General features: G+C 54.7%; 208 protein-coding genes, 7 tRNA genes, 2 other RNA genes and 2 pseudogenes (2 of these 219 only partly in view). 134 read left to right on the forward strand and 85 right to left on the reverse strand.

Features of this window, described 5'->3' with window-relative positions:
- From rodZ to ACMYSK_RS00280, 8 genes are all read left to right on the forward strand, one after another.
- A protein-coding gene (rodZ, locus tag ACMYSK_RS00245; protein WP_434639307.1) for a cytoskeleton protein RodZ crosses the window boundary here: on the forward strand, positions 1-766 show its 3' portion. It extends 212 nt beyond the left edge of the window; the window shows 766 of its 978 coding nt (coding positions 213-978); the start codon falls outside the window, past its left edge; its stop codon occupies positions 764-766.
- Positions 767-792: 26 nt separating this feature from the next.
- Positions 793-1,914: a flavodoxin-dependent (E)-4-hydroxy-3-methylbut-2-enyl-diphosphate synthase gene (gene ispG, locus ACMYSK_RS00250; RefSeq protein WP_434639308.1), complete on the forward strand. Its 1,122-nt coding sequence runs from the start codon at positions 793-795 to the stop codon at positions 1,912-1,914.
- A 91-nt stretch (positions 1,915-2,005) separates the two neighbouring features.
- Positions 2,006-3,280: a histidine--tRNA ligase gene (gene hisS / locus ACMYSK_RS00255; protein WP_434639309.1), complete on the forward strand. Its 1,275-nt coding sequence runs from the start codon at positions 2,006-2,008 to the stop codon at positions 3,278-3,280.
- 34 nt (positions 3,281-3,314) lie between these two features.
- Positions 3,315-3,935: a YfgM family protein gene (locus ACMYSK_RS00260; RefSeq protein WP_434639310.1), complete on the forward strand. Its 621-nt coding sequence runs from the start codon at positions 3,315-3,317 to the stop codon at positions 3,933-3,935.
- Positions 3,936-3,945: 10 nt separating this feature from the next.
- Positions 3,946-5,124 (forward strand): outer membrane protein assembly factor BamB, encoded by a 1,179-nt coding sequence (bamB, locus tag ACMYSK_RS00265; RefSeq protein ID WP_434639311.1) that lies wholly within the window; start codon positions 3,946-3,948, stop codon positions 5,122-5,124.
- A 227-nt stretch (positions 5,125-5,351) separates the two neighbouring features.
- Positions 5,352-6,830: a ribosome biogenesis GTPase Der gene (gene der, locus ACMYSK_RS00270; RefSeq protein WP_434639313.1), complete on the forward strand. Its 1,479-nt coding sequence runs from the start codon at positions 5,352-5,354 to the stop codon at positions 6,828-6,830.
- A gap of 73 nt (positions 6,831-6,903) precedes the next feature.
- The gene (locus ACMYSK_RS00275) at positions 6,904-7,995 is read left to right on the forward strand and encodes a Gfo/Idh/MocA family oxidoreductase (protein WP_434639314.1); all 1,092 of its coding nucleotides are present in this window, start codon (positions 6,904-6,906) and stop codon (positions 7,993-7,995) included.
- A gap of 43 nt (positions 7,996-8,038) precedes the next feature.
- On the forward strand, positions 8,039-8,254 hold the full coding sequence (locus ACMYSK_RS00280; protein WP_434639316.1) for a zinc ribbon domain-containing protein: 216 nt from the start codon (positions 8,039-8,041) through the stop codon (positions 8,252-8,254).
- A gap of 133 nt (positions 8,255-8,387) precedes the next feature.
- Here ACMYSK_RS00280 and xseA read toward each other — a convergent pair whose 3' ends face one another.
- Entirely contained in the window at positions 8,388-9,761 is a 1,374-nt protein-coding gene (gene xseA, locus ACMYSK_RS00285; RefSeq protein ID WP_434639318.1) for an exodeoxyribonuclease VII large subunit, read from the reverse strand.
- Between the two features lie 158 nt (positions 9,762-9,919).
- Between xseA and guaB the strand changes: the two genes are divergently transcribed.
- Positions 9,920-11,386: an IMP dehydrogenase gene (guaB, locus tag ACMYSK_RS00290; protein WP_434639319.1), complete on the forward strand. Its 1,467-nt coding sequence runs from the start codon at positions 9,920-9,922 to the stop codon at positions 11,384-11,386.
- 67 nt (positions 11,387-11,453) lie between these two features.
- A complete protein-coding gene (guaA, locus tag ACMYSK_RS00295; RefSeq protein WP_434639321.1) occupies positions 11,454-13,031 on the forward strand; it encodes a glutamine-hydrolyzing GMP synthase in 1,578 nt (525 codons plus the stop codon).
- 88 nt (positions 13,032-13,119) lie between these two features.
- On the opposite strand, the gene ACMYSK_RS00300 is transcribed toward guaA, so the two are convergent.
- The gene (locus tag ACMYSK_RS00300) at positions 13,120-14,112 is read right to left on the reverse strand and encodes a nitrilase family protein (RefSeq protein WP_434639323.1); all 993 of its coding nucleotides are present in this window, start codon (positions 14,110-14,112) and stop codon (positions 13,120-13,122) included.
- Between the two features lie 94 nt (positions 14,113-14,206).
- On the opposite strand from ACMYSK_RS00300, the gene ACMYSK_RS00305 reads away from it, so the two are divergent.
- Complete coding sequence (locus tag ACMYSK_RS00305) at positions 14,207-15,094, forward strand: LysR family transcriptional regulator (RefSeq protein ID WP_434639325.1); 888 nt, start codon at positions 14,207-14,209, stop codon at positions 15,092-15,094.
- Here the strand turns inward: ACMYSK_RS00305 and ACMYSK_RS00310 are convergent.
- A complete protein-coding gene (locus ACMYSK_RS00310; protein WP_434639327.1) occupies positions 15,045-16,283 on the reverse strand; it encodes an MFS transporter in 1,239 nt (412 codons plus the stop codon). The two genes, ACMYSK_RS00305 and ACMYSK_RS00310, sit on opposite strands and share 50 nt — an antisense overlap.
- Positions 16,284-16,355: 72 nt before the next feature.
- On the opposite strand from ACMYSK_RS00310, the pseudogene ACMYSK_RS00315 reads away from it, so the two are divergent.
- Positions 16,356-17,275: pseudogene (locus tag ACMYSK_RS00315) on the forward strand (LysR family transcriptional regulator).
- Between the two features lie 42 nt (positions 17,276-17,317).
- Here the strand turns inward: ACMYSK_RS00315 and ACMYSK_RS00320 are convergent.
- On the reverse strand, positions 17,318-17,491 hold the full coding sequence (locus ACMYSK_RS00320; RefSeq protein ID WP_434639328.1) for a YfgG family protein: 174 nt from the start codon (positions 17,489-17,491) through the stop codon (positions 17,318-17,320).
- A 370-nt stretch (positions 17,492-17,861) separates the two neighbouring features.
- On the opposite strand from ACMYSK_RS00320, the gene ACMYSK_RS00325 reads away from it, so the two are divergent.
- A complete protein-coding gene (locus ACMYSK_RS00325; protein WP_434639329.1) occupies positions 17,862-20,090 on the forward strand; it encodes an EAL domain-containing protein in 2,229 nt (742 codons plus the stop codon).
- Positions 20,091-20,133: 43 nt separating this feature from the next.
- On the opposite strand, the gene ppx is transcribed toward ACMYSK_RS00325, so the two are convergent.
- The 4 genes from ppx to purM all read right to left on the reverse strand — a co-directional run bounded on the left by ppx (position 20,134) and on the right by purM (position 25,682).
- A complete protein-coding gene (gene ppx / locus ACMYSK_RS00330) occupies positions 20,134-21,675 on the reverse strand; it encodes an exopolyphosphatase (protein WP_434639331.1) in 1,542 nt (513 codons plus the stop codon).
- Between the two features lie 3 nt (positions 21,676-21,678).
- Positions 21,679-23,739, reverse strand: coding sequence for a polyphosphate kinase 1 (gene ppk1, locus ACMYSK_RS00335; RefSeq protein ID WP_434639332.1), 2,061 nt, complete (start codon positions 23,737-23,739; stop codon positions 21,679-21,681).
- Between the two features lie 267 nt (positions 23,740-24,006).
- A complete protein-coding gene (gene purN / locus ACMYSK_RS00340; protein ID WP_434639334.1) occupies positions 24,007-24,648 on the reverse strand; it encodes a phosphoribosylglycinamide formyltransferase in 642 nt (213 codons plus the stop codon).
- Positions 24,645-25,682, reverse strand: a complete 1,038-nt coding sequence (gene purM / locus ACMYSK_RS00345) for a phosphoribosylformylglycinamidine cyclo-ligase (RefSeq protein ID WP_434639336.1) — start codon at positions 25,680-25,682, stop codon at positions 24,645-24,647. The genes purN and purM overlap by 4 nt, the downstream gene beginning before the upstream one ends.
- Positions 25,683-25,947: 265 nt before the next feature.
- On the opposite strand from purM, the gene bglK reads away from it, so the two are divergent.
- The 5 genes from bglK (at position 25,948) to ACMYSK_RS00370 (ending at position 31,274) form a co-directional block, all read left to right on the forward strand.
- Positions 25,948-26,841 (forward strand): beta-glucoside kinase BglK, encoded by an 894-nt coding sequence (gene bglK, locus ACMYSK_RS00350; RefSeq protein ID WP_434639338.1) that lies wholly within the window; start codon positions 25,948-25,950, stop codon positions 26,839-26,841.
- 10 nt (positions 26,842-26,851) lie between these two features.
- Complete coding sequence (locus tag ACMYSK_RS00355; protein WP_434639340.1) at positions 26,852-28,282, forward strand: 6-phospho-beta-glucosidase; 1,431 nt, start codon at positions 26,852-26,854, stop codon at positions 28,280-28,282.
- Positions 28,283-28,465: 183 nt separating this feature from the next.
- On the forward strand, positions 28,466-29,092 hold the full coding sequence (upp, locus tag ACMYSK_RS00360) for a uracil phosphoribosyltransferase (protein WP_004866196.1): 627 nt from the start codon (positions 28,466-28,468) through the stop codon (positions 29,090-29,092).
- A gap of 96 nt (positions 29,093-29,188) precedes the next feature.
- Complete coding sequence (gene uraA / locus ACMYSK_RS00365) at positions 29,189-30,478, forward strand: uracil permease (protein ID WP_434639341.1); 1,290 nt, start codon at positions 29,189-29,191, stop codon at positions 30,476-30,478.
- A gap of 94 nt (positions 30,479-30,572) precedes the next feature.
- Positions 30,573-31,274, forward strand: a complete 702-nt coding sequence (locus ACMYSK_RS00370; protein WP_434644382.1) for a DnaA inactivator Hda — start codon at positions 30,573-30,575, stop codon at positions 31,272-31,274.
- Between the two features lie 86 nt (positions 31,275-31,360).
- Here ACMYSK_RS00370 and arsC read toward each other — a convergent pair whose 3' ends face one another.
- Together arsC and bepA are read right to left on the reverse strand one after the other, a co-directional pair.
- A complete protein-coding gene (gene arsC, locus ACMYSK_RS00375) occupies positions 31,361-31,720 on the reverse strand; it encodes an arsenate reductase (glutaredoxin) (RefSeq protein WP_434639343.1) in 360 nt (119 codons plus the stop codon).
- Between the two features lie 9 nt (positions 31,721-31,729).
- Positions 31,730-33,193 carry a beta-barrel assembly-enhancing protease gene (gene bepA, locus ACMYSK_RS00380; protein WP_434639345.1) on the reverse strand — a complete coding sequence of 488 codons (1,464 nt, stop codon included), beginning with the start codon at positions 33,191-33,193 and terminating at the stop codon, positions 31,730-31,732.
- A 225-nt stretch (positions 33,194-33,418) separates the two neighbouring features.
- Here bepA and ACMYSK_RS00385 point away from each other — a divergent pair, with 225 nt between their 5' ends.
- The gene (locus tag ACMYSK_RS00385; RefSeq protein WP_434639347.1) at positions 33,419-34,486 is read left to right on the forward strand and encodes an AI-2E family transporter; all 1,068 of its coding nucleotides are present in this window, start codon (positions 33,419-33,421) and stop codon (positions 34,484-34,486) included.
- An 81-nt stretch (positions 34,487-34,567) separates the two neighbouring features.
- Here the strand turns inward: ACMYSK_RS00385 and bcp are convergent, their stop codons facing one another.
- Complete coding sequence (gene bcp / locus ACMYSK_RS00390) at positions 34,568-35,038, reverse strand: thioredoxin-dependent thiol peroxidase (protein ID WP_100683280.1); 471 nt, start codon at positions 35,036-35,038, stop codon at positions 34,568-34,570.
- 3 nt (positions 35,039-35,041) lie between these two features.
- Positions 35,042-35,611, reverse strand: coding sequence for a glycine cleavage system transcriptional repressor (locus ACMYSK_RS00395; RefSeq protein ID WP_434639348.1), 570 nt, complete (start codon positions 35,609-35,611; stop codon positions 35,042-35,044).
- A 153-nt stretch (positions 35,612-35,764) separates the two neighbouring features.
- Here ACMYSK_RS00395 and dapA point away from each other — a divergent pair, with 153 nt between their 5' ends.
- The 6 genes from dapA to ypfH all read left to right on the forward strand — a co-directional run bounded on the left by dapA (position 35,765) and on the right by ypfH (position 42,297).
- Positions 35,765-36,643, forward strand: coding sequence for a 4-hydroxy-tetrahydrodipicolinate synthase (gene dapA / locus ACMYSK_RS00400; protein WP_434639349.1), 879 nt, complete (start codon positions 35,765-35,767; stop codon positions 36,641-36,643).
- Between the two features lie 16 nt (positions 36,644-36,659).
- Positions 36,660-37,694 carry an outer membrane protein assembly factor BamC gene (gene bamC / locus ACMYSK_RS00405; protein ID WP_434639350.1) on the forward strand — a complete coding sequence of 345 codons (1,035 nt, stop codon included), beginning with the start codon at positions 36,660-36,662 and terminating at the stop codon, positions 37,692-37,694.
- A gap of 110 nt (positions 37,695-37,804) precedes the next feature.
- On the forward strand, positions 37,805-38,518 hold the full coding sequence (gene purC, locus ACMYSK_RS00410; RefSeq protein ID WP_434639352.1) for a phosphoribosylaminoimidazolesuccinocarboxamide synthase: 714 nt from the start codon (positions 37,805-37,807) through the stop codon (positions 38,516-38,518).
- Between the two features lie 121 nt (positions 38,519-38,639).
- Entirely contained in the window at positions 38,640-39,509 is an 870-nt protein-coding gene (gene ypfJ, locus ACMYSK_RS00415; protein ID WP_434639354.1) for a KPN_02809 family neutral zinc metallopeptidase, read from the forward strand.
- Positions 39,510-39,521: 12 nt separating this feature from the next.
- On the forward strand, positions 39,522-41,522 hold the full coding sequence (locus ACMYSK_RS00420) for a tRNA(Met) cytidine acetyltransferase TmcA (protein ID WP_434639356.1): 2,001 nt from the start codon (positions 39,522-39,524) through the stop codon (positions 41,520-41,522).
- 76 nt (positions 41,523-41,598) lie between these two features.
- Complete coding sequence (ypfH, locus tag ACMYSK_RS00425; protein ID WP_434639357.1) at positions 41,599-42,297, forward strand: esterase; 699 nt, start codon at positions 41,599-41,601, stop codon at positions 42,295-42,297.
- A gap of 101 nt (positions 42,298-42,398) precedes the next feature.
- Here ypfH and ACMYSK_RS00430 read toward each other — a convergent pair whose 3' ends face one another.
- The 3 genes from ACMYSK_RS00430 to ACMYSK_RS00440 are packed head-to-tail and all read right to left on the reverse strand — an operon-like array spanning position 42,399 to position 44,116.
- Positions 42,399-42,599, reverse strand: a complete 201-nt coding sequence (locus tag ACMYSK_RS00430; RefSeq protein ID WP_434639359.1) for a YpfN family protein — start codon at positions 42,597-42,599, stop codon at positions 42,399-42,401.
- A 29-nt stretch (positions 42,600-42,628) separates the two neighbouring features.
- Complete coding sequence (dapE, locus tag ACMYSK_RS00435; protein ID WP_434639361.1) at positions 42,629-43,756, reverse strand: succinyl-diaminopimelate desuccinylase; 1,128 nt, start codon at positions 43,754-43,756, stop codon at positions 42,629-42,631.
- A 3-nt stretch (positions 43,757-43,759) separates the two neighbouring features.
- Positions 43,760-44,116: an ArsC family reductase gene (locus ACMYSK_RS00440; RefSeq protein WP_434639363.1), complete on the reverse strand. Its 357-nt coding sequence runs from the start codon at positions 44,114-44,116 to the stop codon at positions 43,760-43,762.
- 409 nt (positions 44,117-44,525) lie between these two features.
- Here ACMYSK_RS00440 and ypfM point away from each other — a divergent pair, with 409 nt between their 5' ends.
- Positions 44,526-44,585, forward strand: coding sequence for a protein YpfM (gene ypfM, locus ACMYSK_RS00445; RefSeq protein WP_100181659.1), 60 nt, complete (start codon positions 44,526-44,528; stop codon positions 44,583-44,585).
- A gap of 137 nt (positions 44,586-44,722) precedes the next feature.
- Here the strand turns inward: ypfM and acrD are convergent, their stop codons facing one another.
- Entirely contained in the window at positions 44,723-47,836 is a 3,114-nt protein-coding gene (gene acrD, locus ACMYSK_RS00450) for a multidrug efflux RND transporter permease AcrD (protein ID WP_434639365.1), read from the reverse strand.
- A 723-nt stretch (positions 47,837-48,559) separates the two neighbouring features.
- Here acrD and ACMYSK_RS00455 point away from each other — a divergent pair.
- Complete coding sequence (locus ACMYSK_RS00455) at positions 48,560-49,240, forward strand: GntR family transcriptional regulator (RefSeq protein WP_434639367.1); 681 nt, start codon at positions 48,560-48,562, stop codon at positions 49,238-49,240.
- Between the two features lie 327 nt (positions 49,241-49,567).
- Here the strand turns inward: ACMYSK_RS00455 and ACMYSK_RS00460 are convergent, their stop codons facing one another.
- The 3 genes from ACMYSK_RS00460 to ACMYSK_RS00470 are packed head-to-tail and all read right to left on the reverse strand — an operon-like array spanning position 49,568 to position 52,688.
- Positions 49,568-51,049: a TRAP transporter large permease gene (locus tag ACMYSK_RS00460; protein WP_434639369.1), complete on the reverse strand. Its 1,482-nt coding sequence runs from the start codon at positions 51,047-51,049 to the stop codon at positions 49,568-49,570.
- Positions 51,049-51,582, reverse strand: a complete 534-nt coding sequence (locus tag ACMYSK_RS00465; protein WP_434639370.1) for a TRAP transporter small permease subunit — start codon at positions 51,580-51,582, stop codon at positions 51,049-51,051. The genes ACMYSK_RS00460 and ACMYSK_RS00465 overlap by 1 nt, the downstream gene beginning before the upstream one ends.
- A 44-nt stretch (positions 51,583-51,626) precedes the next feature.
- Positions 51,627-52,688 (reverse strand): TRAP transporter substrate-binding protein, encoded by a 1,062-nt coding sequence (locus ACMYSK_RS00470; RefSeq protein WP_434639371.1) that lies wholly within the window; start codon positions 52,686-52,688, stop codon positions 51,627-51,629.
- 703 nt (positions 52,689-53,391) lie between these two features.
- Between ACMYSK_RS00470 and ACMYSK_RS00475 the strand changes: the two genes are divergently transcribed.
- The 4 genes from ACMYSK_RS00475 (at position 53,392) to ACMYSK_RS00490 (ending at position 59,187) form a co-directional block, all read left to right on the forward strand.
- On the forward strand, positions 53,392-55,041 hold the full coding sequence (locus ACMYSK_RS00475) for a Na+/H+ antiporter (RefSeq protein WP_434639373.1): 1,650 nt from the start codon (positions 53,392-53,394) through the stop codon (positions 55,039-55,041).
- A gap of 375 nt (positions 55,042-55,416) precedes the next feature.
- Positions 55,417-57,399: a formate-dependent uric acid utilization protein AegA gene (gene aegA, locus ACMYSK_RS00480; protein ID WP_434639374.1), complete on the forward strand. Its 1,983-nt coding sequence runs from the start codon at positions 55,417-55,419 to the stop codon at positions 57,397-57,399.
- A gap of 57 nt (positions 57,400-57,456) precedes the next feature.
- Complete coding sequence (gene nudK, locus ACMYSK_RS00485) at positions 57,457-58,053, forward strand: GDP-mannose pyrophosphatase NudK (protein WP_434639376.1); 597 nt, start codon at positions 57,457-57,459, stop codon at positions 58,051-58,053.
- 66 nt (positions 58,054-58,119) lie between these two features.
- Positions 58,120-59,187 (forward strand): DUF1176 domain-containing protein, encoded by a 1,068-nt coding sequence (locus tag ACMYSK_RS00490; RefSeq protein ID WP_434639378.1) that lies wholly within the window; start codon positions 58,120-58,122, stop codon positions 59,185-59,187.
- Here ACMYSK_RS00490 and tkt read toward each other — a convergent pair.
- Positions 59,156-61,150 (reverse strand): transketolase, encoded by a 1,995-nt coding sequence (tkt, locus tag ACMYSK_RS00495; protein ID WP_434639380.1) that lies wholly within the window; start codon positions 61,148-61,150, stop codon positions 59,156-59,158. The two genes, ACMYSK_RS00490 and tkt, sit on opposite strands and share 32 nt — an antisense overlap.
- A gap of 289 nt (positions 61,151-61,439) precedes the next feature.
- Between tkt and maeB the strand changes: the two genes are divergently transcribed.
- A complete protein-coding gene (gene maeB / locus ACMYSK_RS00500) occupies positions 61,440-63,719 on the forward strand; it encodes an NADP-dependent oxaloacetate-decarboxylating malate dehydrogenase (protein ID WP_434639381.1) in 2,280 nt (759 codons plus the stop codon).
- Positions 63,720-63,796: 77 nt separating this feature from the next.
- Here the strand turns inward: maeB and hemF are convergent, their stop codons facing one another.
- Positions 63,797-64,696 carry an oxygen-dependent coproporphyrinogen oxidase gene (hemF, locus tag ACMYSK_RS00505; RefSeq protein WP_434639383.1) on the reverse strand — a complete coding sequence of 300 codons (900 nt, stop codon included), beginning with the start codon at positions 64,694-64,696 and terminating at the stop codon, positions 63,797-63,799.
- Entirely contained in the window at positions 64,693-65,568 is an 876-nt protein-coding gene (gene amiA / locus ACMYSK_RS00510; protein ID WP_434639385.1) for an N-acetylmuramoyl-L-alanine amidase AmiA, read from the reverse strand. The genes hemF and amiA overlap by 4 nt, the downstream gene beginning before the upstream one ends.
- Positions 65,569-65,778: 210 nt before the next feature.
- On the opposite strand from amiA, the gene ACMYSK_RS00515 reads away from it, so the two are divergent.
- The 10 genes from ACMYSK_RS00515 to cysM all read left to right on the forward strand — a co-directional run bounded on the left by ACMYSK_RS00515 (position 65,779) and on the right by cysM (position 74,480).
- A complete protein-coding gene (locus ACMYSK_RS00515) occupies positions 65,779-66,204 on the forward strand; it encodes a GNAT family acetyltransferase (protein ID WP_434639387.1) in 426 nt (141 codons plus the stop codon).
- Complete coding sequence (locus tag ACMYSK_RS00520; RefSeq protein ID WP_434639388.1) at positions 66,191-66,640, forward strand: DUF2919 domain-containing protein; 450 nt, start codon at positions 66,191-66,193, stop codon at positions 66,638-66,640. Before ACMYSK_RS00515 ends, ACMYSK_RS00520 begins: the two co-directional genes overlap by 14 nt.
- 61 nt (positions 66,641-66,701) lie before the next feature.
- A complete protein-coding gene (locus ACMYSK_RS00525) occupies positions 66,702-67,277 on the forward strand; it encodes an RpoE-regulated lipoprotein (RefSeq protein ID WP_434639390.1) in 576 nt (191 codons plus the stop codon).
- Between the two features lie 93 nt (positions 67,278-67,370).
- Complete coding sequence (locus ACMYSK_RS00530) at positions 67,371-68,270, forward strand: Dyp-type peroxidase (RefSeq protein WP_434639392.1); 900 nt, start codon at positions 67,371-67,373, stop codon at positions 68,268-68,270.
- 227 nt (positions 68,271-68,497) lie between these two features.
- On the forward strand, positions 68,498-69,229 hold the full coding sequence (traT, locus tag ACMYSK_RS00535) for a conjugal transfer complement resistance protein TraT (protein WP_434639393.1): 732 nt from the start codon (positions 68,498-68,500) through the stop codon (positions 69,227-69,229).
- 411 nt (positions 69,230-69,640) lie between these two features.
- On the forward strand, positions 69,641-70,657 hold the full coding sequence (locus tag ACMYSK_RS00540; protein ID WP_434639395.1) for a sulfate ABC transporter substrate-binding protein: 1,017 nt from the start codon (positions 69,641-69,643) through the stop codon (positions 70,655-70,657).
- Positions 70,657-71,490, forward strand: a complete 834-nt coding sequence (cysT, locus tag ACMYSK_RS00545; RefSeq protein ID WP_434639397.1) for a sulfate/thiosulfate ABC transporter permease CysT — start codon at positions 70,657-70,659, stop codon at positions 71,488-71,490. Before ACMYSK_RS00540 ends, cysT begins: the two co-directional genes overlap by 1 nt.
- A complete protein-coding gene (cysW, locus tag ACMYSK_RS00550; protein WP_434639399.1) occupies positions 71,490-72,365 on the forward strand; it encodes a sulfate/thiosulfate ABC transporter permease CysW in 876 nt (291 codons plus the stop codon). Before cysT ends, cysW begins: the two co-directional genes overlap by 1 nt.
- Complete coding sequence (gene cysA, locus ACMYSK_RS00555; protein ID WP_434639401.1) at positions 72,355-73,449, forward strand: sulfate/thiosulfate ABC transporter ATP-binding protein CysA; 1,095 nt, start codon at positions 72,355-72,357, stop codon at positions 73,447-73,449. The genes cysW and cysA overlap by 11 nt, the downstream gene beginning before the upstream one ends.
- Positions 73,450-73,568: 119 nt before the next feature.
- On the forward strand, positions 73,569-74,480 hold the full coding sequence (gene cysM / locus ACMYSK_RS00560; RefSeq protein ID WP_434639403.1) for a cysteine synthase CysM: 912 nt from the start codon (positions 73,569-73,571) through the stop codon (positions 74,478-74,480).
- Here cysM and ACMYSK_RS00565 read toward each other — a convergent pair.
- Genes ACMYSK_RS00565 through ptsJ form a run of 3 tightly spaced genes read right to left on the reverse strand, consistent with a single transcriptional unit; the run spans position 74,477 to position 76,920 of the window.
- A complete protein-coding gene (locus ACMYSK_RS00565; protein WP_434639405.1) occupies positions 74,477-74,878 on the reverse strand; it encodes a YybH family protein in 402 nt (133 codons plus the stop codon). The two genes, cysM and ACMYSK_RS00565, sit on opposite strands and share 4 nt — an antisense overlap.
- 15 nt (positions 74,879-74,893) lie before the next feature.
- Positions 74,894-75,610 carry a type 1 glutamine amidotransferase gene (locus tag ACMYSK_RS00570; RefSeq protein WP_434639407.1) on the reverse strand — a complete coding sequence of 239 codons (717 nt, stop codon included), beginning with the start codon at positions 75,608-75,610 and terminating at the stop codon, positions 74,894-74,896.
- Between the two features lie 14 nt (positions 75,611-75,624).
- Positions 75,625-76,920, reverse strand: a complete 1,296-nt coding sequence (gene ptsJ, locus ACMYSK_RS00575) for a transcriptional regulator PtsJ (protein ID WP_434639409.1) — start codon at positions 76,918-76,920, stop codon at positions 75,625-75,627.
- Between the two features lie 82 nt (positions 76,921-77,002).
- Between ptsJ and pdxK the strand changes: the two genes are divergently transcribed.
- Both pdxK and ACMYSK_RS00585 read left to right on the forward strand, forming a co-directional pair.
- Positions 77,003-77,869: a pyridoxine/pyridoxal/pyridoxamine kinase gene (gene pdxK, locus ACMYSK_RS00580; protein ID WP_434639411.1), complete on the forward strand. Its 867-nt coding sequence runs from the start codon at positions 77,003-77,005 to the stop codon at positions 77,867-77,869.
- Positions 77,866-78,105 carry a cytoplasmic protein gene (locus ACMYSK_RS00585; RefSeq protein WP_434639413.1) on the forward strand — a complete coding sequence of 80 codons (240 nt, stop codon included), beginning with the start codon at positions 77,866-77,868 and terminating at the stop codon, positions 78,103-78,105. The genes pdxK and ACMYSK_RS00585 overlap by 4 nt, the downstream gene beginning before the upstream one ends.
- A 41-nt stretch (positions 78,106-78,146) precedes the next feature.
- Here ACMYSK_RS00585 and crr read toward each other — a convergent pair whose 3' ends face one another.
- The 5 genes from crr to cysZ form a co-directional block, all read right to left on the reverse strand.
- Positions 78,147-78,656, reverse strand: coding sequence for a PTS glucose transporter subunit IIA (gene crr / locus ACMYSK_RS00590; RefSeq protein ID WP_003861316.1), 510 nt, complete (start codon positions 78,654-78,656; stop codon positions 78,147-78,149).
- 42 nt (positions 78,657-78,698) lie between these two features.
- Positions 78,699-80,426 (reverse strand): phosphoenolpyruvate-protein phosphotransferase PtsI, encoded by a 1,728-nt coding sequence (ptsI, locus tag ACMYSK_RS00595; protein WP_434639414.1) that lies wholly within the window; start codon positions 80,424-80,426, stop codon positions 78,699-78,701.
- Positions 80,427-80,470: 44 nt separating this feature from the next.
- Positions 80,471-80,728, reverse strand: a complete 258-nt coding sequence (gene ptsH, locus ACMYSK_RS00600; protein WP_000487600.1) for a phosphocarrier protein Hpr — start codon at positions 80,726-80,728, stop codon at positions 80,471-80,473.
- A gap of 379 nt (positions 80,729-81,107) precedes the next feature.
- Positions 81,108-82,079 carry a cysteine synthase A gene (cysK, locus tag ACMYSK_RS00605; protein WP_004865450.1) on the reverse strand — a complete coding sequence of 324 codons (972 nt, stop codon included), beginning with the start codon at positions 82,077-82,079 and terminating at the stop codon, positions 81,108-81,110.
- A 199-nt stretch (positions 82,080-82,278) separates the two neighbouring features.
- Positions 82,279-83,040, reverse strand: coding sequence for a sulfate transporter CysZ (gene cysZ / locus ACMYSK_RS00610; protein WP_434639415.1), 762 nt, complete (start codon positions 83,038-83,040; stop codon positions 82,279-82,281).
- Between the two features lie 230 nt (positions 83,041-83,270).
- Between cysZ and zipA the strand changes: the two genes are divergently transcribed.
- From zipA to ACMYSK_RS00625, 3 genes are all read left to right on the forward strand, one after another.
- Positions 83,271-84,287, forward strand: a complete 1,017-nt coding sequence (gene zipA, locus ACMYSK_RS00615; RefSeq protein ID WP_434639417.1) for a cell division protein ZipA — start codon at positions 83,271-83,273, stop codon at positions 84,285-84,287.
- Between the two features lie 73 nt (positions 84,288-84,360).
- Positions 84,361-86,376: an NAD-dependent DNA ligase LigA gene (gene ligA, locus ACMYSK_RS00620; protein WP_434639419.1), complete on the forward strand. Its 2,016-nt coding sequence runs from the start codon at positions 84,361-84,363 to the stop codon at positions 86,374-86,376.
- A gap of 1 nt (position 86,377) precedes the next feature.
- The gene (locus ACMYSK_RS00625) at positions 86,378-86,596 is read left to right on the forward strand and encodes a DUF3820 family protein (RefSeq protein WP_013878164.1); all 219 of its coding nucleotides are present in this window, start codon (positions 86,378-86,380) and stop codon (positions 86,594-86,596) included.
- On the opposite strand, the gene ACMYSK_RS00630 is transcribed toward ACMYSK_RS00625, so the two are convergent.
- A complete protein-coding gene (locus tag ACMYSK_RS00630) occupies positions 86,593-87,591 on the reverse strand; it encodes a bile acid:sodium symporter family protein (RefSeq protein ID WP_434639420.1) in 999 nt (332 codons plus the stop codon). The two genes, ACMYSK_RS00625 and ACMYSK_RS00630, sit on opposite strands and share 4 nt — an antisense overlap.
- Positions 87,592-87,680: 89 nt before the next feature.
- Between ACMYSK_RS00630 and ACMYSK_RS00635 the strand changes: the two genes are divergently transcribed.
- From ACMYSK_RS00635 to ACMYSK_RS00650, 4 genes are all read left to right on the forward strand, one after another.
- Positions 87,681-88,607, forward strand: a complete 927-nt coding sequence (locus ACMYSK_RS00635; protein ID WP_434639422.1) for a LysR family transcriptional regulator — start codon at positions 87,681-87,683, stop codon at positions 88,605-88,607.
- A 122-nt stretch (positions 88,608-88,729) separates the two neighbouring features.
- Complete coding sequence (xapA, locus tag ACMYSK_RS00640) at positions 88,730-89,563, forward strand: xanthosine phosphorylase (protein ID WP_434639424.1); 834 nt, start codon at positions 88,730-88,732, stop codon at positions 89,561-89,563.
- Positions 89,564-89,622: 59 nt separating this feature from the next.
- Complete coding sequence (locus ACMYSK_RS00645) at positions 89,623-90,879, forward strand: nucleoside permease (protein WP_434639426.1); 1,257 nt, start codon at positions 89,623-89,625, stop codon at positions 90,877-90,879.
- 99 nt (positions 90,880-90,978) lie between these two features.
- Positions 90,979-91,863 carry a LysR family transcriptional regulator gene (locus ACMYSK_RS00650; RefSeq protein ID WP_434639427.1) on the forward strand — a complete coding sequence of 295 codons (885 nt, stop codon included), beginning with the start codon at positions 90,979-90,981 and terminating at the stop codon, positions 91,861-91,863.
- A 119-nt stretch (positions 91,864-91,982) separates the two neighbouring features.
- Here ACMYSK_RS00650 and ACMYSK_RS00655 read toward each other — a convergent pair.
- The 6 genes from ACMYSK_RS00655 to ACMYSK_RS00680 all read right to left on the reverse strand — a co-directional run bounded on the left by ACMYSK_RS00655 (position 91,983) and on the right by ACMYSK_RS00680 (position 92,712).
- Positions 91,983-92,118: non-coding RNA, RtT sRNA (locus ACMYSK_RS00655), on the reverse strand.
- Positions 92,119-92,149: 31 nt separating this feature from the next.
- Positions 92,150-92,285, reverse strand: a non-coding RNA gene (locus ACMYSK_RS00660) — RtT sRNA.
- Positions 92,286-92,316: 31 nt separating this feature from the next.
- Positions 92,317-92,392 (reverse strand) — tRNA-Lys (locus ACMYSK_RS00665).
- A 4-nt stretch (positions 92,393-92,396) separates the two neighbouring features.
- Positions 92,397-92,472, reverse strand: a tRNA-Val gene (locus ACMYSK_RS00670).
- 46 nt (positions 92,473-92,518) lie between these two features.
- Positions 92,519-92,594, reverse strand: a tRNA-Val gene (locus ACMYSK_RS00675).
- A gap of 42 nt (positions 92,595-92,636) precedes the next feature.
- Positions 92,637-92,712 (reverse strand) — tRNA-Val (locus ACMYSK_RS00680).
- 259 nt (positions 92,713-92,971) lie between these two features.
- On the opposite strand from ACMYSK_RS00680, the gene gltX reads away from it, so the two are divergent.
- Positions 92,972-94,390: a glutamate--tRNA ligase gene (gene gltX / locus ACMYSK_RS00685; protein ID WP_434639429.1), complete on the forward strand. Its 1,419-nt coding sequence runs from the start codon at positions 92,972-92,974 to the stop codon at positions 94,388-94,390.
- A 62-nt stretch (positions 94,391-94,452) separates the two neighbouring features.
- Here the strand turns inward: gltX and ACMYSK_RS00690 are convergent, their stop codons facing one another.
- Together ACMYSK_RS00690 and ACMYSK_RS00695 are read right to left on the reverse strand one after the other, a co-directional pair.
- A complete protein-coding gene (locus tag ACMYSK_RS00690; protein WP_434643727.1) occupies positions 94,453-94,845 on the reverse strand; it encodes a YfeC-like transcriptional regulator in 393 nt (130 codons plus the stop codon).
- Between the two features lie 4 nt (positions 94,846-94,849).
- Positions 94,850-95,203: a YfeC-like transcriptional regulator gene (locus ACMYSK_RS00695; protein ID WP_434639431.1), complete on the reverse strand. Its 354-nt coding sequence runs from the start codon at positions 95,201-95,203 to the stop codon at positions 94,850-94,852.
- A gap of 219 nt (positions 95,204-95,422) precedes the next feature.
- On the opposite strand from ACMYSK_RS00695, the gene ACMYSK_RS00700 reads away from it, so the two are divergent.
- The 3 genes from ACMYSK_RS00700 (at position 95,423) to ACMYSK_RS00710 (ending at position 98,003) form a co-directional block, all read left to right on the forward strand.
- Positions 95,423-95,498, forward strand: a tRNA-Ala gene (locus ACMYSK_RS00700).
- Positions 95,499-95,538: 40 nt separating this feature from the next.
- A tRNA-Ala gene (locus tag ACMYSK_RS00705) sits at positions 95,539-95,614 on the forward strand.
- A gap of 208 nt (positions 95,615-95,822) precedes the next feature.
- Positions 95,823-98,003 carry an EAL domain-containing protein gene (locus ACMYSK_RS00710; RefSeq protein WP_434639433.1) on the forward strand — a complete coding sequence of 727 codons (2,181 nt, stop codon included), beginning with the start codon at positions 95,823-95,825 and terminating at the stop codon, positions 98,001-98,003.
- A 41-nt stretch (positions 98,004-98,044) separates the two neighbouring features.
- On the opposite strand, the gene ACMYSK_RS00715 is transcribed toward ACMYSK_RS00710, so the two are convergent.
- Complete coding sequence (locus tag ACMYSK_RS00715) at positions 98,045-99,247, reverse strand: NupC/NupG family nucleoside CNT transporter (protein WP_041146639.1); 1,203 nt, start codon at positions 99,245-99,247, stop codon at positions 98,045-98,047.
- Between the two features lie 308 nt (positions 99,248-99,555).
- On the opposite strand from ACMYSK_RS00715, the gene ACMYSK_RS00720 reads away from it, so the two are divergent.
- A complete protein-coding gene (locus tag ACMYSK_RS00720; RefSeq protein WP_420805094.1) occupies positions 99,556-99,612 on the forward strand; it encodes a hypothetical protein in 57 nt (18 codons plus the stop codon).
- The gene (locus ACMYSK_RS00725; RefSeq protein WP_434639435.1) at positions 99,593-100,831 is read left to right on the forward strand and encodes an Nramp family divalent metal transporter; all 1,239 of its coding nucleotides are present in this window, start codon (positions 99,593-99,595) and stop codon (positions 100,829-100,831) included. The genes ACMYSK_RS00720 and ACMYSK_RS00725 overlap by 20 nt, the downstream gene beginning before the upstream one ends.
- Positions 100,832-100,877: 46 nt before the next feature.
- Here the strand turns inward: ACMYSK_RS00725 and ACMYSK_RS00730 are convergent, their stop codons facing one another.
- Positions 100,878-101,228 (reverse strand): DUF2502 domain-containing protein, encoded by a 351-nt coding sequence (locus ACMYSK_RS00730; protein WP_434639437.1) that lies wholly within the window; start codon positions 101,226-101,228, stop codon positions 100,878-100,880.
- Between the two features lie 153 nt (positions 101,229-101,381).
- Entirely contained in the window at positions 101,382-102,374 is a 993-nt protein-coding gene (gene mgrA, locus ACMYSK_RS00735) for an L-glyceraldehyde 3-phosphate reductase (protein WP_434639439.1), read from the reverse strand.
- A gap of 177 nt (positions 102,375-102,551) precedes the next feature.
- Between mgrA and ACMYSK_RS00740 the strand changes: the two genes are divergently transcribed.
- Complete coding sequence (locus tag ACMYSK_RS00740; RefSeq protein WP_434639441.1) at positions 102,552-104,213, forward strand: alpha-keto acid decarboxylase family protein; 1,662 nt, start codon at positions 102,552-102,554, stop codon at positions 104,211-104,213.
- Here ACMYSK_RS00740 and ACMYSK_RS00745 read toward each other — a convergent pair.
- Entirely contained in the window at positions 104,210-105,445 is a 1,236-nt protein-coding gene (locus ACMYSK_RS00745) for an ion channel protein (protein WP_434639443.1), read from the reverse strand. The genes ACMYSK_RS00740 and ACMYSK_RS00745 overlap by 4 nt on opposite strands.
- 264 nt (positions 105,446-105,709) lie before the next feature.
- On the opposite strand from ACMYSK_RS00745, the gene glk reads away from it, so the two are divergent.
- Positions 105,710-106,675 carry a glucokinase gene (gene glk, locus ACMYSK_RS00750; RefSeq protein WP_434639444.1) on the forward strand — a complete coding sequence of 322 codons (966 nt, stop codon included), beginning with the start codon at positions 105,710-105,712 and terminating at the stop codon, positions 106,673-106,675.
- 65 nt (positions 106,676-106,740) lie between these two features.
- Here the strand turns inward: glk and ACMYSK_RS00755 are convergent, their stop codons facing one another.
- Together ACMYSK_RS00755 and ACMYSK_RS00760 are read right to left on the reverse strand one after the other, a co-directional pair.
- Positions 106,741-107,481 (reverse strand): LytR/AlgR family response regulator transcription factor, encoded by a 741-nt coding sequence (locus ACMYSK_RS00755; protein WP_434639446.1) that lies wholly within the window; start codon positions 107,479-107,481, stop codon positions 106,741-106,743.
- Positions 107,482-107,492: 11 nt separating this feature from the next.
- Positions 107,493-109,190, reverse strand: coding sequence for a LytS/YhcK type 5TM receptor domain-containing protein (locus ACMYSK_RS00760; RefSeq protein ID WP_434639448.1), 1,698 nt, complete (start codon positions 109,188-109,190; stop codon positions 107,493-107,495).
- A gap of 381 nt (positions 109,191-109,571) precedes the next feature.
- Here ACMYSK_RS00760 and alaC point away from each other — a divergent pair, with 381 nt between their 5' ends.
- Positions 109,572-110,810, forward strand: coding sequence for an alanine transaminase (gene alaC, locus ACMYSK_RS00765; RefSeq protein WP_434639450.1), 1,239 nt, complete (start codon positions 109,572-109,574; stop codon positions 110,808-110,810).
- 73 nt (positions 110,811-110,883) lie between these two features.
- On the opposite strand, the gene ypdK is transcribed toward alaC, so the two are convergent.
- The 3 genes from ypdK to ACMYSK_RS00780 all read right to left on the reverse strand — a co-directional run bounded on the left by ypdK (position 110,884) and on the right by ACMYSK_RS00780 (position 112,985).
- Complete coding sequence (ypdK, locus tag ACMYSK_RS00770) at positions 110,884-110,955, reverse strand: membrane protein YpdK (protein ID WP_099130696.1); 72 nt, start codon at positions 110,953-110,955, stop codon at positions 110,884-110,886.
- A 378-nt stretch (positions 110,956-111,333) separates the two neighbouring features.
- Positions 111,334-112,530: a cyanate transporter gene (locus ACMYSK_RS00775; RefSeq protein WP_434639452.1), complete on the reverse strand. Its 1,197-nt coding sequence runs from the start codon at positions 112,528-112,530 to the stop codon at positions 111,334-111,336.
- Positions 112,527-112,985 carry a nucleoside deaminase gene (locus tag ACMYSK_RS00780; RefSeq protein WP_434639454.1) on the reverse strand — a complete coding sequence of 153 codons (459 nt, stop codon included), beginning with the start codon at positions 112,983-112,985 and terminating at the stop codon, positions 112,527-112,529. Before ACMYSK_RS00780 ends, ACMYSK_RS00775 begins: the two co-directional genes overlap by 4 nt.
- Positions 112,986-113,126: 141 nt before the next feature.
- Here ACMYSK_RS00780 and cynR point away from each other — a divergent pair, with 141 nt between their 5' ends.
- A complete protein-coding gene (cynR, locus tag ACMYSK_RS00785; protein WP_434639456.1) occupies positions 113,127-114,026 on the forward strand; it encodes a transcriptional regulator CynR in 900 nt (299 codons plus the stop codon).
- Between the two features lie 10 nt (positions 114,027-114,036).
- On the opposite strand, the gene ACMYSK_RS00790 is transcribed toward cynR, so the two are convergent.
- From ACMYSK_RS00790 to ACMYSK_RS00815, 6 genes are all read right to left on the reverse strand, one after another.
- Positions 114,037-114,837 (reverse strand): MipA/OmpV family protein, encoded by an 801-nt coding sequence (locus ACMYSK_RS00790; RefSeq protein WP_434639457.1) that lies wholly within the window; start codon positions 114,835-114,837, stop codon positions 114,037-114,039.
- 212 nt (positions 114,838-115,049) lie between these two features.
- Positions 115,050-115,526, reverse strand: a complete 477-nt coding sequence (locus ACMYSK_RS00795) for a WbuC family cupin fold metalloprotein (RefSeq protein WP_434639459.1) — start codon at positions 115,524-115,526, stop codon at positions 115,050-115,052.
- Positions 115,527-115,819: 293 nt separating this feature from the next.
- A complete protein-coding gene (locus ACMYSK_RS00800) occupies positions 115,820-116,605 on the reverse strand; it encodes a hypothetical protein (RefSeq protein WP_434639461.1) in 786 nt (261 codons plus the stop codon).
- 96 nt (positions 116,606-116,701) lie between these two features.
- Positions 116,702-117,478: a peptidoglycan-binding domain-containing protein gene (locus tag ACMYSK_RS00805; RefSeq protein WP_434639463.1), complete on the reverse strand. Its 777-nt coding sequence runs from the start codon at positions 117,476-117,478 to the stop codon at positions 116,702-116,704.
- A gap of 1,009 nt (positions 117,479-118,487) precedes the next feature.
- Positions 118,488-118,562: transfer RNA gene (locus ACMYSK_RS00810), tRNA-Arg, on the reverse strand.
- A gap of 74 nt (positions 118,563-118,636) precedes the next feature.
- Positions 118,637-119,542, reverse strand: coding sequence for a formate/nitrite transporter family protein (locus ACMYSK_RS00815; protein WP_434639465.1), 906 nt, complete (start codon positions 119,540-119,542; stop codon positions 118,637-118,639).
- Positions 119,543-119,808: 266 nt separating this feature from the next.
- On the opposite strand from ACMYSK_RS00815, the gene mlaA reads away from it, so the two are divergent.
- On the forward strand, positions 119,809-120,570 hold the full coding sequence (gene mlaA, locus ACMYSK_RS00820) for a phospholipid-binding lipoprotein MlaA (RefSeq protein ID WP_015583753.1): 762 nt from the start codon (positions 119,809-119,811) through the stop codon (positions 120,568-120,570).
- A 67-nt stretch (positions 120,571-120,637) separates the two neighbouring features.
- On the opposite strand, the gene fadL is transcribed toward mlaA, so the two are convergent.
- Complete coding sequence (gene fadL, locus ACMYSK_RS00825; protein WP_434639467.1) at positions 120,638-121,960, reverse strand: long-chain fatty acid transporter FadL; 1,323 nt, start codon at positions 121,958-121,960, stop codon at positions 120,638-120,640.
- A gap of 372 nt (positions 121,961-122,332) precedes the next feature.
- On the opposite strand from fadL, the gene ACMYSK_RS00830 reads away from it, so the two are divergent.
- From ACMYSK_RS00830 to sixA, 4 genes are all read left to right on the forward strand, one after another.
- A complete protein-coding gene (locus ACMYSK_RS00830) occupies positions 122,333-122,617 on the forward strand; it encodes a YfcZ/YiiS family protein (RefSeq protein WP_434639469.1) in 285 nt (94 codons plus the stop codon).
- Between the two features lie 158 nt (positions 122,618-122,775).
- The gene (gene fadI / locus ACMYSK_RS00835; protein WP_434639471.1) at positions 122,776-124,086 is read left to right on the forward strand and encodes an acetyl-CoA C-acyltransferase FadI; all 1,311 of its coding nucleotides are present in this window, start codon (positions 122,776-122,778) and stop codon (positions 124,084-124,086) included.
- On the forward strand, positions 124,086-126,230 hold the full coding sequence (fadJ, locus tag ACMYSK_RS00840) for a fatty acid oxidation complex subunit alpha FadJ (RefSeq protein ID WP_434639472.1): 2,145 nt from the start codon (positions 124,086-124,088) through the stop codon (positions 126,228-126,230). The genes fadI and fadJ overlap by 1 nt, the downstream gene beginning before the upstream one ends.
- Positions 126,231-126,438: 208 nt before the next feature.
- Positions 126,439-126,924: a phosphohistidine phosphatase SixA gene (sixA, locus tag ACMYSK_RS00845; RefSeq protein ID WP_434639473.1), complete on the forward strand. Its 486-nt coding sequence runs from the start codon at positions 126,439-126,441 to the stop codon at positions 126,922-126,924.
- A 21-nt stretch (positions 126,925-126,945) separates the two neighbouring features.
- Here sixA and smrB read toward each other — a convergent pair whose 3' ends face one another.
- Positions 126,946-127,497, reverse strand: a complete 552-nt coding sequence (gene smrB, locus ACMYSK_RS00850) for an endonuclease SmrB (RefSeq protein WP_434639474.1) — start codon at positions 127,495-127,497, stop codon at positions 126,946-126,948.
- 166 nt (positions 127,498-127,663) lie between these two features.
- Here smrB and prmB point away from each other — a divergent pair, with 166 nt between their 5' ends.
- The 6 genes from prmB to ACMYSK_RS00880 are packed head-to-tail and all read left to right on the forward strand — an operon-like array spanning position 127,664 to position 132,204.
- Positions 127,664-128,596: a 50S ribosomal protein L3 N(5)-glutamine methyltransferase gene (gene prmB, locus ACMYSK_RS00855; RefSeq protein ID WP_434639475.1), complete on the forward strand. Its 933-nt coding sequence runs from the start codon at positions 127,664-127,666 to the stop codon at positions 128,594-128,596.
- Positions 128,597-128,626: 30 nt separating this feature from the next.
- Entirely contained in the window at positions 128,627-129,712 is a 1,086-nt protein-coding gene (aroC, locus tag ACMYSK_RS00860) for a chorismate synthase (protein WP_434639476.1), read from the forward strand.
- A 3-nt stretch (positions 129,713-129,715) separates the two neighbouring features.
- Positions 129,716-130,540 carry a penicillin-insensitive murein endopeptidase gene (gene mepA / locus ACMYSK_RS00865; RefSeq protein ID WP_434639478.1) on the forward strand — a complete coding sequence of 275 codons (825 nt, stop codon included), beginning with the start codon at positions 129,716-129,718 and terminating at the stop codon, positions 130,538-130,540.
- Complete coding sequence (locus tag ACMYSK_RS00870; protein ID WP_434639479.1) at positions 130,540-131,349, forward strand: sulfite exporter TauE/SafE family protein; 810 nt, start codon at positions 130,540-130,542, stop codon at positions 131,347-131,349. Before mepA ends, ACMYSK_RS00870 begins: the two co-directional genes overlap by 1 nt.
- Positions 131,349-131,897, forward strand: a complete 549-nt coding sequence (locus ACMYSK_RS00875; protein ID WP_434639480.1) for an elongation factor P hydroxylase — start codon at positions 131,349-131,351, stop codon at positions 131,895-131,897. Before ACMYSK_RS00870 ends, ACMYSK_RS00875 begins: the two co-directional genes overlap by 1 nt.
- A 31-nt stretch (positions 131,898-131,928) precedes the next feature.
- The gene (locus tag ACMYSK_RS00880; RefSeq protein WP_434639482.1) at positions 131,929-132,204 is read left to right on the forward strand and encodes a YfcL family protein; all 276 of its coding nucleotides are present in this window, start codon (positions 131,929-131,931) and stop codon (positions 132,202-132,204) included.
- 109 nt (positions 132,205-132,313) lie between these two features.
- Here the strand turns inward: ACMYSK_RS00880 and mnmC are convergent, their stop codons facing one another.
- A complete protein-coding gene (mnmC, locus tag ACMYSK_RS00885; RefSeq protein WP_434639484.1) occupies positions 132,314-134,302 on the reverse strand; it encodes a bifunctional tRNA (5-methylaminomethyl-2-thiouridine)(34)-methyltransferase MnmD/FAD-dependent 5-carboxymethylaminomethyl-2-thiouridine(34) oxidoreductase MnmC in 1,989 nt (662 codons plus the stop codon).
- A 158-nt stretch (positions 134,303-134,460) separates the two neighbouring features.
- Here mnmC and fabB point away from each other — a divergent pair, with 158 nt between their 5' ends.
- Both fabB and ACMYSK_RS00895 read left to right on the forward strand, forming a co-directional pair.
- The gene (fabB, locus tag ACMYSK_RS00890; protein ID WP_434639485.1) at positions 134,461-135,678 is read left to right on the forward strand and encodes a beta-ketoacyl-ACP synthase I; all 1,218 of its coding nucleotides are present in this window, start codon (positions 134,461-134,463) and stop codon (positions 135,676-135,678) included.
- A 214-nt stretch (positions 135,679-135,892) separates the two neighbouring features.
- Positions 135,893-137,068, forward strand: a complete 1,176-nt coding sequence (locus ACMYSK_RS00895; RefSeq protein WP_434639486.1) for an MFS transporter — start codon at positions 135,893-135,895, stop codon at positions 137,066-137,068.
- 15 nt (positions 137,069-137,083) lie between these two features.
- Here the strand turns inward: ACMYSK_RS00895 and ACMYSK_RS00900 are convergent, their stop codons facing one another.
- Positions 137,084-137,803, reverse strand: coding sequence for a GntR family transcriptional regulator (locus ACMYSK_RS00900; RefSeq protein ID WP_434639487.1), 720 nt, complete (start codon positions 137,801-137,803; stop codon positions 137,084-137,086).
- A gap of 197 nt (positions 137,804-138,000) precedes the next feature.
- Between ACMYSK_RS00900 and ACMYSK_RS00905 the strand changes: the two genes are divergently transcribed.
- From ACMYSK_RS00905 to ACMYSK_RS00920, 4 genes are all read left to right on the forward strand, one after another.
- Entirely contained in the window at positions 138,001-138,315 is a 315-nt protein-coding gene (locus ACMYSK_RS00905) for a PTS sugar transporter subunit IIB (RefSeq protein WP_434639488.1), read from the forward strand.
- A 111-nt stretch (positions 138,316-138,426) separates the two neighbouring features.
- The gene (locus ACMYSK_RS00910) at positions 138,427-139,749 is read left to right on the forward strand and encodes a PTS sugar transporter subunit IIC (protein ID WP_434639489.1); all 1,323 of its coding nucleotides are present in this window, start codon (positions 138,427-138,429) and stop codon (positions 139,747-139,749) included.
- Between the two features lie 31 nt (positions 139,750-139,780).
- Positions 139,781-140,092: a PTS lactose/cellobiose transporter subunit IIA gene (locus ACMYSK_RS00915; protein WP_434639491.1), complete on the forward strand. Its 312-nt coding sequence runs from the start codon at positions 139,781-139,783 to the stop codon at positions 140,090-140,092.
- A 59-nt stretch (positions 140,093-140,151) separates the two neighbouring features.
- Positions 140,152-141,825, forward strand: coding sequence for a carbohydrate porin (locus ACMYSK_RS00920; protein ID WP_434639493.1), 1,674 nt, complete (start codon positions 140,152-140,154; stop codon positions 141,823-141,825).
- Between the two features lie 98 nt (positions 141,826-141,923).
- On the opposite strand, the gene flk is transcribed toward ACMYSK_RS00920, so the two are convergent.
- Entirely contained in the window at positions 141,924-142,898 is a 975-nt protein-coding gene (flk, locus tag ACMYSK_RS00925) for a flagella biosynthesis regulator Flk (RefSeq protein ID WP_434639494.1), read from the reverse strand.
- Positions 142,899-143,006: 108 nt separating this feature from the next.
- Between flk and pdxB the strand changes: the two genes are divergently transcribed.
- From pdxB to purF, 9 genes are all read left to right on the forward strand, one after another.
- The gene (pdxB, locus tag ACMYSK_RS00930) at positions 143,007-144,143 is read left to right on the forward strand and encodes a 4-phosphoerythronate dehydrogenase PdxB (RefSeq protein ID WP_434639496.1); all 1,137 of its coding nucleotides are present in this window, start codon (positions 143,007-143,009) and stop codon (positions 144,141-144,143) included.
- Positions 144,144-144,205: 62 nt separating this feature from the next.
- Positions 144,206-145,219 (forward strand): aspartate-semialdehyde dehydrogenase, encoded by a 1,014-nt coding sequence (locus tag ACMYSK_RS00935; protein WP_434639497.1) that lies wholly within the window; start codon positions 144,206-144,208, stop codon positions 145,217-145,219.
- On the forward strand, positions 145,219-146,031 hold the full coding sequence (gene truA / locus ACMYSK_RS00940) for a tRNA pseudouridine(38-40) synthase TruA (protein ID WP_434639498.1): 813 nt from the start codon (positions 145,219-145,221) through the stop codon (positions 146,029-146,031). The genes ACMYSK_RS00935 and truA overlap by 1 nt, the downstream gene beginning before the upstream one ends.
- Positions 146,032-146,179: 148 nt before the next feature.
- Positions 146,180-146,839 (forward strand): DedA family protein, encoded by a 660-nt coding sequence (locus tag ACMYSK_RS00945; protein WP_434639500.1) that lies wholly within the window; start codon positions 146,180-146,182, stop codon positions 146,837-146,839.
- Positions 146,840-147,039: 200 nt separating this feature from the next.
- Positions 147,040-147,954 (forward strand): acetyl-CoA carboxylase, carboxyltransferase subunit beta, encoded by a 915-nt coding sequence (accD, locus tag ACMYSK_RS00950; RefSeq protein ID WP_434643729.1) that lies wholly within the window; start codon positions 147,040-147,042, stop codon positions 147,952-147,954.
- Positions 147,955-148,142: 188 nt separating this feature from the next.
- On the forward strand, positions 148,143-149,411 hold the full coding sequence (folC, locus tag ACMYSK_RS00955) for a bifunctional tetrahydrofolate synthase/dihydrofolate synthase (RefSeq protein WP_434639502.1): 1,269 nt from the start codon (positions 148,143-148,145) through the stop codon (positions 149,409-149,411).
- Entirely contained in the window at positions 149,401-150,102 is a 702-nt protein-coding gene (dedD, locus tag ACMYSK_RS00960) for a cell division protein DedD (protein WP_434639504.1), read from the forward strand. The genes folC and dedD overlap by 11 nt, the downstream gene beginning before the upstream one ends.
- 198 nt (positions 150,103-150,300) lie before the next feature.
- Positions 150,301-150,789: a colicin V production protein gene (gene cvpA, locus ACMYSK_RS00965; protein ID WP_004865201.1), complete on the forward strand. Its 489-nt coding sequence runs from the start codon at positions 150,301-150,303 to the stop codon at positions 150,787-150,789.
- Positions 150,790-150,822: 33 nt separating this feature from the next.
- Positions 150,823-152,340 (forward strand): amidophosphoribosyltransferase, encoded by a 1,518-nt coding sequence (purF, locus tag ACMYSK_RS00970; RefSeq protein ID WP_434639506.1) that lies wholly within the window; start codon positions 150,823-150,825, stop codon positions 152,338-152,340.
- A gap of 61 nt (positions 152,341-152,401) precedes the next feature.
- Here purF and ACMYSK_RS00975 read toward each other — a convergent pair whose 3' ends face one another.
- Both ACMYSK_RS00975 and ACMYSK_RS00980 read right to left on the reverse strand, forming a co-directional pair.
- A complete protein-coding gene (locus tag ACMYSK_RS00975) occupies positions 152,402-154,360 on the reverse strand; it encodes a glycoside hydrolase family 127 protein (RefSeq protein WP_434639507.1) in 1,959 nt (652 codons plus the stop codon).
- A 10-nt stretch (positions 154,361-154,370) separates the two neighbouring features.
- Positions 154,371-155,774, reverse strand: coding sequence for an MFS transporter (locus ACMYSK_RS00980; protein ID WP_434639509.1), 1,404 nt, complete (start codon positions 155,772-155,774; stop codon positions 154,371-154,373).
- 278 nt (positions 155,775-156,052) lie between these two features.
- On the opposite strand from ACMYSK_RS00980, the gene ACMYSK_RS00985 reads away from it, so the two are divergent.
- The 3 genes from ACMYSK_RS00985 to ACMYSK_RS00995 are packed head-to-tail and all read left to right on the forward strand — an operon-like array spanning position 156,053 to position 158,637.
- Positions 156,053-156,973, forward strand: coding sequence for an ROK family protein (locus ACMYSK_RS00985; protein WP_434639511.1), 921 nt, complete (start codon positions 156,053-156,055; stop codon positions 156,971-156,973).
- Positions 156,974-157,003: 30 nt separating this feature from the next.
- A complete protein-coding gene (locus ACMYSK_RS00990; protein WP_434639513.1) occupies positions 157,004-158,011 on the forward strand; it encodes a LacI family DNA-binding transcriptional regulator in 1,008 nt (335 codons plus the stop codon).
- A gap of 41 nt (positions 158,012-158,052) precedes the next feature.
- Entirely contained in the window at positions 158,053-158,637 is a 585-nt protein-coding gene (locus ACMYSK_RS00995; RefSeq protein WP_434639514.1) for a UbiX family flavin prenyltransferase, read from the forward strand.
- A gap of 97 nt (positions 158,638-158,734) precedes the next feature.
- On the opposite strand, the gene ACMYSK_RS01000 is transcribed toward ACMYSK_RS00995, so the two are convergent.
- On the reverse strand, positions 158,735-158,863 hold the full coding sequence (locus ACMYSK_RS01000) for a hypothetical protein (protein ID WP_434643732.1): 129 nt from the start codon (positions 158,861-158,863) through the stop codon (positions 158,735-158,737).
- Between the two features lie 51 nt (positions 158,864-158,914).
- Between ACMYSK_RS01000 and argT the strand changes: the two genes are divergently transcribed.
- From argT to hisP, 5 genes are all read left to right on the forward strand, one after another.
- Entirely contained in the window at positions 158,915-159,697 is a 783-nt protein-coding gene (gene argT, locus ACMYSK_RS01005; RefSeq protein WP_434639516.1) for a lysine/arginine/ornithine ABC transporter substrate-binding protein ArgT, read from the forward strand.
- A gap of 267 nt (positions 159,698-159,964) precedes the next feature.
- The gene (gene hisJ / locus ACMYSK_RS01010) at positions 159,965-160,747 is read left to right on the forward strand and encodes a histidine ABC transporter substrate-binding protein HisJ (RefSeq protein WP_434639517.1); all 783 of its coding nucleotides are present in this window, start codon (positions 159,965-159,967) and stop codon (positions 160,745-160,747) included.
- 66 nt (positions 160,748-160,813) lie between these two features.
- Positions 160,814-161,500 carry a histidine ABC transporter permease HisQ gene (locus ACMYSK_RS01015; protein ID WP_434643735.1) on the forward strand — a complete coding sequence of 229 codons (687 nt, stop codon included), beginning with the start codon at positions 160,814-160,816 and terminating at the stop codon, positions 161,498-161,500.
- Entirely contained in the window at positions 161,497-162,213 is a 717-nt protein-coding gene (locus tag ACMYSK_RS01020) for an ABC transporter permease (RefSeq protein ID WP_132725736.1), read from the forward strand. The genes ACMYSK_RS01015 and ACMYSK_RS01020 overlap by 4 nt, the downstream gene beginning before the upstream one ends.
- Positions 162,214-162,220: 7 nt before the next feature.
- Complete coding sequence (hisP, locus tag ACMYSK_RS01025) at positions 162,221-162,994, forward strand: histidine ABC transporter ATP-binding protein HisP (protein ID WP_434639518.1); 774 nt, start codon at positions 162,221-162,223, stop codon at positions 162,992-162,994.
- Positions 162,995-163,037: 43 nt separating this feature from the next.
- Here hisP and ACMYSK_RS01030 read toward each other — a convergent pair.
- From ACMYSK_RS01030 to ACMYSK_RS01060, 7 genes and pseudogenes are all read right to left on the reverse strand, one after another.
- Positions 163,038-163,534, reverse strand: a pseudogene (locus ACMYSK_RS01030) (GNAT family N-acetyltransferase).
- Positions 163,535-163,621: 87 nt separating this feature from the next.
- On the reverse strand, positions 163,622-164,188 hold the full coding sequence (locus tag ACMYSK_RS01035) for a DNA-binding protein (RefSeq protein WP_434643738.1): 567 nt from the start codon (positions 164,186-164,188) through the stop codon (positions 163,622-163,624).
- 30 nt (positions 164,189-164,218) lie between these two features.
- Complete coding sequence (locus ACMYSK_RS01040) at positions 164,219-164,437, reverse strand: hypothetical protein (RefSeq protein ID WP_434639519.1); 219 nt, start codon at positions 164,435-164,437, stop codon at positions 164,219-164,221.
- A 235-nt stretch (positions 164,438-164,672) separates the two neighbouring features.
- Positions 164,673-165,566, reverse strand: coding sequence for a TIGR01777 family oxidoreductase (locus tag ACMYSK_RS01045; protein ID WP_434639520.1), 894 nt, complete (start codon positions 165,564-165,566; stop codon positions 164,673-164,675).
- An 18-nt stretch (positions 165,567-165,584) separates the two neighbouring features.
- Positions 165,585-165,947 carry a dihydroneopterin triphosphate 2'-epimerase gene (folX, locus tag ACMYSK_RS01050; protein ID WP_434639521.1) on the reverse strand — a complete coding sequence of 121 codons (363 nt, stop codon included), beginning with the start codon at positions 165,945-165,947 and terminating at the stop codon, positions 165,585-165,587.
- Positions 165,948-166,013: 66 nt separating this feature from the next.
- Positions 166,014-166,643: a GSH-dependent disulfide bond oxidoreductase gene (gene yfcG, locus ACMYSK_RS01055; RefSeq protein WP_434639522.1), complete on the reverse strand. Its 630-nt coding sequence runs from the start codon at positions 166,641-166,643 to the stop codon at positions 166,014-166,016.
- A gap of 72 nt (positions 166,644-166,715) precedes the next feature.
- Positions 166,716-167,624 (reverse strand): LysR family transcriptional regulator, encoded by a 909-nt coding sequence (locus tag ACMYSK_RS01060; RefSeq protein ID WP_434639523.1) that lies wholly within the window; start codon positions 167,622-167,624, stop codon positions 166,716-166,718.
- A 103-nt stretch (positions 167,625-167,727) separates the two neighbouring features.
- Here ACMYSK_RS01060 and ACMYSK_RS01065 point away from each other — a divergent pair, with 103 nt between their 5' ends.
- The 4 genes from ACMYSK_RS01065 (at position 167,728) to yfcD (ending at position 171,108) form a co-directional block, all read left to right on the forward strand.
- A complete protein-coding gene (locus ACMYSK_RS01065; RefSeq protein ID WP_434639524.1) occupies positions 167,728-169,146 on the forward strand; it encodes an aldehyde dehydrogenase family protein in 1,419 nt (472 codons plus the stop codon).
- Between the two features lie 97 nt (positions 169,147-169,243).
- The gene (gene yfcF, locus ACMYSK_RS01070; RefSeq protein WP_434639525.1) at positions 169,244-169,888 is read left to right on the forward strand and encodes a glutathione transferase; all 645 of its coding nucleotides are present in this window, start codon (positions 169,244-169,246) and stop codon (positions 169,886-169,888) included.
- 56 nt (positions 169,889-169,944) lie between these two features.
- Positions 169,945-170,496: a phosphodiesterase gene (gene yfcE / locus ACMYSK_RS01075; protein ID WP_434639526.1), complete on the forward strand. Its 552-nt coding sequence runs from the start codon at positions 169,945-169,947 to the stop codon at positions 170,494-170,496.
- Between the two features lie 57 nt (positions 170,497-170,553).
- On the forward strand, positions 170,554-171,108 hold the full coding sequence (gene yfcD, locus ACMYSK_RS01080; protein WP_434639528.1) for an NUDIX hydrolase YfcD: 555 nt from the start codon (positions 170,554-170,556) through the stop codon (positions 171,106-171,108).
- Between the two features lie 4 nt (positions 171,109-171,112).
- On the opposite strand, the gene ACMYSK_RS01085 is transcribed toward yfcD, so the two are convergent.
- Positions 171,113-172,132, reverse strand: coding sequence for a LacI family DNA-binding transcriptional regulator (locus ACMYSK_RS01085; RefSeq protein ID WP_041146577.1), 1,020 nt, complete (start codon positions 172,130-172,132; stop codon positions 171,113-171,115).
- A gap of 237 nt (positions 172,133-172,369) precedes the next feature.
- Between ACMYSK_RS01085 and ACMYSK_RS01090 the strand changes: the two genes are divergently transcribed.
- The 5 genes from ACMYSK_RS01090 to ACMYSK_RS01110 all read left to right on the forward strand — a co-directional run bounded on the left by ACMYSK_RS01090 (position 172,370) and on the right by ACMYSK_RS01110 (position 176,349).
- Entirely contained in the window at positions 172,370-172,813 is a 444-nt protein-coding gene (locus ACMYSK_RS01090) for a PTS sugar transporter subunit IIA (RefSeq protein ID WP_434639530.1), read from the forward strand.
- 78 nt (positions 172,814-172,891) lie between these two features.
- Complete coding sequence (locus tag ACMYSK_RS01095) at positions 172,892-173,164, forward strand: PTS sugar transporter subunit IIB (protein ID WP_434639532.1); 273 nt, start codon at positions 172,892-172,894, stop codon at positions 173,162-173,164.
- Between the two features lie 20 nt (positions 173,165-173,184).
- Positions 173,185-174,576, forward strand: coding sequence for a PTS ascorbate transporter subunit IIC (locus ACMYSK_RS01100; protein ID WP_434639534.1), 1,392 nt, complete (start codon positions 173,185-173,187; stop codon positions 174,574-174,576).
- Entirely contained in the window at positions 174,573-175,403 is an 831-nt protein-coding gene (locus ACMYSK_RS01105) for a transketolase (RefSeq protein WP_434639536.1), read from the forward strand. The genes ACMYSK_RS01100 and ACMYSK_RS01105 overlap by 4 nt, the downstream gene beginning before the upstream one ends.
- A complete protein-coding gene (locus ACMYSK_RS01110; RefSeq protein WP_434639538.1) occupies positions 175,396-176,349 on the forward strand; it encodes a transketolase family protein in 954 nt (317 codons plus the stop codon). The genes ACMYSK_RS01105 and ACMYSK_RS01110 overlap by 8 nt, the downstream gene beginning before the upstream one ends.
- Positions 176,350-176,477: 128 nt before the next feature.
- On the opposite strand, the gene pta is transcribed toward ACMYSK_RS01110, so the two are convergent.
- Positions 176,478-178,622, reverse strand: coding sequence for a phosphate acetyltransferase (pta, locus tag ACMYSK_RS01115; RefSeq protein ID WP_434639540.1), 2,145 nt, complete (start codon positions 178,620-178,622; stop codon positions 176,478-176,480).
- Positions 178,623-178,822: 200 nt separating this feature from the next.
- Positions 178,823-180,025, reverse strand: coding sequence for an acetate kinase (gene ackA, locus ACMYSK_RS01120; RefSeq protein ID WP_434639542.1), 1,203 nt, complete (start codon positions 180,023-180,025; stop codon positions 178,823-178,825).
- A gap of 337 nt (positions 180,026-180,362) precedes the next feature.
- Here ackA and yfbV point away from each other — a divergent pair, with 337 nt between their 5' ends.
- The 4 genes from yfbV to ACMYSK_RS01140 all read left to right on the forward strand — a co-directional run bounded on the left by yfbV (position 180,363) and on the right by ACMYSK_RS01140 (position 183,979).
- The gene (gene yfbV, locus ACMYSK_RS01125) at positions 180,363-180,818 is read left to right on the forward strand and encodes a terminus macrodomain insulation protein YfbV (RefSeq protein WP_434639544.1); all 456 of its coding nucleotides are present in this window, start codon (positions 180,363-180,365) and stop codon (positions 180,816-180,818) included.
- Positions 180,819-180,904: 86 nt separating this feature from the next.
- Positions 180,905-181,399 carry a YfbU family protein gene (locus tag ACMYSK_RS01130; protein ID WP_123755237.1) on the forward strand — a complete coding sequence of 165 codons (495 nt, stop codon included), beginning with the start codon at positions 180,905-180,907 and terminating at the stop codon, positions 181,397-181,399.
- An 11-nt stretch (positions 181,400-181,410) separates the two neighbouring features.
- Positions 181,411-182,070: a sugar phosphatase gene (locus tag ACMYSK_RS01135; protein WP_434639546.1), complete on the forward strand. Its 660-nt coding sequence runs from the start codon at positions 181,411-181,413 to the stop codon at positions 182,068-182,070.
- 76 nt (positions 182,071-182,146) lie between these two features.
- Complete coding sequence (locus ACMYSK_RS01140; RefSeq protein ID WP_434639548.1) at positions 182,147-183,979, forward strand: SLC13 family permease; 1,833 nt, start codon at positions 182,147-182,149, stop codon at positions 183,977-183,979.
- A gap of 56 nt (positions 183,980-184,035) precedes the next feature.
- Here the strand turns inward: ACMYSK_RS01140 and yfbR are convergent, their stop codons facing one another.
- Positions 184,036-184,635, reverse strand: a complete 600-nt coding sequence (yfbR, locus tag ACMYSK_RS01145) for a 5'-deoxynucleotidase (protein ID WP_434639549.1) — start codon at positions 184,633-184,635, stop codon at positions 184,036-184,038.
- A gap of 83 nt (positions 184,636-184,718) precedes the next feature.
- Positions 184,719-185,939 (reverse strand): alanine transaminase AlaA, encoded by a 1,221-nt coding sequence (alaA, locus tag ACMYSK_RS01150; RefSeq protein ID WP_434639551.1) that lies wholly within the window; start codon positions 185,937-185,939, stop codon positions 184,719-184,721.
- A gap of 894 nt (positions 185,940-186,833) precedes the next feature.
- Here alaA and ACMYSK_RS01155 point away from each other — a divergent pair.
- From ACMYSK_RS01155 to nuoN, 14 genes are all read left to right on the forward strand, one after another.
- Positions 186,834-187,760 (forward strand): LysR family transcriptional regulator, encoded by a 927-nt coding sequence (locus tag ACMYSK_RS01155; RefSeq protein ID WP_434639553.1) that lies wholly within the window; start codon positions 186,834-186,836, stop codon positions 187,758-187,760.
- Between the two features lie 650 nt (positions 187,761-188,410).
- The gene (gene nuoA, locus ACMYSK_RS01160; RefSeq protein WP_002913181.1) at positions 188,411-188,857 is read left to right on the forward strand and encodes an NADH-quinone oxidoreductase subunit NuoA; all 447 of its coding nucleotides are present in this window, start codon (positions 188,411-188,413) and stop codon (positions 188,855-188,857) included.
- Between the two features lie 15 nt (positions 188,858-188,872).
- The gene (nuoB, locus tag ACMYSK_RS01165) at positions 188,873-189,547 is read left to right on the forward strand and encodes an NADH-quinone oxidoreductase subunit NuoB (RefSeq protein WP_002913178.1); all 675 of its coding nucleotides are present in this window, start codon (positions 188,873-188,875) and stop codon (positions 189,545-189,547) included.
- Between the two features lie 89 nt (positions 189,548-189,636).
- Positions 189,637-191,445 (forward strand): NADH-quinone oxidoreductase subunit C/D, encoded by a 1,809-nt coding sequence (nuoC, locus tag ACMYSK_RS01170; RefSeq protein ID WP_434639558.1) that lies wholly within the window; start codon positions 189,637-189,639, stop codon positions 191,443-191,445.
- 2 nt (positions 191,446-191,447) lie between these two features.
- Positions 191,448-191,948, forward strand: coding sequence for an NADH-quinone oxidoreductase subunit NuoE (gene nuoE / locus ACMYSK_RS01175; RefSeq protein WP_434639560.1), 501 nt, complete (start codon positions 191,448-191,450; stop codon positions 191,946-191,948).
- Positions 191,945-193,282, forward strand: coding sequence for an NADH-quinone oxidoreductase subunit NuoF (gene nuoF / locus ACMYSK_RS01180; RefSeq protein WP_434639562.1), 1,338 nt, complete (start codon positions 191,945-191,947; stop codon positions 193,280-193,282). The genes nuoE and nuoF overlap by 4 nt, the downstream gene beginning before the upstream one ends.
- Positions 193,283-193,367: 85 nt before the next feature.
- A complete protein-coding gene (gene nuoG / locus ACMYSK_RS01185; RefSeq protein ID WP_434639564.1) occupies positions 193,368-196,094 on the forward strand; it encodes an NADH-quinone oxidoreductase subunit NuoG in 2,727 nt (908 codons plus the stop codon).
- On the forward strand, positions 196,091-197,068 hold the full coding sequence (nuoH, locus tag ACMYSK_RS01190; RefSeq protein WP_434639566.1) for an NADH-quinone oxidoreductase subunit NuoH: 978 nt from the start codon (positions 196,091-196,093) through the stop codon (positions 197,066-197,068). Before nuoG ends, nuoH begins: the two co-directional genes overlap by 4 nt.
- A 14-nt stretch (positions 197,069-197,082) precedes the next feature.
- Complete coding sequence (gene nuoI / locus ACMYSK_RS01195) at positions 197,083-197,625, forward strand: NADH-quinone oxidoreductase subunit NuoI (RefSeq protein ID WP_015365590.1); 543 nt, start codon at positions 197,083-197,085, stop codon at positions 197,623-197,625.
- 10 nt (positions 197,626-197,635) lie between these two features.
- On the forward strand, positions 197,636-198,190 hold the full coding sequence (nuoJ, locus tag ACMYSK_RS01200; RefSeq protein WP_434639567.1) for an NADH-quinone oxidoreductase subunit J: 555 nt from the start codon (positions 197,636-197,638) through the stop codon (positions 198,188-198,190).
- On the forward strand, positions 198,187-198,489 hold the full coding sequence (nuoK, locus tag ACMYSK_RS01205) for an NADH-quinone oxidoreductase subunit NuoK (protein WP_004865088.1): 303 nt from the start codon (positions 198,187-198,189) through the stop codon (positions 198,487-198,489). The genes nuoJ and nuoK overlap by 4 nt, the downstream gene beginning before the upstream one ends.
- Entirely contained in the window at positions 198,486-200,327 is a 1,842-nt protein-coding gene (nuoL, locus tag ACMYSK_RS01210; RefSeq protein WP_434639569.1) for an NADH-quinone oxidoreductase subunit L, read from the forward strand. Before nuoK ends, nuoL begins: the two co-directional genes overlap by 4 nt.
- A 250-nt stretch (positions 200,328-200,577) precedes the next feature.
- Entirely contained in the window at positions 200,578-202,107 is a 1,530-nt protein-coding gene (gene nuoM / locus ACMYSK_RS01215) for an NADH-quinone oxidoreductase subunit M (RefSeq protein WP_434639571.1), read from the forward strand.
- 6 nt (positions 202,108-202,113) lie between these two features.
- Positions 202,114-203,571 (forward strand): NADH-quinone oxidoreductase subunit NuoN, encoded by a 1,458-nt coding sequence (nuoN, locus tag ACMYSK_RS01220; RefSeq protein WP_434639573.1) that lies wholly within the window; start codon positions 202,114-202,116, stop codon positions 203,569-203,571.
- Positions 203,572-203,681: 110 nt separating this feature from the next.
- Here nuoN and rnz read toward each other — a convergent pair whose 3' ends face one another.
- Positions 203,682-204,599, reverse strand: coding sequence for a ribonuclease Z (gene rnz / locus ACMYSK_RS01225; protein WP_434639575.1), 918 nt, complete (start codon positions 204,597-204,599; stop codon positions 203,682-203,684).
- A gap of 54 nt (positions 204,600-204,653) precedes the next feature.
- On the opposite strand from rnz, the gene ACMYSK_RS01230 reads away from it, so the two are divergent.
- The 7 genes from ACMYSK_RS01230 to menE all read left to right on the forward strand — a co-directional run bounded on the left by ACMYSK_RS01230 (position 204,654) and on the right by menE (position 212,295).
- Complete coding sequence (locus ACMYSK_RS01230) at positions 204,654-205,115, forward strand: GNAT family N-acetyltransferase (protein ID WP_434639577.1); 462 nt, start codon at positions 204,654-204,656, stop codon at positions 205,113-205,115.
- 187 nt (positions 205,116-205,302) lie between these two features.
- Entirely contained in the window at positions 205,303-206,598 is a 1,296-nt protein-coding gene (gene menF / locus ACMYSK_RS01235; protein ID WP_434639579.1) for an isochorismate synthase MenF, read from the forward strand.
- A gap of 76 nt (positions 206,599-206,674) precedes the next feature.
- On the forward strand, positions 206,675-208,345 hold the full coding sequence (gene menD, locus ACMYSK_RS01240; RefSeq protein ID WP_434639580.1) for a 2-succinyl-5-enolpyruvyl-6-hydroxy-3-cyclohexene-1-carboxylic-acid synthase: 1,671 nt from the start codon (positions 206,675-206,677) through the stop codon (positions 208,343-208,345).
- Positions 208,342-209,103 carry a 2-succinyl-6-hydroxy-2,4-cyclohexadiene-1-carboxylate synthase gene (gene menH / locus ACMYSK_RS01245; RefSeq protein WP_434639582.1) on the forward strand — a complete coding sequence of 254 codons (762 nt, stop codon included), beginning with the start codon at positions 208,342-208,344 and terminating at the stop codon, positions 209,101-209,103. The genes menD and menH overlap by 4 nt, the downstream gene beginning before the upstream one ends.
- Positions 209,104-209,117: 14 nt before the next feature.
- Complete coding sequence (gene menB / locus ACMYSK_RS01250) at positions 209,118-209,975, forward strand: 1,4-dihydroxy-2-naphthoyl-CoA synthase (protein ID WP_032686654.1); 858 nt, start codon at positions 209,118-209,120, stop codon at positions 209,973-209,975.
- Positions 209,975-210,940 carry an o-succinylbenzoate synthase gene (gene menC, locus ACMYSK_RS01255; RefSeq protein ID WP_434639586.1) on the forward strand — a complete coding sequence of 322 codons (966 nt, stop codon included), beginning with the start codon at positions 209,975-209,977 and terminating at the stop codon, positions 210,938-210,940. Before menB ends, menC begins: the two co-directional genes overlap by 1 nt.
- On the forward strand, positions 210,937-212,295 hold the full coding sequence (menE, locus tag ACMYSK_RS01260) for an o-succinylbenzoate--CoA ligase (RefSeq protein WP_434639587.1): 1,359 nt from the start codon (positions 210,937-210,939) through the stop codon (positions 212,293-212,295). Before menC ends, menE begins: the two co-directional genes overlap by 4 nt.
- 9 nt (positions 212,296-212,304) lie before the next feature.
- Here the strand turns inward: menE and ACMYSK_RS01265 are convergent, their stop codons facing one another.
- The 4 genes from ACMYSK_RS01265 to ACMYSK_RS01280 form a co-directional block, all read right to left on the reverse strand.
- A complete protein-coding gene (locus ACMYSK_RS01265) occupies positions 212,305-213,822 on the reverse strand; it encodes a tripartite tricarboxylate transporter permease (RefSeq protein WP_434639589.1) in 1,518 nt (505 codons plus the stop codon).
- A gap of 11 nt (positions 213,823-213,833) precedes the next feature.
- Entirely contained in the window at positions 213,834-214,265 is a 432-nt protein-coding gene (locus ACMYSK_RS01270) for a tripartite tricarboxylate transporter TctB family protein (protein WP_434639591.1), read from the reverse strand.
- 15 nt (positions 214,266-214,280) lie between these two features.
- Entirely contained in the window at positions 214,281-215,261 is a 981-nt protein-coding gene (locus ACMYSK_RS01275) for a Bug family tripartite tricarboxylate transporter substrate binding protein (RefSeq protein WP_434639593.1), read from the reverse strand.
- A gap of 328 nt (positions 215,262-215,589) precedes the next feature.
- On the reverse strand, positions 215,590-215,712 hold the full coding sequence (locus ACMYSK_RS01280) for a small membrane protein (RefSeq protein WP_434639594.1): 123 nt from the start codon (positions 215,710-215,712) through the stop codon (positions 215,590-215,592).
- Between the two features lie 504 nt (positions 215,713-216,216).
- On the opposite strand from ACMYSK_RS01280, the gene tctD reads away from it, so the two are divergent.
- Together tctD and ACMYSK_RS01290 are read left to right on the forward strand one after the other, a co-directional pair.
- Positions 216,217-216,891 carry a transcriptional regulator TctD gene (gene tctD, locus ACMYSK_RS01285; protein WP_434639595.1) on the forward strand — a complete coding sequence of 225 codons (675 nt, stop codon included), beginning with the start codon at positions 216,217-216,219 and terminating at the stop codon, positions 216,889-216,891.
- Positions 216,878-218,302 (forward strand): sensor histidine kinase, encoded by a 1,425-nt coding sequence (locus tag ACMYSK_RS01290; protein ID WP_434639596.1) that lies wholly within the window; start codon positions 216,878-216,880, stop codon positions 218,300-218,302. The genes tctD and ACMYSK_RS01290 overlap by 14 nt, the downstream gene beginning before the upstream one ends.
- Here the strand turns inward: ACMYSK_RS01290 and nudI are convergent.
- Entirely contained in the window at positions 218,294-218,719 is a 426-nt protein-coding gene (gene nudI, locus ACMYSK_RS01295; protein ID WP_434639597.1) for a nucleoside triphosphatase NudI, read from the reverse strand. The genes ACMYSK_RS01290 and nudI overlap by 9 nt on opposite strands.
- A 229-nt stretch (positions 218,720-218,948) precedes the next feature.
- On the opposite strand from nudI, the gene ACMYSK_RS01300 reads away from it, so the two are divergent.
- Positions 218,949-219,491 (forward strand): YfaZ family outer membrane protein, encoded by a 543-nt coding sequence (locus ACMYSK_RS01300; RefSeq protein WP_434639599.1) that lies wholly within the window; start codon positions 218,949-218,951, stop codon positions 219,489-219,491.
- Positions 219,492-219,591: 100 nt separating this feature from the next.
- Entirely contained in the window at positions 219,592-220,791 is a 1,200-nt protein-coding gene (locus tag ACMYSK_RS01305; RefSeq protein WP_434639601.1) for a nicotinamide mononucleotide deamidase-related protein YfaY, read from the forward strand.
- 6 nt (positions 220,792-220,797) lie between these two features.
- Here ACMYSK_RS01305 and glpC read toward each other — a convergent pair whose 3' ends face one another.
- From glpC to glpA, 3 genes are read right to left on the reverse strand one after another with little or no spacing between them, the layout of a single operon-like run.
- Positions 220,798-221,985, reverse strand: a complete 1,188-nt coding sequence (gene glpC, locus ACMYSK_RS01310) for an anaerobic glycerol-3-phosphate dehydrogenase subunit GlpC (protein WP_434639603.1) — start codon at positions 221,983-221,985, stop codon at positions 220,798-220,800.
- Positions 221,982-223,241 carry a glycerol-3-phosphate dehydrogenase subunit GlpB gene (gene glpB / locus ACMYSK_RS01315; RefSeq protein ID WP_434639604.1) on the reverse strand — a complete coding sequence of 420 codons (1,260 nt, stop codon included), beginning with the start codon at positions 223,239-223,241 and terminating at the stop codon, positions 221,982-221,984. Before glpB ends, glpC begins: the two co-directional genes overlap by 4 nt.
- Positions 223,231-224,853, reverse strand: coding sequence for an anaerobic glycerol-3-phosphate dehydrogenase subunit A (glpA, locus tag ACMYSK_RS01320; protein WP_434639606.1), 1,623 nt, complete (start codon positions 224,851-224,853; stop codon positions 223,231-223,233). The genes glpB and glpA overlap by 11 nt, the downstream gene beginning before the upstream one ends.
- Positions 224,854-225,124: 271 nt before the next feature.
- Here glpA and glpT point away from each other — a divergent pair, with 271 nt between their 5' ends.
- Positions 225,125-226,471 carry a glycerol-3-phosphate transporter gene (glpT, locus tag ACMYSK_RS01325; protein ID WP_434639608.1) on the forward strand — a complete coding sequence of 449 codons (1,347 nt, stop codon included), beginning with the start codon at positions 225,125-225,127 and terminating at the stop codon, positions 226,469-226,471.
- A gap of 81 nt (positions 226,472-226,552) precedes the next feature.
- On the opposite strand, the gene yfaE is transcribed toward glpT, so the two are convergent.
- Both yfaE and nrdB read right to left on the reverse strand, forming a co-directional pair.
- Complete coding sequence (gene yfaE / locus ACMYSK_RS01330) at positions 226,553-226,807, reverse strand: class I ribonucleotide reductase maintenance protein YfaE (RefSeq protein WP_004201692.1); 255 nt, start codon at positions 226,805-226,807, stop codon at positions 226,553-226,555.
- Positions 226,807-227,794, reverse strand: the 3' portion of a protein-coding gene (gene nrdB / locus ACMYSK_RS01335) for a class Ia ribonucleoside-diphosphate reductase subunit beta (RefSeq protein WP_434639611.1). It continues 143 nt past the right edge of the window; the window shows 988 of its 1,131 coding nt (coding positions 144-1,131); its start codon lies off the right edge, out of view — the gene reads right to left on this strand; the stop codon is at positions 226,807-226,809. Before nrdB ends, yfaE begins: the two co-directional genes overlap by 1 nt.

Genomic DNA, 227,794 nt, shown 5'->3' on the forward strand with positions numbered 1-227,794 from the left:
TGTACATATTCCCGAAGAAGAACTGCTGCCAATGATGGCAAAGCAGGCTCCGATTCGCGCCGCGAAAGTTGCGCCGATGCAGAGCTTCTCTCTGGGCAAACGCCGTAAAAAGCGTGATGGCTGGCTGATGAGCTTCACCTGGCTGGTGCTGTTTGTGGTGATTGGCCTCAGCGGTGCCTGGTGGTGGCAAGACCACAAAGCTCAGCAGGAAGAGATCACATCGATGGCTGACCAGTCAAGCGCTGAACTGAATGCGGGCGACAGCAGCCAGAATGTTCCACTGGATACCGGTGCCGGCAATGCGGCACCGGACAGCTCAGCTAATATCGCCAATAGCGCACCGGTTGACTCTTCGCCAGCGCCAGTGGCCACGGCTCAGGCTCCGGTTGATAATAACGCTGTTGTGGCACCATCTCAGGCCAATGTGGATAACGCACCGGCCGCAGCGGCCCCGGCTTCTCCGTTGCCAACCACCCCGGCTAACGCAACCGCTTCGGCGGCTGCGGCGCAGGATCTGGTACTGAACTTTTCTGCCGACTGCTGGCTGGAAGTGAGCGATGCAACCGGCAAAAAACTGTTCAGCGGTTTGCAACGTAAGGGCGGTAACCTGAATCTGAGTGGTCAGGCACCTTATAAGCTGAAAATTGGTGCCCCGGCGGCGGTGCAGATTCAGTATCTGGGTAAACCAGTCGATTTGAGTCGTTTTATCAGAACTAACCAGGTTGCGCGTCTGACCCTCAATGCCGAACCATCACCGGCGCAGTAACAGACGGGTAACGCGGGAGATTTTTCATGCATAACCAGGCTCCGATTCAACGTAGAAAATCAAAACGTATTTACGTTGGGAATGTGCCGATTGGCGATGGCGCCCCTATCGCCGTACAGTCGATGACCAATACTCGCACCACCGATGTGGCTGCGACAGTAAACCAAATCAAAGCCTTAGAGCGCGTTGGCGCGGATATCGTCCGCGTCTCCGTTCCGACAATGGATGCGGCAGAAGCGTTCAGGCTCATCAAGCAGCAGGTCAACGTCCCGCTGGTCGCCGATATCCACTTTGACTACCGTATCGCCCTGAAAGTGGCGGAGTACGGCGTGGACTGTCTGCGTATCAACCCGGGTAACATCGGTAACGAAGAACGTATCCGTATGGTGGTTGATTGCGCCCGCGATAAAAATATTCCTATCCGTATCGGCGTGAACGCCGGTTCACTGGAAAAAGATCTGCAGGAAAAGTACGGCGAGCCGACGCCTCAGGCGCTGCTGGAATCAGCAATGCGCCATGTCGATCATCTCGATCGTCTTAACTTCGATCAGTTTAAGGTCAGCGTGAAGGCATCTGATGTTTTCCTGGCCGTTGAGTCCTATCGCCTGCTGGCGAAACAGATCGATCAGCCGCTGCACCTTGGGATCACCGAAGCCGGTGGCGCACGCAGCGGTGCGGTGAAATCGGCGATCGGCCTGGGGCTGCTGTTGTCCGAAGGGATCGGCGATACCCTGCGCGTCTCCCTGGCCGCGGATCCGGTGGAAGAGATCAAGGTTGGCTTCGATATCCTGAAATCTCTGCGTATTCGCGCCCGCGGTATTAACTTCATCGCATGCCCAACCTGTTCGCGTCAGGAGTTCGATGTTATCGGTACTGTTAACGCGCTGGAACAGCGTCTGGAAGACATCATTACGCCGATGGATATTTCGATTATTGGCTGCGTGGTGAACGGTCCGGGTGAAGCGCTGGTCTCTACGCTTGGTGTGACCGGCGGTAATAAAAAAAGCGGCCTGTATGAAGACGGCGTGCGTAAAGACAGGCTGGACAACGACGATATGATCGATCAGCTGGAAGCGCGAATCCGTGCGAAAGCCTCGATGCTTGATGAAGCGCGTCGTATCACCGTTCAGCAGGTCGAAGAGAAATAATCCGGGGCGGTGTATCACTTCCCGTGTATGATTGAACCTGCAGACGCGCGGCGTCGGGGTTCATTTTTGTATATATATAAAGAGAATAAACGTGGCAAAGAACATTCAAGCCATCCGTGGCATGAACGATTATCTGCCGGGCGAGACCGCTCTCTGGCAGCGCATTGAAGGCTCACTGAAACAGGTGCTCGGCAGCTACGGTTACAGCGAAATCCGTTTGCCGATTGTAGAGCAGACCCCGTTATTCAAACGCGCGATCGGTGAAGTCACCGACGTGGTTGAAAAAGAGATGTATACCTTCGAGGACCGCAACGGCGATAGCCTGACGCTACGCCCGGAAGGGACGGCGGGCTGCGTACGTGCCGGCATCGAACATGGTCTCCTGTACAATCAAGAACAGCGCCTGTGGTACATCGGGCCAATGTTCCGCCACGAACGTCCGCAAAAAGGGCGCTATCGCCAGTTCCACCAGATGGGTGTTGAGGTTTTTGGCCTGCAGGGCCCGGATATTGACGCTGAGCTGATCATGTTGACCGCGCGCTGGTGGCGTGAGCTGGGCATCGCTGACCACGTTGCGCTGGAGCTGAACTCCATCGGTTCACTGGAAGCGCGTGCTACCTACCGCGATGCGCTGGTTGCCTATCTTGAGCAGTTTAAAGATAAGCTCGACGAAGACTGCAAACGCCGCATGTATACCAACCCGCTGCGCGTGCTGGATTCCAAGAATCCGGAAGTGCAGGCGCTGCTGAACGACGCACCTGCGCTGGGCGACTATCTGGATGAAGATTCCAAAGCGCATTTCGCCGGGCTGTGTGCCCTGCTGGATGATGCCGGTATTCGCTATACCGTGAACCAGCGTCTGGTTCGTGGCCTGGATTATTATAACCGTACCGTGTTTGAGTGGGTCACCACCAGCCTCGGTTCTCAGGGAACGGTCTGTGCTGGCGGTCGTTATGACGGTCTGGTGGAGCAGCTGGGCGGGCGTGCAACGCCGGCCGTAGGCTTCGCCATGGGACTGGAACGTCTTGTTTTACTGGTTCAGGCAGTAAATCCGGAATTTAAAGCCGATCCTGTTGTCGATATATACCTGGTAGCCGCCGGAACCGACACCCAGTCAGCAGCAATGCGTCTGGCTGAGCGGATTCGCGATGAGCTGCCCGGCGCTAAGCTGATGACCAACCACGGCGGCGGCAACTTTAAGAAACAGTTTGCCCGCGCGGACAAATGGGGCGCTCGCGTTGCTCTGGTGGTCGGTGAATCAGAAATTGCTGACGGAAACGTGGTAGTGAAGGATTTACGCTCAGGTGAGCAAACTACCGTAACGCAGGATAGCGTTGCTGCGCATTTGCGCGCACTTCTGGGTTAATCTCCCGGGAATCATTAGTCAGGAGAAGGACTGCGTGGAAACGTATAACAACGAAAATGATCAGGTCGACGCGCTCAAGCGCTTCTTTGCCGAGAATGGCAAAGCGCTGGCGGTTGGTGTGATTTTAGGGATTGGCGCATTAGTTGGCTGGCGCTACTGGAGTTCTCATCAGCAGGATACGGCGAGAGAATCCTCTTTAGCCTATGAAAACGCCATTTCCGCGCTCAAATCAGACAAGCCGGAAGCGCTGAATTCGGCGGAAAAATTCGCCGCTGACAGCAAAAACAACTATGGCGCGTTTGCCTCTCTGGAGCTGGCCCAGCGTTTTGTGGATAAGAACGATCTGCAAAATGCGGAAAAGCAGCTTCAGCAGGGCCTGGCCGCCGCGTCGGATGATAACCTGAAGTCGGTTATCAATATGCGTCTCGCGCGTGTACAGCTGCAGCTGAAAAAACCCGATGAAGCGCTGAAAACCCTTGATGGCATTAAAGGTGAAGGTTGGGCAGCCATTGTCGCCGATATTCGCGGCGAGATTCTGCTCAATAAAGGCGATAAGCAAGGCGCTCGCGCGGCGTGGGAAGCTGGCGTGAAAAGCGATGCTTCACCTGCGCTCAGCGAAATGATGCGTATGAAAATAAATAATCTGTCCATCTGAGAGGGACTCGATGCAATTGCGTAAATTACTTTTGCCAGGGCTGCTTTCCGTTACTTTATTAAGCGGTTGTTCGTTGTTTAACAGCGAAGAAGATGTGGTGAAGATGTCACCACTGCCGACGGTGGAAAATCAGTTTACGCCGTCCACGTCCTGGAGCACCTCTGTTGGCGATGGTATCGGCGAATTCTATTCTAACCTGCACCCGGCTTTCGCGGATGGCGTGGTCTACGCGGCTGACCGTAAAGGCACCGTCAAAGCACTGAACGCTGACGATGGCAAGGAAGTGTGGTCGGTTAATCTGGCTGAGAAAGACGGTTGGTTCTCCCGTACGCCTGCGCTGCTTTCCGGTGGCGTTACCGTATCTGGCGGCCATGTCTATATCGGCAGCGAAAAAGCGCAGCTGTTCGCCCTGAACACCGGTGATGGTACCGTGGCATGGCAGGCTCGCGTCGCAGGTGAAGCGCTTTCTCGTCCGGTCGTCAGCGACGGCATGGTGCTGGTTCATACCAGCAATGGCCAGTTGCAGGCGCTGAACGAAGCGGATGGGGCGGTGAAGTGGACCGTTAACCTGGATATGCCTGCGCTGTCTCTGCGCGGCGAGTCTGCACCGGCTACCGCCTATGGCGCAGCTATCGTTGGCGGCGATAACGGTCGCGTTAGCGCCGTGCTGATGCAGCAAGGGCAGATAATCTGGCAGCAGCGTATCTCTCAGGCCACGGGACCGACTGAAATCGATCGTCTGAACGACGTTGATACTACCCCAGTTATCGTTAACGGTGTGGTTTACACGCTGGCGTATAATGGCAACCTGACCGCGCTGGATCTGCGCAGCGGCCAGATCATGTGGAAACGTGAACTGGGTTCAGTGAACGACTTTATTGTTGACGGCAACCGTATCTACCTGGTCGATCAAAATGACCGTATGCTGGCGCTCACCACCGAAGGTGGCGTAACGCTGTGGACGCAAAGCGATCTATTACATCGTCTCCTGACGGCGCCGGTGTTGTATAATGGCAACCTGGTCGTCGGTGATAGCGAAGGCTATATGCACTGGGTGAACCCGGAAGATGGTCACTTTGTGGCTCAGCAGAAAGTCGATAGCTCCGGCTTCCGTACCGACGCGGTGGTAGCCGATGGTCGACTGCTGATCCAGGCAACAGACGGCACGCTGTATTCTATTACACGTTAGTCGTGACGGCATACTCACGGCTCCCGGGTTTTTTCGCGGCGGCCTGACAACCGCCGAATCGTTGACTGAGGTCACTGATTCGGCAAGGTAGTCGGCAGCGAATTATCTGAGAGATAACGGGTATAGTGCGTATTGAGAAACGGCCCCTGGCAGACAGGGGCCGTTTTGACTTTTTTTAAAACGTCGATAAATCGATGTTGCATAGCAATTTGTAAGAGGCATTTAACATGATACCTGTGGTCGCGCTTGTCGGGCGCCCTAATGTTGGAAAATCCACGCTTTTCAACCGTTTGACGCGCACTCGTGATGCGTTGGTCGCGGATTTCCCGGGGCTGACTCGTGACCGTAAGTACGGTCGTGCTGAAGTTGAAGGTCGTGAATTTATCTGTATCGATACCGGCGGTATCGATGGCACCGAAGACGGCGTAGAAACCCGTATGGCTGAACAATCGCTGCTGGCGATTGAAGAGGCGGACGTTGTGCTGTTTATGGTTGATGCACGCGCGGGCCTGATGCCTGCCGATACGGCGATCGCCAAACACCTCCGCTCTCGTGAAAAGCCGACTTTCCTGGTGGCGAACAAAACCGACGGCATTGATGCCGATCAGGCGATTGCCGACTTCTGGTCGCTGGGGTTGGGTGATATTCATCCTATCGCTGCGTCTCACGGTCGTGGCGTGACCAGTCTGCTGGAGCACGTCCTGCTGCCGTGGGCAGAAGAAATCGACCCGTCGGAAGAAGTTGATGAAGATGCGGCGTACTGGGCGCAGTTTGAAGCGGAACAGAACGGTGAAGAAGTTGAAGAGCCGGAAGATGACTTCAATCCGCAAGATCTGCCGATTAAGCTGGCGATTGTGGGCCGTCCGAACGTGGGTAAATCTACGCTGACGAACCGTATCCTGGGCGAAGATCGTGTCGTGGTCTACGACATGCCGGGCACAACGCGCGACAGTATCTATATTCCGATGCAGCGCGATGAACGTGAATACGTGCTCATCGATACTGCGGGCGTGCGCAAGCGCGGTAAAATTACCGACGTGGTAGAAAAATTCTCGGTCATCAAAACGCTGCAGGCGATTGAAGACGCCAACGTGGTGATGCTGGTTATCGATGCACGTGAAGGGATTTCCGATCAGGACCTTTCTCTGCTTGGTTTTATCCTTAACAGCGGTCGCTCGCTGGTGATCGTCGTCAATAAGTGGGATGGCCTGAGCCAGGAAGTGAGAGAGCAGGTTAAAGAGACGCTGGACTTCCGTCTGGGCTTCATTGACTTTGCGCGCATCCACTTTATCTCCGCACTGCACGGAAGCGGCGTAGGTAACCTGTTTGAGTCCGTACGTGAAGCGTACGACAGCGCGACCCGTCGCGTCGGGACGGCGATGCTGACCCGTATTATGACCATGGCAGCAGAAGATCATCAGCCGCCGCTGGTACGCGGTCGCCGCGTGAAGCTGAAATATGCGCACGCCGGTGGTTATAATCCGCCGATTGTGGTTATTCACGGTAACCAGGTTAAAGACCTGCCTGACTCCTACAAGCGTTACCTGATGAACTACTTCCGCAAATCGCTGGACGTGATGGGTACGCCGATTCGTATCCAGTTCAAAGAAGGGGAAAACCCGTTTGCTAACAAACGTAATACCCTGACGCCGAACCAGATGCGTAAGCGTAAGCGCTTGATTAAACACATCAAGAAAAGCAAGTAATTGCATAATAAAAACCCGACTCTGTCGGGTTTTTTGCCTTTTGCCCCCCACAATCTGATGAACGGAGTGGAACATGCGGTTAGGTTTTATTGGGCTTGGCGCCGTGGTTGAGACGGCCTATTTACCGGCATTGCGACAGATTTTTGGTCAGTCAGCGAGTTGTCTGGGTTTCGATCTTCGCCCCGAGCGCGAGCTGGAAGGGGGGGGACGAAGCCAGTCACTGGAGCAACTACTGGCAAGTCCGATTGACACCCTGTTTGTCACCACCTCTTCACTGCATCACCTCGACGCGCTTGAGCTGGCTTTAGCCTCGCCGATTCCGCGTATTGTGGTGGAAAAACCGGTTGTGGCTACGCTGTCGCAAATCGAAAGACTTAAAACGCTGCTCGCAGAACCTGAAGCCGCATCTCGCGTGCTGGCGCTCGATCACTGGATGGCGCGTAGCGGTGCCATGCAGCTGGCGTTGGGAGTGCTGAACCCGGCGTGGCAGCCGGAAGGGGCAAACCAGACGGCAGACCGCGTGGTTAATTCCCTTGATGGGATCGTCAAAATGGAAGGCTTCCTTCAGGAGCCAAGCGGCTTCAACCTGGCGGGAGAGCCCATCGCGCTAAACTTTGCCACGGGCGAGCCTGATACCCGCCAGCTCCAGCATCCTGACGGTGTGATTATTGATATCGGTACTCATGTGCTGGCGATGATGCGCGAAACCGTGCGCGCGTTGGGTGGAAGTCATGAACTCTCACTGCAGGTGATAACCGCGAAAGATCGTCTCGGTCGTCCGATTGCCAAAGGCGATGTCTTTACCGCCGAAGGGGAAGCCCATCTCAAGGGGTCTGTGAGCGGCATTCCGGTCGATATCTGGCTGAATAAATACGCCGGGCCAGCGGGTGGGCAAAAAGGGCTTCGGCTGCATCTTCGTGATGGGCGCATTATCAGCCATGACCGACGCGGCACGCAGGATGTCCTCGAGCTGATTGAGGGTGAAAATGTGCAGCGCTGGACGCTCTCCGGCACGATCTACGCGCACTGCCTGGCAGAGTCTATTCTCGGCGAAAAAAGCCTGTACGAGCGCGCGCCAGAAGAGGTGAGTCTGACCACTCAATGTCGGCTGGAAGAGGTCGAGCTGCTTTTGCAATTACAGCAGCAGCTGCGTGGCCCACACTGATTGCGCCGTGATAAAATAACCAAAACCCTTTGAAGGAGTCGCGATGTCTATCACCTGCCCGGATTGCCATGCAGAGCTGGAACCAGTAAACGGAATGGCGCACTGTGAAGCGTGCCGTAAAGATATCGAACTGCAAGCGCTATGCCCTGACTGTCATCAGCCTCTTCAGGTTTTAAAAGCCTGTGGCGCAGTCGACTATTTTTGCCAGAATGGGCACGGTCTGATTTCGAAGAAACGCGTTGAGTTTAAACCGAAGTAAACCGGCTTTAGATCAGCTGATGTTGCCGGGTGGCGTTTGCTTACCCGGCCTGCAAAATTTTTCACTTCAGATGGTTGCATGCAATTTGCCGGACCGTGTAAACGAAGCGCCGGCGGGCGGTGTCGGGCACAATCTAAACCGACTTTTTCTTGCGGGTCTTTTTGGCGGGAGTAATGCCTTTCACTTCACTTTCGACCCAGCCATCGTTCAAGCGGGTGGTCAGTAGATCGCCGGCCTTCACCTGTTTTGTTTGCTTCAGCACTTTACCGTCGCTGGCTGAGGTCACGCTGTAGCCGCGGGCCAGCGTTGCTAACGGGCTAACGGCTTCCAGGTGGGTCACCGCGTTGCCGAAACGTTCGCGCTGGTCGCTTAAACGCGAGCGAATGCTCTCGGTAAGGCGATATTCCAGTTGCTGAATGCGTGACTGAAAACGGTGAATGCGCGGCTGCGGGTTTTGCATATTCAGACGCTGAATCACGCGCTGTTGACGCTGGTCGGTGCGCTTTATCTGCGTCTCCAGCGCCAGGCGCATCCGTTCACGCAGGCGCTCCAGCGCCGTTTGCTGGCGGACTAACCGCAGCTGCGGATGCTGCTGCTGAAGCCGGTGGTACAGCTGGGTAAAACGACGGTGGCGGTTGGCGATAAAATAGTCCATCGCCATTTCCAGGCGCTGTTGCCCGGACTGTAGCTGACGCAGCAGCTCCTGCTGGTTGCGGCTGACAATTTCTGCGGCCGCGGAAGGGGTTGGCGCCCGCAGGTCGGAGACAAAATCGGCGATGGTCACGTCGGTTTCGTGGCCGACGGCGCTGACGACCGGAATGCGGCTGGCAAAAATAGCCCGCGCGACCCGCTCATCGTTAAAACTCCATAAATCTTCCAGGGAACCGCCGCCGCGGCCGACGATCAGCACATCACACTCCTCACGGAGGTTGGCTAATGCAATGGCGCGAACGATTTGCCCCGGCGCATCGTCACCCTGAACTGACGTGGGGTAGATAACCACCGGCAGAGAAGGATCGCGCCGTTTCAGTACGTGCAAAATGTCGTGTAGCGCCGCGCCACTTTTCGAGGTGATGACGCCCACGCAGTGCGCAGGAGAGGGGAGCGTTTGCTTATGCTGCTGGTCGAAAAGGCCTTCTGCCGCCAGCAGCGCTTTTAGCTGTTCATACTTTTGCTGTAACAGCCCTTCACCGGCAGGCTGCATGCTCTCGACAATAATCTGGTAGTCGCCGCGCGGCTCATACAGCGTGATATTGGCGCGGACCAGCACCTGCTGCCCGTGCTGCGGGCGAAAGGTCACCCGCCGGTTGCTGTTGCGGAACATCGCGCAGCGTACCTGGGCGTTATCGTCTTTTAAGGTAAAGTACCAGTGGCCGGAAGAGGGCTGGCTGAAGTTTGATATCTCACCGCTGATCCAGACCTGGCCCATTTCCTGTTCCAGCAGCATACGAACCGTCTGGTTTAGGCGGCTGACTGTGAAAATTGCAGGAGATTGAGATGGCAACATGTGAGCAAGATCAAATTTTAAATCAGCAGGTTATTCAGTCGATAGTAACCTGCTGATGGGCGATCGCAAGTATTATTTTCAAAAAAGGGTAGATGCAATCGGTTACGCTCTGTATAATGCCACGGCAATATTTATCCACCCTGGTCGAGATATTGCCCATGCTACGTATCGCTAAAGAAGCTCTGACGTTTGACGACGTCCTCCTCGTTCCCGCTCATTCTACCGTTCTGCCGAATACTGCCGATCTCAGCACTCAGCTGACGAAAACCATTCGTCTGAATATTCCAATGCTCTCCGCAGCCATGGATACCGTAACAGAAGCGCGCCTGGCAATTGCCCTGGCACAGGAAGGCGGCATCGGCTTTATTCACAAAAACATGTCTATCGAGCGCCAGGCGGAAGAAGTTCGCCGCGTGAAGAAACATGAGTCCGGCGTGGTATCTGACCCGCAGACCGTACTGCCTACAACTACCCTGCGCGAAGTGAAAGTGCTGACCGAACGTAACGGCTTTGCCGGCTATCCGGTCGTGACCGAAGACAACGAACTGGTCGGTATTATCACCGGTCGTGACGTGCGCTTCGTGACCGACCTGAACCAGCCGGTCAGCGTTTACATGACGCCGAAAGAGCGCCTGGTCACCGTCCGTGAAGGCGAAAGCCGTGAAATCGTGTTTGCCAAAATGCACGAAAAACGCGTTGAAAAAGCACTGGTTGTTGACGCAGGTTTCCACCTGCGTGGCATGATTACCGTTAAAGATTTCCAGAAAGCGGAACGTAAACCGAACGCATGTAAAGACGAGCATGGCCGTCTGCGCGTCGGTGCTGCCGTTGGTGCAGGTGCGGGTAACGAAGAGCGCGTTGATGCGCTGGTCGCCGCAGGCGTTGACGTTCTGCTGATTGACTCCTCCCACGGCCATTCCGAAGGCGTTCTGCAACGTATTCGCGATACCCGTGCAAAATACCCGGACCTGCAGATCATCGGCGGTAACGTCGCGACTGGCGCAGGCGCTCGTGCTCTGGCTGATGCCGGTTGCAGCGCGGTGAAAGTGGGTATTGGTCCTGGCTCCATCTGTACGACTCGTATCGTTACCGGTGTGGGTGTTCCGCAGATTACCGCTGTGTCTGACGCCGTTGAAGCGCTGGAAGGTACCGGTATTCCGGTTATCGCCGATGGCGGTATCCGTTTCTCCGGCGATATTGCGAAAGCGATCGCCGCCGGTGCTTCAGCCGTGATGGTCGGTTCCATGCTGGCCGGTACCGAAGAGTCTCCGGGTGAAATCGAGCTGTTCCAGGGCCGTTCTTACAAATCTTACCGTGGTATGGGCTCTCTGGGCGCGATGTCCAAAGGTTCCTCTGACCGTTACTTCCAGACCGATAACGCTGCCGACAAACTGGTACCTGAAGGTATCGAAGGTCGCGTAGCTTATAAAGGGCGCCTGAAAGAGATCATCCACCAGCAGATGGGCGGCCTGCGCTCCTGTATGGGGCTGACCGGCTGTGGTACCATTGACCTGCTGCGTACTAAAGCGGAATTCGTACGTATCAGCGGTGCGGGTATTCAGGAAAGCCACGTTCACGACGTGACGATCACCAAGGAATCCCCGAACTACCGTCTGGGCTCCTGATAAGTTTCCGCGCCCGGCTCATGCCGGGCGCTCTGTTTTTGTTTCACTTGCCTCGGAATTAGCGTCAATGACGGAAAACATTCATAAACATCGCATTCTCATCCTGGACTTCGGTTCTCAGTACACCCAACTGGTGGCGCGTCGCGTGCGTGAACTGGGCGTTTACTGTGAACTGTGGGCGTGGGATGTCACGGAAGCACAGATTCGCGAATTCAACCCAAGCGGCATCATCCTTTCCGGCGGCCCGGAAAGCACCACCGAAGAGAACAGCCCGCGTGCACCGCAGTACGTGTTTGAAGCTGGCGTGCCGGTATTTGGCGTGTGCTACGGCATGCAGACCATGGCAATGCAGCTGGGCGGCCACGTAGAAGGCTCTAATGAGCGCGAGTTCGGCTATGCGCAGGTTGAAGTTGTTACCGATAGCGCGCTGGTACGCGGTATCGAAGACTCCCTGACCGCAGAAGGCAAACCGCTGCTGGACGTGTGGATGAGTCACGGCGACAAAGTCACCGCTATCCCGTCTGATTTCGTGACCGTTGCCAGCACCGAAAGCTGCCCGTTTGCGATTATGGCGAACGAAGAAAAACGCTTCTATGGCGTACAGTTCCACCCGGAAGTGACCCACACTCGTCAGGGTCTGCGCATGCTGGAGCGCTTCGTACGTGATATCTGCCAGTGCGAAGCCCTGTGGACGCCGGCGAAAATCATTGACGACGCGATCGAGCGCATTCGTGAGCAGGTGGGTAACGACAAAGTGATCCTCGGCCTGTCTGGCGGCGTGGATTCTTCCGTTACCGCAATGCTGCTGCACCGCGCCATCGGTAAAAACCTGACCTGCGTATTTGTGGACAATGGCCTGCTGCGTCTGAATGAAGCCGAGCAGGTTATGGATATGTTCGGTGACCACTTCGGTCTGAACATCGTTCACGTGGAAGGTGAGAAGCGTTTCCTGGATGCGCTGGAAGGTGAAAACGATCCGGAAGCCAAACGTAAAATCATTGGCCGCGTCTTCGTAGAAGTGTTCGATGAAGAAGCGCTGAAGCTGGAAGACGTTAAATGGCTGGCGCAGGGCACCATCTATCCGGATGTGATCGAGTCTGCTGCGTCTGCGACCGGTAAAGCACACGTCATCAAATCTCACCACAACGTGGGCGGCCTGCCGAAAGAGATGAAGATGGGTCTGGTTGAACCGCTGCGTGAGCTGTTCAAAGACGAAGTGCGTAAGATCGGTCTGGAACTGGGTCTGCCGTACGATATGCTGTACCGCCACCCGTTCCCGGGGCCAGGTCTGGGCGTGCGTGTGCTGGGCGAAGTGAAGAAAGAGTACTGCGACCTGCTGCGTCGTGCGGATGCTATCTTCATTGAAGAGCTGCACAAAGCCGACCTGTACAACAAAGTGAGCCAGGCGTTCACCGTGTTCCTGCCGGTCCGCTCCGTCGGCGTGATGGGCGATGGGCGTAAGTACGACTGGGTTGTTTCCCTGCGTGCAGTCGAAACTATCGACTTTATGACCGCGCACTGGGCGCATCTGCCGTATGACTTCTTAGGCCGCGTGTCTAACCGCATCATCAACGAAGTCAACGGGATCTCCCGTGTCGTCTATGACATCAGCGGCAAGCCGCCGGCGACGATCGAGTGGGAATAACCGGATAGCCCTTCCTGCGTTTTTATGAGCAGGTAGCTAAATAAAACCCTCTGTTTTTACAGAGGGTTTTTGCTTTTATGGCCCAGGGCTAATGGTGGGGTTTATCGCTGAACTGCGGGACCTCCGTTGAGAAACGGGCGCTGCGGGAATCTCGTTCATAACCCTGATGCTGGCTCAGAATCGCGTAGAGCTCGGGGCGCCGTCCGTGGATCCAGCGCCGGCCCGTGGACATGGCCAGCAGGCTTAAGTCCAGCGTGGCGCAGACCAGCGTATTTTCAAACGCATCGGTCTCTTCAATAATGCGCCCGTAGGGATCGATAATCATCGCATTGCCGGTACGAACCTCTCCGCTGTCCAGCCCGACGCCGTTACTGAACAAGATAAACATCCCGTTATCGTGCGCTCTTGACGGTAGCCAGCGGAGTAACCATTCCCGGCCGTTACTTCCCTGGCATGCGGCTTTTAACGCGTCAGGATCCTGATAGCGGTTTTCCCACAGGGCTACGGGAACGGGTTTCATACCGAACGGACTGCGAGAGTTTGTGCCGCCGGTTTGATGGGGCGCCAGCAGGATATCCGCCCCCAGCAGCGCGGTGGCTCGGGTATTTTCCGTCAGATTGTTATCCCAGCAAATCAGCACGCCAACCTTCACGCCCCACGGTGTGTCAAAGACGGTAAAGCTGTCTCCTCTGTCTATCGCAGGATGTTCAAAGGCATGCAGTTTGCGGTGGACATGCTTCTGACCATCCGGCATACAGACAACATAGGCGTTATACAGGCGGCCGTCGCTTGCTCTTTCAATCAGTCCTGCGCCAATGGCCATCTCATAGCTTTGCGCCAGGCGGGCAATGCGCGCCAGGGAAGGACTGTCGTCAATGCGTTCGGCCAGTGAACCCACCTCTGCGGTGCTGAGATTGATAACGTGCCAGTAGCCGGTAATACACATTTCCGGAAACGCCAGAATTTGCGTACCCTCGCGGGCAGCCTGGTGGATAAAGTGTTCCATAATGTCCAGGTTATAGGACTTATCATTGGCGCGATGGCAGAACTGTACCGTCGCCACCTGAAGTTCGTTGTTCATCGGTATCTCCTCGTTGCTAAAAACTGCGTTCATTACGCCAGCAGAGGTACGGGATGTATAATCACGCTTTCTCCGCGTTTGATAAGGGACTGGAATGGACATCAAATTAATACGCGCGTTCGTCACTCTGGCCCAGCAGCGGCGCTACCATGCGGCGGCTGATATCCTGTGTTTGACCCAGCCGGCGTTGACGAAACAAATCCAGACCCTGGAACATCTGACGGGAATGACGCTTTTCCAACGGGGGCGGCAGGGCGCGCAGCTGACGGCGGCGGGGGAGGCCATCTATGCTCAGGCCTGTCATTTTGTGGAGCAGCACGATTTATTTTGTGCCTGGACTGAGCAGGTGAGGCGCGGGAACATCGGTAGCCTGGCGTTAGGTTTCGGCATCTCAACGTTTCAGGTGGCTCCTGGGCAAGTGAAAGCTTTTCGCCAGCAGTGTCCCGATATTGATGTTTCTCTGAACGATATCTCTTCCCACGAGCAGTATCGGATGCTGCTGGATGGGCATCTACATGCCGGATTTGTAAGGATGCCGGTTCCGGATACGCTGCAAGCACAGGCGCTGATGGAGGAGAACCTGGTGCTTGCAGTCCCTGCTGGTGCCGAAGGAGACTTCTCGGATATTGCCTCCGTGCTTCGCCAGTTACCGCTACTGCAGATTAACCCAAGACGCGGACGCGGGCTGGTAGAGCAAACGGCGCGCTTCCTGCAAACCAATCATCTTGCTGCTGATATAGTGGCTGATGCCGATGATATTCATACGCTGCTGGCGCTGATTGCCACCGGAAACGGCGTTGCACTGCTCCCGGCCGGGGCATGTCATCTGCTCCCGGCGGGGGTAAAACTGGTTACCGTTGCCGGGGAATGTGCGCGGTGGCAGGTTGGCCTGGCCTGGAACCCTCAGGTGACGAATGCCATCCGCGATCGGTTTATCGCAATGGTCTTTCAGAAGAGCGCTGAGGAGCCTGGAAATCGATAATTTCCGGAGTCATGTCTGGCGCTCGATAAGTCTGGTTCCGGGCAATAGCCAGCGCCAGCCCGGCGACCACCAGCGTTAGCGCTGCAGAAATCCCCAGGCTCCCCTGAATCCCGAACTGATGATTTAACCAGGCGTAGGCAAACGGTGAAGCTGCGGCTAACAGCTGGGCGGGGATCAACAGTATCCCGGTTTGTCTGGCGTAATCTTCGGCAGCAAACAGCTCTAACGGAAGCGTCGCCTTGAACACCGTCGTGAGCCCGTTAATCGCGCCATAGCCCAGCACAAACCCGCCTGCCGCCCAGAGAATATAAGGACTGCTCAGGCCGACCGAGAAACATACGGGCATGAGCAACGTGGTCAGTAGCGTCAGTCTGAGCGGTGTGAGTGCTGAACCGGAAGCGACCTCCAGAAAACGGGCGCCGGTCTGGCCAATACCCCAGAGCATTCCCGCCGCAACAGGCAGGCCATAGTGGGCAATAAATTCCGGCAGGTGAGTAGATGTACCGTTGGAGACAAACGTCACCAGGGCGATCAGCGCTGCATACAGCAGGCCAACTCGCCTGTGCCGGAGGGGCGTGGGCAGGCGCTCTTTATGCGGTATGACTGCGGGCCGTTTGCTGTTCGGCATCCGCCACAGCAACAGGGCGCTGAGCAGACCCAGCAGGCTATACACCAGCAGCGCCTGCCGCCAGTCCATCACCGTTAGCAGGCATGCGCCAAGAGGCCAGAAGAGGGCAGAAGCCAGGCCGCCTGCCAGCGTCACGCGGGAGATACTCCGTCTTGCCTGCTGCCCGTAAAGATTCACCAGCGCGGCGAACAACGTATCATACAGCGCCAGACGCATACCGATGCCGGTAAGCAGCCAGGCGACCAGCCAGCCGGGCAGCGTATGTACAGTGGCCATCATGGCGCATCCCGCGGCAATCGCCAGCGTACCGCTGATCACAATCCGCTGGCCGCCAAATCGGGCCAGCAGTCGGGCGACGAACGGTGAGAGCAGCGCCATCATTAACATGGCGAGTGTCAGGCCGAGGTAGATTTGCGTCGCCGGCCAGCCGGTATCTTGTCCGATAGTCCGGGCAAAGGTGCCCGGCATGTAAAATGATATTCCCCAGTTAATCAATTGATGACATCCGGCGGCAAGCGTGAGCATGCCGGGGGCGGCCAGCGTCTTCTCTGTATTTTTCATCGTATTCCGGTCTGTTATGCAGTTGTCGGCAGCATAACCTGCGCGCTATTGTGCAGGCAGACCCGTCTGTTTATGACCCCTATAAGAGAAACTTTGTAATGACGACGTTGAATCTGGGAAATCTGGCTACTTTTCGGCTGGTGGTGCAGCGGGGAAGCTTCTCTGCGGCTGCCGATATCCTCGGGCTCTCGCAGCCCGCGGTCAGCCTACAGGTACGTCAGCTGGAACAGTTTCTGCAAACCCGACTGATTGAGCGGACCGGCCGGGGGATTAAAGCGACGGCGGCCGGTATGGCGCTCCTGGCTCATAGTGAACATATTGAGCGGGCAGTCAGCGCGGCGGTGCAGTCGGTAAACGAATTTAACCACGAGATCAGCGGCGCGATAACGCTCGGAACCGGAGCCACCGCCTGCATTCACCTCTTACCCCCTGTTTTACAGGCGCTGCGACAGGCGCATCCCCTGCTGACGGTAGGCGTTACGACCGGCAACACGGTGGATATCGTGCGTGCCGTGGAGGAGAACCGACTCGATCTTGGACTGGTCACGCTCCCGGCGCACGGGCGCAGCCTGGCGGTGACTCCGCTGGTGGAAGAGGAGTTCGTGTTTATTTCTGCCTGCGGGCAGGATGTGCTGTCCCCGGATCTGACGCCGGAGGTGCTGCAGGCGCTGCCGTTGATTGCCTTTGAAGCCGGGAGCGGAACCCGGGAGCTGATCGATGGCTGGTTTCGCGCCACCGGGCAGGCTGTTGCGCCGGTGATGCAGCTGGGGAGCATTGAGGCGATTAAGCGCATGGTTCGTGCCGGGCTGGGATACAGCATCGTTCCACGCATGGCGGTGGTGCACCAGGACGATCGGCAAGGACTGCGCGTTCAATCGCTAACGCCGGTTTTGCACCGTCAACTAGGCGTAGTGATGCGTCAGGATAAAATTCTCAGCAAAGGGATCGGCGAAATGCTGCGCCTGCTACGAGAGGGACAGTTGAGCGTTTAGGGCAATGTTGTGCCGTGTTGGCTGGCACCGTAATGTGCTGGCTTATTCCCGCGGCGGCGTATCAACTGGGATCGTGGATTGCTGGGACTCGATCTTGTCCTGATGGTGATACCAGGCGCCGATAGAAGAGTAGACGAAGCGTCCAAAGAAAAAGATAAAGCTGATAAGCAGTACGATACGGGTCATGCGACGGTTAAATCGATGTCGTTTACGCATACTGGGTGCCTGACTCACAAAAGGTTCCTTGAAGTATACCCACAAGCGGGGCGATGAGGGTATTAAGGCACAGGAACGCAGCAGGGTCAATTGATGAGGATGTAAAAATCCGCCGTTCAAACATTACTTAATGTTATATAACATAATCATCATATTCACATGTGTTTTGCTCCATTCGATCTGACGCATAAAAATAAGTTTTATTAATCTTAGCTAAAGGGTTTCTTGATTTGTATCAAAAGTCCGTCGGCACTGATAACTAAAATCTCTTGCCTGTTCCGCGCGGTTATTCCTTGCGCGGCTAAGATGGTTGGGTTGGATGCCTGCCGGAATATACCCAGCGGGAATTTGGGTTATCTGTAGAGCATCAATGAAAATAATTAAACAATACAGACAATATCGGGATAAGTGGTGGGCATTACCGCTAATTTTACCCCTGCTTTTACTGCCCCTGGCGAGAGGGGCAAATACCTATGCTGAGCTGAACGGTAATGAAGTTTCGCTGTACTATTTACCGCTGGCGCTGGTCCAGAGCCTGATGCTGTTTTTTGATGTGGCGGCGCTGCCGGGCATCATCATCGGCCTGCTGTGTACCGTGGCTCGAGGAATGAACCCGTGGGAAACCATTGAGGTTGTTTTCCACTTTCTCATCCCGGCTGTACTGTGCTGGGGCGGCTACCGCATTTTTGTACCGCGCCGACAGCATATTTACCACGGTAACGTCAGTCTGATGCCGTATCGTCTGTTCTGGCAGATGCTGCTGCCCTCACTCATTTTTCTCGTGCTTTCTCAGGTTGCCGAGTATCTCGGTATGCATCCACGGGCAACGGGGCTTGCTGGGGTCGACCCGCTCAGCTTACGTTCGCTGATTGCTTTTCAGGCCCTGATGGTGGGGTGCTTAACCGGCGTACCGCTGTGCTATTTCTTAATTCGTATTATCCGTAATCCTTTATACCTCCGCAGTTTTATTTCTCAGGTGAAATTACAGGTTGATCCAAAAATAAAATGTGGTGAATTTGTTTTATGGTCGGCATTGTTGTTAGCGCTATTGGCATTATTATTAATGCCACTGAATGGTCATAGCACAATATTTAGCACAAACTATACATTGTCATTACTTATGCCGGTAATGTTGTGGGGAGCGATGCGCTTTGGCTATCGCTGTATCTCGATGATCTGGACACCGGTTTTAATCGTGATTATCCACTTTCACTATCGCTATTTGCCTTTTTCTCCGGGCTATAACAATCAGCTGGCCATCACCTCGTCGAGCTATCTGGTGTTCTCATTTATTATTGCCTATATGGCCATGCTGGCGACCCAGCAGCGCCTGATTCATGCCAGGGTACGGCGGATGGCATTTCTCGACCCGGTCGTTCATATGCCCAATCTACGGGCGCTTAGCCGGTCGCTGGATGGTTCAATGTGGTCGGTACTGTGCTTTTTACGTATTCCAGAGCTGGAGTTACTCGGGCGCCATTATGGCGTTATGTTGCGCATTCAATATAAGCAAAAGCTGGCTGAATATTTGAGCGATCTGCTACAGCCGAATGAAGCTGTTCACCATCTGGCCGGACACGATCTGGTGATCCGTCTTGACAGCAGCGATCATCAAAAGCGCATTACCACGCTGGACGAACGTATTCGGCAATTTCGCTTTATCTGGGATGGGATGCCACTCCAGCCCGCCGTGGGCATGAGCTACTGCAGCGTTCGCTCACCGGTTAAGCATCTCTATCTGCTGTTAGGTGAGCTGAACAACATAGCTGACATGTCACTGACCAGCGGTCAGCCGGAAAATCTGCAGCGCCGAGGTGCCGTGCATGTACAGCATGGTTTAAAAGGCAAAGTGGCGATGATGAACCAGATCCAGCAAGCGCTGGAGCAAAACCATTTTTGCCTGATGGCGCAGCCGATCGTTGGTATTCGCGGTGACAGCTATTATGAAGTGCTGTTGAGAATGACGGGCAGCGACGGGAAGCTGATTTACCCGAATGATTTCCTGCCGGTGGCGCATGAGTTTGGCCTGGCGTCACGTATTGATCTGTGGGTACTGGAGCATACGCTCTCCTTTATGAATCAGAACCGGCAAATGTTGCCCGGACTGCGGCTGGCGATTAACCTTTCTCCGGTTTCCGTCAGCAGAAGCCAGTTCCCTGGCGAAGTGGAACGCCTGTTGGCGCAGTATCATGTTGAACCGTGGCAGTTAATATTTGAACTCACGGAAAACCATTCACTTGGCAATCCTGAGCAGGCACGCCAAACGCTGGCGCATTTGCAGGCGCTGGGGTGTCGCGTGGCAATCGATGATTTTGGTACCGGTTATGCCAGCTATGCCCGCCTGAAAAGCCTCAACGTTGATCTCCTCAAGATTGACGGCAGCTTTATCCGCAATCTGCAGTCCAGCAGCCTGGATTATCAGGTCGTGGCATCAATTTGCCATCTGGCGCGGATGAAAAATATGCAGGTGGTTGCAGAGTGCGTGGAAACACCGGAGATTCGACAGCTGGTACTGTCATTGGGGATAGATTATCTGCAGGGCTATGAGATTGGTCTGCCGGTTCCGCTGGCGTCTCTGGTGACGGCAAAAGCGAGCTGACGGGAGAGGAAACAGGCCGGGTCAGAGCAACCCGGCCTTGGGCTTAGTTCTCGCCGTCGGGCTCTTCTTCTTCGGCAATTTTCAGCAGCCAGTCAGGCACGCCTTCCCAGTACTGCTGCTCTTTTTCCAGATCGAGCAGCACCAGCGCATTTTGGCTAAACCAGTCGTGCGGGAAGACCAGCGTCCAGTGATTGGCTTCGGTCTTCAGCCTGAGCGTTGGCGGTGTGGTGGTCGCCTGGCGTTGGTTATTCAGCAGAATACCAAGGCGTAAAAGCTGAATAAGCGGCAGGAACTGCTTTTTCTTAAACAGCGTAAAGCGCGGTAAATCGTCCAGTTTGATCGCTTTACGGTGATAGCGAACCAGGGTTGCCATCAGCATTTGCTGTTCCTGATTGAAACCAGGCAAATCGCTGTTCTGCAGGATATAAGCCGAGTGGCGGTGCATGCCGCTGTGGTTAATATTCAGCCCCACCTCGTGCAGCATAACCGCCCATTTCAGCAACGCCGACAGATTCGGGTTGTCCAGTTTAGGGTTCTGTTCCTGCCACTGTTCGAACATATGAGTGGTGGTTTCCAGCACCCGACGCGCCTGCTCACGGTCAATATTGTACTGGTTTGCCAGGCTTTGCGCGGTGCGACTGCGGATATCCTGATGGCGGAAACGTCCCTCCATCTCGTACAGCACGCCTTCGCGTAGTGCGCCGTCGGACAGACGCAGCTCTTTGATCGCCAGCGCGTCGAAAACGCCGCAGAGGATAGCCAGACCCGGTGCAAAGACCGCTTTGCGTTCCTCCGACAGACCCGGCAGGCTGAGCGCGTCAAAGTTTTTATACTTCAGCACTTCCTCAACCAGCATTTCAAGACGTTCCGGGGTGATAAAACCGTCTTTCTCACCCATTTCGACCAGCACTTCCTGTGCGGCTTTGATGGTCCCGGATGCGCCGAGCGCCACGTTCCAGCCTTGGATGCGGAACTGCCACGCCAGGGTTTCCAGTTTCTGTACCGCCGACAGACGCGCACGCTGGAAATTCTCTTTGTTGATGGTGCCGCCAGGGAAGTAGATCTGCGAGAAGCTAACGCAGCCCATACGGCGGCTCTCAACCAGACGCGGCTCGAAATCTTCGCCAATCACCAGTTCCGTCGAACCCCCGCCGATATCGATGACCAGCTTACGGCCCCGTTCCGGCTGCGTATGTTCGACGCCCATAAAAATCAGGCGCGCTTCTTCGTTACCGGAAATTATCTCAATCGGATACGGAATGACTTTTTCCGCCCGCTTGAGAAATTCAGCGGCGTTGGCTGCCTGACGCAGGGTGTGTGTCCCGACGATGCAGACGCTGGAGGGGGAGAAACCCTGCAGGCGTTCGGCAAACAGCGACAAGCAGTTAAGCCCGCGCGTGATAGCCTCTTCGCTGAGTACAGAATTCTCATCTAGCCCATCGGCCAGGTGAACCCGCTGTTTCAGACGACCGATGATCTGCATAGCTCCGTCGACGACACGGGCGATCACCATATGAAAACTGTTTGAACCAAGGTCGACCGCGGCGAACTCCTGCGGACGAGGGGTTTTTTCGTTTATTGGCATAGGTTAGTCGGGCTGTTCGAGTGATTTGAGATAGTCGTAGATCGCCAATTGTGCACGCACTTTGCGGCGATTGCCGCGCTGCACATAGCGATTACTCAGTTCTTTATCAAGATAGCGTGCTTTGACCGTATCGTTGAACAAGAGATCAAAAATATCCAGGACGCGCTGTTTCAGCCGTGGATCCAGCAGCGGCGCGGCGACTTCAATACGGTAGTCAATATTGCGTGTCATCCAGTCCGCAGAGGAGAGCCAGACCTGTTTATCACCGCCATTTTCAAAAACATAGACGCGATCGTGCTCAAGGAAACGGTCGACGATACTGGTGACGCGAATATTCTCGCTGATCCCTTCCAGTCCGGGAATCAGGGAACACATGCCACGAATCAACAGATTAACAGGAACCCCAGAACTTGATGCGGCATACAGGCGATCTACCAGCCCTTTATCGACCAGGTTATTCAGCTTCAGGGTGATGCCGGAAGGCTGGCCGTTTTGGGCGTTGCTAATTTCTCTGTCGATCATTTCATACAGCAGGCGGCGCGAGTTCTGCGGTGAAACCAGCAGGTAATCGAAGCTCACCGGGCGATAGGGGTTTTCGATAAAGTTGAAGACGCGGCGCACTTCATTGGTGATGCGCGCATCTGCCGTCAGCAACGAATAGTCGGTGTACAGACGGGCTGTTTTTTCGTTGAAGTTGCCGGTACCGATATGCGCATAGCGGACGACTTCTTCCCCTTCTTTACGCGAGATCAGGAACAGCTTGGCGTGAATTTTCAGTCCCGGCGCGGAGAAGATAACGTGTACGCCGGCTTCGGTCAGACGCTTCGCCCAATGAATGTTGGCTTCTTCGTCGAAACGCGCCTGAAGCTCCACCACCACGGTGACTTTTTTCCCGTTATGGGCCGCGTGGATCATCGAGTCAATGATACGTGAATCTTTGGCGACACGATAAATGTTGATTTTGATTGCCAGCACGCTCGGATCGAATGAGGCCTGGCGCAGCAGCTCCAGTACGTGCTCAAAGGTATGGTACGGGTAGTACAGCAGCACGTCGCGTTCGCGAATCGCATCAAAGCCGTTGCGGAATTTATCGAACCAGGTGTGGCGCAGACGCGGCAGCGGCTTGTTGACCAGATTCGCCTTACCGACGTTCGGGAAGCCGATAAAGTCTTTAAAATTATGATAGCGCCCGCCTGGGAGCATTGAGTCGTAACGTGAAATGGAGAACATCTCGCGCAGCATTTCTACCATGGTGTCCGGCATATCGCGCTGATAAACAAAGCGGACTGGTTCAGCCGTCAGGCGCTGTTTCAGGCTCGAAGACATCAGCTCCATCAGGCTCGACTCCATCTCGTGCACCAGATCGTACTCGGCGTCACGGGTCATTTTCATCGAGTAGGCGTTCAGCGCATCGTAGTCAAAGAAGCCTTTAAAGATATCATCCAGGCAATAACGCAAAATGTTATCAAGCAGGATCATTGGCTTGCGGCGTCGCGGCGCTTCCGGCGGCAGATTAACGAAACGCGGGACTTTATCTGACGGAATTTCCAGCAGGGCGTAATTGATGGTTTCGCCGCGGATGATTTCGACCGCGAGATAGGTGTAATCGTCTTTCAGAAACTGGATAAGATCCGTCTCAGGGTTAATCAGAATGGGGGTGATGTGCTGGCGCAGGTACAGTTTAAAATAGTTGCGTAGCCAGGACTGCTGGTTCACCGAAAGCTGGCGTTCATTGATCAGGAAGATCTGGTTACGCGCCATCTCCAGCAACAGTTCATTATACAGGCTGTCAAATTCCTGGTCGGCCTTCAGTACTCGGGCCTGAATTTTGCCTAACAAATGGCGAGAATGGGCGGTACTGCCTTGTTCTTCGCTAATTATGATGCGGCGCTTAAGTTCAGCGAAGCGCACTTTATAAAATTCATCGAGGTTGTTGGAGTAGATTCCCAAAAAGCGCATGCGCTCAATCAGTGGGTTGCTTTTATCCGCCGCTTCCTGAAGTACGCGTTCGTTAAAGGACAACCAGCTGAGTTCTTTCTCGATATATAGCTTTTCCTGGCCCATTACAACTCACACTCCGGTTGATTGATGTTGCTTTTTCATTATGGCGAGCTTTGCCATTGAATGTCCAACTATGTCAAAGAAGTATGACAGTTTTCTTTCAATATGCTGTGAAGAAAAACGGTGGCGCACGAGTGCTGATATTGTGTGCAAAACAGAGGCGCTCCTGGGCATAAATCATGCATAGTTCGTACAGGAGAGAGGGCGAGGATATCGGCACACGATGAACCGGAAAAATGCGCCTCAGGCGAGGGCTGGAGGCGCTGATGGTTATTCTTCGGCTGCATAGCCTTGCGGTGGCAGAGGGGCGTTGTCAAGCCAGGCCTGATTCCCCTCCATGCGCAGACGACCGTCCATAAACCAGCTCACGACCAGTGGATAAATGGCGTGTTCCTGGGCCTGCACACGAGCGGTGATCTCGTCTTCGCTATCCTCGGCAAAAACCGGCACTTTGGCCTGTAAAATCACCGGACCGCCGTCGAGTTCATCAGTGACGAAATGCACCGACGTACCATGCTCCTCATCACCGTTTTCCAGCACCTGGCGATGCGTATGCAACCCCGGGTATTTAGGCAACAGCGACGGGTGGATATTCAGCAGGCGCCCCTGGTAATGGGCGACAAATGCCGGGCTCAGGATCCGCATGTAGCCCGCCAGTACCACCAGATCCGGAGCATAGGCATCAATCTCATGCACCAGCTCGCGATCGAAAGCCTCGCGATTGGCAAACTGGCTGGCCGTTAGCGCATGGGCCGGAATATTGGCCTCACGTGCGCGTTCAAGGCCGAACGCGTCGGCCTTATTGCTGAATACCGCTCTCAGGGTGCCGTTAATCTGCTTTCGGGCGCAGGCATCAATTATCGCCTGCAAATTACTTCCGTTACCGGAAATCAGCACCACAATGTTTTTCATTCAATGACCACACGCTGTTCGGAATCTGAAGCTTTGATATAGCCTATTTTCCACGCGTTTTCACCTTTCTCACTCAGCAGCGCGATGGCGCTGTCGGCGACTTCTGCCGGCAGGGCGATAACCATGCCGACGCCGCAGTTAAAGGTACGGTACATTTCATGGCTGCTGACGTTGCCGGCCTGCTGCAGCCAGTTAAAGACTTCCGGCCATTGCCAGGATGATTCGTCGATGACCGCCTGGGTGTTGTCCGGCAGGACGCGAGGAATGTTTTCCCAGAAGCCGCCGCCGGTCAGGTGTGCGATTGCGTGAACTTCAACGTTAGCAATCAGGTCCAGCACCGACTTAACGTAGATGCGGGTTGGTGCCAGCAGATGGTCGGCCAGCGGCGAACCGTTCAGGTCGGTGGTTTGGGGATCGACTCCGCTGACGTCGATAATTTTACGCACCAGCGAGTAGCCGTTGGAATGTGGGCCGCTGGAGGCCAGTGCGACCAGCACGTCGCCATCGGCGACTTTGCTACCATCGATAATTTCTGATTTTTCTACTACGCCGACGCAAAAGCCCGCGACGTCATAGTCATCGCCGTGGTACATGCCCGGCATTTCCGCCGTTTCGCCGCCAACCAGCGCGCAGCCAGACTGCAGGCAGCCTTCAGCGATACCGCTAATGACGCTGGCTGCCGTATCGACATCCAGTTTACCGGTTGCATAGTAGTCGAGGAAAAACAGCGGTTCTGCGCCCTGGACCACCAGGTCGTTGACGCACATCGCCACCAGGTCGATACCGATAGTATCGTGGCGCTTCAAATCCATCGCCAGACGCAGCTTGGTGCCGACGCCATCAGTGCCGGAAACCAGAACCGGCTCGCGGTATTTCTGCGGCAATGCGCACAGTGCGCCGAATCCGCCCAGTCCACCCATCACTTCCGGGCGTCGGGTTTTCTTCACCACACCCTTGATACGGTCGACGAGAGCGTTGCCTGCATCGATATCTACGCCGGCATCTTTATAGCTGAGAGAGGTTTTATCGGTCACTGCGAAATCTCCACACATTTGCGGTAGCAAGAAAAATCGGCGCAATTCTAACAGGGAAAGCAAACGTTTGCGAGCCTGCTTTACAGTCGGCGTTAATCGGCGGGGATATGAACAAATTTGAACCGCTTCACGAAAATGAAACCGGGTACATTCTTGTACTTGCCTCTGCCATCTGGAATGTCCATCATGCCACTGAAACCGGTTTCTTTTTTTATTCAGAAGAGCCGAACGTAGATTCTGCGGGGATTCAGGAGGAAGGGACGGGATGAACATTGCCGCATTTGATATCGGTGGTACGGCATTAAAAATGGGCGTGAGCACCGATGCGGGAGCGCTGCTTGAAAAAGGAAAGCAGTCGATTAACGACAGCGACGGCGACCAGATACTGCAGGCGATGCTGGCGTGGATTAGCGCTCATCCGCAGTGTGAAGGCGTAGCAATCAGCGCACCAGGCTATGTCAACCCGCACACCGGCTTTATCGAAATGGGCGGGGCAATCCGAAAATTCGATAATTTCGCCATCAAAAGCTGGCTGGAGCAACAGACCGGGCTGCCCGTTGCTATCGAAAACGATGCCAACTGTGTCCTGTTGGCCGAGCGCTGGCAGGGCAAAGCGTCCGATATGAGCGATTTTCTGGTCTTAACGATCGGAACCGGCGTCGGCGGCGCGATCTTTTGTCACAACCAACTGGTGCATGGCGCGCGTTTTCGTGCGGGCGAATTCGGTTATATGCAAACCGATCGTCCCGGTACCCGCGATGTTCGCCGTTACTCAATGAATGAAAACAGCACGATGCGCGTATTACGCCACCGCTATGCCGGGCATGTCGGTAAATCGCTGGAGGCGGTGACCGGGGAAGAGATCTTCGACCGCTATGATGCCGGCGATGCGGTCTGCCAGCGGCTGGTCGCTGACTTTTTCAACGGCCTCGGTACCGGTCTGTATAACCTGGTGAACATTTTTGATCCGCAGGCGATTTTCATCGGCGGCGGCATTGTGGAGCGGCCGGGATTCCTGGCGCTGCTGCGTGAGCATTTGGCCTGGTTCGGCATTGAGGACTATCTCGACACCGTCAGTCACGGCAACGATGCCGGGTTGATGGGGGCGGTTTACCATTTTAATCAGCAAAACCGATCGCTTAACGGCGATCGCTCATAAGGAAGAGAACATGTCTGGATTTAAAGAAGGTTTTCTGTGGGGCGGCGCAGTGGCGGCGCATCAGCTGGAAGGCGGTTGGCAGGAAGGTGGTAAAGGCATCAGCGTGGCCGACGTAATGACCGCCGGTGCACACGGCGTGCCGCGTGAAATCACCGACGGCGTACTGGCGGGGAAAAATTATCCCAACCATGAGGCGATTGATTTTTACCATCGTTATAAAGAAGACATTCAGCTGTTTGCCGAAATGGGCTTCAAATGCTTCCGCACCTCGATTGCCTGGACGCGCATCTTCCCGCAGGGCGATGAGCTGGAACCCAATGAAGCCGGTCTACAGTTCTATGATGACCTGTTTGATGAATGCCTGAAGTACGGTATTGAACCGGTGATCACGCTCTCCCACTTTGAAATGCCTTACCACCTGGTGACCGAGTATGGCGGCTGGCGTAACCGTAAGCTGATTGATTTCTTCGTCCGCTTTGCGAAGGTCGTGTTCAACCGCTACCAGCATAAAGTGAAGTACTGGATGACCTTTAATGAGATCAATAACCAGGCTAACTTCCACGAGGATTTTGCCCCGTTCACCAACTCAGGTCTGAAGTATCTGCCGAATGAAGATCGCGAGCCGGTAATGTATCAGGCGGCGCATTACGAGCTGGTGGCCAGTGCTCTGGCGGTAAAAGCCGCGCGCGATATTAATCCATCGCTGCAGGTCGGGTGTATGATTGCGATGTGCCCGATTTATCCTCTCTCCTGCGCGCCAAACGATATGATGATGGCAATGAACGCCATGCATCGCCGCTACTGGTTTACCGATGTTCACGTCCGTGGGAAGTACCCTCAGCATCTGCTGAACTACTTTGCGCGTCGCGGTTTCGCGTTGGATATCACTGAAGAAGACCGTCAGGCGCTGGCCGAGGGCTGCGTCGACTATATTGGCTTTAGCTATTACATGTCGTTTGCCACCAAGGCCACCGATGATAATCCGCTGCTCGATTATGACGAAACGAAGAGCCTGGTCTCTAATCCGTACGTGCAGAAGTCAGACTGGGGCTGGCAGATTGACCCGGTGGGTCTGCGCTACTCCCTGAACTGGTTCTGGGATCATTACCAGCTGCCGCTGTTTATTGTCGAAAATGGTTTTGGCGCCATCGACGTGCGCGAGGCTGACGGCACGGTGGACGATCGCTACCGCATTGATTATCTCTCTGCACATATTGCCGAGATGAAAAAAGCGGTGGTAGAAGACGGCGTTGACCTGATGGGCTATACCCCGTGGGGATGCATCGATCTGGTTTCTGCCGGCACCGGTGAAATGAAAAAACGCTACGGCTTTATCTACGTCGATAAAGATAATGAAGGTAACGGAACGCTGGATCGCAGCCGGAAGCAATCTTTCGCCTGGTATCAACAGGTTATCAGCAGCAACGGCGAAACGTTGTAAAACACCCCTTAAGCCCCGTCCAACCCCGCCTGTGCGGGGTTTTTTTATTTTGTTTTATACTGGCTCAGGCAGCGCAAAGCATTTTGGTTGATCCCGGTCAAACATATCGGCTATGGCGCAAATGGAAAAAAGCGGTATAATCCCGCGATTTTTTTTGTGGCTGCCCCTCAGAGGAGAAAGAGAATGAAGATTGTGGAAGTGAAACACCCGCTCGTCAAACACAAGCTGGGCCTGATGCGTGAGCACGACATCAGCACCAAACGCTTCCGTGAACTTGCCTCAGAAGTGGGGAGCTTACTGACTTATGAAGCCACTGCCGATCTGGAGACTGAGAAAGTCACCATCGAGGGCTGGAATGGCCCGGTAGAAATCGAACAGATTAAAGGAAAGAAAATCACCGTTGTGCCAATTCTGCGCGCCGGTCTGGGGATGATGGAAGGGGTTCTGGAGCACGTACCGAGCGCGCGTATCAGCGTAGTGGGTATTTATCGTGACGAAGAAACGCTGGAGCCGGTTCCGTATTTCCAGAAGCTGGTGTCGAATATTGACGAGCGTATGGCGCTGGTGGTTGACCCGATGCTGGCAACCGGTGGTTCAATGATCGCCACAATCGACCTGCTGAAAAAAGCGGGCTGCTCCAGCATTAAGGTGCTGGTTCTGGTGGCGGCGCCGGAAGGGATTGCTGCGCTGGAGAAAGCGCACCCGGACGTCGAGATGTATACCGCATCCATTGACCAGGGTCTCAACGAGCACGGATACATTATTCCGGGTCTCGGCGATGCCGGCGATAAGATTTTTGGTACCAAGTAATTGCATAAATAATAAGAAGCCGACTTTGAGAGTCGGCTTTTTTTTGAATAAAACAAACTCACAGCAACTAATAAACGACTCTCAGAGGAAAACACTATGACGCGCCGCGCAATCGGGGTGAGTGAAAGACCGCCGCTTTTACAGACCATTCCACTTAGTTTGCAACATCTGTTCGCTATGTTTGGCGCAACGGTTCTGGTGCCAGTCCTGTTTCATATCAACCCGGCTACCGTCCTGCTTTTTAACGGACTCGGGACATTGCTGTATCTTTTCATCTGTAAGGGAAAAATCCCGGCGTATCTTGGTTCTAGCTTTGCGTTTATCTCTCCGGTTCTGCTGCTGCTGCCGCTGGGGTATGAAGTTGCGCTGGGCGGCTTCATTATGTGTGGCGTTCTGTTCTGCCTCGTCTCCTTTATTGTCAAAAAAGCCGGTACCGGCTGGCTGGATGTCATGTTCCCGCCAGCGGCAATGGGGGCAATTGTCGCCGTTATCGGTCTGGAACTGGCGGGTGTAGCCGCCAATATGGCAGGCCTGCTGCCTGCTGACGGGCAATCGGCGGACAGCAAAACTATCATTATTTCGATGGTGACGCTGGCGGTGACGGTCTTCGGTTCGGTACTGTTCCGTGGCTTCATGGCCATTATCCCGATTCTGATTGGCGTCCTGGTTGGCTACGCGCTTTCCTTTGTCATGGGCGTTGTCGACACCACGCCGATTGCCGAGGCGCACTGGTTCGCCCTGCCGACGTTCTACACGCCGCGCTTTGAATGGTTTGCGATCCTCACCATCCTGCCTGCTGCGCTGGTGGTGATTGCCGAGCACGTTGGCCACCTGGTGGTGACGGCGAATATCGTTAAAAAAGATCTGATCCGCGATCCGGGCCTGCATCGTTCGATGTTTGCTAACGGTCTGTCGACGATTATCTCCGGCTTCTTTGGCTCAACGCCGAACACCACCTACGGTGAGAACATCGGCGTCATGGCGATCACCCGCGTCTACAGTACCTGGGTTATCGGCGGCGCGGCCATCTTCGCCATTCTGCTCTCTTGTGTTGGCAAGCTGGCGGCGGCGATTCAGATTATCCCGCTGCCGGTGATGGGCGGCGTGTCGCTGCTGCTGTACGGCGTGATCGGCGCGTCCGGTATCCGCGTGCTGATCGAGTCGAAAGTGGACTACAACAAGGCGCAGAATTTGATTCTGACCTCGGTGATCCTGATTATCGGCGTTAGCGGTGCGAAAGTGCATATTGGTGCGGCGGAACTGAAAGGCATGGCGCTGGCGACGATTGTCGGCGTGGGCCTGAGCCTGATCTTCAAACTGATCAGCGTTCTGCGTCCGGAAGAGGTGATTCTGGATGCGGCCGACAGTGAAGATGTAAAACATTGATCCTGCAACCGGGCGGCGATCCCGCCCGGTTCTCTCCTGGCATACTTCGTGGTAAACTCTTCGCGTTTTTCTGTAAGCCTATGATGAGGTCCATCTGAACGCACCGGCACAGCTCTCTTTGCCACTGTACCTTCCCGATGATGAAACTTTCGCGAGTTTCTGGCCGGGTGATAATCCTTCTCTTCTTGCTGCCTTACAGAATGTTTTGCGGCAGGAACACAGCGGGTACATCTATATCTGGTCACGCGAAGGCGCGGGGCGCAGTCACCTGTTACATGCCGCCTGTGCGGAGCTCTCCCAGCGCGGCGATGCAGTGGGCTATGTTCCACTGGATAAGCGCACGTGGTTTGTACCGGAAGTGCTCGACGGAATGGAACACCTTTCGCTGGTCTGTATTGATAACATCGAGTGCGTGGCCGGCGATGAGCCGTGGGAAATGGCTATCTTCAACCTGTATAACCGGATCCTTGAATCGGGCAAAACGCGTTTGTTGATTACCGGCGATTGCCCGCCGCGCCAGCTGAATCTCGGGCTGCCGGATCTGGCATCGCGCCTCGACTGGGGGCAAATCTACAAGCTGCAGCCATTATCGGATGAAGATAAGCTCCAGGCGCTACAGCTGCGTGCGCGCCTGCGTGGTTTTGAGATGCCAGAAGATGTCTGCCGTTTCCTGCTCAAACGTTTAGACCGCGAAATGCGCTCGCTCTTTATGACGCTCGATCAGCTCGATCATGCCTCTATTACCGCGCAGCGTAAATTGACCATTCCTTTCGTGAAAGAGATCCTCAGGCTCTAGTCGTGGCGGATCTCCACGCTTTGCGAACCCCATTCGAATAGCCTGTTTGCTGCGCCATCGCCGTTAACCGCGATGGCGCATTCGCATCAGTTGACGATGTCCAGAACGTTCTCTGGTGGGCGGCCGATACGCGCTTGACCGTGGCTGACGACAATGGGGCGTTCCATCAGCTTCGGGTTGTCGACGATAGCCTGAATAAGCGCATCCTCGCTAATCTGCGGGTCGGCGAGATCCAGTGATTTATACAGATCGTCTTTCTGGCGCATCAGTTCACGAGCGCTCACCATGCCGAGCATTTTCAACAGCTGGCGCAGCGTGGCGGCATCCGGCGGCGTCTCCAGATAGAGCACAACCTCGGGGTCGAGACCGTTAGCCTTCAGCAGGCTTAAGGTGTCGCGGCTCTTGGAGCAGCGGGGATTGTGATAGATTTTTACCGCGTCAGACATGTCGTCTCCTTACATTTTTTGATAGGGGCGGAATCGTGCCTGCAACTGACGCAGCTGATCGATGCGTGCATCGTAGCGAGCCTGCTGCAAACTGCCCAATTTCACCTGCGAGCTGGCGCTACTCAGCAGGGTTATAGCCTGATCGAGCTGGCCGACCAGCGCCATGCCTTCAGCGCGCGCCGCCAGCTCCTGGTCACGATGGCCGAGCGTCGCTTCAGCCTGTGCCAGCAAATCCCAGCCGTTGCTGTCATCTTTGTTGTTAAAGGTGTAGCGGTTGAGGATTTTCTCTGCTTCTGCCGCTTGACCACCCTGTAAGTATGCGTTGGCCAGGTTCAGCTGCAGCACCGGGTTGGTTCGAATTTCACGGGCATTTTTCAGGCGATTAATCGCATCGGCCGTTTTCTTCTGCCCGAGATCGATATCGGTCGCCAGGTCAAGATACCAGGCGTTTTGCGGATCGGCGCTCAGCAGCGGCTGTAGCGTTTTGCGCGCCAGATCGTAATTATTGCTTCCCATCGCCAACAGCGCCCGCCCGTACTGGGAGGCGTGCTGTTCGCGGATATTGCCTTTCGACCACGCGTTCAGCAGATCATCGTCGAGCTTATTTTCTCCGGAATTATACATCCCGAGGGTTCTGGCCTTGGCCATGTAAAAATCGGCCGAGGACTGCACGACGACCGGCCGCATCTGGTTTGCGCGGTTACGGGCATCGGCCAGTCGGCTTTCCGGCAGGGGGTGGGTCAGCAGCATTTCCGGTGGGCGAGTTGAGTAGCGCGACTGGTCGAGCAGTTTGCCCATAAATGCAGGCATCGCCTGCGGATCAAAGCCGGAACGCTGTAGCACCTGAATCCCGATGCGGTCGGCCTCTTCTTCGTTTTGTCGGGTAAAGCTGATCATCCCCTGCTGGGTCCCTGCCAGCGTGCCGGTGAGCGCAGCCATACCTGCCTGCGGGCTGGCCATCGCCAGCAGAATAGAGCCCAGCGCGCCGACCCAGGTCAGCGGAGCGTTGCGTTTTTGGTCTTCCATCGCACGCGCCAGATGGCGCTGCGTGACGTGTGAAATTTCGTGCGCCATGACCGATGCCAGCTCGCTTTCAGTATCTGAATAGCGGAACAGGGCAGAGTGCAGCACGACATTGCCACCAAAGAATGCGAAGGCGTTAATCTGGTCGTTATTAATCAGGTAAAAGTGAAAAGGGGTGCGCACAGAATTCGCGTGCGAGACCAGGCGCATGCCTAAGCCGTTAATATATTGCACCAGCAGGGGATCGTTGATGAGCGGCGCGCTACCTCGTAGCTGACGCACATAGTAATCCCCCATCTGCATTTCCTGGCCAATAGAGAGTGTGCTTCCCGCAGAGGTGCCCATATCTGGCAGGGTATCTGCGGAGTCAGCGAAAGCAGGCAAAATCGACCCCAGCGTCAGCGACGCTATGACGGTTGCCACCAGCGTTTTCTTTAACTGCCTGAACATAACCTCTGTCCTGTAATGTGGGTGTGCCAGTTTGACCGATAGGGCGGCGTAATGTTCCATTTCCGCGCGTCATGCGAGTTTAGCTGGCGCAGAGACTATTGAAAATATGATATTCACACCAGCGTGAATGTTTGTGGCTTTGCTAATAAAAGCGAAGTCTTTCAGGTGACATTTAGATACAATTCCCTCGGTTTTTTTGCCGCTATGCGCTTCAGGGAAGGGTTTATGCTTGAGATGTTAATGCAGTGGTACCGTCGTCGGTTCAGCGATCCAGAAGCGATAGCGCTGCTGGTTATTTTGCTGGGCGGATTCGGCATCATGTTTTTTTTCAGCGGCCTGTTGGCGCCGCTGTTGGTCGCCATTGTGCTGGCTTATTTGCTGGAATGGCCGACAGTCAGGCTTGAGCGCATAGGGCTTTCGCGAACCTGGGCAACCTCATTCGTGCTGATTCTGTTCGTGGGCGTATTACTGCTGATGGCGTTTGTGGTGATGCCCGTTGCCTGGCAGCAGGGTATTTATCTGATTCGCGATATGCCCGGGATGCTCAATAAGCTTTCCGACTTTGCCGCGACGGTACCGCGCCGCTATCCTGCGCTGATGGATGCCGGAATTATCGACGCCATGGCGGACAATATGCGTAACCGCGTGCTGACCGTCGGTGATTCGGTGGTCAAGTATTCCCTGGCGTCACTGGTCGGTCTGCTGACCCTGGCGGTCTATCTGGTCCTGGTGCCGCTAATGGTATTCTTCCTGCTGAAAGACAAAGAGCAGATGCTGAACGCCGTGCGCCGCGTGCTGCCGCGCAACCGCGGGCTGGCGGGGCAGGTATGGAAAGAGATGAACCAGCAGATTACCAACTATATCCGCGGTAAAGTGCTGGAGATGATTGTCGTCGGCGTGGCAACGTGGATTGGCTTTATCCTGTTTGATCTCAACTATTCGCTTTTGCTGGCGGTGCTGGTCGGGTTCTCGGTGCTGATCCCGTATATTGGCGCCTTCGTGGTGACGATTCCGGTAGTCGGCGTGGCGCTGTTCCAGTTTGGTGCAGGCCCGGAGTTCTGGAGTCTGTTTGCGGTCTATCTGATTATTCAGGGGCTGGATGGCAACCTGCTGGTACCGGTCCTGTTCTCAGAGGCCGTCAACCTGCATCCGCTGGTGATTATCCTGTCGGTGGTTATCTTCGGTGGGCTGTGGGGGTTCTGGGGGGTCTTCTTTGCGATTCCGCTGGCGACGCTCATTAAAGCGGTGGTTCATGCCTGGCCGGACGGCCTGGTGGTGGAAGATGAGAAATAAAAACCCTGACGAGGATCGCCGGGATTAAAACGAACGCCGGGTCAGTGAAGCATGACCCGGCGCCCTGCATCGGGCAGAACGTTAGCCGTTCTCTTTCAGCCAGTTCAGCACCACGTCGTGGTGATTGCTGGTTTTAAAGTTATCAAACACGTGTTCGACTTTGCCGTTGCTATCTATCAGGAAGCTAATACGGTGAATACCATCATAGGTTTTCCCCATAAACGATTTTTCGCCCCAGACGCCAAACTGCTCGCAGACCTGGTGATTTTCATCAGACAGTAACGTGAAGTTAAGCAACTCTTTTTCGGCGAAACGGGAGAGTTTTTCCGGTTTATCAGTACTGATACCCAGTACCTCGACGCCCGCTTTTTTTAAGTCATCCATGTTATCGCGCAGGCCGCAGGCCTGAACGGTACAACCCGGGGTCATGGCTTTCGGGTAAAAATAAACCAGAACACGCTGTCCCTGGAAGTCGGTTAAATTTACTTCCTCGCCGTCCTGGTCCGGTAAGCTAAATTTCGGTGCAATATCACCGGCTTTCAGTGGATTCATTACTCAAACTCCATCCTGTTCATCATATTGTGAATAATTAACGATGTTAATACTGCCTTGTGCGTTCAGTTCTGTACATAGGGCTTTGAACGCTTGTTCGATATTTGATGCATTTTGTGTTGCAGGGCTGTGTGCGGTTATCTGAATAAATAACTGCGCTGAATCGTCATCACCGCTGACCTGGGTACGAGAAACCAGTTCGGCGATATTCATATTCCACGCGTCAAACAGGGCAGTGAAACGCTCGATAATGTGCGGCGAGTCCGGTACCTCAACCTGGACCCAGACGGTGTTTGGCATGGCCTGAGGGGGCCGCGCGGTCGTCCGCTTCATTACGATCAGCAAATCCAGCTCGGCACCTTTCAGCGGCAGGGTCGACTCGATAAGCGTAATCGCGTTCCATGAGCCTGAAAGCAGCATGATAAACGTAAACTCGTCACCAAGCATGGCCAGCCGGCTGTCTTCGATATTACAGCCGCAGCTGCTGACGTGGCGGGTGATGGTGTTCACGATGCCGGGACGGTCAGCGCCCAAAGCGGTAATAACCAGATAGTGTTGTAATGAGGCGGTCAAACCTGTTCTTCCTTTAAAAAGGTGAGGTAACATTAGGAAAGCATAAAAAAAACCGGCATACAACATCCCTGATGGCCTCGGGTCTCTTGCTTTTATTACGGCACCAAACGTAACATTGAGAATCTTGTCGCACTTCAGCTCTGAGGATGGCCCATGTTCACGGGAAGTATTGTAGCGCTTGTCACGCCGATGGATGAAAACGGTAACGTCTGCCGGTCAAGCCTGAAAAAACTGATTGATTACCATGTCGCCAGCGGAACCTCGGCGATCGTTTCGGTAGGGACTACCGGAGAATCCGCGACCTTGAGCCATGAAGAACATGGCGATGTCGTAATGATGACGCTTGAACTGGCGGACGGGCGTATCCCGGTCATCGCAGGTACCGGCGCAAATGCAACCGCAGAGGCGATTAGCCTGACCAAACGTTTTAACAATAGCGGTGTTGTAGGTTGCCTGACCGTCACTCCGTATTACAATCGCCCGACCCAGGAAGGGCTGTTCCAACACTTTAAAGCTATCGCCGAACACACCGACCTGCCGCAAATTCTGTATAATGTGCCGTCTCGTACCGGCTGTGACATGCTGCCGGAAACCGTCGGTCGCCTGGCGGAAGTAAAAAATATTATTGGTATTAAGGAAGCGACGGGGAACTTAAGTCGTGTTCATCAGATCAAAGAGCTGGTTTCAGATGACTTTATTCTGTTGAGCGGCGATGATGCGACCGGAATGGACTTTATGCAGCTCGGCGGTCAGGGCGTGATTTCCGTAACGGCGAACGTTGCGGCTCGCGACATGGCGGATATGTGCCGGCTGGCAGTAGAAGGCCAATTTGCGCAAGCTCGTGCAATTAACCAACGTCTGATGCCATTGCATACAAAATTATTTGTCGAACCCAACCCGATCCCCGTGAAATGGGCATGTAAGGCGTTGGGTCTTGTGGCAACCGATACGCTGCGCCTGCCGATGACGCCGATTACCGAAAACGGTACTCAGGTCGTTACCGCAGCGCTGAAGCATGCCGGTTTGCTGTAAAGTTTAGGGAGATTTGATGGCTTACTCAGTACAGAAGTCGCGCCTGACGAAGGTTGCGGGTGTTTCATTGGTCCTGCTTCTCGCGGCCTGTAGTTCCGACTCACGCTATAAACGTCAGGTGGGAGGCGACGAGGTTTATCTGCAAGCGGCGCCGCTCAGTGAACTTCACGCGCCTGCGGGCATGATTCTGCCGGTCCAGGTGGGTGATTATAATATTCCGGTTGCCACCAGCAAAGGCTCCGTGGGCAAAGCATTGGATATCCGTCCACCGGCTCAGCCTCTGGCACTGGTGAGTGGCGCTCGCACTCAGTTTAATGGTGATACCTCTACGCTGATGGTCGAGAACGGTCGTAGCGGTTCGCTGTGGGCGCAGGTTGCCAGCATCGTACAGTCTAAGAACTATGTCATCACCAAACGTGACGATGCCAGCCAGACGCTGAATACCGACTGGGTTGAATGGACTCGCCTCGATGAAGACCAGCAGTATCGTGGTCGCTATCAAATCTCTGTGAAACCGCAGGGCTATCAGCAGGCGGTAATCGTGAAGCTGGTGAACCTGGAGCAGGCCGGGAAGCCGGTATCTGACCCGGCATCTCTGCAACGGTATAGTACTTCGATGCTGAACGTCATTTCCGAAGGTCTGGATATGAACGCCACCAGCGCTCAGAACGCGGCGCAGAAAAATGCCGGGGCCACCTTCGACGTGCAGAGCGCGGCTGATGATACGGGGCTGCCGATGCTGGTTGTTCGCGCACCGTTCAACATGGTGTGGCAACGCCTGCCGGGCGCACTGGAAAAAGTGGGCATGAAGGTGACGGATAGCACCCGTTCGCAGGGCAGCATGGCGCTGACCTACAAGCCGCTGTCTGACAGCAGCTGGCAGGCGCTGGGCGCTCACGATCCGCAGCTGGTGTCCGGTGACTATAAACTGCAGGTCGGCGACCTCGATAACCGCAGCAGTCTGCAGTTCATCGACCCGAAAGGGCATACGTTGACGCAGTCGCAGAATGACGCTCTGGTGGCCGTATTCCAGTCCGCATTCAGTAAGTAATAAAAAAGGGCTGGAGCAATCCGGCCCTTTTTTCTGTATAGTGACGCAAACGTGTGCGTCAGCAGAAAAGCGCAATTTTTATCGTCTATATCTTCACTGGAGTGACAAAGATGCAAAAGCAAGCTGAGTTGTATCGTGGTAAAGCGAAAACCGTTTACAGCACCGAGAATCCGGATCTGTTGGTACTCGAATTCCGTAACGATACATCAGCAGGGGATGGCGCGCGCATTGAACAGTTCGACCGTAAAGGCATGGTGAATAACAAGTTCAACCATTTCATTATGAGCAAACTGGAAGAAGCCGGCATCCCGACTCAGATGGAAGCGCTGCTCTCCGATACCGAATGTCTGGTGAAAAAGCTGGAGATGGTTCCGGTTGAGTGCGTGGTCCGTAACCGCGCTGCCGGTTCTCTGGTGAAGCGTCTGGGTATCGAAGAAGGGATTGAACTCAATCCGCCGCTGTTTGACCTGTTCCTGAAAAATGATGCGATGCACGATCCGATGGTCAACGAGTCTTACTGTGAGACTTTTGGCTGGGTAAGCAAAAAGAATCTGGCGCGTATGCAGGAACTGACTTTCAAAGCCAACGACGTTTTGAAAAAGCTGTTTGATGACGCGGGTCTGATTCTGGTCGATTTCAAGCTGGAGTTTGGTCTGTTCAATGGCGAAGTCGTGCTGGGCGATGAGTTCTCGCCTGATGGCAGCCGCCTGTGGGATAAAAATACCCTCGATAAAATGGACAAAGACCGCTTCCGTCAGAGCCTGGGTGGCCTGATTGAAGCCTATGAAGAAGTGGCCCGTCGCCTGGGCGTTAAGCTGGACTAATTCTCCCTTCGCCAGAGGACGGCCCCGTCTTCTGGCGCTTCGCATGTTGTTTCCTGTGGTAATTCTCCTCTTAAGCGCCTACGATCTCTCATATTAATGAATTTGTTATGTTGAGGTGCCTATGCGTTGGCAAGGGCGTCGCGAGAGCGACAATGTGGAAGACAGACGAAATAGTACGGGTTCGCCAATGGGCGGCGGTGGAGGTTTTCGCCTTCCCAGCGGCAAGGGCGGGATCGTCCTGCTGATAATCGTGCTGGTTGCGGGCTATTACGGCGTTGACTTAACCGGCATGCTGACGGGAGAACCGATCGGCCAGCAGCAAACGACGACCCAGCGTTCCGTCAGTCCGAAAGACGATGAAGCCGCAAAGTTTACCTCGGTTATCCTGGCGACAACAGAAGACACCTGGGGACCTATTTTTGAAAAAATGGGGCGTCAGTATCCGCAGCCGAAGTTGGTGCTTTATCGCGGCTCCACGCGGACCGGCTGTGGTGCCGGCCAATCGGTGATGGGGCCGTTCTACTGTCCGGCGGACAGTACCGTCTACATTGATCTGTCTTTCTATGACGAGATGAAAAATAAGCTCGGCGCGGGGGGCGATTTTGCTCAGGGCTATGTTATCGCCCATGAAGTGGGCCACCATGTACAAAAGCTGCTAGGGATTGAATCGAAAGTGCGCCAGCAGCAGCAGAATGCGTCGCCGGCGGAAGTCAATCGCCTGTCGGTTAAAATGGAGCTTCAGGCCGACTGTTTTGCCGGCGTCTGGGGCCATAACATGCAGCAGCAGGATGTTATGGAGACCGGTGATCTGCAGGAAGCCCTCAATGCCGCCGAAGCCATCGGCGACGATCGCCTCCAGCAGCAGAGCCAGGGGCGTGTGGTACCGGACAGCTTTACGCATGGTACTTCTGAGCAGCGCTACACCTGGTTCAAACGTGGTTTCGACAGCGGCGACCCGGCGCAGTGCAATACCTTTGGTCGCGCGCTCTGATTGCTCTCGTCCATGGATAACTTGCTTAACCTGACGGCGCAAATGGCGCAAGAAGGTATTCGTCGTCTGCTGGTGCTCAGCGGTGACGATGCGTGGTGTCTTCAGCAGGCGTTGCTGCTGCGTGAACGCCTGGCTGGCGACGGGCTGTGGGTTGGCCCGCTGCCCGTCGCGGCGCCTTATATCTCTCCGGGTACGCTGAAATCCTTGCTCGGGCGTGAATATCACCACGCCTTCTTTGATGCCCGCAGCGGCTTCGACGTGGCGGCCTTTGCCGCGCTGAGCGGTACCCTGAAGGCAGGAAGCTGGCTTATCCTGCTGACGCCGCCTTTCGCTTGCTGGCCGACGTTGCCTGATGCTGATTCTTTGCGCTGGAGCGACGCGGCGGAGCCGATTCCAACCCCAAATTTTGTCCACCGCTTCTGTCAGCGAGTCTGCGTGAATCGTGATGCCGTCGTCTGGCGCCAGGGGGAGCCCCTGACGTTACCGGACGACTTGTCGCGGCCGCACTGGCGGCCAGCTGACGGCCATCCTCAGACCGGGCAGGCCGCGGTGCTTACCCGCCTGGCCGCGCTCCCTCCCGGCATTGCTGTAGTCACCGCCGAACGCGGTCGGGGAAAATCCGCTCTCGCCGGAATGCTGATACGCCAGCTTGCGGGCGATGCTATCGTCACCGCTCCGGCGCGCGGTGCGACCGATGTCATGGCGTCTTTTGCCGGAGAGGGTTTTCGCTTTATGGCGCCCGATGCGCTGCTGGCTTGCGATGTTCAGGCATCGTGGCTCATCGTTGATGAAGCGGCAGCCATTCCCGGGCCGCTTCTTCGTCAACTGGTCGCCCGTTTCCCTCGCACCTTATTGACCACTACCGTCCAGGGCTATGAAGGGACCGGGCGTGGGTTTCTGCTCAAGTTTTGCGCCAGCTTTCCCCACTTACACCAGTTTAGCCTTGATGCCCCCATTCGCTGGGCGCCTGGTTGCCCGCTGGAAGCGCTGGTCAGTGAATTACTCCTGTTTGGCGATGAGACCTTTACGCACTCTCCATCGGGTGAGGTGGCGTTTGAGGTGGTGAGTCAGGATAGCTGGCAACAGCATGCCGGGCTCGCCGAGGCGATGTATCAGCTCCTGTCCGGGGCGCATTACCGCACATCGCCGCTGGACCTACGGCGGATGATGGATGCCCCTGGTCAGTACTTTATCTGCGCCCGCGCGGAGAATGGCGTTGCCGGAGCATTGTGGCTGGTGGCGGAGGGCGGGCTTGATCCCGCGCTCAGCCGGGCGGTATGGGCCGGGTTTCGCCGCCCGCGCGGTAATCTGGTTGCGCAGTCGCTGGCGGCCCACGGCGGTAGCCCGCTGGCGGCTACGTTACTGGGGCTGCGAATAACCCGCGTTGCCGTGCATCCGGCTCGTCAGCGCGAAGGGGTGGGCCAGGCTCTGATTGCCCGGGCGGTAGCGCAGTATCAGGGCCTTGATTATCTTTCGGTCAGCTTTGGTTACACGCCTGAGCTTTGGCGTTTCTGGCAACGCTGTGGCTTTACGCTGGTGCGCTTAGGTGCTCATCGTGAGGCAAGTAGCGGGTGCTATACGGCGATGGCGCTTTATCCGTTAACCGCCGCAGGGCATGAACTGGTTGAGCAGGAGTCGCAGCGCCTGGTGCGCGATGAGTTCTGGCTGCAGGAGTGGCGTGAAACGTCGTTGCCGCTGTCGGCGGTACCAGCAGCTATGCTTACAGAAGATGACTGGCTGGACGCCGCGGGCTTCGCGTTTGCCCATCGCCCGCTGCTGGCGGCGGTCGGCAGCCTGAATCGCCTGTTGTCGTATACCGAGTTACCGCTTGCGGCGCTTCGTGCTCGTCTGCAAGGGCAGGATGAAGCGGTGATTTGCACCGGCCTGAGGCTGCCCGGACGCAAAGCGCTGTTGGCCCGAATGCGCGACGAGGCGGGACAGGCATTGTTCAGTCTGGACGCTTCTCGGGCCGCGAGACTGCGCCAGCAGATCGAAGAACTGCAATTTTTTTAACTAACTCATTCAGTTAAATGTCATGGTCATATTCCGCGTGCGGCGTAAACTGCCCACGTAGACTAAGGAGACAGCCATGAAACACGACCATTTTATTGTACAAAGCCCTGCGACACCTGCCCAACAGCTGCTGTTGCTGTTTCATGGCGTCGGAGATAACCCGGTTTCAATGGGGCAGATCGGTAGCCTGTTTGCGCCGCAGTTCCCGGATGCGCTGATCGTCAGCATTGGTGGCGCGGAGCCTTGTGGCCCGCCGCCGGGCCGCCAGTGGTTTTCCGTCCAGGGTGTGACAGAGGAAAATCGCCAGTCGCGCGTTGATGCGATTATGCCGACTTTTATTGAGACCGTGCGCTACTGGCAGAAACAGAGTGGCGTGGGTTCGCTGGCAACGGCGCTGATTGGTTTTTCCCAGGGGGCCATTATGTCTCTTGAAAGCCTTAAAGCCGAGCCTGGTCTGGCATCGCGGGTTATCGCATTTAACGGACGCTATGCGACGCTTCCGCAGTCGGCAACCACCGCGACGACCATCCATTTGATTCACGGCGGTGAGGATCGCGTTATCGATCTGGCATGGGCGGTATCGGCACAGGAGGCGCTTCAGCAGGCTGGTGGTGATGTGACGCTGGATATCGTTGACGATCTGGGGCATGCGATTGACGATCGCAGCATGCAGTTTGCTCTTGAACGCCTGCGCTATACCGTGCCGAAGCACTATTTTGACGAAGCGTTAAGCGGCAGTACGCCGAAAGATGACGACATTATCGAACTGCTCTAATCGCGTATTTCTCCTGCGAATGCAGCCCCCGGATAAGGCGTATCACGCCACTATCCGGGGACTTCCCGGTAGCGTGACGCTTATCGGGGGAGAGTCTGAACTTACTTCTTCGGCTGGTCGTGCTTCGGCCAGTCGTCATCGTCGTCCCACTTATCGTTGCAATCACGATGGGGCGGCAGATCCGGCTTATTGGCGAGAAACTTTTTGTGGTCAACGCGATTAAGATCCTTAATGACGTTAATCATGACGCCGACCAAAAATACCAGCACCAGAATCCACCAGTGGTTAATTAGCCATTCCATGTGCGCTTCCTCTTTTTACGTCGAGGTCGTCAGGCGACCAGTTGTTCCATGATGCGTTGATACATCCGCGCCAGCAGCTGCAGGTCGGCGGCATTCACACATTCATTTATTTTGTGAATAGTCGCATTCACCGGCCCCAGCTCAACCACCTGCGCACCCATCCGGGCAATAAAGCGACCGTCGGAGGTGCCGCCGTTGGTCAGCAGCTGAGGTTTGATCTCATTATAGTGCTCAACGGCGTTCACCACCGCTTCGACCAGTTTACCACGGCTGGTGAGGAACGGCTGACCGGACAGCCACCAGTCCAGGGTATAGCGCAGCTGATATTTTTCCAACAGCGCGACGACGCGGGCTTTAATCATTTCATCGGTCAGTTCGGTACTAAAGCGGAAGTTGAACTGGACGTACATGTCGCCGGGGATGACGTTATTACTGCCGGTACCCGCCTGCACGTTGGCAATTTGCATACTGGTGGGGGGGAAGAATTCATTGCCTTTATCCCACTCGATACCCACCAGCTCCGTCAGCATGGGCGCTGCGCGGTGAACTGGGTTATCGGCGAGGTGCGGGTAGGCGACATGGCCCTGTACGCCGTGAATGGTCAGGTTACAGGTGAGTGAGCCACGGCGGCCGTTTTTAACCACGTCACCGACGACTTCAGTGCTTGATGGTTCGCCCACCAGGCAGTAGTCCAGACGCTCGTTACGAGCCATTAGCGCTTCGACCACTTTCACCGTTCCGTTCTGGGCGCTGGCCTCTTCATCGGAGGTGATCAAAAAGGCCAGACGACCTTTGTGATTCGGATACTGGGCGACAAAGCGCTCGGCGGCAACAACCATCGCGGCCAGGGAGCCTTTCATATCTGCTGCGCCGCGGCCAAAGAGCATGCCGTCGCGAATGGTGGGTTCGAAGGGCGGGTTAATCCAGCGGTCAGCGTCGCCGGCTGGAACAACGTCAGTATGGCCGGCAAAGGCCAGCGTTTCGCCGCGCCCGCGCCAGGCCCAGAAGTTTTGCGTATCACCGAAATCCATCGGTTCAACGGTAAAGCCAATCGCACGCAGGCGTTCGACCATTAACGCCTGGCATCCCGCATCATCGGGGCTGAGGGAAGGGCGGCGGATAAGCTGCTGAGCCAGCTCAATGACCGGGCAAGACATAGACTATACCTCGTTAACAAGCTTCTTATAAGTGAGTTCACTGAAGCCCAGCAGCATAGGCTGCCCGGGCGCGCAGAGCAATGGGCGTTTGATAATTGCCGGCATTTCCAGCATCAGCAAAGCGGCGGTATCGGCGTTCTTGATACCGGCGCGCACCGTTTCATCCAGTTTGCGCCAGGTGGTACCGCGGGTGTTGAGCAGCGCCTCCCAGCCCAGTTCGGCGATAAACGTGTTTAATAACTCGCGATCCAGGCCATCAACGCGATAATCATGGAAGCGATATTCAATGTGATTCGCTTCCAGCCAGCGGCGGGCCTTTTTGATGGTGTCGCAGTTCTTGATTCCATACATAGTCAGCATAATTAAACCTTTTCTTTTACGTTGAATTAAGCGATTAACTCAGAAATTTCCGAATATATAAGACCGTATAAAATAATACGGTAATGGCGTTAATAAATATCATTTTTTAGCATCATTGTAAGGTCTGGGCGAATATTGGCCATTTTATGCGCGATAAACGAGATATCGCCAGCCAGCGCGGGGATAAAAGGCAAGGTGCCCGCAGTAGAAATAATCTTAAAACAGACATGATGTTGCAGAATGTTGCTATACGTCACATTAAATTTACACTCTCAGGCCCATAGTAGCGGCAAATCAGCGAGGGTATGGGCATTCAAGCGATGTGTAGCAATCGCAGCGATAACTTTTATGTCCTTCCCATCACCAACCAATTTGCATAAAATCACCCATAATAATAAGAGAGGCTATTATGATTGAACATGAACTAGGGAACTGGAAAGATTTTATTGAAGGTATGCTTCGTAAATAAATTCCGCAATGTGAGCAGGGTAATCGCACAGCCAAAATAATGGCCTGGCGGCTGTAAACAGATAAAAAAGGCGACTATTGCAGTCGCCTTTTTGTTATTTATTCGGCAAGGAACGGGTCGCTCAGGACCCGGCCTGGTTATTGCGGGCGTTCTTTTTGCGGGAAGCGTCGGCGCACCAGCACGAAGAACAGGGGGACGAAGAAGATGGCCAGAACCGTGGCGGAAATCATCCCACCCATCACCCCGGTACCCACGGCATGTTGACTGCCTGAGCCGGCGCCGGTGCTGGTCGCCATCGGCAGAACGCCAAAAATAAACGCCAGCGAAGTCATCAGTATCGGGCGCAGGCGCTGGCGGCAGGCCGACAGCGTGGCGGCGAGTAAGTCTTCCCCTTTCTCGTTTAGCTCATTCGCGAACTCGACGATCAGAATGGCGTTCTTCGCCGACAGGCCGATAACCGTCAGCAGGCCAACCTGGAAGTAAACGTCGTTTTCAAGGCCGCGCATCCAGGTAGCCAGCAGCGCGCCGATAACCCCCAGCGGCACCACCAGCATGACCGAGAAGGGGATAGACCAGCTCTCATACAGCGCCGCCAGACATAAGAACACCACCAGCAGCGAGATGGCGTACAGCGCCGGTGCCTGAGCGCCGGACAAACGTTCCTGATAGGACATGGCCGTCCAGTCGAGACCAAAGCCGTTTGGCAACTGCTGGGCCAGTTCTTCCATGATATTCATCGCGGTACCGGTACTGATACCCGGCGCGGCTTCGCCGATGATTTCTACCGCCGAGTAGCCATTGTAGCGCTCCAGGCGCGGGGAGCCGGTTTGCCACCGCGATGTGGCAAATGCAGAGAACGGCACCATCGTGCCGCTGCTGTTGCGCACGTACCACAGGTTAATATCGTCTGGGAGCATGCGGTAAGGGGCAGCGGACTGAACGTAGACCTTCTTCACGCGGCCGCGGTCCATAAAATCGTTCACGTAGCTCGAGCCCCACGCGGTTTGCAACGTATTGTTAATATCGTCTATGGCTACGCCCAGGGCCTGGGCCTTGCGCTGATCGATATCAATTTGTAGCTGCGGACTATCGTCGAGGCCGTTGTGGCGAACCCGGGTGAGTCGGTCATCTTTCGCTGCCAGCTCAAGCAGCGTGTCTCGGGCCGCCATGAGTGCCGCGTGTCCGTTACCGGCATGGTCTTCAAGCTCCATATCAAAACCGGCTGAGCTGCCCAGTCCACTGATTGCCGGTGGATTGGTGGCGAAGACGCGCGCCTCGTTAATGTTGTTAAAGGCTTTTGTCGCCCGTTCAATTATCGCAAAAGAGGTGCCGGTTTTCGCATCGCGATCGTCCCAGTCTTTCAGCCGGATAAACATACGCGCAACGTTCTGCCCGTTGCCGCCGGGGCCGGAGCCGACGGTCGCAAAAATAGAGGCAATGTTGGCCTGTTCGTGGCTGAAGAAATAATCTTCAACTTTCTGCACCACTTTTAAGGTCTGTTGCTGGGTCGAACCGCTGGGCAACTGCACGGAAGTCAGGAACATCCCACGGTCTTCCTGAGGCAGGAACGAGGTGGGGAGGTGTAAGAACAGAAGCACCATTCCCCCCAGCAGCAGCACGTAGATCATTATCCAGCGCAGTGAGCGGTGCAGGATTCGGCCAACGGCGGTTTCGTAGCGGTTGGCATTGCGGTTGAACATGCGGTTAAACCAGCCGAAGAAGCCTTTTTTTCCGTGCTCCTCACCTTTCTTTATGGGTTTTAGCAAGGTGGCGCACAGCGCAGGGGTGAGGATCATCGCCACCAGCACCGACAGCACCATTGCTGTCACGATGGTAATAGAAAACTGGCGATAAATTGCGCCGGTTGTGCCGCCGAAGAAGGCCATCGGGATAAATACCGCCGATAGCACCATCGCTATCCCGACCAGCGCGCCCTGGATCTGGCCCATGGATTTGCGTGTCGCTTCACGCGGCGAAAGGCCCTCTTCGCTCATGATGCGCTCGACGTTTTCGACGACCACGATGGCATCATCCACCAGCAGGCCTATCGCCAGCACCATCGCGAACATCGTCAGGGTGTTGATACTGTAGCCGCAGGCAAACAGGATGGCGAAGGTCCCCATCAGAACCACCGGTACAGCAATCGTTGGGATCAGCGTCGCCCGGATGTTTTGCAGGAACAGATACATCACAAGGAAGACCAGCGCGATAGCTTCCAGCAGCGTTTTCACCACGTCATGAATCGACGCTTTAACAAAAGAGGTGGTTTCGTAGGCGATTTTATATTCAAGGCCGTGGGGGAAATACTGCGATAGCTCATCCAGACGATTGAGCACCAGCTCGGCGGTCTGCATTTCATTGGCCCCGGAGGCCAGCTGAATACCGAGGCCGGAGGCCGGGTTGCGATTATAGCGGCTGAGGTTATCGTAGCTTTCCGCCCCCAGTTCGACTTTTGCCACATCGCCGAGAGTGACCAGCGAACCGTCCTGATTCACGCGCAGCGTAATATCGCGGAACTGCTGCGGCGTTTGCAGCAGTGACTGGGCGTTAATGGTGGCATTGAGCGACTGGTTGTTGACCGACGGCGTGCCGCCAAGCTGGCCGACTGCAATCTGGGCATTTTGTGATTCGATGGCATCGGTGACATCTTTTGCCGTCATCTGCACGCTGGTGAGTTTGGCCGGATCCAGCCAGATACGCATTGAGTATTGCGAACCGTAGGCCGTGATGTCGCCCACGCCGTTGACGCGGCTGAGCGGCTCCTGAATGTTACTGGCCACGTAGTCGGAGATATCTTGCTTATCCATACTGCCGTCAGTGGAGACGAAAGCGATGGTCAGGATGTTGGTATCACCGGTTTTACGTACCGTTACCCCCTGGTTTTGCACATCCTGAGGCAGTTTTTTCATCGCCGATTGCAGCTGGTTTTGCACCTGCTGCATGGCTTCATTGGGGTCCGTTCCGGCGGTAAATGTCAGCGTAATGGTCGCCTGGCCCGCAGAGCTACTCTGCGAAGACATATACATCAGATTATCGAGGCCGGTCATATTCTGCTCGATAACCTGGGTGACGGTATTTTCCAGCGTTTGTGCGGAAGCGCCAGGATAGTTGGCGGTAATACGCACGTTAGGCGGTGCAAGATCGGGATATTGCTCAACGGGAAGCGATAAGATTGCAAGCGTTCCGGTCAGGCATAGCAGGATCGCCAGAACCCACGCGAAAATGGGGCGATCGATGAAAAAATTCGCCATCAGAATTGAGACCTCATTGTGTACATTTTTGTTATCGTACCGACTGTAACACTCTATAGGTAACGCCACGGACAAACGTGGAGAAATTAAGGAGATAGTGTAATTTATCGTGTGCCTTTTGCGCCATCGTAAAGATGTCTTTGCCCATACCATTTTAGCCTTTCTGATTTTTTCCTGTATTTTTCCCTCACGTTGCGCTCATTTTTCATGACAGTTTTGTGAAATAAAACATTATTTCATCAAATTTTCTGCAGGGGTGCGCCCTGGCGTGGGCAGGGCGCAATTTTTGTGCTTGCTGCTGGTTGGTTGATTATCTTCGATTTTTTACTTACACCATGCGTATTTACGCAAAAATACAATGCATGGCATATTTCGGCTGTGTTCGATGGACCCTGATGTTCGGTGCCATGGATAATCAAAAACACAGACAATAAACGGGCGCATAATTCACCCGGCCAGGTGGTCTTTCGTCAACCTCCTCAGTCATCGAACCTGTAATTTGAAGTTTTCACAGGAATATATCATGTTTTATATTTAATGATTTTGAGTATTTAGTTATCGGTCATGTTTCTCACGTACTGCTCAAACTTATAATGTACTATGGTGTCTGTATTATATTCAGGTCTGGTGGTTATGGTTGTTAAATTAAATGAGAAGATATTGTCGTTAATGATTTTTTGAGGCGATGATTTAAAAAATATCATTTTTATGGTGAAGTAAACTATGAATAAATCTGAGCCGCTCAATAATATTGAGCCTGTGAATAAGCAAATTTATCGTGTGCTGAGGAAAGACATCGTAGAATGTCATATACAACCGGGAAAGCTGTTGTCTGAAAAAGAAATGGCAATACGGTTTGATGTCTCCCGGCAGCCGGTAAGGGAAGCCTTTATTAAGCTTGCTGAGGCCGGGTTGGTGCAGGTATTACCACAGCGCGGCACCGTGGTGAAAAAAATATCTGAACGGCAGGTTGCGGAATCACGCTTTATTCGTCAGGCGCTAGAGTGTGCGATTGTTCGCCGGGCAACGGAAAACGTCACGTGCGAGCAGTTATCCGTGCTTGAGAGCAATCTATCTTTGCAGACGCTGGCGGCTGAACAGCGCCAGTATCGTGAGTTTTTGCGTCTTGATGATACGTTTCATCAATATCTGACTCACATTGCGTCTTACCCTCGAGCCTGGGAAACCATTGAATCAATCAAAGCCGCGATGGACCGGGTTCGCTTTCTCAGCCTGATGATTGTCTCTCCCCCTGAGATGCTCATTCAGCAGCACTACTGTATTTTTAATGAATTAAAAGCGGGTGATCCGGATGCCGCAGAAAAAGCAATTCATGAACACCTACAGGAAATGACCTATTCTATCCTCCCCATTTCGCAGCTTAACAACGAGTGGTTTGAGTAAGAATAGTGGGCCTGGGTGTGGACTTTTATACGCATTATGAGTAGGCAGGATTTATATTGTGGATATTTTTAATGACCCCCGTCTCAACAAGCGGAAGTTAATTTACCGACCCTGGGTTATCACGGTGATGGCGATTGAAAGGACTCCTCGTTATTGCTGGTAAATTGTAGTCTGGAGCTTATCGTATGCATTTCCTCTGCTGAATATGATGATTGCACATCAGCGCAAATAAGGCAGCAACAGACCATACACTCCGTTACTGCCAGTATATACATTGTGCTCATGGTTAAATGAACAGCATTAATGATAGTTTGCTAAATGAATGCGTTAACCTCCGAAGATATAAACTGGCAACCATAAGGCAATTTTCGGATAAGCAATGACCAGAATGACGACTAACAGCTGCAAGATAACAAAGGGGATCACACCAGTATAAATCTGCGTCATCTTAATCGATTTATCGGTAATCGCCCCGCGCATGTACAGCAATGTATAGCCAAAAGGAGGGGTTAAAAACGACGTTTGCAGCACGAGTCCGACGATGACCCCAAACCAGACCAATACATCCCCGCGCCCGACAAAATCATAGTTGAAGGTCATTGTGGCAATAATGGGGCCAAAGATGGGCAGAAAAATAAGTGAAATCTCTATCCAGTCAAAGAAAAATCCGACAAAGAAAGTCACCACAACCAGTACCAGCAGCAGCGTATAGGCTGTAAAGCCCGCCGACTCAATAGCATCAATCAGTAAATGCTCACCGCCAATAGAACGGAAAACATAGGAAAAAACCGTCGCGCCGAAGACGATAAAGAAAATCATTGCGGAAACGAAGGCGGTGCTCTGCACCACATCGTTCAACATACTCAGAGTAAAGCGGCGTTTCAGTACCGTCAGCAAGAAAGCGCCAAGCGCTCCGACGGCCGCTGCCTCTGTTGGTGTTGCCCAGCCCGCAAAGATCGATCCCAGAACCATCAAAATCAGAAATACGGGCGCCAGGATCCCTTTAACAATGATGAGCAGCATTTCATGAGGGCTGTGATCCGGAACATCCACCGCTTTTGGCGCCATCTTTGGAAAGAAGAACCCCAGGGTGATAACCAGCACAATATAAAGCAGCAGGTTTAACATCGCCGGTCCGATGGTCGCCATAAACAGACGGCCGATCGATACCTGCAGCACGTCTCCCATGAAGACCAGCATCACCGACGGTGGAATAATAATACCGATGGTTCCCGCTGCCGCAATCGTGCCGCAGGAGAGTGCATTTGAATAGCCCGCGCGTTGCATGCTGGGGAGAGCCAGAGTGGTCATCATAATCACTGTAGCCGATACTACGCCGGTCATTGCTCCGAGAATACCGCCTATCAGTACTACGCCAAGCGCCATGCCACCGGGTACGCGCCTGGTGATAATACGTATTGCATCCAACAGGTCAACGGCAATGCCGCTACGTTCCAGCAGAATCCCCATAAAAATAAACATTGGGCCGGCGACCAGCGTAAGGTTCTCCGCCAGTTGCTGCCAGGCGCGTGGCAGAATATTAAAGAACTCAATCATGGAGAATAAATCATACTGACTGGCTATAAAACCAAACAGCATGCCTGTTCCTCCTAACACATAGGCCACAGGATAGCCGGAGAAAATCAGCAGTGAAAGCGCGATAAACATCGAAATGGGAATAAAAAAACTGGCATCTAGTTCGGACTGAATTCCCCAAACTCCGATCGCCAGTAGGATCAGTGCAACCAGAGCTAATCCCAGGGCTTTACGTATGGGGGATTTCTTCCCCATTATTGCTGTGGTCATCATCACTGCGCCTCCGTGCGGTGAGAGGATATTGCTTTTAACTGTGCAATAATTTTGACTATCCGACTTAACATAGCCAGTAGTAGCAACGTTACCCCTACGGGGATAGTCGCTTTAATTAACCAACGGTTAGCGATGCCATGGCTCGAGATTGACCCTTCACCTTGTTCAAAAGACATCATGGCAAAGTGAAAGCCAAAATAAATAACGGAAAGCAGGTAAGGTAAAGCCAGAAACAGCGAACCGCAGAGATCCACTTTCAGCCGGTTTTTTTCGCTGAAATTTTCTCTGAAAACGTCCACCCGCACGTTCATATCTTTCACCATTACCCCGGCAAAAAGAAAAATAAACAGCAGGGTATGCAAATGCCATTCCGCTTCCTGTAGTCCTGTCGATCCAACCCCACCAAAACGGCGGGATATCACATCGTACAAAGTGACCAGCGTGAGCGGAATTAAAAACCAGGCGCATAGCTTCCCGATTTTTAGCATTATTTTATCAATACCGTCGGCTATGTTTAAGAGCTTACTCGTCATAAAGCACCTCCAAATGGCAGCAGGCCACGGCCTGCTGCCAACGATTATTCAGGTAATTTCCCGGAAGAGAGATCTTTCCACTGGTTATAGGATTTCTGGAATTGATTATAGGAATTCGCGACTTTTTTAAAGTCAGGGTTACTGGCACTGAATTCATCACTGACCTGATGCCAGGCGACATTCAGTTGATCAAGAATCGTTTGTGGGAAGATTTTGATCTGTACACCTTTCGATTTAATGAAATCCAGCGCGTCTCCCTGAATAGCTTCACCAACGGCAATGCTGTCCAGCACGGCCTTATCGCAAGCGGACTGGACAGACTGCTGTTGTCGTGGGCTCAGGACATCCCATTTGTCCTTATTAATTAGCAGGGTTTGTATCGAGGAGGTCTGGTGCCAGCCTGGGAAATAGTAATATTTGGCAATCTCATAAAGCCCCATATTCTGATCCAGTGCAGGCATAGAATATTCAGCTGCATCTATTACTCCGCGTTCAAGCGATGCATAAATATCACCACCGGCCATATTTTGTGTGGAGACCCCCAGTTTTTCATAGGTTCTGCCTCCCAGGCCAGCGATACGCATTTTCAATCCTTTGAGATCGGCCTCGCTATTGATTTCTTTATTAAACCAGCCACCAGCTTCCGGTGCATTAAAGCCACAGGTCATCCCTTTAATATTATACTTGGCCAGAAGCTCATCGCGCAGCTGGTTGCCTCCACCTTTGTTCAGCCATGAAATTAAACCATTGGCATCGGCACCAAATGGAACTGCATCGAAAAATGCCAAAGCAGGGTTTTTCTGAGCAAAAAATGACAGTCCCGCGTAACCCATATCGATAGAACCGGTAGAGATCGCATCAAAAATACCTTCATTGGGCACCAGGCCTTTAGGTTCAAAATACTGGATACGCACACTTTTATCGGAGAATTCAGCAACATCCTTCGGCAAATTTTGTGTTACCGGCCCGAGAATAGCGAGTGAAGAGGCGTAGCCGCTTTGCATTTTCATGCGCACCGTTTTCTCTTTATCGTCTGCCTTAGCGCCAGTGCTTATTAACAGTGCAAACAGCGAAAGCGCCAGAGTGCTTGTTTTACGTATTGTCATTGTTTTTTCCTTATGGTTTTCGCGACGGAAGTAGTCGATTTTCCTGGCCTGAAGGAACCCTGCTGCAGTGTCTCCTCAGCCGTAACAACAAGGCATCATGTTGCTTTTTTTTCAGCAGTTTTGTCCGCTCCAGAGAGGGGCATCTTCGAGGCGTGCAACGAGTATTCAGGGTGATAATATTTCGTCCGTGACAGGTTGCAGATACTTCGGTATTAATAAATCTCACTGTGAAGTTATCCGGTTTCTTTATTTTATAAAAATAACCATAAACACATCTTCCATACAAGAATGTTTGTTTGTTTTTGTGGGTATGGATCATGTTTTCATCTTAGGGGGTGGGGCTATACTGGAATAAATTTCATAATGGTGAAGGTGATTGGGTGTTATTACACATTTTGCATGAAAAGAGTGCTGATTGTAGTGGTGTAAGAATATGAATCTAAACGTTTTTTAAGGTGATTGTATTGCATTTTTAGATAAGTATTCATTTCATGATTTGTTGGTGCTATAGACATTCACCATGAATGCGGATTATTGATAATGATTATTTAAATGACTGTATTATTGATATTAAATATGGTTGGGTCTGTTAGTTGTTTTGTTTTTTGGATGTTGTACGATTAGCCTTTCCAATTATGGGGGCTGATATTAACTGCCGCGGTGAATTATTCTCGCTGCTCCTGCCTGTTATGGAACTCGTGTTATGGAAATATTCTTCACTATTCTAATCCTTGTCCTGGTTGTTTCGGTCTCCAGCGTTATTACGAGGGTTATCCCGCTGAATATTCCTCTTCCATTAATTCAAATTGCGGCGGGAGCGGTGCTGGCACATCCTCTGTTTGGTCTGTACATTGAGTTCAATCCCGAACTGTTTTTATTGCTGTTTATTCCGCCATTGCTGTTCGCCGAAAGCTCCAAAATGCAGCCCAGAGAGCTGATGAAAAATAGCCGGGAGATTATCTCTCTCGCTCTTCTGCTGGTGCTGATCACCATTTTTTGCGTGGGTTATGCTGTTCACCTTCTTCTTCCTGATATGCCGCTGATTGCCGCCTTTGCGCTGGCAGCGGTACTGTCTCCCACCGATGCTGTCGCATTACTGGGTATTGTCGGCAAGGGCAAAATTCCTGAAAACATTCAGAACGTCCTGGAAGGAGAAGCGCTCATGAATGATGCTTCAGGTCTGGTAGCGCTGAAGTTTGCTGTTGCTATAGCCATGGGCACGATGGAGTTTAGTATCCACGGCGCAACAATCGCCTTTTTCGTGGTGGCCCTGGGCGGCATTGCCGTGGGCGTGGCACTGGCGTGGCTCTGCGGAAAGATGTTACTCATCATTAGCCGATACGCCACGGAAGAGCCAGCGATTCTGATAGTTCTGATGCTGTTGCTTCCTTTCATCGTGTATCTGATCGCCGAACACCTGGGGGTGTCCGGCATTCTGGCCGCCGTAGCAGCAGGGCTGACGACGGGTCACTCGGGCGTAGTTCATCTTGCTCCTCTTCGGCTCAGGATAAAGGCCAGGAGTACGTGGTCCATGCTGGAGTATGTTTTTAATGGCATGGTGTTTCTTATACTCGGCTTACAATTGCCAGGGATTATTTCTGAATCGCTTATGCGTGCGCAAAGTGACCCAACGATTCAAACCTGGCATCTGGTTCTGGATATTGTATGGATCTATCTGGCATTAATGGCGGTTCGACTTTGCTGGCTGTGGTTGATGCGGCTATACAGCCGTAAAGTCGATCGCAGGCACCCGATGTCATTTGCCAGCTATAGAACGCGCGATCTCCTGCTGGCGACATTTTCCGGCGTTCGTGGGGCCATAACGCTCGCCGGAGTTCTATCGATACCACTGTTTGTGTCCGGTGGCGACGCGTTTCCCGCTCGTTATCAACTGGTCTTTCTTGCTACCGGGATCATCCTGTTTTCGTTGGTGTGCGGTATTGTGATACTTCCTCTGTTGCTAGGGAAAAATGTCACGCTGTTTAGCGAAAGACAGCAAAACGAAGAGGGGGCCGCGCACTTTTTTATGGCCAAAATGGCGATCCTGAGTGTGCAAAAAACCCAACAGCGCCTGCTGCATGACAGCACTATAAATCTCGATAATGAGCTGATTCTGGAAATTGGTTCCAGGGTTATCGGGTATTTGCGACGCCATGAAGACGATACCACCTCAGAAGACAGTCAGTTGCTGCTGCAATGTGAAAGACTTGAGCGGACTTTTAATCTTGCCGCTCTGAGTGCAAAACGAGCGGCAATCTATCAGTTACGGGCCAGGCAGGAGGTGGATGATGACACGCTTGCAAAAATAGTTCGTGAACTGGATTTGCTTGAGACGCTTCTTGCCGAAAAATAATCGTAATTCCCCTCGCAATACCCGCGGGTTTGCCGGCAAGGTGTTCTGTGCCTGACAGAACATCGGGTTCGGCACGCAATTTCATTTAAGAGCCTATCCATTAGGCTATTTTATTTGCCATTTTGGCCCTGGGCAGTGCTCAACATCCTCACGTACTACGTGTACGCTCCGGTTTTTCCGCGCTGTCCGTGTCCAAACTGGCTGCAACAATGTACGACTACTGAGACAGACTCTAAGTCAAAGAATTTGATCCAAAACGGGTTATCGCAAGAAAAATAATATTCTGGGCAAATGAACATTGTTCCTGCCCCGTTTTGTCGGGTAATAAATAGTCATGCGAATCGAGGGGTTATTCACCAACGACCGAAGGAAACCATGAACCACTTTATTATCAGCGATAGTCGCAAATGCATCGGCTGCAAAGCCTGTGAAGTGGCCTGCGTGATGGCACATAACGACGAACAGCACGTTCTGACCCCGCAGCAGTTTTTACCGCGTATTACCGTGATTAAGCACGAGCAAAAACGTAACGCAATAACATGTCGGCATTGTGAAAGTGCCCCCTGCGCCCGCAGCTGTCCGAATGATGCCATCAGCCAGATAAACGACAGCGTACAGGTCAATGAGGAAAAGTGTATTGGCTGTAAGTCCTGCATGGTGGCCTGTCCGTTTGGGGTGATGGACATTGTTCTGCTGCCGGCAGCGGCGGGGAAAGTGAAAGCGACAGCGCATAAATGTGATTTATGCAGCGGTCGCGAAGCCGGGCCTTCCTGCGTGCAACACTGCCCGGCGCAGGCGTTGCAGCTGGCGACGGAAGATACCCTATTTGGGATGGCAAAGCAGCGGCGCCTGCGGACGGCGCGGCTGGATGCCCGACCGTGGCATGCGCATCCTGGCGACATGGCGTCGCTGGATGCGGGCGCAAAAGCCCGCCAGATGGCGGCAACTCCGCCGCGCTGCGAGGCGGCTAAGCGGCCGGCGGCGACCCGTAAAATGGATTTTTCCGAGATAGTCCTGCCGTTTAACGCCGGGCAGGCGCAGGAGTCCGCGCAGCGCTGCCTGCAGTGCGGCGAACACAGTATCTGCGAATGGACCTGTCCGCTGCACAACCATATTCCCCAGTGGATTGAACGGGTCCAGGTGGGAGATATCGCCGCCGCCGCCGCGCTTTCGCACCAGACCAACTGTCTGCCGGAGATTACCGGCCGCGTCTGTCCGCAAGATCGTCTGTGTGAAGGGGCCTGTACGCTTCGCGATGAGCAAGGGGCGGTGACCATCGGCAATATTGAACGCTATATCTCCGACCAGGCGCTGGCGCAGGGCTGGCGACCGGATCTCTCCCGGGTGGTCGACAGTGGCAAAAAAGTGGCCATTATTGGTGCCGGGCCGGCGGGCCTGGCCTGTGCTGACCGGCTGATTCGCCACGGTGTGCAGCCGGTAGTCTTTGACCGCCATCCGGAAATTGGCGGTTTGCTGACCTTTGGTATCCCCGCCTTCAAACTTGAAAAATCACTGCTTGCCCGGCGGCGGGAGATTTTCATGGAGATGGGGATTCGCTTTGAGCTGGAGTGCGAAGTGGGCAAGGACGTGGCGTTAACCACCTTGCTTGACGAGTACGATGCGGTATTTATCGGCGCCGGAACCTACCGTTCAATGAAAGCGGGACTGCCAAATGAGGACGCGCCAGGCGTCTATGACGCGCTTCCGTTCCTGATTGCCAATACTAAGCAGGTGATGGGACTAAGCGAACTGCCCGATGAGCCTTATGTCGATACCCACGGACTGAACGTCGTGGTACTGGGGGGCGGCGACACGGCGATGGACTGCGTGCGTACCGCGCTGCGTCACGGGGCGAAACAGGTGACATGTGCCTATCGTCGCGATGAGGCCAATATGCCAGGGTCGAAAAAAGAGGTGAAAAACGCCCGTGAAGAGGGGGCGATGTTTGAGTTTAACGTTCAGCCGGTGACGCTGGAGCTGGACTGCGACGGCCGGGTCTGCGGCGTACGTTTTCTGCGTACGACGCTGGGTGAACCGGATGCACAGGGACGGCGTAGCCCATCGCCTGTACCCGGTAGCGAGTTCGTCATGCCTGCCGATGCGGTGATTATGGCCTTTGGTTTTCATCCCCACGGAATGCCGTGGCTGGAGTCCGTCGGCGTACAACTCGATAGCCGGGGGCGGATTAAGGCTAATGTGCAGAGTCGCTATCGTTATCAGACCACGCACGACAAAATTTTTGCCGGCGGAGATGCCGTACGCGGTGCCGACCTGGTGGTGACGGCGATGGCCGAAGGGCGCCATGCGGCGCAGGGAATCATGGATTATCTCGGCATAAAATCGGTCCAGCTTCACTAACGACAAACCCGGCCCCGCAGCGTAGTATGACTGCGTCATTCCACGCTGCGGGGCCGTATGTCACTCAACATCAACGTTATCAAAGATAAACTTCTCTCCGAAAACTACTTCATTTTACGCAATATGACCTACGAGCTGACGCGCAGCGACGGCAGCGTGGTCCGTCATAAGCGCGAGGTTTACTATCGTGGCAACGGCGCCACAGTGCTGCTGTATAACCGCCGCAAGCAAACCGTCGTGCTGGTCCGTCAGTTTCGCGTTGCGACCTGGGTCAACGGTAATGATGACGGGATGCTGATCGAGACCTGCGCCGGGTTGTTGGATAACGATGAGCCGGAAGCCTGTATCCGCAAAGAGGCCATCGAAGAGACCGGCTACGAAGTGGGCGATGCGCGTAAGCTGTTCGAGCTGTACATGTCTCCCGGCGGCGTGACCGAAATTGTCCACTTCTTTATCGCTGAATACAGCGATGCCCAGCGGAAAAACCGTGGCGGCGGCGTTGAAGATGAAGACATTGACGTGCTGGAACTGCCTTTCAGCCAGGCATTACAGATGGTTGCCAGCGGCGAGATTCGCGATGGCAAAGCGGTGATCCTGCTGCAATATCTGCAAACATCGGGGCTGATGGCGGGGATATCTGATAAATCTGATTGAGTAACGCGTCTCCGCTGGTGAAGATGGCTGCTGTTTTGAGCGTTATTCTCTGGGGTTGTGCCGCGCATGCTTTATCGGGTTCTTTTTATTCTGCTTTTCGGTGTGCTACCGACGTCATGGGTGTGGGCGGCGCCGGCACAACAGCTTTTTGGCGATTGGCTGGTCACCTGTAATAACCAAAATTTCTGCGTCACCCGTAATGTTGGCCTGCATCATGGACTGGTCATGACCCTCAGCCGCAGCGCCGGTGCCGTTACGGATGCCAGCCTGCGCATTGAGCTGGGTGGGATCGGTAACCCGGTTGCCGCATTGGCGTCGATCGCCCCTCGACTTCTGCTTGACGGTAAACCGCTGGCGTTGACCGATCAACACTGGCAGGTGGCGGATAAGCTGCTCAAAACCGGGGATAGCGTGACGATCGATGCTTTTCTGCAGCAGGTGCAGGAAGGGCAGGCGATAACCCTGGTGAACGGGCTGCAAACGCTTTCTCTGCAGGGGCTTAAAGCTGCTTTGTTGTTTATCGATAGTCATCAAAAACGCGTTGGCAGTGAAACCGCCTGGGTGGGGAAAGGTGAAGAGCCGCCGCTCAGCGTCCCTCCGGCCCCGGCGCTGCGGGCGGTTGGCAAAGTCGACCTCTCGCAATCGCCGCTCAGCCGTGATGAGCTCAATGACCTGATGGATTACGGCAACGAGCGGATGAATAATAGTGCGTGTTCACTGGACCCTTTCCGGCGTGAGATTCGGGTGACCGCGTTGACGGATGAGAAAGTGTTGCTGATGGTCAGCTGTGAAGCGGGGGCGTACAACACCATCTGGCTGGCCTGGCTGGTATCGCGCCAGTCGCCGCGCATGGCCCGCCAGGTCCGCCTGACGCTGCCCTTTCAGCCACCGGGCAATGCACCGCGTGAGATTGAACTGATTAACGCCAGTATCGACGAGCAACGTCACGAGCTGGTTACTCTCGATAAAGGTCGCGGCCCCGGTGATTGCGGGGTTCAGACCCGCTGGCGCTATGACGGCCAGCGGTTTAGTCTCGTACGCTATGCGCAGCAGCCGCAGTGCGATAACTGGCAGGGGCCAGATGCCTGGCCCACGCTATGGGTTACCCGTTACATATTTCATCCGCGAGACTGACGATATGCTCGACGGTAAAGCCGAAGAACGGGAAGAGCTTATCCGCCGGCGCCGATTCACCGTAGCTTCTCATCCCGACGATACCGCCTTTTAGCCCAACATATTTATACCAGTAGTCGGCGATGCCGGCCTCGACCGCAATTCTGGCGCTGACATTACCCGGGAGAACGGACTCGCGGTATTCCTTGTCCTGCGCATCGAAAACATCGGTTGAGGGCAGAGAGACGACCCGGACGTTAATACCTTTGGCGAGCAGTTTTTCCGCCGCCAGCACGGTAATCTCAACTTCCGACCCGGTGGCAATGAGGATCAGATCCGGTTTGCCCCCCGCATCTTTCAGGACGTACCCGCCGCGGGCGATATCCTGCACCTGCTGTGGCGTCCGCGCCATTTGCGCCAGATTTTGCCGCGACAGAATCAGCGCAGTAGGGCCGGTTTGTCGTTCAATTGCCGCCTGCCAGGCGACCGCCGTTTCGACCTGATCGCAGGGGCGCCAGGTGCTGAAGTTCGGCGTCAGTCGCAGGCTGGCCAGCTGTTCCACCGCCTGATGAGTCGGGCCATCTTCTCCCAGCCCAATCGAGTCATGGGTATAGACCATAATTTGTCTGGCCTTCATCAGCGCCGCCATTCGCGCTGCGTTACGGGCATATTCGACAAACATCAGAAAGGTGGACGTATAAGGAATAAAGCCGCCGTGCAGGGCGATCCCATTGCCGATCGCCGTCATGCCGAATTCGCGCACGCCGTAATGAACATAGTTACCCGCAGCATCCTCTTTGATAGATTTTGAACCGGACCAGATGGTGAGGTTACTCGGCGCCAGGTCCGCCGAACCGCCCAGCAGCTCCGGCAGAATCGGGCCATAGGCATTGAGGGCATTTTGCGATGCTTTGCGGCTGGCAATTTTTGCCGGCTCGGCCTGCAGCTGCGCGATGTAGTCCCGAGCCATTTCGCTCCAGTTCTCCGGCAGCGCGCCGTCCATTCGGCGTTTCAGCTCCGCCGCCAGTTCAGGATACTGTTGCTGATAAGCGGCGAACTGTTGATTCCACGTCTGCTCCGCCTGTTCGCCACGAGGACGAGCATCCCAGTGCTGATAAATCTCTTTCGGAATCTCAAACGGCGGATATTTCCAGCCCAGCTTCTCGCGGGTTAATGCTACCTCTTTCTCCCCCAGCGCCGCGCCGTGCGACTCTTCCGAACCGGCTTTATTCGGTGAACCAAAACCGATCACGGTACGGCAGAGAATCAGCGACGGTTTATCGGTGACGCTCTGAGCCTCGAGAATAGCCTGCTTCACCGCCTGCGGGTCATGGCCGTCAATATCGCCAATGACGTGCCAGTGATAGGCCCGAAAACGCGCGGCAGTATCGTCGGTAAACCAACCCTCGGTTTTACCATCGATAGAGATGCCATTATGGTCGTAGAAACCGATCAGTTTACCGAGTCCTAAAGTCCCCGCCAGCGAGCTGGCTTCGTGGGAAATCCCCTCCATCAGGCAGCCATCGCCCATAAACACCCAGGTGTAGTGATCGACGATATCGTGACCGGGACGGTTGAACTGCGCCGCCAGCGTGCGCTCAGCAATCGCCATGCCGACGGCATTAGCCAGACCCTGGCCGAGGGGGCCGGTCGTGGTTTCAACGCCGGGGGTATAGCCGTGCTCCGGGTGGCCGGGCGTTTTCGAGTGCAGCTGGCGAAAGTTTTTCAGCTCGGAGAGCGGCAGGTCGTAGCCGGTCAGATGCAGGAGACTGTACAGCAGCATTGAGGCGTGGCCGTTGGAGAGCACAAAGCGGTCGCGATTGTACCAGTGTGGGTTGATGGGGTTGTGCTTGAGGAAATCATTCCACAGCACTTCGGCGATATCCGCCATCCCCATCGGGGCACCGGGGTGGCCGGAGTTGGCTTTTTGGACGGCGTCCATACTCAGGGCGCGAATGGCGTTGGCAAGTTCTCTTCGGGACATAATGGACTCCTGAAACAAGATGTTGCATGAGTTTTTGTTGATTGTTAGTGGTGGCGTTAATAGGGTCGATAACTAAAAAGCATAGCAGACGGGACTATCATTGCTTTCGAAATCAGGTTACATAAATGTTATAAATCGATAACAAATATACCGTTGCGATGGTCAGAGTTTGGCGGCGTTCAAAGTTTGAAAAGCCGTCAGGCGAGATACTATGCCCCACCTTAGGGTGGGCACCGGGATAGTCATTACGCTCCACCCCCTACGACCGATACGTGAAAGGAAAAATAAAATGGATGAGCAGTTGAAACAAAGCGCCCTCGATTTCCATGAGTTTCCCGTTCCCGGGAAAATTCAGGTTGTCCCCACGAAGCCTCTTGCGACGCAGCGCGATCTGGCGCTGGCCTACTCGCCGGGCGTGGCGGCACCTTGTCTGGAAATAGAGAAAGACCCGCTGGCCGCCTACAAATATACCGCCCGTGGCAACCTGGTGGCCGTTGTCTCCAACGGTACCGCGGTGCTGGGACTGGGGAATATCGGTGCGCTAGCCGGTAAGCCGGTGATGGAAGGCAAGGGCGTTTTGTTTAAAAAATTCGCCGGTATTGATGTGTTCGATATCGAAGTCGATGAACTGGACCCGGATAAATTTATTAATGTCGTTGCGGCGCTGGAGCCGACCTTCGGCGGCATTAACCTTGAAGATATCAAAGCGCCTGAGTGCTTCTACATCGAGCAAAAGCTGCGCGAGCGTATGAACATTCCGGTTTTCCATGACGATCAGCACGGTACGGCCATTATCAGTACCGCCGCGATTATCAACGGCCTGCGGGTAGTTGAGAAGAATCTCTCCGACATTCGGATGGTGGTATCCGGTGCGGGCGCAGCGGCTATTGCCTGTATGAATCTGCTGGTGGCGCTGGGAATGCAGAAACACAATATCGTGGTCTGCGACTCCAAAGGCGTTATCTATAAAGACCGTGAGCCTAATATGGCAGAGACCAAAGCGGCCTATGCGGTAGAGGATGACGGCAAACGTACTCTGGATGACGTCATTGACGGCGCGGATATTTTCCTTGGCTGCTCAGGCCCGAAAGTGCTGACGCCGGAAATGGTGAAGAAAATGGCCCGCGCGCCGCTGATCCTCGCGCTGGCGAACCCGGAACCGGAGATTCTGCCGCCGCTGGCGAAGGCAGTCCGCGAAGACGCGATTATCTGCACCGGGCGTTCTGACTACCCGAACCAGGTTAACAACGTCCTGTGCTTCCCGTTTATCTTCCGCGGCGCGCTGGACGTTGGTGCCACGGCGATAAACGAAGAGATGAAACTGGCTGCGGTCCACGCGATTGCCGAACTGGCGCACGCTGAACAAAGCGAAGTGGTCGCCTCTGCCTACGGCGATCAGGATCTGAGCTTTGGCCCGGAATATATTATTCCGAAACCGTTCGATCCGCGCCTGATCGTCAAGATCGCACCGGCAGTTGCCAAAGCGGCGATGGACTCCGGTGTGGCCACGCGGCCGATTGCTGACTTCGATGCCTATATTGAGAAGCTCAGTGAGTTTGTCTACAAAACCAACCTGTTCATGAAGCCAATCTTCTCGCAGGCGCGCAAAGAGCCTAAGCGCGTGGTGCTGGCGGAAGGCGAAGAGACGCGCGTTCTGCATGCGACGCAGGAACTGGTGTCGCTGGGTCTGGCAAAACCGATCCTGATCGGCCGTCCGAGCGTCATTGAAATGCGTATCCAGAAGCTGGGGCTACAGATCAAAGCCGGTGTTGATTTTGAGATTGTGAATAACGAATCCGATCCGCGCTTTAAAGAGTACTGGAGCGAGTATTACCAGATTATGAAACGCCGCGGCGTAACCCAGGAACAGGCGCAGCGGGCAGTGATTGCGAATACGACGGTCATTGGCGCAATCATGGTGCACCGTGGTGAGGCGGATGCGATGATCTGCGGCACTATCGGTGACTACAATGAGCATTATGGGGTGGTTCAGCCGCTGTTCGGCTACCGCGATGGCGTCAGTACGGCAGGGGCTATGAATGCGCTGCTGCTGCCAAGCGGGAATACCTTTATTGCCGACACTTACGTTAACAACGATCCAACGCCGGAGCAGCTGGCAGAAATCACGCTGATGGCGGCGGAAAGCGTACGTCGTTTTGGTATTGAACCGCGCGTGGCGCTACTGTCGCACTCCAACTTCGGTTCTTCTGATTGCCCGTCAGCCAGCAAAATGCGTGAGGCGCTGGCGCGGGTGAAAGCGCTGGCGCCGGATCTGATGATCGATGGTGAAATGCACGGTGATGCTGCGCTGGTGGAAAGTATTCGCCATGAGCGGATGCCGGACAGCCCGCTGAAAGGCTCTGCCAACATTCTGGTGATGCCAAATATGGAAGCCGCGCGCATTAGCTATAACCTGCTGCGCGTCTCCAGTTCGGAAGGGGTGACCGTTGGGCCGGTGCTGATGGGCATAGCGAAGCCGGTGCATATTCTGACGCCGATCGCTTCCGTACGCCGTATCGTCAATATGGTCGCGCTGGCGGTGGTTGAGGCCCAGACTCAGCCGCTTTAAGGGATGTGTCGGGTGACGCTGCGCTAACCCGGCCTACAGAGCAACGTAGGTCGGGCAGGCAAATGCGCCGCCCGGCATTAAACCCACTCGCGGACCTGAATAAACTCACTCAGGGCAGCCTCCGGGCTGCCTTCTTCCGGCTGGTAGTCATACTCCCAGCGCACCAGCGGCGGCATCGACATTAATATCGACTCCGTGCGCCCGCCGGTCTGCAGACCAAACAGCGTTCCTCGATCCCACACCAGATTGAACTCCACGTAGCGGCCGCGACGATAGAGCTGAAAATTCCGCTCGCGTTCGCCGTATGGCATGTCTTTGCGTCGTTCAATTATTGGCAGACAGGCATCGGTGTAGCCGTTGCCCACCGCCTGCATGAAGGCGAAGGCGTGATCAAAATCCGGGGTATTCACATCGTCAAAAAACAGGCCGCCAATCCCGCGCTGCTCATGACGATGTTTGAGATAGAAGTAATCATCGCACCACTTTTTATAGCGTGGATAGACCTCTTCGCCGAACGGCTGACACAGATCGCGAGCCGTACGATGCCAGTGAACGGCATCCTCCTCAAAGCCGTAGAAAGGCGTCAGGTCAAACCCACCGCCGAACCACCACACCGGCTCTGCGCCGGGCTTTTCAGCAATGAAAAAACGCACGTTGGCATGGCTGGTGGGCACATAGGGATTTCGCGGATGTACCACCAGCGAAACCCCCATGGCCTCAAAGCTGCGACCGGCGAGTTCCGGGCGATGCGCCGTTGCCGAAGCCGGCATGGCGTCGCCATGAACGTGGGAAAAGTTAACGCCAGCCTGCTCAAACACGCCGCCATCGCGCAGAACCCGGCTGCTGCCACCGCCGCCGCCTTCGCGCTGCCAGCTGTCTTCGACAAATTCACCGCCGTCGACGGCACTCAGTTTCTGGCAAATGGTCTCCTGGAGCTGGAGGAGATAGCGTTTTACCTGTTGTGCGTCGGGCTTCATTTACGTCTCTTCGAATGGGCCTTCTGGTTATCGAACCAGTGGAAGTAGCTGATAATACCAGAAGCGATCGCGCTGGCGATTTTCTGCCGGAACGCGGTGGTACCCAACAGTTTTTCTTCGCCCGGGTTGGTGATAAATGAGGTTTCAACCAGCACGGACGGGATAGACGGCGACTTCAGAACCACAAACGCGGCCTGCTCGGTGTTGCGGCTATGCAGCTTATGCACCGGCTTAATATTCTTCAGAATATGCGAGCCCAGCGTCAGGCTGTTTTTAATGGTATCGGTCTGTACCAGGTCAAACAGTACCTGCTGTAAAAGATGGTCTTTCGCCGTGGCTTTTTTACCCGCGACCTCATCGGCGCGGTTTTCGCGATCGGACAGGTATTTCGCCATGGCGCTACTTGCCCCGCGGTTGGAGAGGGCAAATACCGATGCGCCAGCGGCGCTGGGATTGGTGAAGCCGTCGGCGTGAATCGACATAAAGAGATCCGCACCGTGCTGATGGGCGATTTCCACGCGGTCGTACAGCGGGATAAAGGTATCGCCGGTACGCGTCAGGCGCGCGTCGATACCATTGTTACGCAGGATGCTGCGTACGTTTTTGGCAATCGCCAGTACGACGTGCTTCTCTTTCGAGCCGTTGTGGCCGATGGCGCCGGTATCAATACCGCCATGCCCGGGGTCGAGCATTACGATGCGTTTTGCGCCCGCCTTTTTCGCCGCGGGTTTGCTGTGGCCATTGGACGTCGTCAACGGCTGTTCTTTTGCGATGACCTGCGATGAAACTCCGGAGAGCGTCATGGCAGCCAGTCCTGCTTTCAGCACCTGGCGGCGCGAAGCAAGTATTTTTAATGGTTTAAAAGTGCTCATTCGGCCTGAATTGCAAACAAGTGGTACCTGGTGTTATATCGTATCGCGTTTTCCGTTACGACCATTCAAAACAAGAATTGTTTTACTTTTCATTTCAATACATGACAGGGCGTATTATGTCATTTTTTCCGCTTCATTTCGCCTGATATTGGCTATCCGCTAAAATCACGCCATAATCGCTGTTTTTAAGCCTGAAAAATGGGGAATACCATGGAGATACGCGTTTTTCGCCAGCAGGATTTCGAGGAAGTGATTACGCTGTGGGAGCGCTGTGAGCTTCTGCGTCCGTGGAATGACCCGGAAATGGACATTGAGCGTAAGGTTAACCACGATGTCAGCCTGTTTCTGGTCGCGGAAGTAAATGGCGAAGTCGTCGGCACGGTGATGGGGGGCTATGACGGTCATCGCGGTTCTGCCTGCTACCTCGGCGTTCATCCGGAATATCGCGGCCGCGGTATTGCCAATGCGCTACTGAACCGGCTGGAAAAAAAGCTGATCGCCCGCGGCTGCCCAAAAATTAATATCATGGTTCGTGACGATAACGACGTGGTGCAGGGGATGTATGAGCGGCTTGGCTATGAATATGCGGACGTGCTCAGCCTGGGCAAGCGTTTAATTGAAGATGAAGAATACTGAGTTTACCCCCGCTGATTTCGATGCGCACGGGCGGCTCAGGCTGCCGTTTATATTCTGGTGCGTACTGCTACTACAGGCGCGAACCTGGGTACTGTTTATTATGGCGGGAGCCTCGCGCCAGCAGGGCGATGTGCTGCTGAACCTGTTTTATCCCGATCATGATAATTTCTGGCTAGGCTTGTTGCCGGGGATACCGGCGGTACTGGCGTTTATCGTGAGCGGACAGCGGCAGCGCTTTCCCCGTCTCTGGCCGCTGATGCGTTGGATGCTGGTGCTTTCACAGGCGCTGCTGCTGCTCTGGCAACCCCTGCTATGGCTAAGCGGCGAATCGCCTTCGATGCTGACTATCGGCCTGCTGCTCGCTGATATCTATGCCTTCTGGTGGCTGTTAGCCAGCCGCCGGCTGAAAGCCTGTTTTCAGGAAGATCGGGTTTAACGGCACTTTTTGCCGATCCCGCACTCCAACAGGCGTCAAATAAACAAGAAAGGACCGTGTCATGAAATCGCTACGTTTACTTCTCTGCGCCGTACCGCTGGCGTTAACCGGCTGCTCCACCCTGAGCGCCGTCAACTGGTCAGCAGCCTATCCGTGGAACTGGTTTGGTTCCTCAATGGAAGTGACCGAGCAGGGGGTGGGCAACCTGACGGCCGCAACGCCGCTGAATGAACAGGCCATTAGCGACGCGCTGGGCGGGAGCTATCGTCTGCGCAGCGGGATGAAAACTGCCAACGGCAATATCGTACGCTACTTTGAAGCGCTGAAAGATGACAACGTCGCGATGACAATTAACGGCGATGCGGGAACTATCAACCGTATCGAAGTCCGGGACAGCGAGATTAAAACCGATCGCGGTGTAAAGGTCGGTACGCCATTTAGTGAACTGTACAGCAAAGCCTTTGGCAATTGTCAGAAAGGGGCAAGCGACAATGGCGCCGTGGTGGAGTGTAAAGCCGACGGCAGTCAGCATATCAGCTATGCCTTTACCGGCCACTGGAATGGCCCGGAGGAGCTGATGCCTTCGGACGACACGCTGAAAAACTGGAAAATCAGCAAAATTATCTGGCACCGCTAATTTGATCTGAAGAGACACGGCACAGGGAAAAAACGGGTACAATAGCGCGATAAAAGTGCCACAGCGTTGTGGTTGTATCATTCAGGAGGAGCGATGTCTCAGGTTCAGAGCGGCATTTTGCCGGAACATTGCCGTGCGGCGATTTGGATTGAAGCCAATGTCAAAGGGGACGTCAATGCCCTGCGCGAAGCCAGCAAAGTTTTTGTCGATAAATTAGCCACCTTTCAAACGAAATTCCCGGATGCACAGCTGGGGGCGGTAGTTGCATTTGGCAACACCGTCTGGCGTGAGCTGAGCGGCGGCGTGGGTGCCGAAGAGCTTAAAGATTTCCCGGTGTACGGAAAGGGCCTGGCGCCGTCTACGCAGTACGACGTACTGATTCACATCCTCTCTGCACGTCATGAGGTGAACTTCTCCGTTGCTCAGGCAGCCATGGCGGCCTTTGGCGATGTGATTGAAGTGAAAGAAGAAGTTCACGGTTTCCGCTGGATTGAAGAACGTGATCTGAGCGGTTTTGTCGACGGCACCGAAAACCCGGCAGGCCTTGAGACCCGCAGTGAAGTGGCGATCATTAAAGATGGCGTAGATGCCGGCGGCAGCTACGTGTTCGTTCAGCGCTGGGAGCATAACCTCAAACAGCTGAACCGCATGAGCGTTCCGGACCAGGAAATGATGTTTGGCCGGACGAAAGAAGCCAACGAAGAAATTGACGGTGACGATCGCCCGGCAACCTCGCACCTGAGCCGCGTTGACTTAAAAGAGGACGGCAAAGGGCTGAAGATTGTGCGCCAGAGCCTGCCTTACGGCACCGCCAGTGGCACGCATGGCCTCTATTTCTGCGCGTACTGCGCGCGTATCTATAACATTGAACAGCAGCTGCTGAGCATGTTTGGTGATACAGACGGCAAGCGTGATGCCATGCTGCGCTTTACAAAACCCGTCACCGGCGGCTACTACTTCGCACCGTCGCTGGATCGTATCCAGGCGCTGTAAGCTACAAGCACCGGCACCTCTCTCCCGGTCGGTTTTCCGATCGGGAGGTTTCCTTATTGAGTATCGAATATTCCGCTTTTTATTATTCTCCATGAATAACTCCAGTATTTTTTAACCGCTCGTTTTCATTTTCACTTCGCACATTATTCGTTATAGTGAATCCGCACGCAGGTAATAATAAATTAATACATTCACCTCTTTTATTAATTAAGATACAAGGATTCAGTATGACTCTTAATAAATCTCTGGCCGTGCTGGTCATCGGCTCGGTATTCATGCTTTCCGGATGTGGTGCGGTGAATACCGTCATAAAAAAACGCAATCTGGAAGTCAAAACCCAAATGAGCGAAACGATCTGGCTCGAACCGACAAATAACCGCACGGTATATCTGCAAATAAAAAATACGTCGGATAAAGACATGAGCGGGCTACAGGCAAAAATTGCCAGCGCGGTGACGGCACGCGGGTACCAGGTGGTGACTAACCCCGATAGCGCCGGCTACTGGATCCAGGCCAACGTGCTGAAGGCGGATAAAATGGACCTCCGCGAGTCCCAGGGCTGGCTGAGCCGCGGATACGAAGGGGCTGCAACCGGCGCGGCGTTGGGGGCAGGGATTACTGCCTATAACTCCCATTCGGCCGGTGCGACGTTAGGCGTCGGTCTGGCCGCCGGGCTGGTGGGGATGGCCGCAGATGCGATGGTGGAAGATGTGAACTTCACTATGATTACCGATATTCAAATCGCGGAAAGAAGCAGCGTTAAAGTCCGTACGGATAATGTCGCGGTATTACGCCAGGGAAGGTCAGGGGCGAAAATACAGACCAGTACGCAGCAAGGCAATCAGCATAAATATCAAACGCGGGTCGTCTCTAATGCGAATAAAGTTAATCTGAAGTTCCCGGAAGCTCAGCCGGTTCTGGAAGAACAGTTGGCAAAATCGATTGCCAATATTTTATAATTATTTATCGGCCCGTCAGTGCGGGCCATTTTTTTATTATATGAGTAGCCATGTGTTTATTTCGTGGCTTTATTATTCGGTGTTCTGCGACGGCCTTCTGGTATTATTGATATTTTAAATGAACCGCCCCCACCAGCTAACGGGACGAACAGCTCTGGGTAGCGCACAAGATTTCAGAAGGATGAGTACGACCGGTTTGTCTGGCGCTGTCCGGGACGCAATGGAAGAACCCCTGGCGTATCCTGGCGTGCCGGTTGCTGCTACCTGGTCCTGTCGTGTTTGAGCCCTGCCCGGCCCTTATTCTCTTTTCGACTTCCAAATCGCCAAACGGTATATAAAACCGTTACTCCTTTCATACTCGTTATAAATATTATGGCTATAAGAAAGTCATCAAACTGATAAGGGTGCGCAATGGCGGTTAAATCACTGAACAAAGGATATCTGGCACTGGCTGCTTCCGTGCTGCTGGTTGCGCAGGCGCAGGCGACTGAACTGCTCAACAGTTCTTACGACGTCTCCCGCGAGCTGTTTGCCGCCCTTAATCCGCCGTTTGAACAGCAGTGGGCGAAAGATAATGCCGGCGATAAGCTGACTATCAAACAATCCCATGCCGGTTCGTCAAAACAGGCGCTGGCCATACTGCAGGGCCTGAAAGCTGACGTGGTGACCTATAACCAGGTAACGGACGTACAGATCCTGCATGACAAAGGCAATCTGATACCTGCCGACTGGCAAAGCCGCCTGCCGAACAACAGCTCGCCGTTCTACTCCACCATGGCGTTTCTCGTTCGCAAAGGAAACCCGAAGAATATCCATGAATGGAGCGACCTGGTACGTCCGGACGTGAAGCTGATTTTCCCGAATCCGAAAACCTCCGGCAACGCGCGCTATACCTATCTGGCTGCGTGGGGTGCGGCGGATAAAGCCGACGGTGGCGATAAAGCAAAAACCGAACAGTTTATGACCCAGTTCCTGAAAAACGTCGAAGTGTTTGATACCGGCGGTCGCGGGGCGACCACCACCTTCGTTGAGCGCGGGCTGGGAGACGTTCTGATTACCTTTGAATCGGAAGTTAACAACATTCGCAAACAGTATGAGGACCAGGGCTTCGAAGTCGTGGTGCCGAAGGTCAACATTCTGGCGGAGTTCCCGGTTGCCTGGGTAGACAAAAATGTGAAGGCCAACGGAACCGAGAAAGCGGCGAAGGCATACCTGAACTGGCTCTATAGCCCACAGGCCCAGACTATTATCACCGACTATTACTATCGCGTGAACAACCCGAAAGTGATGGATACGTTGAAGGATAAATTCCCTCAGACCGAACTGTTCCGCGTCGAAGACCAGTTTGGTTCCTGGCCGCAGGTGATGAAAACCCACTTTGTCAGCGGCGGTGAGCTGGACAAACTGTTGGCGGCGGGGCGTAAGTAATGTTTGCTGCGGCGTCTAAGCGCGTGCTGCCGGGCTTTACCCTGAGCCTCGGCACCAGCCTGCTGTTTGTCTGTTTGATTTTGCTGCTTCCCCTCAGCGCGCTGGTGATGCAACTTGCGCAGATGAGCTGGAGTCAGTACTGGGAAGTGGTAACGAATCCACAGGTGGTGGCGGCTTATAAAGTCACGCTGCTGTCAGCGTTTGTCGCCTCGATTTTTAACGGCGTATTTGGTTTGCTGATGGCCTGGATTCTGACGCGCTATCGCTTTCCGGGCCGCACGTTGCTTGACGCATTGATGGACCTGCCGTTTGCACTGCCGACCGCGGTAGCGGGCCTGACCCTGGCTTCACTGTTTTCAGTTAACGGCTTTTACGGCGAGTGGCTGGCGAAGTTTGATATCAAGGTGACCTATACCTGGCTTGGTATTGCGGTTGCCATGGCGTTTACCAGTATTCCGTTTGTGGTGCGTACCGTACAACCGGTACTGGAAGAACTGGGGCCGGAATATGAAGAAGCGGCGGAAACGCTGGGCGCCACGCGCCTGCAGAGTTTCCGTAAAGTGGTGCTGCCAGAACTCTCTCCGGCGCTGCTGGCCGGCATCGCGCTGTCGTTTACCCGCAGCCTTGGTGAGTTTGGTGCGGTCATTTTTATCGCCGGCAACATTGCGTGGAAAACTGAAGTCACCTCGCTGATGATTTTCGTGCGCCTGCAGGAATTTGATTATCCGGCGGCGAGCGCGATTGCGTCGGTGATCCTTGCGGCTTCACTGCTGCTGCTGTTTTCCATCAACACCCTGCAAAGTCGCTTTGGTCGACGAGTGGTAGGTCACTAATGGCGGAAGTTACTCAATTGAAGCGTTACGATACCCCCCGCATCAACTGGGGGAAATGGTTCCTGATCGGCACCGGGATGTTGGTTTCCGCCTTCATTTTGATCGTGCCGATGGCCTATATCTTCTTCCAGGCCTTCAGCAAAGGGCTGATGCCGGTACTGCAAAACCTGGCCAACCCGGACATGCTGCACGCTATCTGGCTGACGGTAATGATCGCGTTGATTACCGTACCGGTGAACCTGATTTTCGGTACGCTGCTGGCGTGGCTGGTGACGCGTTTTACCTTCCCAGGCCGCCAGCTGCTGCTGACGCTGCTGGATATTCCTTTTGCCGTCTCGCCGGTGGTGGCGGGTCTGGTATATCTGTTGTTCTATGGCTCGAACGGCCCGCTCGGTGGCTGGCTGGACGAGCACAACCTGCAAATTATGTTTGCCTGGCCGGGAATGGTGTTGGCCACTATCTTCGTCACCTGTCCGTTTGTGGTGCGCGAGCTGGTGCCGGTCATGATGAGCCAGGGCAGTAACGAAGATGAAGCGGCAATTCTGCTCGGTGCATCCGGCTGGCAGATGTTCCGCCGGGTCACTCTGCCAAATATCCGCTGGGCGTTGTTGTACGGCGTGGTGTTGACTAACGCCCGTGCTATCGGCGAGTTCGGTGCGGTCTCGGTGGTGTCGGGTTCCATTCGCGGTGAGACGCTGTCGCTGCCGCTGCAAATCGAATTGCTGGAGCAGGATTACAACACCGTCGGTTCTTATACCGCCGCAGCGCTGCTGACGTTAATGGCTATTTTGACCTTGTTTTTAAAGAGTATGTTGCAATGGCGTCTGGCCAATCAGGAAAAACGCGCGCAACTGGAGGGGAAGCATGAGCATTGAGATTGTCAATATTAAGAAATCTTTTGGACGCACTCAGGTGCTGAATGATATTTCTCTGGATATCCCTTCCGGGCAGATGGTCGCTCTGCTGGGGCCGTCTGGCTCCGGGAAAACCACGCTGCTGCGCATCATTGCCGGTCTGGAGAATCAATCCAGCGGCCACATTCGTTTCCACGGTACCGACGTGAGCCGCGTGCACGCCCGCGATCGTAAAGTGGGTTTTGTCTTCCAGCACTATGCGCTGTTCCGCCATATGACGGTATTTGAAAATATCGCTTTTGGCCTGACGGTGCTGCCGCGTCGCGAACGTCCAAACGCTGCCGGGATCAAAGCGAAAGTCACCCGGCTGCTGGAAATGGTGCAGCTGGCCCATCTGGCCGATCGCTACCCGGCACAGCTTTCCGGCGGGCAGAAACAGCGCGTGGCGCTAGCGCGTGCGCTGGCGGTAGAACCGCAAATTCTGCTGCTCGATGAGCCTTTCGGAGCGCTGGATGCTCAGGTGCGCAAAGAGCTGCGCCGTTGGCTGCGTCAGCTGCATGAAGAGCTGAAGTTTACCAGCGTGTTCGTAACCCACGACCAGGAAGAGGCGATGGAAGTGGCCGATCGCGTGGTGGTCATGAGTCAGGGTAATATCGAACAGGCCGATGCGCCGGAACAGGTCTGGCGCGAGCCCTCCACCCGCTTTGTGCTGGAGTTTATGGGCGAAGTTAACCGCCTGAAAGGCATTATTCGCGGCGGCCAGTTCCACGTTGGCGCGCATCGTTGGCCGCTGGGTTATACCCCGACCTATCAGGGGCCGGTTGATCTGTTCCTGCGCCCCTGGGAAGTGGATATCAGTCGGCGTACCAGCCTCGACTCACCGCTGCCGGTACAGGTGCTGGAAGCCAGTCCCAAAGGGCACTACACCCAATTAGTTGTCCAGCCATTAGGGTGGTATGACGAGCCGCTGACCGTCGTGCTGTCGGGTGATGATGCGCCGTATCGCGGGGAACGACTGTTTGTTGGCTTGCAGAATGCGCGGCTGTATCACGGTAATGAACGGATCGAGCCGCGTGAGGATATTGCTCTGGCGGAGTCAGCCTGATAGTTTATTGAATATGTTTATCGCCCGGTGACGCTGCGCTTACCGGGCCTACAGTTATCACTGCGTCTTGTAGGCCGGGTAAGCGAAGCGCCACCCGGCTTTTTTATTGAGTAAAAATCGTGAATACACTTGAACACACCATCGGTAATACCCCTCTGGTCAAGCTTCAGCGCATGGGACCGGATAACGGCAGTGAAATCTGGGTCAAACTGGAAGGCAATAACCCGGCAGGTTCAGTCAAGGACCGCGCCGCGCTGTCGATGATCGTTGAAGCTGAAAAACGCGGTGAAATAAAGCCCGGCGACGTCTTAATAGAAGCCACCAGTGGGAATACCGGTATCGCGCTGGCAATGATCGCTGCGCTGAAAGGCTACCAGATGAAGCTTCTGATGCCGGACAACATGAGCCAGGAGCGCCGCTCGGCAATGCTCGCCTACGGTGCTGAACTGATCCTGGTCACCAAAGAGCAGGGGATGGAAGGTGCGCGCGATCTGGCGGCGGAAATGGCGCAGCGTGGCGAGGGGAAACTCCTGGATCAGTTCAACAATCCGGATAACCCTTATGCGCATTACACCACGACCGGGCCGGAAATCTGGCAGCAGACCGGCGGGAGGATCAGCCATTTTGTCTCCAGCATGGGCACTACCGGTACCATTACCGGCGTTTCTCGCTTTTTGCGTGAACAGGATAAGCCGGTAAGCATCGTGGGATTACAGCCGGAAGAGGGGAGCAGCATTCCGGGGATTCGTCGCTGGCCGGCTGAATATATGCCGGGAATTTTTAATGCGTCTCTGGTTGATGCGGTGCTGGATATTCACCAGAAGGATGCGGAAAACACCATGCGCATGCTGGCGGTGCGGGAAGGTATTTTTTGCGGCGTCAGCTCCGGCGGTGCGGTTGCCGGGGCGTTACGAATAGCGCGTGAAAACCCCGGTTCGGTGGTGGTGGCGATCGTGTGCGATCGCGGCGATCGCTACCTGTCCACCGGGGTGTTTGGCGAAGAACACTTCAGCCAGGGCGCGGGTATTTAAAGCGCGGGAGAGTCCAGCAGGTCGGTACCGTAGGAGTTATCTACGGTACACAGCCAGCGTTGGCCCTGTTGGCGAAAAACATAGGTTGCGCGGCGCGTGATCTGGGTGGTTTCCCCTGCCGGGGTGGGGATATCCAGGCGGGTTTCCATAATCACCAACGCAGTGTCGCCGCCTTCCAGAATTTCCATTTTGCCCTGAGTGACCACCAGCCGATGCTGAAAATAGTCGGCAATGGCGAGAAAGGCTTTACGGATATTCTCTTTGCCTTTCACGACCATCTCCGGTTTTACCACCAGCAGCGCATCCTCTGCATAGTAGTCCATCAATGTGTCGTAATCTTCCTGCGATATAGCGCGATCGCAGGCTTCAATGGCGGCTTTTAGCTGCGGGTTTACCATAGATACCCTCCGGGGTTAGCGTGGATTATTGGTTAGCAGATTATCGAGAAATACCCCTAGCTTCTGGTTCATCTCGCGATAATCCCAGCTGCGCATCTCCTGCACAGAACGGATAAAACGTCGGCCTCTTGCGGCCTCAAGCTCCTCCTGCGAGTGGGCAATAAGCCGTTCAATGACTTCAGCATCAAATTCCATATGGCACTGGAAACCATATACCCGGTCGCCGTATTTCACAATTTGTCGCGGACAGCCTTCGCTTGCGGCCAGTACCGTTGCCCCTGGCGTCATGCCAGGCATATCGTTATGCCAGTGTCCCACCACCAAAGAGGAGCCAAAATGGGCGATATTGGGATCCCGCATCCCCTCCGCGGTGAGGGTTATGGGATAGTGGCCGATCTCTTTTTCCGGGCTTTGCATGACGGGCGCGCCCAGCGCTTCACCAATCAGCTGCGAACCAAGACAAATGCCGATTACGATGCGCCCGGCGGCAATGGCCTGAGCAATAAGGTTTTGCTCAGCATGCGTATCAAAATAAGCGCACTCCGCCAGCGTGGTACGCGGCGATTGTGGGCCGCCGAGCACGACCAGCATATCGAAACCCTCCGCGTTTGCGGGCAGGGGGTCACCGGCGTAAACCCGTGACCAGCTGGTGGCATAGTTCCGCGCCTGTGCCCAGTGCAGGTAGGCTCCCGGCGCTTCAAAATGTTCGTGGACGATAAAATGAATCTGCATAGGCAATACTCCCGTCAGGACTGGAGAACGAAGCATAAATCATCAGCCAGTTGCTCAATTTGGTCATCGCTTAAGGTGCCGAGCGACAAACGAAGGCCATGCGATGGCGCGCGAATACCGAATGCTTCGCCTTCGCGGACTAACCAGCCGGCGCGCGCTAAACGCAGGGCGATTGGCTGGCTTGGTTCCGTCAGCGGCAGCCAGAAACTCAGACCGTCTCCCGGAGAGAGGGAGCTGAAACCCCGGAGGGTCAAGGCCGAAACCAGTTTTTCATTCTGCCGACGATAATGGCGCCGACTTTCCGCCAGAGAGGCAGTAAATGCGTCATCATTCAGGCAGGCAAAAGCAAAATCCTGCAGCAGATGGCTGACCCACTGACTCCCGGCGTTGAGCCGCAGACGCAGCGCTGCCGAAGTGGTACTGTCGCTGGCGACAAACGCCAGACGCAGATCCGGCCCAAGCGTTTTTGACATGGAACGTACCAGCGCCCAGCGCTGAGTGGTGGCGGGCAGCGGCGAGTGCCAGGGTGCGGTCGATAATAATGCGAAGTGGTCATCAATAATCACCAGTGCCTGCGGGTAGCGGACCAGAATCTCGCGGATAGCTGTCGCCCGGGCTTCGCTGAAGCTGCTGCCGGTAGGATTGTGCGCGCGTGGGGTCAGAATCACGGCACGCACCCCGTTGCGTAAGGCGGTTTCCAGTTCGCCAGGCAGCATCCCTTCGCCGTCCACTGCCACCGGGCACGCGTTAAATCCGGCGTAGCGCAGCATATTAATACTGCTGAGGAAGCAGGGGTCTTCAACCGCAACGCCGTCGCCGGGCAGAAGCAGGGCGCAGAGCAGCCGTTCCAGAGCGTCAATGGCGCCGCTGGTGAGGTTAATCTCGGTATGGATCCCCAGATCCTGGTGCATCCAGCGCTGTGCCCATGCTGCCAGCTTCGGTTCCACCGCGGCGTCGCCGTACAGGCGCGGAGCCAGGGATAGCTGGTTCAGATAGCGGGTAAGATCCGGTAGTCGGCGAGGGTCCGGGTTGCCCCCGGAAATATCGTTGAGCGGTGAAGAGGGGTCTCCGCCTTCCTGGGCCTGCGGCGTACCCACGGCCTTGATGGCCGTACCGTTGCGCCCCTGGCTGATGGCCAACCCGGAGGTGACCAGCCGCTTGTAGGCTGCCGCGACGGTGTTGCGGTTAACCATCAGTTCAGCAGCCAGCTCACGAACCGGAGGCAGAGTTTCTCCGGGTTTTAATACTCCGCTTTGTACCAGGTGGCGGATGTTATCAAAAATCTCACTGGCGGTTTTTCCGACGATCATTATTGACCTATGACAAAATGAATTTTAGCATAGGACGAATGATAATCAGAGTATGACTCGCTGTCCAGCGGGGGGAGAAGGGATGGGCCAACAAGACGAAATACAATCAGTGCTCTTCAACGATAAGAGCCGGGCGTTACAGGTCGACATCGTCGCCGTACAATCGCAGGTCGTGTATGGAAGCGTCGGCAACAGCATTGCGGTGCCGGCAATCAAACAGCATGGGCTGCGGGTCATGGCCGTACCGACCGTGCTATTCAGTAATACGCCGCACTACGATACGTTCTATGGCGGGGTGATCCCGGAAGCGTGGTTTGTGGGCTATCTGCAGGCCCTGGAAGAACGTGATGCGCTGCGTGAACTGCGGGCGGTGACCACGGGATATATGGGTAGTGCGATACAGATTGAACGCCTGGCGCAGTGGTTACGCAGGATCCGCGAATCTCACCCGCAGCTCTGTATCCTTGTCGACCCGGTGATTGGCGATGTGGATAGCGGGATCTACGTGAAGGCGGAAATCCCGGATGCATATCGTACCCATCTGCTGCCGCTGGCGCAGGGAATTACGCCTAACCTGTTTGAACTGGAAACGCTGAGCGGGATGCCCTGCGGGCATCAGCAGGAGGCGATTGCCGCCGCGCGCAGTCTGCTATCCGATTCGCTGCAATGGGTCGTCATCACCAGTGCGCCAGGAATGGACAATGCGACGATTAATGTTCTGGTGGTGACGGCCGATGCCGTAGAAGTGGTTGTGCATCCGCGGGTTGAAACGGACCTGAAAGGAACCGGCGATCTGTTTTGCGCGGAGTTGATCAGTGGTCTGGTATCAGGCCTGGCGCTGGGAGCGGCGACCCATGCCGCAGCGCAGCGCGTGCTGTCAGTGATGACCTGGACCGATCGACATGGCTGCGATGAGCTGATTCTGCCGCCGCCGGAGGTGACTGAGTGAAGAGCTATCGTCTGGTTGTCCGTCAACAGGGGCGGGTTGTCGGTCATTTTGACACCACCGGTAATGAGGCCCTGGAAGATGTTTGTGTGGCTCGGTCGCTGTTCGGCGTAACCGGAGGATACCAGTGCGATCTGCTGGTTTCAGAAAATGAGCAGCGGATTCTGGAAAGCGGTCCGGAGGGAATGAAGGTGCTTTCTCGGGAGAAGTGCTATCAGCCGGTGAAATCCATAAGATAAAAAAATGGCGCCATAAGGCGCCATTTTTTCTGCGGCAAGAATTACTTCTTGATGCGAATGACCGGGGTTTCACCCACGGTTACGCTACCGGACAGTTTGATCAGCTCTTTGATCTCGTCCATGTTGGAGATAACAACCGGAGTCAGGGTCGACTTGGCTTTCTCTTCCAGCAGCGGCAGATCGAATTCGATGACCGGGTCACCCACTTTCACACGCTGACCTTCTTCGGCGATGCGTTTGAAGCCTTCGCCTTTCAGTTCAACGGTATCAATACCGAAGTGAACAAACAGCTCAATGCCGCTATCCGATTCAATAGAGAATGCATGGTTGGTTTCAAAGATTTTACCGATGGTACCGTCTACCGGCGCAACCATTTTGTTGCCGGTAGGTTTGATGGCAATGCCATCACCCACAATTTTTTCCGCAAAAACCACATCCGGCACGTCTTCGATGTTGACGATCTCGCCAGAGAGCGGAGCAACAATCTCAATAGTTCCGGAGTCTTTTTTGTCATCAGAAACCAGAGATTTCAATTTATCGAACAAACCCATGATCTTCTCCTAAGCAGTAATTTGGGCCGCGCATCTCGTGGATTAGCAGATTGTTTTTTCTTCAATGAACTTGTTAACCAGCGTCATTAACTCGTCCGTTGTCGGTTGAGCAAGAGCCTGCTCTGCTAATACTTTCGCATCTTCGAAGTTCGTGTTACGAATAATCTTCTTGATACGCGGGATGGAAATGGCGCTCATAGAGAATTCGTCCAGCCCCATACCCAGCAACAGAAGTGTAGCACGTTCATCGCCCGCAAGCTCACCACACATGCCGGTCCATTTGCCTTCAGCGTGAGAAGCATCAATAACTTGCTTAATCAGCGTCAGAACAGATGGCGACATTGGCTGGTAAAGATGTGAAATCATATCATTACCACGGTCAACTGCCAGAGTATATTGCGTTAAATCATTGGTTCCGATACTAAAGAAATCAACTTCTTTGGCTAAATGATGCGCAATCGTTGCCGCGGCTGGTGTTTCAACCATGACGCCGACTTCGATTGTTTCGTCAAATGCTTTACCTTCGTCACGCAGTTCCTGCTTATAGATCTCAATCTCTTTTTTCAGTGCACGCACTTCTTCAACAGAGATGATCATCGGGAACATGATGCGAAGCTTACCGAATGCAGAGGCACGCAGGATGGCACGCACCTGGTCTCGCAGGATCTCTTTACGATCCATCGCGATACGCACGGCACGCCAGCCCAGGAACGGGTTCTCTTCTTTCGGGAAGTTCATGTACGGCAGTTCTTTATCGCCGCCGATATCCATGGTACGAACGATAACGGCCTGAGAGCCGCACGCTTCGGCAACCGCTTTGTAGGCAGCAAACTGCTCTTCTTCAGTCGGCAGCGCGTCGCGGTCCATGAACAGGAATTCTGTACGGTACAGGCCTACGCCTTCTGCGCCGTTGCGCTCAGCGCCATCGACGTCGCGTACGGTACCGATGTTGGCACAGACTTCAACCTGATGGCCGTCCAGCGTAATCGCCGGCAGATCTTTCAGCTTGGCCAGTTCTGCTTTCTCTTCTGCGACCTGAGTCTGCAGTTGGCGCAGTTCTTCGATTTGTTCGTTAGTCGGGTTAACCAGAACCTGGTTATTCACCGCATCAAGAACCAGATAATCACCGTTTTTCACCTGCGTGGTGACGCTACCGGTACCCACGATGGCCGGGAGTTCCAGAGAACGCGCCATGATAGAGGTGTGGGAGGTACGGCCACCGGCGTCGGTGATGAAGCCCAGCACCTTGTTCAGGTTCAGCTGTGCGGTTTCTGACGGCGTCAGATCGGCAGCAACCAGGATGACTTCATCCTGAATTGCGCTCAGATCGATGATTGCCAGGCCAAGGATGTTGCGCAGCAGGCGCTTACCGATGTCACGTACGTCAGCCGCACGTTCTTTCAGATATTCATCATCCAGCTCTTCCAGGGCAATGGCCTGACCTTCGATAATCTCATTCGCTGCCGCATCGGCAGTCATGTGCTTATCTTTAATCAGGGCTATGATTTCCTGCTCAAGCTCCTCATCTTCCAGCAGCATGATGTGCCCTTCGAAGATGGCTTCTTTTTCTTCACCGAAAGTTTCACCAGCTTTGGTTTTGATGATCTCCAGCTGGGCGGAGGCCTTGGCGCGGCCGCTCAGGAAACGTTCGACTTCCTGATCAACCTTATCGGCAGAAATTTTCTTCCGGTCGATGACAATTTCGTCTTCTTTCAGCAGGAGAGCCTTACCGAAAGCGATACCCGGGGATGCTAAAATGCCTGAAATCATAACCCTACCTTACTTGTGACTGATATTAAAAAGAACCCGTGAACTTATTCGAGTTCAGCCATCAGTTTTACCAGATGCTCAACTGCTTTCTGCTCATCTTCGCCTTCAGCGGAGATGGTGACGACGGTACCCTGAGTCAGACCCAGAGTCTGCAGTTTGAACAGGCTTTTGGCGCTGGCGCTTTTGCCGTTGGAGGTAACAGTGATCTCAGAAGTGAAGCCTTTTGCTTCTTTAACAAACTGAGCAGCAGGGCGGGTGTGCAGACCGTTCGGAGCGGTAATGGTAACTTCTTGCTGGAACATTATATTTCCCCAACTTATAGGTTTAGTGTTGTGGACCTAAAGTCTAGCCTAACGGCGAGGCTTTAGCCTGTATTGTTAGCGCCGGCATTACGTGTCTGGCTAAGGTGTCAGCAGCGTGTTCGCTGTGAAGACCATCTGGCCGTGGACGTCTGGCACGTCATTAAACATTATGCAGCGAAAGGAAGACTTGAACCAAATCATAAAATCGATTCAGCTTATGGAAATCCGATTTTGAATAATTTCGCGCATCAAAATAAATGTGTTGGTTAAATACCAGACCCTACGCGGTGAATCAATGCCAGGAGGGGTAAAACTTTGACGTATGCCACAAAAAAGCACCTAAAAAGGTGCTTTTTTACACAATGCTAGCTAGCTGGCATCACTGTTGCAGTTCTTTCTCGGTGAAGAGATCGGCAAACAGCGCTGTGCTTAAATAACGCTCACCTGAAGAAGGTAGGATAACCACAATATTCTTATTGGTAAAGGCCTCATCTTCCTGGAGCTTCAGTGCCGCAGCGACGGCCGCGCCGGAAGAGATACCTGCCAGAATGCCTTCTTCATCCATCAGACGACGCGCGGTGGAGATAGCTTCCTCGTTAGTGATGGCAACGACTTTATCCACCAGTTTCAGATCGAGGTTACCTGGAATAAAACCGGCACCGATGCCCTGAATTTTATGTGGACCAGGCTTCAGTTCAACGCCAGCCAGCGCCTGAGCGATTACCGGAGAGTCGGTCGGCTCAACCGCTACGGTTATCAGATCTTTTTTGCCTTTGGTGCCTTTGATATAACGACTTACGCCGGTCAGCGTACCGCCGGTGCCGACGCCAGAGATAAAGACATCAACCTGGCCATCCGTATCTTCCCAGATTTCAGGACCGGTTGTCTTTTCATGGATTTCCGGGTTTGCCGGGTTGCTGAATTGCTGCAGCAGCAGATATTTTTCCGGGTTGCTGGCGACAATCTCTTCGGCTTTCTGAATGGCACCTTTCATGCCCTTCGCGCCTTCGGTCAGTACCAGATTAGCGCCCAGTGCTTTTAGCAATTTACGCCGTTCGATACTCATGGTTTCCGGCATGGTCAGCGTCAGCTTGTAGCCGCGCGCAGCCGCCACGTAGGCGAGAGCGATACCGGTATTGCCGCTGGTCGGTTCAACCAGTTCAACGCCTGCTTTCAGTACGCCGCGTTTTTCGGCATCCCAAATCATATTGGCACCAATTCGGCATTTTACGCTAAAGCTCGGGTTGCGTGATTCCACCTTTGCCAGGATGCGCCCGTTACCGATTCGGTTCAGTCGTACTAACGGCGTGTGGCCGATAGTCAGGGAGTTGTCTTCAAAAATCTTACTCATGGCCCGTCCTTAACTGTATGAAATTTGGGAGTACGGCTCCAGCATACCCGCTTAAAGAATATGCGGAAGTAAGGATTTAGCATATCTATATTCGGAAGGGAAATAATGGTGAGCCAGAAGGAATAAGCAGCGGTATATAGCCGTTATGCTTCAGGCCACGTCTTTGTTGGCCTGAAGCATCGAGTGACAGGAAAAGGGACTATTTCCACATGGCGTGTTTATCGCGATAGCAATCGACCCACATGGCCGTAGCACCGCAAATGGCGACCGGCAATATGACCAGGTTCAGTATCGGGATCATCGTAAATAAGCTGGTCAGGGCACCAAACTGCATATTGGTGACTTTACGGGTACGCAGCGCCTCGCGCATGGTTTTAAACGGGACCTTATGGTTATCGAATGGATAGTCGCAGTACTGAATGGCCAGCATCCATGCGCTAAACAGGAACCACAGCACCGGCGCCAGCGTTTGCCCGATTCCGGGAATAAAATAGAGAATCAGCAGAACGATTGCGCGTGGCAGGTACCAGGAAAACTTCTGCCACTCGCGTTTCATGATGCGCGGCACATCTTTCATGATGCCAAAAATCCCAACGTCCGGCGGTGTGGAGCCGGTCAGGCGGGCTTCCAGCTGTTCTGCGAGCAGACCGCTAAACGGTGCCGCAATCCAGTTCGCTATCGTGGAAAAGAAGTAACCAAACACCAGAAGGATCGACATGACCACGATGGGCCACAGCAGATAGTTCAGCCATTGTAACCATTCCGGTACATGACTCATTAAGGATGGAATCCAGCTATCCAGGCGAGTGAACAGCCACCAGAAGGCGCCGCCCATCAGGACAATATTGACTAACAGAGGCAGAAAAACGTAACGACGAATTCCCGGCAGCCCGATCAGTTTCCAGCCCTGCGAAAAATAGTAGACGCCGCTACGCGGGGAAGATGTAGATGTTGAAACCATGGTCAGGCGATGCTCCTCTTTTGACATCCTAACTGAATGCCCGCTTATTTTATCGGGTTGCCAGACAATAACCAGTTAGGAAATGTTCGAAAAAACAGCAAAAAGCACGATTTAGTTCATCTTTATGTAGTGAAAGCGGTAGACGCACTTGCACTCGACGTAATCGACAAATACTCTTAGTAAGTAAATGTTTGCCGTGGTGGCAAGGTGTTAGAACAACAGAGAATATAATGATGCAGGATTTGCGTCTGATATTAATCATTGTTGGCGCGATCGCCATACTCGCTTTACTGGTACACGGTTTCTGGACCAGCCGTAAAGAACGTTCCTCGATGTTTCGCGATCGCCCACTGAAACGTATGAAGTCTCGCGATGACGAAGAGTCTGAGAACGATGACTTCGATGACGATGTTGAAGGCGTAGGTGAAGTTCGCGTTCACCGGGTTAACCACGCCCCTAATGGCGTGCATGGGGAGCAAGAAGCACCTCGCCAGGCGCCGCCGCAACACCAATATCAGCCCCCTTACGAACGTCAGGTGCAGCAGCAGCCTGCGCGTGCGGAAGAGCCGGTACGGCAGCAGCCCGCGCAGCATCAGGTGCAACAACCTCATGTGCAGCCGCCTCAGGTGCAGCAGCCACCGCAGCCTGTTGCGCAGCCGCAGCCCGTGCCGCCGCAATACCAGCCTCAGCAACCGGTCGTGCAGAGTGCGCCGCCGCAGCCAGCTCCTGTGCAGCAGCCGGCATCACAGCCAACTGCCGCTCAGCCTCAGCCGGCGCCTGAACCTCAGGCCGCCGAGCCGCAGCCGGCACCGCAGCCAAAAGAGCGTAAAGAGACGGTTATCGTGATGAACGTTTCCGCGCATCAGGGCACGCAGATTAACGGCGAAGTGCTGATCAACAGCATCCAGCAGGCGGGCTTTAAATTTGGCGATATGAATATTTTTCACCGCCATCTCAGCCCGGACGGCAGCGGCCAGGTTCTGTTCAGCCTGGCGAATATGGTTAAACCTGGTACCTTCAATCCTGACGGTATGGCGGACATGACCACCCCTGGCGTGACGATCTTTATGCAGGTGCCGTCGTTTGGTGATGAACTGCAAAACTTTAAACTGATGCTGCAATCCGCACAGTATATTGCCGATGAAGTCGGTGGTGTGGTGCTGGACGATCAGCGTCGGATGATGACCCCGCAAAAACTGCGCGAATATCAAGATCGTATTCGTGAAGTTAAAGAGGCTAACGCCTGATTTTTTCCCGGCGTTTCGTCTACCAATCCAGAACCCCCGCCTGCCGGGGGTTTTTTATCATTGATGGTGTGATATGGAATCGATCGAACAAAAACTAACTGAACTGCGAACCACGCTTCGCCATCATGAATATCTGTACCATGTTATGGATACCCCGGAAATTCCGGATGCGGAATATGACCGGCTGATGCGTGAGCTACGCGAGCTGGAAGCCCGGCACCCGGAGCTGATTACCCCCGATTCGCCAACCCAACGCGTGGGCGCGGCGCCGCTGGCGTCATTCAGCCAGGTTCGCCACGACGTTCCGATGCTGTCACTGGACAACGTCTTTGATGAAGAGAGCTTCCTCGCTTTCAATAAGCGCGTTCAGGACCGGCTCAAGAGCAGTGATGACCTGATTTATTGTTGTGAACTGAAGCTGGACGGACTGGCGGTTAGTATCTTGTATGAAAACGGCGTGCTGGTGCAGGCGGCAACCCGCGGCGACGGCACTACCGGCGAGGATATTACGGCCAACGTCAGAACAATTCGCGCCATCCCGCTGAAGCTGCGGGGCGATAATATCCCTGCTCGGCTGGAAGTTCGCGGCGAGGTCTTCTTACCTCAGGCCGGCTTTGAAAAAATCAACGAAGAAGCTCGTCGTACCGGAGGAAAGGTGTTTGCTAACCCGCGCAACGCGGCGGCAGGCTCATTGCGCCAGCTCGATCCGCGCATTACTGCGAAGCGACCACTTACTTTCTTCTGCTACGGCGTGGGCGCGCTTGATGGCGGTGAACTGCCGGGGAGCCATTCCGGTCGTCTGCAGCAGTTTAAAGCATGGGGGCTGCCGGTTAGCAATCGGGTGAAACTTTGCCATACCCCAGAGGAAGTGCTTACTTACTACCGAAAAGTTGAAGAAGACCGGCCGAATTTAGGTTTTGATATTGATGGCGTGGTTATCAAAGTCGATTCTCTTGAGCTTCAGGAACAACTGGGGTTTGTGGCCCGTGCGCCGCGCTGGGCCGTGGCCTTTAAATTCCCGGCCCAGGAGCAGATGACGTTTGTACGAGACGTGGAGTTTCAGGTCGGTCGTACCGGGGCCATCACACCGGTAGCGCGCCTTGAGCCGGTGCATGTGGCTGGCGTTCTGGTAAGTAATGCCACCTTGCATAATGCCGATGAAATTGAGCGTCTGGGCCTGCGTATTGGCGATAAAGTGGTGATTCGTCGCGCGGGCGACGTGATTCCGCAGGTCGTCAACGTCGTACTCTCAGAGCGCCCGGATGATACGCGCGAAATCGTCTTTCCCACCCATTGCCCAGTGTGTCACTCCGATGTCGAACGCGTTGAGGGCGAGGTCGTCACACGTTGTACCGGCGGGCTGATTTGCGGCGCACAGCGCAAGGAAGCGTTAAAGCATTTTGTCTCTCGCCGCGCGTTAGATGTGGAAGGGATGGGAGATAAAATTATCGACCAGCTGGTTGAGAAAGAGTATGTCCACACCCCGGCAGATCTGTTTCGCTTAACCGCCGGGAAACTCACGGGCCTGGAGCGTATGGGGCCGAAATCAGCACAAAATGTCGTTAATGCTCTGGAAAAATCAAAAGCAACGACCTTTGCGCGTTTCCTCTACGCATTAGGTATTCGCGAAGTCGGTGAAGCAACGGCGGCCGGTCTGGCGGCATATTTTGCGACGATTGAAGCGCTTGAGCAGGCTTCCATTGAGGAGCTGCAAAAAGTGCCGGACGTGGGTATCGTCGTTGCCACCCACGTTTTTAACTTCTTTGCCGAAGAGAGCAACCGCGATGTGATCGCTCAACTGCGTGCTGAGGGGGTCAACTGGCCTGCACCAGTGGTCGTCAATGCTGAGGAAATTGACAGCCCGTTTGCCGGTAAAACGGTTGTCCTGACCGGCAGCCTTAGCCAGCTTTCGCGCGATGATGCCAAAGCGCGGCTGGCTGCGCTGGGGGCGAAAGTGGCCGGTAGCGTCTCGAAAAAAACGGATCTGGTGATTGCCGGCGAAGCCGCGGGCTCTAAGCTGGCTAAAGCGCAGGAGCTGGGTATTGAGGTGATTGACGAAGCCGAAATGCTGCGGCTGCTGGGAGAATAACGTGGATAAGGCACAGCTTATCGAGATTGCTAATACGGAGATGCCGTTTGGCAAATACAAAGGCCGTCGTCTGATTGATGTGCCGGAGGAATATTTGCTGTGGTTTGCCCGTAAAGATCAGTTTCCTGCCGGGCATCTTGGGGAACTGATGGCATTAACCTTATTGATTAAAACCGAAGGGCTGACCCAGTTGGTTCAGCCCTTGAAGCAGCCGCGTTAAGCCTCAGAGGCGCGGGTTTTCTCCTGCGCCTGTCGCTCTTCAGCCTGTCGTTTGTAGCGTCGTGCCAGCACGGCGCACACCATCAGCTGAATCTGATGGAAAATCATCAGCGGCAGCACCATTATCCCCAGAATTGACGTCGGGAAGAGAATGTTGGCCATCGGTATGCCGTTCGCCAGGCTCTTTTTCGAACCACAGAACACAATCGTGATTTCGTCGGCTTTATTAAAGCCGCATTTACGTGCGACGAAGATATTAATGGCAATCACAATGGCCAGCAGGACCAGGCTGACGATCACGATGAACAGCAGCGAGCCGACGCCGACTTTATGCCAGATCCCGTTCACCACGGCTTCGCTGAATGCGGAGTAGACCACCAGCAGAATAGAAGTCTGATCGGTTTTTGAGATCCACTTTTTATGGCGTGCAACCCAATCGCCAATCCACGGGCGAGAGAGGTGGCCAAGAACAAACGGCAGCAGAAGCTGCAGCATAATCTTACCGACCTGTTCCAGGCTGCCACCGGCGCCGTGCAGATTCATCAACAGGCCAACCAGCAAGGGTGAAATAAAAATCCCCAGCAAACTTGAGGCCGATGCGGAGCACACCGCCGCAGCGACGTTCCCCCCGGCCAGGGAGGTGAAAGCAATCGCCGACTGGACGGTAGCGGGTAAGATGCAAAGATAGATAAATCCGGTATACAGCGCCGGGTCGACGTTAACGGGTGCCCACCAGGCAAATAACACACCGAGAATCGGGAAGACAATAAACGTACTGCACATGACCCACAGGTGCAAACGCCAGTGACCGCCGCCGGCAACAATGGCCTCGCGGGAGAGTTTAGCGCCGTGCATAAAAAACAGCAGCGCAATGGCGGCGGTGGTTAAATTCTCAAAGAAGGGGACAAAACCGCCGCGGGCCGGAAAAAAAGAGGCCAGAAGCACCACGGTGACGAGGGTAAGAGTAAATGGATCAAGAATGCGGAAAAGTTTCATAAACGCTCCTGAAAATCGATATAGCTATTGTGCTTTTTCTATTTTGAGAAATAAAATTAATTTATTGCATTCATTCATGAATAAAAAATATGAATTATTCTCTACGCCAGTTAAAGGTTTTCGTCACCGTTGCCCGGGCAAAAAGTTTTAGCCGGGCAGGGGAGATTATCGGCCTCAGTCAGTCTGCGGTCAGCCATAGCGTAAAAGAGCTGGAGCACCAGACCGGCGTTCGCTTGCTCGATCGTACGACCCGAGAAGTGGTGCTGACAGAAGCGGGGCAGCAGCTGGCCGGTCGCCTTGAACGCCTGCTGGACGAATTAACCAGTACGCTGCGCGATGCCGGGCGGGTCGGACAGCAGCTGACGGGAACCGTACGCGTTGCGGCCAGCCAGACGATTTCAGCGCATCTGATCCCACAATGTATTGCCCACAGTAATCAATGTTACCCGGAGATCGACTTTGTTTTGCACGATCGTCCGCAGCAGTGGGTTCTGGAAAGTATCCGCCAGGGGGAAGTGGATTTTGGCATTGTTATTGACCCCGGTGCGGCAACCGATCTGCAATGTGAAACGGTGCTGGCAGAGCCATTTTTGTTGCTTTGTCGTCGGGATCACCCTTTTGCACAAAAGGCATCCGTGAGCTGGCAGGATCTTCAGCATGAGCGGCTGGTGTTGCAGGATTACGCATCAGGTAGTCGTCCGCTCATTGATGCCGCACTCTCGGGGTTTTCCGTTACCGCGAATATTGTGCAGGAAATTGGCCATCCGGCAACGTTGTTTCCGATGGTTGAGTCGGGGATCGGCATCAGCATCTTACCTGCGCTAGCCCTGCCGCTCCCTCAGGGAAGCCATTTACAGGTGAAGCGTCTTACGCCGGTGGTGGAACGCCAGCTGATGCTGGCACGACGTAAAAATCGCTCCTTATCCACTGCGGCAGAGGCGCTATGGGAAGTGGTGCGGCAGCAGGCCTGCCAGTTAACGTCTTTGCGTCAGCATGACCCTTTGTATCAGAAATGAAATCAATAGCTTTTTGATATTGAACGTCCTGGAAAACTGTATTGGTAATCGATTGCGTACCATCGTTATAACAACATGGTACCCAATCAATATCTCGATTCTTCAGTTTTTAAGGACATCTCATGAGCCACTCTCTTTTCTCTCAAAACCCATGGTATAGCGCAGATATTATTCGCGGCTATAAGCCTGATTTTATGCCTCGTGTCGCTTTTATCCTTGGCTCTGGCCTTGGCGCGCTGGCAGAACAAATTGAAGATGCCGTGGCGATTAGTTACGAGAAACTGCCGGGCTTCCCGGTTAGCACCGTGCATGGTCATGCGGGTGAACTGGTACTGGGTAATCTGGCTGGCGTTCCCGTCGCCTGTATGAAGGGGCGTGGGCACTTCTATGAAGGGCGGGGGATGACGGTGATGACCGATGCTATTCGGACGCTAAAACTGTTGGGGTGTGAACTGCTGTTTTGTACTAACGCGGCAGGTTCTTTACGTCCAGACGTTGGGCCGGGTAGCCTGGTGGCCTTAAGCGATCACATTAATACCATGCCAGGTACGCCAATGGTGGGTCTGAACGATGAACGCTTCGGCGAACGCTTCTTTTCTCTGGCGAATGCCTACGATGCGGATTATCGCGCGGTTCTGCAAAGCGTCGCGGCAGAAGAGGGGTTTCCCCTCACTGAGGGCGTATTTGTCTCTTATCCCGGGCCGAATTTTGAAACAGCCGCAGAGATTCGCATGATGCAGATCATCGGTGGCGATGTGGTGGGGATGTCCGTGGTACCAGAAGTGATTTCCGCACGCCATTGCGGACTTAAGGTCGTGGCCGTCTCCGCGATCACCAACCTGGCTGAAGGGCTGGGTGATATCAAATTATCTCACGCGCAAACTCTGGCGGCAGCCGAACTCTCCCGACAGAACTTTATCAACCTGATCTGCGGCTTCTTACGCAAACTGGCCTGAATTAATAATAAAAATGACCCCGCTTGCGGGGTCTAACTTTAATGGCAAGGAACGGAAAAATGGGTATCGCATCTCGCTTAAAACTCATGTCGTTTTTGCAATATTTTATCTGGGGAAGCTGGCTGGTAACCCTGGGGTCTTACATGATAAACACGTTGCATTTTACCGGTGCAAACGTTGGCATGGTGTATAGCTCTAAAGGGCTGGCAGCAATTATTATGCCGGGGATTATGGGGATTATTGCCGATAAATGGCTACGTGCAGAACGGGCCTACTTGCTCTGCCATCTCGTCTGTGCGGGAGTGCTGCTTTATGCGACGACCGTTACCGATCCGGATACGATGTTCTGGGTGATGCTGATTAACGCGATGGCCTATATGCCGACGATTTCGTTGTCAAACAGCGTCTCCTACTCTTGTCTGGCGCAGTCTGGTCAGGATCCGGCGACCGCGTTTCCCCCCATTCGCGTATTTGGCACTATTGGTTTTATTGTCGCCATGTGGACGGTGAGCCTGATGGGGCTTGAACTGAGCAGCGCGCAGCTGTACATCGCTTCTGGCGCGTCGTTATTCCTGGCGATGTATGCGTTTACGCTACCGAAAATTCCCGTTGCCGAGAAGAAAGCCGGTACAACGCTCGCCAGTAGGCTGGGGCTGGATGCATTCGTGTTGTTTAAAAATCCGCGGATGGGCATTTTCTTTTTGTTTGCGATGATGCTGGGAGCCGTGCTGCAAATTACCAACGTTTTCGGTAACCCATTCCTGCATGATTTTGCCCGCAATCCGGAGTTTGCCGACAGTTTCGTGGTGAGGTATCCCTCTATTTTGCTTTCAGTGTCGCAGATGGCGGAAGTCGGCTTTATTCTCACCATTCCATTCTTTCTTAAACGCTTCGGTATTAAAACGGTGATGCTGATGAGCATGCTGGCGTGGACGCTGCGCTTTGGCTTTTTTGCCTTTGGCGATCCGTCTCCGTTTGGTTTTGTTCTGCTGCTGATGTCGATGATTGTATACGGCTGTGCATTCGACTTCTTTAATATTTCGGGGTCGGTGTTCGTTGAGCAGGAGGTCAGCTCGACTATTCGCGCCAGCGCGCAAGGACTGTTTATGACCATGGTTAACGGCGTCGGGGCGTGGGTGGGGTCGATTCTGAGCGGTATGGCCGTGGATTATTTCTCGATTGATGGCGTAAAGGATTGGCAAACTATCTGGCTGGTGTTCGCAGCCTATTCATTGATGCTGGCGGTTATTTTTGCGCTGTTCTTCAGGTACAAGCACGAGCCTGAGAAGCTAATGAAGAAACAGCTGGCCCATTAATCCTCTCTGACGGCGGGGTTCATGCACCCGCCGTTTCAGTTTTTATGATGCTATGTGGTAACTTTGCGCATTATTCTTCTCTTCAGGAGCGCATGGCACATGGAACGCACGCATCGTATCGATCTGAAGTTATTGCGCTATTTTGTTGCTGTCGCAGAAGAACTGCATTTTGGTCGCGCGGCTGCACGTCTGAATATGTCGCAACCTCCGCTAAGTATTCACGTCAAAGAGCTTGAGCAGCAGCTCGGTACGCTATTGTTTGTTCGTCACTCCCGCAGCGTGGCGTTGACCCATGCAGGTAAAATCCTGATGGAGGAGTCTCGTCGTCTGCTTTCCAGTGCAAATCAGGCTCTGGCGAGGGTGGAGCAGATTGGGCGAGGGGAGGCGGGCCGGGTAGAGCTGGGCGTGATAGGTACGGCAATGTGGGGGAAAATGCGCCCGGTGATGCGTCGTTTTTTGAAAGAGAACCCTAACGTTGAAGTGCTTTTTAGAGAGAATATGCCGGCGATGCAGATGGCAATGCTGGAGCGACGAGAGCTGGATGCCGGGATCTGGCGGATGGCGATAGAGCCTTCCCCTGGATTTACCAGTCTGCGTTTACATGAGTCCTCTTTTTTAGTTGCTATGCCTGAAGAGCATTCGCTTACTGCTCGTGAAAAAATACCGCTTGAGGCGTTACGTAACGAATACTTTGTTACCATGCCCTCAATACATACCGACTGGACGTTTTTGCAACGCGTTTGTCAGAGTGCTGGATTCTCTCCGATGATTGTCCGTGAAGTAATGGAGCCGCAAACGGTTCTGGCGATGGTGAGCATGGGGATTGGTATTACGCTCATAGCGGATAGCTATGCGCAGATGACATGGCCTGGGGTGGTATTTCGTCCGCTGGAAGAGCGAATTCCCGCTGATTTATTTATCGTATACGACCAACATCAGACCACGCCTGCACTGGATAAACTGGTTGCGGCACTGGTGAATTGACGCCTATCGCAAAAAGGTGCCGTGAGCATCTTCGCCGGGCTTATTTATTTGCAGGCAGGAAAAGACGCTTTTTCCGCTTACGCATAGCAAAAAGGCGCCTTTAGGGCGCCTTTCTACATTGGTGGGTCGTGCAGGATATGACTCGTCTCATCCTGAGACTCGCCCTTCGGGTCGCCTGGGCGGCGATGCAAAATTGCTCCCGGCAATTTTGTCGAACCTGAGGCAGGTTCTCATCCAGCACGGATTGCGCATAGCAAAAAGGCGCCTTTAGGGCGCCTTTCTACATTGGTGGGTCGTGCAGGATATGACTCGTCTCATCCTGAGACTCGCCCTTCGGGTCGCCTGGGCGGCGATGCAAAATTGCTCCCGGCAATTTTGTCGAACCTGCGGCAGGTTCTCATCCAGCACGGATTGCGCATAGCAAAAAGGCGCCTTTAGGGCGCCTTTCTACATTGGTGGGTCGTGCAGGATTCGAACCTGCGACCAATTGATTAAAAGTCAACTGCTCTACCAACTGAGCTAACGACCCGAAGTGGTGGGTGATGACGGGATCGAACCGCCGACCCCCTCCTTGTAAGGGAGGTGCTCTCCCAGCTGAGCTAATCACCCACTTCGGTACTTCACATTTTAACAAGAAATCCAGCTGGCGAGAAAGTGGTGGGTGATGACGGGATCGAACCGCCGACCCCCTCCTTGTAAGGGAGGTGCTCTCCCAGCTGAGCTAATCACCCACTTCTCAATTTCTTGCTACACGGCGGAGACTACCTAAGTAGTGGTGGGTGATGACGGGTTCGAACCGCCGACCCCCTCCTTGTAAGGGAGGTGCTCTCCCAGCTGAGCTAATCACCCCCGCTGTGTGGAGTCGCATTATAGGGAGAGTTGAAAATGAGTCAACGCCTTTTCTAAATAATTTGTTTGTTCGTCGTAAAATTAGCCAAAACGATCGCGAAAGCATCTGTGGCGCATGATTTATAAACAAAAATAGCAAAGCGTGACGTTCAGACCTGAACAACATTGAGGAATCAGCCCACGGTGTTAGAATATTCCTCCATAAATACCCACGGACTCTGCCGGTTGTCGGCATCTTTATTAAACGTAAGGCCATTTCATGAAAATCAAAACTCGCTTCGCGCCCAGCCCGACAGGCTATCTGCACGTTGGCGGTGCGCGTACTGCTCTCTATTCCTGGCTTTTTGCTCGTCACAACGACGGTGAGTTTGTACTGCGTATTGAAGACACCGATCTTGAACGCTCAACACCGGAAGCAATTGAAGCCATCATGGATGGGATGAACTGGCTGAATCTGGAATGGGACGAAGGTCCGTATTTCCAGACCAAACGTTTTGACCGCTACAACGCCGTTATTGATGAAATGCTGGAAGCGGGTACGGCGTATAAATGCTATTGTTCGAAAGAACGTCTGGACGCGCTGCGCGAAGAGCAGATGGCGAACGGTGAAAAGCCGCGTTATGACGGACGCTGCCGTCACGGTCACGAACACCACGCCGAGAACGAACCTTGCGTCGTACGCTTTGCTAACCCGCAAGACGGTTCTGTCATTTTTGACGACCAGATCCGTGGGCCGATCGAGTTCAGTAATCAGGAACTGGACGATCTGATCATTCGTCGTACCGATGGCTCCCCGACCTACAACTTCTGCGTTGTTGTGGATGACTGGGATATGGAGATCACGCACGTGATCCGCGGTGAAGACCATATCAACAACACCCCGCGTCAGATCAACATCCTGAAAGCGCTGAATGCACCGGTACCGGTGTATGCCCATGTTTCCATGATTAATGGCGATGACGGCAAAAAACTGTCAAAACGCCACGGCGCCGTGAGCGTCATGCAGTATCGTGATGACGGATACCTGCCAGAAGCACTGCTGAACTATCTGGTGCGTCTGGGCTGGGCCAGCGGCGATCAGGAGATCTTCAGCCGTGAAGAGATGATCAAGCTGTTCTCCCTGGGGTCGGTGAGCAAATCGGCCAGCGCATTCAACACGGATAAACTGCTGTGGCTGAATCATCACTACATTAATTCGATGGCGCCGGAATACGTTGCAACTTACCTGCAGTGGCACATTGAGCAGGAAAATATCGACACTCGTAATGGTCCGCAGCTGTCCGAGCTGGTTACTCTGTTGGGCGAGCGTTGCAAAACGCTGAAAGAGATGGCGGCAAGCTGCCGTTATTTCTATGAAGAGTTTGCCGAGTTTGATGCCGACGCCGCGAAGAAACATCTGCGCCCGGTTGCTCGCCAGCCTCTGGAAGTTGTGCGTGACAAACTTGCTGCCATCAGCGCGTGGACCGCAGAAAATGTTCACCATGCCATTCAGGCGACGGCGGATGAGCTGGAAGTCGGGATGGGTAAAGTTGGGATGCCGCTGCGCGTTGCGGTAACAGGAGCTGGTCAGTCACCGGCTCTTGACGTTACGGTCCATGCTATCGGCAAATCCCGCAGCGTAGAACGTATCAACAAAGCGTTAGCTTTTATTGCAGAACGCGAAAGCCAGCAATCCTGATAGCAGGTTTACTATTGAAGGCTTAACAAAGCGGCAGGTCCAATCCTGCCGTTTTTTTTCGCTTATTTTTCGCCGGAAATGCCCAGTCGTGACAAAAAACCACTGATCCCTTCCCGAGCGAGCAAATCCCGCAGGTGCTGCTGCTCTTCCGCCGTCATCAGATGCAGCGTTTCAGCAATTTGCCGCCAGATGGCGTCAGCATTGTTAACAAAATAGTGGCTGGTCGGCTCTGCCAGCTGGTTCTCCGTCAGCAGATGGCGCAGCGCCGGAATATTAGCCAGAAAATCGAGAACCGACTTATCGATAACAATGAGGCGGGCACGTCCACCCTTTACGCCGGGAATGCTCTCCGTGCGCCACTGTTGTTCTCTGACCCAACGATTAATGGTTTGTCTGGCCAGCCCAAGGCAATCAGCCAGCTCAGCCGGCGTCATTTTATCTTTTAGTTTCATCATTAAGTTACTGGTCACGAATATCCAGACGCTGGAGTAACCCGGTAATGCCTTCACGCAGCAGCAGCGACATGAGCTGCTTTTGTTCGCCAGGGGTCATCTCTTTACTGAGCGTCAGGAGTAAAGGTTCAAGGTCGTTTTCTGCCGCGGAATAAGAAGAGGAGGGCTCCGCGAGGCGCTGTGCGCTGCGAATAAACTCTTTAACTTGTTCATTAACGTGTACGAGACGTGCTTTACCACCCTGCACACCGGGGCGAGGCGAGGTTTGCCACCCTTCTTTACGTACCCATTTATTGATTGTCTGCCGGCTGAACCCGGTGAGATGCGCGATTTCTTCAGGTGTCATTCGTTCCTTGAGCATACTATTTCCTGAGTAAAAATGTGGGAATTAGCTGTTCATGTTATAGCATCCTTTTAGGCGAAAGAGTGACATGTTTAACGTCTACCTGCGATAAGGCTCGCAATGTCAGCGAGTTGCCTGCTTTTTCAGCGATCACATTGCGAGGATTAATTTTGCCGTTGACACCTGACGAAGGAATTCATATTATGCCGCCCGTCAACACGACACGTTTTACGGTTCGGGGCTATAGCTCAGCTGGGAGAGCGCTTGCATGGCATGCAAGAGGTCAGCGGTTCGATCCCGCTTAGCTCCACCAAACTCTGTTCCCATCAGGTTTGGTTCGTAAAACACTTTGTGGGGCTATAGCTCAGCTGGGAGAGCGCTTGCATGGCATGCAAGAGGTCAGCGGTTCGATCCCGCTTAGCTCCACCAAATTCGGAACCCTCGCTACGGCGGGGGTTTTTTTTGCCCTCGCCAATGTAAAGCACTTTCTGGTTAAGTCAGGAACTGTTCTGCCATTAGAATTATACGTAATTTAAGATTCTTCCTCGGGTTATTTTCTTGCCTGAATTAATCATCCCCTTTAATATTTATTCAGATAAAACAGTATTACCCAACGCCGGAGTTTTGATTAACAACAATGATTGATAACTTTAACATTAATATCAGAAAAACGTTACTCGCGTTGGTTGTTTGTTTAATATCAATCCCATTAGCCAGGTTTATTTCACCTCAAGCTATTGTCGACGGGAACCAGGTTTTTCTCGCATGGCTGCCATTAAGTATGATGTACGCGGTTATTTTTATATTTGGCCGCTACGCAATTGCACCATTAATCATTGCTTTTGCTATTACCAATCATGTGATCCTTCCCCTGACGCTATTGCAGTCGATACTCCTGTTATTTTGTCAGCTATTTTCAGTCCTGGTGTCCTGCGCGATTGTCAGAATGTTGATTGGCAGAACCTGGCGCAGCGGGCTCACGGCAAAATATATGGGAACGCGGATCTTCTGGGGCGGTTTTTTTGCACCAGTGTTAATGAAGTTGACGATGTATCTGGTGGGCGTTTTTTTCTCATTTCCGCTGGCTATCTCTAGCTATTTCAAGGGTATGCCAGCTATTTATACGATTATTGATATACAAAGCTTAATCAGCGCTGCATTAATATTTACCACCTTCTTTTATTATCCAATGCGGATGCTTATCAGTCCGCGTTACGCAAAAGTATTCTGGCGACGCCATTGCAAACCGTGGTTATGCCGCGAGCGTCGGGCATTTACGTTGTACTGGTTTATGGTGTTGGGCGCCATATTAGTGATACTTTGCGCACCCTATGATTCTGATTATATTGCAGGTTATTTGGTACCGCTTATTTTCATCCTCTATTTTATCGGCATTAGCCGACTGGGCCACGTATTAATTCGTATTTCATGGACTGTTTCGGCATTTTTACTCGTGGCTTATAATCGAAACTTTCTCCAGGGTGTTCAAACTGAATATTCCCTGTCATTTGTACTATCAGTGCTGATCTCCTTTACCATCTGTTTGTTTTATATGGTAGATATTTATGGCCAGAACGAAAGAATTAAACTCCGCTGGCGGGACCAGGCCCAGGAAGACCCGCTAACCGGGCTCCCCAACCTGCGTGCGCTCGAATGCTACCTGCGCAAGGACGTTGACTTCGTCATCAGCAGCCTGCGAATCGCTAACCTCGACTTCCTCAGCCGCCATTACGGGATGATGATGCGGGTTCATTGCAAACGCCAGATTGCCAGCAAACTACAGCCGCTTCTGGGTGAAGAAGATGAACTCTTTCAACTTCCGGGCAGCGAACTATTGCTGGTTTTAGGAGGCCCTGACCCTTCTGCTCGCCTGGGCCATATGGTGGCGATGCTGAATCACAAGAAATTCATCTGGAACAATCAGGCTCTGGATCTGGAATTTGGCGCGGCCTGGGTGAGATACCGCGGTGTTGAAGAAGAACTTCATCCGATGCTGGGCCAACTGAGCTGGCTGTCAGAGCAGGCGGGAAATGGCCGACAGGTCCTGGCGCTGGACGCTGCACAGGAACACGTTTCCGATCAAACCAGCGAACAGGTACGGATGTTGACCCAGGTGAAACAGGCGTTGAATGAGCGTGGTCTTATTCTCTATGCCCAGCCGATCCAGAATGCAGCAGGAGAGGGGTATTACGAAATCCTGACGCGTATGCAGTGTGATAAAGCGATGATGACTCCTGACCAGTTTATCCCGCTGATTGTTCAGTTCAACCTGAGCCAGCGTTTTGACATGCTGGTTCTGGAGACGCTTTTTAGTACGTTATACCTGCACCCGGGACAGCATTTTTCCGTCAACTTGCTGCCTTACACGTTGATGCAAAATAATAGCGCAGCGCAGATTATTGCCTTGTTTAAACGCTATCAGTTGTCTCCAGAAGCGATAACCATCGAGATTACCGAAGAACAGGCGTTCAGCGATGCAGGAGAGAGTATGCATAACATTCAGCAATTGCGGGATTTTGGCTGCGCTATCGCCATTGATGATTTTGGTACAGGTTATGCGAACTACGAGCGCCTGAAGCGCCTGCAGGCGGATATCGTCAAGATTGACGGCTGCTTTGTCCGCGATCTCGAGAGCGACCCGCTGGATGCCATCATGATTAAATCCATTATTGAGGTCGCGAAAGCCAAAAATCTGACGGTGGTGGCGGAGTACGTCGAGACGGAACAGCAGAAAGAAAAGCTGCTGGCATTAGGCGTTGACTATTTGCAGGGATATTTGATCGGCAAGCCGCGTCCGCTTAGCGAATTGCGGGCGTAAAAAAGCCGGGGCAAGCCCGGCTTATATACTCACTGGCGAGATTACAGAACCAGTGCGGCGATAGACGCTGAGAGCACGCTCACCAGAGTCGAACCGTAAACCAGCTTCAGGCCAAAGCGGGAAACCACGTTTCCTTGCTCTTCATTCAGGCCTTTAATCGCCCCGGCAATAATCCCGATAGACGAGAAGTTGGCGAAGGAAACCAGGAAGATAGAGATAATACCTTCGGCACGCGGAGAAAGCGTGCTGGCAATTTTCTGCAGATCCATCATCGCGACGAATTCATTCGAAACCAGTTTGGTGGCCATAATACTGCCGACCTGCAGCGCTTCACCTGCCGGTACACCCATAACCCATGCAACCGGATAGAAGATGTAGCCAAGGATCCCCTGGAAGGAGATGCTGTAGCCGAACCAGCCGGTGACGGTAGCGAACAGGGCGTTCAGCGCGGAGATTAACGCGATGAAACCGATCAGCATAGCCGCAACGATAATGGCAACTTTAAAGCCCGCCAGGATGTATTCACCCAGCATTTCAAAGAAGCTCTGGCCTTCATGCAGGTTGGACATCTGCAGATTTTCTTCGCTTTCATCGACACGATACGGGTTAATCAGCGACAGGACGATAAAGGTACTGAACATGTTAAGCACCAGTGCTGCCACAACATATTTTGGTTGCAGCATCGTCATGTACGCACCGACGATAGACATGGAAACGGTCGACATTGCGGTCGCGGCCATGGTGTACATGCGGTTGCGTGACATTTTGCCGAGAATATCTTTATAGGCGATAAAGTTTTCCGACTGGCCGAGAATCAGTGAGCTGACGGCGTTGAATGACTCCAGTTTGCCCATGCCGTTAATTTTGGACAGCACGGTACCAATGGCGCGAATGACGATAGGCAGGATGCGAATATGCTGCAAAATACCGATCAGCGCGGAGATAAAGACGATTGGGCACAGAACCTTCAGGAAGAAGAAGGCCAGGCCTTTGTCATTCATATTACCGAAGACGAAGTTGGTCCCTTCGTTCGCAAAGCCGAGAAGTTTTTCGAACATCTCGGAGAATCCTTTCACAAAACCCAGGCCAATATCAGAGTTCAGGAAGAACCATGCCAGCAAAACTTCAATGACAAGTAATTGAATAACATAACGAATACGAATTTGCTTACGGTTATGGCTGACCAGAAGGGCCAGTATAGCCACCACTACGATCGCGAGGATAAAGTGCAAGACGCGGTCCATATTTGCTCCAAATATGAGGCAGGTTAAATTTCTGTGCACATTCTATGTAACAAGACCAAAGAAAACGAGATCAAATCCACACTATTGCAAGGAACTGTGACCAATCACCAAATTAGTGATCAAACATACATTTTTGTTATGTAGCGTAAAGGTTTTAAAAGTTGCTTAGATTGTACTAATCTGTGATCTGGCGAGATGCAATTTCATCAATGCCACTTTTTCGTTGTTAGCCGCTATCGTTCCCCCCTATCAAAGCAATAATGATCATCTTTCTAAATGAACTTGATAATCATTCGCATTTTGATAGCATGAAACATAGCAAAGGCTATATTTCAGAGGCAGAAAATGACAAGCAGTCGCGTTGAGAATAGCAGCGGTCGCGCAGCGCGCAAGATGAAGCTCGCATTGATGGGGCCTGCGTTCATTGCTGCCATTGGTTATATCGATCCCGGCAACTTTGCCACCAATATCCAGGCCGGTGCCAGCTTTGGCTATCAGCTGCTGTGGGTGGTGGTATGGGCCAACCTGATGGCGATGCTGATTCAGGTGCTGTCGGCAAAGCTGGGGATTGCCACGGGTAAAAACCTGGCGGAGCAGATCCGCGATCATTATCCGCGCCCGGTGGTGTGGTTTTACTGGGTGCAGGCGGAAATTATCGCCATGGCGACCGACCTTGCCGAATTTATTGGGGCGGCCATTGGCTTTAAGCTGATTCTCGGAGTGTCGCTTCTGCAGGGCGCGGTATTAACCGGGTTCGCGACCTTTTTGATCCTGATGTTGCAGCGTCGTGGGCAAAAGCCGCTGGAAAAAGTCATTGGCGGTTTACTGCTGTTTGTTGCTGTCGCCTACATCGTAGAGCTGATTTTCTCCCAACCGGCGCTGGCGCCGCTGGCAAAAGGGATGATCGTCCCGAGCCTGCCGAACGGTGAAGCGGTGTTTCTGGCCGCCGGGGTGCTTGGTGCGACGATCATGCCGCACGTCATCTATTTACACTCTTCGCTAACCCAGAATCTGCACGACGGGACGCGAAAAGAGCGCTATAACGCAACTCGCTGGGACGTTGCGATTGCCATGACCATTGCCGGATTTGTGAACCTGGCGATGATGGCCACCGCTGCCGCCGCATTTCATTTTAACGGTCATACGGGGATTGCCGATCTCGATCAGGCTTACTTGACCCTGGAACCGCTGCTAAGCCACGCGGCCGCAACTATCTTTGGCCTCAGTCTGGTGGCCGCCGGTTTGTCATCGACGGTGGTGGGAACGCTGGCAGGGCAGGTAGTCATGCAGGGGTTTATTCGCTTCCATATTCCACTGTGGTTTCGCCGCGCGGTCACCATGCTGCCATCGTTTATTGTCATTATGATGGGACTGGACCCGACGCGAATTCTGGTGATGAGCCAGGTGCTGCTGAGCTTTGGTATTGCTCTGGCGCTGGTACCGCTGCTGATTTTCACCAGTAATTCGCAGCTGATGGGGGATTTGGTCAATGCGCTGTGGGTGAAACGGACGGGATGGGTGATTGTCGCCATCGTGGTACTGTTGAATGGCTGGTTACTGGTTGCCACGCTATTTGGATTGTAATGCAGATAGCCAATAAATCGGGGAGCCATGTGGCTCCCCGACGTTGTTAATGATGGCCATGACCGTGGCCGCGACCGCCGCCCGGTCCACGCCCCCAGCCGTCATGATGATCGCGACGGTCGTTCCAGCCCTCACGATAACCTCGTTCGTACGCATTGCGCTTGTCCCAGCCGCGATGACGCCCGTTATCATGGTGACGCCAGCGGTTGTCACGCCATTCATAGTTACGACGCCAGTAATCACGGTCGCGCCAGCCGCCACCGTCCCAGTAGTTACCGTAATTATCACGATCGCCTATTTGTAATTTTACAGATGGCAGCAGGGTGATCTCTCCGGCATTAGCAACCAGTGGCGCTGTAGCCAAAAGCACTGCAGCCAGAATCAGTGACCTGAACATACTCTTCTCCTTCACGATCGGGGCCTGAAAGCCTGATGAAATGGGCTCTCATTGGGCCTGTTAACGTGATATTACGGGGCGGTAAAGCCCCGCAGCATTGGATGAACTCCTAAATCGCGGATAAGAGCACTTTTTGCTAAAGTAAAATTGTCTTTACGCCGCAAGTATCGCGTCGATCTCTGCACACTCTGCTGCGCTGAAATGGCGGTTAGCCAGCATGCCGATAGCATCATCAAGCTGGGCGGTTTTGCTGGCACCTATCAGAACTGAGGTCACTTTCTCTTCGCGTAAAACCCAGGCCAGAGCCATCTGCGAGAGCTTCTGCCCTCGGGCCTGCGCCAGTGCGTCGAGCCGGCGAACTTTTTCCAGTTTCGCCTCCGTCAACTGATCCGCTTGCAGGAAGCGGCTGCCGCTGGCCGCGCGGGAATCTGCCGGGATACCGTGTAAATAACGGTCGGTTAGTTGACCACCTGCCAGCGGTGAAAACGCAATGCTTCCCACGCCTTCTGCCTGCAGAAAATCGAGTAGCCCATCTTCAACCCAGCGTTCGAGCATGGAATACTTTGGCTGGTGGATAAGACACGGCGTTCCGAGGTCGTTGAGGATGCGCACGGCTTCGGCGGCCTGCTCAAGGGGATAGTTGGAAAGACCGACATACAGCGCTTTGCCCTGGCGTACAATATGGTCCAGCGCGCGCATGGTTTCCTGTAGTGGGGTTTCGGGATCAGGGCGGTGATGATAGAAGATATCAACGTACTCCAGCCCCATGCGCTTCAGGCTTTGATCGAGACTGGCCACCAGATATTTACGCGATCCCCAGTCACCATACGGCCCGTCCCACATGGTGTAACCGGCTTTACTGGAGATAATAAGCTCGTCGCGCCAGGGTAAAAAATCCTCCCGCATGATACGGCCGAAATTGCTTTCCGCAGAGCCCGGTGGCGGCCCGTAGTTGTTGGCTAAATCAAAATGGGTGATGCCAAGATCGAAGGCATGTCGCAGCAGTTGACGGCTGGTCTCTACTTGCGTTTCGTCGCCAAAATTGTGCCAGAGGCCGAGTGAAATGGCCGGAAGCTTTAATCCGCTCCGGCCACAACGGCGGTATTCCATCGTTTGATATCGTGCCGTATTTGCCTGGTAAACCATACTTCCTCCGCAGATAGAACAGGTTGTGTATACGTTTACACTAAAGAATGTTCAGCGCAGAGTACACACCTCAAATGCGTAAATTTTGCTTTCCACATCGATTATTGACCGCTATCTGGACAGTTGGATCGCTTATTCAATACTCAGATCACCTGCAACAGGAAGAGGAGTATGGAGATGCAACCGACTTACACCATTGGCGATTATCTGCTGGATCGTCTCGTAGACTGCGGCATAGACCGCTTGTTTGGCGTACCTGGAGATTACAACTTACAATTCCTCGACCGCGTAATCGCGCATCAAGCGTTGGGATGGGTTGGCTGTGCAAACGAGCTGAATGCTGCGTATGCTGCCGACGGATATGCGCGCATCAAAGGTGCCGGTGCGCTGCTGACGACTTATGGCGTCGGCGAGTTGAGCGCGCTTAACGGCGTGGCGGGCAGCTATGCGGAACATATTCCGGTGCTGCATATTGTCGGTGCGCCCAGCACCGGGGCGCAGCAGCGCGGAGAGCTTCTGCACCATACGTTAGGGGATGGCGACTTCACGCACTTTTCGCGAATGAGCGAACAGATAACCTGCACGCAGGCCACGTTGACGGCGGGTAATGCCTGTCACGAAATCGACCGTGTATTGAGCGATATGCTGACTCACCATCGCCCCGGCTATTTGATGTTGCCTGCCGATGTGGCGAAAGCAAAAGCGACGCCCCCCGCTCGTCGGCTGGAGATTGAGGGACCGCCTGCGGATGAGAATCAACTGGCTGGATTCCGTGAATATGCCGGGCAGATGCTGCGCAGCAGTCGGCAGGTCTCGCTCCTGGCTGATTTCCTTGCCCAGCGCTATGGCCTGCAGGATACGTTACGCGTGTGGGTAGCGAAAACGCCGATTGCCTGTGCCACTATGCTGATGGGGAAAGGGCTGTTTGATGAGCAGCAGCGTGGTTTTGTCGGTACGTACAGCGGTATTGCCAGCGCGCCGCAAACCCGTGAGGCAATTGAAAATGCCGATACTATCATCTGCGTAGGAACCCGTTTTACCGATACCATCACCGCCGGATTCACCCAACATTTACCCCTTGAGCGCACAATTGAAATTCAACCGTTTGCCGTCAGAGTTGGCGATCGCTGGTTCAGTCGCATCCCAATGGATCAAGCGCTTGGCGTATTGATGACCCTCTCTGCCAGCCTGTCCGCAGAGTGGACGTTGCCAGCCTGCTCTGCGCCAGAAGTGGGTAGCGTAACAGGCGGGAATCTTACCCAAGGCAGCTTCTGGAGCACAGTCCAGGAGCAGCTGCGTCCTGGGGATATTATTCTTGCCGATCAGGGGACTGCGGCGTTCGGCGTGGCGGCGCTGAAGCTCCCCTCAGATGCCACCCTGCTGGTCCAGCCGCTGTGGGGGTCGATAGGGTTTACCCTGCCGGCCGCCTACGGCGCGCAAACCGCCGCGCCGGGCAGGCGGGTCGTGCTGATTGTTGGCGATGGAGCGGCACAGCTGACGATTCAGGAACTGGGATCGATGCTGCGTGATAAACAAAACCCGCTGATTCTGCTGCTCAATAACGAAGGTTATACGGTTGAACGAGCGATCCATGGCGCGGAACAGCGCTATAACGACATTGCGCTGTGGGACTGGAACCGCCTGCCTGAAGCTTTTGCCCCCGATGTTCCTTCCCGCTGCTGGCGCGTGACGCGCACGGAAGAGCTTGAGGAGGCTATGGCCGAAAGCATTGGTTCAGATAAACTGACGCTGGTGGAAGTCATGCTGCCCAAAATGGATATTCCCGACTTCCTGCGCGCGGTGACCCAGGCTCTGGAGGAGAGAAACAGCCGCGTCTAATCGTTTCGTCGTCTGGCGATCATCATCGGCTTCCCGGCCAACAGCAGCCAGGCCGGGAGCATAACAATGCACAGCAGAGGTAACAGGGTGGTATCCGGTACCACCACTGCCGCCATAAACAGGCTAAGCCAGCCATCGCGGGTCACCACCAGCGTCATCCCCAGAATAGCGCAGGAGACCGTGATGGCAGCCGGAACGGCATCGACGTGCGCGTGCAGCATTAAGCCGAGCGCCACGCCGACGAATACCGCAGGAAAAATTCGCCCACCGCGAAAACCGCTGGCGGCCGCAATCACCAGTGCCGCCAGCTTCACCAGCGCAATCAGCAAAAAGTCGCCGGCCGTCAGGGTTTGGTTCACGGCGATTTGCTGCATTTCATCGAGGCCTTTAAACAGCGTGATATGACCGCCCACAGCGCCGAGAATCCCCAGCAGCAATCCGCCAACACCCAGCGTTAACACCGGGTTTTTCAGGCGATTCATCAGCGCATGCAGTCGGGGCAAACACCAGACTGCGACCATCCCTACGGCAATCGCAATTAACGTCACGATAGCACCGCTGAAGATATCGACGATATGCATTTGCGGATAAACGGGGACAGGCAACGAGAAATTAGGATGGAAGAACAGGTCCGTGGTCAGGGCGCCCGCAGCAGCAGCCAGCAGAGGTGCAAACAGTCGATCCCACAGCGGCACATCGTTGCTGCTGTTGAGGGTTTGCGAAAAAATCAGCGCAGCGGCCACCGGAGTGCCGAACAGGGCGCCGATAGTGCCGGAGGCGGCAAGAATCGTCCAGTCCAGCGAACTGACGCGGGGGAACAGACGAGAGCCGATAGCCACCGCAAGGGCGATATTCATGACCATTATCGGATGTTCCGGCCCAAGGCTGACGCCGCCCGCCAGACCCAGCACTAAAGCCGCTACCAGGCCCGGCAGCGCGCCGGTGCTGATAGGTGCGCCGATCAATGATTCAGTGGCCGGATCGGGCCCGGCATGTCCCGGGCTAAAACGTACGACCAGACCAACGGCGATACCGGTTAGCGTGAGTACGGCGATAGTCCAGAGCTGACCGCTGGATTCGATACCTAAACTCAACGGTATGCTGGACCAGATAAAATGTTGCAGTATGGCCGCAATCTTCATCGTCACAATCAATACAAGGCTGGAAGCGATACCAATAATCACTGCGGGTATCGATAACAACAGCATCGTTCTGGCGCGCGGATGCAGCATGAAACATTTCCTTTTAAAGGTCGTGAAGCACGATTTTGCCTTTGCCTCTGAAGGGCGTCGATGCAAATGGTGCTGAAACGATAAACTGACGGCTATGCCTGACGATCCCGCAGTGCGTTGAGAATCATTTTGCACAGATTACAACCTAAATGTGACATAGGTCGCTAAACTGTGGGCACTTATACGTTGGTCGTTGTTGTTAAGGCATCATGAATTTACAGTGTGCCAAAAGAATCATTTTGACTTTAGTGGAGCCGTAACGGAATGACAAAATTTGCTTTAGTAGGAGACGTCGGCGGAACCAATGCCCGACTGGCATTATGTGATATTGCAAGCGGGGAGATTTCCCGGGCAAAAACCTATTCCGGGCTCGATTACCCCAGTCTTGAAGCCGTTGTCCGTGTCTATCTGGACGAGCAGGGCGTTGAGGTTGAAGACGGCTGTATCGCGATTGCCTGTCCGATCACCGGTGACTGGGTGGCGATGACCAACCATACGTGGGCTTTTTCCATCGCAGAGATGAAAAAGAACCTCGGGTTCTCGCATCTGGAAATCATCAACGATTTTACCGCGGTATCGATGGCGATCCCGATGTTGAAGCCCGAGCATCTGATTCAGTTTGGCGGTACGGCGCCGGTAGAAGGGAAACCTATTGCCGTTTACGGTGCGGGAACCGGCCTGGGCGTCGCGCATCTGGTGCATGTCGACAAACGCTGGGTGAGTCTGCCGGGTGAAGGCGGTCACGTTGATTTCGCGCCGAACAGCGAAGAAGAGGGGATTATCCTCGAAGAGCTGCGCGCTGAGCTGGGCCACGTTTCCGCCGAGCGCGTGTTATCCGGTCCGGGGCTGGTTTATTTGTATCGGGCGATTGTGAAAGCCGACGGTCGCCTGCCGGAAAATCTCCAGCCGAAAGATGTCACCGAACGCGCGCTGGCCGACACCTGCATCGACTGCCGTCGCGCGCTGTCGCTGTTCTGCGTGATTATGGGGCGCTTTGGTGGCAACCTCGCGTTGACGCTGGCGACCTTCGGCGGCGTATATATTGCCGGCGGCATCGTTCCGCGCTTCCTGGAGTTCTTTAAGGCGTCCGGTTTCCGCGGCGGGTTTGAAGACAAAGGGCGTTTTAAAGCCTTCGTCCAGGATATTCCGGTCTACCTTATCGTTCACGATAATCCGGGCCTGCTAGGTTCCGGGGCGCACCTGCGCCAGACGCTGGGGCAGATTCTTTAAAACTGTGCTGGTCAGATAGCCCGTTCCGGCGTTGCCGAGCGGGCTATTCCCTTTCTACATCCCTGCTACAGATGCATGAGCTGGCGAAATTCTTTAACCTTGCTGCGGCTGACCGGCACCTGAAACTCCAGATCGCGTAAACGCAGGATGTAGGTGTTGTTGAACCAGGGCTCAATCTCGCGGATTTTATTCAGGTTAACGCAGTATGAGCGGTGACAACGAAAGAAGTGCGCTGGCGGCAGTTTGCCGCAAAACTCCGTAATATTCATTGGCATCACGAACGACTCCCGACGGGTATACACGAAGGTCATTTTTTCGTGGGCTTCCGCATAGTAAATATCGTGAATGCTGGTCACGATAATTCGCTCATCTTTAATCAGATTTATCGTATCGTTTTCCCGCTGAGGATTGGCTGGCGACCCGGCCTGACCGCCCGTCTGCTGCTGTTGCCAGGCGCTGGTCAACTTTTGCAGCATGTTAATGATCCGTGATTCCTGATATGGCTTCAAAATGTAGTCGAATGCTTCCAGTTCAAATGCCTCCACCGCATGCTCTTTCCAGGCGGTGATAAACACAATAAACGGTTTATGCGCAAACTGACTGATGTTTTGCGCCAGCAGAACGCCGTCCAGCGAGGGAATGTTGATGTCGAGAAAAATGGCATCGACCTTGTTGTGCTGCAGGAACTTCAGCACGTCAAGCCCGTCGTCGAACGTGCCGACAATCTCCATCTGGCTATGGGTATTAATTAACCACGTGAGCTCCTGCTGCGCCGGGAACTCGTCTTCAACAATGATGACTTTCATTTTTTCTCCGTTCATGGCAGCAGAGACACCGGAGTGGTCTGGGAGGCGAGCTTATCCGGCACGTAGAACGCAATCTCCGTACCCGGATTCATGCGGCGGATATGCAGCCCTTCGCCATACAGCAATTTTACCCGATGGTGTACGTTAAGCAGGCCGATTTTATTACCCGGCATTTCATCCGCCTCCACACGTGCGACCACGGCAGGATCGATACCATTTCCGGTATCTCGAACGCTAATCCTGACCCGATTGCCGCACTCGGTGATGCCAATAGTGACCACTCCTTTGCCCTTGCACGGCTGGATCCCGTGGACGATGGCATTCTCCACCAGCGGCTGAATCAGCAGGCTCGGTATCACGCAGCTGACCTCATCATCAATATCGTAGATAACGGTCAGTTTATCGCCGAAACGCGCCTGTTCGATGGCAATGTAATCCTTGATTTGGTACAGCTCTCGTTTGATATCAATCTGCTCGTCATCTTTTAATTCAATGTTATAGCGCAAATAGCGCGACAAATTGAAAATGAGCTGGCGGGCAGTGTCCGGATTCATGCGAATTGAAGATGAAATGGCATTGAGGGCGTTAAAGAGAAAATGCGGGTTGATTTTGCTCTGTAAGGCGCGCAGCTCGGCCTTGTTGGCCATTTCGCGCAGCTGCTCCGCTCGCGAGACTTCCAGCTGGGTGGAAATAATTTGCGACAGCCCGACGGCCATCTCCTGCAGAGAAGAGGTGATGCGGTGGGCATGGCAGTAATAAATTTTCAACGTTCCGGTGACGACACCTTTTTCGCGTAGCGGAATGACCAGCATCGAGTGAATTTCAGGCGTTCTGTAGGCCTCATCATTATTTTTAATAATGATCTTCCCACTCTCGATTGCCTGACGTGTCGTGGGGCTGATGTCATTGTCGCTATCGTGGTAGTTGCTTTCACCAAACCCGACGTAGGCCAGAACCCGGTCGGTGGTGGTGATGGCTACCGCATCAGCATTGATATCGCGGCGAATGATGTCGCAAACCTGGCGCAGGGATTCGCTGTTTACCTTGCGAAAGAGCGGTAGCGTCTTGTTGGCGATATCCAGCGCCAGTTTTGCCTGACGCGCGGCGCTGGCCTCTTTTTCGCCTTCTACGCTCTGGACCAACAGCACGATAAAGCCGATACAGACGCTGCCAAGGATCATCGGGATCCCGATTTTGGAGACGATATCCATGCCCAGTGAGAACGACGGCGCCCAAAAGACCACGAGGATCATGGTTAATGTTTCGCAGAGCATCCCGGCGAGAATCCCGACCTTCCAGCGCTGTGCTTTCGGGACCTTACTGTTAATCAACCCCGACAATAGCCCAGCGACGATACTGGTGATAAAGCAGGGGATGGCGGTCACGCCATCAATATCAATGAGATAGCGATGCACGCCGGCGATAGCGCCGACGATAGCGCCAACCCAGGGGCCAAACAGAATACCGCCGGACATGACGGCGATAATTCGCACGTTGACCAGGGAACCCTCTACCGGAACGCCAGACCAGGTGCTGAACAGGGCAAACAGGGAAAAAATGGCGATAACCGCCAGCAGCTCTTTCGGCGTATGTGCAGACTTATGCAAAAGCTCGCGAAACAGACGCAGGCGAATCAGGAAAAAAAGGCAAATCAACATGAGTGCCGCGCGGTCAAAAACCGCCAGCAGCATAGTGAATATTTCGTGCATGGGTGCGCCGTGTCTATCGCGGGAAAGAGACATGATAAAAAACCTGGCGGCAGAAGGCCAGCCGAAGCGTCGAACAGAGAAATGGCACACTAAAAAAAGGGGATTAATGATGACGCCAGAGTCTGTCTGCTGAGCCGTCGTAGAATGATATAAACAGGTAAATTAATAGATATTAATATGTTGCATTCATTTTTCGATCCGGCTAAATCGGGAACAGCAGCTGCCGTGTTGTATGATGCTGATGCCCGCTTTTTTCGCCAGCGATTATTTTTCTCTCACCCCCTCGACAGCATCATTTTTTTCGGGTTATTTTCTAATCTCGTCGCAAACGCGACAGCGTCGCTCGGACGGTCCGGGCGCTAACGTTACTCTGAGGAATCTATGACTGAATCCAGTCCTGAACGCCGTTTCACACGTATCGATCGTCTGCCCCCTTACGTTTTTAACATCACGGCTGAACTGAAAATGGCTGCGCGTCGGCGCGGCGAAGATATTATCGATTTCAGTATGGGCAACCCCGACGGCGCGACGCCACCGCATATCGTTGAAAAACTGTGCACCGTGGCGCAGCGGCCAGATACGCACGGCTACTCGACTTCCCGCGGTATTCCTCGCCTGCGCCGCGCAATTTCGCGCTGGTATCAGGATCGCTATAACGTCGAGATCGATCCGGAATCGGAAGCGATTGTTACAATCGGCTCAAAAGAGGGGCTGGCACATCTGATGCTGGCGACGCTGGATCATGGCGACACGGTGCTGGTGCCGAATCCCAGCTACCCAATTCACATCTACGGCGCGGTTATTGCCGGTGCGCAGGTGCGTTCGGTGCCGTTGGTGGAGGGCGTTGATTTCTTCAACGAGCTGGAGCGGGCGATTCGCGAAAGCTACCCGAAACCGAAAATGATGATCCTCGGTTTCCCCTCCAACCCGACTGCGCAGTGTGTCGAACTGGAATTCTTTGAAAAAGTGGTGGCGCTGGCCAAGCGATACGATGTGCTGGTGGTACACGATCTGGCCTATGCCGACATCGTCTACGATGGCTGGAAGGCGCCTTCAATCATGGAAGTTCCCGGCGCGCGCGATGTGGCCGTTGAATTCTTTACGCTCTCTAAAAGCTACAATATGGCCGGCTGGCGTATCGGCTTTATGGTCGGCAACAAAACCCTGGTCAATGCGCTGGCGCGGATTAAAAGCTATCACGATTACGGTACATTCACGCCATTACAGGTTGCGGCGATTGCTGCACTTGAAGGCGATCAGCAGTGCGTGCGTGATATTGCGGAGCAGTACAAGCGCCGCCGCGATGTGCTGGTCAAAGGGCTGCATGAAGCGGGCTGGATGGTCGAGTGTCCTAAGGCATCAATGTACGTTTGGGCGAAAATTCCCGAGCAGTATGCAGCGCTGGGTTCGCTGGAGTTTGCGAAAAAGCTGCTTCAGGATGCCAAGGTCTGCGTTTCGCCAGGTATCGGCTTCGGCGACTACGGTGATACCCATGTGCGCTTTGCACTTATCGAAAACCGCGATCGTATCCGCCAGGCCATTCGCGGGATCAAATCGATGTTTCGTGCTGACGGGCTGCTTCCCGCATCGGGCAAGTCGGCCGGCGAAAGCCACGAGTAACCGCGCGAATTAAAGAACAGCATCAACAAAAAACGGGAGCCGCTGGCTCCCGTTTTTTTGACACTGGCTGTGCTTAAATCATCAGGGCAAAAGTACCGGCCCAAACGATGACCATAAAAGACACGCCCATAATAAAGTATTTCACGACTCATCACTCCGCGTTCTCGGCGAAACGCCTAAATGAATTTAATCTTCATTGTTGATTCTGATCTGTCGCAGTAAAACCAGATGATTCTGGCGGCTGCGGCAGGTCGAAATTCTGTGCTGTAACTGCTCCAGATGGCGCTAATGTACGCCTAAAAAATGAGGGAAACAAGAGGCATTTTTTTATTAATTTTTAGTTACTTACGAGTGTCGTGATTCGGCGACACATTAATTTCATTCGGTAATAAATTCCATTCTGGCGACGGCTTTTCGCCACATCAGCCTTCAGGCGATAGCTGTTTGATTTTGGGATTTATTCTAATAGGACATGCCGGTTATGCGGCGCGGAAAACGCTCTCCCGCGCCGCAACGTGCGGGCTTAATCGACGGCAGGCTCCGGCTGACGCCAGGCGTGCGGATAGCGTGCCGGTATAAAACGCAGGGTGATGCCCATCAGCACAATGACGCAGACGGCATGAAGCGCCCAGTCGAGCACATAATTGCCGCTCAGGCTTCGTAACAACCCCGACAGCCACGGAGACGCGCCGGCAACGATAAAACCGATACCCTGCATAAAAGCCACCAGCCGGCCAGCAATCGCCGGCTGCCGGGCGTGATCGAGCGCCAGTACCAGGCACAGCGGGAATGCGCCGCCCAAACCGATGCCGCAGCTCATGGCCCAAAGCTGTGGGACCTGTAGCGGCAGCCAGATAAACCCGCAGAAACCGATGAGCTGGAGCAACAGTGTCAGCAGCAACAGCCTGCGGCGATCGTCGTGGCGTGCCAACATGGGAATCAATAGTGCCCCTGCGGTCTGCCCTACGGTCATGATAGCCAGCAGGGTTCCGCTGAACTGAGCGCTGTGACCCGACTGCATATAATAAGGGGGGAGCCAGGCGATCAGGCTGGTGTAGCCGCCGTTAATCAGGCCAAAGTAGAGCCCGAGCGTCCAGGCGCGACGGCGGCGGAAGACGGGCGCGGTTACCGAAGCGCCGACCGGATGTGGCGCGGCGGACGGGCGGCGGCTCACCGACCACCAGCCGAATAGTGCCGCGACGGCGGGCAGTGCCCACCAGGCAAGGGCGTGGTACCAGACGGCGCTGTGCTGTGCCAGCCACGGCGTCAATGCGGCCCCCAGGCCACCTCCGCCCATCAGCGCCGCGGACCACAGCCCCATGACCTGCGGCGTCCGGTGCGGAAACTGACGCTTGATGACTGCCGGAATGGTCGCCTGAATAATACCAATCCCGATCCCACCGAGCAGAGCGCTGCTGAGCAGAAGCCCGCTGCGCGGCGCGAATTCACGGAGCAGAGCGCCAGCGGCGATCACCATCAGGCTCAACACAACCCCCCGGCGTTCGCTGATCAGTCGGTCAGTCCACGGACTCGCCAGCGCCAGGAACCCCATTGCGATGACCGGGATCGCGGTGAGCAGTGAAACGAGGGTAAAACCCATTCCACTGGCCTGCTGTAACTGTGGAAGAAGTGGGCCGATGGAGGTCAAAAGCGGGCGCATATTGATACCAACCAGAACCAGCACCAGAAGCATCAGGCGGTTGCGGCAGGTCGGGCTCATTGTTGTTTATCCGCCCACAGTTGGTAAAGCGCGAGGCCCTCAGGCTGAGGGCTATGGTGAATCGCAAGCGACTGTGTTTCCAGCGGCTGACTTAGCTGGTAGTAGATTGCGGCGGTGGAGAGACGGAAAGGTTCGCCATCCCGGTTACTGTTTGCGAAATAAACCTCGCGTATACCGGTCAAATAGATAGCACTCAGACACATCGGACAGGGCTGGCCGCTGGCATAAATGATGCACTCATTGAGCACCCGACTGCCCAGGCGCAGCGCGACGTCGCGAATCGCGTTGAGTTCTGCATGAGCAGTCGGATCGCCGTTTTGGTGGAGGGTGTTGACGGCCCGGGCGACAATGTCGCCGTTGTGGACGACGACAGCCCCAAACGGGCGCCCGCCGTTTTCAACATTGGTTTTGGCCAGGGCAATGGCGTGCTGAAGATAGATATCGTGAACAGACATAGCGGCTCCGGAAAAAAGCGGACTTGTTGCGGGAAGAGGGAAAGCTGCGGTTGCGCATCCGGTCAGAGTACGCATCTTGTTTCATAAGTTAAAAGACTTATTTATGATTGGGTCCATTGCTTTTACTTATAGGAGCGGCACATGCTGTTACGCCATCTCACCTGTTTTCTGGCGGTCGCCGAACATCGTGGTTTTACCCGAGCCGCGACGGCGCTGCATGTTTCGCAGCCGGCACTCTCACAACAAATTCGCCAGCTTGAAGAGGTGCTCGGCGTCCTGCTTTTTGACCGCAGCGGGCGCAGCATCCGTTTGACCGATACCGGCGAGGTCTGGCTTATCTACGCTCGTCGGGTGCTCCAGGATCTGGAAGAAGGCAAGCGAGCGCTGCTGGACGTGGAAGATCTGCAGCGGGGAGTGCTGCGCGTGGCGATGACGCCAACATTTACGACCTACTTTATGGGGCCGCTGATGGCGGCTTTTTATCAGCGTTACCCGAACATCACGCTGACGATGCGCGAAATGGCTCAGGATCGGATGGAAGCGTTGCTGCTTAACGATGAGCTGGATGCCGGGATTGCTTTTGGTGATATTGGCTCACGGGATATTGTGGCCGCACCGCTGTTCAGTGAAACGCTGGCGCTGGTGGTTGGCCGGCATCACCCGCTGGCGGGTCAGCGCAGTATGAAGCTGGACGCACTCAACCAGCAGTCGTTGATTTTGTTGAGCGAGGAGTTTGCGACGCGCGGGCAAATCGACAGCTATTGTCGGCAGCATGGTATTCAACCGACGATACAGATGGAGGCCAACTCTATCAGCGCGGTGCTGACGGTGATTCAACATACTCAGCTTGGGACGTTGTTACCGGCTGCCATCGCGCGGGACCACGACGATCTGGTCGCGGTGACGCTCACGCCGGTGCTGCTGGAGCGCACGGCCTGCCTGTTACAGCACAAGGGAGCATGGCAGAGCGCCGCGGCGCGCGCGTTTAGCGCGATGGCATTCCAGGTCGCCGGGGAGCTTAGCGGTGGGAAAACCCCATGACAGTGCCCGTTTACCAGGTGTAGCCGACGGCCAGAATGCCATACAGCTCGCCGTTGTGCTGAACAAGTGGGCTGTCGGCGATATCTTTATCATACAGTTCGTAATTTGCCGCGAACATGCCAACCCAGTGGGGACTGAAACGGTAGCTGGTGATAATCGCCGCCATGGGTGAGACGGTGGTGCCGGTATCCCACTGCTGGCGCTGCGGGGTCGCTTCGCTGGCCGATACGCCGCCGAAATAGTAGTTGGCCATATTACTACTGCGGATCATCAGCCCCATTCCCGGCATGACCAGCAGATTATCTTTAATGATCGGGAAATCCGCCCACAGCAGCAGCTCCTGCCCGTCGCTGCGGCCGGTAACGTCGGAGCTGATTCGAGCGCTCAGCAGCGCATAGGGGGTAATCAGCGTAGCGCCGATACCGGCTTCAAACTCGCCCTTTCGCTTCTCCATCCCCTTGAAGGCGCTATTATCGCTGGGATCTAAGTTGCCAAACCGCCAGCGGCCATAGCCGTAAAAGGCGACTTTGTCGTCGATGTGAAAATAGTAACGGGCGCGATCCCCGAGATAGATAAACTGATCGCCGAAGTAGAGTCCGCCGGGAATAAAGTAAGTTTCATTATCCTGCTTCTCGTAGCGCGCCGTTCCGCTGATGGTTGCCGCTCCCAGTATCAGTCCTTTGGGGACCGGGCTATTCGGATTCGAGGCGGAGAAGATATCGATGGAACCCAGATCAACCTCGGCGCTGGCGGGCGAAGAGCATAACATCAGAGAGCAGAGAGCAGCGGCAGGGTAGCGAAATGGTTTCATCCGTATTCCAAATATGATGAGGGATTATGGAGCTAATACGCAGATGCTTTACAGATGAAGCATTGCTAATGTGAATATATACCAGCCCTGGTCAGTCGGGGGGCGGGTTTTTTGTTTTTTCTTAATTTGTGACGACCGTTTTTCTATGGGATATGAAGGTCTTAATCCGCCGCTTCCCGGCAGCGGATTAATTTGAACCTGTCTGCCTGGGATTAGCGAAGATGGCCACCATCGCCAACCTGAGCCTGGCGATACCATTCCATCAGTTCAAACGTTCCTTCTTCACCTTCCGCGGGCGCCCAGGTGACATAATCCGCGGCAGCAACCGGCTGATAGCCGCCGTGTTTGACTTCAAAAATGACGCCACCGGCGTCCAGCGACAGCACCGCATGCCAGGTCCCGGCATCCATCTCTAACGCCGTACACTCTTCACCGAGTACGATGCGGCGAGTGACGTAACCTTGGTCATCAAAAGTCAGCACCACAAAGCGCCCGCTGAGAGGTAACAGCAGTTCAAAGGTATGCGGATGACGGTGAGGGCGAATATAGGTTCCTGGTTCCATCGCGATCGCCAGACGTTGTACGGGATCGGTTAATTCAGGATGAAAATTACGATGAGCACGTAAACGAGGTGAACGTGCTGCCGCTTCGCTCTGCTGTTGCATGTCACTGAAAGTGATGTTTTTCATTTAACCGCCTGACGTAGGATCTGAGTGTGCGAATGGTTTCGCGACTGTGGATAAACACTGCGCTTCTTTGCAGAAACCAGCCGCCGCATTGTATCTATTTAAGCGTGAAATGTCGGGGAGAATCTGTGACAGAGCGTGAGCAGGCAACGGTGCGATAGCCGCTGCCTGTTTTCTTCGGTTTCATGGTGCTACAGGGATATCGCTATCATTAAATACTTGCCGGTTAATGATGCTTTAGAGCACAAGGTGTCAGCGGTCCTGACCCTCAGCCTCTAAAGAACATCGTATTGTGGTTATGCCATAGACTTCTCCTGGACAATGACATTCGTTATCCAACCTATAGCCCTTGATCCGCTAGTTCCGTCTTCGGTGACAAAAGCATCAGAGCAATCAGGGTTACCATCAATCAATTGCTTGACCGCAATCAGCCGTGCATTTTTCCCGACGATGGCAAATGCCGCGAAGGTTTTATTGAGCGCCGGGTCAGCTAGCAGGTTCTGCAATGTTAACGTTGCTGCTGATGTTCCAGAGGGCTGTTTAAGGAGAAATTTATCGATAAAGCTTTGATGAAGGATATAAAGAATCTTCCCCGTACTATCAACAATGGGCAAGCGGTTGCGATTATTCTGTTCCAGAGGAGTAATAATGGCTGTTTGAAGATTCACTGCACTGAAATTATTGCCTGGAGGCAACGTTAATTTTAACGTTGTATCTGCGGACATATCTAACATCACTTCAGTGACCGGTATGCTCTGCAGTCGTTGTTCAGGGGTTAATTGACGAATAAGGTTGGCGCTTTGTTGTGCCGCTGCCACATAGTTTTCTCTGGAAAAATAGAATGCCAGAACGGTCCCAATCCAGGTGCCTATAAGTGGCAGGATCATGGTGAGAATATCTTTGATATTATTAAATTTTTCACTGCCGGTAGCACTGCCTTTATATGCAGCGAAAATTGCGATGCTAGCCAGTAAAAATATAATTATCAGAGAAAAATAGAGAACATATTTTCCTAGTTTTGTTCTCTCTAAGGATTCTGCATCCGAAAGATAGTTAGCTGTAGTCGGTGTGTTGTCTGCCATGATTTACTCCTGCTGAATGGCTTGAATAAATTATGTTGGGCTGCGAAAAATAATGACGGTAAAGTGAAAAAATCGTAGCCAATGTACCGTTGCGTATTAGAGTATCCTGATAAAATCTTTGCTATCAGCGGAACGCGTTCTGGCGGCAACTTCATAACCGTTTTTGCTTCCATCATCATTTGTATTACCTTCGATGGTTTTGAATACGTCGAATGTCCCGCCAAAACCCATACCGGTATGGCTATAGTCACCCGCTTCTCGTCGGACTAAGAAAATGTACGTTTGACCGAGGGACGCCCAGGAGCTCTTGCCAGCTTGCAGGTCAGAACCTTTTACCAGGCGGCCCGCCGATTGGGCCTGAGATGCAAGGACATCACACGATAGTGACCCGGTAATGGGTAATGATAACCCCAGTTCTGTCGCAGCCTGTTTAAGGATAAAACTCACAAATCCCGCACACCACAACCATTCTGGTCCATCGTATCCTCCGGTATACACCCTGACCCACGGTCCTCGGTTGTCGCCACCATATTCTCTGGGATGATTGGCGAGATGCTGCTGAGCGACGTTAAGAATGCGCTCCCCCAGGGAGGCTCCCTGACTGTCGGTAAGTGCCAAAGTGAGAGGGGCGACGAGTCTGGACCATGTTGCCTCGTCCACGATGCCTGTCTGGGGGAGATGGTTGTTTGTTTGAAACTGACTCACGCAGCTTGTGGTAGCAGGACCGTAGTCGCCGTCTATTTTGGTCCCAACGTTATGATGAGAGAGCCATTCTTGTACGCGCCTGGCTCCTAATCCTTTACTACCTGCCTGCAGAGGGCCGGGGAAGTTCAGTTCATTTTTTACGGCATTTGAATACTGGGTCGCTTGCATTGGGTGACTCCGGCTGTAGTGATGAATTAAATGATAATTTATGTATCATAGATATAACGCATTTCACTTTAATGGTTGCCTGACACTTTTAGCTTCCCAATAATAGAGTTAATGTTTAATGGTTGCTCAGGGCTATTAAAATCATCATGATATAATAAGGCGTTATTGGTTAACCATGTTAAATATTATGACGTCATTGATTCAGAGTAAAAGTAAGGAGTGAGATTAAAAGCGTAAAAAATTCGTCATTTTATAATGGGAGGCGATTTTTTTGTGAAAAACGATCATCTCCACGATAATATTTCATGGCTATGGTGCTGACAGTCAAGCAGTATGAAAATATTGCCTTACTGCTTTTTTTAATTATAGCACTCCCGGAGCTAAATTTGGGGTGTAAGCAAAGAACATCCCCGCTACGCAGTTGTTATGTAGAGGATGCCGAATTCCGAGTAGAGAAAACAGCATCGCTACGTTCATTAATAGCAACGTTCTTAGAAGAGGCTTTTGTAATACAAAAAATACATAACAGACTAACTGTTTTCTTCATGTTGAGTTCAGCTTTTAGGATAGAAGAAAAAAAGACCTTTTCAAGGTCGATACTTTCGTTGTGGGCGTATATTTTTGCTTGCAGGTGATAACACTCATGCTCGCAGTTACAGGCATTTATTATTAAATGGGTAAAAACTTTGTTTCAAATAGGGTTTCTTGTGTCAGCCATTGATGCTGAGGGGCGGAAGTGTTGATCTTCTTCGCTTAAATGCGACAGAAATTTGCCTCCAGAGCGGCTAAACCTCCCTTATTTCTTTTATGCACAACCGTCGGATCTTGTAGCTCATCACAAACTGGATGATGATTTGGGTTAAGGAGTGGGTGTGTCTAAAGACGATCTGCTGGTTCACGAGGATACTTTTGGGCGTTATTTCTGGAGATGGATGCATCTGAATATAGGCTCAATGCCTTATTCTGCGTAGGGTTTTTGGGTAAAACGAATGAGGAAGGTCGAAAACTATGGTGTCCCCTGCAGGAATCGAACCTGCAACTAGCCCTTAGGAGGGGCTCGTTATATCCATTTAACTAAGGGGACGAAGCGGCGGGAGTATAGCGTTTTTTTCCTTGTTCGTTAAGCATCTATGGCTTAACTGCTTAAACTCTCGCCACTTAAGGGTGTTTTTTAGCTTTAAGCTGCGCTTTTTTATCGTTGCTCATGTCATTGCGGATTTGCGCGTGGCTGAGCAGCGCGAAGATAAACGTCCCGCCGCAAATATTGCCGGCCAGCGTCGGTAGCGCGAAGGGCCAGATGAAGTCCTGCCACGGCAGCGAGCCGTTGAAGACCAGGTAAAAAATCTCAACGCTGCCGACAACAATATGAGTGGTATCAGCAAGCGCAATCAGCCAGGTCATCATGATGATCACCACGATTTTTGCCGAGCCGGCGGCGGGAAACATCCAGACCATGGTCGCTACCAGCCAGCCGGAAATAATCGCGTTAGCGAACATCTCAGACGGTGTATTCTCCATCACCTGTATACTGATCGCCTGAAACGCACCACGGGTGGCATCGTCAAAAATCGGCATCATATTAAAGGCCCAGGCCGCAATCCCCGTGCCAAGCAAGTTGCCGAGAAGGACCACGCCCCAGAGTCGTAATAAGAGAGCAATATTACCGGGCGTCGGCTTATGCATGATCGGTAATACGGCGGTGACGGTATTTTCCGTAAACAGCTGCTGGCGGGCCATAATGACGATAATAAAGCCGAAGGTATAACCGAGATTCTCCAGTAAATAACCGCCGGGAAGATCGCTCAGATGAACGTGGAAAATGCCTTTTGCCACCATCGATGCCCCCATCGACAGACCGGCAGCCACCGCTGACCACAGAAGAGCAAGGGCATCACGCTCCAGCTCTTTTTCACCCTCCTGGCGGATCTCCTCATGCGTGGCCATCGCGCGCGAGGGCAGACGCTTCTCGTTGACCTCGATCGGTTCACCATCCTGTTTTTCTTCGCTTTCAACCTCCACATCTTCGCTATGAAGGCGATCGTGAGGTTTGGGATCTGTCGTCATGCCATTTCCTCCTGCGTTTTTCGCTCTCATAAGCGTAGAGATAATTCCTTCGCCGGGCCCAGGATAACTTCTTAAATTTTTAGGAATGGCAAGAATAGCAATACGAATATTGCAAAATATGTATAGAATCAGGACGCAACAATTATGCCAAAGAAGGCTATGCTGAAAGCAGGCACCAGATTGCAATTTGCTTCGGGCGATATCGTATGGAGGCTGCAGTCCCCGGATAACCCACAGCAATAGCCAAAATTAACAGGGAGACACCTATGAATTTTCGCCTGTCGGCGCTTGCGCTTGGCGCCACATTGCTGGTGGGATGCGCCAGTTCCAGCTCTGGCGATCTGCCGCAGGGGCGTTCAGACCCTCTTGAAGGGTTTAACCGTACGATGTTCGACTTCAACTTTAACGTGGTGGATCCGTACGTGCTGCGTCCGGTTGCCGTGGCCTGGCGTGATTATGTTCCGCAGCCGGCCCGAAACGGGCTGAGTAACTTTACCAGCAACCTTGAAGAACCGGCGGTGATGGCGAACTATTTCCTGCAGGGCGATCCCTATAAAGGTATGGTGCACTTTACCCGTTTCTTCCTTAACACCCTTCTTGGGATGGGCGGCCTGATTGATGTCGCCGGGATGGCTAACCCGAAACTGCAGCGGGTTGAACCGCACCGCTTTGGTAGCACCCTGGGGCATTATGGCGTGGGTTACGGTCCTTATGTGCAACTGCCGTTCTATGGCAGCTTTACGCTGCGTGATGAAGGCGGTGATATGGCTGATGGCCTTTATCCAGTGCTTTCCTGGCTGACCTGGCCGATGTCTATCGGTAAGTGGGCGGTCGAAGGGGTTGAGACGCGTGCTCAGCTGCTGGATTCCGATGGCCTGCTGCGCCAGTCTTCCGACCCGTATATCATGGTGCGTGAAGCGTACTTCCAGCGTCATGACTTTATCGCCAACGGCGGTAAACTCACGCCGGTTGAGAACCCTAACGCTCAGGCGATTCAGGGCGATCTGAAAGATATCGATTCGCAGTAAAAAAATTAGATACGACAATAAAAAAGGGTGAACGCGTGGTTCACCCTTTTTTTATGCGAGCAACGGATTAGAAGCGGTAGTTGAAGTTCGCGCCGTACAGCCACGCGGTCCCTTCAGAACGGAAGGTATACGGACCTTCTTTGATTTCTACGTGCTGACCGTGCATGTATGAAACGCCTACGTCAACCGAAGCATCTTTGTTGAACGCATAGGTGGTACCTGCGCTCAGCCACAGACGATCCTGATCCGGGATGGAGATTGAACGGGTGCTGGCCGGGACCGGGCTATCATCGAAGGCGATACCGGTACGGAAGGTCCAGTTATCGTCATAGTAATAGGTCGTACCCAGTGCGATACGGTAGGCGTCTTTAAAGCTTTCGTCTTTATAGAACAGCGTCTCACCGTTGCTACCCGTAGCTTTCAGCTCCTGGAACTGACTCCAGCTGGTGTAGGTCATGCTGTAGTGGACAGCCCACTGCGGCGCGACGCGGTTATAACCGGACAGCTCCCACATTTCAGGCAGGTTCAGGGTCAGAGAGCCGTCGGTGGTTTGACCGTTGGTGCCCGCCGGAAGCCCGAAGTTGCCGAGGATCTGGTTGTACGCGGAAGGTAAGCTGCTCTTGTAGTTACCGTCAAAGTCGATCTTCACTTCTGAACGGTAGGTGAAGCCGTAGCGGTTATTCTTATCGACTTCATAAAGAATACCGGCGTTCCAGCCAAAGCCCCAGGCGTTACCGTTGAGGTGAGCGATTTGCGTATCCGCAGGAATTTGCGAAACAGGGCCTGCCAGCTGCGGCGGCAGTGCGCCAGAGCCTGCAACGATTTGCCCCAAATCGCCCGCATAGCGTTCAATCTTGGCTTTCGCATAGACCGCATCAAACCCTAAGCCAAAGCTCCAGTTACTGTCCAGACGATAGGCGCCGCTCAGGTTGAAGTTTGCCGTGGTTAAGTCCGTTTTTCCGCCCATGCTCCCGGCGGCATAGTCATCGGCGTACTCGGTCGCCAGACCGTAGTTAGAGGTAATAGACGCCCCCCAACCAAACTGATCGTTAATTGGCGACACAAAGTGGAAGTTAGGCACCCATGCTGTTGGCGCAATATTATCGGCGTTCAGGCTTTTGCCTGTTGGAGACTGGCCGGTAATATTGACATTAGGGTCAACAAACACTGCGCCCGCAGACATCGTCGGGCGATCAAACATCATGATCAATGCTGGGTTACGGCTGGCATTGCCCGCATCGTCAGCAATTGCACCTTCACCGGAATAGGCGCGACCAAGGCCTGATGAAGAGAATTCATTTAACTGAAAGCCTGCTGACCAGGCCTGTGTTGAAACAAGTGCTACAGCCACTGCGAGGGCAGATTGGGTAAAGCGGGTTTTCTGGCTCATGCCCATAACCTCATTGAGTTATTTTTATTTAAACTATGTTACATGCCGTAACAGAAGCGCGAAGTGTAGGGTCTGCTTTACGACATAGAAATCAGACCAGTGCGCTGAGTATAGGTCTGACCAGATGAGATGTTGCAAGTTTGTTTATGAGATTTTTCAATTGTGATGCGAAAAAAGCGATCCAGCTGGCAAATTTGCCCCCACAGGCATTAACCAAAACGGGCATTTCTTGTTTTGGATCATTTTTAAGTGTGATTTCGGTCACTTAGGTCTTTTGTTGTCATTAACGACTGGAGGCAGCTCCCGGCCGGGCGTAAAATAAGCATATTAATTGTCTGGCACCATTGAGTGCATATACAGAGGAAATCTACGATGAGTAAAGTTAGTGCAGATGAAACCCCGGTTTGCTGCTGTATGGATGTTGGCACCATTATGGACAACACCGATTGCACCGCCTCTTACAGCCGCGTTTTTGCCAATCGCGCCGCAGCGGAAGAGACGCTCGCCGCGTTGACTGAAAGAGCGCGTGGTGTGGAATCTGAACCGTGCAAAATTACCCCGACCTTTACCGATGTAGAAGGCGGCGTACAAATGGATATCGATTTCGTCTTCTGCTGTGAAGCCGAAACCCTGATTTTCCAGCTCGGTCTGCGTTAATCTCCCTTCAACGCCCCTCCCGTCAGGGGCGTTATCTTCTCCTTTCAATGTGTTTTGGCTCCCACTTTTTCTCTTCGCCGATTGGCTTAATGTAAAAAATTAGTTAAAACTGTTATCAGGTCAGACCACTTGGTTTTATCGGTTAACAGGGGAAAGTCATGAGTCAGGCATTACCGCTTGTCACCCGTCAAGGCGATCGCATTGCCATTGTCAGCGGTTTACGTACGCCGTTTGCCCGTCAGGCCACGGTATTTCACGGTGTTCCCGCCGTTGATTTGGGGAAAATGGTCATCAGCGAAATGCTGGCTCGCAGCGACATCCCCCCGGAAATGATTGAACAGCTGGTATTTGGCCAGGTGGTGCAGATGCCGGAAGCGCCGAATATTGCGCGTGAAATTGTTCTTGGTACCGGCATGAGCGTACACACCGATGCTTACAGCGTAAGCCGCGCCTGCGCGACCAGTTTTCAGGCCGTCGCAAACGTTGCGGAGAGCCTGATGGCGGGGACGATCCGCGCAGGAATTGCCGGCGGGGCCGACTCTTCATCCGTATTGCCTATCGGCGTCAGTAAAAAGCTCGCCCGCACGCTGGTCGACGCCAATAAAGCGCGCACCCTCGGACAGCGCCTGAAGCTCTTCTCCCGTTTACGCCTTCGCGATCTTTTGCCGGTACCGCCTGCGGTGGCCGAGTATTCGACCGGGCTACGGATGGGGGATACCGCAGAGCAGATGGCAAAAACCTGGGGAATTACCCGCGAACAACAGGATGCGCTGGCGCATCGTTCGCACCAGCTGGCTGCCAAAGCCTGGGAAGAGGGCAAGTTAGCGGCTGAAGTGATGACCGCATACGCTCCGCCCTACCGTGAGCCGCTGGAAAACGACAACAACATTCGTAAAAATTCAACACTGGCTGATTACCAAAAGTTACGCCCGGCTTTTGACCGAAAGCATGGGACCGTCACCGCAGCAAACAGTACGCCGTTAACCGACGGCGCCGCGGCGGTGATCATGATGACCGAATCACAGGCCAAAGCGCTGGGATTAACTCCGCTTGGCTATCTGCGCAGCTACGCCTTTACCGCCATTGATGTTCGCCAGGACATGCTGCTGGGGCCAGCGTGGTCAACGCCGCTGGCGCTGGAAAGAGCGGGTCTGACGCTGGCTGACTTAACGCTTATTGATATGCATGAGGCTTTTGCCGCGCAAACGCTGGCGAATCTGCAATGCCTGGCCAGCGACCGCTTTGCCCGTGAGGTCCTCGGGCGTTCTCAGGCGACGGGGGAGGTGGATGAGAGCAAATTCAATGTCCTCGGTGGCTCAATTGCCTACGGGCATCCTTTTGCCGCCACCGGTGCGAGGATGATCACCCAGACGCTGCATGAGCTGCGGCGCAGAGGGGGCGGATTTGGTCTGGTCACCGCCTGTGCGGCGGGCGGCCTGGGTGCCGCGATGATTCTGGAGGCCGAATAATGGAAATGACATCGGCATTTACCCTTGATATTCGCCCGGACAACGTCGCCGTTATTACTATCGACACCCCCGGCGAGAAGATGAATACCCTGAAAGCCGAATTTGGCCACCAGGTGCGGGCGATCGTTCGCCAGATTCGCGACAATAAATCCTTACGCGGCGTCGTGATGATTTCCGCAAAGCCGGACAATTTTATCGCCGGCGCGGATATCAACATGATTGCCCGTTGCTCCACTGCTCAGGAAGCGGAAGCGCTGGCCCGCCAGGGACAACAGATTATGGCGGAGATCCACGGGCTGACGATCCCGGTGATCGCCGCTATCCACGGTGCCTGCCTCGGCGGCGGCCTTGAGCTGGCGCTGGCCTGCCATGGGCGGGTATGCAGCGATGACGATAAAACGCGACTGGGCCTGCCAGAGGTTCAACTTGGGCTGCTGCCGGGTTCCGGCGGCACCCAAAGACTTCCCCGGCTGATTGGTGTCAGCAGCGCACTGGAGATGATCCTGACCGGTAAGCAGCTTCGTGCACGCCAGGCGCTGAAAGCGGGCCTGGTGGATGAGGTGGTCCCGCATTCAATTCTGCTGCAAACGGCGGTGGAGCTGGCGCTGAAAGGGCGTCCAGCGAGTCGCAGTATGCCGATACGTGAGCGAGTGCTTGCCGGGCCGCTGGGCCGCAGCCTGCTGTTCAGGCTGGTGGGGAAAAAGACCCGTCAGAAAACCCAGGGTAACTATCCTGCCACCGAGCGTATCCTGCAGGTGATAGAAAATGGATTAGCCCATGGCTGCAGTAGCGGCTACGCCGAGGAAGCGCGTGCCTTCGGCGAACTGGCGATGACGCCGCAGTCTCAGGCATTGCGATCGATATTCTTTGCCAGTACGGATTTGAAGAAAGATCCCGGCGCCAGTGCGCAGGCCGGGCCGCTGAATCGTATCGGTATTCTCGGCGGCGGCTTAATGGGCGGCGGTATTGCGTATGTGACCGCCTGTAAAGGCGGGCTTCCTGTGCGCATCAAAGATATTCAGGCGCGGGGAATTAACCACGCGCTGAAGTACAGCTGGGAACTGCTGGATAAGCAGGTTCGCCGCCGTTATCTGCGCGCCAGCGAACGGGACAGACAGCTGGCGCTGATTTCCGGTTCCACAGATTTTGACGGTTTTGCCCACCGTGACGTGGTGATCGAAGCCGTCTTTGAAGATTTAACCCTCAAACAGCAGATGGTGGCCGATATCGAAGCACACTGCGGCCCGCAGACAATCTTTGCCTCTAATACCTCCTCGCTGCCTATTGGCGAAATTGCAGCGCAGGCCAGCAGGCCCGGTCAGGTCATCGGCCTGCACTTCTTTAGCCCGGTTGAGAAAATGCCGTTGGTTGAAGTGATTCCTCATCAGCATACCGCCCCGCAGACGATCGCGACGGTGGTGAAGCTGGCTAAAATGCAGGGTAAAACGCCGATCGTCGTGGCTGATAAAGCAGGCTTCTATGTGAACCGTATCCTGGCGCCCTACATAAATGAAGCGATGCGCCTGCTGGTGGAAGGTGAGCCCATTGAACATATCGATAAGTCATTGGTGAAGTTTGGTTTTCCGGTTGGGCCCATTCAGCTGCTGGATGAAGTCGGGATTGATACCGGCACCAAAATTCTTCCGGTTCTGGAAGCGGCGTGGGGGGAACGTTTTAGCCCGCCTGCAAATATCATTGATGCGATCTTGAATGACGATCGCAAAGGCAGAAAAAATAGCCGTGGTTTCTATCTTTATGAGACAAAAGGGCGTACAAGCAAAAAACGACCTGATGCTGCCGTCTATTCGCTGCTCGGTGTTTCTGCTCCGCAGGCGCGCCTGTCAGCGCAGCAGATATCCGAACGCTGCGTGATGCTGATGCTTAACGAAGCCGCACGCTGCTTCGATGAACAGGTCATTCGTAGTGCACGCGATGGCGACATCGGTGCCGTGTTTGGTATTGGCTTCCCGCCGTTTCTTGGCGGCCCGTTCCGCTATATGGATAAACTCGGTGCGGGTGAAGTTGTTGCCATCTTGCAACGCCTGGCTGCTCAGTACGGCCCACGTTTTACACCATGTGAAAATTTATTGCGCATGGCCGAGCAGGGGGCAACCTTTTGGCCCACTGGCGAACGGATGACCTAAGTTTTGGTCAAAGAAGGTAAATCCAACGATGAACGACCCGTTTGTTGGCTGTTTTGTAAACAATCATTGACTATACTTACGCCATTGAGGTAAAAAACAGCGTTTCATTCGTTGGATGAATCAGGCACAATGCCCGGCCACCGGGTCGACTGCGTGCTATCTATGCAGGTAAGACTGCGGTGCTTCTGGTTAACAAAAGCGGTGCAATATGCAAGTTTTTATCATGCGTCACGGCGACGCTGCCCTCGATGCAGCCAGTGACTCGGTTCGTCCCTTAACCGTTTGCGGTTGTGATGAGTCTCGTCAGATGGCAACCTGGCTGAAAGGTCAAAAAGTGGATATTGAACGGGTTCTTGTGAGTCCTTACCTGCGTGCTGAACAGACGCTGGATGTGGTAAGAGAGTGCATGAACCTGCCTGAAAATGTCGACGTGATGCCGGAGCTCACGCCGTGTGGCGATGTTGGCATGGTCAGCGCCTGGCTTCAGACGCTGGCAAATGAAGGTGTTTCAACGGTGCTGGTTGTTTCGCACCTGCCGCTGGTGGGGTACCTCGTCTCAGAGCTGTGCCCGGGAGAAACTCCCCCGATGTTTACCACTTCGGCTATTGCCTGTGTCACGCTCGATGCCAACGGCAAGGGTGAGTTCAACTGGCAGATGAGCCCCTGCAACCTGAAGATGGCGAAGGCTATCTGACCCTCCTCCGGAGCGTCCGTCTTACGGAAGCTCCGGCGGCTGCCACTCTTCAACTTCAATCAGCACCAGCAGTGCGGCGTCTCCGCCGTACTCTTTTGGCGCCTGGTGAAAAGCCATAATATGTGGATGTTGCGCAAGCCACAGCGGCGTTTGCTGCTTGAGGATGTGTTTCCCGTGCCCGTGCATCACGCAGGCGCAAAAGACATGCTCGCGACGGCAGGCGGCAATCAGCGCGCCCAGTTCCTGCTTCGCCTGCTGCTGGGTCAGCCCGTGCAGATCGAGAAACAGCTCCGGTGAATAATCCCCGCGGCGCAGTTTTTTCAGTTCAAAATGACTCACGTCCGAACGAACATACTTTACCGACCCTTCGGTATTCAGCAGCGGCTGAAACTCATCGGAAAAATAGTGGCTGTTATCAGCCTGTTCCTGAAGTAAGCGCTTTGGCGGAACTTCGGTGATTTTCTTGCGCAGCGGGCGGTGAACGATGGTGTCTTGCTTAATCTGACGCGTGCCGGTCATCAGCTGCCGGAACAGCGCCTGATCCTCGCCGCTTAGCGATGTTTTCTTTTTCATTGCCCACTCTCATCATTTCTTTTCGCTAGTTTACCCGACTCGGCCGCTATTCAGGCAAGCAAAACGTATTTTTCCCCGTCTGTCTGACGTAAGAATGCTGATTTATCGCCGCCTTCGTGGCAAACTAGCCGCCGAATTTACAGTAGAGCGTGTCCTGGAGGATGGCGTGGATAAAATTTTTGTTGATGAAGCAGTCAATGAGCTGCATACCATTCAGGACATGCTGCGTTGGGCGGTCAGCCGCTTTAGCGCGGCGAATATCTGGTACGGTCATGGTACGGACAATCCGTGGGATGAGGCGGTACAGCTGGTGTTGCCATCGCTCTACCTGCCGCTGGATATTCCGGAGGATATGCACTCCGCACGTCTGACTTCCAGCGAAAAACATCGCATTGTTGAGCGCGTTATTCGCCGCATCAACGAGCGGATTCCGGTTGCCTACCTGACCAATAAAGCCTGGTTCTGCGGCCATGAGTTCTTCGTTGATGAACGCGTGCTGGTGCCGCGCTCGCCAATCGGTGAGCTTATCAACAATCATTTCGCCGGTTTGATCGATCATCAACCGCAGCACATTCTGGATATGTGTACCGGTAGCGGCTGCATCGCGATTGCCTGCGCTTACTCTTTCCCGGAAGCGGAAGTGGACGCGGTGGATATCTCCGTTGACGCGCTGGCCGTTGCCGAGCAGAACGTTGAAGCGCACGGTCTGATTCATCAGGTGACGCCGATTCGCTCCGATCTGTTCCGCGACCTGCCGAAATTACAGTACGACCTGATTGTGACTAACCCTCCATACGTTGATGAAGAAGACATGTCCGATCTGCCGGGCGAATATCGCCATGAGCCGGTGCTGGGTCTGGCTTCCGGCAGCGATGGCCTGAAGCTGACGCGTCGTATCCTTGGCAATGCGCCGGATTATCTCAGCGACGACGGTATTCTGATTTGTGAAGTCGGTAACAGCATGGTACATCTGATTGAGCAGTATCCGGATGTACCGTTTACCTGGCTTGAGTTTGACAATGGCGGAGACGGCGTCTTTATGCTGACCAAACCGCAGCTGATCGCCGCCCGCGCGCATTTCGGCATTTATAAAGACTAAAAAACAACACGCAAACATGACGGAGCCGTGATGGCAGGAAACACAATTGGACAACTCTTTCGCGTCACCACCTTCGGCGAGTCGCACGGTCTGGCGCTGGGCTGCATTGTTGACGGAGTGCCGCCGGGCATTCCGCTAACCGAAGCTGACCTGCAGCACGATCTGGATCGTCGTCGTCCTGGGACGTCGCGCTATACCACGCAGCGTCGTGAACCGGATCAGGTCAAGATCCTCTCTGGCGTATTCGAAGGCGTGACTACCGGTACCAGCATCGGCTTACTGATTGAAAATACCGACCAGCGTTCTCAGGATTACGGTGCGATCAAAGATGTGTTCCGCCCTGGGCACGCCGATTACACCTATGAGCAAAAATACGGCCTGCGCGACTATCGCGGAGGCGGCCGTTCCTCGGCGCGTGAAACCGCGATGCGGGTTGCGGCTGGCGCGATTGCCAAGAAATACCTTGCGGAAAAATTCGGGATTGTTATCCGCGGCTGTCTGACCCAGATGGGCGATATTCCGCTGGCGATCAAAGACTGGGAGCAGGTGGAACAGAATCCGTTCTTCTGCCCTGACCCGGATAAAATCGAGGCGCTTGATGAGCTGATGCGCGGCCTGAAAAAAGAGGGCGACTCCATCGGGGCAAAAGTGACCGTGGTTGCGGATGGCGTTCCTCCGGGCCTGGGTGAGCCGGTATTTGACCGTCTGGATGCTGACATTGCCCATGCGCTAATGAGCATCAATGCGGTGAAGGGTGTGGAAATTGGCGATGGTTTCGAAGTGGTAAAACTGCGCGGCAGCGAAAACCGTGATGAAATCACCAAAGCCGGCTTCCAGAGTAACCATGCCGGCGGCATCCTTGGCGGTATCAGCAGCGGTCAGCAGATTGTCGCGAATATCGCGCTGAAGCCGACCTCCAGCATCACCGTGCCGGGCCATACGATTAACCGTCACGGTGACGAAGTCGAAATGATCACCAAAGGGCGCCACGATCCCTGCGTAGGCATCCGTGCGGTGCCGATCGCAGAAGCAATGCTGGCGATCGTGCTAATGGATCACTTTATGCGTCAACGCGCGCAAAATGGCGACGTGACGACATCAATTCCACGCTGGTAATCGATGAATAAAACCGTTATCGCTCTGCTGGCGCTGGTCGCCAGCTCTGCCTGCCTCGCGGCAACGCCGTGGCAAAAAATCACCCAGCCGATTAGCGGCAGCGCGCAGTCTATTGGTGCATTTGCGAACGGCTGTATTGTCGGCGCACAGGCGCTGCCGCTGAACGCGACCGGTTACCAGGTCATGCGTACCGACCAGCGTCGTTATTTCGGCCATCCGGACCTAATCCAGTTTATTCAGCGCCTGAGCAATCAGGTGCATAGCCAGGGTATGGGGACGATGCTGATTGGCGATATGGGTATGCCAGCCGGCGGGCGTTTTAACGGCGGTCACGCCAGCCATCAGAGCGGGCTGGATGTCGATATCTTCCTTCAACTCCCGCAAACACGCTGGAGTTCAGCGCAGCTTCTGAAGCCACAGGCGCTGGACCTGGTTGCTGGTGACGGGAAGCGCGTGGTGCCATCGCTGTGGAGCCCGCAGATTGGTCATTTGATTAAGCTGGCGGCAGAAGATAGTGACGTCACGCGAATCTTTGTTAACCCGGCTATCAAGCAGCAGCTGTGTCTGGAAGCCGGCAACGATCGTGGGTGGTTACGCAAAGTCCGACCGTGGTTCCAGCATCGGGCGCATATGCACGTTCGTCTGCGTTGCCCTGCGGGAAGCCTGGAGTGCGAAGAACAGGCTCCACCGCCGCCGGGAGATGGCTGCGGCGCTGAGCTACAAAGCTGGTTTGAACCACCTAAACCCGGAACAACCTCTCCTGTGAAGAAGACGCCGCCTCCGCTGCCGCCTTCCTGCCAGGCGCTACTGGATGAGCATGTGCTGTAATGGAAAGCTTTATTGAGCTGTTTATGGTGTCGCCGACGGTACTGGTGGCGCTTTTTTTCGTGGCTATACTGGCGGGATTTATTGATTCACTGGCGGGCGGCGGCGGGCTATTAACCGTTCCGGCGCTGATGGCTGCCGGTCTGCCGCCGGCGCAGGCGCTGGCGACAAACAAGCTGCAGGCCTGTGGAGGATCGCTTTCCGCTTCGCTCTATTTTATCCGCCGCAAGGTGGTGAACCTGGCCGACCAGAAACTCAATATTCTGATGACGTTTATCGGCTCGACCGTCGGCGCGCTGCTGGTGCAGCACGTCCAGTCCGATATTCTGCGCCAGATCCTGCCGGTGCTGGTGATCGGCATCGGCCTGTACTTCCTGCTGATGCCGAGATTAGGCGAAGCCGACCGTCAGCGTCGCCTGTATGGCCTGCCGTTTGCCTTGATTGCCGGCGGTTGCGTGGGCTTCTATGATGGTTTCTTCGGCCCTGGAGCCGGCTCTTTCTATGCGCTGGCCTTCGTCACCCTCGCCGGGTTTAACCTCGCTAAGTCTACCGCTCACGCCAAGGTGCTGAATGCGACCTCCAACGTCGGCGGGCTGCTGCTGTTTATCATTGGTGGCAAAGTCATTTGGGCGACCGGTTTCGTGATGATGGCGGGGCAGTTTATTGGCGCTCGCGCCGGCTCAAGGCTGGTTCTGAGTAAAGGACAATCGTTGATTCGTCCGATGATTGTGGTTGTCTCCGCCGTGATGAGCGCGAAACTTCTTTATGACAGCCACGGTGCTGAAATTCTTCAGTGGTTGGGAATTCATTAATGCAACAGCAACACCATTATCAGCAGCTGATCGCTATTTTTGACGGCTGCTTTGCCGATGATTTTAATACCCGTCTGATTAAAGGCGACGACGAACCGATCTATCTTCCGGCAGACAGCGACGTGCCATATAACCGCATCGTCTTTGCGCATGGCTTTTACGCCAGCGGGCTGCATGAGATCTCTCACTGGTGCATCGCCGGAAAAGCGCGTCGCGAACAGGTTGATTTCGGTTACTGGTACTGTCCGGATGGCCGTGATGCCATGACCCAGTGTCAGTTCGAGGATGTAGAGGTGAAGCCTCAGGCATTTGACTGGCTGTTTTGCGTGGCGGCGGGTTTCCCGTTTAACGTGAGCTGCGACAATCTGGAAGGGAACTTCGAGCCCGATCGCATTGCCTTTCAGCGGCGGGTTCATGCCCAGGTGATGACCTTGCTGGAACATGGCATCCCTGAACGTCCGGCGCGGTTTATTCGCGCATTACAAGAATATTATCAGACGCCGCCGCTGACGGCGGAACAATTCCCGTGGCCGGAAGACCTGCAATAAAGCCACGTTTGACACTAGAAGAGGAAAGACAATGCTCGCGGAGTTTGAATCACGCATTCTGGCGCTGATTGATGAAATGGTAGAACACGCCAGTGATGATGAACTGTTTGCCAGCGGCTATCTGCGCGGCCACCTGACGCTGGCAGTAGCCGAGCTGGAAGGAGAGGACGATCACTCTGCGAAAGCCATCAACGATCGGGTGATTCGCAGCCTGGAGAAAGCGATCGGCGCAGGTGAACTGTCGCCACCGGATCAGATCCTGGTACAGGGCATGTGGGACAGTTTGTACCAGCGGGCAAAACAGTAATCCTCTTGACCGCCCGCTCTCAAAGCCCGGCCGAGCAGTGCGACGCCGGGTATCGCTCCGATGCCACTGTGCTTTCCCACTCAGCCGGCAGATACGTTTGCCCTCCGGTTTATTTTACCGCTTTTCCCTTCAGTAGCTTGCGAACCCATAACCGATTCGGATTCAGCGCTGCCAGCGTTTCCCGGTCCAGCGGCAGCGGCTCGCCGCTCATCTGCGCCGCGAGTATTTCTGCCGTTAACGGTGCCGAGCACAGTCCACGCGAACCCAGTGCTCCCATCACAAACAGATTATGATAAACCGGGGCCGTCGGCGCCTGTTCTTTATGCTCAGCCAGCGTCGCGTACTGCGCTAAGGTGGCATCATAATCCGGTACATTTCCCACCATCGGTAAATGATCGCGGGTGGCGCAACGCACGCCGCAGCGGGCGTCATTCGCGCTGATATCCACTTCGTGCGTCCACGTTGCCTGCGGGAAGCAGTCAATCAGCCGCTGGCGGTTTTGCTGTTGGTCATCGGTGCTGAAGACCGCATCGGTCTGCCCGCGATGGTAGCTGGCGCCGATGCAGTGCTGCCGGGTGCGAGGATTCTGCGGCGTCAGGTAGCCGTCGTAGCACAGCACCTGGCGCAGAGCTGACAGCCCTGGCGTTGTCGGAATATGGCTTACCTGACCCGCCACCGGATACGCCGGCAGCCGCGCAGTCTGAGGGAAGTCGGTCAGCAGATGACCGTTTGCCAGCACCACCACCTCATGTTGCAGTTGCTCGTTGAGCTGCCAGCCTTCATGGTCAGCGGTAAGCGCCGTGACCTTCACGTTATAGCGGGTGCGTAGGCCTCGTGTTGCTGCCAGCGCAAGGAGTTCTGCCGTCAGCTGCTGCGGATAGAGCCAACCTCCTGCGGGATAGGTGATACCGCCACAGCCGGTTTCCACGCCAGCAGTCTGTGCGACGGTCTGCGCACTGACGGCAACGGCAAGCTCTTCCGGCAGGCCGAGTGCCAGCATTTGCGCGATTTTCTGCTCGCTTTTCTCATCCCAGGCAAGCTGGGTGACGCCGCACCATTGATGGTCGAACATCACCGGAAGAGCATCATATAAGCGGCGTGCGAAGGTAAAAGCCGCCGGGAAGAAACGGGCCAGCGCCGGGTCGTGCTGGCTAAGCAGGGGATAGAGCGCTCCCTGGCGGTTGCCGGATGCACCTTCCGCCGGGGCGCTATCAGCGCAGTATAAGGTGACCTGCCAGCCGCGGCGGAGTAGCGCGAGCGCGAGCAGGGCGCTGGCAATACCACCGCCAACGATCGCGACATCACGTTTCTGGCTGCCGGTGCGGGCAAACCAGGGAGTACGAGCGGGTATATTCAGCGTTTGGGTCATTTCACCGGTTAGCATTTCGCGTTTGCGGCCAAACCCTTTACGTTTCTGCATGGTAAAGCCCGCGTCCTGCAGGCCGCGGCGCACAAAACCGGCGGAGGTAAAGGTTGCCAGCGTTCCGCCCGGTCTGGCCAGACGGGCCATTGCGCAGAAGAGTTCTAGTGTCCACATGTCCGGGTTTTTCGCCGGCGCGAAGCCATCAAGAAACCAGGCGTCAACCTGCTGGTTTAGCGAGTCATCGAGCTCGTGGGTCAGCTCATTGATATCACCGAACCATAAATCTAACGTGACGTGCCCGTCATCAAGCAGTAGTCGATGACAGCCTGCTATCGGCTGCGGCCACTGCGCCTGTAGCTCTTCTGCCCATGGTGTCAGTTCTGACCAGTGCTGGTGGGCGCGCTGAAGATCGGCGGAGGTCAGCGGAAATTTTTCGAAACTGATGAAATGTAATCTTTGCAGGGTAGCGTCGGGGTTATCGCGGCGAAAAACGTCAAACGCCTGCCAGAGTGTCAGGAAGTTGAGACCGGTGCCAAACCCGCTCTCGGCGACCACAAACAGCGGGTGCGGATGGACCGGGAAGCGCGTGTCGAGGCGGTTGCCGCCGAGGAAAACGTAGCGTGTCTCTTCCAGACCGTTGTCATTGGAAAAGTACACATCATCGAAATCTCGGGAAACAGGTGTACCCTCAGCGTTGAATTCCAGGTTGGCAGGTTGTATGGCGTTTTGTTTCACGTAAGTTACTCGAATCTCAAGGCGTAGAACGATCTTAACGATGTGTGCCGGGAGGCGCAAATTTATACACAAAATGGCTGATCGGACTTGTTCGGCGTACAAGTGTACGCTATTGTGCGACTCGAAACTTAAAATAGTGTGACTTACAGAGGTATTGAATGAAACGTGCAGTGATTACTGGCCTGGGCATCGTTTCCAGCATCGGTAACAACCAGCAGGAAGTCCTGGAATCTCTGCGTGAAGGGCGCTCGGGGATCACTTTCTCTCAAGAATTCAAAGATTCTGGTATGCGTAGCCACGTGTGGGGTAACGTCAAACTGGACACCACGGGTCTTATCGACCGCAAAGTGGTCCGTTTCATGAACGATGCCTCTATCTACGCTTACCTTTCAATGCAGCAGGCTATTGAAGATGCCGGGTTAAAAGACGAAGTTTATCAAAACAACCCGCGTGTGGGCCTGATTGCAGGTTCCGGTGGCTCTTCGAAATCTCAGGTGTTTGGCGCTGATGCCATGCGTAGCCCGCGCGGCCTGAAAGCAGTGGGTCCTTATGTTGTGACCAAAGCGATGGCCTCAGCGGTTTCCGCCTGCCTCGCCACCCCGTTCAAAATCCACGGTGTGAACTATTCCATCAGCTCCGCTTGCGCGACTTCAGCACACTGTATCGGCAGCGCGGTTGAACAGATTCAACTGGGCAAACAGGACATCGTTTTTGCCGGCGGCGGCGAAGAACTGTGCTGGGAAATGGCCTGTGAGTTTGACGCCATGGGCGCACTCTCCACCAAATACAACGAAACGCCGGACAAAGCATCCCGTACTTATGATGCACACCGCGACGGTTTTGTTATTGCCGGCGGCGGCGGTATGGTTGTCGTTGAAGAGCTGGAACATGCTCTGGCGCGCGGTGCACACATTTATGCAGAAGTTGTCGGCTACGGTGCAACATCCGATGGCGCCGACATGGTTGCGCCGTCAGGCGAAGGCGCAGTGCGCTGCATGAAGCAGGCGATGGCCGGTGTAGACACCCCGATCGATTACCTGAACTCCCACGGGACTTCAACGCCGGTTGGCGATGTGAAAGAACTGGGTGCGATTCGTGAAGTCTTCGGTGATAACAGCCCGGCTATCTCCGCGACCAAAGCGATGACTGGCCACTCCCTGGGCGCCGCGGGCGTACAGGAAGCGATCTACTCTCTGCTGATGCTGGAGCATGGTTTTATTGCACCAAGCATTAACATCGACGAGATGGATGAGCAGGCGGCGGGTCTGAATATCGTCACCAAACCGATCGAGCAAGCGCTGACGACTGTGATGTCCAACAGCTTCGGTTTTGGCGGCACCAACGCCACGCTGGTGATGCGTAAACACAGCGCATAATCGGCTGGTTATTTAACCGATATGTAGAAAGGGAGCCCACGGGCTCCCTTTTTTGTCTTCTTGACAGGGCCGGACCTCAGCAGGCAAACTGCTGCGAAACATTATCCCCGGTAATGCGTAAGCGTTTAACGTCATCCAACGCGCCTTAACCCTGATAATCAGGTGGAGGGGGCGTGGCTATCACCTCGCCTTACTCTGCGAACTGGAGTAAAGCATGTCCGCAGCGACTGAAACAACAAGTACCTCTTCAGCAAATATTTCATTATTCCGTATTACCTTTGCCGTCTTTCTGACCTATATGACCGTAGGCCTGCCGCTGCCGGTGATCCCGCTTTTCGTTCACCAGGAGCTGGGCTTCGGCAATACCATGGTGGGTATTGCGGTGGGCATTCAGTTTCTGGCGACGGTTCTGACACGAGGCTACGCTGGCCGGCTGGCCGACCAGCATGGTGCTAAGCGCTCGGTGCTACAGGGAATGCTGGCCTGCGCGTTAGCCGGAGCGGCGTGGCTGCTGGCCGCGTTGCTGCCGGTTTCCGTACTGGCAAAATTTGCGCTGCTGGTGCTTGGGCGTTTGATCCTGGGCTTTGGCGAAAGCCAACTGCTGACCGGGAATTTGAGCTGGGGGATGGGGTTAGTCGGCCCCGCGCGTTCAGGAAAAGTGATGTCATGGAACGGAATGGCAATGTACGGTGCGTTAGCCGTCGGTGCGCCGCTGGGATTACTTATCTACTCCCGCTTTGGCGTTGCGGCACTCGCCTGCGTCACTATGGCGTTGCCGCTGCTGGCGCTGGCGATCAACGGTACGGTAAGTAAGGTTCCGGCACACGGTGGAGAACGCCCGTCGCTATGGAGCGTGGTGGGTATGATCTGGCGTCCGGGTATTGGCCTGGGGTTACAAGGGGTAGGTTTTGCGGTAATTGGTACCTTTGTCTCGCTCTATTTTGCCAGCCGCGGTTGGGCGATGGCGGGCTTCACGCTGACCGCTTTCGGGGGCGCTTTTGTCCTGATGCGAATCCTGTTTGGCTGGATGCCGGACCGCTTTGGTGGCATTAAAGTGGCGATGGTTTCACTGCTGATCGAAGCCATCGGCCTGACGCTTTTGTGGCTGGCGCCGAGTGCCTGGTTTGCCCTGGCAGGGGCCGCGCTGACAGGCTGCGGCTGCTCGCTTATCTTCCCGTCCTTAGGCGTTGAAGTTGTAAAACGTGTACCGGCTCAGGTCCGTGGCACTGCCCTGGGCGGCTATGCGGCATTCCAGGATATTTCATACGGCGTCACCGGTCCGCTAGCCGGGCTGCTCGCCACCTCGCTGGGCTACTCTTCCGTCTTTATGGCGGGGGCGATATGTGCCGTTCTGGGCATCTTCATGACGTTGCTCTCCCTACGAAAATAGGGCGATTCCCGGTCTTCAGCGAGGAAGACCGGGGGCTTTGCGTGGCAGGTAATACTTCACCTGAAATTCAAACATGTTGGTATAGAGAATGGAGTAGTCTATCGGCTGGTGCTGCTCGTCGATAGCCTGAGTTTGCATCCTGATGATCGGATCTTTTGTGCTGATATGTAGCAGCGTGGCCAGCTCCGGAGAGGGTAATATTGGCACAATGGACTCATAACAACCGTCTATACGTATCCCGCATTCGTTTTCTATATACGAGAACTTCGACTTTTTCATATGGGCGATGGTCAGGTCAGGAAAGCGTGTTGCCGAGAGCCAGGTTTCTTCTAATTGCATCGCAATGTTATCGATAAAACGCAATCTTTTAGCATAATATACAAGCTCACCGTGCTGTAACTGCAAACCTTTCGCAATTTCTTCTGACGCGGTTTGTAATTCAAATTTTAGAATCTGACTAGAGGGCGTTTTACCCTCGTTGCGGGCAATTTCGGTAAAACTGTCTAAATGAGTCACTGATGCCTGGAAATGCTTATTTCTAATCCATGTTCCCGAACCATGCCGGCGTTCGATTAAACCATCCTCCTCCAGGGCCTTTAGCGCCTTGCGCAACGTATTTCGTGAAACATGATAAAGTTCTGCTAATTCTTTTTCTGATGGCAGAAGATCGCCAATGCTGTAGAGCGGGCTATTAATTTTGTTTTTCAGTAAATTAACTACATTTTTATAAACCACTTTTGAACCTCAATAATCCCTTTGAAAACATGGGCTTGTAGTTGTATATTGTTAAATCTACGCTGACACGTTCATTTTTTCCTTTGCTTTTGAACAACTTTTCTCTTGCTAACTGTGATCGCAACTGCGGATAAGAAAATTAACAATTATTACAGTGCTCGTCAATTGAGGCTTATGAACAGGAAAGGGAAGGGGAAATGAAAAATATATTGTTAGTTTGTGCTGCCGGGATGTCCACCAGTATGCTGGTGAAACGTATGCAGGAACATGCCGCAGCGATCGATATGCCGGTAAATATCAATGCATTGGCTATTTCTGAAGCCAAAGAGAAAATCAAAAAAAACGAAGTGGATGTGGTTTTATTAGGGCCGCAGGTTCGTTTTCAGAAAAGTGAAATAGAGGATGTGGCCCAAGGGAGAATGCCGGTCGCAGTTATTGATATGAAATACTACGGGCAAATGGATGGGAAAGCCGTGTTAGACAGTGCTCTCGTGTTGCTGGCCAATAAATAATAATTTTTTATTACACCGGTGAACGCCTGGATAACAGCGTTGTGCTGCCGGATATCTCTGCTCCAGCTATGGGGCGCTATCTCAGATTATTAATAAAAATAAGGGTTCATCATGAGTTTTATGGATGCCTTTGAACGTGGCATGGAAAAAATCCTTGTCCCCGTGGCCATAAAATTAAATTCTCAGATTCACGTGTCAGCGATTCGGGATGCATTTATTTTATCATTTCCGATCGTTATGGCCAGTTCACTGATTATTTTAATTAACTTTGCAATCCTGTCTCCCGATGGCTTTATTGCGAGCATCTTACATTTGGGGACGATATTCCCCAACCTTGCCGACGCGCAGCAAATTTTCACCCCGGTAATGAACGGTTCAGTCAATATTATGGCGATATTGATTACCTTTCTGGTCGCGCGCAATATTGCCATTAGCTACCAGCAGGACGATCTGCTGTGTGGGCTGACGGCCATTGGCGCCTTTTTTGTCGTTTATACGCCCTATACCATCATTGATGGTCAGGCTTATCTGACGACAAAATATCTCGGGCCGCAGGGACTGTTTGTGGCCATTATCGTCGCGATGATCTCCAGCGAGGTATTTTGCCGACTGGCGCGTAACCCAAAAGTGACGATTACGATGCCGGCAGCGGTGCCGCCAGCGGTGGCGCGTTCGTTTAAGGTGCTATTGCCTATCTTCTTCGTGATGATCTTCTTTTCCATTATTAACTACCTGCTGACCCGTATTTCACCTAACGGTCTCAACGATCTGATCTACACCCTGATTCAGGCACCGCTGAAGGATATGGGTACCAACATTGTCACCGTTCTGGTTCTAGGGCTGGTGGCAAACTTCCTCTGGGTGCTGGGGATCCACGGACCTAATACCGTCGCGGCGATTCGGGAAACGATTTTCTCGGAGGCAAACCTGGAAAACCTTTCCTATGCGGCCTCGCACGGCACCACATGGGGCGCGCCTTATCCGATAACCTGGACCGGTATCAACGATGCGTTCGCCAACTGCGGTGGCTCCGGAATGACGCTGGGTCTGCTGCTGGCAATCTTCATTGCTTCGCGGCGTAAAGATTATCGCGATCTGGCGAAAATGGCCTTCGTTCCAGGGTTATTCAACATCAACGAACCGGTGATGTTTGGTTTACCGATAGTCCTGAACCCGATTCTGGTGATTCCGTTTATCCTGGTTCCATTTATTAACTCATTGATTGGCTATTTCTTTATCAGCATGGAGTTTATTCCTCCTATTGCCTACGCGGTCCCGTGGACCACGCCAGGTCCGCTGATTGCCTTCTTTGGTACCGGCGGTAACTGGCTTGCGCTCTTTGTCGGCATTCTGTGTCTCGCTGTTTCAACGGTTATCTATTTACCGTTTGTGATTGCGGCGAATAAGGTCAATACCGCGGCGGCCGCGGAATAATGAATAACTCAATACCTGTGGGGAAATAAATATGTTTGCGGATGAAAGCACGGTGATGGAGCTGCTTATCCATGCCGGACAGGCCCGCTCAGACGCGATGGAGGCCATTGCCGCCTCGCGTCGCCGGGAGTGGGGAGCGGTTGAAGCGTTAATGGCCAGTTCAGAAATGGCCTGCCGGGAGGCGCATAAGATACAAACGGCGCTGATTGGCCTTGATGAGGGCTGTGGAAAAATCAACGTCAACCTTATTCTGGTGCATGCGCAGGACCATTTAATGACCGCGATGCTATGCCAGGACCTGGCCAAAGAAATCATTGCACTACGACAAGAAATCTCTGCCTGACTTTACCTGCCTTCGGCCGTCCGGCTGAAGGCGAATTATAAAAATATGAAAGGTACTCTATGTATTCAAGTCAATTGAAGGTTAGCTTATTGTCTTTATCGGTACTTCTGGCTATTTCGTCACCTTCTGTAATAGCAGCGAAATTAACGATTGAACAACGTCTTGAACTGCTGGAATCAGAACTGTCAGCAAATAAAAAAGAATTACAGAAAACGCAATCACAATTATCAACGTATAAAGATAAAGTGGCCGTATTGCAGAAAAGTATTAAAGAGAATGAACAACGGCACGTGACTGCGGGTTATCCGACGGCGACCTCACCGGTGGCAGAAAATATCGTCAATGAAAATAATGAAATCAGCCAGCGAGCGGCGCCGGCAGAAGTAAAAGCGACACAGCAGGTTGCGGTTATTAATACCGATGGTAAGAAGGCGAAAGTTGAGAGTATCACCATGAAGGATCTCAGCAAGTTCGTCAAAGAGGATATTGGTTTCAGCTACCAAGGGTACCTACGTTCCGGTTGGGGAACCTCGAATCACGGTTCGTCGCAGACCTATGCGGCGGGCTCGCTGGGCCGTTTTGGTAATGAAATGAGCGGCTGGTTTGATTTGACGTTAAATCAGCGGGTCTATAACCAGGACGGGAAAACCGCCAATGCCGTCGTAACCTACGACGGTAATGTCGGCGAGCAGTATAACGATGCCTGGTTTGGCGATACCAATAATGAAAATATTCTCCAGTTCAGCGACATCTATCTCACCACCAAAGGGTTCCTGCCGTTTGCGCCGGAGGCGGATTTCTGGGTGGGTAAACATAAACTGCCGGAGTATGAAATCCAGATGCTCGACTGGAAATCGTTGACCACCGATGTCGCCGCCGGTGTCGGGATCCAAAACTGGGCGCTGGGCGTCGGGCAGCTTGATGCTTCCCTCAGCCGCAATGATGTGGATGTTTATTCGCGTGATTTCGCACAGACCACGCAAATGAATACCAACTCGGTGGATCTGCGCTATCGCAATATTCCGCTGTGGAAAAATGGTTCGCTGTCGTTAATGGGCAAATATGCGTTTGCGAATAAAAATGATCAGCAGGAGAAAAACGAGGACAACAACAGCGACTTCACGCTCAAAGATACCTGGATGGCTACCGGGATCGTCCGCCAGGAGCTGGAACGTAAGGGCTTTAATGAATTTACGCTCCAGGTGGCGAATAACTCCTACGCCAGCAGCTTCTCGAACTTCTCCGGGGCCAGTAACTCCATGGCTCACGGGCGCTACTATTATGGCGATCATACCAACGGCGTCGCTTTACGTCTGATTTCTCAGGGAGAAATGTACCTGGCCGATCGGGTGATTATGGCTAATGCGCTGGTCTGGTCGCACGGAAACGATATCTATAGCTACGAAAGCGGCGCACATAGCGATTTTGACAGCTTCCGCGCGGTGATCCGTCCGGCATGGATCTGGGATACCTGGAACCAGACCGGGGTGGAATTAGGCTGGTTTGCCCAGAAAAACAAAACGGAGCAGGGCAAGGATTTGAAAGAATCGGCGTATAAAACGACGCTCTACCATGCATTGAAAGTCGGGCCGAGCCTGTTAGGTTCGCGACCGGAAATTCGTTTCTACGGGACCTATATTAATATCCTGGATAACGACCTGTCACAGTATCGGTTTAACGATGACAGCAAGGATGAGTTTATGCTGGGTGTGCAGGCCGAGGTGTGGTGGTAATCGCCTGACTGAGAGACAAACGCCCGCATCGCGCGGGCGTTTTATTATAAAGAAAGCCGGGCCCGACCACGCGGTCAGTGACGGCGAGCACTGCGGGATTACATCACCAGCCAGAGCAGGCCAAACAGTATTATCAGCGCCAGCAGAATCACTCCGGGCTTTTTGAATCGCTCTGCAAGTGAAGATGGCTCCGGTGGTAGTGCGGGAATGGCCAGCGTTTCTTGCGCCCGGGCGACGCGAAGGACGAAGACTTTATTCAGTAGCGTCAGTATTTGCGTCGCACTCAACGCCGTTTGCGGCGTGACGTGCCAGCTGTGCCGGGCAAAATCAGCGATTTTTTGCCACTCCTGCACTTCCAGCGGCTGCTTGAGCGCCGCCTGCAACGAGGTCAGCGTCGGGGCTGACTGCGCGCTCAACGTCTGCCGGGCCTGTAGCCAGTAGGAGAGGGGGGTGAAATGGGTTGCCGGAATCAGCTCACCGGTTTTCACTCCGCACAGTTCCAGCATCGACTGCCAGATAAGCTTGCCGGGCTCGCCGGTTGCAGCGGCAAGACGGCTCACCTGCTGGTTGAGCGTACTATGCTCCGCAGGTAATAGCGGACGCAAGGTCGGCTGGCGTTGCTGCGGCTGAGGGATGGATAGCTGACCGTTCTGCAGAAGCTGCAGTACGTTTTGCAGCTGTTCCTGAGTCAGCGCGTGCAGCGTTGTTTGTCCATAATGCTGGCGAATATAATCGCTCACCGCCTGACGGTTATTTCCCTGACCCAGCAGCTCGCTTAGCTGTGCCAGAGTCTGGCGGTGATGGTGGTTTTGCTGCGCCACGGTTAAGCGCTGATTCAGGTTGTTTTCGGCGGCGCTGAAATGGCACGCCAGCAGCGGCGCATCGCCTTTAAGTCCCAGGTCGTGCTTGATTCCCGCCCACACTTCCGCGCTCTGCTGCGAGGTTAACGCCACAAGGCGCGTAATCAGTCGCTCGAGAACGGTGCGTTGTTGCATGGTAAGCGCAGGCTCACCGATGGCGGAAGCGCCGGTCCCCGGGGGACGATCGGACATACCTGAAACGGGTTGTGTCATATTAATCCTTTCCGTATTGCTGTACTGAGGCCCGGTGATGATGTTCCTGGCGGCGAGATTATGGCACACTTCCCCGGTTTACTCTCGTTCTCAGACAGGTACTGAACCGTGAAAATCCTCGTTGATGAAAATATGCCCTATGCCCGTGAGCTTTTTAGTCGTCTGGGCGAAGTCGAGGCGGTCCCCGGCCGTCCCGTGCCCGTTGATGCGCTGACCGGCGCCGATGCGTTGATGGTTCGATCCGTTACGAAAGTCAATGAAGCGCTGCTCTCCGGCAAGGGGATTAAATTCGTTGGCACCGCGACAGCCGGGACCGATCATGTCGATCAGGCATGGTTAGAGCAGGCCGGAATTGGGTTTTCGGCCGCGCCAGGCTGCAACGCGATTGCGGTCGTTGAATATGTTTTCTCGGCGCTGCTGATGCTGGCCGAGCGCGACGGTTTCGCACTGACCGATCGTACCGTCGGGATCGTGGGTGTCGGCAACGTTGGCGGGCGTCTGCAAAAGCGTCTGGAAGCGCTGGGGATCAAAACGCTGCTGTGCGATCCGCCGCGCGCCGATCGCGGTGACGAAGGTGACTTCCGCACGCTGGACGAGCTGGTAGAAGAAGCGGACGTTCTGACGTTCCACACCCCTTTGTATAAAGAAGGCGCTTATAAAACCTTGCACCTGGCGGATGAAGCGCTCATTCGCCGTCTGAAACCGGGAAGCGTGTTGATTAACGCCTGCCGTGGGCCGGTAGTGGATAACCGGGCGCTGTTAGCCTGCCTGCAGGGCGGGCAGTCGTTAAGCGTTGTGCTTGATGTCTGGGAACCGGAGCCGGATCTGAACCTTGCGCTGCTGGACCGCGTTGATATTGGAACCGCGCATATTGCGGGCTACACTCTCGAAGGCAAAGCGCGCGGGACGACGCAGGTTTTTGAAGCCTACAGCGCCTATATTGGTCATCCGCAACAGGTGGCGCTGGATACCCTGCTGCCTGCCCCGGAATTTGGCCGTATTACCCTGCACGGCGCGCTCGATCAGCCAACGCTGAAACGATTGGTGCATTTGGTGTATGATGTGCGCCGCGATGATGCGCCGCTGCGAAAAGTGGCCGGTGTAGCCGGTGAATTTGACAAGCTACGCAAAAATTATCAGGAACGCCGTGAATGGTCATCCCTGTACGTACAGTGCAGCGATGTGCAGGCGGCGACGCTGTTGCGTCAGCTCGGTTTTAATGCCGTACATCATCCCATTCGTTAATGTCTTCTTAATGACCCTGTTGGATACTCCGGCAGGGTCGCTTTTCTCTGGAGTAAACCACCATGTCTGAAGGCTGGAACATTGCCGTACTGGGCGCAACGGGCGCCGTCGGCGAAGCCCTGCTCGAAACCCTTGCTGAACGTCAGTTCCCGGTGGGCGATATCTATGCGCTGGCGCGCAATGAGAGCGCGGGAGAGCACCTGCGCTTTAGCGGTAAGTCGGTGATCGTGCAGGATGCTGCCGTATTTGACTGGACGCAGGCCCAGTTGGCCTTTTTTGCCGCCGGCGTCGAAGCCAGCGCGGCCTATATTGATGAAGCCACCAACGCGGGCTGTCTGGTTATCGATCTCAGCGGTCTGTTTGCGCTGGAGCCGGACGTTCCGCTGGTTGTGCCGGAAGTGAACCCGTTTGTGCTGGCTGACTACCGCAATCGCAACGTGATCGCCGTTGCCAACAGCCTGACCAGCCAACTGCTGGCAGCGTTGAAGCCGCTGATCGATGAAGGCGGTCTGTCGCGTATCAGCGTGACCAGTCTTATCTCCGCTTCCGCGCACGGTAAAAAGGCCGTTGATGCGCTGGCGGGGCAGAGCGCGAAGCTGCTCAACGGCATGCCAATCGACGATGACGATTTCTTTGGTCGCCAGCTGGCATTTAACATGCTGCCCCTGCTGCCGGATCGTGAAGGTAGCGTGCACGAAGAGCGCCGTATCGTCGATGAAGTCCGCAAAATCCTCCAGGATGAAGGGCTGATGATTTCGGCCAGCGTTGTGCAGTCGCCGGTATTCTACGGCCATGCGCAGATGGTGAACTTCGAAGCCATGCGCCCGCTGGCGGCAGAAGAGGCACGCGACGCTTTTGCCCGCGGGGAAGATATTGAACTGTCCGCCGAGCGCGAGTTCCCGACTCAGGTCGGTGATGCGTCTGGCACCGCGCAGCTGTCGGTCGGCTGTGTACGCAATGATTACGGAATGCCTGAACAGATTCAGTTCTGGTCCGTTGCCGATAACGTGCGTTTCGGCGGCGCGCTGATGGCCGTGAAAATCGCGGAAAAACTGGTGCAGGAGTATTTGTACTGATGTCTGAGATGGAGCAGCAGCCGGTCTATAAAATCGCGCTGGGCATCGAGTACGACGGCAGCAAATATTACGGCTGGCAGCGGCAAAACGAAGTACGCAGCGTGCAGGAGAAGCTGGAAAAGGCGCTCTCGCAGGTTGCCAATGAACCGATCGGCGTTTTCTGCGCCGGACGCACCGACGCCGGTGTTCATGGTACCGGCCAGGTTGTGCATTTTGAGACTCACGCGCTGCGCAAAGACGCGGCCTGGACGCTGGGGGTAAATGCGAATTTGCCTGGTGACATCGCCGTACGTTGGGTGAAACATGTCCCGGACGATTTTCACGCCCGCTTCAGTGCCACGGCGCGTCGTTACCGTTACGTCATCTATAATCACCGCCTGCGCCCGGCGGTGTTAAGCCAGGGGGTCACGCATTATCACCAGCCTCTGGATGCTGAGCGGATGCAGCGCGCCGCCCAGTGTCTGCTGGGTGAAAATGATTTCACCTCATTCCGTGCGGTGCAGTGCCAGTCGCGAACGCCGTGGCGCAATATTATCCATATTAGCGTCACGCGATATGGCGCGTATGTGGTGGTGGATATCAAAGCTAATGCCTTTGTACATCATATGGTAAGGAACATTGTCGGTAGCCTGATGGAAGTGGGTGCCGGGAACCAGCCAGAGAGCTGGATTGCAGAACTTCTGGCGGCGAAAGACAGGAAGCTGGCTGCCGCAACGGCAAAAGCCGAAGGGTTGTATCTGGTATCGGTGGATTATCCGGCCCGCTACGATCTGCCGGTGATGCCGATGGGCCCGCTGTTTCTGGCGGACTAACATTAACCTTTATCCTTCAGGCTGCCTCTTTGTTGGCCGCATCTGAGCGTTCCGGTCGGAGAAGTCTTTCTGCGATCGGCAACGACCGGTTTGTCGTCGCACTGCACCCTGGCCGATTTTGTGTCGTGTCATTAAGGACTCATACGATATGGACCTGATTCGCTTTTTAATTGATTTCATCCTGCATATTGATGTTCATCTGGCTGAGCTGGTTGCCAATTATGGTGTCTGGGTATACGCCATTCTGTTTTTGATTCTGTTTTGCGAAACGGGTCTGGTGGTGACGCCATTCCTGCCGGGAGATTCGCTGCTGTTCGTGGCAGGCGCGCTGTCTGCACTGCCGACAAACGACCTGAACGTACATCTGATGGTGGTATTAATGGTCATTGCGGCGATTGTCGGCGATGCGCTGAACTACACTATCGGGCGGCTGTTTGGCGAAAAGCTCTTCAGTAACCCCAATTCGAAGATTTTCCGCCGTAGCTATCTGGATAAAACCCATTCGTTCTACGAGCGTCACGGTGGCAAAACGATTATTCTCGCGCGTTTTGTGCCGATCGTCAGAACCTTCGCCCCGTTTGTGGCGGGAATGGGTCATATGTCCTATCGTCATTTTGCAGCGTATAACGTTGCCGGTGCGCTGCTGTGGGTTCTGCTGTTTACCTACGCAGGCTACCTGTTTGGCGATTTACCGATCGTGCAGGAGAACCTGAAGCTGCTGATTGTCGCCATTATCGTCCTGTCGGTACTGCCAGGGGTTATCGAAATTATTCGCCACAAACGCGCTGCGGCGAAGCAGACAAAATAACTCTCCTGCCTTGATCTTCTTCGGGCAGAAGGTTGCTGCCCGAAGAGGGAAGTGTGAGCGGTACGACCACTTTTTTATCCCATGTTACGGGATGTTATGATTTAATGTGCAACATTCATGGTCTGTAAGGGTCAAAAATGGCATTATGCGCCCCTTACGACAAAACTGGCATCGACCAGGTTCAGGCAGAAAGGTTATCAATGAGCTGGATTGAACGAATTAAAAGCAATATTACTCCCACCCGCAAGGCGAGCATTCCCGAGGGTGTATGGACCAAGTGCGACAGCTGCGGGCAGGTTTTGTACCGCGCAGAGCTGGAGCGCAACCTGGAGGTTTGCCCTAAGTGCGATCACCATATGCGTATGTCGGCGCGTAATCGCCTGCATAGCCTGTTGGACGAAGGTTCCCTGGTGGAGCTGGGAAGCGAGCTCGAGCCGAAAGATGTGCTGAAGTTCCGCGATTCGAAAAAATACAAAGACCGTCTGGCGTCCGCTCAAAAAGAGACCGGTGAAAAAGATGCGCTGGTGGTCATGAAGGGCACCCTGCACGAGATGCCGGTTGTCGCAGCAGCCTTCGAATTCGCCTTTATGGGCGGCTCGATGGGTTCAGTTGTAGGCGCTCGCTTCGTGCGCGCGGTTGAACAGGCGCTGGAAGATAATTGCCCGCTGATTTGCTTCTCCGCTTCCGGCGGCGCGCGTATGCAGGAAGCGCTGATGTCGCTGATGCAAATGGCGAAAACGTCCGCAGCGCTGGCGAAAATGCAGGAACGCGGTTTACCGTATATCTCCGTATTGACCGACCCGACCATGGGTGGCGTATCGGCAAGCTTTGCGATGCTGGGCGACCTTAACATTGCTGAGCCGAAAGCGCTGATTGGTTTTGCGGGGCCTCGTGTTATCGAACAGACCGTACGTGAGAAACTGCCGCCGGGATTCCAGCGCAGTGAGTTCCTGATTGAAAAAGGGGCGATCGATATGATCGTTCGCCGCCCGGAAATGCGTCTGAAGCTGGCCAGCATTCTGGCGAAGCTGATGAATCTTCCGGCACCCAGCCAGGACGTCTCTCACGAAGGTGAGGTGGTGCCACCGGCACCGGATCAGGAACCAGAGGCCTGATAATTCAGAGGGCAGGCCTGACGGCGCTGCCCTTTTTTAATTATATGCGCCATCGTTCAAACTGCGGCGCGGCGGTAGGGTTACAGCCCCTTAGGGGCCTGGGCCATAGACAGCGCGGATGACGAGCGCAGCCGGCAAGAGGCAGTTTGAAGGATGAAGCGTATTTACCGTTAACTCTCGCGGACATCATGGAAAAAGAACCTATTCCTCAGGCCACGTCGCCCCTGGCTACGTGGCTTTCCTATCTGGAACATCTGCACAGTAAAACCATTGATCTGGGGCTGACGCGCGTGAGCGAAGTCGCCGGGCGGATGGCGGTATTAAAACCTGCGCCGTTCGTCTTCACGGTGGCGGGAACCAACGGAAAAGGCACCACCTGCCGTACGCTGGAGTCCGTGCTGATGGCGGCGGGTTACAAGGTTGGGGTGTATAGCTCGCCGCATCTGGTGCGCTATACCGAACGCGTGCGCGTGCAGGGGGCAGAACTGTCGGAAGCGGCGCATACCGCCTCTTTTGCCGAAATTGAAGCGGCCCGCGGCGAGATTTCCCTGAGCTATTTCGAGTTTGGTACGCTCTCTGCGCTGTGGCTGTTTAAACAGGCTCAGCTCGATGTGGTTATCCTTGAAGTCGGCCTGGGCGGTCGTCTTGATGCCACGAACATCGTCGATGCTGACGTGGCGGTGGTGACCAGCATTGCGCTGGATCATACTGACTGGCTGGGGCCGGATCGAGAAAGTATTGGCCGTGAAAAGGCCGGTATTTTCCGTGCAGGTAAACCGGCGGTCGTCGGTGAGCCTGATATGCCGCATACCATTGCTGAGGTCGCCGCCGAGAAAGGCGCGATACTGCTGCGACGCGACGTTGACTGGCGCTATGCCGCCGATGCGCAGACATGGTCGTTCAGCGACGGGGAGGGGACATTCGTGGATTTACCGTTGCCTCTGATTCCGCTGCCGAATTCCGCCACGGCGCTGGCTGCGCTGCGAGCCAGCCGGCTTAAGGTGAGCGATCGGGCGATTCGCGACGGCATTAAACAGGCCATGCTGCCGGGTCGTTTTCAGATAATCAGCGAGACGCCGCGCGTTATTCTCGATGTGGCGCATAATCCTCATGCGGCAGCCTGGCTCGCCGGACGTCTCAAAAGCCTGCCGAAAACGGGGCGCGTGCTGGCGGTTATTGGTATGCTGCATGATAAAGATATTGCCGGAACGCTGGCAAATCTGACGGCGGAAGTAGATAGCTGGTACTGCGCGCCGCTGGAAGGGCCGCGCGGTGCGACGGCGCAACAGCTGCAGGAACATTTACGCGCAGGAAAAGCTTACGCTGACGTCGCTCAGGCCTGGCATGCGGCCATGGCCGACGCCAGGCCGGAAGATACGGTGCTGGTGTGTGGTTCATTCCACACGGTAGCACATGTAATGGAAGAAATAGACGCGGGGAGAATCGGTGGCGAGTAAGTTTCAGAACCGTTTAGTCGGGACCATTGTGCTGGTGGCGCTGGGGGTTATTATTCTTCCAGGGCTGCTCGACGGTCAGAAAAAGCATTATCAGGACGAGTTTGCGGCCATTCCGCTGGTGCCAAAACCGGGCGATCGCGATGAGCCGGATATGCTTCCTGCGGCGACTCAGGCTCTTCCGGCTCAACCGCCTGAAGGGGCGGCTGAAGAGGTCAGGGCGGGAGACGCGGCTGCGCCGTCGTTGGATCCGTCACGTATCCCGGTTAACAGCAATAGCTTCGATGATACCCAGGACCCGGTCGTCGCGCCGAAGCCGCAGCCCAAACCGCAGCCTCAACCTCAACCTCAACCTAAGCCCCAGCAGCCGAAGCCAGTTGATAAGCCGCAGACGCAACAGGCCGTCGTGCAGACGCCGCCGGCGAAACCGGCTGAGATTCCTGCACCGACCGGCAAAGCCTACGTGGTGCAGCTCGGCGCGTTGAAGAACGCGGATAAGGTCAATGAAATCGTCGGTAAGCTGCGTTCCTCCGGGTTCAAGGTCTACACGTCGCCTTCGACGCCAGTTCAGGGTAAAATCACCCGTATACTGGTCGGCCCTGACGCCTCGAAAGATAAACTGAAAGGGCAGCTTGGCGACCTGAAACAGCTCTCCGGCCTGAGCGGTGTGGTCATGGGATATAGCCCCAACTAATCTTGCCCCTCGCCGCGCTGGTGAGGGGCAAAGCTCCTGTCTGACGCGCTTTCAGGAGGCGAAAGACAGCATGGCGTTGAATGTTTTTTCAGCGCCATTTTTATTTCTGTAGGGCACGGAAATCCCTACGCAAACGTTTTCTTTTTCTGTTAGAATGCGCCCCGAACCGGACGACAGGGCGTAAATCGTGGGATTTTTATGGTCTGGATTGATTACGTCATTATAGCGGTGATTGGTTTTTCCTGTCTGGTAAGCCTGATCCGCGGCTTTGTTCGTGAAGCGTTATCGCTGGTAACCTGGGGATGTGCTTTCTTTGTCGCCAGCCATTACTACACTTACCTGGCTGTCTGGTTCACGGGCTTTGAAGACGAAATGGTCCGCAATGGGATTGCTATCGCGATACTGTTTATCGCAACGCTTATCGTTGGCGCCATCGTCAACTATGTGATTGGCGCACTGGTAGAGAAAACCGGCCTGTCGGGTACCGACAGGGTGTTAGGGATCTGTTTTGGCGCCCTGCGTGGCGTGCTGATTGTCTCTGCGATTCTGTTTTTTCTCGATAGTTTTACCGGTATGGCGAAAAGTGAAGACTGGCAAAAGTCAGAGCTTATCCCGCAGTTCAGTTTCGTTATCAGGTGGTTTTTTGACTATCTGCAAAGCTCGTCAAGTTTCTTGCCCAAAGCATAAGCGTTGGGATGTGGCTGAACGAGGAAAAGACGTATGTGCGGTATTGTCGGTATCGCCGGTGTTATGCCGGTAAACCAGTCGATTTATGACGCGTTAACGGTGCTTCAGCATCGTGGCCAGGATGCCGCAGGCATCATCACGATTGATGCAAATAACTGTTTCCGTTTGCGTAAAGCAAACGGCATGGTGAGCGATATTTTTGAGGCTCGCCACATGCAGCGTATGCAGGGCAATATGGGGATTGGCCATGTTCGCTATCCTACGGCGGGCAGCTCAAGCGCTTCTGAGGCACAGCCTTTTTACGTCAACTCGCCGTATGGCATTACGTTGGCGCATAACGGCAACCTGACCAACGCGCACGAGCTGCGTAAGAAGCTGTTTGAAGAAAAACGCCGCCACATCAACACCACCTCCGATTCTGAAATCCTGCTTAACATCTTCGCCAGTGAGCTGGATAATTTCCGTCATTACCCGCTGGAAGCGGATAATATTTTTGCCGCGATTGCCGCCACGAACCGTCAGATCCGCGGCGCCTACGCCTGCGTGGCGATGATTATCGGTCATGGTATGGTCGCGTTCCGCGATCCGAACGGTATCCGTCCGCTGGTTTTGGGCAAACGTGATGTCGGCGACGGCCGTACCGAGTATATGGTGGCCTCCGAAAGCGTGGCGCTGGATACTCTGGGCTTCGAATTCCTGCGCGATGTGGCACCGGGTGAAGCGGTTTATATTACCGAGAAAGGCCAGCTGTTTACCCGCCAGTGCGCGGAGAATCCGGTCAGCAACCCGTGCCTCTTCGAGTACGTCTATTTTGCTCGCCCGGACTCCTTTATCGACAAAATTTCTGTCTACAGCGCACGCGTCAATATGGGCACCAAACTGGGTGAGAAGATCGCCCGCGAGTGGGAAGACCTGGATATTGACGTGGTCATTCCCATTCCGGAAACCTCCTGCGATATCGCGCTGGAAATTGCCCGTATCCTCGATAAGCCTTATCGCCAGGGCTTCGTGAAAAACCGTTACGTTGGCCGTACGTTCATCATGCCGGGTCAGCAGCTGCGCCGCAAATCGGTGCGCCGCAAGCTCAATGCAAACCGCGCGGAGTTCCGGGATAAAAACGTGCTGCTGGTGGATGACTCCATCGTGCGTGGCACCACCTCAGAACAGATTATCGAGATGGCACGTGAAGCCGGTGCGAAGAAGGTCTATCTGGCTTCTGCGGCCCCCGAAATTCGTTTCCCGAACGTTTACGGCATCGATATGCCGACGGCAACCGAGCTTATCGCTCACGGTCGTGAAGTGGACGAAATTCGACAGATCATCGGCGCTGATGGGCTAATCTTCCAGGATCTGGACGATCTGATTGATGCGGTCCGTGCGGAAAACCCGGATATTCAGCAGTTTGAATGTTCCGTATTTAACGGCGTATACGTCACCAAGGATGTGGACCAGCAGTACCTTGATTATCTCGATTCCTTACGCAATGACGATGCGAAAGCGGTGCAGCGCCAGAACGAAGTGGAAAACTTAGAGATGCACAACGAAGGCTAATTTGCCCGACTGTTGTGAAAAGCCCGCCGTCTGATGACCGCGGGCTTTTGTGTTTTTCGGATCAGGCTTCATCGACCCAAATACGCATTTCGCCTTCGCCACGGTTGGCCCAGCTAAACCACGGAATAAAGGTTAAGGTCTGTTTCTCTACCGCCGTCGGGCGATGGTCAAAGCTGTACAGCGGTTTATCCTGCCGGGCGGTCAGCACGCGAAGTCCCTCTGCCTGTAGCACTATTTTGCCCTTTAATACGCCAACGCCCTGAATTTCGCGCAGTTCGCTCTCTTTAGGTAGCGACAGATTGTGCAGTTCGGTACCGTTATCCGCCTCTTCAAGGCAGTACACCAGCGGCCCACGCTGAATAGCAACTTTACCTGCGTTGTGACGCACCAGCGGGTTGGCGTAGACCCGGCGGATGGTCATCGGTAGATGTAACGTAATGACGTCTCCCTGTTGCCACTGGCGAGTGATATGCAGATAGCCCTTCAGCGGTTCGCCCTGTGCCGCCTCGCTGTTGATGAACACCTGCGGCGCTTCACACCATTCAGGCAGACGCAGCGCCACGGTATGCGTGACTGCCTGAGAATGGGTGAAGGTAATATTGACCTCTTCGTCCCACGGGTAGTTACCGTCTATCTTCAGCGCTAATGTCTGGTCATTGATGGTGAACTGGGCTTCACTGCCGGCGTAGAAATTGATAAACAACGCATCCGGGCGCGGCGTAAACAGATAGTGACCGATGGCCACCAGCGTACGGGCGATGTTTGGTGGGCAGCAGGCGCAGCCGAACCAGCGCTGCCTGACCGGTTTAATATGATCGTAAATATGGTTATGCGGGATGCTTTTCGGGTAGGTTTCCAGCGGATTGACGTAAAAGAAGTGTTTGCCATCCAGCGCCATCCCGCCCAGAACCGTATTGTAGAAAGCGCGCTCCATCACGTCGGCGTAGTGCGCATCGCCTTCCATTTCCAGCATCCTGCGGGCGAACATCATCAGGCCAATTGAGGCGCAGCTTTCACCGTAAGCAGTGTCGTTCGGCAAATCGTAATCGCTGGTGAAGGCCTCGCCAATTCCCTGAGAACCGATGCCACCGGTAATGTACATTCTCCGCTGGACCATATTGTTCCAGATGCGCAGGCAGGTCTGGCGTTTCTCTTCGTCACGGGTCATCCGGGCGATATGAGCCAGCCCGGTCATCAGATAGACCGAACGCACGGCGTGGCCCACCGCCTGGCTTTGTTCATTCAACGGCTGGTGCGCGTGGGTATAGGCTTTATCCTTCACCATCCACGCCGGGCCCCAGTTGTCCCAGTGCCAGGTGCCACCGCGTTTTTCAAACTCAATATCGTAGTAGTACGGCTGCCGTCCGCGTTCTTCCAGAAAAAAGCGGGCCAGTTCCTGATAACGTGGCTCCCGGGTGACTTCATACAGGCGCATCAGCGCCAGTTCAATTTCCGGGTGCCCGGGATAGCCGCGCAGCTGGCCCTCGTCAGGACCAAAAACGTCGTTGATATGGTCGGCAAAGCGGCAGGATATCTCAAGCAGGCGGCGCTTGCCGGTGGCCTTGTAAAAGGCCACTGCGGCTTCAAACAGATGCCCGGCGCAATACAGCTCATGACACTCCGCAAGATTGGTCCAGCGCAGACCCGGCTCTTTCACGGAATACCAGGTATTCAGGTAGCCATCTTCACCCTGCGCCTTTGCCAGCAGTTCAATCACTTCATCGGCGGTTTTTTCCAGCGTGGCGTCAGGCTTTTGGCTTAAAGACCAGGCAACCGCTTCCAGCCACTTGGTAACGTCGCTGTCCTGAAAGACCATCCCGTAAAATTCACCCTTTTCCAGTCCGGCTGCGATGCGGTAGTTCGCCAGCGCATGGCTTGGCTCGGCGTCAGGAATATTATCGTTCAGCGCTTCCCACTGGTAGGGAATGACCACATCGCGAATCAGACGTTGGTACTCTCCCAGAAAAGGGTCGGTTACGGTAATTCGGTTCAGTTCAGCTTCGATGACATCAGACTGCATTATGTATACCTCAGGAAATTTGCGAATGTCGTAAGTGAAGATCGGTAGAAATACGTTTCATCATTGGGCCATTCAGGCGGCACTTCAGCAGACACAGCGCCAGCACCAGATGGAAAATCGCCGGAACCACGCTTTGCAGCAGGGTAATGCCCTGAACGGAGGCGGCGGTTTGGTTTCCCAGACCCGGCTGGTAGGCCACCATGATCAGGATCAGGCTGATAATGCCGCCGGATGAGGCCCAGGAGAGCTTGATAAAAAACAGGTTGAAGGCAAAGTTCATCCCGGAAGAGCGCACGCCGTTCTTCCACTCGCCGTAGTCGTCGGCGAATGCCATGATCGAGAAGTGCAGCGGCAGGGTGAAACCGAGGACTATGTTGTTGAGCAGGATGCAGGCCAGCCACAAGGTCTGATGCTGCGGGCCAGTCGGCAGAAACCACATTGCCAGGCCGAAGACCACCAGTACCAGGTTGGTGTAAAAGTACAGTTTGACCATATCAAAACGGCGGGAAAGCGGGTTCACGATCACCGCCCCGGCAATCGCCGCCAGCGTCACGACGGCAAAAAACAGCGACATAAAACCGGCGCTGCCCTCTAAAGCGTAAGAGATGAAATACATATAGCCGCCGCCACGAATACAGAGAATATTCACCAGCAGGAAGGACATCACCAGCATCATCAACAGCTGATCGTTTTTGCGCAGACCCTGCAGATGCTGACGCAGCGTAAATGTTCCCGCCAGCGACAGGGGAACGCGCTCTTTGACCCAGAAAAAGCACAATAAAAACATCACTGCACCGATGGCGCAGAGCACGGTCACGCCGTACTGATAACCCCTGGCAAGATTGCCCTGGCCAAAAAATTCCACCATCCACGGCAGACCGACGGAGACCAGGAAACCGGCAATGCCGCTGAGCACAAAGCGCCAGGACTGGCAGGACATCACCTGATCGTGACGGTTGGTCATCGCGTTAATCAGCGCACAGTAGGGGACGTTGTTGGCGGTATAGCCCACAGAGAGCAGGAAGTAGGTGCCGAAGGCCCAGGCTATCTTCATATTGGCACTCATGTCCGGCACGGTGAACGTCAGGACCCCGATGACGGCGAGCGGAGCGGCAGTCCACAGCTGCCACGGGCGAAAACGGCCCCAGCGGCTGCGTGTCCGGTCCGCGATAACCCCCATCACCGGATCGGAAACCGCATCAACAATTCGCAGAGTAAAAAACATCGCGCCAACAATGGCCGGGCTGAGGCCAAACACATCGGTGTAGAAAAACAGCAAAAAACCGCTGATTAAATCTGAGATGCAGTGACCGCCGGCATCCCCTAATCCATAACCTATTTTTTCGCGGGTGGAGAGACGTTCTCCCGCATCAACGATCTGCACATCGGTATCGAGATTATCGGCTGTAGCCATAATCAATCCTTATTTGCGTAAGCAGGCTGTGATGATCCAAAACGTCATTACGGCGTATCTCTGACGATTTTTAGTAAATGCAATGCGAGGATGAGCATAGATCTGATGCCCTGTCTGGAGATATATCCGGCGTTTACTGTTGTGATTGTGATCTTTATTTTTACTAGAAATAAATTTTTTATGTCTACTTTGATCACATAAATAAGCCGGGGAGCACACTGAACCATCGGTTGTTCGTTAAAGTACAACCACATTTACAGCAGAAAAGGTCGGCGAAAATGTATTTAGGGATGGATATTGGCGGAACCAAACTCGAAACCGTTCTTATGAGTGAAGAGGGGGATGTGCTGTGGCGTAGGCGGGTTGCTACGCAGAAAAACAGCTTTGGACAGTTCTTGCAGTGTGTGATTGAACAGGTTAAATACGCCCAGGATGAGGCGGGTAAGACCATCGGTATGGGGTTCTGCCTGCCGGGAGCGATTGAACTGAATTCTTGTTTAGTAAAAAACTCAAACATACAGGTTGTTAATGGTCAACCATTGCATGATATTCTTAGTGAATATTTTTCCCAGCCGCTTGCGGTGGTGAATGACGCCAACTGCTTTGCCCTGTCGGAAGCGACAGACGGCAGCGGAGCCGATCATCATGTGGTATTTGGCGCCATTCTCGGGACGGGATGCGGCGGTGGGATTGTCACACATCGGCGGCTTCTGACAGGGCCAAATGCCTGCAGCGGCGAGTGGGGACATAACCCATTACCTCACTATACGCCTGAATTCGATGGTGAATCCCCGGTGTGTTATTGCGGGCAGCGTCATTGTCTGGAGTCGTTCATTTCCGGAAGCGGGCTGGCCAGGCAGTTTCGTCAACGCAGCGCTCAGAATGTGACGGCGGAAGATCTTGTTAAGCAAATGCGCGAAGGGCGAGAAGTCGCCCTGGCGGTGTGGCAGCGCTACCGCGACCAGCTGGCACGCGCGTTTGCCGGGGTGGTTAATCTGCTCGACCCGGACGTTATTGTCGTGGGTGGTGGGCTGTCCTGCGTGGCCGAGCTGTATAGCGGTTTATCGGAGGAGATGGCAAAGTATGTGTTTGGCGGTCGTTGTAAAACGCCCGTGCTGGCGGCTAAATATGGTTCCAGCAGCGGTGTACGTGGTGCGGCGTGGGCGGGTAAACAGGCTTTAAATAATGGACGAGCGTGAGTATTCGCGCCAGACAGGTAAACGAGCGGAATGGTAAAAAAGACCCGAATTAAAGACATTGCAACAGCCAGCGGCGTCTCTATTGCTGCCGTTTCCCGCGCCCTGAAGGGACAACCGGGCCTTAGTGAAGAGACGCGCCAGCGGATCTTGTCCGTAGCGGAAGCTGAGGGTTACGATTTTACCCGGCTGCGCAGCGGGCGTATCAAACGGCTGTTGTTCCTGCTGCATCGCCATCATAACATCGCCAGCGCATTACCGTTTTATTCAAATGTGATGCTGGGGGTGGCCGATGCCTGCCGGGAAAATGAGATTGCGATGAGCTTTCAACCTATCGCGCCGGATGACTCGATTGCCGAAATGATTGCCTTACATCAGCCCGATGCGCTGATTTGCGCTGGCTATCTGGAAGCGGAAATACTGGCTGAGCTGCGTAAAATTGCTTTGCCCGTGGCGCTGGTCGACCTGTGGGCCGCGGATTTCCCCTGTGTGAATCCGGATAACTATCACGGCGGTTTTGTGGCTACCCGTCATCTGCTGGAGCAGGGCAGAAAGCGTATCGCGTTTCTTGGACACTCCCGCCGCCACTACAGTATTCGCCAGCGCGTTGAAGGCTACCAGCAGGCGCTCTTTGATGCCGGCATCGTGCTTCCTGAGGTGTATACGGTGGAAGTTCCCCCGGTAAAGGATATTGAACTGGCACTGGTTGAGGGGATGGAAACGTTACTGGCGCTACCTGAGCCCCCGGACGCTATCTTTGCCTATAACGATATGGCGGCCCTGGTGGCGATGCGGGTCTGCGTGCGCAAAGGACTGAACGTACCGGATGATATGGCCATCGTCGGTTTTGATGATATCGATGCCGCCGCCTGGGCCTATCCACCGCTGACCACCGTGGCAATCGATAAGCGCGAGCTGGGTCGTGATGCATTTCGTTTGCTACTGAATGATGAAGGTGAAAGAAACCTGCTGATGCCGGTGCGTCTGGTCGTGCGAGAAAGCTCCGTCAGCCGCGGCGCTCGCTTGCGTCCGGCGCTATAATCCGGCAAAGTCTGCCCCATTATGTGGAAGAGGCAATCATCGTGAAACGACTTATCATTGGTATCTCCGGCGCCAGCGGCGCCATTTACGGTGTGCGACTGCTTCAGATTTTACGCGATGTGCCGGATGTCGAAACCCACCTGGTCATGAGTCAGGCGGCGCGGCAGACACTGGCGCTGGAGACGGATTATTCCCTGCGAGAAGTGCAGGCGCTGGCGGATGTGGTCCATGATGCGCGCGATATCGCGGCCAGTATCTCATCAGGGTCGTTTAAGACGGCCGGAATGGCGATACTGCCTTGCTCCATGAAAACGCTCTCAGGGATTGTCCACAGCTATACCGATGGGCTGCTAACCCGTGCGGCAGATGTGGTCCTTAAAGAACGCCGTCCGCTGGTGCTGTGCGTCCGGGAGACGCCGTTCCACCTCGGGCATCTGCGCCTGCTGGTTCAGGCTGCGGAGATGGGGGCTGTCATTATGCCGCCGGTTCCGGCCTTCTATCACCGGCCGCAAACCCTGGATGATGTGATTAATCAGACGGTCAATCGGGTCATCGATCAGTTCGATATCACTCTCCCTCAGGATCTGTTTACCCGCTGGCAGGGGCCTGCTGATGCACTAAAGTAGTGCGTCTTATTAACCTTTGCGCCCCTGCAGTGCAATTTTGTCGCCTCGATCAAATCCTCAACATTTAATTTGTTTTTTTGCGTTCAGGCACTGCGGTTTATCCGCCAATGCTGTTATCTTCCCTTTTAAGACAATCCTGCAACTTTATATTAACAAATTTAACGCTGTTTCCAGCACGCACTGGGAAGATGGCATAAAACCTGCAGGATGAGTCGGCAGCACACACATAACGAAACAACGCACCATATAACAACATCACGACACTTAAGGGTATTGTATGAAGAAGACGATCCTGGCCCTCTCTTTAATGATGGGAATCAGCAGTGCCTCCAGCGTTTTTGCCGCACTTCCGCAAAGCATTCGTATCGGGACCGATGCCACCTACGCGCCTTTCTCCTCGAAGGATGCAAAAGGCGATTTCGTTGGTTTTGATATCGATTTAGGCAACGAGCTGTGTACGCGTATCAAGGTGAAATGCACCTGGGTGGGAAGTGACTTTGACTCATTGATTCCGTCGCTGAAGGCGAAGAAAATTGACGCCATTATCTCTTCATTATCGATTACCGAAAAACGTCAGCAGGAGATTGCCTTCTCTGACAAGCTGTATGCCGCAGACTCCCGCCTGATTGCGCCAAAAGGCTCATCAATTCAGCCAACGCTGGAATCTCTGAAAGGCAAGCACGTCGGTGTCTTGCAGGGCTCCACGCAGGAAGCGTACGGCAATGAGCGCTGGCGTAGCCAGGGCGTTGATGTGGTCGCTTACCAGAACCAGGATCTGATCTATTCCGACCTGGCCGCAGGCCGACTGGACGCAGCATTGCAGGATGAAGTCGCTGCCAGCGAAGGCTTCCTCAAACAACCTGCCGGTAAAGATTTCGCCTTTGCCGGCCCCTCTGTTAAAGACAAAAAATTCTTCGGCGACGGTACCGGCATTGGCCTGCGTAAAACCGATGGTGAGCTGAAAGCCGCTTTCGACAGCGCGCTGGCTGAAATGCGTAAAGACGGAACCTACGACAAAATGGCGAAGAAGTACTTTAACTTTAACGTCTACGGTGACTAAGTACGCCGCTGGCCCGGGAAACCGGGCCTGATGGATTATCTATAACCGCAGTTGCACTACATTGGTGCAAATCGCCTTTTGATGTTCTGTTTTGGTGCATAAAAGGCGGTTTTGCCGGGCGGTTAGTGCATACTTAAGCGTTTATGGTGCGAAATAATTGGCCTCCCGGCGCAGAATGCTTTGCCTTACCGGGGCGAATAATGGCACGATAACTGGCGTAAGTACTTCTAATAAACCCGTTAGAATGACAGTCTGTTGAGGATAGTTATGAAAAAACTGGCGTTGTCTCTTTCTTTAGCGCTGGCCCTTTCCAGCGTTTCCACGGTATTCGCAGCCATTCCGCAAAAAGTACGTATCGGTACCGATCCAACTTATGCCCCGTTCGAATCGAAAAATGCACAGGGTCAGTTGATTGGTTTTGACATCGATTTGGCAAAAGAGCTGTGTAAGCGTATCAATACGCAATGTACCTTCGTTGAAAACCCGCTGGATGCGCTGATCCCATCTTTAAAAGCGAAGAAAATCGATGCGATTATGTCTTCGTTGTCCATTACCGAAAAACGTCAGCAGGAAATTGCCTTCACCGACAAGCTTTACGCTGCGGATTCCCGTCTGGTGGTGAAAAAGGGCAGTGATATCACCCCGGATCTCGCGAAGCTGAAAGGCAAGCGTATCGGCGTGCTTCAGGGGACGACCCAGGAGACCTATGGCAATGAACACTGGGCACCAAAAGGCATTGAGATTGTCTCCTATCAGGGCCAGGACAATATCTATTCCGACCTGACCGCCGGGCGTATTGATGCGGCGTTCCAGGATGAAGTTGCAGCCAGCGAAGGATTCCTCAAACAGCCTATTGGCAAAGATTATCAGTTTGGCGGTCCGTCCATTAAGGATGAAAAACTGTTTGGCGTTGGCACCGGTATGGGCCTGCGTAAAGAGGACAATGAGCTGCGTGAAGCGTTGAATAAAGCCTTCGCGGAAATGCGCAAAGACGGCACCTACGACAAGCTGGCAAAAAAATATTTCGATTTTAACGTGTACGGTGACTAAGCATCATACGTACCCCATCGCGTGCATATTGGCGCGCGATGGTCGATGACAGACAGGGCAGACAGCATGCTGTACGGGTTTTCGCAGGTTATTTTACAGGGCGCTCTTGTCACGCTGGAGCTGGCTCTTAGTTCGGTTGTGCTGGCGGTCCTCATCGGTCTGGCGGGTGCCGGAGCAAAGCTGTCGAGCAATCGACCGTTGGCGTTGGTGTTTGAAGGTTACACCACGTTAATTCGTGGTGTGCCCGATCTGGTGCTGATGCTGCTGATTTTCTATGGGCTGCAGATTGCGCTGAACACGCTCACCGATGCGCTGGGGGTATCGCAGTTTGATATCGACCCGATGATTGCGGGGATTATCACCCTGGGCTTTATCTACGGCGCCTATTTTACCGAAACTTTCCGCGGCGCCTTTATGGCGGTGCCGAAAGGACATATTGAAGCGGCGACGGCGTTTGGTTTCAGTAATGGACAGACCTTCCGGCGGATCCTCTTCCCGGCGATGATGCGCTATGCGTTACCGGGAATCGGTAACAACTGGCAGGTTATCCTGAAAGCGACGGCGCTGGTATCGCTGCTGGGGCTGGAGGATGTCGTCAAAGCGACGCAGCTGGCGGGGAAAAGTACCTGGCAGCCATTCTACTTTGCGATTGTTTGTGGCCTGGTTTATCTCGTATTTACAACGATTTCCAATGGTGTACTGCTGCTGCTTGAACGCCGTTACTCCGTGGGCGTGAAGAGGGCTGACCTGTGATTGAGATTATTCAGGAGTACTGGAAATCCCTGCTGTGGACTGACGGTTATCGCTTTACCGGGGTTGCCATCACGCTATGGTTGTTAATCTCCTCGGTCGTGATGGGCGGCATACTGGCGGTATTTCTCGCTATCGGGCGCGTCTCTAGCAATAAATACATTCAATTTCCGATCTGGCTGTTTACCTATGTATTCCGCGGTACACCGCTGTACGTACAGCTGCTGGTGTTCTACTCCGGGATGTATACGCTGGAAATCGTCAAAGGCACTGAGCTGCTGAATGCCTTTTTCCGCAGCGGCCTCAACTGTACGGTACTGGCGTTAACGCTGAATACCTGCGCCTACACCACAGAGATTTTTGCCGGGGCGATCCGTTCCGTTCCTCCGGGAGAAATTGAAGCGGCGCGGGCGTACGGATTCTCGTCGGTCAAACTGTATCGCTGCATTATTTTGCCGTCTGCGCTGCGTATCGCGCTGCCAGCGTACAGTAACGAAGTGATTCTGATGCTGCACTCCACCGCGTTGGCCTTTACCGCCACCGTGCCGGACCTGCTGAAAATTGCCAGGGATATTAACTCGGCGACCTATCAGCCTTTTACCGCCTTCGGAATTGCCGCGGTACTCTATTTAATTATTTCGTATGTGCTGATTAGCTTGTTCCGCAAGGCGGAAAAGCGCTGGTTGCAGCATATAAAACCTTCTTCGACGCATTGAGACCGCCATGTCCGACAATAAATTAAATGTTATCGATCTCCATAAACGTTACGGCGAGCATGAGGTGCTGAAAGGCGTCTCGTTACGGGCGCAAGCCGGGGACGTTATCAGCATTATTGGTTCATCAGGTTCCGGTAAAAGTACCTTTTTGCGCTGCATTAACTTCCTGGAAAAGCCCAGCGAAGGCACGATTGTGGTTAACGGGCAGAATATTGGTCTGGTCCGCGATAAAGACGGTCAGCTGAAGGTTGCAGATAAAAACCAGCTGCGATTACTGCGTACTCGTCTGACGATGGTGTTCCAGCATTTCAACCTGTGGAGCCACATGACGGTGCTGGAAAATGTCATGGAAGCACCGATCCAGGTCCTCGGATTGAGCAAGCAGGAAGCCCGCGAACGGGCGGTGAAATATCTGGCGAAGGTTGGCATTGACGAGCGTCAGCAGATTAAATACCCGGTGCATCTCTCCGGCGGTCAGCAGCAGCGCGTCTCTATTGCGCGTGCGCTGGCGATGGAGCCAGATGTTCTGCTGTTTGATGAACCGACTTCGGCGCTGGATCCTGAGCTGGTAGGGGAAGTGCTGCGCATCATGCAGAAGCTGGCGGAAGAGGGGAAAACCATGGTGGTGGTGACCCATGAAATGGGCTTTGCACGCCATGTTTCTTCACACGTTATTTTCCTGCACCAGGGCAAGATTGAAGAAGAAGGTCATCCGGATGAGGTGTTTGGCAATCCGAAAAGCCAGCGCCTGCAACAGTTCCTGAAAGGCTCCTTGAAATAAGCCTCGCCGTTTCTCCCGGCGAAAGAGTACGCCGGGAGCCGTTTTACCGTTCCCGCCGATAAATCCAGTCATCTAATCCACGCCGTTCAGGTGCCAGGCTTTTTCCAGCACCTGGATCCGCACAAAACCGTGTTTTTCCAGCAGGCGCGATGACCCGATATTGTCGCCCAGAACCCATGCGTTAATCGCGTTAACACCAAGCTGATTAAAGCCGTAATCACATATCGCCCGCAGCGCTTCACTGGCATAACCCTGGCCCTGTGCGTACGGGATGAGGGCGTACCCGACATCTGCCTCGTGCGGATTTTTACTGCTGATGCGCAGGCCGATATCACCGATGGCAGCACCTTTTTCGTCACGCAACACAAAGACACCGGGGTCAGCACAGCGCGCATCAAACAGGGTACGTAGCGCGGGTTCATCGAGCACTTCGCCCATAAAGCGCATCACCTCGCGGTCGCAACGCAGGCGGAGGAAAAAAGGCCAGTCAGATTCCGTAAACGGGGAAAGCAGGAGCCGGGGAGTGGTTAGCGTCATGATAAGCAGGCCATTTCGGTAGTTCGTCCGCTAACCTTAACACCAGAAAGTACCGGATAACACGATCTTATACCGCTCTGTTGCCCTGAATTACCCGGCGGCTGGTGAAGTCGGCACAGGCTTGTCGAGCCCGTGAAAATAGTGCAGTACGGTTTCGCTACGCCGGGAAGCGCGCAGCTGCAGGGCCAGGTTCAGGCTATCGAGGATCTCTGCATGTTCGACCAGAGGAGCGTCTGCGGCAATTCTTCCTTCCGTGACCAGCCAGCTGACGATGGTTTTCCAGCGCCACAGCGGCGAGTTGCCTTTTACGCGCTGCACGGGACCTGGGAATTTGCCTGAGCCTCGAGCCCCATCTTTCAACAGGGCGATGGCCTGTCGGGAAAGGCCGGCGAGTTCAGCGATATCGCTTAATCCTACCAGCGTCGCGTCAACGGACTCGACCCGGGCATTGAGTTCTGGTGCAGATTCGATGTTCTCAATCGCCGACAGAATTGCCCGTTCAAGCGATTCACTTTCACGATCGAATTCCAGATACACTGCCGTCCCGTAAAAACAAACCAGAGCATCAGTACAACCGGCGTGATGCAATGCATCCTCAAGACCCGGCGTCCGGGCGCTGACGCCTGACAGCGTGAGCGTGAAGTTGTAGAGGGCCATCATTTGCGATCCTTATAATAATGAAGTCATTCAGCGGCAGCGGTCGACCATTCTGATAATTTGCCTTGCGTGATACTCGGGAACGCTCGGTGTAGACCAGACGCTCATCATATGTTCACGATGAGCGGTTGTACCGCACCTGAGTCGTCCGAAGCAGTGCGCGCTATTCCCGCCCGCGATGAAAATCCACCCCCGCGATCGGGCATAGGTAATGGCTGCTCTGATGTGTTTATCCGGATGTTCCTTCATCAATGCATCTCCTGATACTGAACGCCATGTTGACAGATGTCAACATGGCGTTGTTGATAAAATCGACATCAGGACCTTATGACAGAGAGTAGAAGAGGATGCTGGAATCAGCTTCACAGCGATACCGTAACGGCAGCAGGAGACAGAGTTACTGCGAGACTGCTTCCACAGGTGGTGGTTAATCAGGGGAGGCCCGGGAGAAAGGCAAGTCTCCCGGGATTACCCTATGGCGTGTTTAGCCTACGATATTTTTTAGCGCCTCTTCCAGATCGTACCAGCGGAAGCCAAAGCCCGCGTCTTCCAGACGTTTTGGTAGCGCCCGCTGGCCGCCGAGCACCAGTACCGACGACTCTCCCATTAGCAGGCGTATTGCCGTTGCCGGTACGCGGAAAATCGCCGGACGATTCAGCGCATGGCCGAGGGAATGGGCAAACTGCTCATTGCGGACCGGATAAGGTGAAACCAGATTGAATGGCCCGCTAAGATCGTTATCCAGCAGCCACAGAATACCGTTGACCATATCGTCGATATGGATCCAGGCCAGATACTGCCTGCCGTTACCGATAGGGCCGCCGAGGCCGAGCCTGAAGACCGGGAGCATTTTGGCCAGAATGCCGCCCTTAGGCGCCAGTACTACGCCGGTGCGCAGCAGGCAGACACGAGTGCGTTCGCTTTGCGCTTCACAGGCCAGTTGTTCCCATCGGGCGCAGAGTTTGTGGGTGAATTCATTGTGCGGTGGTTCATCTTCGGTCACCACCACTTCCCCGAGATCGCCATAATAGCCTGCGGCAGAACCGCTAATGAGCACGGCTGGTGGGGTATCGCTGGCGTTGAACAGGTTCACCAGCTTTTGGGTAATATCCCAGCGGCTGTGGCACAGGCGGTGCTTTTGCTCAGCTGTCCAGCGTTTGTCGGCGATGGGTTCGCCCGCCAGGTTGATGACGGCATCAATATCGTTGAGGTGATGCTGACCTTCAAAGCCGCGCCACAAAGTGACGCGGGCATCCAGTCGGGTTTGCGCCTTTTCCGGGCTGCGCGTTGATACCGTTACGTGATGCCCAAGCTCAAGAAGCCGGGGGATCAGATGCCGACCAATCAGACCGGTACCGCCAGTAAGCAGAATCCTCATAGCGCCTCCCTAAGAAGCTTAGCGCCGCCAGCTCATGGTCATGGAGACGGAGTCGGCGTAGCGCAGTGCATAAAGTTTATCGATCTCGACTTCAGCATATGTGACCCAGTGATGTTCGCATGCGATATCGAGCACATCCTGAGTTAATTTTTCCAGCAGCGAGAAGCGGTTATTCTCAATATGGCTGATGATGCGCTTGGTAATCGTGCGGTAATTCAGAGCATCGTTAATATCTTCACTGTTGCGGGACCGGTCGGCCGGGTAGTGAATAGCGACATTGACGACGACATCCTGGCGGTTAGCGATCTCTTCTTCTTTGATCCCGATAAAAGTACGTAAGCGCAGGTTCTTTATACGAATAATTGCGTCTGGCTGAGACATTGCAGGCTTCCTCCGTGTTGTCATTTCCGCAATCATACATGAAAGCATGCCATGCGAGCAGGGGGGTTATTCGTGTTGTATTTTTATCATGGCCTGGCCGGTTGCCGGGCGCTGTCGAATGCGTTCAAACCAGTTATGAACCGCCGGGAAATGGACAAGATCTATCCGTTGTCGCGGGTGTGCGCGAACCCACGGCCAGCAGGCAATGTCAGCAATACTGTAGTGCTCTCCGCCGAGCCATGGACTGACCTCCAGACGGCGGTTCAGCACGGTGTACAGCCGCTGAGCCTCGACCTGATAACGTTCGATGGCATAAGGCACCGCCTGCGGTGCGCTATGGTTGAAATGGTGATTTTGCCCCAGCATGGGGCCTAAGCCGCTGACCTGCCAGAACAGCCACTGGAGCGTCGTATGGCGCTCTCGCAGCTCACCGCTGAGTAGTTTTCCTGATTTCTCCGCCAGGTAGAGCAATATCTCCCCGGATTCAAACAGACCGAGCGGGGCGCCGCCATCGACGGGAACGTGGTCGACGATGGCCGGAATTTTATTGTTCGGAGAAAGGGCGAGAAACTGCGGACGAAACTGTTCACCCTTATTGATATCGACCCGAATCAGGCGATAGGCCAGCTGTGCCTCTTCGAGAAACAGAATGATTTTTTGGCCATTAGGGGTGGGTGCGTAGTAAAGGTCGATCATGGTGTCTCCCGCCGTCGTAGGTCGCACGTTTTCGAGTATAGGCGACCTGCCGGTATCCGGGAGAACGGAACGCTAAATTTTGCCCGCGGTCGCGTCGCGCCTCTCATGCACCAGTTCGATAAAGGCCTTCAGCCCGGGTGGAACATGACGACGACCGGGATAATACAGGCGCAGGCCGCCGAACGACGGGCACCATTCATCCATGACGCTGACGAGCTTGCCGCAGGTCAGATCCTCCTGGATAAACCAGTCTGAGATAAAGGCCAGGCCAATACCGGCCAGTGCGGCACGGTGGATAGCGCGCATTTCGCTGAGTGTAATCCTCGGCGGGACGTTGACCGTCAGCTTTTGCTGATGGCGCTCCAGCTCCCAGTGATAGAGCCCGCCGTGGGACATACGCATCCCGATGCTCTGATGACGCAGCAGATCTTCCGGGCTATGCGGGATGCCATGACGGGCAAAATACTCTGGCGTGCCGACGATTCGCATCCGAACGTCGGGCGTCAGCGTGACGGCAATCATATCCTGCGGCAGCGACTCGGCGAGGCGGATCCCGGCGTCATAGCCTTCGGCAACAATATCGACCAGCCGGGATTCGGTGGCAATATCGAGGCGCATGTCCGGGTAGCGTTTGAGGAAGGTATCGAACAGGTCGAACAGCAGAGCGACGCTTTCGCGTGGCGCATTGATGCGTAGCGTGCCGGTGGGCATTTCCGGCTGGGTGGCTATCTCTTCCGATGCGCGCTGAATTTCTGCCAGCGCGGGAGCTACGCGTTCAACGTAGCGCTGCCCGGCCTCCGTCAGCGCGACGCTGCGGGTGGTGCGGTTAAACAGGCGCACGTTGAGCCGTGCTTCCAGCCCGGCGATAGCGTTGCTGATGGCGGTGGCCGACATACCCAGCTCCCTGGCGGCAGCGCGAAAACTCTGGCGGTGTGCGACGGCAAGGAGGACTTCCAGTTCAGTAAGACCGCTTCGGTGCATGATTATCCCGATTTTCGTGACAGGCTATGTCGATTATACCCTCTTATCGTGGCAATACGTCGACTCTATACTTCCTTTCATCAAACCAATGAGGAAGATAAACATGCTGCACATCGACAAAATTTATATCAACGGTGAATTTGTTACCCCGCACGGCAGCGAAGACTTTGAGCTGTTCAACCCGGCGACGGAAGAGGTAATTGGCCGGGTTCGGCTGGCGGACGAAGAGGATGCACGCCGGGCGATTGCCGCAGCAAAAGCCGCTTTCCCTTCCTGGTCGCGGACGACAAAACAGGAACGTTTGGCCGTACTTGAACGGATGTACCAGGCCGTGCGGGCGAGAGAGGCGGATTTATTCGACGCGATTGTGACCGAATATGGGGCACCGGCATCACGCTCACAATGGATGGCATCGTGGCCGGCACAAACCATTAAACAGGTGATGGAGACGCTGGAGCGCTTTGAATTTGTTGAGCAGGCGGGGCGCGCCCAGGTCGTGATGACGCCGGTTGGCGTCGCGGGGTTGATTACGCCGTGGAACAGCGATGCCGGTTTTATCTGTAGCAAGCTGGCGACGGCAATGGCGGCGGGCTGTACGGCGGTGATTAAACCCAGTGAGATGAGCGCCTGGCAGACGCAGATTGTCACCGAAGCGCTGCATGCGGCGCAGATCCCCGCCGGGGTATTCAATATCGTGACCGGACGCGGCGAAGTCGTAGGGGATGTCATTAACCATCACCCTGATATTGCGAAAATCTCCTTCACCGGTTCTACCGCCGTCGGGAAACACATTATCACCAGCGGGGCGCAAACGCTGAAGCGCGTTACGCTGGAGCTCGGCGGTAAATCACCGACCATTATTCTGGATGATGCTGATGCACAGCAGGCGGTCCCGCTGGCGCTGGCTGCCGGATTTATGAATAGCGGACAGGCCTGCGTCGCCGGGACGCGAATTCTGGTGCCGGCCGAGCGCCTGGCGGAGTTTGAACAGGCTATTGTGCAGGCGATGGCGGACTATGTTTCCGGCGACCCGCGCGATGCACGGACGATGATTGGCCCAATGGTTAGCCGGAAGCAGTGGCAACGGGTGCAGGATTATATTCGCCTGGGGCAGCAGGAAGGGGCCAGGTTGCTGATCGGCGGCGAGGGACGACCGCAGGGGATGGAAAAAGGCTGGTGCGTGAAACCCACCGTTTTCAGCGACGTCCACAACCAGATGCGTATTGCGCGGGAAGAGATCTTTGGCCCGGTACTGGTGCTGATCCCGTATGAGGATCAGGCCCAGGCCATTGCCATTGCTAACGATACCAGCTATGGACTGAGCGCCCTGGTGTTAAGCGGGGATCGGCAGCGTGGTCAGGACGTTGCGCTGGCAATAGAATCCGGGCGCGTGCTGGTCAATACTCTCGAACATGAACCGCAGGCCCCGTTCGGCGGCTTCAAGCAATCCGGGCTGGGACGCGAGATGGGGAAATGGGGAATGCAGGCGTATCTGGAGCCGAAAACGATGGTCATTGGCTAACCGTCAGAAGTATGCAAAATCCTCATGGTGCGGTAAGTGACATCCCTTAACAGACAGGATATGTTGACTTATCGCTCCATAATTTATTGAGGATATCATGAGCCAGCCCGCCATTACTCTGTGGTCCGATGCGCAATTCTTCTCGCCGTACGTTATGTCCGTGTACGTTTCCCTACAGGAAAAAAGCCTGCCTTTTACCCTTAAAACCGTCGATCTCAACAGCGGCGAAAACCAGCATCCCGACTGGAAAGGTTACACCGTGACCCGCCGCGTGCCGTTGCTGGAGGTGGGCGATTTTGTGCTTAGCGAATCATCTGCGATTAGCGAGTATCTGGATGAGCGTTTTGCGCCGCCGGAGTGGGAGCGACTCTATCCCCACGATCTGCAAAAACGGGCCCGGGCCCGGCAGGTGCAGGCCTGGCTGCGCAGCGATCTGATGCCTGTGCGCGAAGAGCGCTCGACCGACGTGGTCTTCGGTGGGCAAAAGAAACCGGAGCTGAGCGCGGCGGGTCGCAAAAGCGCGGAGAAATTATTCGCAACCGCTTCTGAGCTGTTGGCCCACGGCGGCAACAATCTGTTCGGTGAGTGGTCAATAGCCGATTCCGACCTCGCCTTGATGATCAACCGACTGGTGCTTAACGGCGATGATGTTCCGGAGTCGCTGGTGGACTATGCTACGTTCCAGTGGCAGCGCGCATCGGTGCAGCGTTTTGTCGCACTGTCCGCTAAACGCGCAGGCTGATTCGCGGCAGCGGTTCCGCTATCATAGGCGCATCGTAATGCGTGGAGACGGAAGAAATGAAGCTGATGTTTGCATCGGATATTCATGGTTCCCTGCCCGCTACTGAACGCGTGCTGGAACGGTTCGCGCAAAGTGGGGCGCAGTGGCTGATTATTCTTGGTGATGTACTGAACCATGGGCCGCGTAATGCGTTACCTGAAGGCTATGCGCCAGCAGAGGTCGCCGTGAAGCTCAACGGCGTCGCGCAGCGCGTGATTGCCGTTCGCGGCAACTGTGACAGCGAAGTCGACCAGATGCTGCTGGACTTCCCTATGACTGCTCCCTGGCAGCAGGTGCTGAATGAGCGTACCCGTCTGTTTCTGACTCACGGGCATCTGTATAGCCCTGAAAAAATGCCGCCTCTCGCCGCTGGCGATGTCCTGGTTTATGGTCATACTCATATTCCGGTTGCTGAGCGACGTGGCGATATTTTTCTCTTCAATCCTGGATCGGTCAGCATTCCCAAAGGGGGATTTTCCGCCAGCTATGGCCTCCTGGAAGGGGACCGACTACAGGTTTTAGCACTCGATGATCATCAGGTTATTGCAGAGGTTGCAATTAACCCGTAATTTACCCCCAACCGTAAAGACGCGCCGCGAGAGCGCTTTCAAAAGTAAGGTTTCCTGATGGCGGAACAGAACGATTTGGCAAGCACAGAATGGGTAGATATTGTTAATGAAAACAATGAGGTGATAGCGCAGTCCAGTCGCGAGCAAATGCGCGCGCAGTGCCTGCGCCATCGTGCAACCTATATTGTGGTTCATGATGGAATGGGCAAAATCCTGGTGCAGCGTCGCACCGAGACCAAAGATTTCCAGCCGGGGATGCTGGACGCTACCGCCGGTGGCGTCGTGCAGGCCGATGAGCAACTGCTGGACTCAGCTCGTCGGGAAGCGGAAGAAGAGCTGGGGATTGCCGGCGTGCCGTTTGCCGATCATGGCCAGTTCTATTATGAAGATAAACACTGTCGCGTCTGGGGAAGCCTGTTTAGCTGCGTGTCGCACGGACCGTTTGCGCTACAGGAAGAGGAAGTGAGCGAAGTCTGCTGGCTGACGCCGGAAGAAATTACCGCCCGCTGTGATGAATTCACCCCGGATTCGTTAAAAGCGCTGGCGCTGTGGATGACCCGTAACGCCGGGAATGATGCGGCAAAACCGGAAAAACAGGAAGAAGCAGAGTAGCCATCTAGCAGCTATCCCGCAGGCATAAACTGGAGACGATGGGTTTTCTGCCGCTCCAGTTTCCTTCATTCAGACGCTCCAGCAGCGCGCGTCCAGCTTCAATACCAATCTTATGATGCGGGACAGCCATCGTGGTTAGCGGCGGCTGGCAGACCCGACTGACATCGCTGTCTCCGAAACCGACGACGGCTAAATCATCAGGGACTTTGATCCGCCGACGCTGGCATTCGTACAGCGCGCCGCACGCCAGTTCATCAGAAACGCAGACCAGCGCATCGAGTTCCGGCCATGCCAGCAGAAATTCAGGTAGCTGAGAGGCGCCGGTGGAAAAGCTGGGGGGGAGGGCTGCGTTAATGACCCGATTCGGTGACATATGGTGGCGTAACATCGCTTTATACCACCCCTGCAGGTGCTGCTGAAATATCCACTGTTCCTGATTGGCGCACAGCAGGCCAATATTTTGATAGCCGCGGTGGATGAGCATCTCAGTAAGTTCGAACATGGCGGCTACGTTATCAATGCCGATATTCATATCAATCGGATCAGCGCGCATAGCGCCCATTTCCATGACCGGTATCGAAGCGTTGTTCAGCCAGTGGCGTACGGTATCGCTGTGCTCAACGCTAAGAAGAATAGCGGCCGCAATGTTAGATGCCAGCAGCGTTTCCAGCAGCTTCTCTTCCTGTTCAAGGCGATGCTGCGACTCCGCCAACATTATCTGATAACCCGCGGGTTGTAGCACCTGCTGAAGCCCGGCAAACATAGCCGAGCATCCCGCTTCGGCGAGATTGGGTACGACCATGGCTATCGTTCTTGAAGAGGCGGAAGCAAGCGCACTGGCGGCCAGATTGGGCATGTATCCCAGTTCCTGCACCGCGGCTTCGATTTTTTCACGGAGTTTATCGGAAACCTGCTCCGGCGTGCGAAGTGCACGCGAGACGGTCATTGTGCCCACGCCAGCAAGCTGGGCAACATCGGCGATCGTCACTTTACCGGTACTACGCCGTTTTCGGGTTAGAGACATACACATTCCTGCTGCACAGACGCTTTTCAATCGCCCCTGTCACTTTACGTTTCGGGAAGTATACGCTTTAAATCCACATTTTTGCTGCGTTTTAATCTGATGATTGTGAATTGATAGCGCTATCACAATTTTGAATGTTATCTGTTGGTAGCGCTATCTTTGTGATCTTTATCGCAGCTAACAGCGGTACGCTTGAATAAAGTTTGCTCATCTTTTGCTAAAAAACGGAGGGTTAAAATGCTCGGTAAATGGATCTTTGATGCCACCATCACGCTCCGACAGAGCGTGGAGGCATGGCCTGAGGCGCTTGAAATATGTGCCAGACCGTTGCTCGACGCAGGCATTATCGTGCCCGAGTATGTGACCGCGATTATGCAGCAACACGCTAAGCTGGGGCCGTATTATGTGCTGGCACCGGGGCTGGCAATGCCGCATGCGCGGCCTGAAGAAGGAGCAAAAGGTTTAGGTTTATCACTGCTTAAGCTGGAACAGGGCGTGTCGTTTGGTTCAGAAGAATTCGACCCGGTCGATATTATTATTATGCTGGCGGCTCCCGACAAACATAGTCACATCGAGCTAATCGCTGCCCTGGCAGAATTATTTTCCAGTGATGAACATATGAGGGAATTACATCAGGCGAAGACTCCGGAGGAGATTAATAAAATAATCGCGCAATTCTGACTTAATTTTTTATTCAACTGATTACACATTACGCGCCTGCGTGATGCGGACCTACTCTATCTAAAAAAGGTGATAGCTATGAAAATTATGGCAATTTGCGGCTCTGGCCTGGGCAGTAGTTTTATGGTTGAGATGAATATAAAAAAGGTGCTTAAAAAACTTGAAATAGAGGCCGAAGTGGAACACTCCGATCTGTCGTCGGCAACGCCGGGCGCGGCAGATTTATTCGTGATGGCAAAAGATATTGCCGCCAGCGCTAGCGTACCGGCAAGCCAGCTGGTGGTGATTACTAACATCATTGATATTAATGAACTCGAAGCGCAGCTGCGCGCGTGGTTCGCCAAACAATAATTATTTGTAGCGAGGCGGATATGTTTATCCTTGAAACGCTGAATTTTGTTGTTGATATTTTGAAAGTACCTTCGGTGCTGGTGGGGTTAATTGCACTGATCGGTCTGGTCGCGCAAAAGAAATCATTTTCTGACGTCGTAAAAGGAACGATTAAAACCATCCTGGGTTTTATTGTTCTGGGCGGCGGGGCGACGGTGTTAGTTGGCTCACTGAATCCGCTGGGGGGCATGTTTGAGCACGCTTTTAATATTCAGGGGATTATTCCTAATAACGAAGCAATTGTTTCTATTGCGCTTGAAAAGTACGGGGCTTCAACCGCGCTGATTATGGCATTTGGGATGGTAGCGAATATTCTGGTCGCCCGTTTTACGCGTCTGAAATATATCTTCCTGACTGGGCATCATACTTTTTATATGGCTTGTATGATCGGCGTCATTCTCACCGTGGCGGGCTTTGAGGGCGTGGGACTGGTGTTCACCGGTTCATTGATCCTCGGTCTGGTGATGGCATTTTTCCCGGCGCTGGCGCAGCGCTACATGAAGCGTATTACCGGGACTGATGATATTGCCTTCGGTCATTTCGGTACGCTGGGCTATGTGCTTTCAGGCTGGATCGGTAGCGTCTGTGGGAAAGGCTCTCGTTCGACCGAAGAGATGAATCTGCCGAAGAACCTAAGCTTTCTGCGCGACAGTTCAATCTCTATCTCCCTGACGATGATGATTATCTACCTGATCATGGCCGTGAGCGCAGGGCGTGAGTATGTGGAAAGCACCTTTAGCGGTGGCCAGAACTACCTGGTATACGCCATCATCATGGCGATAACCTTCGCTGCCGGGGTGTTTATCATCCTGCAAGGGGTGCGTCTGATACTGGCGGAAATCGTGCCGGCATTTACCGGCTTCTCTGAAAAACTGGTGCCGAACGCGCGTCCTGCGCTGGATTGCCCGGTGGTTTATCCGTATGCGCCCAACGCGGTCCTGATTGGCTTCCTGTTTAGTTTCCTCGGCGGCCTGGTGGGGCTGTTCCTCTGCGGACAGTTTAAGTGGGTGCTGATTCTGCCGGGCGTAGTGCCGCACTTTTTTACTGGCGCAACGGCTGGCGTGTTTGGCAATGCCACCGGCGGGCGGCGCGGCGCGATGATCGGCGCTTTTGCCAACGGTCTGCTGATTACCTTCCTGCCGGTTCTATTGCTGCCGGTACTGGGTGCAATCGGTTTTGCCAATACCACCTTCTCTGACGCCGACTTCGGCGCGGTCGGTATCGTGCTTGGTAATCTTGCACGCTACCTGCCGCCGGCTGCGATAACGGGTCTTGTTGTGGCGCTGTTCGCTCTGCTGGTTGCGTACAACGTCTTTGCGAAGAAGAAATCTGCGGGTAATAGCGCGCAGGAGAATAGCGGAGCCAAATCATGAGTGTGCAAGAAGTCACCCAACTGGCGCGGGATATTCGTGTCGCCACGCTAAAATCACTGACGAATCTGGGCTTTGGTCACTACGGCGGCAGCATGTCGGTCGTTGAGACGCTGGCGGTGTTGTACGGCGCAGTAATGAAAATCGATCCCGCCGACCCAGACTGGCCGGAGCGCGATAACTTTGTGCTGTCCAAAGGCCATGCAGGCCCGGCGCTGTACAGTACGCTTGCGATTAAGGGCTATTTCCCGCAGGAAGAGCTCAGTACGCTTAACCATAACGGTACCCGTCTGCCAAGTCATCCGGATCGCCTGAAAACCCGAGGCGTGGATGCGACAACAGGTTCGCTGGGGCAGGGGATTTCGATTGCCGGCGGTATGGCGCTCTCTCACAAACTGGCCGGGCGTCCGAATCGGGTATTCTGCATTGTTGGCGACGGCGAGTTGAATGAGGGGCAGTGCTGGGAAGCGTTTCAGTTTATTGCCCACCATCGCCTGAACAACCTGACGGTATTTGTTGACTGGAACAAGTTACAGCTTGACGGCAAGCTGGACGAAATTATTCGCGCTTTCAACCTGGAAGATAAATTCCGCGCCTTTGGTTTTGATGCCGTCACCGTCAAAGGTGATGACATTCCCGGACTGCTGGCGGTGGTGCAGCCGGTTCCTCCGGTCGATGCCCGCCCGCGCGTGGTTATCCTCGACAGCGTTAAAGGTCAGGGGGTGCCGTATCTTGAGCAGCTCAGTAATAACCATCACCTGCGCCTGACGGACGAGATGACAGCGGCGCTGAACGAGACCATTCGCCAGCTGGAGGCTGAACATGATTAAGGTTGCACCTGCAGGACAAAAAGACGCTGTAGAAATGCGTAAAGTCTACGCCGGATTTATCGCTCAGCAAATTGAAGCCGGCAGCCCGATTATCGCTCTGGAAGCGGATCTGATGAGCTCGATGGCAATGGACGGCGTGGCGCGGAATTATCCGCAGCACGTTATCAACTGCGGCATTATGGAAGCCAACGTGATAGGTACCGCTGCAGGGCTGTCGCTCACCGGAAGAAAGCCGTTTGTGCATACTTTTACCGCGTTTGCCAGCCGACGCTGTTTCGATCAGCTTTTTATGGCGCTGGATTATCAGCGTAATAACGTCAAGGTGATCGCCTCCGACGCGGGGATTACCGCCTGCCATAACGGCGGCACCCATATGTCGTTTGAAGATATGGGCATCGTTCGCGGTCTGGCGCATTCAGTGGTGCTGGAGGTTACCGATGCGGTGATGTTTGACGATGTCCTGCGTCAGCTGATGAAACTGGATGGTTTCTACTGGGTGCGCACCATCCGCAAACAGGCGCCGAGCGTTTATGCGCCGGGCTCGACGTTTACTATCGGTAAAGGAAACGTACTGCGCGAAGGCGACGATATTACGTTGATTGCGAATGGCATCATGGTGGCAGAGGCGCTGGAGGCGGCACGTCAACTCGAACAGGAAGGCATCAGTGCGGCGGTCATTGATATGTTTACCCTGAAACCCATTGACCGCATGCTGGTAAAAAATTATGCCGAGAAAACCGGGCGCATTGTGACCTGTGAAAACCACAGTATTCACAACGGATTGGGTTCGGCGGTAGCAGAAGTGCTGGTTGAGACCTGTCCGGTACCGATGCGTCGCGTTGGCGTGAAGGAGCGCTATGGCCAGGTTGGGACCCAGGACTATCTGCAGAAGGAGTACGGCTTGACGGCACATGACATCGTGTCGGCATCGAGAGAGCTGCTGTAATAAAAAAGGCGACCGCGTGAGAGGGTCGCCTTTTTTTGCCGGATGGCGTTTCGCTTTTCCGGTCTACAAACTGTTCGGTTGACTAAACCGTAGGCCCGGCAAGCGCTAACGCCACCGGGCTTTTAAGCTTACTGCTGCTGCTGAGAAGACTGAATCGCGGTCAGGGCGATGGTGTAGACAATATCATCTACCAGCGCGCCACGAGACAGGTCGTTCACCGGCTTACGCATACCCTGCAGCATTGGCCCGATGGAGATCAGGTCAGCAGAACGCTGTACGGCTTTGTAAGTGGTGTTACCGGTGTTCAGATCCGGGAAGATGAACACGGTAGCGCGGCCAGCAACCGGCGAGTTCGGCGCTTTGGATTTCGCGACGTCAGCCATTACCGCAGCATCGTACTGCAGCGGGCCATCGATCATCAGGTCAGGACGTTTTTCCTGGGCTAGGCGAGTCGCTTCACGCACTTTTTCTACGTCGCTACCTGCGCCAGAGGTGCCGGTGGAGTAGGAAAGCATCGCAACGCGCGGCTCAATACCGAAGGCAATCGCGGAGTCTGCGGACTGGATAGCGATTTCAGCCAGCTGCTCTGCTGTTGGATCCGGGTTGATCGCACAGTCGCCGTAAACATAAACCTGTTCCGGCAGCAGCATGAAGAATACGGAAGAAACCAGAGAGCTACCCGGAGCCGTTTTGATCAGCTGCAGCGGCGGACGGATGGTGTTGGCGGTGGTGTGAACCGCGCCGGAAACCAGACCGTCGACTTCGTCTTGCTCCAGCATCAGCGTGCCGAGAACCACGTTGTCTTCCAGCTGTTCACGCGCAACTGCTTCGGTCATCCCTTTGCTCTTACGCAGTTCGACCAGGCGAGCCACGTAGCTTTCACGCACTACTTCCGGATCAACGATTTCGATGCCAGCGCCGAGCTCTACGCCTTGAGCGGCAGCAACGCGGTTGATCTCATCCGGGTTACCCAGCAGGACACAGGTCGCAATACCGCGTTCTGCGCAGATTGCTGCGGCTTTAACGGTTCGCGGCTCATTGCCTTCCGGCAGAACAACGCGTTTGCCCGCTTTGCGCGCCAGCTCGGTCAGCTGGTAGCGGAAGGCCGGCGGAGACAGACGGCGGCTACGCTCAGACGTCGCGGTCAGGGATTCGATCCAGTCAGCGTTGATGTAGTTTGCAACGTATTCCTGAACTTTCTCAATGCGCTCGTGATCGTCAACCGGAACTTCCAGGTTGAAGCTCTGCAGGCTCAGGGAGGTCTGCCAGGTGTTGGTGTTCACCATAAAGACCGGCAGGCCGGTAGCAAATGCACGTTCGCACAGCTTACTCACGCGAGCGTCCATTTCGTAAGCGCCGGTCAGCAGCAGTGCGCCGATTTCAACGCCGTTCATGGCGGCGAGGCAGGCGGCAACCAGCACATCTGGGCGGTCTGCCGAAGTCACCAGCAGAGAACCTGCGCGGAAGTGTTCCAGCATATGCGGAATGCTGCGCGCACAGAAAGTCACGGACTTCACGCGGCGGGTGTTGATGTCACCTTCGTTAACGATGGTGGCATTCAGGTGGCGCGCCATATCGATTGCACGAGTTGCGATCAGATCGAAACTCCACGGTACCGCGCCGAGAACCGGCAGCGCGCTGCCAGTTTGCAGCTGAGCCGGATCGATCTTCACAACTTTCGCTTTGGAAGAGTCATCGAAGATTTCTGACAGATCGGGACGGGTACGACCCTGTTCGTCAACCGGCGCATTCAGCTTGTTGACGATAACACCGGTAATGTTGGTGTTTTTCGCGCCGCCAAAGCTGTTGCGGGTCAGCTCGATACGTTCGTTCAGCTGTTCCTGAGTGTCGGTGCCCTGAGACATGACGAAGACGATTTCTGCGTTCAGCGTTTTCGCAATTTCAAAGTTCAGAGACTGAGCAAACTGGTGTTTACGGGTCGGAACCAGGCCTTCAACCAGCACGACTTCAGCATCCTGAGTGGACGCGTGATAGTTAGCGATGATCTCTTCCATCAGCACGTCTTTCTGGTTGCCGGAAAGCAGCGACTCGACGTGGCTCATCTTCAGCGGCTCAGCGGCCGGAAGATTTGAATTAGCGCGAACGATGGTGGTCGTCTGGTCTGGGGCATCGCCACCAGAGCGTGGCTGAGCGATAGGTTTAAAGACGCTCAGACGAACGCCTTTGCGTTCCATTGCACGGATAACACCGAGGCTGACGCTGGTCAGGCCAACGCTGGTTCCGGTCGGGATCAGCATGATTATACGGGACACGATATATCCTCTTTCGTTACCGCCAGAATATGGCGGGATAGAAAACTACACCACCAGCTTCCCGCCATACTTCAAGCTGCATGTGCGTTGGCTTTGCTCGTTCACCCCAGTCACGTACTACTCGTACGCTCCTGGGGATTCTCTGCGTCGCCGCCTTCCTGCAACTCGAATTATTTAGGGTTATAGCTGGCGGTGTGGAATCAGGCGGTCAGACGGTTGGCGTCTTGCGCGATAACCAGCTCTTCGTTGGTCGGGATGACCAGAGCCGGGCGAGTGCCTTCTTTGTTGATGAAGCCAGACTTGCCGAAGCGGGCAGCCAGGTTACGCTCGTGATCAACTTCGAAGCCCAGGACGCCGAGTTTGCCCAGAGACAGTTCACGGACCATGGCTGCGTTTTCACCGATACCACCGGTAAAGATAACGGCATCCAGACGACCGTCCATCAGTGCGGTGTAGGAACCGATGTACTTGGCCAGACGATGGCAGTAAACGTCCATTGCACGTTTAGCATCGGCTTTGTCAGTGTAGTTATCTTCAACGTAGCGGCAGTCGCTGGTGACTTCGGTCAGACCCAGCAGGCCAGACTCTTTAGTCAGCATTTTGTTGATCGCGTCAACGCTCATGCCCAGGGAATCATGCAGGTGGAAGATGATAGCCGGGTCGATGTCGCCAGAGCGGGTACCCATGACCAGGCCTTCCAGCGGGGTCAGACCCATAGAAGTGTCAACGCATTTACCGTTGCGGATAGCGGAAACAGAACCACCGTTGCCCAGATGGCAGGTGATGATGTTCAGCTCTTCAACCGGTTTGTTCAGAACTTTCGCGGCTTCCTGAGTCACATAGAAGTGGCTGGTACCGTGTGCGCCGTAGCGACGTACGCCGTGCTCTTTGTACAGGCTGTACGGCAGGGCATACAAATAGGACTCTTCCGGCATGGTCTGATGGAACGCGGTGTCGAACACGGCAACGTTCTTCTCTTTCAGATGCGGGAATGATTTCAGTGCTTCGGCAATACCGATCAGGTGAGCTGGGTTGTGCAGCGGAGCGAAAGAAGCGGAATCTTTGATGCCCTGAATAACGGAATCATCAATGACCACGGAGCTGGTGTATTTTTCACCACCGTGGACGATGCGGTGGCCGATTGCGGTCAGTTGAGCAGACAGTTCTGGTTTTTGTGCCAGAATAGTGTTAACGATAAAGTTAAGCGCTTCACTGTGAGCGGCGCCAGCGCCTAAATCTGCTTCATGTTTGCTGCCTTCCATTTTCCATTTGATACGTGCTTCAGGAAGATGGAAACATTCAGCTAAACCAGACAGATATTCGTCACCGTTTACGGCATCAAGGATAGCAAATTTCAGTGAGGAGCTACCGCAGTTCAGAACCAGTACTAACTTACTCGACATGGAAGTACCTTTTATGATACGTGGCTAAAAAAACGTCATTGTGTCACAAAGCGTAGCGCAGGATGACAACGACATTTATGATTAACATCATGCCTTGTACTGTTTTCGGGCACGATGGGAGAAGTACATTTGATTTTAAGCCATTTTGGATAATTTTCAGCCAATGGCAGAATGTGCGATAATTTGACTAACCTGGTCAAAGGGTCTATCGCCCTTTCAGGCGGGCACAGGATACCTGATTGCCGCAGCCATTGCCAAAATGTTTTGAACGTTGTCATACACAGTTGGTGTTTTGCACAAAATTTTTAAGTTTTATATGTAAAGTTGAGGTAGAGCCATGTCGACCCCCGATAATCGTCCCGTTAGCTTTTTTAGCTTGTTCCGCCGCGGGCAGCACTATGCAAAGACCTGGCCTTTGGACAAACGCCTCGCCCCGGTGTTTATTGAAAACCGCATCATCCGCGCCACTCGCTACGCGACCCGTATCATGCCGCCGATTGCCGTTTTCACGCTGTGCTGGCAAATCGCACTGGGCGGGCAGCTTGGCCCGGCGGTCGCGACCGCGCTGTTTGCCCTGAGTTTGCCGATGCAGGGATTATGGTGGTTGGGTAAGCGTTCGGTAACGCCACTGCCGCCGACCGTTCTGAGCTGGTTTTATGAAGTCCGCGGTAAATTGCAGGAGGCGGGGCAGGCGCTGGCGCCGGTCGACGGCAAGCCGGATTATCAGGCGTTAGCTGACACGCTTAAGCGCGCCTTCAAACAACTGGATAAAACTTTCCTTGATGATTTGTAATTTACTCAGGAAAACGCATATAAAAGAAGGCGCATAATTAATGCGCCTTCTTTTTTCACGCCGTAAAGTGCTACAGGAGTCAAAAAATGGAAATGACCAATGCGCAGCGTCTGATTTTATCTAATCAGTACAAGATGATGACGATGCTCGACCCGGACAACGCTGAACGCTACCGCCGCCTACAGACTATCATCGAGCGTGGATACGGATTACAAATGCGCGAGCTGGATCGTGAGTTTGGCCAGCTGACGGAAGAAACCTGCCGAACCATCATTGATATTATGGAAATGTATCATGCACTGCACGTCTCCTGGACGAACCTGAAGGACGCAAGTGAAATTGACGAACGCCGGGTGACCTTCCTCGGGTTTGATGTGGCAACCGAAGCACGCTTTCTCGGTTATGTCCGCTTTATCGTCAACGTTGAGGGGCGCTACAGCCACTTTGATGCCGGCACCCATGGCTTCAACTCGCAGACGCCGATGTGGGACAAATATCAGCGTATGCTCAACACCTGGCACGCCTGTCCGCGTCAGTACCATTTAAGCAGCAACGAAATTAATCAAATTATTAATGCCTGATGGAGGTTTCCGTGCAGTGTAAAGGTTTCCTGTTTGATCTTGACGGGACGTTAGTCGATTCGTTACCCGTGGTGGAGCGCTCGTGGCGCAAATGGGCAGATCGTTTCGGCATTTCGCACGATGAATTACTGAACTTCATTCATGGCAAACAGGCGATAACCTCTTTACGCCATTTTTTGCCGGGGCGCAGCGAGGAGGAGCTACAGACGGAGTTCCGCTGGCTTGAAGCCATCGAAGCGGCGGATACCGATGGCGTCACGGCGCTGCCAGGGGCCGTTGCGCTGCTGAACACTCTGGATGAAGCCGGGATCCCATGGGCTATCGTCACCTCCGGTTCGGTGCCCGTTGCCCATGCGCGCCATCGCGCGGCAGGCCTGCCGGATGCAAAAGTTTTCGTCACCGCAGAGCTGGTGAAACATGGAAAACCGGCACCGGATGCCTACCTGCTGGGAGCGGAGCGCTTAGGGCTGGCGCCGCAGGAGTGCGTTGTGGTTGAGGACGCGCCAGCCGGCTTGCTTTCAGGGCTGGCGGCGGGCTGCCGCACGATAGCCGTGAACGTTCCGGCAGATGCGCCACGTCTTAACGAGGCCGATCTCATCTTAACCTCCCTCGAAAACCTGGCAATCGTCAGAACGTCGGACGGGATTGTTAATGTTACGGTTAAAGACTAATCTCATGACGTAGCCCCGCATTGCCGGGGCTTTTTTATGCAAAACTTCCAGCTCCATCTTCAGACAAGGATAAGTTGTGAACGGTGAATTGATTTGGGTGTTATCTCTTCTTGCCGTCGCGATCGTGCTCTTTGCCAGCGGGAAAGTGCGCATGGACGCGATTGCGCTGCTGGTGATAGTGGCCTTCGTCCTCAGCGATACGCTGACGCTCGGCGAAGCGTTCTCTGGTTTTAGCGATCCGAACGTTATTCTTATCGCGGCGCTGTTTATTATTGGTGATGGCCTGGTACGAACCGGGGTCGCCACCAAGGTTGGCAGCTGGCTGGTGAAGGTTGCCGGCAACAGCGAAACAAAAATGCTGGTCTTTCTGATGCTGACCGTCGCCGGGCTTGGCGCCTTTATGAGCTCGACCGGCGTAGTGGCTATCTTTATTCCGGTTGTGCTCAGCGTTTCCATGCGCATGAATACATCGCCATCGCGCCTGATGATGCCGCTCAGTTTTGCCGGGCTTATTAGCGGAATGATGACGCTGGTTGCCACGCCACCCAACCTGGTCGTGAACAGCGAACTGTTGCGCGAAGGGTTGCAGGGATTTAGCTTTTTTAGCGTCACGCCGATGGGTCTGGTAGTACTGGTGCTGGGCGTGCTCTATATGCTGGCGGTGCGCTTTATGCTGAGAGGCTCAGAGGGCGAGCAGAGCCGAGACGGGCGTAAAAGGAGTACCTTTCGCGATTTAATCAAAGAGTATCATCTGACCGGTCGGGCGCGCCGTTTGGCCATTCGCCCAGGCTCGCCGATGATTGGCCAGCGTCTTGACGATCTCAAGCTGCGCGAACGCTACTGCGCGAACGTGATTGGCGTAGAGCGCTGGCGCCGTTTCCGCCGGGTCATTGTCAACGTGAACGGCGTTTCCGAGTTTCGTGCGCGTGATGTGCTGCTGATTGATATGTCCGCGTCAGATGTCGATTTACGCCAGTTTTGCGGTGAGCAGATGCTTGAACCAATGGTCCTGCGCGGTGAGTATTTCTCGGATCAGGCGCTGGACGTCGGTATGGCCGAAGTTTCGTTGATTCCTGATTCGGAATTAATCGGTAAAACGGTCCGTGAGATCGGTTTTCGTACCCGTTTTGGGCTGAATATCGTTGGCCTGAAGCGCGATGGTAAAGCCATGGATGGGTCGGTCGTCGACGAGTCGTTACAGCTTGGCGATATTATGTTGGTGGTGGGTAACTGGCGCCAGATTGGCCTGCTGGCGAAGCGCGGTCGCGACTTTGTCGTATTGAATATGCCCGTTGAAGTGAACGATGCCTCACCTGCGCACAGCCAGGCGCCGCACGCCATCTTTTGCCTGGTGCTGATGGTCGCTCTGATGCTTACCGACGAGATCCCCAACCCTATAGCGGCAATTATCTCCTGTCTGCTGATGGGCAAATTTCGTTGTATCAATGCCGAAAGCGCCTATAAGGCGATTCACTGGCCAAGCATTATATTAATCGTCGGGATGATGCCTTTTGCGCTGGCTTTGCAAAAAACCGGCGGTGTTGATCTGGTGGTGAAAGGGCTGATGGACGTGGCCGGTAGCAAAGGTCCATATGTGATGCTGGGCTGTCTGTTCGTGATGTGCGCGACGATCGGTCTGTTTATTTCCAACACTGCCACAGCGGTACTGATGGCACCGATAGCCCTGGCGGCGGCGAAATCCATGGACGTCTCGCCTTATCCATTTGCTATGGTGGTGGCGATGGCGGCATCGGCGGCCTTTATGACGCCGGTCTCTTCGCCAGTCAACACGCTGGTGCTGGGGCCCGGAAAATATACGTTCAGTGATTTTGTGAAGATTGGCGTGCCGTTCACCGTCATGGTGATGGTGGTCTGCGTGCTGTTAATCCCGATGCTGTTTCCGTTTTAAGCGGTTACGGGACTGCCCCGGCCTGGGAGGAGCGGCCTGGCCGGGGTCGCACAAATTTACAACGGAGAATCCTGGCTGATTTCATCCAGCGAGAGCTGGAAGCTGGGGACGAAGACCTGCATAAAGTAGTCCATCTCCTCGCTGCGGCGCGAGGCCAGCGTTTTCTCAAGGCGACCTTTAGCCAGTAAAAACTCATTATTTCCCGCGGAGAGCTCTTCCAGACATTTTAAATAGGCGCAGAGTGCATCCGCCTGCTTAACGATGGATTTTTCATCTTCGCTATAGCTGTGTTCATCGATCAGCGGCTCAAAAATATCGCGCAGCGCGTCTGGCACCATATCGATCAGCTTTTGCTGAGCAATTTTTTCAATCGCCTTATATTCTTGCGCAATCTGCGAGTTGAAATATTTCACCGGAGTCGGGAGATCGCCGGTTAAGACTTCCGACGCATCGTGATACATCGCCAGCAGGGCGATACGTTCCGCGTTTACCTCGCCGCCAAACAGACGATTCTTGATCGCGGCCAGCGCGTGGGCCACCATGGCAACCTGCAGGCTGTGCTCGGAAACGTTTTCGGTCCGGACATTGCGCATCAGCGGCCAGCGGTTAATTAACTTCAGGCGAGAGAGGTGGGCAAAGAAATGACTCTGACTCATAGCAACCCTTAATCAGTGACAACATCGGGTTGTATTGTGCGCAGGGATTGCCGCCGGATGCAAATACCGGCGGCGGGCTACGTTTATCCGAGCTGGTGATAGCCGGAGAGGAAACGGCCAAAACGAGAAATGGCCATTTCCAGATCGTCTTCACGCGGGAGGGTGACAATACGGACATGATCCGGCCACGGCCAGTTAAAGGCGCTCCCCTGGACCAGCAGCACTTTCTCCTGCAGCAGGAAGTCGAGCACCATTTTCTGGTCGTCGTGGATATTAAAGCGCCTGGCGTCGATTTTCGGGAACATGTACAGCGCCCCTTGCGGCTTAACGCAGGAGACACCGGGGATCTCATTGATCAATTCCCAGGCCCGGTTGCGCTGCTCGTACAGGCGACCGCCAGGCACGATAAACTCACTGATGCTTTGATAGCCGCCTAATGCGGTTTGAATGGCGTGCTGCGCCGGCACGTTAGCGCACAGACGCATGGAAGCAAGCATCTCCAGACCTTCGATATAGCCCTTCGCGTGTTTTTTCGGCCCGTTCAGTACCATCCAGCCCTGGCGGAACCCGGCAACGCGGTAGGTTTTGGACAACCCGTTAAAGGTGATCGTCAGCAGGTCCGGGGCCAGCGCGGCGATCGAATGATGCTGGGCTTCGTCGTAAAGGATCTTGTCGTAGATTTCATCAGCGAAAATGATCAGGTTGTGCTGGCGGGCAATCTCAACGATCTCCATCAGCAGTTCTTTGGAGTACACCGCGCCGGTCGGGTTGTTGGGGTTGATAATCACGATACCGCGCGTGCGCGGGGTGATCTTCGCGCGAATGTCGTCGAGGTCCGGGAACCAGTCGGCAGATTCATCGCACAGATAGTGCACCGCTTTGCCGCTGGAGAGCGAAACGGCAGCAGTCCACAGCGGGTAATCCGGCGCCGGAACCAGCATTTCGTCGCCGCTGTTCAGCAGCGCCTGCATGGCCTGAACGATCAGCTCGGAGACGCCGTTGCCGATATAAATATCTTCGACCGTCACATCGCGCATGCCGCGCGCCTGATAGTGCTGCATGATGGCCTTACGCGCAGAGTAAAGGCCTTTCGAGTCACAATAACCCTGAGCGGTAGGCAGATTGCGAATAACGTCAACAAGGATCTCGTCGGGGGCATCAAAGCCGAACGGTGCCGGGTTGCCGATGTTCAGTTTCAGGACTTTGTTGCCTTCTTCTTCAAGGCGTTTTGCCTCTTTCAGAACCGGGCCGCGGATGTCGTAACAGACGTTATCTAACTTGCTGGATTTTTCGATAGGGGACATGAATCTTTGACCTTTTAGCTGTTATCGCCACTCCCTGCCGTGGAAGTCAGCACGGAACAATGTACTCTTCATCCCCGAGGTTTTGAAGGGTTAACAGGAGAAGATTTTGCTAAAGTGAATTTTTTGGTTTAATCAATTTATCTGGCTATTGCCTTTATGTTTTATAGAATATGCCTTTAACCATTGATTACTTGGTCGAAAGTTGTGTTGTTTTGCGTTTTTATTGAACGTTTATATCGTTTCATCTCGTGGGGCTGGTCTGGTGCGGTTGTTTTTTGTACGCATCACTCCGTTTTGTATGAAACGGTGTATAACTGATAAAGAGTCACGGCTGTAGCGTTAATGTTAAATATGCTTAATGAAAACATTTAACAAATTAAAAAAACTTTTATTTTTTCGCAATCTAGAATTTATGTTTTGTTAATTTAATTAAAGACCTGAAAAAAAATTTAAAATTGGCTTTAATAATAATGATTAGATCTTATAAATAATTCAGTTTTCGGTTAGGATACCGATGTTAATATCGATTAAGAGCCTGGTTTAATTCGTGGCTTGTTATTAATATATTGTTATTGCAGGATTTTTTTGTTCAATCTCTTTCGTTTTTCACAATGAGTGCGATTCAGGTAATGAGGCGGGCATTTTGGGCGTAGAAGCCTTTTTTGAATGACGTCACAGAATTTCGCTTGTGGTAATAAAAAGCGTAGAGCTACGAACAATATATGACTCAGATTTTTCGCAGGTCTTTGCGGAAGAATACTTTAAAATGCAATAACGTTCTTCCAGTTGCGCATTCCGTTTTGTGAATGTGCACAAGGCTCAAGGAATAGCCGGAAACCTGGAGCACAGCGTCAACAAGGCAGGCCAGCGTAAGCCACCTGTAAGTGAAGAAATATGATAAATACAAATCGTCCGATACTGAATCTCGACCTCGATCTGCTGAGAACATTCGTTGCCGTTGCCGATCTAAGTACTTTTGCCGCTGCCGCTGCCGCGGTATGCCGTACACAATCCGCCGTCAGCCAACAAATGCAACGTCTGGAACAGCTGGTCGGGAAAGAACTCTTTGCCCGCCATGGGCGGAACAAATTACTCACCGAGCAGGGTATTCAACTGCTGGGCTATGCGCGAAAAATTCTGCGTTTCAATGATGAAGCCTGCATGTCGCTGATGTTCAGCAGTCTGCAAGGGATCTTAACGATTGGTGCATCTGATGAAACTGCAGAAACTATTTTGCCGTTTTTATTGAACCGGATTGGCAGTTTCTACCCGAAGCTGACGCTGGAAATTAAAGTCCTCAACCATGCAGAAGCCGTGGAGATGCTGACGAGCGGAGCGATAGATCTCGCGCTGACCACTCACCAGACGGCCGTTTTTGATACGCTGATGCTGCGTACCTCCCCGACATTATGGTACTGCGCTGCGGATTATATCCTGCCGCGGGAGGAGTCGATCCCGCTGATCCTGCTGGATGAGCCAGGACCATTCCGTGAAGACATCATCGCGGCACTCAATGCTGCTCGTGCACCCTGGCATCTGGCGCATTCTGCGTCGACGCTGGCGGGAGTCAAAGCAGCGGTCAAAGCGGGCCTTGGCGTTACCGCTCGTCCGGTAGAAATGATGAACCCGGAGCTGCGCGTGGTTGGCAAGAACGAAGGGCTTCCCGCTTTGCCGGATACGCAATATGTCCTGAGCTGTAATCCGCAGAAGATAAGCGAGTCGGCGCAGGCCATTTTCCAGTCGCTAAGCCAGGACTATAACCCCTGGTCGTCTGAATCCGTTTTTACCCCTGAAGGGGGAGATAATTCCCTCGTTTCTTGAGTGGAGTAAGCTACACAGATCACAAAAAGCTGGTAACAAATTGTAAGTGTAAAAAAGGGCCGCTAAGGTTTGAATTAAGCCGTGCGGTTCTTTTTTTTCTTATTTTACAGTGATTTTCAGTATTTAATTGTTTTATTTTTATGTTTATCAGTGAGTTACATGTTGTAAGGTGCTCGCTTCCCGACTTTTCCCTGCACTTTCAATACTTCATGCTAATGTTAAAAAACCGGCCGGATTGTTGCTGTTTTATGGGTTTAATTAACAAAACCGTGTCACAGATCAAGAAAATACCCCTCCTTAGGGGGAGGAATCGAGGCTAAATCCTGTCAAAATAGACGGGTAATTTTGATTTACAACAGAAACGGACACGATTCAACAACACTAAATCCGGTTAGTATGCAAGGTTATTTCGCATAAAAGGGCATTTAATGTTAATGAAAAAAATCTAATGTAAATTAATGTTGTTAAAACTTTTGTTGAAGTTGACAAAAGGTTAAAGAAAGGGGTAAAAAGCCACCGCATACAGCCTTCTACGATAAGTAGGGACGCTTTTTTGCAAGGTTATTTTTTTATTCCTCCCCGTGAAACGCTGTGGCGTTCATCTGCCAGCAAGAGCAGAGGGTTTAGCGCTACACTTTTTTGGTTAAGCAATGCGTATGTCAACATCCACTGAAGTCATCGCTCATCATTGGGCATTCGCTATATTTCTCATCATTGCCATCGGCCTGTGCTGCCTGATGCTTGTCGGGGGCTGGTACCTCGGCGGTCGCGCGCGCGCGCGTAGCAAAAACACGCCGTTTGAATCGGGGATCGACTCCGTTGGTTCGGCTCGCTTACGTCTTTCTGCGAAGTTTTATCTGGTTGCCATGTTCTTCGTTATCTTCGACGTGGAAGCCCTGTATCTCTACGCATGGTCGACTTCTATCCGCGAAAGCGGCTGGGTCGGCTTTGTGGAAGCCGCAATTTTCATTTTAGTGCTACTGGCAGGTCTGGTTTACCTCGTTCGTATCGGCGCACTGGACTGGACGCCTGCGCGTTCCCGTCGCACGCTGGTTAATCCAGAAACAGACAGTCCCACTAACCGTCATATGCAGTAAAAGCGAGGCAATAAGATGGATTATACGCTCACCCGCATAGATCCTAACGGTGAGAACGACCGTTACCCCCTGCAGAAACAGGAGATCGTCACTGACCCCCTGGAGCAAGAAGTCAATAAAAGCGTGTATATGGGGAAACTCGAACATGCGCTGCATGACATGGTGAACTGGGGCCGCAAGAACTCAATCTGGCCCTACAACTTCGGCCTGTCATGTTGCTACGTTGAAATGGTGACGTCATTCACTGCGGTGCATGACGTTGCGCGTTTTGGCGCCGAGGTACTGCGTGCTTCTCCTCGTCAGGCTGACCTGATGGTGGTTGCCGGCACCTGCTTCACCAAAATGGCACCGGTCATTCAGCGTCTTTATGACCAGATGCTGGAGCCAAAGTGGGTTATCTCCATGGGCGCCTGTGCCAACTCCGGCGGAATGTACGATATTTATTCTGTCGTCCAGGGCGTGGACAAGTTTATCCCGGTTGATGTTTACATCCCAGGCTGCCCGCCGCGTCCGGAAGCTTATATGCAGGCGCTGATGCTGCTGCAGGAGTCTATTGGTAAAGAACGTCGTCCGCTCTCATGGGTGGTTGGCGATCAGGGCGTGTACCGCGCCAACATGCAGTCGGAACGCGAGCGTAAACGTGGTGAACGCATTGCAGTGACCAATCTGCGGACTCCGGACGAGATTTAACTTGCGCCTGCGGGCGGCGGAACAACACTTCGCAAATCAATCTACAACAGCGCGAAGCCTCGCCCGGCAGTCACCACGGACCTTTTGCAATGGTGAACAATATGACCGATTTACATGCGCATGACGCCGCACCAGCCTGGCAAACCCGCGATCACCTTGATGACCCGGTGATCGGCGAACTGCGCAATCGTTTTGGGCCGGATGCCTTTACCGTTCAACCTACCCGCACCGGTGTTCCGGTGGTTTGGGTCAAGCGCGAACAGCTGCTGGAGGTGGGTGATTTCCTGAAGAAATTGCCGAAACCTTACGTCATGCTGTTCGATCTGCACGGTATGGACGAACGTCTGCGTACCCACCGTGACGGGCTTCCCGCCGCGGATTTTTCCGTTTTCTATCACCTGATTTCCATTGAACGCAATCGCGACATCATGCTCAAGGTAGCATTGTCCGAAAACGATCTGCGCGTGCCGACCTTTACCAAACTGTTCCCGAACGCCAACTGGTATGAGCGTGAGACCTGGGAAATGTTTGGCATTGATATCGAAGGCCACCCGCACCTGACGCGCATCATGATGCCGCCGACCTGGGAAGGCCATCCGCTGCGCAAAGATTACCCGGCACGCGCCACCGAATTCGATCCGTTTGAGCTGACCAAAGCCAAGCAGGACCTGGAAATGGAAGCGCTGACCTTCAAGCCGGAAGAGTGGGGCATGAAGCGCGGAACCGAAAATGAGGACTTTATGTTCCTCAACCTCGGCCCGAACCACCCGTCCGCGCACGGTGCTTTCCGTATCGTTCTGCAGCTTGATGGCGAAGAGATCGTCGACTGCGTACCGGATATCGGTTACCACCACCGTGGCGCAGAGAAGATGGGCGAACGTCAGTCCTGGCACAGCTACATTCCGTATACCGACCGTATCGAATATCTCGGCGGCTGCGTGAATGAGATGCCATACGTACTGGCGGTAGAGAAGCTGGCAGGGATCACCGTGCCGGATCGCGTCAACGTGATTCGCGTCATGCTCTCTGAGCTGTTCCGCATTAACAGCCACCTGCTGTACATCTCGACCTTTATTCAGGACGTCGGCGCAATGACGCCGGTGTTCTTTGCCTTTACCGACCGTCAGAAGATCTACGATCTGGTAGAAGCCATCACCGGTTTCCGTATGCACCCGGCGTGGTTCCGTATTGGCGGGGTGGCCCACGACCTGCCGCGCGGCTGGGATCGCCTGCTGCGTGAATTCCTTGAGTGGATGCCAAAGCGCCTGGATTCTTACGAGAAGGCCGCGCTGCGCAACAGCATTCTGATTGGCCGTTCGAAAGGCGTAGCCGCCTATAACGCCAAAGAAGCGCTGGAGTGGGGTACCACCGGTGCGGGCCTGCGTGCGACGGGGATTGCTTTCGACGTACGTAAATGGCGTCCGTATTCTGGCTATGAAAACTTTGACTTTGAAGTGCCGACCGGCGGTGGCATCTCTGACTGCTACACCCGCGTAATGCTGAAAGTCGAAGAACTGCGCCAGAGCCTGCGCATTCTCCAGCAGTGTCTCGATAATATGCCGGAAGGCCCGTTCAAAGCGGATCACCCGCTGACGACGCCGCCGCCGAAAGAGCGCACGCTGCAGCATATCGAAACCCTGATTACGCACTTCCTGCAGGTTTCCTGGGGCCCGGTCATGCCGGCCAACGAATCCTTCCAGATGGTTGAAGCGACGAAGGGTATTAACAGTTACTACCTGACCAGCGACGGCAGCACCATGAGCTATCGTACCCGTATCCGTACGCCGAGCTATGCGCACCTGCAGCAGATCCCGGCGGCTATTCGCGGCAGCCTGGTATCCGACCTGATCGTTTATCTGGGTAGTATCGATTTTGTTATGTCAGACGTGGACCGCTAATTATGCACGAGAATCAACAACCACAATCCGAGGCTTTTGAGCTGAGTGCGGCAGAGCGTGAGGCTATTGAGCACGAGAAGCACCACTACGAAGACCCGCGTGCGGCGTCCATCGAAGCGCTGAAGATCGTTCAGAAACAGCGCGGCTGGGTGCCGGATGGCGCGATCTACGCGATCGCCGATGTACTGGGCATCCCGGCCAGTGACGTGGAAGGCGTTGCAACCTTCTACAGCCAAATCTTCCGTCAGCCGGTTGGCCGCCACGTGATCCGCTATTGCGATAGCGTAGTGTGCCATATCACCGGCTTCCAGGGCATTCAGTCAGCTCTCGAGAAAAAGCTCGACATCAAACCGGGTCAAACCACCTTTGATGGCCGCTTTACTCTGCTGCCGACCTGCTGCCTGGGCAACTGCGACAAGGGGCCGACGATGATGATTGACGAGGATACTCACAGTCATCTGACGCCGGAGGCGATTCCTGACCTGTTGGAGCAGTATAAATGAAGACAGTGATCCGCACTCCCGAAACGCATCCGCTGACCTGGCGACTGCGCGATGATAAACAGCCGGTATGGCTGGAAGAGTATCAGAGCAAAAACGGCTACGCCGGTGCGCGTAAAGCGCTGCTGGGCCTGGCGCCGGATGAGATAGTCAATCAGGTGAAAGACGCTGGTCTGAAAGGACGCGGCGGCGCGGGCTTTTCCACCGGTCTGAAGTGGAGTCTGATGCCGAAAGACGAATCCATGAACATCCGTTACCTGCTGTGTAACGCCGATGAGATGGAACCGGGCACCTATAAAGACCGTCTGCTGATGGAGCAGCTGCCGCACCTGCTGGTGGAAGGCATGCTTATCTCTGCGTTTGCGCTGAAAGCCTACCGTGGCTACATCTTCCTGCGCGGCGAATACATTGAAGCGGCGGTACATTTACGCCGTGCCATTGCCGAAGCAACCGAAGCCGGTCTGCTTGGCAAAAACATTCTCGGCACCGGTTTCGATTTCGAGCTGATCGTGCACACCGGGGCAGGGCGTTATATCTGCGGTGAAGAAACGGCGCTGATCAACTCCCTCGAAGGCCGTCGCGCTAACCCGCGCTCCAAGCCGCCGTTCCCGGCGAGCTCCGGCGTCTGGGGTAAACCGACCTGCGTGAATAACGTCGAAACCCTGTGCAACGTCCCGGCGATTCTGGCCAACGGCGTTGAGTGGTATCAGAACATTTCAACCAGCAAAGATGCCGGTACCAAGCTGATGGGCTTCTCTGGCCGGGTGAAAAACCCAGGCGTCTGGGAGCTACCGTTCGGGACCACCGCGCGTGAAATCCTTGAGGATTACGCTGGCGGCATGCGCGACGGCCTGAAGTTCAAGGCCTGGCAGCCGGGCGGTGCGGGGACTGACTTCCTGACCGAAGCGCATCTTGATCTGCCGATGGAATTCGAAAGCATTGGTAAAGCGGGAAGCCGCCTGGGAACCGCGCTGGCGATGGCCGTCGACCACGAGATTGGCATGGTGTCGCTGGTGCGCAACCTGGAAGAGTTCTTTGCTCGTGAGTCCTGCGGCTGGTGTACGCCGTGCCGCGACGGTCTGCCGTGGAGCGTGAAAATTTTGCGCGCCATTGAACGCGGAGAAGGGCAGCCGGGTGATATCGAGACACTTGAGCAACTGTGTCGGTTCCTTGGTCCGGGCAAAACCTTCTGTGCGCATGCGCCAGGTGCGGTTGAACCGCTGCAGAGCGCCATTAAATATTTCCGCGACGAATTCGAAGCAGGCATTAAGCAGCAGTTCAGTAATACCCATGCTATCAACGGGATTCAGCCGAACCTGCTTAAGACGCGCTGGTAATGTCTCCACAAGCGCGTTCAGGCCGCGCAAACGCGGTGGTCTGAACGGCAAAGTGGTAACGATTTTTTAATTTGGAAGCATGCTAATGGCTACGATTCATGTAGACGGCAAAGAATACGAGGTCAATGGAGCGGACAACCTGCTAGAGGCTTGTCTCTCTCTTGGCCTTGATATTCCATACTTTTGCTGGCACCCGGCGCTTGGCAGCGTCGGGGCTTGCCGCCAGTGTGCGGTGAAGCAATATCAAAACGCGGAAGACACGCGTGGTCGCCTGGTGATGTCCTGTATGACACCGGCATCCGACGGCACCTTTATTTCCATCGACGATGGTGAAGCGAAACAGTTCCGCGAGAGCGTGGTCGAGTGGTTGATGACTAACCACCCGCACGACTGCCCGGTTTGTGAAGAGGGCGGTAACTGCCACCTGCAGGATATGACCGTTATGACCGGTCATAGTTTCCGCCGCTATCGTTTCACCAAACGTACCCACCGTAACCAGGACCTGGGGCCGTTCATCTCGCACGAAATGAACCGCTGCATCGCCTGCTATCGCTGCGTGCGTTACTACAAAGATTATGCTGACGGTACCGACCTGGGCGTTTACGGCGCACATGACAACGTCTACTTCGGTCGTCCGGAAGATGGCGTGCTGGAAAGCGAATTCTCTGGCAACCTGGTCGAAGTCTGCCCCACCGGTGTATTCACCGATAAAACGCACTCCGAGCGCTATAACCGTAAATGGGATATGCAGTTTGCCCCGAGCATCTGCCAACAGTGTTCCATTGGCTGTAACATCAGCCCGGGCGAGCGCTATGGCGAACTGCGTCGTATCGAAAACCGTTATAACGGGACCGTTAACCGCTACTTCCTCTGCGACCGCGGTCGTTTCGGCTATGGCTATGTGAACCTGAAAGACCGTCCGCGTCAGCCGGTTCAGCGCCGCGGCGACGATCTGATTACCCTTAACGCCGAACAGGCGATGCAGGGTGCTGCGGATATTCTGCGTCAGTCGAAGAAAGTGATCGGTATCGGCTCTCCGCGCGCCAGCATCGAGAGCAACTTCGCGCTGCGCGAGCTGGTGGGTGAAGAAAACTTCTATACCGGCATTGCCAAAGCTGAGCAAGAACGTCTGCAGATGATGCTGACCGTGCTGCGCGAGGGCGGTATTCATACCCCGGCGCTGCGCGAAATTGAATCCTACGATGCGGTTCTGGTGCTGGGTGAAGACATTACCCAGACCGGCGCCCGTATCGCGCTGGCCGTGCGTCAGGCGGTGAAAGGGAAAGCGCGTGAAATGGCCGCGGCGCAGAAAGTCGCCGACTGGCAGATCGCCGCGATCCTCAACATCGGTCAACGTGCGAAGCATCCGCTGTTCGTCACCAATATCGATGATACCCGTCTTGACGATGTCGCCGCGTGGACCTATCGCGCGCCGGTTGAAGATCAGGCGCGTCTGGGCTTCGCGATTGCCCATGCGCTGGATGAAACCGCTCCGGCGGTGGACGGACTGAGCAGCGACCTGAAAGGCAAAATCGACGTGATCGTTCAGGCGCTGGCCGGGGCGAAGAAACCGCTGATTGTCTCCGGGACCAACGCCGGTAGCCTTGAAATTATTCAGGCTGCGGCCAACGTGGCGAAAGCCCTGAAAGGCCGAGGTATTGACGTCGGTGTCACGATGGTGGCTCGTGCGGTGAACAGCGTCGGTCTTGGCATGATTGGCGGCGGCTCTCTGGAAGAGGCGCTGAGCGAGCTGGAAACCGGCGCAGCCGATGCGGTTGTGGTACTGGAGAACGATCTGCACCGCCACGCTTCCGCCGCGCGCGTTGACGCTGCGCTGGCTAAAGCACCGCTGGTGATGGTTGTCGACCATCAACGCACCGCAATTATGGACAAAGCGCACCTGGTACTGTCTGCCGCGAGCTTTGCCGAAAGCGACGGGACAGTGGTCAACAACGAAGGCCGCGCACAGCGTTTCTTCCAGGTCTATGACCCGTCTTACTACGATGCAAATACCGTCATGCTGGAAAGCTGGCGCTGGCTGCATTCCCTGCACAGCACCGTCGACAACCGTCAGGTTGACTGGACGCAGCTGGATCATGTGATTGACGCCGCTATCGCTAAGCTGCCGCAGCTGGCTGGCATTAAAGATGCCGCGCCGGACGCGTCTTTCCGCATTCGCGGGCAGAAACTGGCTCGTGAACCGCATCGTTACAGCGGTCGTACGGCGATGCGCGCCAATATCAGCGTGCATGAACCGCGCCAGCCGCAGGATAAAGACACCATGTTTGCCTTCTCGATGGAAGGGAACAACCAGCCGTCTGCACCGCGTTCGCAAATCCCGTTCGCATGGGCACCGGGCTGGAACTCCCCGCAGGCGTGGAACAAGTTCCAGGATGAAGTGGGCGGAAAACTGCGCCACGGCGATCCGGGCGTGCGTCTGATTGAAGCTTCCGCCAGCGGTCTTGAGTACTTTACCGCGGTGCCGGCAGGCTTCCAGGCTGAAGAAGGTCAATGGCGTATCGCGCCTTACTACCATCTGTTTGGCAGCGATGAATTGTCGCAGCGTTCTCCGGTCTTCCAGAGCCGCATGCCGCAGCCGTACATCAAGCTCAACCCGGCCGATGCCGCGAAGCTTGGCGTCAACGATGGCGCGATGCTCTCCTTTAGCGTTGAAGGCCAGGCGCTGAGTTTGCCGCTGATCGTCTCGGCAGGTCTGACAGCAGGGCAGGTTGGCTTACCGATGGGCATGCCGGGCATTGCGCCGGTACTGACCGGCGTTCGTATTGACACACTGCAGGAGGCGAAAGCATGAGTTGGTTAACACCGGATCTCATCGACATTCTGTTAAGCATCCTCAAGGCAGTGGTGATTCTGCTGGTGGTGGTGACCTGCGGCGCGTTCATGAGCTTTGGCGAACGTCGTCTGCTGGGTCTGTTCCAGAACCGCTACGGACCAAACCGCGTCGGCTGGGGCGGCTCGCTGCAGCTCGTCGCCGACATGATCAAGATGTTCTTCAAAGAGGACTGGGTTCCGCGCTTTACGGACCGCGTTATCTTTACTCTGGCGCCGGTTATCGCCTTTACGTCATTGCTGCTGGCCTTTGCTATCGTGCCGGTCAGCCCGACGTGGGTGGTTGCCGACCTGAACATCGGGATCCTGTTCTTCCTGATGATGGCCGGCCTGGCGGTTTACGCCGTGCTGTTCGCCGGCTGGTCGAGTAACAACAAATACTCGCTGCTGGGGGCGATGCGTGCATCTGCACAGACTCTGAGCTACGAAGTGTTCCTCGGTCTGTCGTTGATGGGCGTGGTCGCGCAGGCGGGGTCGTTCAACATGAGCGATATCGTCAACAACCAGGCGCATCTGTGGAACGTTATTCCGCAGTTCTTCGGCTTTGTCACCTTTGCCATTGCCGGCATTGCGGTCTGTCACCGTCACCCGTTTGACCAACCGGAAGCCGAGCAGGAACTGGCCGATGGTTACCACATCGAATATTCCGGCATGAAGTTCGGTCTGTTCTTCGTCGGTGAATACATCGGGATTGTTACCGTGTCAGCGCTGATCGTCACGCTGTTCTTCGGCGGCTGGAATGGCCCATGGTTACCTCCGTTCATCTGGTTCGCGCTAAAAACCGCGTTCTTTATGATGATGTTCATTTTGATCCGCGCATCATTACCGCGTCCGCGCTATGACCAGGTAATGTCCTTTGGCTGGAAGGTATGCCTGCCGTTAACGCTGATCAACTTGTTGGTAACGGCGGCTGTCATTCTCTGGCAGGCGCAATAAGGGGTGAATTGACCATGACCTTAAAAGAATTATTGGTGGGGTTCGGCACCCAGGTCCGCAGTATCTGCATGATCGGGATGCACGCCTTCGCCAAACGTGAAACACAGATGTATCCGGAAGAGCCGGTATATCTGCCGCCGCGCTACCGTGGCCGTATCGTGCTGACGCGCGACCCGGACGGCGAAGAGCGCTGCGTTGCCTGTAACCTGTGTGCGGTAGCGTGTCCGGTAGGCTGCATCTCTTTGCAAAAAGCAGAGACCAAAGATGGCCGCTGGTACCCGGAATTTTTCCGCATCAACTTCTCACGCTGCATTTTCTGCGGCCTGTGTGAAGAAGCGTGCCCGACCACGGCGATTCAGTTGACCCCGGATTTCGAACTGGGTGAATACAAACGTCAGGATCTGGTGTACGAAAAAGAGGATCTGCTGATTTCCGGTCCGGGCAAATACCCGGAATATAACTTCTACCGGATGGCGGGTATGGCAATCGACGGCAAAGATAAGGGCGAAGCAGAGAACGAAGCTAAGCCTATCGACGTCAAGAGCCTGTTACCGTAAGGAGAGGGCAATGGAATTCGCTTTTTATATCTGTGGCCTAATCGCCATCCTCGCGACGCTGCGGGTGATCACCCATACCAATCCGGTGCATGCGCTGCTGTACCTGATTATTTCGCTGTTGGCGATTGCCGGGGTGTTCTTCTCGCTGGGCGCGTACTTCGCCGGTGCGCTGGAAATTATCGTCTACGCCGGGGCCATCATGGTGCTGTTCGTCTTCGTGGTGATGATGCTCAACCTGGGCGGCAGCGAAATCGAGCAGGAGCGTAAGTGGCTACAGCCGGGGATCTGGATTGGTCCGGCTATCCTTTCTGCGGTGCTGCTGGCGGTTATCGTGTATGCCATCCTCGGTCTTAACGATCAGGGAATTGAGGGTGCGGCGATAAGTGCGAAAGAAGTGGGTATTGCGCTGTTTGGGCCGTATGTACTGGCGGTGGAGCTGGCCTCCATGCTGCTGCTGGCCGGTCTGGTTGTTGCCTTCCACATTGGCCGCGAAGAGCGCATCGGTGAAGTGCTGAGCAACCGTCAGAACGATAGCGACAAAAGAAAAACGGAGGAACACGCATGATTCCCTTAACACATGGGCTGATCCTCGCCGCGATCCTGTTTGTTCTCGGCCTGACGGGTCTGGTTATCCGCCGTAATCTGCTGTTTATGCTGATTAGCCTGGAAATCATGATCAACGCCGCGGCGCTGGCTTTCGTGGTGGCAGGCAGTTACTGGGGCCAGACCGACGGTCAGATAATGTATATCCTCGCCATCAGCCTCGCGGCTGCGGAAGCGAGTATCGGCCTGGCGCTGTTGCTGCAGCTCCATCGTCGCCGCCAGAACCTGAACATCGATTCAGTAAGTGAGTTGCGTGGATGAACATGCTTGCCTTAACCATACTTCTGCCATTGATTGGCTTTGTTCTGCTCTCGTTTTCCCGCGGGCGCTGGTCGGAAAACCTCTCCGCCACCGTGGGGATGGGCTCAGTCGGCCTGGCGGCGCTGGTGACCGCATTTGTCGGCGTTGACTTCTTTGCCAACGGCAAACAGGCGGTCAGCGTTCCGCTGTGGACCTGGATGTCGGTGGGCGATTTCAACATCGGCTTCAACCTGGTACTGGATGGTCTCTCGCTGACCATGCTTTCCGTGGTGACCGGCGTGGGCTTCCTGATCCACATGTTTGCGTCCTGGTATATGCGTGGTGAAGAGGGATACTCTCGCTTCTTCGCCTACACCAACCTGTTTATCGCGAGCATGGTGGTGCTGGTACTGGCCGATAACCTGCTGCTGATGTATCTCGGCTGGGAAGGCGTGGGCCTGTGCTCCTATCTGCTGATCGGTTTCTACTACACCGATCCGAAGAACGGTGCCGCCGCGATGAAAGCCTTCGTGGTAACCCGCGTGGGCGACGTCTTCCTCGCCTTCGCGCTGTTCATTCTCTATAACGAACTGGGGACCCTGAACTTCCGCGAAATGGTCGAGCTGGCGCCACAGCACTTCGAAGCGGGCAACAATATGTTGACCTGGGCGACGCTGATGCTGCTGGGTGGTGCGGTCGGTAAATCGGCACAGCTGCCGTTGCAGACCTGGCTTGCGGATGCGATGGCCGGTCCGACGCCGGTTTCTGCGCTGATCCACGCCGCGACCATGGTGACCGCGGGCGTCTACCTGATTGCCCGTACCCATGGCCTGTTCCTGATGACTCCGGAAATTCTGCATCTGGTTGGCATCGTAGGGGCGGTGACGCTGGTGCTGGCAGGCTTTGCCGCGCTGGTACAGACCGATATCAAACGTGTACTCGCTTACTCCACCATGAGCCAGATTGGCTACATGTTCCTGGCGCTCGGCGTTCAGGCATGGGATGCGGCGATTTTCCACCTGATGACCCACGCGTTCTTTAAAGCGCTGCTGTTCCTCTCGTCCGGTTCGGTCATTCTGGCCTGCCACCACGAGCAGAACATCTTCAAAATGGGCGGCCTGCGTAAGTCGATTCCGCTGGTGTATGTCTGCTTCCTGGTGGGGGGCGCGGCGCTGTCCGCACTGCCGCTCATCACCGCAGGCTTCTTCAGTAAGGATGAGATCCTCGCCGGCGCGATGGCAAATGGTCATCTTAATCTGATGGTTGCGGGCCTGGTCGGCGCATTTATGACCTCGCTGTACACCTTCCGTATGATTTTCATCGTGTTCCACGGCAAAGAGCAAATCCACGCGCACGCAGGGAAGGGGATTACCCACCATCTGCCGCTGATTGTGCTGCTGATTCTGTCTACCTTTGTTGGCGCGCTGATTGTGCCGCCGCTGCAGGGTGTACTGCCGCAGACAACCGAACTTGAGCACGGCCGCGTGATGACGCTGGAGATTGCCTCCGGGATTATTGCGATTGCCGGTATTCTGATTGCCGCCTGGCTGTGGCTGGGTAAACGCACGCTGGTGACCGCTATCGCCAACAGCGCGCCGGGCCGCCTGCTGGGTACCTGGTGGTACAACGCATGGGGCTTCGACTGGTTGTACGACAAAGTGTTCGTGAAACCATTCCTCGGCATCGCGTGGCTGCTGAAGAGCGATCCGCTGAACTCAATGATGAACATTCCGGCTATTCTCTCCCGCTTTGCAGGTAAAGGTCTGCTGCTCAGCGAGAACGGGTATTTACGCTGGTATGTGGCATCAATGAGTGTCGGTGCGGTTGTCGTGCTGGCGCTGCTGATGGTACTGCGCTGAGTTTGGGGATTGTGGTTGTTCTGTCGGGTAAGCGTCTCGCCATCCGACAGAACAAACCCAAAGGTAATTTTAGAATTCGTTGAAAATCTGTTCCTGAAGTACAGGCGTCATCGGCGAAGCCGGACCGAATACCGCCAGCGCAGAGCAACCGGAGCGTACTGAGGTACGTGACGGTAGCGAGCACTGCCGGGATTTGGGCTGACGAGTGAGACAGCCTGAGCAGGAGTAAATATAAGGGACATACTTAGCTATGTTATTACCCTGGTTAATACTAATCCCCTTTATCGGTGGGTTTCTGTGCTGGCAGACTGAACGCTTTGGCGTGAAGATGCCACGCTGGATCGCGCTGATCACCATGGGATTGACGTTCGTACTTGGCCTGCAGCTGTGGATGCAGGGCGGCTATTCTCTGACGCAATCCGCGGGTATTCCGCAGTGGCAGTCCGAATTCGTGATGCCGTGGATCCCACGCTTCGGTATTAGCATTCACCTTGCAATCGACGGCCTGTCGCTGCTGATGGTGGTGCTGACCGGTCTGCTCGGCGTGCTGGCAGTACTGTGTTCGTGGCGCGAAATCGAGAAATACCAGGGTTTCTTCCACCTCAACCTGATGTGGATCCTGGGCGGCGTTATCGGCGTGTTCCTTGCCATCGACATGTTCCTGTTCTTCTTCTTCTGGGAAATGATGCTGGTGCCGATGTACTTCCTGATCGCGCTGTGGGGCCACAAGGCTTCCGACGGTAAAACGCGTATCACGGCGGCAACCAAGTTCTTCATCTATACCCAGGCAAGCGGCCTGGTGATGCTGATCGCCATCCTGGCACTGGCATTTGTCCACTTCAATGCGACCGGCGTCTGGACCTTCAACTACGAAGATCTGCTGAAAACGCCGATGTCCCACGGCGTGGAATACATGCTGATGCTGGGCTTCTTCATCGCCTTTGCGGTGAAAATGCCGGTGGTTCCGCTGCACGGCTGGCTGCCGGACGCCCACTCCCAGGCGCCGACCGCGGGTTCCGTTGACCTCGCCGGTATCTTGCTGAAAACGGCGGCCTACGGTCTGCTGCGTTTTGCCTTACCGCTGTTCCCGAATGCCTCTGCCGAGTTCGCTCCCATCGCGATGTGGCTGGGCGTTATCGGTATCTTCTACGGCGCGTGGATGGCGTTCTGCCAGTACGATATCAAACGTCTGATCGCTTATACCTCCGTTTCCCATATGGGCTTCGTGCTGATTGCTATCTATACCGGCAGCCAGCTGGCGTATCAGGGGGCGGTGATTCAGATGATTGCGCACGGTCTGTCCGCTGCGGGTCTGTTCATTCTGTGCGGCCAGCTGTATGAGCGTCTGCACACCCGCGATATGCGCCAGATGGGCGGCCTGTGGAGCAAAATTAAATGGCTGCCAGCGCTGTCGATGTTCTTTGCCGTCGCCACCCTGGGGATGCCGGGTACCGGTAACTTCGTCGGCGAATTTATGATTCTGTTCGGCAGCTATAAAGTGGTGCCGGTGATTACCGTGATCTCCACCTTTGGGCTGGTATTCGCTTCCGTCTACTCGCTCTCGATGCTGCATCGCGCGTACTTCGGTAAAGCGAAGAGTGACATCGCGGCGCAGGAGCTGCGGGGAATGTCTCTGCGCGAACTGTCGATTGTTCTGCTGTTGGTGGTTCTGCTGGTGCTGCTGGGCTTCTTCCCGCAGCCGATTCTGGACACCTCACATGCTGCGATGAGCAACATTCAGCAGTGGTTTGTTAATTCCGTTTCTACTACAAGGCCGTAATTCGCCATGACAATAACTCCACAACAACTGATCGCACTGCTACCGCTGCTGATCGTCGGCTTGACGGTGGTGGTTGTGATGCTCTCCATTGCGTGGCGACGCAATCATTTCCTTAATGCCACGCTGTCGGTTCTCGGACTTAACGCCGCGCTGATCTCGCTCTGGTTCGTGGGTCAAAACGGTGCGATGGACGTCACGCCGCTGATTCGCGTTGACGGCTACGCCATGCTCTATACCGGGCTGGTGCTGCTGGCAAGCCTGGCCACCTGTACCTTTGCGTACCCGTGGCTTGAGGGATACAAGGACAATAAAGAAGAGTTCTACCTGCTGGTGTTAATCGCCGCGCTGGGTGGCATTCTTCTGGCGGGAGCGAACCATCTGGCGGCGCTGTTCCTCGGTATCGAATTAATTTCGCTGCCGCTGTTCGGCCTCGTCGGTTATGCCTTCCGGCAGAAGCGTTCGCTGGAAGCGAGTATCAAATACACCATTCTGTCTGCCGCAGCGTCTTCATTCCTGCTGTTCGGTATGGCGCTGGTCTATGCGAACTCGGGCAACCTGTCCTTCCTGGCGCTGGGTAAAAGCCTGGCAGACAACACCCTGCACGAACCGCTACTGCTGGCGGGTCTGGGTCTGATGATTGTGGGCCTGGGCTTTAAGCTGTCTCTGGTTCCGTTCCACCTGTGGACGCCGGACGTTTATCAGGGGGCGCCTGCGCCGGTATCAACCTTCCTGGCAACCGCCAGCAAGATTGCTATTTTCGGCGTGGTCATGCGTCTGTTCCTGTATATGCCGGTGGGCAACAGCGAAGCGGTACGCGTGGTGCTGGGCCTGATTGCCTTTGCCTCTATCATCTTCGGCAACCTGATGGCGCTGAGCCAGACCAATATCAAACGTCTGCTTGGCTACTCCTCCATCTCGCATCTTGGCTATCTGCTGGTGGCGCTTATCGCCCTGCAAAGCGGTGACATGTCAATGGAAGCCGTCGGTGTCTATCTGGCCGGTTACCTGTTCAGCAGCCTCGGCGCGTTCGGCGTAGTCAGCCTGATGTCCAGCCCATACCGTGGTCCGGATGCCGACTCGCTGTACTCCTATCGTGGCCTGTTCTGGCACCGTCCGATTCTGTCGGCGGTGATGACGGTTATGATGCTGTCGCTGGCGGGTATTCCGATGACGCTGGGCTTTATCGGCAAATTCTACGTTCTGGCCGTCGGTGTGCATGCGCACCTGTGGTGGCTGGTGGCCGCAGTGGTGGTTGGTTCGGCAATTGGTCTGTACTACTACCTGCGTGTCGCGGTGAGTCTGTATCTGAGTGCGCCGGATAAACTGAACCGCGATGCACCGTCGAACTGGCAGTACAGCGCTGGCGGTATCGTGGTGCTGATCTCTGCGCTGCTGGTTCTGGTGCTCGGCGTTTGGCCGCAGCCGCTGATTAGCATTGTGCAGCTGGCTACGCCGCTGATGTAATCGCCGGGGCCGGGGTTCACGCCGCCGCTCCCGAAACAATGCCTGCCAGTCGCGATACTGGCAGGCATTTTTTTGCCTCATCCTTTCTGTTCCAGCTCCTGACCGACTCGTTACAGGCTGTAGACCATAAAGTCCTCGGCCAGCAGGGTCCGGGGAAAGACCTCCCGGCACTCCGCCAGCAGACGCAGACAGCCTTCATCGTCATAGCGCGAACTAAAGTGGGTGGCGATAAACATCCGTACGCCGGCATCGCGTGCCAGCGCCGCTGCCTGCTGGCTTGACGAATGACCACGGCTATTGGCCTTTTCCGCCATTGCCTGCTCCAGCGTCGTTTCATGAACCATCAGGTCAACGCCGCGCGCCAGCTCCAGCGCAGCTTCGCAAGGAGCGGTATCGCCAAAAATCGCCAGCTTTTTACCGGGCGTCGCCGGGCCGAGATACTCCGTACCGTCGATTGTCCTTCCGTCCTCCAGCACAACCGTCTCTCCCTGCTTCAGACGCTGGAATAACGGCCCCGGCTGGACGCCATCGGCAATCAGGCGGGCGGCATCCAGGGTGCCGGGTCTGGCGTGCTCCTCGATGCGATAGCCGTAGCATTCCACCGGGTGATTCAGCGGATAAGCGGTGACCCGATAGCCCTCCTCATCAAATACGAGGCCCGGGCCCACTTCGACAATCGTCAGTGGGTAATCGGTCCATGAGCCGCTCAGGCGCAGGGCGGTCTCGACAAACTCCTTCAGCCCCGTCGGGCCATACAGCGTCAGCGGCAGCGAATTACCCTGCATTGAGCGACTGCACAGCAGGCCGGGGAGGCCGAACAGATGATCGCCGTGTAAGTGGGTGATAAAAATTTTATTCAGTTTTCCGGGGTGGTAGGGGGTATGCAAAAACTGATGCTGGGTACCTTCTCCGCAGTCGAACAACCACATCTCCGCTGCCGTCGGCTGTTGCAAATTCAGCACGATAGACGTCATATTACGTGTACGGGTCGGCACGCCTGCGGATGTCCCCAAAAATGTTAATTCCATCGTCCAGTGTCCTCAGGGCGCGGGTGAAAAAACTAAAGTATACAGGAGCAGTTAATGATTACATGGCAGGATCTTCACCACGCAGAGCTGACCGTCCCGCAGCTGTACGCTTTGCTGAAGCTGCGTTGCGCCGTATTTGTCGTTGAACAAACCTGCCCTTATCAGGACGTTGACGGTGATGATCTGATTGGTGAAAACCGCCATCTGCTTGGCTGGCGCGGGGATGAGCTGGTGGCCTACGCGCGCATTCTAAAAAGCGACGCTGATTTTGAACCGGTGGTGATTGGTCGGGTCATTGTCAGTCCGGCGGTACGCGGTGAGAAGCTGGGCTATCAGCTGATGGAGCATGCGCTGGCCAGCTGCCGTCATCATTGGCCGCAAAAGGCTATCTACCTCGGTGCCCAGGCACACCTGCAGCGTTTTTATGCCAGCTTTGGTTTTCAACCGGTGACCGAGGTGTACGATGAGGACGGTATCCCCCATATTGGTATGGCCCGTGAAGCCACCGTCGACTGAGAGCCTGGCGTATCAGCCTCTAAGCGATATTCGCGTAACCGCGTAAAGAATCTATACTTTTTATCCTTCAACCCGCCTCCTGGTGGGCGGTTGCCGTTTGCGGTAAAGTCCGCTCCCTCATCATGGGTACTGCAATTTTATGCGGGTACCCCGTATAATCTGTGGTTTTTATTCTGTGGAGGTTTGCGTGCTGTCTGTTTCCACTGCGCTGGAACGCTTACGTGGCTGTCTAACCGACGATTTTCCGACGTCGCCCGGTACGCGAATTTTCGATATTCCTTTTCCTCTCCATGATGCTTTTGACCCGCTGCTGTGGTGCGGTCATCAAGCTCAGTGGCCGCAGTTTTACTGGCAACAGCGCAATGGTGATGAAGAGCTTGCCATGCTCGGCACGGTGAAAACTTTCCCGTCCCTGGCTGAGGCGCACCGCTTTTTGCAGCGCCAGGGGCAGGCGGATTTGCGGATTTGCGGCCTGAATGCGTTTAATCCACAGGAAGGCACGCTGTTCCTGCCGAGGCTGGAGTGGCGTCGGGTAGGGGGGAAAGCCACCCTGCGCCTGGTGCTGTGTAGCGAGACTTCCTTGCAGCAAGATGCAAATGCGGCCCGTGAGTTTCTCCTGGCGTTAACGCCTGACCAGGCTCAGCCTGCCGCGCTGCCGTCGGTGCTCTGTGAACAGCATTTCCCGGACTATCCGCAATGGCACGAGCTGATTGTGCAGGCAACCCAGGCGATTGCCGCAGGGGAAATGGATAAAGTGGTGCTGGCGCGGGCGACGGATATCCAGTTTGCGGCCCCGCCGGATCCGCTCGCGATAGTCGCCGCCAGTCGGCGGAGTAATCATCGCTGTTTTCATTTTATGCTGGCCTTTAACGCGCAGCAGGCATTTTTTGGCTCAACCCCGGAGCGGCTTTGGCGTCGGCGCGGGACGCAGCTGCGAACCGAAGCACTGGCCGGAACCGTTGCCAGTCATCCTGACGATCGCCAGGCGCAATTGTTGGCCGACTGGCTGATGAAAGATGATAAAAACCAGCGCGAGAATATGCTGGTGGTAGAGGATATCTGCCAGCGTATGCAGGATGATGTCCGTTCGCTGGACGTACTGCCCCCGCAGGTGGTACGCCTGCGTAAAGTGCAGCATCTGCGGCGCTGCATCTGGGCTGAGCTCTGGCACCCTGACGATGCCCGCTGTCTGCACCAGCTGCAGCCGACAGCCGCGGTCGCCGGGTTACCGCGCCAGGCGGCGCTGGCCTTTATTACCCGCCATGAACCCTTCTCCCGGGAATGGTACGCGGGCTCCGCAGGCTATCTGTCGCTGGCGCAAAGCGAATTCTGCGTGGCCCTGCGTTCGGCGAAAGTCGAGAACGCCACGCTCAGACTGTATGCCGGCGCCGGGATTGTCAGTGGTTCCGATCCCGAGCAGGAGTGGCAGGAAATAGAAAATAAGGCGGCGGGGCTGCGTTCGTTGTTAGTGACAAAAACGTAGATAAACGACGCATATCAATACTCCATTGCTTTGTATTACCTATACTTAGCCTCAATATTTGATATCGGACAAATTCATGTCAGTAAGCGCATTTAACCGACGCTGGGCGGCGGTGATCCTGGAAGCATTAACTCGCCACGGCGTGCAGCATATCTGCATTGCGCCGGGCTCGCGCTCGACACCTCTTACGCTGGCAGCGGCGGAAAACCGCGCATTTATTCCCCATACCCATTTTGATGAGCGCGGTCTTGGCCACCTGGCGCTGGGGCTGGCAAAAGCCAGCCGGCAGCCGGTGGCGGTGATTGTCACCTCCGGAACGGCGACCGCCAACCTCTACCCGGCCTTGATTGAGGCGGGACTGACCGGTGAAAAGCTGATACTTCTCACCGCCGATCGTCCCCCTGAGCTGATTGACTGCGGTGCGAACCAGGCAATCCGCCAGCCGGGCATGTTTGCCTCTCATCCCTCGCAGACGCTGTCGTTGCCGCGTCCGTCACAGGATGTGCCCGCGCGCTGGCTGGTGTCGACGATCGACCAGGCGCTGGGCTCCCTGCATTCCGGTGGGATCCATATCAACTGCCCGTTTGCCGAACCGCTGTACGGTGAGATGGATGACACCGGCGTGGAGTGGCAGCAGCAGCTCGGCGCATGGTGGCAAAGCGACAAACCCTGGCTGCGGCAGTCCCTGCATCTGGAAAGCGAAAAGCAGCGCGACTGGTTTTTCTGGCGGCAAAAGCGTGGCGTTGTCGTCGCGGGTCGCATGAGCGCCGCAGAGGGTAAAAAAGTCGCGGAGTGGGCAAAAACCCTTGGCTGGCCGCTGATTGGCGATGTTCTGTCCCAGACCGGGCAGCCGCTGCCGTGCGCCGACCTGTGGCTGGCGAACGGTAAAGCGGTGAGCGAGTTGCAACAGGCGCAAATCGTAGTGCAGCTGGGCAGCAGCCTTACCGGCAAACGCGTGTTGCAGTGGCAGGCTACCTGCGAACCGGATGAATACTGGGTGGTCGATAATCTCCCCGGACGCCTGGATCCGGCTCATCATCGTGGCCGTCGGCTGGTCTGCCCGGTGGAACAGTGGCTGGATCTGCACCCGGCGGAGAGTCGCCAGCCGTGGGCAACAACCATCCCTGCGCTGTCGCGGCAGGCCTGGCAGGCAGTAGCTGACCGCAGCGACGTCTTTGGTGAAGCCCAGTTGGCTCACCGGATCCGCCGCTATCTTCCTGACCAGGGGCAGCTGTTTGTCGGCAACAGTCTGGTGGTCCGGCTTATTGATGCGCTGTCGCAGCTTCCGGCTGGATACCCGGTTTACAGCAACCGTGGCGCCAGCGGCATTGATGGCCTGCTGGCCACGGCGGCTGGTGTCCAGCGGGCCAGTGCCCGCCCGACGCTTGCGATCGTTGGCGATCTTTCCGCACTCTACGATCTGAACTCCCTGGCGTTGCTGCGTCAGGCTTCTGCGCCGCTGGTGCTGATCGTGGTGAACAACAACGGTGGGCAGATCTTCTCTTTGCTCCCGACGCCGCAGGATGAACGACGCCAGTTTTATCTGATGCCGCAGGATGTCAATTTCGGCCATGCGGCAGCCATGTTTGGCCTTCATTACCACCGCCCGGCAAGCTGGGATGCGCTGGAAGCGGCGCTGGCCGGTGCCTGGCGCCTTCCCGGCGCTACGCTGATTGAGCTGGTAGTGAATGAAACAGAAGGGACGCACACGCTGCAACAGCTGCTGGCACAGGTCAGCCGGCTATGAGTCTTCACGCCCTGTGTGAAAAGGGGCTGTCAGCAGGCTCTCCCTGGCTGGTCTTTCTGCACGGCTTCTCCGGCGATAACCGGGAGTGGCAAACGACAGGCGCTGAGTTCAGCGCTTGTCCGCGGCTGTATATTGATCTGCCGGGCCACGGCGGCTCGCGCGATATCAATGTCAGCAGTTTTACAGAGGTCAGCCTACAGCTGGAACAGACGCTGGCGCACTATCATGTTCAGGATTACTGGCTGATTGGTTACTCGCTGGGCGGGCGCATTGCGATGTTTTTTGCCAGCCAACCGCGGCGCGGTCTGCGTGGGCTGGTCGTGGAGGGGAGCCATCCTGGACTCCAGGATGAGCAGGAGCGTCGGCAACGCTACTGTGCTGATGCCGCCTGGGCAGAGCGCTTTCGCCGTGAGCCGCTGGCGCAGGTTTTTACCGACTGGTATCAACAGCCGGTCTTCGCTTCCTTGAGCGCGGAGCAGCGGGATGCGCTTGTTGCGTTACGCAGCCACAACAGCGGTGCCCGTCTTGCCGCGATGCTGGAGGCGACGTCCCTCGCCGTCCAGCCTGACCTGCGTGCGCAACTGCGCGCGCGGCACTACCCTTTTCATTATCTTTGCGGCGAGTACGACGCCAGGTTTCGCGCCATTGCGAGCGACCTCGACGCAACGACACATATTATTCAACATGCCGGACATAATGCGCATCGGGAGAATCCCGCGGCGGTGGTGTCATGCCTGGCACAGTTTTTAGCGAGTTAACTAAAGGACATCCTATGATCTCTCTTGATGAAGCAATGCTCTACGCCCCCGTGGAATGGCACGATTGCTCCGAAGGCTATACCGACATTCGTTACCAAAAATCGACGGACGGGATTGCTAAAATCACCATTAACCGCCCGCAGGTACGCAACGCGTTTCGCCCGCTGACCGTGAAAGAGATGATTCAGGCGCTGTCCGATGCCCGTTATGACGACAATATTGGCGTCATTATCCTTACCGGCGAAGGCGATAAAGCCTTCTGCGCCGGCGGTGACCAGAAAGTGCGCGGCGATTACGGCGGCTATCAGGACGATTCAGGCGTGCATCACCTGAACGTGCTCGACTTCCAGCGCCAGATCCGCACCTGTCCGAAACCGATCGTAGCGATGGTGGCGGGTTATTCCATCGGCGGCGGTCACGTCCTGCATATGATGTGCGATCTGACGATTGCTGCCGAAAATGCCATCTTCGGTCAGACCGGCCCGAAAGTCGGCTCGTTTGACGGCGGCTGGGGCGCATCCTATATGGCGCGGATCGTCGGGCAGAAAAAAGCGCGCGAAATCTGGTTCCTGTGTCGTCAGTACGATGCGCAGCAGGCGCTGGATATGGGGCTGGTTAACACCGTGGTTCCGCTGGCGGATCTGGAAAAAGAGACCGTACGCTGGTGTCGTGAAATGCTGCAAAACAGCCCAATGGCGCTGCGGTGCCTGAAGGCGGCGTTGAATGCCGACTGCGATGGCCAGGCGGGGTTGCAGGAGCTGGCGGGGAACGCGACCATGCTGTTCTACATGACCGAAGAAGGACAGGAAGGGCGCAACGCTTTTAACCAGAAGCGTCAGCCGGACTTCAGTAAATTTAAACGGAATCCATAATGCGTCAGGCCCAGGTTTACCGCTGGCAGGTACCGATGGACGCGGGCGTGGTACTGCGCGAGCGCCGGTTAAAAACTCGCGATGGGCTGTTCATCTCTCTACAGGACGGTGAACGTCAGGGCTGGGGGGAGATTGCACCGCTGCCGGGCTTTAGCGTGGAAACGCTGGAGGAGGCGCAGTCTGCGTTGCTGGCATGGGCGAGAGCCTGGCGTCAGGGCGAGAGCTTACCCGAGCCGTCTCAACCTTCTGTAGCCTTCGGCGTCAGCTGTGCGCTGGCGGAGCTGAACGATGAACTGCCCCAGGAGGCGGAGTATCGCGCGGTACCGCTCTGCACCGGCGACCCCGACGAACTGTTTGCCAGGCTTGCCGCACTCCCCGGTGAAAAGGTGGCGAAGGTCAAGGTCGGGCTATACGAGGCGGTACGCGACGGCATGGTCGTTAACCTGCTGCTGGAAGCCATTCCCGAGCTGACGCTCCGTCTGGACGCCAACCGTGCCTGGACGCCGCTGAAAGCGCAGCAGTTTGCGAAGTATGTTAATCCGCAGTACCGCGACCGCATCGCCTTCCTTGAAGAACCGTGTAAAACCCGCGATGACTCACGGGCTTTTTCCCAGGAAACCGGCATCGCAATTGCCTGGGATGAAAGTCTGCGTGAGGCGGATTTTCGTTTTCAGGCGGAGCCGGGCTTACGTGCGCTGGTGATCAAGCCGATGCTCACCGGCAGTCTGCGCAAAGTGCAGGAACAGGTCGCCGCGGCCCACGCGCTGGGGCTGACGGCGGTGATCAGCTCATCGATTGAATCGAGCCTCGGGTTGACGCAGCTGGCGCGCATTGCTGCCTGGCTGACGCCGCAGACCCTGCCCGGACTGGATACGCTGGCATTAATGCGCGCGCAGCTGGTTCGCTCCTGGCCCGGCAGCCCGCTGCCCTGCATCAATAGCGCTGAGCTGGAGCCGCTGCTGTGATGTTTAGCGACTGGCCATGGCGCCACTGGCGCCGGCTGCGTGGCGATGCACCCGCGGTGCGCCTCAACGATACTCCTCTGAGCTGGCGCCAGCTGTGCGCTGAGGTCGACGTCCTGGCAGCAGGGTTCAGCGTTCAAGGGGTCAACGAAGGCGATGGGGTGCTGCTGCGGGCTTATAACCAGCCGGCAACGTTGCTGGCGTGGCTGGCCCTGCTTCAGTGCGGCGCCCGGGTGCTTCCTCTCAATCCACAGCTTCCGACTTCGCTGCTGACGGCGTTATTACCTTCTCTTGATCTCCGCTATGCGCTGGTGCTGAACGGTGAACCTGCTGCCATCGACTTTTCGCCGCTGGAGCTGCAACGCGCGGGGGGCGACTCTGCGCTGCCCTGGTGTGAAGAACGTCTGGCATCGATGACGCTGACTTCCGGCTCCACCGGGCTGCCAAAGGCCGCCGTGCACACCTGCCGGGCGCATCTTGCCAGTGCGGAAGGCGTGCTGGCAATGATCCCTCTGGCAGCGGAGGATGACTGGCTGCTGTCGCTGCCCTTGTTCCATGTCTCCGGGCAGGGCATTCTCTGGCGCTGGCTGCTGGCGGGCGCGCGTCTGACGGTAAGAGAAAAACAACCGCTGGAACAGGCGCTACGAGGCTGTACTCATGCCTCGCTGGTGCCAACCCAGCTGTGGCGGCTGCTCAATAGCGAGGCCGACGTGTCGTTGCAGGCGGTGTTGCTGGGCGGGGCGGCGATTCCTGTGGCGTTGACCGAACAGGCCCGCGCCCGGGGGATTCGCTGCTGGTGCGGCTATGGTCTGACGGAATTTGCCTCGACGGTATGCGGCAAAGAGGCCGATGGTGCGCCGGATGTCGGTCAACCGCTACCGGGGCGCACGCTGAAAATTGTTGAGGGTGAAGTCTGGCTGCGCGCCGACAGTATGGCCGCAGGCTACTGGCGCGATGGCGGAGTCCAGCCGCTGGTCAATGAGCAGGGCTGGTTTGCCACCCGTGACCGGGGTGAAGTTCGCGATGGCAAGCTGACTTTGCTTGGGCGGATGGATAATCTCTTTTTCAGCGCAGGGGAGGGGATTCAGCCTGAAGAAGTTGAGCGGGTGCTGCTGGCCCATCCCCAGATTCAACAGGCGTTTATCGTCCCACTGGATGATGTTGAGTTTGGTCAGCGTCCGGTGGCGGTCGTGGAGTGTGATGCGCAGTGCGATGTCGCCACGCTGGCGGCCTGGGCGCAGGATAAGCTGGCTCGTTTTCAGCAGCCTGTGCGCTGGCTGAGGTTACCGGATTCGTTGAAAACCGGCGGGATTAAAATCTCCCGCCGGGCGTTACGTGACTGGGTTAATACTGCGTAGTCAAGCGTGTTAACCGGGGTTGGCTTCGGCCCGACGCTGGCGTTGCTTGCGCAGGTAGCGCAGCAGCGGGGGAACAACGATGACGGCGATGGCGAGGAACAGCAATGTTTTGGTCACGCCGCTTCCCCACAGAATCGACAGGTTGCCGTTGCTGATAGACAGCGCCCGGCGCAGGTTCTGCTCCAGCATTTCCCCGAGTACGAAACCTAAGATCAGCGGCGACATCGGGAAGTGCATTTTACGCAAAATGTAGCCGAGCACGCCGAGTCCCACCATCAGCAGTAAATCAAAGGTGGTGCTGTGAACCGCGTAGACGCCGACGGCGGAAACGGCGGCAATAGCCGGAACCAGGAACCACAGTGGGATTGTCAGCATCCGGGTGAACAAGCCGATAAGCGGGATGTTCATAATCAGCAGCATCACGTTGGCGATCAGCAGCGCGGCGATTAATCCCCAGACGATATCCGGTTGCTCGGTAAACATTGCCGGACCCGGCGTGATGTTATACAGCGTCAGCGCGCCCATCATCACCGCCGTGGTGCCGGAGCCGGGTACGCCGAGAGTCAGCATCGGAATAAACGAGCCGCAGGCGGAGGCATTATTGGCAGCTTCAGGGGCGGCAACGCCGCGGATATCCCCTTTGCCGAAGCTGTCGCTGCTGCCGCTGAGCTTTTTCTCCGTCATATAGGTGATGGCGCTGGCAATCGTGGCGCCGGCACCGGGCAGAATGCCGACGAAGAAACCCACCACCGATGAGCGCAGGGTCGCGCCCACGCACTGGCCGGCCTCTTTGGCATTAAACAGCATGCGCCCGGTTTTGCGGACCAGCGTTTGCCCGCTGCTGGTGCTTTCCAGCATCAACAGAATTTCAGAGACGGAAAATAGCCCAATCACCACCACGATAAACTGCACGCCATCCGAGAGATGGATACTGTCAAAGGTAAAGCGGTAGACCCCGGTATTGGCATCTACGCCCACCGTTGCCAGACCTAAACCAATCAAGGCGGCAAGAAACGATTTCAGCGGGTTCTGCGCCATCATGCTACCCAGGCAGGCAATGGCGAATACCATCAGGGCGAAATACTCTGCGGGACCAAATGCCAGCGACCACTGTGCCAGCACCGGTGCGAACAGAATAATGCCGCCAATGGCGATGAGCGATCCCACAAAAGAGCTGACCGCCGAAATCGACAAGGCCACCCCGCCGCGCCCCTGTTGGGCCATCGGGTAACCGTCCAGGGCGGTCATAATGGCGGCCGCATCGCCGGGCACATTGAGTAAAATTGACGAGATGCGCCCGCCGTACTCGCAGCCGATATAGACCGTTGCCAGCAGAATCAAGGCCGATTCAGCGGGCAGGTGCAGAGCAAATGCCAGCGGCAGCAGGATCGCCACGCCGTTAATAGGCCCGAGCCCCGGCAGTAGGCCAACGATGGTCCCGACAAAACAGCCAATCAGCGCAATCATCAGGTTCGTTGGCGTCATCGCCACGGCGAAGCCCTGCGAAAGATAAATCCAGGTATCCATAGACTTCTCCGTTAACTTAACCAGACGCCGAGCGGCAGGGTGACATCGAGCAGGGTATCAAAGGCGTACCACAGGGCCGCGCCCATCACGACCCCGGCAATGGCGGTAGCGGGCAGCGTAGCGCCAAACAGCAGGCCAATAACGGCGGTCAGCAACGCGGTGGCAAGCGGGAAACCCAGCCATTCAAATCCCCACGCGTAAACCACCAGAACCACCACCATGGTTAACAAGCGTTGTAAGACCCTGTTTCCTGGCCACGTCACCGTATCGGGGCGGCGTAACAACAGCAGGACCGAGCAGAGCAGCATCAGGCCGATAATCCCCAAAGGAAACGGGCGGGGACCGACGGGTTCATAGGCGTACTCGCTGTGAATCTGCCAGGCAACGAATATCCCGCCTACGCAGAGCAGCAGCCAGATGCCAGCAAAAATACGATCGCTCATGGCAACCTCCGCAGATTATTTCGCCAGACCAAAGGCTTTGGCCTGTTCGCGATAGTCGTTGACCTGTTTCTTCACGTAGGCATCAAGTGCTTCGCCGCTCAGGTTGAACTCAAACAGACCGCGCAGTTCGCGCTGCTTTTTAAATTCCTCGGTCTGCTGGAGCTTGTTGAACTCCTCAACCCACCACTGGTAGTCGGCATCGCTGACTTTCGGGCCGACATAAAAACCGCGAATAATCGGCCAGACTAAATCGTAACCCTGCTCTTTGGCAGTCGGGACATTGGCCAGTGCGCCGGGCAGTCGTTCGCTGGAGAAGACCGCCAGCACGCGGATTTTGTTGCCCTGCAAATAAGGCACCATTTCGCTCAGATCGCCAGAAACTGCCTGGACATGGTTCCCCAGCAGCGCCGTCACCGGCTCACCACCGCCTTCGAAAGCGACGTAGCGCATTTTATGTGGGTCGACATTGGCCTTCTGCGCCATCAGGGCCGCTTTCATCCAGTCCTGACTGCCGATGGAGGCGCCGGCGCCGATGACAATATTGGCGGGGTCTTTTTCCATTGCTGCCATAAACGAGGGTAAATCTTTCCACGGAGAGTCGGCGCGCACGGCGATCATCCCATAGTCGGTGCCAACGCTGGCAAGCCAGCGGACATCATCGACACCGTAACGGCCAAACTTACCTTGCGATAAATTGAGCAGCGAGCCGCCGGAGAAAGCGACAACGGTACCCGGTTCACCGGGACGTTGCGCGACGATGGCATTGTAGGCGACCGCTCCGACGCCGCCGGGCATGTAGGTAACCCGCATTGGCTTAGCGATAGCGCCTGTTTCCATCAGGCTGACCTGAATGAGTTTACAGGTCAGATCGAAGCCGCCGCCGGGCTTGGCCGGAGCAATACATTCGGTACGGGAGGGGGCTTCAGCGGCATACGCCGAGGCGCTACACAGACATAAAGCGAGTGCGCTAAGATGGCGAAGGAATGGTGTGTTCATAGGCTTCCTCAATCGGGTACAGGACAGGTTTATTCTGATTATGTGAAACAATATCGAACCATTTGGTTGCGCAATTGTTAAATCAACAACCTTTCATTTCCCTTTCAGTGCCGGGATAACTTTGCAAGATGTGATAGATATCTCTTATTTTCCTCTGAGAAAGGTCCTCCTCAGCGCCGAGGCTATTCCCGGTGATGCGCAGGCGTACAACCACAAAAGGGCCAGCTATTGGCCCGGGGATTTAGCAGGGAGAGTGAGGAGGATATAAGGCGAGCATACGAAGGAATGGCGCAGATTAATCTGCAATCTCATGAATAGCGATGAGCCTTCATCGGCGCTTTTTTATAAAAGCGAGTTTTGTCTTTCTGATATCTCTTATATATGAACATAGTGAAAATACGGATATAGCCAGCAGTACGACGGCGATGATTAAGAATAAAAGATTACCCATGCTATTAGTCCCTTGATAGTCTGGTGTTTTTTCGTATTTAGTATGGGAATGTTATTGGGTGAAAAGTGTGATCTTCATCAAACCTTGTACCCGGTCATGCATTACAGAGCGGAATTAATACATTTTAATGATGCGTATAATATGCCGAATTTCGGCGATATTATTTCGCCGTGGCGGAGTAAAAACGGCACGTCATTAAAGGCAGAATAACGTTATTACTCACCCAATATGCGCGATACAAAATCCATTTCGTATTGGGAGTACCCGCAGAATTCCTGCTGATTTCAGGGGCCGGAATACACTGTATTACCGGTGAACATCCCGTCTCTTCCCGGAGAGTGTTAAACCGCTAACAAATAAACCGCACCGATGTTGCATATTTGTTTCGATTTGTCATTCTCATCCTTTTTCTGCTCGTCGCGCTGTGATGGATGCTTGTCCCCATGGGTTGACCATGGAACAACGGGCACGTGTTGTGCAGATAAACATGGAGATATCACCGCAATGCGCCTCTTATTAGCCGAAGATAACCGTGAGCTGGCCCACTGGCTGGAAAAAGCGCTGGTGCAGGGTGGGTTTGCCGTCGACTGTGTCTTTGATGGTCGGGCGGCTGACCACCTGCTGCAAAGTGAAAAGTACGCGCTGGCGGTGCTGGATATCGGTATGCCAGGGCTCGACGGTCTGGAAGTCGTACAGCGGCTGCGCAAACGAGGGCAGACGCTACCGGTGCTGCTGTTGACGGCGCGCAGTGCGGTGGCGGACCGGGTTAAAGGGCTGAACGTCGGGGCGGATGATTATCTGCCGAAACCGTTTGAGCTGGAGGAACTGGATGCGCGGCTACGGGCCCTGCTGCGGCGCAGCGAAGGGCAGGTGCATGAAGTACAACAGCTGGGTGAGCTGGAGTACCGTGATGAGGGGTATTTTTTGCTGCGGGGGCAAATGCTGTCGCTGACCCCGCGCGAACAGGCGCTATTAACGGTGCTGATGTTTCGCCGTTCCCGCCCCGTCTCGCGTCAACAGCTGTTTGAGCAGGTCTTCAGCCTGAATGATGAAGTCAGCCCGGAGAGCATCGAACTCTATATCCACCGGCTGCGTAAAAAGCTACAGGACAGCAACGTGCGGATTACGACGCTGCGCGGACTCGGCTATGTGCTGGAGAGTGGCTATGAAGCTGGTTAAACCGCAGTCGCTGTTTGCCCAGCTGCTGTTGTTTCTCGGGCTACCGCTGGTGCTGCTGTGGGGGCTTTCGGCGTTTAATAGCTATGTGAGCGCGCTACAGGCGGCGACGCAGGCCTATGATCGGACGCTACTCTCCTCCGCTCGCACCGTGGCGGAACGGCTGGTAGTCCGTGAGGGCAGGCTGGAGGTCAACGTTCCCTGGGTGGTGCTGGACAGCTTTGAGCTCAATATGAACGACCGCCTGTACTACAAGGTGGTGGACCCGGACGGGAAGGTCATTTCGGGTTTTGACGATTTGCCCGCCATGCCGCCTTCCACTTCACGTACTGCGCTCTATCCGGCGCTGGCGTGGTTTTACCACACCGAATATCGTGGCCAGGCTATCCGTGTGGCGCGCCTGCTCCAGCCGATCAACGAAGGCGGTATTCTTGGGATGGCGGAAATTTATATTGCGGAGACGCTGCAATCGCGGCGCTGGCTTGCGGGACAGCTGCTGTTTTCTTCGTGGGTATCGCAGGGGTTACTGGTGCTGCTGACGCTGGTGCTGACCGGTTGGCTCCTGCGGCGTGTGCTGCGCCCGATGCGCCAGCTCTCGGCGCTGATGGTGCGGCGCGAACCCGGCCTGCTGACGCCGCTGCCGGAGCTGCTGCCGTGGTCAGAAACCCGGCTGCTGATAGTGGCATTTAACCGCTATATCGACCGGCTCAGGGTAATGATTTCGCGACAGGAACGTTTTAGCGCGGATGCTTCCCATCAGCTAAAGACGCCGCTGGCGGTCTTAAAAACTCAGGCCTCCGTGGCGCTGGCCAGCGATGATCCGCAGCTGTGGCGCGAGAGCCTGCAGGCCATGCGCACCACGCTCGACGGGACGATCCTGCTGACCGAACGCCTGCTGCAGCTGGCGAGCGTGAAGCGCAAAGAGCAGGGGGAGCGGGCTTTCTCGGCGGTCGATCTCCAGGATATTGTGCAAAACAGCTGCTTTTCCCGGATTGTGCAGGCACGCAGTAAAAATATCGATCTCGGCTATGAGGGTGAACAGTCAGCGGTCATGATTGCCGGCGATCCGGTTCTGCTAGGCGAGCTGTGCGCTAATCTGCTGGATAACGCGATTCGCTACACGCCGGTAAACGGAACGGTCACGCTGAGCCTGCGCCGTGAAGGCGAAGGCATCGTTATGGACGTTGACGATAGCGGCCCGGGTATTGAGGATGACCTGATTCAGCAGGCGCTGCTGCCGTTTCAGCGCCTGGAAAACGTCGGGGATAACCCCGGCGCGGGCCTTGGACTGGCGCTGGTAAGCGATATTGCCCGTCTGCACCGTTGCTACCCGCAGCTGCTACGCAGCGAAACGCTGGGCGGTCTGAAAGTCAGACTGCGATTTCTGGCTGCGGCGTCGGGTCGCTCAGAGTAAGCCTTTTAGGGTTAATGTTTTGCGGGTCGCGACATTCAGATCGTAGCGCTGCAAATCTTCTGCCTTAACCCAGGCATACTCCTGAAACTCGTCGTTAAGAGTGACTTCGCGGTTGGCGCTGCGGCAATCGAAAATCAGGTAAATCATATAAATCTCTTCTTGAGTGCCGTCGGCATAGGTTTTAACCCGGATATCGTCGCTGAAGGTCCACGGCGTAATCTGCGTCAGCTGCAACGCCTCGCCCAGCTCTTCGCGAACTTCCCGGCGTAGCGCCTCTTCAATGCGCTCGCCCGGTTCCACGCCGCCACCGGAAAGTGCCCACTGCCCGGGGAAAACGCCGCGATCGTCGGCCATTTTGCAAAGCAGATAGAGCCCTTCATTTTGAATCAACGGGCAGACAATGGTCCTTTGGCGCATGGTGAACTCCCTGGCTAAACGGTAGGAAAAAGGTGTTGGAGGACCAGTTTGCGAGCCGTCTCGCTAAACCGCAAGCCGCATTGTCTGGATTTTCACGACATTATCCGTAGCAACTGGTTACAATCACGAAGGTAAAGGTCGTTTTAGTGCATTGATTCCTCAGCATTCGGCAGTACAATTCTGCGGTTTTTGGGACTTTTTTGATTATTGTTTTCTGGATAGAGTAAAAATGAAAAAGAGCATTTTATTAGGTCTTGCTGGCGTGATGTTCGTTTCAACTGCGGCACATGCGATCAGCGTGACCGGAGAAGCCGGTGAGCATTACACCAACCTTGGCGTCGGCTTCGGTACCGAGTCTGCAGGTCTGGCAGTCACCGGCAACTGGATGCATAGCGATAACGATGGCGATGCGGCCGGTCTGGGCCTCGGCCTGAATATTCCGCTGGGGCCTTTCCTGGCAACGGTTGGCGGTAAAGGGGTTTATACCAATCCGAAGAGCGGCGATGAAGGTTATGCCGCGGCGGTTGGCGGCGGCCTGCAGTGGAAAATTGGCGACAGCTTCCGTCTGTTCGGCGATTACTACTACTCCCCGGATTCACTCTCCAGCGGCATTCAGAGCTATCAGGAAGCGAATGTTGGCGGGAGCTGGACGGTAATGCGTCCGCTGAGCATCACGGCCGGTTATCGCTACCTGACCCTCGAAGGCAAAGACGGCAACAAAGACAATACGATTGCAGACGGCCCGTACGTCGGCGTCAGCGCCAGCTTCTGATCCCTCAACGGCGCGGACTTCCCGCGCCGTATTCCTGTCTACTCCGCCTGCGCCTTGCGCTATAGTATTCCCACCTGGCAGGCAAGGAGTGAAGTGAATAATGATAAATGTGGAAATGCTGTCCACCGGCGATGAAGTGTTGCACGGGCAAATCATCGATACCAACGCCGCATGGCTGGCCGATTTCTTTTTTAATCAGGGATTACCGTTAACGCGTCGCAATACCGTAGGCGATGATCTTGAATCCCTGGTGGCGGTGCTACGCGAACGCAGTGAGCAGGCTGATGTACTGATTGTGAACGGTGGCCTTGGGCCAACCAGCGACGATCTGAGTGCGCTGGCCGCAGCGACCGCCAAGGGTGAAGGGCTGATTCTGCACGAAGAGTGGCTGGAAACCATGACCCGCTTCTTTGCCGAACGCGGACGTCCGATGGCCGCAAGCAACCGCAAGCAGGCGGAGATCCCCGCCAGCGCAGAGATGATCAACAATCCGGTAGGGACGGCCTGCGGTTTTGCCGTTCAGCTCAATCGCTGTCTGATGTTTTTCACCCCCGGCGTCCCGTCGGAATTCAAAGTGATGGTCGAACAGGAAATCTTACCTCGCCTCCGCGAGCGTTTCCCGCTGGCTGCGCCACCGCTGTGTCTGCGTCTGACGACCTTCGGTCGTTCGGAAAGCGAGCTTGCACAAAGCCTCGATCCGCTGGTGCTGCCGTCGGGCGTCGTTATGGGCTACCGCTCTTCGATGCCGATCATTGAACTCAAGCTCACCGGACCGGCGTCGCAGCGTGAAGCGATGCTGGCGATATGGCCGGAAGTGAAAAAAGTGGCGGGGGAAAGCATGATTTTCGAGGGCACCGAAGGGTTGCCCGCGCAGATCGCGCGCCATTTGCAGGAGCGTCAACTGAGTCTGACGCTGAGCGAACAGTTTACCGGCGGTTTACTGGCGCTTCAGCTATCGCGAGCTAACGCGCCGCTGCTGGCAAGCGAAGTGGTCCCGTCCCAGGAAGAGTCGCTGGCGCAGTCTGCCCGCTGGGCCGCAGAGCGGCGGGTGAATCATTTCGCCGGTCTGGCGCTGGCGGTCAGCGGCCAGGAAGCCGAACACCTGAATTTTGTCCTCTCGACGCCGGAAGGCACCCATGCGCTGCGGGTCAAATTCAGCGTCACCCGCTACAGCCTGTCAGTCCGTCAGGAAGTCTGTGCGATGATGGCTCTGAACATCCTGCGTCGCTGGCTGAACGGTCAGCCGGTCGCCGGTGAACATGGCTGGATTAACGTCGTGGACACCTTGTTCATTGACTGAACTTCCTCAGACAGGCGCCTCCAGCGCCTGTGCCAGTAGGGTAATCGGATGTTCACAGCGCTTGCTGGTGGACATCTCGATTTGCCATTTGCAGGTTTCGCAATCGGTGATCACCAGATCGGCGCCGCTCTCCTCAATCTGACGAAACAGCGGTGCGCCGATGGCCTGCGAAGAGGGATAGTTTTCCGATTTAAACCCGTAGGTGCCGGCGATGCCGCAGCACTGCGAATCCAGCACCTCCAGCTGCAGCCCCGGGATCTGTCGCAGCAGTTCAAGGGTATACAGCGACCAGCCCATTTTCTCCATATGACAAGGCGTGTGATAGACCACCTTCAGCGGCAGCGGCCGTAAGGGCAGGGTGCGTCCGGCATCAAGCTGGCGCCAGATCCAGCGGGTCGCCAGCTCGACCCGGTCGCGAACGTCCTGGTTATCGACATCCAGCAGGTGCGGGTATTCATCGCGCAGGGTAAACGTGCAGGTTGATGAGGTGGCGATGACCGGCAGCGGCGTCTCCCGCATCGCGGTGACGTTGCTCTGTGCCTGGCGTCGGGCCTTGGCAAAAAAGCCGTTGGCGATAAGCGGCACGCCGCAGCATTTTTCTTTGCTTAAGAGCTGTACGCCGGTGCCCATCGCATTCAGTACACGGATGAGATCGTGCCCGAGCTGCGGATGGTTGTAGTTGACGTAACAGCCGTGAAAGAACGCCACCTGTTCACTAAACTGCGCCTGAAGGGCCGCCTGCCGACGATAAGCCCGACGAAAAGTGCCAAAGCCGTATTTTGGCAGCGTCCGGCGGTGGTCAATCTTGAGCGCCGTATCGAGCAGCCGGCGAACCGGTTTTAGCCCCGTAGCGGCGTTGACCAGCGGAGCAAACGGCGTCGACAGCGTGCCCATCAGGTCGGTATGGCTGAGGATAGCATCGCGAAGCGTCGGCTTTTGCTGACCGTACTGCGCCCGCGCTCGCTGGATAATATCGCCAATTTTAACATCAGAGGGGCAGGCGACTTCGCAGCGCTTGCAGTTAATACAATATTTTAAGGCTTCGTCGTACAGCGCCCCGTCTTTCAGCCGCAGGCGTTCACCGTCCGGTCCCGCTTGTTTCGGGCCGGGATAGCGGGGATTTACCCGGCTGACCGGGCAGCTGGTGGTACATACGGTACATTTAATGCAGCTTTCAAAGCGGGTGTCGCTCATCGCGCGCCTCCGGCAAGATCATTAATCAGGTTTGCGACGTGCAGCGCGGTGACTGCGCAAACGCCGCCGCCGCATCCTAGCTGGATGGCGTCAAAACCGCCCAGCAGCGAGCCGATGGCAAACAGGTTGTTCAACGGCTGACCGTCAAGCTGCGGGCGGAGCTGTGCATCCGTTTTCAGGCCGAAGCGCTGCCAGGGTTGGGAGGCAAAGAAATCACGCTGATACCAACTCTCTCGCGGGGAGGTCTGGTGCAGGTCGAGGCCGAGAATCGACTCCCGAACGCGCTCTTTATCGGCGGTCAAACCGTTGCTGAAGAAACTCCCGCTGGCCAGAACCGCAAAGCGGGGACGAAGCGCAACATCGCCATGTTGCCGGGTCCAGACGGCGGTGACGCTTCCCTCCTGATGGCTGATTCGCGTAACTTCGTCTCCCGCCAGCCAGGTGCCACCGGTCCGAATAAAACGACGCTGGAGCTGGTTATGCAGGCGCATGCCCGGAACCGAAGGCGGCAGCGTGGGCAGCAGGCGCAGCGGGCAGGGCAGCTGTTCCTGCAGCCAGGTGTACAGCCCGGCATCATTCAGGCCGAAGCAGGCGGGCATAATCAGCAGGTCGTGCGCCTGCGCCAGCGGGAGTAATGCGGCAAGCAGCGCAGGCCAGTGGGCCTCTTCGTCGAGCATTCTGGCGATATTCACCGCGCGAAATTCACTCGGGTTATCCCGCAGCACATCCAGCATCGGTAAGTCTATTTCTGCTGCTATCGCGTTCACGCCCTGCTGCATGAGCGATGCGGCGGCCAGATGCGGCTGGAAGTCGGCGAAACCACCGATGCCTACCACGCCAACGCGGCGAGCGGACAGCGGCGCCACGGGCACCTCCTGCGGAGAGAGCCACGTCGGGCGCAGGGTGCCCAGCGGCGTGACGCGCGTATGCGGCCGCCTGGCCTCACCGTGCATCGCGATGCCGCTGGCAGCCAGCAGCGCCTCGGTTTGCGCGGCGTACGCCATGACCTGGTCCGCGCCCAGCAGCGCATAAGGATGTGCGGGAAGCTGTTCTGCCAGGCGGGTAATCCCGCGGGCAACATCGCTGACGGGGTCGCCATCGGGAAGGGCGCAGAGCAAATCCAGTGACGCAGAGGAAAAGTGCAGTGCGCTTTGGCCCCGGCTGACGATAACGCTGCGCAGGCCGAATTGATTAAGCGTCAGCCCGCAGAGCAGGCCAGCCAGGCCGCCGCCGATAATTACGCAGTCAAATTTCATCCTGGGGCTCCTTTTGCAGTCCGCACAGTCCGAGGTAGACCCAGCGGGTGAATTCGCTTTCCCGTAGCGCATCGCCCCAGGCAACGGGCTGGACGCCTTTCCAGCGTTCGTTTAAAAAATCAGAAAGCTGGGTCAGCGACTGGGTGGGAGTGGTGATGTTAAAACGCTGTAGAAGCCCGGCGGCCCGACAGGCGCACAATTCTCCCTGGCAGGTGCCCATGCCGATTCGCGTACGGCGACGTAAATCGAGCAGGTTGCTGACCGCTAAATTTTCCACTGCGTACTGCACTTCTCCGGCGGTCACCATTTCACATTCGCAGATGAGACTGCGATGTTGCCGGGTATCTCCAAGCCAGGCTGGCGTGCGATCGCCGTGGCGATAGAGAGCGGAACCGCGCAGCGGGGCGGGTAACGAGATGATTTTTTTTACCGTGGCTTCGGGGGGCTCCGTTGAGCCAGGCAGCGGGGTATCGGCGGTAGAACAGGGGATGCTGTTGCCCAGCTTGCGGCAAACGGCATCCGTTGCCCACTCCGCCATCAGACGATAGGTCATCAGCTTACCGCCGGTGATGGTGATAAAGCCCTCCATTCCGTCGCGTTCGGCGTGATCGAGCAGAACGATACCGCGGCTGACGCTACGTCCGCTGGGGTCATCATCGCTGGCCACCAGCGGGCGTACGCCGGAGTATGCGCGTAGCACGCGCGTACGGCCGAGCACCGGGGCCAGTTTTTCCCCTTCCCGCAGCAGCGTGTCAACTTCGGCAGCGGTGACCCGGTTGTCATCAATCTCATCGTAGGGAATATGCTCAGAGGTGGTGCCAATCAGTGAAATGGTATCTCCGGGCACCAGAATATCGGCATCGGCGGGTTTGCGGCAGCGATTGATAACCTGCCGGTTAATGCGATGATCGAGGATCAGCAGCGATCCCTTGGCCGGGAACATGGCGATGCGCAGATCGGCATATTCAGCGATCCGTTGCCCCCAGATCCCGGCGGCATTGACCACGATACCGGCGTGCAGGCTACGCATTTCGCGACGTTGATGATCATAAAACTGTACACCGCAGACGCGATCCGCCTTGCGGAGAAGGCCGGTGATTTCGCAGCCGGTCAGAATGTTCGCGCCATGCTCCCGCGCGTCAAGCATGTTGGCGGCCGTGAGGCGGAACGGATCAATGGTGCCGTCGGGGACCTGTACGGCACCAAGCAGGGCCGGATTGACGGCCGGCTCGATGCGTAGCGCTTCCGCAGGGGATAGCTGCCGGGTTTCGATGCCGGCCTGCTGACAGGCGGTGATAAACGTTTGTTGCCACGCCAGATCGTCCTCGGGAAGGGTAATAAAGAGTCCGTGGGTTGGTTCAACGCAGTGGCGGGCGATGCGGCGCAGGATTCGGTTTTCGCTGATGCATTCCCGAGCTGATTCACCGTCGGTAACGGCATAGCGGGCGCCGCTGTGCAGCAGCCCGTGGTTGCGCCCGGTTGCCCCGGTGGCAATATCGTGGCGTTCCAGTAGCGTTACGCGCAGCCCTCGGAGCGCGCAGTCCCGCGCGATCCCGGCGCCGGTTGCGCCGCCGCCGATGATAATGACATCGCATTCACGGGTTTCGGCCATCGTTCAATCCCTCTGCTTTCGTTTTGCGCCATTTAGCCATACAAAGAGTATATTTTGTTTGATTTCGAGCATATTCGCGCGTTATTCGAGCGCGTTGTGTGATTCCATGCTCACAATGGAATTTTTTTGTCATATTTTTGTAACAAAGCGTGCGATGTTTCACAGTATCCATGCCGGGCTTTGCCTACCATCCCGCCTCATCAGAAGTAGGTGATTAGATTAGATTTTTCTTATCGGTTTCAGTAGAGAAGAAATGGCCACGGAGGCTGCTATGTTCACTATTTTTAAACCCGCACCGCATAAGGCTCGTTTACCCGCGGCGGAAATTGACCCTCTGTATCGTCGACTGCGCTGGCAAATTTTTATCGGTATTTTCTTTGGTTATGCCGCCTACTATCTGGTTCGTAAAAACTTTGCCCTGGCCATGCCCTATCTGGTTGAGCAAGGTTTTTCCCGCGGCGATCTGGGTTTCGCCCTCTCCGGTATTTCGATTGCCTATGGATTTTCGAAATTCATCATGGGATCGGTATCGGATCGCTCGAATCCGCGCATTTTTCTGCCCGCAGGTTTGATTCTGGCTGCGCTGGTGATGCTGGTGATGGGGTTTGTTCCCTGGGCGACCTCCAGCATTATGGTGATGTTTGTGCTGCTGTTCCTGTGCGGCTGGTTCCAGGGGATGGGCTGGCCGCCGTGCGGGCGGACGATGGTGCACTGGTGGTCGCAGAAAGAGCGCGGTGGCATCGTTTCGGTGTGGAACTGCGCGCATAACGTGGGCGGCGGGATCCCTCCGCTGCTGTTCCTGCTGGGGATGGCCTGGTTTAACGACTGGCACGCGGCGCTATATATGCCGGCGTTTGGCGCAATTGTGCTGGCGGTATTTGCCTTTGCGATGATGCGCGATACACCGCAGTCCTGCGGCCTGCCGCCGATTGAAGAGTATAAAAATGACTACCCAGATGATTACAGTGAAAAGCATGAAGAAGAGCTGACCGCCAGGCAGATCTTCAGGCAGTATATTTTGCCGAACAAACTGCTGTGGTATATCGCCGTAGCCAACGTGTTTGTCTATTTACTGCGTTACGGCATCCTCGACTGGTCGCCGACCTATCTGAAAGAAGTGAAGCACTTTGCGCTGGATAAATCGTCCTGGGCCTACTTCCTATATGAGTATGCGGGGATCCCGGGCACGCTGATTTGCGGCTGGATGTCCGACAAGGTGTTTAAAGGCAATCGCGGAGCGACCGGGGTTTTCTTTATGACGCTGGTGACGATTGCGACCGTGGTTTACTGGCTTAACCCGCCGGGCAACCCGGGTATCGACATGGCCTGTATGATTGTCATTGGCTTCCTGATCTATGGCCCGGTGATGCTGATTGGCCTGCATGCCCTTGAGCTGGCACCGAAAAAAGCCGCCGGTACTGCCGCCGGTTTTACCGGTCTGTTTGGCTACCTCGGGGGGTCCGTTGCTGCCAGCGCGATCGTTGGCTATACGGTTGATTTCTTTGGCTGGGACGGCGGCTTTATGGTGATGATCGGCGGTAGCGTGCTGGCGGTTGTGTTACTGGTGGTGGTTATGATTGGCGAAAAGCGTCATCACCAACAGCTGAAGCCGTCTTAATGAGGAAGAACATCGCTGACCCGCGATGAGAGTAACAAGCCCATTTGTGCCGGCTGGCGCGAATGGGCTGTCGCGAAGAGGTTACATCTCGATTTCGATATCACCTTTCGCCCGGCAGCAGCAGGGCAAAATCTCTCCCGGCTGGATAAACGCCAGCGGCTCGGTCAGCCAGTCAACCTGGCCGGAAACCAGCCGCGTGCGACAGGATCCGCAATAGCCGGCGCGACACTGATACTCCACGTCGATATTATGCGATTCCAGTGCAGCCAGCAGGGAAGGGTGTTCATCCTGACACTCAAGGCGAGTGTCAGAAATTTTCAAAAAAATGCGCTTCATCAGAGCTGGAAATTGCTCAGGTCGTCCGCGTCGACTTCGGCATCGATCTGGCCGACCAGGTAGGAACTGACTTCAACTTCCTGCGGGGCAACCTGCACGTTATCGGAAACCAGCCAGGTGTTAATCCACGGAATTGGGTTGGAGCGGGTCTGGAACGGTAGATCAAGACCCACCGCCTGCATGCGGATATTGGTGATGTACTCTACGTACTGGCAGAGAATATCTTTGTTCAGGCCGATCATCGAACCGTCGCGGAACAGGTAATCCGCCCACTCTTTTTCCTGCTGTGCCGCCAGAACGAACAGGTCATAGCACTCCTGCTTGCACTCTTCGGCAATTTCTGCCATCTCCGGGTCGTCCACGCCGGAACGCAGCAGGTTTAGCATGTGCTGGGTGCCGGTCAGATGCAGCGCTTCGTCACGAGCGATGAGACGGATAATTTTGGCGTTGCCTTCCATCAGCTTGCGTTCGGCAAAAGCAAAGGAGCAGGCGAAGCTGACGTAGAAGCGAATCGCTTCCAGCGCGTTGACGCTCATCAGGCACAGGTAGAGTTTCTTTTTCAGCTCGCGCAGGCTGACGGTGACGGTTTTCCCGTTGACGGTGTGGGTGCCTTCACCCAGCAAATGCCAGTAGCTGGTCAGTTCGATCAGCGTGTCGTAGTACTGGGAAATGCCTTCCGCACGTTTCTGGATTTGCTCGTTGGTGACGATATCGTCAAAGACGATAGCCGGATCGTTAACGATATTGCGGATGATATGGGTATAGGAGCGAGAGTGAATCGTCTCCGAGAACGCCCAGGTTTCCACCCACGTTTCCAGTTCTGGAATCGAAATCAGCGGCAGCAGGGCCACGTTCGGGCTACGGCCCTGGATGGAGTCCAGCAGCGTCTGATACTTCAGGTTGCTGATGAAAATATGTTTTTCGTGTTCCGGCAGCGCCTGGTAATCGATACGGTCGCGGGAGACATCTACCTCTTCCGGACGCCAG

Origin of the sequence: Klebsiella sp. I138 (assembly GCF_051131765.1) — a bacterium.
In the GTDB taxonomy this organism is placed as follows: Bacteria; Pseudomonadota; Gammaproteobacteria; order Enterobacterales; family Enterobacteriaceae; genus Klebsiella.

What these genes read in the sequence shown, in the direction of transcription:
- mgrA (WP_434639439.1), bottom strand. Translation starts at nt 102,374, where the DNA reads ATGGTTTACCAGGCAAATACGGCACGATATCAAACGATGGAATACCGC.
- yfcF (WP_434639525.1), top strand. Translation starts at nt 169,244, where the DNA reads ATGAGCCAGCCCGCCATTACTCTGTGGTCCGATGCGCAATTCTTCTCG.
- dapE (WP_434639361.1), bottom strand. Translation starts at nt 43,756, where the DNA reads ATGTCTTGCCCGGTCATTGAGCTGGCTCAGCAGCTTATCCGCCGCCCT.
- ACMYSK_RS01040 (WP_434639519.1), bottom strand. Translation starts at nt 164,437, where the DNA reads ATGAAGGAACATCCGGATAAACACATCAGAGCAGCCATTACCTATGCC.
- ACMYSK_RS01085 (WP_041146577.1), bottom strand. Translation starts at nt 172,132, where the DNA reads ATGTCTCTAACCCGAAAACGGCGTAGTACCGGTAAAGTGACGATCGCC.
- fadI (WP_434639471.1), top strand. Translation starts at nt 122,776, where the DNA reads ATGAGTCAGGCATTACCGCTTGTCACCCGTCAAGGCGATCGCATTGCC.
- bcp (WP_100683280.1), bottom strand. Translation starts at nt 35,038, where the DNA reads ATGAATCCACTGAAAGCCGGTGATATTGCACCGAAATTTAGCTTACCG.
- upp (WP_004866196.1), top strand. Translation starts at nt 28,466, where the DNA reads ATGAAGATTGTGGAAGTGAAACACCCGCTCGTCAAACACAAGCTGGGC.
- tctD (WP_434639595.1), top strand. Translation starts at nt 216,217, where the DNA reads ATGCGCCTCTTATTAGCCGAAGATAACCGTGAGCTGGCCCACTGGCTG.
- bamB (WP_434639311.1), top strand. Translation starts at nt 3,946, where the DNA reads ATGCAATTGCGTAAATTACTTTTGCCAGGGCTGCTTTCCGTTACTTTA.
- ACMYSK_RS01015 (WP_434643735.1), top strand. Translation starts at nt 160,814, where the DNA reads ATGCTGTACGGGTTTTCGCAGGTTATTTTACAGGGCGCTCTTGTCACG.
- accD (WP_434643729.1), top strand. Translation starts at nt 147,040, where the DNA reads ATGAGCTGGATTGAACGAATTAAAAGCAATATTACTCCCACCCGCAAG.
- bepA (WP_434639345.1), bottom strand. Translation starts at nt 33,193, where the DNA reads ATGTTCAGGCAGTTAAAGAAAACGCTGGTGGCAACCGTCATAGCGTCG.
- ispG (WP_434639308.1), top strand. Translation starts at nt 793, where the DNA reads ATGCATAACCAGGCTCCGATTCAACGTAGAAAATCAAAACGTATTTAC.
- ACMYSK_RS00420 (WP_434639356.1), top strand. Translation starts at nt 39,522, where the DNA reads ATGGATAACTTGCTTAACCTGACGGCGCAAATGGCGCAAGAAGGTATT.
- ACMYSK_RS00910 (WP_434639489.1), top strand. Translation starts at nt 138,427, where the DNA reads ATGAGTTTTATGGATGCCTTTGAACGTGGCATGGAAAAAATCCTTGTC.
- ACMYSK_RS00905 (WP_434639488.1), top strand. Translation starts at nt 138,001, where the DNA reads ATGAAAAATATATTGTTAGTTTGTGCTGCCGGGATGTCCACCAGTATG.
- ACMYSK_RS01035 (WP_434643738.1), bottom strand. Translation starts at nt 164,188, where the DNA reads ATGGCCCTCTACAACTTCACGCTCACGCTGTCAGGCGTCAGCGCCCGG.
- flk (WP_434639494.1), bottom strand. Translation starts at nt 142,898, where the DNA reads ATGACACAACCCGTTTCAGGTATGTCCGATCGTCCCCCGGGGACCGGC.
- gltX (WP_434639429.1), top strand. Translation starts at nt 92,972, where the DNA reads ATGAAAATCAAAACTCGCTTCGCGCCCAGCCCGACAGGCTATCTGCAC.
- ACMYSK_RS00515 (WP_434639387.1), top strand. Translation starts at nt 65,779, where the DNA reads ATGGAGATACGCGTTTTTCGCCAGCAGGATTTCGAGGAAGTGATTACG.
- acrD (WP_434639365.1), bottom strand. Translation starts at nt 47,836, where the DNA reads ATGGCGAATTTTTTCATCGATCGCCCCATTTTCGCGTGGGTTCTGGCG.
- uraA (WP_434639341.1), top strand. Translation starts at nt 29,189, where the DNA reads ATGACGCGCCGCGCAATCGGGGTGAGTGAAAGACCGCCGCTTTTACAG.
- traT (WP_434639393.1), top strand. Translation starts at nt 68,498, where the DNA reads ATGACTCTTAATAAATCTCTGGCCGTGCTGGTCATCGGCTCGGTATTC.
- ACMYSK_RS00320 (WP_434639328.1), bottom strand. Translation starts at nt 17,491, where the DNA reads ATGCGTAAACGACATCGATTTAACCGTCGCATGACCCGTATCGTACTG.
- ACMYSK_RS00305 (WP_434639325.1), top strand. Translation starts at nt 14,207, where the DNA reads ATGGACATCAAATTAATACGCGCGTTCGTCACTCTGGCCCAGCAGCGG.
- ACMYSK_RS00355 (WP_434639340.1), top strand. Translation starts at nt 26,852, where the DNA reads ATGTCTGGATTTAAAGAAGGTTTTCTGTGGGGCGGCGCAGTGGCGGCG.
- glpC (WP_434639603.1), bottom strand. Translation starts at nt 221,985, where the DNA reads ATGAGCGACACCCGCTTTGAAAGCTGCATTAAATGTACCGTATGTACC.
- menH (WP_434639582.1), top strand. Translation starts at nt 208,342, where the DNA reads ATGAGTCTTCACGCCCTGTGTGAAAAGGGGCTGTCAGCAGGCTCTCCC.
- ppx (WP_434639331.1), bottom strand. Translation starts at nt 21,675, where the DNA reads ATGCCAATAAACGAAAAAACCCCTCGTCCGCAGGAGTTCGCCGCGGTC.
- nuoL (WP_434639569.1), top strand. Translation starts at nt 198,486, where the DNA reads ATGAACATGCTTGCCTTAACCATACTTCTGCCATTGATTGGCTTTGTT.
- ppk1 (WP_434639332.1), bottom strand. Translation starts at nt 23,739, where the DNA reads ATGGGCCAGGAAAAGCTATATATCGAGAAAGAACTCAGCTGGTTGTCC.
- ACMYSK_RS01100 (WP_434639534.1), top strand. Translation starts at nt 173,185, where the DNA reads ATGTTTATCCTTGAAACGCTGAATTTTGTTGTTGATATTTTGAAAGTA.
- cynR (WP_434639456.1), top strand. Translation starts at nt 113,127, where the DNA reads ATGCTGTTACGCCATCTCACCTGTTTTCTGGCGGTCGCCGAACATCGT.
- ACMYSK_RS00895 (WP_434639486.1), top strand. Translation starts at nt 135,893, where the DNA reads ATGTCCGCAGCGACTGAAACAACAAGTACCTCTTCAGCAAATATTTCA.
- ACMYSK_RS00915 (WP_434639491.1), top strand. Translation starts at nt 139,781, where the DNA reads ATGTTTGCGGATGAAAGCACGGTGATGGAGCTGCTTATCCATGCCGGA.
- cysT (WP_434639397.1), top strand. Translation starts at nt 70,657, where the DNA reads ATGTTTGCTGCGGCGTCTAAGCGCGTGCTGCCGGGCTTTACCCTGAGC.
- maeB (WP_434639381.1), top strand. Translation starts at nt 61,440, where the DNA reads ATGGATGAGCAGTTGAAACAAAGCGCCCTCGATTTCCATGAGTTTCCC.
- der (WP_434639313.1), top strand. Translation starts at nt 5,352, where the DNA reads ATGATACCTGTGGTCGCGCTTGTCGGGCGCCCTAATGTTGGAAAATCC.
- xapA (WP_434639424.1), top strand. Translation starts at nt 88,730, where the DNA reads ATGAGCCACTCTCTTTTCTCTCAAAACCCATGGTATAGCGCAGATATT.
- ACMYSK_RS00565 (WP_434639405.1), bottom strand. Translation starts at nt 74,878, where the DNA reads ATGGTAAACCCGCAGCTAAAAGCCGCCATTGAAGCCTGCGATCGCGCT.
- ptsI (WP_434639414.1), bottom strand. Translation starts at nt 80,426, where the DNA reads ATGATTTCAGGCATTTTAGCATCCCCGGGTATCGCTTTCGGTAAGGCT.
- ACMYSK_RS00430 (WP_434639359.1), bottom strand. Translation starts at nt 42,599, where the DNA reads ATGGAATGGCTAATTAACCACTGGTGGATTCTGGTGCTGGTATTTTTG.
- nuoH (WP_434639566.1), top strand. Translation starts at nt 196,091, where the DNA reads ATGAGTTGGTTAACACCGGATCTCATCGACATTCTGTTAAGCATCCTC.
- ACMYSK_RS00630 (WP_434639420.1), bottom strand. Translation starts at nt 87,591, where the DNA reads ATGAAACTTTTCCGCATTCTTGATCCATTTACTCTTACCCTCGTCACC.
- ACMYSK_RS00520 (WP_434639388.1), top strand. Translation starts at nt 66,191, where the DNA reads ATGAAGAATACTGAGTTTACCCCCGCTGATTTCGATGCGCACGGGCGG.
- arsC (WP_434639343.1), bottom strand. Translation starts at nt 31,720, where the DNA reads ATGTCTGACGCGGTAAAAATCTATCACAATCCCCGCTGCTCCAAGAGC.
- ACMYSK_RS00945 (WP_434639500.1), top strand. Translation starts at nt 146,180, where the DNA reads ATGGACCTGATTCGCTTTTTAATTGATTTCATCCTGCATATTGATGTT.
- mepA (WP_434639478.1), top strand. Translation starts at nt 129,716, where the DNA reads ATGAATAAAACCGTTATCGCTCTGCTGGCGCTGGTCGCCAGCTCTGCC.
- ACMYSK_RS01275 (WP_434639593.1), bottom strand. Translation starts at nt 215,261, where the DNA reads ATGAACACACCATTCCTTCGCCATCTTAGCGCACTCGCTTTATGTCTG.
- amiA (WP_434639385.1), bottom strand. Translation starts at nt 65,568, where the DNA reads ATGAGCACTTTTAAACCATTAAAAATACTTGCTTCGCGCCGCCAGGTG.
- ACMYSK_RS00325 (WP_434639329.1), top strand. Translation starts at nt 17,862, where the DNA reads ATGAAAATAATTAAACAATACAGACAATATCGGGATAAGTGGTGGGCA.
- ACMYSK_RS01105 (WP_434639536.1), top strand. Translation starts at nt 174,573, where the DNA reads ATGAGTGTGCAAGAAGTCACCCAACTGGCGCGGGATATTCGTGTCGCC.
- ACMYSK_RS00300 (WP_434639323.1), bottom strand. Translation starts at nt 14,112, where the DNA reads ATGAACAACGAACTTCAGGTGGCGACGGTACAGTTCTGCCATCGCGCC.
- ACMYSK_RS00690 (WP_434643727.1), bottom strand. Translation starts at nt 94,845, where the DNA reads ATGATGAAACTAAAAGATAAAATGACGCCGGCTGAGCTGGCTGATTGC.
- hisP (WP_434639518.1), top strand. Translation starts at nt 162,221, where the DNA reads ATGTCCGACAATAAATTAAATGTTATCGATCTCCATAAACGTTACGGC.
- ACMYSK_RS01270 (WP_434639591.1), bottom strand. Translation starts at nt 214,265, where the DNA reads ATGAGCGATCGTATTTTTGCTGGCATCTGGCTGCTGCTCTGCGTAGGC.
- truA (WP_434639498.1), top strand. Translation starts at nt 145,219, where the DNA reads ATGTCTGAGATGGAGCAGCAGCCGGTCTATAAAATCGCGCTGGGCATC.
- nuoC (WP_434639558.1), top strand. Translation starts at nt 189,637, where the DNA reads ATGGTGAACAATATGACCGATTTACATGCGCATGACGCCGCACCAGCC.
- nuoN (WP_434639573.1), top strand. Translation starts at nt 202,114, where the DNA reads ATGACAATAACTCCACAACAACTGATCGCACTGCTACCGCTGCTGATC.
- ACMYSK_RS00740 (WP_434639441.1), top strand. Translation starts at nt 102,552, where the DNA reads ATGCAACCGACTTACACCATTGGCGATTATCTGCTGGATCGTCTCGTA.
- ACMYSK_RS00385 (WP_434639347.1), top strand. Translation starts at nt 33,419, where the DNA reads ATGCTTGAGATGTTAATGCAGTGGTACCGTCGTCGGTTCAGCGATCCA.
- yfbR (WP_434639549.1), bottom strand. Translation starts at nt 184,635, where the DNA reads ATGAGTCAGAGTCATTTCTTTGCCCACCTCTCTCGCCTGAAGTTAATT.
- alaA (WP_434639551.1), bottom strand. Translation starts at nt 185,939, where the DNA reads ATGTCCCCTATCGAAAAATCCAGCAAGTTAGATAACGTCTGTTACGAC.
- guaB (WP_434639319.1), top strand. Translation starts at nt 9,920, where the DNA reads ATGCTACGTATCGCTAAAGAAGCTCTGACGTTTGACGACGTCCTCCTC.
- ACMYSK_RS00530 (WP_434639392.1), top strand. Translation starts at nt 67,371, where the DNA reads ATGTCTCAGGTTCAGAGCGGCATTTTGCCGGAACATTGCCGTGCGGCG.
- ACMYSK_RS01300 (WP_434639599.1), top strand. Translation starts at nt 218,949, where the DNA reads ATGAAAAAGAGCATTTTATTAGGTCTTGCTGGCGTGATGTTCGTTTCA.
- glpT (WP_434639608.1), top strand. Translation starts at nt 225,125, where the DNA reads ATGTTCACTATTTTTAAACCCGCACCGCATAAGGCTCGTTTACCCGCG.
- ACMYSK_RS00570 (WP_434639407.1), bottom strand. Translation starts at nt 75,610, where the DNA reads ATGCAGATTCATTTTATCGTCCACGAACATTTTGAAGCGCCGGGAGCC.
- argT (WP_434639516.1), top strand. Translation starts at nt 158,915, where the DNA reads ATGAAGAAGACGATCCTGGCCCTCTCTTTAATGATGGGAATCAGCAGT.
- ACMYSK_RS00815 (WP_434639465.1), bottom strand. Translation starts at nt 119,542, where the DNA reads ATGACGACAGATCCCAAACCTCACGATCGCCTTCATAGCGAAGATGTG.
- fadJ (WP_434639472.1), top strand. Translation starts at nt 124,086, where the DNA reads ATGGAAATGACATCGGCATTTACCCTTGATATTCGCCCGGACAACGTC.
- ACMYSK_RS00730 (WP_434639437.1), bottom strand. Translation starts at nt 101,228, where the DNA reads ATGTTCAGGTCACTGATTCTGGCTGCAGTGCTTTTGGCTACAGCGCCA.
- yfbV (WP_434639544.1), top strand. Translation starts at nt 180,363, where the DNA reads ATGTCGACCCCCGATAATCGTCCCGTTAGCTTTTTTAGCTTGTTCCGC.
- nuoA (WP_002913181.1), top strand. Translation starts at nt 188,411, where the DNA reads ATGCGTATGTCAACATCCACTGAAGTCATCGCTCATCATTGGGCATTC.
- ackA (WP_434639542.1), bottom strand. Translation starts at nt 180,025, where the DNA reads ATGTCGAGTAAGTTAGTACTGGTTCTGAACTGCGGTAGCTCCTCACTG.
- ACMYSK_RS00650 (WP_434639427.1), top strand. Translation starts at nt 90,979, where the DNA reads ATGGAACGCACGCATCGTATCGATCTGAAGTTATTGCGCTATTTTGTT.
- dapA (WP_434639349.1), top strand. Translation starts at nt 35,765, where the DNA reads ATGTTCACGGGAAGTATTGTAGCGCTTGTCACGCCGATGGATGAAAAC.
- ACMYSK_RS00980 (WP_434639509.1), bottom strand. Translation starts at nt 155,774, where the DNA reads ATGGCTACAGCCGATAATCTCGATACCGATGTGCAGATCGTTGATGCG.
- nuoE (WP_434639560.1), top strand. Translation starts at nt 191,448, where the DNA reads ATGCACGAGAATCAACAACCACAATCCGAGGCTTTTGAGCTGAGTGCG.
- ACMYSK_RS01280 (WP_434639594.1), bottom strand. Translation starts at nt 215,712, where the DNA reads ATGGGTAATCTTTTATTCTTAATCATCGCCGTCGTACTGCTGGCTATA.
- aroC (WP_434639476.1), top strand. Translation starts at nt 128,627, where the DNA reads ATGGCAGGAAACACAATTGGACAACTCTTTCGCGTCACCACCTTCGGC.
- ACMYSK_RS00525 (WP_434639390.1), top strand. Translation starts at nt 66,702, where the DNA reads ATGAAATCGCTACGTTTACTTCTCTGCGCCGTACCGCTGGCGTTAACC.
- ACMYSK_RS00725 (WP_434639435.1), top strand. Translation starts at nt 99,593, where the DNA reads ATGACAAGCAGTCGCGTTGAGAATAGCAGCGGTCGCGCAGCGCGCAAG.
- nuoI (WP_015365590.1), top strand. Translation starts at nt 197,083, where the DNA reads ATGACCTTAAAAGAATTATTGGTGGGGTTCGGCACCCAGGTCCGCAGT.
- ACMYSK_RS00870 (WP_434639479.1), top strand. Translation starts at nt 130,540, where the DNA reads ATGGAAAGCTTTATTGAGCTGTTTATGGTGTCGCCGACGGTACTGGTG.
- yfcD (WP_434639528.1), top strand. Translation starts at nt 170,554, where the DNA reads ATGGCGGAACAGAACGATTTGGCAAGCACAGAATGGGTAGATATTGTT.
- tkt (WP_434639380.1), bottom strand. Translation starts at nt 61,150, where the DNA reads ATGTCCCGAAGAGAACTTGCCAACGCCATTCGCGCCCTGAGTATGGAC.
- ACMYSK_RS00985 (WP_434639511.1), top strand. Translation starts at nt 156,053, where the DNA reads ATGTATTTAGGGATGGATATTGGCGGAACCAAACTCGAAACCGTTCTT.
- yfcE (WP_434639526.1), top strand. Translation starts at nt 169,945, where the DNA reads ATGAAGCTGATGTTTGCATCGGATATTCATGGTTCCCTGCCCGCTACT.
- ACMYSK_RS00880 (WP_434639482.1), top strand. Translation starts at nt 131,929, where the DNA reads ATGCTCGCGGAGTTTGAATCACGCATTCTGGCGCTGATTGATGAAATG.
- purC (WP_434639352.1), top strand. Translation starts at nt 37,805, where the DNA reads ATGCAAAAGCAAGCTGAGTTGTATCGTGGTAAAGCGAAAACCGTTTAC.
- hisJ (WP_434639517.1), top strand. Translation starts at nt 159,965, where the DNA reads ATGAAAAAACTGGCGTTGTCTCTTTCTTTAGCGCTGGCCCTTTCCAGC.
- ACMYSK_RS00775 (WP_434639452.1), bottom strand. Translation starts at nt 112,530, where the DNA reads ATGAGCCCGACCTGCCGCAACCGCCTGATGCTTCTGGTGCTGGTTCTG.
- nuoM (WP_434639571.1), top strand. Translation starts at nt 200,578, where the DNA reads ATGTTATTACCCTGGTTAATACTAATCCCCTTTATCGGTGGGTTTCTG.
- ACMYSK_RS00975 (WP_434639507.1), bottom strand. Translation starts at nt 154,360, where the DNA reads ATGCAGTCTGATGTCATCGAAGCTGAACTGAACCGAATTACCGTAACC.
- pdxK (WP_434639411.1), top strand. Translation starts at nt 77,003, where the DNA reads ATGGGCCAACAAGACGAAATACAATCAGTGCTCTTCAACGATAAGAGC.
- yfaE (WP_004201692.1), bottom strand. Translation starts at nt 226,807, where the DNA reads ATGAAGCGCATTTTTTTGAAAATTTCTGACACTCGCCTTGAGTGTCAG.
- xseA (WP_434639318.1), bottom strand. Translation starts at nt 9,761, where the DNA reads ATGTTGCCATCTCAATCTCCTGCAATTTTCACAGTCAGCCGCCTAAAC.
- guaA (WP_434639321.1), top strand. Translation starts at nt 11,454, where the DNA reads ATGACGGAAAACATTCATAAACATCGCATTCTCATCCTGGACTTCGGT.
- fabB (WP_434639485.1), top strand. Translation starts at nt 134,461, where the DNA reads ATGAAACGTGCAGTGATTACTGGCCTGGGCATCGTTTCCAGCATCGGT.
- ACMYSK_RS00875 (WP_434639480.1), top strand. Translation starts at nt 131,349, where the DNA reads ATGCAACAGCAACACCATTATCAGCAGCTGATCGCTATTTTTGACGGC.
- ACMYSK_RS00715 (WP_041146639.1), bottom strand. Translation starts at nt 99,247, where the DNA reads ATGGACCGCGTCTTGCACTTTATCCTCGCGATCGTAGTGGTGGCTATA.
- ypfH (WP_434639357.1), top strand. Translation starts at nt 41,599, where the DNA reads ATGAAACACGACCATTTTATTGTACAAAGCCCTGCGACACCTGCCCAA.
- ACMYSK_RS00780 (WP_434639454.1), bottom strand. Translation starts at nt 112,985, where the DNA reads ATGTCTGTTCACGATATCTATCTTCAGCACGCCATTGCCCTGGCCAAA.
- ACMYSK_RS00470 (WP_434639371.1), bottom strand. Translation starts at nt 52,688, where the DNA reads ATGACAATACGTAAAACAAGCACTCTGGCGCTTTCGCTGTTTGCACTG.
- cvpA (WP_004865201.1), top strand. Translation starts at nt 150,301, where the DNA reads ATGGTCTGGATTGATTACGTCATTATAGCGGTGATTGGTTTTTCCTGT.
- menD (WP_434639580.1), top strand. Translation starts at nt 206,675, where the DNA reads ATGTCAGTAAGCGCATTTAACCGACGCTGGGCGGCGGTGATCCTGGAA.
- crr (WP_003861316.1), bottom strand. Translation starts at nt 78,656, where the DNA reads ATGGGTTTGTTCGATAAATTGAAATCTCTGGTTTCTGATGACAAAAAA.
- ACMYSK_RS01065 (WP_434639524.1), top strand. Translation starts at nt 167,728, where the DNA reads ATGCTGCACATCGACAAAATTTATATCAACGGTGAATTTGTTACCCCG.
- ACMYSK_RS00440 (WP_434639363.1), bottom strand. Translation starts at nt 44,116, where the DNA reads ATGCTGACTATGTATGGAATCAAGAACTGCGACACCATCAAAAAGGCC.
- rnz (WP_434639575.1), bottom strand. Translation starts at nt 204,599, where the DNA reads ATGGAATTAACATTTTTGGGGACATCCGCAGGCGTGCCGACCCGTACA.
- cysK (WP_004865450.1), bottom strand. Translation starts at nt 82,079, where the DNA reads ATGAGTAAGATTTTTGAAGACAACTCCCTGACTATCGGCCACACGCCG.
- folC (WP_434639502.1), top strand. Translation starts at nt 148,143, where the DNA reads ATGGAAAAAGAACCTATTCCTCAGGCCACGTCGCCCCTGGCTACGTGG.
- cysW (WP_434639399.1), top strand. Translation starts at nt 71,490, where the DNA reads ATGGCGGAAGTTACTCAATTGAAGCGTTACGATACCCCCCGCATCAAC.
- bamC (WP_434639350.1), top strand. Translation starts at nt 36,660, where the DNA reads ATGGCTTACTCAGTACAGAAGTCGCGCCTGACGAAGGTTGCGGGTGTT.
- zipA (WP_434639417.1), top strand. Translation starts at nt 83,271, where the DNA reads ATGATGCAGGATTTGCGTCTGATATTAATCATTGTTGGCGCGATCGCC.
- ACMYSK_RS00455 (WP_434639367.1), top strand. Translation starts at nt 48,560, where the DNA reads ATGAATAAATCTGAGCCGCTCAATAATATTGAGCCTGTGAATAAGCAA.
- nuoK (WP_004865088.1), top strand. Translation starts at nt 198,187, where the DNA reads ATGATTCCCTTAACACATGGGCTGATCCTCGCCGCGATCCTGTTTGTT.
- cysA (WP_434639401.1), top strand. Translation starts at nt 72,355, where the DNA reads ATGAGCATTGAGATTGTCAATATTAAGAAATCTTTTGGACGCACTCAG.
- ACMYSK_RS00800 (WP_434639461.1), bottom strand. Translation starts at nt 116,605, where the DNA reads ATGGCAGACAACACACCGACTACAGCTAACTATCTTTCGGATGCAGAA.
- ACMYSK_RS01155 (WP_434639553.1), top strand. Translation starts at nt 186,834, where the DNA reads ATGATAAATACAAATCGTCCGATACTGAATCTCGACCTCGATCTGCTG.
- ACMYSK_RS00790 (WP_434639457.1), bottom strand. Translation starts at nt 114,837, where the DNA reads ATGAAACCATTTCGCTACCCTGCCGCTGCTCTCTGCTCTCTGATGTTA.
- ACMYSK_RS01290 (WP_434639596.1), top strand. Translation starts at nt 216,878, where the DNA reads ATGAAGCTGGTTAAACCGCAGTCGCTGTTTGCCCAGCTGCTGTTGTTT.
- ACMYSK_RS00755 (WP_434639446.1), bottom strand. Translation starts at nt 107,481, where the DNA reads ATGAAAGTCATCATTGTTGAAGACGAGTTCCCGGCGCAGCAGGAGCTC.
- ACMYSK_RS01265 (WP_434639589.1), bottom strand. Translation starts at nt 213,822, where the DNA reads ATGGATACCTGGATTTATCTTTCGCAGGGCTTCGCCGTGGCGATGACG.
- ACMYSK_RS00465 (WP_434639370.1), bottom strand. Translation starts at nt 51,582, where the DNA reads ATGACGAGTAAGCTCTTAAACATAGCCGACGGTATTGATAAAATAATG.
- menC (WP_434639586.1), top strand. Translation starts at nt 209,975, where the DNA reads ATGCGTCAGGCCCAGGTTTACCGCTGGCAGGTACCGATGGACGCGGGC.
- menB (WP_032686654.1), top strand. Translation starts at nt 209,118, where the DNA reads ATGATCTCTCTTGATGAAGCAATGCTCTACGCCCCCGTGGAATGGCAC.
- ACMYSK_RS00830 (WP_434639469.1), top strand. Translation starts at nt 122,333, where the DNA reads ATGAGTAAAGTTAGTGCAGATGAAACCCCGGTTTGCTGCTGTATGGAT.
- fadL (WP_434639467.1), bottom strand. Translation starts at nt 121,960, where the DNA reads ATGAGCCAGAAAACCCGCTTTACCCAATCTGCCCTCGCAGTGGCTGTA.
- ACMYSK_RS01305 (WP_434639601.1), top strand. Translation starts at nt 219,592, where the DNA reads ATGATAAATGTGGAAATGCTGTCCACCGGCGATGAAGTGTTGCACGGG.
- ACMYSK_RS01230 (WP_434639577.1), top strand. Translation starts at nt 204,654, where the DNA reads ATGATTACATGGCAGGATCTTCACCACGCAGAGCTGACCGTCCCGCAG.
- ACMYSK_RS01130 (WP_123755237.1), top strand. Translation starts at nt 180,905, where the DNA reads ATGGAAATGACCAATGCGCAGCGTCTGATTTTATCTAATCAGTACAAG.
- bglK (WP_434639338.1), top strand. Translation starts at nt 25,948, where the DNA reads ATGAACATTGCCGCATTTGATATCGGTGGTACGGCATTAAAAATGGGC.
- nuoB (WP_002913178.1), top strand. Translation starts at nt 188,873, where the DNA reads ATGGATTATACGCTCACCCGCATAGATCCTAACGGTGAGAACGACCGT.
- ACMYSK_RS00540 (WP_434639395.1), top strand. Translation starts at nt 69,641, where the DNA reads ATGGCGGTTAAATCACTGAACAAAGGATATCTGGCACTGGCTGCTTCC.
- nudI (WP_434639597.1), bottom strand. Translation starts at nt 218,719, where the DNA reads ATGCGCCAAAGGACCATTGTCTGCCCGTTGATTCAAAATGAAGGGCTC.
- nuoG (WP_434639564.1), top strand. Translation starts at nt 193,368, where the DNA reads ATGGCTACGATTCATGTAGACGGCAAAGAATACGAGGTCAATGGAGCG.
- folX (WP_434639521.1), bottom strand. Translation starts at nt 165,947, where the DNA reads ATGTCTCAGCCAGACGCAATTATTCGTATAAAGAACCTGCGCTTACGT.
- aegA (WP_434639374.1), top strand. Translation starts at nt 55,417, where the DNA reads ATGAACCACTTTATTATCAGCGATAGTCGCAAATGCATCGGCTGCAAA.
- ACMYSK_RS00310 (WP_434639327.1), bottom strand. Translation starts at nt 16,283, where the DNA reads ATGAAAAATACAGAGAAGACGCTGGCCGCCCCCGGCATGCTCACGCTT.
- ACMYSK_RS01095 (WP_434639532.1), top strand. Translation starts at nt 172,892, where the DNA reads ATGAAAATTATGGCAATTTGCGGCTCTGGCCTGGGCAGTAGTTTTATG.
- hemF (WP_434639383.1), bottom strand. Translation starts at nt 64,696, where the DNA reads ATGAAGCCCGACGCACAACAGGTAAAACGCTATCTCCTCCAGCTCCAG.
- ACMYSK_RS00805 (WP_434639463.1), bottom strand. Translation starts at nt 117,478, where the DNA reads ATGCAAGCGACCCAGTATTCAAATGCCGTAAAAAATGAACTGAACTTC.
- ACMYSK_RS00645 (WP_434639426.1), top strand. Translation starts at nt 89,623, where the DNA reads ATGGGTATCGCATCTCGCTTAAAACTCATGTCGTTTTTGCAATATTTT.
- ACMYSK_RS00275 (WP_434639314.1), top strand. Translation starts at nt 6,904, where the DNA reads ATGCGGTTAGGTTTTATTGGGCTTGGCGCCGTGGTTGAGACGGCCTAT.
- ACMYSK_RS00745 (WP_434639443.1), bottom strand. Translation starts at nt 105,445, where the DNA reads ATGCTGCATCCGCGCGCCAGAACGATGCTGTTGTTATCGATACCCGCA.
- ACMYSK_RS00460 (WP_434639369.1), bottom strand. Translation starts at nt 51,049, where the DNA reads ATGATGACCACAGCAATAATGGGGAAGAAATCCCCCATACGTAAAGCC.
- ligA (WP_434639419.1), top strand. Translation starts at nt 84,361, where the DNA reads ATGGAATCGATCGAACAAAAACTAACTGAACTGCGAACCACGCTTCGC.
- mlaA (WP_015583753.1), top strand. Translation starts at nt 119,809, where the DNA reads ATGAATTTTCGCCTGTCGGCGCTTGCGCTTGGCGCCACATTGCTGGTG.
- yfcG (WP_434639522.1), bottom strand. Translation starts at nt 166,643, where the DNA reads ATGATCGACCTTTACTACGCACCCACCCCTAATGGCCAAAAAATCATT.
- ACMYSK_RS01090 (WP_434639530.1), top strand. Translation starts at nt 172,370, where the DNA reads ATGCTCGGTAAATGGATCTTTGATGCCACCATCACGCTCCGACAGAGC.
- ACMYSK_RS00920 (WP_434639493.1), top strand. Translation starts at nt 140,152, where the DNA reads ATGTATTCAAGTCAATTGAAGGTTAGCTTATTGTCTTTATCGGTACTT.
- nuoF (WP_434639562.1), top strand. Translation starts at nt 191,945, where the DNA reads ATGAAGACAGTGATCCGCACTCCCGAAACGCATCCGCTGACCTGGCGA.
- ACMYSK_RS00280 (WP_434639316.1), top strand. Translation starts at nt 8,039, where the DNA reads ATGTCTATCACCTGCCCGGATTGCCATGCAGAGCTGGAACCAGTAAAC.
- ACMYSK_RS01060 (WP_434639523.1), bottom strand. Translation starts at nt 167,624, where the DNA reads ATGCACCGAAGCGGTCTTACTGAACTGGAAGTCCTCCTTGCCGTCGCA.
- ACMYSK_RS01045 (WP_434639520.1), bottom strand. Translation starts at nt 165,566, where the DNA reads ATGAGGATTCTGCTTACTGGCGGTACCGGTCTGATTGGTCGGCATCTG.
- ACMYSK_RS00935 (WP_434639497.1), top strand. Translation starts at nt 144,206, where the DNA reads ATGTCTGAAGGCTGGAACATTGCCGTACTGGGCGCAACGGGCGCCGTC.
- ACMYSK_RS01110 (WP_434639538.1), top strand. Translation starts at nt 175,396, where the DNA reads ATGATTAAGGTTGCACCTGCAGGACAAAAAGACGCTGTAGAAATGCGT.
- alaC (WP_434639450.1), top strand. Translation starts at nt 109,572, where the DNA reads ATGACTGAATCCAGTCCTGAACGCCGTTTCACACGTATCGATCGTCTG.
- purN (WP_434639334.1), bottom strand. Translation starts at nt 24,648, where the DNA reads ATGAAAAACATTGTGGTGCTGATTTCCGGTAACGGAAGTAATTTGCAG.
- nuoJ (WP_434639567.1), top strand. Translation starts at nt 197,636, where the DNA reads ATGGAATTCGCTTTTTATATCTGTGGCCTAATCGCCATCCTCGCGACG.
- ACMYSK_RS00710 (WP_434639433.1), top strand. Translation starts at nt 95,823, where the DNA reads ATGATTGATAACTTTAACATTAATATCAGAAAAACGTTACTCGCGTTG.
- ACMYSK_RS00475 (WP_434639373.1), top strand. Translation starts at nt 53,392, where the DNA reads ATGGAAATATTCTTCACTATTCTAATCCTTGTCCTGGTTGTTTCGGTC.
- ptsH (WP_000487600.1), bottom strand. Translation starts at nt 80,728, where the DNA reads ATGTTCCAGCAAGAAGTTACCATTACCGCTCCGAACGGTCTGCACACC.
- glpA (WP_434639606.1), bottom strand. Translation starts at nt 224,853, where the DNA reads ATGGCCGAAACCCGTGAATGCGATGTCATTATCATCGGCGGCGGCGCA.
- smrB (WP_434639474.1), bottom strand. Translation starts at nt 127,497, where the DNA reads ATGAAAAAGAAAACATCGCTAAGCGGCGAGGATCAGGCGCTGTTCCGG.
- nudK (WP_434639376.1), top strand. Translation starts at nt 57,457, where the DNA reads ATGTCACTCAACATCAACGTTATCAAAGATAAACTTCTCTCCGAAAAC.
- glk (WP_434639444.1), top strand. Translation starts at nt 105,710, where the DNA reads ATGACAAAATTTGCTTTAGTAGGAGACGTCGGCGGAACCAATGCCCGA.
- ACMYSK_RS00760 (WP_434639448.1), bottom strand. Translation starts at nt 109,190, where the DNA reads ATGCACGAAATATTCACTATGCTGCTGGCGGTTTTTGACCGCGCGGCA.
- ACMYSK_RS00990 (WP_434639513.1), top strand. Translation starts at nt 157,004, where the DNA reads ATGGTAAAAAAGACCCGAATTAAAGACATTGCAACAGCCAGCGGCGTC.
- glpB (WP_434639604.1), bottom strand. Translation starts at nt 223,241, where the DNA reads ATGAAATTTGACTGCGTAATTATCGGCGGCGGCCTGGCTGGCCTGCTC.
- ACMYSK_RS00795 (WP_434639459.1), bottom strand. Translation starts at nt 115,526, where the DNA reads ATGAAAAACATCACTTTCAGTGACATGCAACAGCAGAGCGAAGCGGCA.
- cysZ (WP_434639415.1), bottom strand. Translation starts at nt 83,040, where the DNA reads ATGGTTTCAACATCTACATCTTCCCCGCGTAGCGGCGTCTACTATTTT.
- ypfJ (WP_434639354.1), top strand. Translation starts at nt 38,640, where the DNA reads ATGCGTTGGCAAGGGCGTCGCGAGAGCGACAATGTGGAAGACAGACGA.
- sixA (WP_434639473.1), top strand. Translation starts at nt 126,439, where the DNA reads ATGCAAGTTTTTATCATGCGTCACGGCGACGCTGCCCTCGATGCAGCC.
- ACMYSK_RS00695 (WP_434639431.1), bottom strand. Translation starts at nt 95,203, where the DNA reads ATGCTCAAGGAACGAATGACACCTGAAGAAATCGCGCATCTCACCGGG.
- purF (WP_434639506.1), top strand. Translation starts at nt 150,823, where the DNA reads ATGTGCGGTATTGTCGGTATCGCCGGTGTTATGCCGGTAAACCAGTCG.
- ptsJ (WP_434639409.1), bottom strand. Translation starts at nt 76,920, where the DNA reads ATGATCGTCGGAAAAACCGCCAGTGAGATTTTTGATAACATCCGCCAC.
- ACMYSK_RS00490 (WP_434639378.1), top strand. Translation starts at nt 58,120, where the DNA reads ATGCTTTATCGGGTTCTTTTTATTCTGCTTTTCGGTGTGCTACCGACG.
- ACMYSK_RS00635 (WP_434639422.1), top strand. Translation starts at nt 87,681, where the DNA reads ATGAATTATTCTCTACGCCAGTTAAAGGTTTTCGTCACCGTTGCCCGG.